223 protein-coding genes and 1 riboswitch (2 of these 224 only partly in view) are annotated in these 226080 nt (G+C 69.5%); of the genes, 92 read left to right on the top strand and 131 right to left on the bottom strand.

The genetic code is table 11. The annotated features are described in order from the left end of the window. On the bottom strand, positions 1 to 976 hold the 5' portion of the coding sequence (locus tag DMC61_RS41135; RefSeq protein ID WP_158634088.1) for a hypothetical protein. The gene continues 683 nt to the left of window position 1, outside the view; only the first 976 of its 1659 coding nucleotides appear in the window; it begins with the start codon at positions 974 to 976; the stop codon falls past the left edge of the window. A gap of 216 nt (positions 977 to 1192) precedes the next feature. On the opposite strand from DMC61_RS41135, the gene DMC61_RS11365 reads away from it, so the two are divergent. Both DMC61_RS11365 and DMC61_RS11370 read left to right on the top strand, forming a co-directional pair. Next, positions 1193 to 1537, top strand: coding sequence for a hypothetical protein (locus DMC61_RS11365; protein ID WP_199749955.1), 345 nt, complete (start codon positions 1193 to 1195; stop codon positions 1535 to 1537). Positions 1538 to 1596: 59 nt separating this feature from the next. After that, on the top strand, positions 1597 to 2238 hold the full coding sequence (locus DMC61_RS11370) for a hemerythrin domain-containing protein (protein ID WP_233594773.1): 642 nt from the start codon (positions 1597 to 1599) through the stop codon (positions 2236 to 2238). A gap of 95 nt (positions 2239 to 2333) precedes the next feature. Here the strand turns inward: DMC61_RS11370 and DMC61_RS11375 are convergent, their stop codons facing one another. The 4 genes from DMC61_RS11375 to DMC61_RS11390 all read right to left on the bottom strand — a co-directional run bounded on the left by DMC61_RS11375 (position 2334) and on the right by DMC61_RS11390 (position 4978). Continuing rightward, entirely contained in the window at positions 2334 to 2612 is a 279-nt protein-coding gene (locus DMC61_RS11375; protein WP_233594774.1) for a hypothetical protein, read from the bottom strand. Between the two features lie 2 nt (positions 2613 to 2614). After that, positions 2615 to 3493 (bottom strand): sucrase ferredoxin, encoded by an 879-nt coding sequence (locus tag DMC61_RS11380; RefSeq protein ID WP_125689073.1) that lies wholly within the window; start codon positions 3491 to 3493, stop codon positions 2615 to 2617. Next, entirely contained in the window at positions 3490 to 4701 is a 1212-nt protein-coding gene (locus tag DMC61_RS11385; protein WP_233594775.1) for a cupin domain-containing protein, read from the bottom strand. The genes DMC61_RS11380 and DMC61_RS11385 overlap by 4 nt, the downstream gene beginning before the upstream one ends. Before the next feature lie 67 nt (positions 4702 to 4768). Then, a complete protein-coding gene (locus DMC61_RS11390; RefSeq protein ID WP_125689075.1) occupies positions 4769 to 4978 on the bottom strand; it encodes a hypothetical protein in 210 nt (69 codons plus the stop codon). A gap of 295 nt (positions 4979 to 5273) precedes the next feature. On the opposite strand from DMC61_RS11390, the gene DMC61_RS11395 reads away from it, so the two are divergent. Next, entirely contained in the window at positions 5274 to 5666 is a 393-nt protein-coding gene (locus DMC61_RS11395; protein ID WP_125689077.1) for an STAS domain-containing protein, read from the top strand. Positions 5667 to 5783: 117 nt separating this feature from the next. On the opposite strand, the gene DMC61_RS11400 is transcribed toward DMC61_RS11395, so the two are convergent. After that, the gene (locus tag DMC61_RS11400; protein ID WP_125689079.1) at positions 5784 to 6512 is read right to left on the bottom strand and encodes an SDR family oxidoreductase; all 729 of its coding nucleotides are present in this window, start codon (positions 6510 to 6512) and stop codon (positions 5784 to 5786) included. A gap of 144 nt (positions 6513 to 6656) precedes the next feature. Between DMC61_RS11400 and DMC61_RS11405 the strand changes: the two genes are divergently transcribed. Continuing rightward, the gene (locus DMC61_RS11405) at positions 6657 to 7046 is read left to right on the top strand and encodes a helix-turn-helix domain-containing protein (RefSeq protein ID WP_125689081.1); all 390 of its coding nucleotides are present in this window, start codon (positions 6657 to 6659) and stop codon (positions 7044 to 7046) included. Between the two features lie 24 nt (positions 7047 to 7070). Here the strand turns inward: DMC61_RS11405 and DMC61_RS11410 are convergent, their stop codons facing one another. From DMC61_RS11410 to DMC61_RS11430, 5 genes are read right to left on the bottom strand one after another with little or no spacing between them, the layout of a single operon-like run. Continuing rightward, on the bottom strand, positions 7071 to 7991 hold the full coding sequence (locus tag DMC61_RS11410) for a methylenetetrahydrofolate reductase (RefSeq protein WP_125689083.1): 921 nt from the start codon (positions 7989 to 7991) through the stop codon (positions 7071 to 7073). Positions 7992 to 8022: 31 nt separating this feature from the next. Then, on the bottom strand, positions 8023 to 9243 hold the full coding sequence (locus DMC61_RS11415) for an alkaline phosphatase (protein ID WP_233594776.1): 1221 nt from the start codon (positions 9241 to 9243) through the stop codon (positions 8023 to 8025). Positions 9244 to 9281: 38 nt separating this feature from the next. Next, positions 9282 to 9935: a response regulator transcription factor gene (locus DMC61_RS11420; protein WP_125689085.1), complete on the bottom strand. Its 654-nt coding sequence runs from the start codon at positions 9933 to 9935 to the stop codon at positions 9282 to 9284. Then, positions 9932 to 11434, bottom strand: coding sequence for a sensor histidine kinase (locus DMC61_RS11425; RefSeq protein ID WP_233594788.1), 1503 nt, complete (start codon positions 11432 to 11434; stop codon positions 9932 to 9934). The genes DMC61_RS11420 and DMC61_RS11425 overlap by 4 nt, the downstream gene beginning before the upstream one ends. Positions 11435 to 11450: 16 nt before the next feature. Beyond that, positions 11451 to 12896 (bottom strand): alpha/beta hydrolase, encoded by a 1446-nt coding sequence (locus tag DMC61_RS11430; RefSeq protein ID WP_125689089.1) that lies wholly within the window; start codon positions 12894 to 12896, stop codon positions 11451 to 11453. 245 nt (positions 12897 to 13141) lie between these two features. Between DMC61_RS11430 and DMC61_RS11435 the strand changes: the two genes are divergently transcribed. The 6 genes from DMC61_RS11435 to DMC61_RS11455 are packed head-to-tail and all read left to right on the top strand — an operon-like array spanning position 13142 to position 16284. Then, the gene (locus DMC61_RS11435) at positions 13142 to 13600 is read left to right on the top strand and encodes an Asp23/Gls24 family envelope stress response protein (RefSeq protein WP_125689091.1); all 459 of its coding nucleotides are present in this window, start codon (positions 13142 to 13144) and stop codon (positions 13598 to 13600) included. 41 nt (positions 13601 to 13641) lie between these two features. After that, positions 13642 to 13809 (top strand): hypothetical protein, encoded by a 168-nt coding sequence (locus DMC61_RS41400; RefSeq protein ID WP_199749956.1) that lies wholly within the window; start codon positions 13642 to 13644, stop codon positions 13807 to 13809. 5 nt (positions 13810 to 13814) lie between these two features. After that, positions 13815 to 14201: an Asp23/Gls24 family envelope stress response protein gene (locus tag DMC61_RS11440; RefSeq protein WP_016335850.1), complete on the top strand. Its 387-nt coding sequence runs from the start codon at positions 13815 to 13817 to the stop codon at positions 14199 to 14201. After that, positions 14198 to 14725: a DUF6286 domain-containing protein gene (locus DMC61_RS11445; RefSeq protein ID WP_125689093.1), complete on the top strand. Its 528-nt coding sequence runs from the start codon at positions 14198 to 14200 to the stop codon at positions 14723 to 14725. Before DMC61_RS11440 ends, DMC61_RS11445 begins: the two co-directional genes overlap by 4 nt. After that, the gene (locus tag DMC61_RS11450) at positions 14722 to 15288 is read left to right on the top strand and encodes an alkaline shock response membrane anchor protein AmaP (protein WP_125689095.1); all 567 of its coding nucleotides are present in this window, start codon (positions 14722 to 14724) and stop codon (positions 15286 to 15288) included. The genes DMC61_RS11445 and DMC61_RS11450 overlap by 4 nt, the downstream gene beginning before the upstream one ends. Before the next feature lie 60 nt (positions 15289 to 15348). Then, positions 15349 to 16284 (top strand): SDR family NAD(P)-dependent oxidoreductase, encoded by a 936-nt coding sequence (locus DMC61_RS11455; protein WP_125689097.1) that lies wholly within the window; start codon positions 15349 to 15351, stop codon positions 16282 to 16284. On the opposite strand, the gene DMC61_RS11460 is transcribed toward DMC61_RS11455, so the two are convergent. The 3 genes from DMC61_RS11460 to DMC61_RS11470 form a co-directional block, all read right to left on the bottom strand. Next, positions 16281 to 16976 (bottom strand): anti-sigma factor domain-containing protein, encoded by a 696-nt coding sequence (locus DMC61_RS11460; protein ID WP_125689099.1) that lies wholly within the window; start codon positions 16974 to 16976, stop codon positions 16281 to 16283. The genes DMC61_RS11455 and DMC61_RS11460 overlap by 4 nt on opposite strands. After that, complete coding sequence (gene sigK / locus DMC61_RS11465) at positions 16973 to 17569, bottom strand: ECF RNA polymerase sigma factor SigK (protein WP_125689101.1); 597 nt, start codon at positions 17567 to 17569, stop codon at positions 16973 to 16975. Before sigK (DMC61_RS11465) ends, DMC61_RS11460 begins: the two co-directional genes overlap by 4 nt. A gap of 94 nt (positions 17570 to 17663) precedes the next feature. Next, positions 17664 to 18131, bottom strand: coding sequence for a MarR family winged helix-turn-helix transcriptional regulator (locus tag DMC61_RS11470; RefSeq protein ID WP_125689102.1), 468 nt, complete (start codon positions 18129 to 18131; stop codon positions 17664 to 17666). A gap of 86 nt (positions 18132 to 18217) precedes the next feature. On the opposite strand from DMC61_RS11470, the gene DMC61_RS11475 reads away from it, so the two are divergent. Further along, entirely contained in the window at positions 18218 to 19324 is a 1107-nt protein-coding gene (locus DMC61_RS11475; RefSeq protein ID WP_125689104.1) for a cytochrome P450, read from the top strand. 46 nt (positions 19325 to 19370) lie between these two features. On the opposite strand, the gene DMC61_RS11480 is transcribed toward DMC61_RS11475, so the two are convergent. The 3 genes from DMC61_RS11480 to DMC61_RS11490 all read right to left on the bottom strand — a co-directional run bounded on the left by DMC61_RS11480 (position 19371) and on the right by DMC61_RS11490 (position 21046). Next, positions 19371 to 19577, bottom strand: a complete 207-nt coding sequence (locus tag DMC61_RS11480; RefSeq protein ID WP_016335858.1) for a CsbD family protein — start codon at positions 19575 to 19577, stop codon at positions 19371 to 19373. A gap of 84 nt (positions 19578 to 19661) precedes the next feature. Next, complete coding sequence (locus tag DMC61_RS11485) at positions 19662 to 20546, bottom strand: alpha/beta fold hydrolase (RefSeq protein WP_125689106.1); 885 nt, start codon at positions 20544 to 20546, stop codon at positions 19662 to 19664. Then, positions 20546 to 21046: a hypothetical protein gene (locus DMC61_RS11490; RefSeq protein ID WP_016335860.1), complete on the bottom strand. Its 501-nt coding sequence runs from the start codon at positions 21044 to 21046 to the stop codon at positions 20546 to 20548. The genes DMC61_RS11485 and DMC61_RS11490 overlap by 1 nt, the downstream gene beginning before the upstream one ends. A 139-nt stretch (positions 21047 to 21185) precedes the next feature. Here DMC61_RS11490 and DMC61_RS11495 point away from each other — a divergent pair, with 139 nt between their 5' ends. Both DMC61_RS11495 and DMC61_RS11500 read left to right on the top strand, forming a co-directional pair. Next, complete coding sequence (locus DMC61_RS11495) at positions 21186 to 21797, top strand: LysE family translocator (RefSeq protein ID WP_125689108.1); 612 nt, start codon at positions 21186 to 21188, stop codon at positions 21795 to 21797. A gap of 11 nt (positions 21798 to 21808) precedes the next feature. Next, entirely contained in the window at positions 21809 to 22456 is a 648-nt protein-coding gene (locus tag DMC61_RS11500) for a B3/4 domain-containing protein (RefSeq protein ID WP_125689110.1), read from the top strand. Here DMC61_RS11500 and DMC61_RS11505 read toward each other — a convergent pair. Beyond that, entirely contained in the window at positions 22443 to 23372 is a 930-nt protein-coding gene (locus DMC61_RS11505; protein WP_125689113.1) for a Ku protein, read from the bottom strand. The genes DMC61_RS11500 and DMC61_RS11505 overlap by 14 nt on opposite strands. A gap of 468 nt (positions 23373 to 23840) precedes the next feature. Here DMC61_RS11505 and DMC61_RS11510 point away from each other — a divergent pair, with 468 nt between their 5' ends. The 3 genes from DMC61_RS11510 (at position 23841) to DMC61_RS11515 (ending at position 28085) form a co-directional block, all read left to right on the top strand. Beyond that, positions 23841 to 26753 carry a BTAD domain-containing putative transcriptional regulator gene (locus tag DMC61_RS11510; protein WP_125689115.1) on the top strand — a complete coding sequence of 971 codons (2913 nt, stop codon included), beginning with the start codon at positions 23841 to 23843 and terminating at the stop codon, positions 26751 to 26753. An 81-nt stretch (positions 26754 to 26834) separates the two neighbouring features. Beyond that, positions 26835 to 26957 carry a hypothetical protein gene (locus tag DMC61_RS41930; RefSeq protein ID WP_255431501.1) on the top strand — a complete coding sequence of 41 codons (123 nt, stop codon included), beginning with the start codon at positions 26835 to 26837 and terminating at the stop codon, positions 26955 to 26957. Between the two features lie 54 nt (positions 26958 to 27011). After that, on the top strand, positions 27012 to 28085 hold the full coding sequence (locus tag DMC61_RS11515; protein WP_125689117.1) for a SagB/ThcOx family dehydrogenase: 1074 nt from the start codon (positions 27012 to 27014) through the stop codon (positions 28083 to 28085). A gap of 690 nt (positions 28086 to 28775) precedes the next feature. On the opposite strand, the gene DMC61_RS11525 is transcribed toward DMC61_RS11515, so the two are convergent. Both DMC61_RS11525 and DMC61_RS11530 read right to left on the bottom strand, forming a co-directional pair. Further along, complete coding sequence (locus DMC61_RS11525; RefSeq protein ID WP_370456397.1) at positions 28776 to 30014, bottom strand: DUF222 domain-containing protein; 1239 nt, start codon at positions 30012 to 30014, stop codon at positions 28776 to 28778. Positions 30015 to 30062: 48 nt separating this feature from the next. Further along, positions 30063 to 30758 (bottom strand): methyltransferase domain-containing protein, encoded by a 696-nt coding sequence (locus DMC61_RS11530; RefSeq protein WP_125689119.1) that lies wholly within the window; start codon positions 30756 to 30758, stop codon positions 30063 to 30065. A gap of 28 nt (positions 30759 to 30786) precedes the next feature. Here DMC61_RS11530 and DMC61_RS11535 point away from each other — a divergent pair, with 28 nt between their 5' ends. Then, the gene (locus DMC61_RS11535) at positions 30787 to 31167 is read left to right on the top strand and encodes a MerR family transcriptional regulator (RefSeq protein WP_125689121.1); all 381 of its coding nucleotides are present in this window, start codon (positions 30787 to 30789) and stop codon (positions 31165 to 31167) included. A 24-nt stretch (positions 31168 to 31191) separates the two neighbouring features. Here the strand turns inward: DMC61_RS11535 and DMC61_RS11540 are convergent, their stop codons facing one another. Genes DMC61_RS11540 through DMC61_RS11550 form a run of 3 tightly spaced genes read right to left on the bottom strand, consistent with a single transcriptional unit; the run spans position 31192 to position 32588 of the window. Continuing rightward, positions 31192 to 31779, bottom strand: coding sequence for a DUF305 domain-containing protein (locus tag DMC61_RS11540; RefSeq protein WP_125689123.1), 588 nt, complete (start codon positions 31777 to 31779; stop codon positions 31192 to 31194). 46 nt (positions 31780 to 31825) lie between these two features. Next, entirely contained in the window at positions 31826 to 32197 is a 372-nt protein-coding gene (locus DMC61_RS11545) for a DUF6153 family protein (protein ID WP_125689125.1), read from the bottom strand. A gap of 19 nt (positions 32198 to 32216) precedes the next feature. Beyond that, positions 32217 to 32588 (bottom strand): metalloregulator ArsR/SmtB family transcription factor, encoded by a 372-nt coding sequence (locus DMC61_RS11550; RefSeq protein WP_125689127.1) that lies wholly within the window; start codon positions 32586 to 32588, stop codon positions 32217 to 32219. A gap of 75 nt (positions 32589 to 32663) precedes the next feature. On the opposite strand from DMC61_RS11550, the gene DMC61_RS11555 reads away from it, so the two are divergent. Together DMC61_RS11555 and DMC61_RS11560 are read left to right on the top strand one after the other, a co-directional pair. Continuing rightward, positions 32664 to 33650 carry a cation diffusion facilitator family transporter gene (locus DMC61_RS11555; protein WP_199749957.1) on the top strand — a complete coding sequence of 329 codons (987 nt, stop codon included), beginning with the start codon at positions 32664 to 32666 and terminating at the stop codon, positions 33648 to 33650. Next, positions 33647 to 34693 carry a winged helix DNA-binding domain-containing protein gene (locus DMC61_RS11560; RefSeq protein WP_125689129.1) on the top strand — a complete coding sequence of 349 codons (1047 nt, stop codon included), beginning with the start codon at positions 33647 to 33649 and terminating at the stop codon, positions 34691 to 34693. The genes DMC61_RS11555 and DMC61_RS11560 overlap by 4 nt, the downstream gene beginning before the upstream one ends. Here DMC61_RS11560 and DMC61_RS11565 read toward each other — a convergent pair. Then, the gene (locus tag DMC61_RS11565) at positions 34686 to 35843 is read right to left on the bottom strand and encodes an epoxide hydrolase family protein (RefSeq protein WP_125689131.1); all 1158 of its coding nucleotides are present in this window, start codon (positions 35841 to 35843) and stop codon (positions 34686 to 34688) included. The genes DMC61_RS11560 and DMC61_RS11565 overlap by 8 nt on opposite strands. A gap of 60 nt (positions 35844 to 35903) precedes the next feature. Between DMC61_RS11565 and DMC61_RS11570 the strand changes: the two genes are divergently transcribed. Beyond that, entirely contained in the window at positions 35904 to 36314 is a 411-nt protein-coding gene (locus DMC61_RS11570; protein ID WP_370456398.1) for an NUDIX hydrolase, read from the top strand. Here DMC61_RS11570 and DMC61_RS11575 read toward each other — a convergent pair. After that, on the bottom strand, positions 36292 to 37497 hold the full coding sequence (locus DMC61_RS11575) for an MFS transporter (protein ID WP_125689133.1): 1206 nt from the start codon (positions 37495 to 37497) through the stop codon (positions 36292 to 36294). The genes DMC61_RS11570 and DMC61_RS11575 overlap by 23 nt on opposite strands. Before the next feature lie 80 nt (positions 37498 to 37577). On the opposite strand from DMC61_RS11575, the gene DMC61_RS11580 reads away from it, so the two are divergent. From DMC61_RS11580 to DMC61_RS11600, 5 genes are all read left to right on the top strand, one after another. Beyond that, on the top strand, positions 37578 to 38999 hold the full coding sequence (locus DMC61_RS11580) for a PLP-dependent aminotransferase family protein (protein ID WP_125689136.1): 1422 nt from the start codon (positions 37578 to 37580) through the stop codon (positions 38997 to 38999). 154 nt (positions 39000 to 39153) lie between these two features. Then, entirely contained in the window at positions 39154 to 39597 is a 444-nt protein-coding gene (locus DMC61_RS11585) for a single-stranded DNA-binding protein (protein ID WP_016335879.1), read from the top strand. 84 nt (positions 39598 to 39681) lie between these two features. Further along, positions 39682 to 40710 carry a polyprenyl synthetase family protein gene (locus DMC61_RS11590; RefSeq protein WP_125689138.1) on the top strand — a complete coding sequence of 343 codons (1029 nt, stop codon included), beginning with the start codon at positions 39682 to 39684 and terminating at the stop codon, positions 40708 to 40710. A 36-nt stretch (positions 40711 to 40746) separates the two neighbouring features. Beyond that, on the top strand, positions 40747 to 41055 hold the full coding sequence (locus DMC61_RS11595; protein ID WP_016335881.1) for a cupin domain-containing protein: 309 nt from the start codon (positions 40747 to 40749) through the stop codon (positions 41053 to 41055). Positions 41056 to 41147: 92 nt separating this feature from the next. Next, positions 41148 to 41774 (top strand): TetR/AcrR family transcriptional regulator, encoded by a 627-nt coding sequence (locus DMC61_RS11600; RefSeq protein ID WP_125689432.1) that lies wholly within the window; start codon positions 41148 to 41150, stop codon positions 41772 to 41774. Here DMC61_RS11600 and DMC61_RS11605 read toward each other — a convergent pair. After that, positions 41764 to 42714 (bottom strand): hypothetical protein, encoded by a 951-nt coding sequence (locus DMC61_RS11605; RefSeq protein ID WP_125689140.1) that lies wholly within the window; start codon positions 42712 to 42714, stop codon positions 41764 to 41766. The two genes, DMC61_RS11600 and DMC61_RS11605, sit on opposite strands and share 11 nt — an antisense overlap. 188 nt (positions 42715 to 42902) lie before the next feature. Between DMC61_RS11605 and DMC61_RS11610 the strand changes: the two genes are divergently transcribed. Further along, positions 42903 to 43772 (top strand): hypothetical protein, encoded by an 870-nt coding sequence (locus DMC61_RS11610; RefSeq protein ID WP_125689142.1) that lies wholly within the window; start codon positions 42903 to 42905, stop codon positions 43770 to 43772. On the opposite strand, the gene DMC61_RS11615 is transcribed toward DMC61_RS11610, so the two are convergent. Both DMC61_RS11615 and DMC61_RS11620 read right to left on the bottom strand, forming a co-directional pair. Further along, entirely contained in the window at positions 43769 to 44323 is a 555-nt protein-coding gene (locus tag DMC61_RS11615) for a hypothetical protein (RefSeq protein ID WP_233594777.1), read from the bottom strand. The two genes, DMC61_RS11610 and DMC61_RS11615, sit on opposite strands and share 4 nt — an antisense overlap. A gap of 57 nt (positions 44324 to 44380) precedes the next feature. After that, on the bottom strand, positions 44381 to 44893 hold the full coding sequence (locus tag DMC61_RS11620) for a DUF664 domain-containing protein (RefSeq protein WP_043848267.1): 513 nt from the start codon (positions 44891 to 44893) through the stop codon (positions 44381 to 44383). 100 nt (positions 44894 to 44993) lie between these two features. Between DMC61_RS11620 and DMC61_RS11625 the strand changes: the two genes are divergently transcribed. Both DMC61_RS11625 and recQ read left to right on the top strand, forming a co-directional pair. Then, a complete protein-coding gene (locus DMC61_RS11625) occupies positions 44994 to 45335 on the top strand; it encodes a helix-turn-helix transcriptional regulator (RefSeq protein ID WP_125689144.1) in 342 nt (113 codons plus the stop codon). Positions 45336 to 45376: 41 nt separating this feature from the next. Then, entirely contained in the window at positions 45377 to 47218 is a 1842-nt protein-coding gene (gene recQ / locus DMC61_RS11630; RefSeq protein WP_199749958.1) for a DNA helicase RecQ, read from the top strand. On the opposite strand, the gene DMC61_RS11635 is transcribed toward recQ, so the two are convergent. Next, entirely contained in the window at positions 47215 to 47433 is a 219-nt protein-coding gene (locus DMC61_RS11635; protein WP_125689146.1) for an antitoxin, read from the bottom strand. The two genes, recQ and DMC61_RS11635, sit on opposite strands and share 4 nt — an antisense overlap. A 153-nt stretch (positions 47434 to 47586) precedes the next feature. On the opposite strand from DMC61_RS11635, the gene add reads away from it, so the two are divergent. Beyond that, positions 47587 to 48561, top strand: a complete 975-nt coding sequence (add, locus tag DMC61_RS11640) for an adenosine deaminase (RefSeq protein WP_125689148.1) — start codon at positions 47587 to 47589, stop codon at positions 48559 to 48561. A 69-nt stretch (positions 48562 to 48630) separates the two neighbouring features. On the opposite strand, the gene DMC61_RS41620 is transcribed toward add, so the two are convergent. Then, positions 48631 to 50055, bottom strand: a complete 1425-nt coding sequence (locus tag DMC61_RS41620; RefSeq protein WP_125689150.1) for a cellulase family glycosylhydrolase — start codon at positions 50053 to 50055, stop codon at positions 48631 to 48633. Between the two features lie 274 nt (positions 50056 to 50329). On the opposite strand from DMC61_RS41620, the gene DMC61_RS11650 reads away from it, so the two are divergent. Further along, positions 50330 to 51151: a lytic murein transglycosylase gene (locus DMC61_RS11650; protein WP_233594778.1), complete on the top strand. Its 822-nt coding sequence runs from the start codon at positions 50330 to 50332 to the stop codon at positions 51149 to 51151. Here DMC61_RS11650 and DMC61_RS11655 read toward each other — a convergent pair. From DMC61_RS11655 to DMC61_RS11665, 3 genes are read right to left on the bottom strand one after another with little or no spacing between them, the layout of a single operon-like run. Next, positions 51148 to 52497: a VWA domain-containing protein gene (locus DMC61_RS11655; RefSeq protein WP_125689154.1), complete on the bottom strand. Its 1350-nt coding sequence runs from the start codon at positions 52495 to 52497 to the stop codon at positions 51148 to 51150. The genes DMC61_RS11650 and DMC61_RS11655 overlap by 4 nt on opposite strands. Then, positions 52494 to 53375, bottom strand: a complete 882-nt coding sequence (locus tag DMC61_RS11660) for a MoxR family ATPase (protein WP_005155088.1) — start codon at positions 53373 to 53375, stop codon at positions 52494 to 52496. Before DMC61_RS11660 ends, DMC61_RS11655 begins: the two co-directional genes overlap by 4 nt. A 21-nt stretch (positions 53376 to 53396) precedes the next feature. Then, entirely contained in the window at positions 53397 to 54836 is a 1440-nt protein-coding gene (locus DMC61_RS11665; protein WP_125689156.1) for an MFS transporter, read from the bottom strand. 62 nt (positions 54837 to 54898) lie between these two features. Here DMC61_RS11665 and DMC61_RS11670 point away from each other — a divergent pair, with 62 nt between their 5' ends. From DMC61_RS11670 to DMC61_RS11680, 3 genes are read left to right on the top strand one after another with little or no spacing between them, the layout of a single operon-like run. Next, entirely contained in the window at positions 54899 to 55858 is a 960-nt protein-coding gene (locus DMC61_RS11670) for a YafY family protein (protein WP_233594779.1), read from the top strand. Next, positions 55855 to 56889, top strand: a complete 1035-nt coding sequence (mgrA, locus tag DMC61_RS11675) for an L-glyceraldehyde 3-phosphate reductase (protein ID WP_063276577.1) — start codon at positions 55855 to 55857, stop codon at positions 56887 to 56889. Before DMC61_RS11670 ends, mgrA begins: the two co-directional genes overlap by 4 nt. Positions 56890 to 56933: 44 nt before the next feature. Further along, entirely contained in the window at positions 56934 to 57680 is a 747-nt protein-coding gene (locus tag DMC61_RS11680; protein ID WP_125689158.1) for a class I SAM-dependent methyltransferase, read from the top strand. On the opposite strand, the gene DMC61_RS11685 is transcribed toward DMC61_RS11680, so the two are convergent. From DMC61_RS11685 to sigC, 5 genes are all read right to left on the bottom strand, one after another. Beyond that, complete coding sequence (locus DMC61_RS11685; protein ID WP_125689160.1) at positions 57667 to 58482, bottom strand: aldo/keto reductase; 816 nt, start codon at positions 58480 to 58482, stop codon at positions 57667 to 57669. The genes DMC61_RS11680 and DMC61_RS11685 overlap by 14 nt on opposite strands. A gap of 10 nt (positions 58483 to 58492) precedes the next feature. After that, positions 58493 to 59734 carry a CdaR family transcriptional regulator gene (locus DMC61_RS11690; protein WP_125689162.1) on the bottom strand — a complete coding sequence of 414 codons (1242 nt, stop codon included), beginning with the start codon at positions 59732 to 59734 and terminating at the stop codon, positions 58493 to 58495. 140 nt (positions 59735 to 59874) lie between these two features. Beyond that, positions 59875 to 60330: a (2Fe-2S)-binding protein gene (locus DMC61_RS11695; protein ID WP_016335901.1), complete on the bottom strand. Its 456-nt coding sequence runs from the start codon at positions 60328 to 60330 to the stop codon at positions 59875 to 59877. A 26-nt stretch (positions 60331 to 60356) separates the two neighbouring features. Next, on the bottom strand, positions 60357 to 62609 hold the full coding sequence (locus tag DMC61_RS11700) for a xanthine dehydrogenase family protein molybdopterin-binding subunit (RefSeq protein ID WP_125689164.1): 2253 nt from the start codon (positions 62607 to 62609) through the stop codon (positions 60357 to 60359). Positions 62610 to 62789: 180 nt separating this feature from the next. After that, positions 62790 to 63359 carry an RNA polymerase sigma factor SigC gene (gene sigC / locus DMC61_RS11705; RefSeq protein WP_016335903.1) on the bottom strand — a complete coding sequence of 190 codons (570 nt, stop codon included), beginning with the start codon at positions 63357 to 63359 and terminating at the stop codon, positions 62790 to 62792. A gap of 58 nt (positions 63360 to 63417) precedes the next feature. Between sigC and DMC61_RS11710 the strand changes: the two genes are divergently transcribed. The 3 genes from DMC61_RS11710 (at position 63418) to DMC61_RS11720 (ending at position 65955) form a co-directional block, all read left to right on the top strand. After that, complete coding sequence (locus DMC61_RS11710) at positions 63418 to 64146, top strand: zf-HC2 domain-containing protein (RefSeq protein ID WP_125689166.1); 729 nt, start codon at positions 63418 to 63420, stop codon at positions 64144 to 64146. 208 nt (positions 64147 to 64354) lie between these two features. Continuing rightward, entirely contained in the window at positions 64355 to 65557 is a 1203-nt protein-coding gene (locus DMC61_RS11715; RefSeq protein ID WP_125689168.1) for an ROK family protein, read from the top strand. Positions 65558 to 65601: 44 nt separating this feature from the next. After that, the gene (locus DMC61_RS11720; protein WP_125689170.1) at positions 65602 to 65955 is read left to right on the top strand and encodes a nuclear transport factor 2 family protein; all 354 of its coding nucleotides are present in this window, start codon (positions 65602 to 65604) and stop codon (positions 65953 to 65955) included. Here DMC61_RS11720 and DMC61_RS11725 read toward each other — a convergent pair. After that, positions 65952 to 66458, bottom strand: a complete 507-nt coding sequence (locus tag DMC61_RS11725; RefSeq protein WP_125689172.1) for a PaaI family thioesterase — start codon at positions 66456 to 66458, stop codon at positions 65952 to 65954. The two genes, DMC61_RS11720 and DMC61_RS11725, sit on opposite strands and share 4 nt — an antisense overlap. A gap of 71 nt (positions 66459 to 66529) precedes the next feature. Here DMC61_RS11725 and DMC61_RS11730 point away from each other — a divergent pair, with 71 nt between their 5' ends. From DMC61_RS11730 to DMC61_RS11740, 3 genes are read left to right on the top strand one after another with little or no spacing between them, the layout of a single operon-like run. Next, entirely contained in the window at positions 66530 to 67087 is a 558-nt protein-coding gene (locus DMC61_RS11730; RefSeq protein WP_233594780.1) for a TetR/AcrR family transcriptional regulator, read from the top strand. Positions 67088 to 67129: 42 nt separating this feature from the next. Beyond that, positions 67130 to 67864, top strand: a complete 735-nt coding sequence (locus tag DMC61_RS11735) for an HAD family phosphatase (protein WP_125689174.1) — start codon at positions 67130 to 67132, stop codon at positions 67862 to 67864. Positions 67865 to 67920: 56 nt separating this feature from the next. Then, entirely contained in the window at positions 67921 to 70221 is a 2301-nt protein-coding gene (locus DMC61_RS11740; RefSeq protein WP_125689437.1) for a glycoside hydrolase family 65 protein, read from the top strand. Positions 70222 to 70227: 6 nt separating this feature from the next. Here the strand turns inward: DMC61_RS11740 and DMC61_RS11745 are convergent, their stop codons facing one another. The 4 genes from DMC61_RS11745 to DMC61_RS11760 all read right to left on the bottom strand — a co-directional run bounded on the left by DMC61_RS11745 (position 70228) and on the right by DMC61_RS11760 (position 76039). After that, positions 70228 to 70407 (bottom strand): hypothetical protein, encoded by a 180-nt coding sequence (locus DMC61_RS11745; protein WP_037344936.1) that lies wholly within the window; start codon positions 70405 to 70407, stop codon positions 70228 to 70230. 39 nt (positions 70408 to 70446) lie between these two features. Beyond that, on the bottom strand, positions 70447 to 71403 hold the full coding sequence (locus tag DMC61_RS11750; protein ID WP_125689176.1) for a Ppx/GppA phosphatase family protein: 957 nt from the start codon (positions 71401 to 71403) through the stop codon (positions 70447 to 70449). 203 nt (positions 71404 to 71606) lie between these two features. Continuing rightward, positions 71607 to 72647, bottom strand: a complete 1041-nt coding sequence (locus tag DMC61_RS11755) for an LLM class F420-dependent oxidoreductase (RefSeq protein ID WP_125689178.1) — start codon at positions 72645 to 72647, stop codon at positions 71607 to 71609. 80 nt (positions 72648 to 72727) lie between these two features. Next, positions 72728 to 76039: a DUF885 family protein gene (locus DMC61_RS11760; RefSeq protein ID WP_125689180.1), complete on the bottom strand. Its 3312-nt coding sequence runs from the start codon at positions 76037 to 76039 to the stop codon at positions 72728 to 72730. 136 nt (positions 76040 to 76175) lie between these two features. Here DMC61_RS11760 and DMC61_RS11765 point away from each other — a divergent pair, with 136 nt between their 5' ends. Continuing rightward, on the top strand, positions 76176 to 77162 hold the full coding sequence (locus DMC61_RS11765; protein ID WP_125689182.1) for an AsnC family protein: 987 nt from the start codon (positions 76176 to 76178) through the stop codon (positions 77160 to 77162). Positions 77163 to 77550: 388 nt separating this feature from the next. Here the strand turns inward: DMC61_RS11765 and DMC61_RS11770 are convergent, their stop codons facing one another. The 9 genes from DMC61_RS11770 to ileS form a co-directional block, all read right to left on the bottom strand. After that, complete coding sequence (locus tag DMC61_RS11770; RefSeq protein ID WP_125689184.1) at positions 77551 to 78477, bottom strand: RluA family pseudouridine synthase; 927 nt, start codon at positions 78475 to 78477, stop codon at positions 77551 to 77553. Continuing rightward, on the bottom strand, positions 78474 to 79037 hold the full coding sequence (gene lspA / locus DMC61_RS11775) for a signal peptidase II (protein WP_125689186.1): 564 nt from the start codon (positions 79035 to 79037) through the stop codon (positions 78474 to 78476). The genes DMC61_RS11770 and lspA overlap by 4 nt, the downstream gene beginning before the upstream one ends. Positions 79038 to 79061: 24 nt before the next feature. Then, positions 79062 to 79670 (bottom strand): hypothetical protein, encoded by a 609-nt coding sequence (locus tag DMC61_RS11780; protein ID WP_125689188.1) that lies wholly within the window; start codon positions 79668 to 79670, stop codon positions 79062 to 79064. Between the two features lie 19 nt (positions 79671 to 79689). Continuing rightward, complete coding sequence (locus tag DMC61_RS11785; protein WP_125689190.1) at positions 79690 to 81033, bottom strand: aminotransferase class V-fold PLP-dependent enzyme; 1344 nt, start codon at positions 81031 to 81033, stop codon at positions 79690 to 79692. A gap of 32 nt (positions 81034 to 81065) precedes the next feature. Continuing rightward, a riboswitch (SAM riboswitch) is annotated at positions 81066 to 81180 on the bottom strand. Positions 81181 to 81308: 128 nt separating this feature from the next. Continuing rightward, the gene (locus tag DMC61_RS11790; protein ID WP_125689192.1) at positions 81309 to 81992 is read right to left on the bottom strand and encodes a M23 family metallopeptidase; all 684 of its coding nucleotides are present in this window, start codon (positions 81990 to 81992) and stop codon (positions 81309 to 81311) included. A gap of 131 nt (positions 81993 to 82123) precedes the next feature. Beyond that, on the bottom strand, positions 82124 to 83602 hold the full coding sequence (locus tag DMC61_RS11795) for a potassium/proton antiporter (RefSeq protein ID WP_125689194.1): 1479 nt from the start codon (positions 83600 to 83602) through the stop codon (positions 82124 to 82126). Positions 83603 to 83714: 112 nt separating this feature from the next. Beyond that, positions 83715 to 84398 (bottom strand): helix-turn-helix transcriptional regulator, encoded by a 684-nt coding sequence (locus DMC61_RS11800; protein WP_125689196.1) that lies wholly within the window; start codon positions 84396 to 84398, stop codon positions 83715 to 83717. A 43-nt stretch (positions 84399 to 84441) separates the two neighbouring features. Next, a complete protein-coding gene (locus DMC61_RS11805) occupies positions 84442 to 86043 on the bottom strand; it encodes a penicillin-binding transpeptidase domain-containing protein (RefSeq protein ID WP_125689198.1) in 1602 nt (533 codons plus the stop codon). A 197-nt stretch (positions 86044 to 86240) separates the two neighbouring features. Continuing rightward, complete coding sequence (gene ileS, locus DMC61_RS11810) at positions 86241 to 89402, bottom strand: isoleucine--tRNA ligase (protein ID WP_125689200.1); 3162 nt, start codon at positions 89400 to 89402, stop codon at positions 86241 to 86243. Between the two features lie 333 nt (positions 89403 to 89735). Between ileS and DMC61_RS11815 the strand changes: the two genes are divergently transcribed. Further along, entirely contained in the window at positions 89736 to 91370 is a 1635-nt protein-coding gene (locus DMC61_RS11815; RefSeq protein WP_125689202.1) for a hypothetical protein, read from the top strand. A gap of 72 nt (positions 91371 to 91442) precedes the next feature. On the opposite strand, the gene DMC61_RS11820 is transcribed toward DMC61_RS11815, so the two are convergent. Next, the gene (locus tag DMC61_RS11820; protein ID WP_125689204.1) at positions 91443 to 92699 is read right to left on the bottom strand and encodes an HNH endonuclease signature motif containing protein; all 1257 of its coding nucleotides are present in this window, start codon (positions 92697 to 92699) and stop codon (positions 91443 to 91445) included. A gap of 248 nt (positions 92700 to 92947) precedes the next feature. On the opposite strand from DMC61_RS11820, the gene DMC61_RS11825 reads away from it, so the two are divergent. Then, entirely contained in the window at positions 92948 to 94756 is a 1809-nt protein-coding gene (locus tag DMC61_RS11825) for an FUSC family protein (protein ID WP_125689206.1), read from the top strand. Here the strand turns inward: DMC61_RS11825 and DMC61_RS11830 are convergent. From DMC61_RS11830 to DMC61_RS11880, 11 genes are all read right to left on the bottom strand, one after another. Continuing rightward, positions 94753 to 95310, bottom strand: a complete 558-nt coding sequence (locus DMC61_RS11830) for a hypothetical protein (protein ID WP_125689208.1) — start codon at positions 95308 to 95310, stop codon at positions 94753 to 94755. The two genes, DMC61_RS11825 and DMC61_RS11830, sit on opposite strands and share 4 nt — an antisense overlap. A 78-nt stretch (positions 95311 to 95388) precedes the next feature. Next, complete coding sequence (locus tag DMC61_RS11835; RefSeq protein ID WP_016335929.1) at positions 95389 to 96249, bottom strand: DivIVA domain-containing protein; 861 nt, start codon at positions 96247 to 96249, stop codon at positions 95389 to 95391. 53 nt (positions 96250 to 96302) lie between these two features. Then, a complete protein-coding gene (locus DMC61_RS11840; RefSeq protein ID WP_005155180.1) occupies positions 96303 to 96578 on the bottom strand; it encodes a YggT family protein in 276 nt (91 codons plus the stop codon). 114 nt (positions 96579 to 96692) lie between these two features. Next, positions 96693 to 97292, bottom strand: a complete 600-nt coding sequence (locus tag DMC61_RS11845) for a cell division protein SepF (protein ID WP_016335930.1) — start codon at positions 97290 to 97292, stop codon at positions 96693 to 96695. 81 nt (positions 97293 to 97373) lie between these two features. Next, positions 97374 to 98105 carry a YggS family pyridoxal phosphate-dependent enzyme gene (locus DMC61_RS11850; RefSeq protein WP_125689210.1) on the bottom strand — a complete coding sequence of 244 codons (732 nt, stop codon included), beginning with the start codon at positions 98103 to 98105 and terminating at the stop codon, positions 97374 to 97376. Further along, positions 98102 to 98809 carry a peptidoglycan editing factor PgeF gene (gene pgeF, locus DMC61_RS11855; protein ID WP_016335932.1) on the bottom strand — a complete coding sequence of 236 codons (708 nt, stop codon included), beginning with the start codon at positions 98807 to 98809 and terminating at the stop codon, positions 98102 to 98104. Before pgeF ends, DMC61_RS11850 begins: the two co-directional genes overlap by 4 nt. Positions 98810 to 98883: 74 nt before the next feature. Further along, a complete protein-coding gene (gene ftsZ / locus DMC61_RS11860) occupies positions 98884 to 100206 on the bottom strand; it encodes a cell division protein FtsZ (protein ID WP_125689212.1) in 1323 nt (440 codons plus the stop codon). Positions 100207 to 100456: 250 nt separating this feature from the next. After that, positions 100457 to 101227, bottom strand: coding sequence for an anti-sigma factor domain-containing protein (locus DMC61_RS11865; protein WP_125689214.1), 771 nt, complete (start codon positions 101225 to 101227; stop codon positions 100457 to 100459). Continuing rightward, on the bottom strand, positions 101224 to 101832 hold the full coding sequence (sigK, locus tag DMC61_RS11870; RefSeq protein ID WP_125689216.1) for an ECF RNA polymerase sigma factor SigK: 609 nt from the start codon (positions 101830 to 101832) through the stop codon (positions 101224 to 101226). Before sigK (DMC61_RS11870) ends, DMC61_RS11865 begins: the two co-directional genes overlap by 4 nt. Next, complete coding sequence (locus DMC61_RS11875; RefSeq protein ID WP_125689218.1) at positions 101825 to 102565, bottom strand: DUF1365 domain-containing protein; 741 nt, start codon at positions 102563 to 102565, stop codon at positions 101825 to 101827. The genes sigK (DMC61_RS11870) and DMC61_RS11875 overlap by 8 nt, the downstream gene beginning before the upstream one ends. Further along, positions 102559 to 103836, bottom strand: coding sequence for an NAD(P)/FAD-dependent oxidoreductase (locus DMC61_RS11880; RefSeq protein WP_125689220.1), 1278 nt, complete (start codon positions 103834 to 103836; stop codon positions 102559 to 102561). Before DMC61_RS11880 ends, DMC61_RS11875 begins: the two co-directional genes overlap by 7 nt. An 87-nt stretch (positions 103837 to 103923) precedes the next feature. On the opposite strand from DMC61_RS11880, the gene DMC61_RS11885 reads away from it, so the two are divergent. Beyond that, a complete protein-coding gene (locus DMC61_RS11885; protein WP_125689222.1) occupies positions 103924 to 105195 on the top strand; it encodes a cyclopropane-fatty-acyl-phospholipid synthase family protein in 1272 nt (423 codons plus the stop codon). Continuing rightward, on the top strand, positions 105195 to 105980 hold the full coding sequence (locus tag DMC61_RS11890) for a DUF1295 domain-containing protein (RefSeq protein WP_125689224.1): 786 nt from the start codon (positions 105195 to 105197) through the stop codon (positions 105978 to 105980). Before DMC61_RS11885 ends, DMC61_RS11890 begins: the two co-directional genes overlap by 1 nt. Here the strand turns inward: DMC61_RS11890 and DMC61_RS11895 are convergent. After that, positions 105967 to 106476: a DinB family protein gene (locus DMC61_RS11895; protein WP_016335940.1), complete on the bottom strand. Its 510-nt coding sequence runs from the start codon at positions 106474 to 106476 to the stop codon at positions 105967 to 105969. The genes DMC61_RS11890 and DMC61_RS11895 overlap by 14 nt on opposite strands. 222 nt (positions 106477 to 106698) lie before the next feature. Between DMC61_RS11895 and DMC61_RS11900 the strand changes: the two genes are divergently transcribed. Beyond that, entirely contained in the window at positions 106699 to 108003 is a 1305-nt protein-coding gene (locus DMC61_RS11900) for a wax ester/triacylglycerol synthase family O-acyltransferase (protein WP_199749960.1), read from the top strand. 75 nt (positions 108004 to 108078) lie between these two features. Here DMC61_RS11900 and DMC61_RS11905 read toward each other — a convergent pair whose 3' ends face one another. From DMC61_RS11905 to gltB, 5 genes are all read right to left on the bottom strand, one after another. Next, complete coding sequence (locus tag DMC61_RS11905; RefSeq protein ID WP_072030789.1) at positions 108079 to 109470, bottom strand: class II 3-deoxy-7-phosphoheptulonate synthase; 1392 nt, start codon at positions 109468 to 109470, stop codon at positions 108079 to 108081. An 80-nt stretch (positions 109471 to 109550) separates the two neighbouring features. Continuing rightward, on the bottom strand, positions 109551 to 110483 hold the full coding sequence (locus DMC61_RS11910) for a serine protease (protein WP_125689226.1): 933 nt from the start codon (positions 110481 to 110483) through the stop codon (positions 109551 to 109553). A gap of 128 nt (positions 110484 to 110611) precedes the next feature. Beyond that, positions 110612 to 112003, bottom strand: a complete 1392-nt coding sequence (locus tag DMC61_RS11915; protein WP_125689228.1) for an alpha/beta hydrolase — start codon at positions 112001 to 112003, stop codon at positions 110612 to 110614. A 171-nt stretch (positions 112004 to 112174) separates the two neighbouring features. Next, complete coding sequence (locus DMC61_RS11920) at positions 112175 to 113683, bottom strand: glutamate synthase subunit beta (protein ID WP_125689230.1); 1509 nt, start codon at positions 113681 to 113683, stop codon at positions 112175 to 112177. Beyond that, on the bottom strand, positions 113676 to 118244 hold the full coding sequence (gltB, locus tag DMC61_RS11925) for a glutamate synthase large subunit (protein ID WP_125689232.1): 4569 nt from the start codon (positions 118242 to 118244) through the stop codon (positions 113676 to 113678). The genes DMC61_RS11920 and gltB overlap by 8 nt, the downstream gene beginning before the upstream one ends. 325 nt (positions 118245 to 118569) lie before the next feature. Between gltB and DMC61_RS11930 the strand changes: the two genes are divergently transcribed. Both DMC61_RS11930 and DMC61_RS11935 read left to right on the top strand, forming a co-directional pair. Continuing rightward, complete coding sequence (locus DMC61_RS11930; RefSeq protein ID WP_125689234.1) at positions 118570 to 119355, top strand: SDR family oxidoreductase; 786 nt, start codon at positions 118570 to 118572, stop codon at positions 119353 to 119355. A gap of 12 nt (positions 119356 to 119367) precedes the next feature. Further along, positions 119368 to 120432, top strand: a complete 1065-nt coding sequence (locus tag DMC61_RS11935; RefSeq protein WP_125689236.1) for a diacylglycerol kinase — start codon at positions 119368 to 119370, stop codon at positions 120430 to 120432. A gap of 208 nt (positions 120433 to 120640) precedes the next feature. Here DMC61_RS11935 and lgt read toward each other — a convergent pair whose 3' ends face one another. The 3 genes from lgt to DMC61_RS11950 are packed head-to-tail and all read right to left on the bottom strand — an operon-like array spanning position 120641 to position 124028. Continuing rightward, positions 120641 to 121690: a prolipoprotein diacylglyceryl transferase gene (gene lgt, locus DMC61_RS11940; protein WP_199749961.1), complete on the bottom strand. Its 1050-nt coding sequence runs from the start codon at positions 121688 to 121690 to the stop codon at positions 120641 to 120643. A 29-nt stretch (positions 121691 to 121719) separates the two neighbouring features. After that, positions 121720 to 122889: a M20 family metallopeptidase gene (locus tag DMC61_RS11945; protein WP_199749962.1), complete on the bottom strand. Its 1170-nt coding sequence runs from the start codon at positions 122887 to 122889 to the stop codon at positions 121720 to 121722. After that, positions 122886 to 124028: an amidohydrolase family protein gene (locus tag DMC61_RS11950; RefSeq protein ID WP_125689240.1), complete on the bottom strand. Its 1143-nt coding sequence runs from the start codon at positions 124026 to 124028 to the stop codon at positions 122886 to 122888. Before DMC61_RS11950 ends, DMC61_RS11945 begins: the two co-directional genes overlap by 4 nt. 96 nt (positions 124029 to 124124) lie before the next feature. On the opposite strand from DMC61_RS11950, the gene DMC61_RS11955 reads away from it, so the two are divergent. Both DMC61_RS11955 and DMC61_RS11960 read left to right on the top strand, forming a co-directional pair. Further along, a complete protein-coding gene (locus DMC61_RS11955) occupies positions 124125 to 125498 on the top strand; it encodes a glutamine synthetase family protein (RefSeq protein ID WP_125689242.1) in 1374 nt (457 codons plus the stop codon). Between the two features lie 104 nt (positions 125499 to 125602). Continuing rightward, positions 125603 to 126169: a hypothetical protein gene (locus tag DMC61_RS11960; RefSeq protein ID WP_125689244.1), complete on the top strand. Its 567-nt coding sequence runs from the start codon at positions 125603 to 125605 to the stop codon at positions 126167 to 126169. Between the two features lie 62 nt (positions 126170 to 126231). On the opposite strand, the gene trpA is transcribed toward DMC61_RS11960, so the two are convergent. The 5 genes from trpA to DMC61_RS11985 form a co-directional block, all read right to left on the bottom strand. After that, positions 126232 to 127023: a tryptophan synthase subunit alpha gene (trpA, locus tag DMC61_RS11965; RefSeq protein WP_125689246.1), complete on the bottom strand. Its 792-nt coding sequence runs from the start codon at positions 127021 to 127023 to the stop codon at positions 126232 to 126234. Further along, positions 127020 to 128249: a tryptophan synthase subunit beta gene (gene trpB / locus DMC61_RS11970; protein ID WP_125689248.1), complete on the bottom strand. Its 1230-nt coding sequence runs from the start codon at positions 128247 to 128249 to the stop codon at positions 127020 to 127022. Before trpB ends, trpA begins: the two co-directional genes overlap by 4 nt. After that, a complete protein-coding gene (gene trpC, locus DMC61_RS11975; protein ID WP_005155232.1) occupies positions 128246 to 129055 on the bottom strand; it encodes an indole-3-glycerol phosphate synthase TrpC in 810 nt (269 codons plus the stop codon). Before trpC ends, trpB begins: the two co-directional genes overlap by 4 nt. Positions 129056 to 129247: 192 nt before the next feature. Continuing rightward, positions 129248 to 129808: a Trp biosynthesis-associated membrane protein gene (locus tag DMC61_RS11980; RefSeq protein WP_125689250.1), complete on the bottom strand. Its 561-nt coding sequence runs from the start codon at positions 129806 to 129808 to the stop codon at positions 129248 to 129250. After that, positions 129801 to 131363 (bottom strand): anthranilate synthase component I, encoded by a 1563-nt coding sequence (locus DMC61_RS11985; RefSeq protein WP_016335957.1) that lies wholly within the window; start codon positions 131361 to 131363, stop codon positions 129801 to 129803. The genes DMC61_RS11980 and DMC61_RS11985 overlap by 8 nt, the downstream gene beginning before the upstream one ends. Positions 131364 to 131458: 95 nt before the next feature. Here DMC61_RS11985 and DMC61_RS11990 point away from each other — a divergent pair, with 95 nt between their 5' ends. Then, a complete protein-coding gene (locus tag DMC61_RS11990) occupies positions 131459 to 132064 on the top strand; it encodes a TetR family transcriptional regulator (protein WP_043848273.1) in 606 nt (201 codons plus the stop codon). 116 nt (positions 132065 to 132180) lie between these two features. Here the strand turns inward: DMC61_RS11990 and DMC61_RS11995 are convergent, their stop codons facing one another. The 5 genes from DMC61_RS11995 to hisF form a co-directional block, all read right to left on the bottom strand. Beyond that, positions 132181 to 132909 (bottom strand): hypothetical protein, encoded by a 729-nt coding sequence (locus DMC61_RS11995; RefSeq protein ID WP_125689252.1) that lies wholly within the window; start codon positions 132907 to 132909, stop codon positions 132181 to 132183. A gap of 225 nt (positions 132910 to 133134) precedes the next feature. Beyond that, positions 133135 to 133497 carry a DUF1304 domain-containing protein gene (locus DMC61_RS12000; RefSeq protein WP_125689254.1) on the bottom strand — a complete coding sequence of 121 codons (363 nt, stop codon included), beginning with the start codon at positions 133495 to 133497 and terminating at the stop codon, positions 133135 to 133137. Positions 133498 to 133500: 3 nt separating this feature from the next. Next, positions 133501 to 133857: a phosphoribosyl-AMP cyclohydrolase gene (hisI, locus tag DMC61_RS12005; protein WP_125689256.1), complete on the bottom strand. Its 357-nt coding sequence runs from the start codon at positions 133855 to 133857 to the stop codon at positions 133501 to 133503. Then, a complete protein-coding gene (locus DMC61_RS12010; protein ID WP_125689258.1) occupies positions 133847 to 134236 on the bottom strand; it encodes a hypothetical protein in 390 nt (129 codons plus the stop codon). The genes hisI and DMC61_RS12010 overlap by 11 nt, the downstream gene beginning before the upstream one ends. Further along, complete coding sequence (gene hisF, locus DMC61_RS12015) at positions 134233 to 135006, bottom strand: imidazole glycerol phosphate synthase subunit HisF (RefSeq protein ID WP_016335963.1); 774 nt, start codon at positions 135004 to 135006, stop codon at positions 134233 to 134235. Before hisF ends, DMC61_RS12010 begins: the two co-directional genes overlap by 4 nt. Positions 135007 to 135044: 38 nt before the next feature. Between hisF and DMC61_RS12020 the strand changes: the two genes are divergently transcribed. The 9 genes from DMC61_RS12020 (at position 135045) to DMC61_RS12060 (ending at position 141883) form a co-directional block, all read left to right on the top strand. Continuing rightward, positions 135045 to 135647, top strand: a complete 603-nt coding sequence (locus tag DMC61_RS12020; RefSeq protein ID WP_125689260.1) for a TetR family transcriptional regulator — start codon at positions 135045 to 135047, stop codon at positions 135645 to 135647. Positions 135648 to 135657: 10 nt separating this feature from the next. Further along, the gene (locus DMC61_RS12025; RefSeq protein WP_125689262.1) at positions 135658 to 136878 is read left to right on the top strand and encodes a phytase; all 1221 of its coding nucleotides are present in this window, start codon (positions 135658 to 135660) and stop codon (positions 136876 to 136878) included. An 89-nt stretch (positions 136879 to 136967) separates the two neighbouring features. Then, entirely contained in the window at positions 136968 to 137477 is a 510-nt protein-coding gene (locus DMC61_RS12030; protein ID WP_016335966.1) for an RNA polymerase sigma factor, read from the top strand. Beyond that, entirely contained in the window at positions 137474 to 138472 is a 999-nt protein-coding gene (locus DMC61_RS12035; RefSeq protein ID WP_125689264.1) for a hypothetical protein, read from the top strand. The genes DMC61_RS12030 and DMC61_RS12035 overlap by 4 nt, the downstream gene beginning before the upstream one ends. A 28-nt stretch (positions 138473 to 138500) precedes the next feature. Then, positions 138501 to 139424 carry an NADP-dependent oxidoreductase gene (locus tag DMC61_RS12040; protein ID WP_125689266.1) on the top strand — a complete coding sequence of 308 codons (924 nt, stop codon included), beginning with the start codon at positions 138501 to 138503 and terminating at the stop codon, positions 139422 to 139424. Next, positions 139421 to 139981: a putative glycolipid-binding domain-containing protein gene (locus tag DMC61_RS12045; protein WP_125689268.1), complete on the top strand. Its 561-nt coding sequence runs from the start codon at positions 139421 to 139423 to the stop codon at positions 139979 to 139981. The genes DMC61_RS12040 and DMC61_RS12045 overlap by 4 nt, the downstream gene beginning before the upstream one ends. Before the next feature lie 49 nt (positions 139982 to 140030). Beyond that, a complete protein-coding gene (locus tag DMC61_RS12050; RefSeq protein ID WP_125689270.1) occupies positions 140031 to 140756 on the top strand; it encodes an ABC transporter ATP-binding protein in 726 nt (241 codons plus the stop codon). Beyond that, positions 140753 to 141487: an ABC transporter permease gene (locus DMC61_RS12055; protein ID WP_125689272.1), complete on the top strand. Its 735-nt coding sequence runs from the start codon at positions 140753 to 140755 to the stop codon at positions 141485 to 141487. The genes DMC61_RS12050 and DMC61_RS12055 overlap by 4 nt, the downstream gene beginning before the upstream one ends. A 9-nt stretch (positions 141488 to 141496) precedes the next feature. Beyond that, on the top strand, positions 141497 to 141883 hold the full coding sequence (locus DMC61_RS12060) for a PPOX class F420-dependent oxidoreductase (RefSeq protein WP_125689274.1): 387 nt from the start codon (positions 141497 to 141499) through the stop codon (positions 141881 to 141883). Here DMC61_RS12060 and DMC61_RS12065 read toward each other — a convergent pair. The 3 genes from DMC61_RS12065 to hisH all read right to left on the bottom strand — a co-directional run bounded on the left by DMC61_RS12065 (position 141867) and on the right by hisH (position 143674). Then, positions 141867 to 142223, bottom strand: a complete 357-nt coding sequence (locus DMC61_RS12065; RefSeq protein ID WP_125689276.1) for a DUF1330 domain-containing protein — start codon at positions 142221 to 142223, stop codon at positions 141867 to 141869. The genes DMC61_RS12060 and DMC61_RS12065 overlap by 17 nt on opposite strands. Positions 142224 to 142303: 80 nt before the next feature. Further along, positions 142304 to 143041, bottom strand: coding sequence for a bifunctional 1-(5-phosphoribosyl)-5-((5-phosphoribosylamino)methylideneamino)imidazole-4-carboxamide isomerase/phosphoribosylanthranilate isomerase PriA (priA, locus tag DMC61_RS12070; RefSeq protein WP_007029948.1), 738 nt, complete (start codon positions 143039 to 143041; stop codon positions 142304 to 142306). Between the two features lie 9 nt (positions 143042 to 143050). Continuing rightward, on the bottom strand, positions 143051 to 143674 hold the full coding sequence (hisH, locus tag DMC61_RS12075) for an imidazole glycerol phosphate synthase subunit HisH (RefSeq protein ID WP_125689441.1): 624 nt from the start codon (positions 143672 to 143674) through the stop codon (positions 143051 to 143053). A gap of 135 nt (positions 143675 to 143809) precedes the next feature. Here hisH and DMC61_RS12080 point away from each other — a divergent pair, with 135 nt between their 5' ends. The 3 genes from DMC61_RS12080 to DMC61_RS12090 all read left to right on the top strand — a co-directional run bounded on the left by DMC61_RS12080 (position 143810) and on the right by DMC61_RS12090 (position 145945). Then, positions 143810 to 143989, top strand: coding sequence for a hypothetical protein (locus DMC61_RS12080; protein WP_038510342.1), 180 nt, complete (start codon positions 143810 to 143812; stop codon positions 143987 to 143989). A 70-nt stretch (positions 143990 to 144059) separates the two neighbouring features. Then, positions 144060 to 145232 carry an acyl-CoA dehydrogenase family protein gene (locus DMC61_RS12085; RefSeq protein ID WP_125689277.1) on the top strand — a complete coding sequence of 391 codons (1173 nt, stop codon included), beginning with the start codon at positions 144060 to 144062 and terminating at the stop codon, positions 145230 to 145232. Positions 145233 to 145276: 44 nt separating this feature from the next. Beyond that, complete coding sequence (locus DMC61_RS12090) at positions 145277 to 145945, top strand: NIPSNAP family protein (RefSeq protein ID WP_125689279.1); 669 nt, start codon at positions 145277 to 145279, stop codon at positions 145943 to 145945. Here the strand turns inward: DMC61_RS12090 and DMC61_RS12095 are convergent. Genes DMC61_RS12095 through DMC61_RS12105 form a run of 3 tightly spaced genes read right to left on the bottom strand, consistent with a single transcriptional unit; the run spans position 145931 to position 147957 of the window. Further along, a complete protein-coding gene (locus DMC61_RS12095) occupies positions 145931 to 146359 on the bottom strand; it encodes an NUDIX hydrolase (RefSeq protein ID WP_125689281.1) in 429 nt (142 codons plus the stop codon). The two genes, DMC61_RS12090 and DMC61_RS12095, sit on opposite strands and share 15 nt — an antisense overlap. A 10-nt stretch (positions 146360 to 146369) precedes the next feature. Then, a complete protein-coding gene (locus DMC61_RS12100) occupies positions 146370 to 147260 on the bottom strand; it encodes a transketolase family protein (protein ID WP_125689283.1) in 891 nt (296 codons plus the stop codon). A 4-nt stretch (positions 147261 to 147264) separates the two neighbouring features. Beyond that, complete coding sequence (locus DMC61_RS12105; RefSeq protein WP_125689285.1) at positions 147265 to 147957, bottom strand: transketolase; 693 nt, start codon at positions 147955 to 147957, stop codon at positions 147265 to 147267. A gap of 52 nt (positions 147958 to 148009) precedes the next feature. On the opposite strand from DMC61_RS12105, the gene soxR reads away from it, so the two are divergent. After that, entirely contained in the window at positions 148010 to 148471 is a 462-nt protein-coding gene (gene soxR, locus DMC61_RS12110) for a redox-sensitive transcriptional activator SoxR (RefSeq protein WP_016335982.1), read from the top strand. Positions 148472 to 148517: 46 nt separating this feature from the next. Next, on the top strand, positions 148518 to 149066 hold the full coding sequence (locus tag DMC61_RS12115) for an RNA 2'-phosphotransferase (RefSeq protein ID WP_125689287.1): 549 nt from the start codon (positions 148518 to 148520) through the stop codon (positions 149064 to 149066). On the opposite strand, the gene DMC61_RS12120 is transcribed toward DMC61_RS12115, so the two are convergent. Next, the gene (locus DMC61_RS12120) at positions 149063 to 149935 is read right to left on the bottom strand and encodes a hypothetical protein (protein ID WP_125689289.1); all 873 of its coding nucleotides are present in this window, start codon (positions 149933 to 149935) and stop codon (positions 149063 to 149065) included. The genes DMC61_RS12115 and DMC61_RS12120 overlap by 4 nt on opposite strands. Before the next feature lie 46 nt (positions 149936 to 149981). After that, positions 149982 to 150551, bottom strand: a complete 570-nt coding sequence (locus tag DMC61_RS12125; RefSeq protein ID WP_016335985.1) for a TetR/AcrR family transcriptional regulator — start codon at positions 150549 to 150551, stop codon at positions 149982 to 149984. 160 nt (positions 150552 to 150711) lie between these two features. On the opposite strand from DMC61_RS12125, the gene DMC61_RS12130 reads away from it, so the two are divergent. After that, a complete protein-coding gene (locus DMC61_RS12130) occupies positions 150712 to 152892 on the top strand; it encodes an MMPL family transporter (protein WP_125689291.1) in 2181 nt (726 codons plus the stop codon). A gap of 107 nt (positions 152893 to 152999) precedes the next feature. Here the strand turns inward: DMC61_RS12130 and DMC61_RS41405 are convergent, their stop codons facing one another. From DMC61_RS41405 to hisD, 4 genes are all read right to left on the bottom strand, one after another. Continuing rightward, complete coding sequence (locus DMC61_RS41405; protein ID WP_016335988.1) at positions 153000 to 153155, bottom strand: hypothetical protein; 156 nt, start codon at positions 153153 to 153155, stop codon at positions 153000 to 153002. Between the two features lie 157 nt (positions 153156 to 153312). Further along, positions 153313 to 153912 carry an imidazoleglycerol-phosphate dehydratase HisB gene (gene hisB, locus DMC61_RS12135; RefSeq protein WP_007029930.1) on the bottom strand — a complete coding sequence of 200 codons (600 nt, stop codon included), beginning with the start codon at positions 153910 to 153912 and terminating at the stop codon, positions 153313 to 153315. Then, the gene (locus DMC61_RS12140; RefSeq protein WP_125689293.1) at positions 153909 to 155009 is read right to left on the bottom strand and encodes a histidinol-phosphate transaminase; all 1101 of its coding nucleotides are present in this window, start codon (positions 155007 to 155009) and stop codon (positions 153909 to 153911) included. The genes hisB and DMC61_RS12140 overlap by 4 nt, the downstream gene beginning before the upstream one ends. Further along, a complete protein-coding gene (hisD, locus tag DMC61_RS12145; RefSeq protein ID WP_125689295.1) occupies positions 155006 to 156331 on the bottom strand; it encodes a histidinol dehydrogenase in 1326 nt (441 codons plus the stop codon). Before hisD ends, DMC61_RS12140 begins: the two co-directional genes overlap by 4 nt. Positions 156332 to 156415: 84 nt before the next feature. Here hisD and DMC61_RS12150 point away from each other — a divergent pair, with 84 nt between their 5' ends. Next, on the top strand, positions 156416 to 157210 hold the full coding sequence (locus DMC61_RS12150; protein WP_125689297.1) for a carbon-nitrogen hydrolase family protein: 795 nt from the start codon (positions 156416 to 156418) through the stop codon (positions 157208 to 157210). Here DMC61_RS12150 and DMC61_RS12155 read toward each other — a convergent pair. Next, positions 157158 to 157646 (bottom strand): Lrp/AsnC family transcriptional regulator, encoded by a 489-nt coding sequence (locus DMC61_RS12155; protein ID WP_043848277.1) that lies wholly within the window; start codon positions 157644 to 157646, stop codon positions 157158 to 157160. The two genes, DMC61_RS12150 and DMC61_RS12155, sit on opposite strands and share 53 nt — an antisense overlap. Before the next feature lie 68 nt (positions 157647 to 157714). On the opposite strand from DMC61_RS12155, the gene DMC61_RS12160 reads away from it, so the two are divergent. Beyond that, positions 157715 to 158611, top strand: coding sequence for an SMP-30/gluconolactonase/LRE family protein (locus DMC61_RS12160; protein ID WP_125689299.1), 897 nt, complete (start codon positions 157715 to 157717; stop codon positions 158609 to 158611). Between the two features lie 22 nt (positions 158612 to 158633). Here the strand turns inward: DMC61_RS12160 and DMC61_RS12165 are convergent, their stop codons facing one another. Genes DMC61_RS12165 through eccB form a run of 3 tightly spaced genes read right to left on the bottom strand, consistent with a single transcriptional unit; the run spans position 158634 to position 161448 of the window. Further along, positions 158634 to 159290, bottom strand: a complete 657-nt coding sequence (locus tag DMC61_RS12165) for a response regulator transcription factor (protein WP_016335996.1) — start codon at positions 159288 to 159290, stop codon at positions 158634 to 158636. Then, positions 159287 to 160027 (bottom strand): response regulator transcription factor, encoded by a 741-nt coding sequence (locus DMC61_RS12170; protein ID WP_016335997.1) that lies wholly within the window; start codon positions 160025 to 160027, stop codon positions 159287 to 159289. The genes DMC61_RS12165 and DMC61_RS12170 overlap by 4 nt, the downstream gene beginning before the upstream one ends. Next, the gene (eccB, locus tag DMC61_RS12175; RefSeq protein WP_125689301.1) at positions 160024 to 161448 is read right to left on the bottom strand and encodes a type VII secretion protein EccB; all 1425 of its coding nucleotides are present in this window, start codon (positions 161446 to 161448) and stop codon (positions 160024 to 160026) included. Before eccB ends, DMC61_RS12170 begins: the two co-directional genes overlap by 4 nt. Positions 161449 to 161595: 147 nt before the next feature. Between eccB and DMC61_RS12180 the strand changes: the two genes are divergently transcribed. Then, a complete protein-coding gene (locus DMC61_RS12180; RefSeq protein WP_125689303.1) occupies positions 161596 to 162669 on the top strand; it encodes a type VII secretion protein EccE in 1074 nt (357 codons plus the stop codon). Between the two features lie 141 nt (positions 162670 to 162810). On the opposite strand, the gene eccD is transcribed toward DMC61_RS12180, so the two are convergent. Genes eccD through DMC61_RS12210 form a run of 6 tightly spaced genes read right to left on the bottom strand, consistent with a single transcriptional unit; the run spans position 162811 to position 168241 of the window. Further along, positions 162811 to 164187, bottom strand: a complete 1377-nt coding sequence (gene eccD / locus DMC61_RS12185) for a type VII secretion integral membrane protein EccD (protein WP_125689305.1) — start codon at positions 164185 to 164187, stop codon at positions 162811 to 162813. Continuing rightward, positions 164184 to 164513: a YbaB/EbfC family nucleoid-associated protein gene (locus DMC61_RS12190; protein ID WP_016336001.1), complete on the bottom strand. Its 330-nt coding sequence runs from the start codon at positions 164511 to 164513 to the stop codon at positions 164184 to 164186. The genes eccD and DMC61_RS12190 overlap by 4 nt, the downstream gene beginning before the upstream one ends. Further along, positions 164510 to 165019: a hypothetical protein gene (locus tag DMC61_RS12195; RefSeq protein ID WP_125689443.1), complete on the bottom strand. Its 510-nt coding sequence runs from the start codon at positions 165017 to 165019 to the stop codon at positions 164510 to 164512. Before DMC61_RS12195 ends, DMC61_RS12190 begins: the two co-directional genes overlap by 4 nt. A 14-nt stretch (positions 165020 to 165033) precedes the next feature. Then, on the bottom strand, positions 165034 to 166383 hold the full coding sequence (locus tag DMC61_RS12200) for a WXG100 family type VII secretion target (RefSeq protein WP_125689307.1): 1350 nt from the start codon (positions 166381 to 166383) through the stop codon (positions 165034 to 165036). Between the two features lie 17 nt (positions 166384 to 166400). After that, a complete protein-coding gene (locus DMC61_RS12205; protein WP_016336004.1) occupies positions 166401 to 167441 on the bottom strand; it encodes a hypothetical protein in 1041 nt (346 codons plus the stop codon). Between the two features lie 20 nt (positions 167442 to 167461). Then, positions 167462 to 168241, bottom strand: coding sequence for a WXG100 family type VII secretion target (locus DMC61_RS12210; RefSeq protein WP_016336005.1), 780 nt, complete (start codon positions 168239 to 168241; stop codon positions 167462 to 167464). Between the two features lie 152 nt (positions 168242 to 168393). Here DMC61_RS12210 and DMC61_RS12215 point away from each other — a divergent pair, with 152 nt between their 5' ends. Beyond that, positions 168394 to 172335 (top strand): type VII secretion protein EccC, encoded by a 3942-nt coding sequence (locus DMC61_RS12215; RefSeq protein ID WP_016336006.1) that lies wholly within the window; start codon positions 168394 to 168396, stop codon positions 172333 to 172335. Positions 172336 to 172497: 162 nt separating this feature from the next. Further along, a complete protein-coding gene (locus tag DMC61_RS12220) occupies positions 172498 to 173679 on the top strand; it encodes an HNH endonuclease signature motif containing protein (RefSeq protein ID WP_125689444.1) in 1182 nt (393 codons plus the stop codon). Between the two features lie 156 nt (positions 173680 to 173835). Here the strand turns inward: DMC61_RS12220 and cpt are convergent, their stop codons facing one another. Next, positions 173836 to 174360, bottom strand: a complete 525-nt coding sequence (gene cpt, locus DMC61_RS12225) for a chloramphenicol phosphotransferase CPT (RefSeq protein ID WP_199749963.1) — start codon at positions 174358 to 174360, stop codon at positions 173836 to 173838. 183 nt (positions 174361 to 174543) lie between these two features. Here cpt and DMC61_RS12230 point away from each other — a divergent pair, with 183 nt between their 5' ends. Next, positions 174544 to 175242, top strand: coding sequence for a trypsin-like serine protease (locus DMC61_RS12230; RefSeq protein ID WP_199749977.1), 699 nt, complete (start codon positions 174544 to 174546; stop codon positions 175240 to 175242). Between the two features lie 59 nt (positions 175243 to 175301). Here DMC61_RS12230 and DMC61_RS12235 read toward each other — a convergent pair whose 3' ends face one another. Further along, positions 175302 to 176246, bottom strand: a complete 945-nt coding sequence (locus DMC61_RS12235; RefSeq protein ID WP_370456402.1) for a hypothetical protein — start codon at positions 176244 to 176246, stop codon at positions 175302 to 175304. Between the two features lie 230 nt (positions 176247 to 176476). Between DMC61_RS12235 and DMC61_RS12240 the strand changes: the two genes are divergently transcribed. The 6 genes from DMC61_RS12240 to DMC61_RS12265 all read left to right on the top strand — a co-directional run bounded on the left by DMC61_RS12240 (position 176477) and on the right by DMC61_RS12265 (position 180724). Then, positions 176477 to 176818, top strand: coding sequence for a WXG100 family type VII secretion target (locus DMC61_RS12240; RefSeq protein WP_076153289.1), 342 nt, complete (start codon positions 176477 to 176479; stop codon positions 176816 to 176818). A gap of 21 nt (positions 176819 to 176839) precedes the next feature. After that, positions 176840 to 177142, top strand: a complete 303-nt coding sequence (locus tag DMC61_RS12245; RefSeq protein ID WP_005155348.1) for a hypothetical protein — start codon at positions 176840 to 176842, stop codon at positions 177140 to 177142. 111 nt (positions 177143 to 177253) lie between these two features. Further along, complete coding sequence (locus DMC61_RS12250) at positions 177254 to 177658, top strand: hypothetical protein (RefSeq protein ID WP_016336011.1); 405 nt, start codon at positions 177254 to 177256, stop codon at positions 177656 to 177658. Beyond that, positions 177655 to 178959, top strand: a complete 1305-nt coding sequence (locus DMC61_RS12255) for a WXG100 family type VII secretion target (RefSeq protein WP_125689311.1) — start codon at positions 177655 to 177657, stop codon at positions 178957 to 178959. The genes DMC61_RS12250 and DMC61_RS12255 overlap by 4 nt, the downstream gene beginning before the upstream one ends. A gap of 30 nt (positions 178960 to 178989) precedes the next feature. Then, a complete protein-coding gene (locus DMC61_RS12260) occupies positions 178990 to 180336 on the top strand; it encodes an alpha/beta hydrolase (protein ID WP_125689313.1) in 1347 nt (448 codons plus the stop codon). Positions 180337 to 180346: 10 nt separating this feature from the next. After that, entirely contained in the window at positions 180347 to 180724 is a 378-nt protein-coding gene (locus tag DMC61_RS12265) for a hypothetical protein (protein ID WP_125689315.1), read from the top strand. A gap of 62 nt (positions 180725 to 180786) precedes the next feature. On the opposite strand, the gene DMC61_RS12270 is transcribed toward DMC61_RS12265, so the two are convergent. From DMC61_RS12270 to nadA, 4 genes are read right to left on the bottom strand one after another with little or no spacing between them, the layout of a single operon-like run. Beyond that, entirely contained in the window at positions 180787 to 181956 is a 1170-nt protein-coding gene (locus DMC61_RS12270; protein ID WP_125689317.1) for a S8 family serine peptidase, read from the bottom strand. Between the two features lie 46 nt (positions 181957 to 182002). Continuing rightward, positions 182003 to 182893: a carboxylating nicotinate-nucleotide diphosphorylase gene (gene nadC / locus DMC61_RS12275; RefSeq protein WP_016336016.1), complete on the bottom strand. Its 891-nt coding sequence runs from the start codon at positions 182891 to 182893 to the stop codon at positions 182003 to 182005. Then, positions 182890 to 184545: an L-aspartate oxidase gene (locus tag DMC61_RS12280; RefSeq protein WP_125689319.1), complete on the bottom strand. Its 1656-nt coding sequence runs from the start codon at positions 184543 to 184545 to the stop codon at positions 182890 to 182892. The genes nadC and DMC61_RS12280 overlap by 4 nt, the downstream gene beginning before the upstream one ends. After that, a complete protein-coding gene (gene nadA, locus DMC61_RS12285) occupies positions 184542 to 185552 on the bottom strand; it encodes a quinolinate synthase NadA (protein WP_016336018.1) in 1011 nt (336 codons plus the stop codon). Before nadA ends, DMC61_RS12280 begins: the two co-directional genes overlap by 4 nt. A gap of 115 nt (positions 185553 to 185667) precedes the next feature. Between nadA and DMC61_RS12290 the strand changes: the two genes are divergently transcribed. Both DMC61_RS12290 and DMC61_RS12295 read left to right on the top strand, forming a co-directional pair. Further along, positions 185668 to 186303 carry an NUDIX domain-containing protein gene (locus tag DMC61_RS12290; RefSeq protein ID WP_016336019.1) on the top strand — a complete coding sequence of 212 codons (636 nt, stop codon included), beginning with the start codon at positions 185668 to 185670 and terminating at the stop codon, positions 186301 to 186303. A 40-nt stretch (positions 186304 to 186343) separates the two neighbouring features. Further along, positions 186344 to 187060, top strand: coding sequence for an LON peptidase substrate-binding domain-containing protein (locus tag DMC61_RS12295; RefSeq protein ID WP_016336020.1), 717 nt, complete (start codon positions 186344 to 186346; stop codon positions 187058 to 187060). A gap of 192 nt (positions 187061 to 187252) precedes the next feature. Here DMC61_RS12295 and DMC61_RS12300 read toward each other — a convergent pair whose 3' ends face one another. The 10 genes from DMC61_RS12300 to DMC61_RS12345 form a co-directional block, all read right to left on the bottom strand. Further along, positions 187253 to 188311, bottom strand: coding sequence for a M48 family metallopeptidase (locus DMC61_RS12300; RefSeq protein ID WP_063277375.1), 1059 nt, complete (start codon positions 188309 to 188311; stop codon positions 187253 to 187255). A 46-nt stretch (positions 188312 to 188357) separates the two neighbouring features. Continuing rightward, the gene (locus DMC61_RS12305) at positions 188358 to 188963 is read right to left on the bottom strand and encodes a DUF2567 domain-containing protein (RefSeq protein ID WP_016336022.1); all 606 of its coding nucleotides are present in this window, start codon (positions 188961 to 188963) and stop codon (positions 188358 to 188360) included. Positions 188964 to 189113: 150 nt separating this feature from the next. Then, positions 189114 to 189317: a hypothetical protein gene (locus DMC61_RS12310; RefSeq protein WP_125689321.1), complete on the bottom strand. Its 204-nt coding sequence runs from the start codon at positions 189315 to 189317 to the stop codon at positions 189114 to 189116. Further along, positions 189304 to 190320 (bottom strand): biotin synthase BioB, encoded by a 1017-nt coding sequence (bioB, locus tag DMC61_RS12315; RefSeq protein ID WP_016336023.1) that lies wholly within the window; start codon positions 190318 to 190320, stop codon positions 189304 to 189306. The genes DMC61_RS12310 and bioB overlap by 14 nt, the downstream gene beginning before the upstream one ends. 84 nt (positions 190321 to 190404) lie before the next feature. After that, positions 190405 to 191127, bottom strand: a complete 723-nt coding sequence (bioD, locus tag DMC61_RS12320; protein ID WP_063277373.1) for a dethiobiotin synthase — start codon at positions 191125 to 191127, stop codon at positions 190405 to 190407. Between the two features lie 49 nt (positions 191128 to 191176). Continuing rightward, positions 191177 to 193381, bottom strand: coding sequence for a bifunctional SulP family inorganic anion transporter/carbonic anhydrase (locus DMC61_RS12325; RefSeq protein WP_125689447.1), 2205 nt, complete (start codon positions 193379 to 193381; stop codon positions 191177 to 191179). A 232-nt stretch (positions 193382 to 193613) separates the two neighbouring features. Continuing rightward, positions 193614 to 195866 (bottom strand): bifunctional SulP family inorganic anion transporter/carbonic anhydrase, encoded by a 2253-nt coding sequence (locus DMC61_RS12330; protein WP_125689323.1) that lies wholly within the window; start codon positions 195864 to 195866, stop codon positions 193614 to 193616. Positions 195867 to 196105: 239 nt separating this feature from the next. Further along, complete coding sequence (locus tag DMC61_RS12335; RefSeq protein ID WP_125689325.1) at positions 196106 to 197386, bottom strand: adenosylmethionine--8-amino-7-oxononanoate transaminase; 1281 nt, start codon at positions 197384 to 197386, stop codon at positions 196106 to 196108. 25 nt (positions 197387 to 197411) lie between these two features. After that, the gene (locus DMC61_RS12340) at positions 197412 to 198611 is read right to left on the bottom strand and encodes a cytochrome P450 (protein ID WP_125689327.1); all 1200 of its coding nucleotides are present in this window, start codon (positions 198609 to 198611) and stop codon (positions 197412 to 197414) included. A 25-nt stretch (positions 198612 to 198636) separates the two neighbouring features. Next, a complete protein-coding gene (locus DMC61_RS12345; protein WP_016336029.1) occupies positions 198637 to 198990 on the bottom strand; it encodes an SRPBCC domain-containing protein in 354 nt (117 codons plus the stop codon). A gap of 124 nt (positions 198991 to 199114) precedes the next feature. Between DMC61_RS12345 and DMC61_RS12350 the strand changes: the two genes are divergently transcribed. Beyond that, positions 199115 to 199738, top strand: coding sequence for a uridine kinase (locus DMC61_RS12350; protein ID WP_125689329.1), 624 nt, complete (start codon positions 199115 to 199117; stop codon positions 199736 to 199738). Between the two features lie 5 nt (positions 199739 to 199743). Here the strand turns inward: DMC61_RS12350 and DMC61_RS12355 are convergent, their stop codons facing one another. The 3 genes from DMC61_RS12355 to DMC61_RS12365 all read right to left on the bottom strand — a co-directional run bounded on the left by DMC61_RS12355 (position 199744) and on the right by DMC61_RS12365 (position 202721). After that, positions 199744 to 200901 (bottom strand): glycosyltransferase family 4 protein, encoded by a 1158-nt coding sequence (locus tag DMC61_RS12355; protein WP_199749964.1) that lies wholly within the window; start codon positions 200899 to 200901, stop codon positions 199744 to 199746. Between the two features lie 77 nt (positions 200902 to 200978). Beyond that, on the bottom strand, positions 200979 to 202031 hold the full coding sequence (locus DMC61_RS12360) for an NlpC/P60 family protein (RefSeq protein WP_016336032.1): 1053 nt from the start codon (positions 202029 to 202031) through the stop codon (positions 200979 to 200981). Positions 202032 to 202478: 447 nt separating this feature from the next. Next, positions 202479 to 202721, bottom strand: coding sequence for a hypothetical protein (locus DMC61_RS12365; RefSeq protein WP_063277368.1), 243 nt, complete (start codon positions 202719 to 202721; stop codon positions 202479 to 202481). A gap of 193 nt (positions 202722 to 202914) precedes the next feature. Here DMC61_RS12365 and DMC61_RS12370 point away from each other — a divergent pair, with 193 nt between their 5' ends. Beyond that, positions 202915 to 203907 carry a hypothetical protein gene (locus tag DMC61_RS12370; protein WP_125689331.1) on the top strand — a complete coding sequence of 331 codons (993 nt, stop codon included), beginning with the start codon at positions 202915 to 202917 and terminating at the stop codon, positions 203905 to 203907. 44 nt (positions 203908 to 203951) lie between these two features. Here DMC61_RS12370 and DMC61_RS12375 read toward each other — a convergent pair whose 3' ends face one another. After that, on the bottom strand, positions 203952 to 205340 hold the full coding sequence (locus DMC61_RS12375) for an NYN domain-containing protein (RefSeq protein WP_125689333.1): 1389 nt from the start codon (positions 205338 to 205340) through the stop codon (positions 203952 to 203954). 96 nt (positions 205341 to 205436) lie between these two features. Between DMC61_RS12375 and DMC61_RS12380 the strand changes: the two genes are divergently transcribed. The 7 genes from DMC61_RS12380 to DMC61_RS12410 all read left to right on the top strand — a co-directional run bounded on the left by DMC61_RS12380 (position 205437) and on the right by DMC61_RS12410 (position 217798). After that, entirely contained in the window at positions 205437 to 207158 is a 1722-nt protein-coding gene (locus tag DMC61_RS12380; protein WP_125689335.1) for a DEDD exonuclease domain-containing protein, read from the top strand. A gap of 39 nt (positions 207159 to 207197) precedes the next feature. After that, a complete protein-coding gene (locus tag DMC61_RS12385; protein WP_125689337.1) occupies positions 207198 to 207482 on the top strand; it encodes an Lrp/AsnC family transcriptional regulator in 285 nt (94 codons plus the stop codon). Positions 207483 to 207947: 465 nt separating this feature from the next. Continuing rightward, a complete protein-coding gene (locus DMC61_RS12390; RefSeq protein ID WP_125689339.1) occupies positions 207948 to 209033 on the top strand; it encodes a hypothetical protein in 1086 nt (361 codons plus the stop codon). A 72-nt stretch (positions 209034 to 209105) separates the two neighbouring features. Beyond that, complete coding sequence (locus tag DMC61_RS12395; protein ID WP_158634089.1) at positions 209106 to 211166, top strand: AbfB domain-containing protein; 2061 nt, start codon at positions 209106 to 209108, stop codon at positions 211164 to 211166. 85 nt (positions 211167 to 211251) lie between these two features. Continuing rightward, positions 211252 to 213408: an AbfB domain-containing protein gene (locus tag DMC61_RS12400; protein ID WP_125689343.1), complete on the top strand. Its 2157-nt coding sequence runs from the start codon at positions 211252 to 211254 to the stop codon at positions 213406 to 213408. A gap of 86 nt (positions 213409 to 213494) precedes the next feature. Next, the gene (locus tag DMC61_RS12405) at positions 213495 to 217409 is read left to right on the top strand and encodes a nucleic acid/nucleotide deaminase domain-containing protein (protein WP_233594781.1); all 3915 of its coding nucleotides are present in this window, start codon (positions 213495 to 213497) and stop codon (positions 217407 to 217409) included. After that, positions 217406 to 217798: a hypothetical protein gene (locus tag DMC61_RS12410; protein ID WP_125689345.1), complete on the top strand. Its 393-nt coding sequence runs from the start codon at positions 217406 to 217408 to the stop codon at positions 217796 to 217798. The genes DMC61_RS12405 and DMC61_RS12410 overlap by 4 nt, the downstream gene beginning before the upstream one ends. Before the next feature lie 73 nt (positions 217799 to 217871). Here DMC61_RS12410 and DMC61_RS12415 read toward each other — a convergent pair whose 3' ends face one another. From DMC61_RS12415 to DMC61_RS12430, 4 genes are read right to left on the bottom strand one after another with little or no spacing between them, the layout of a single operon-like run. Further along, entirely contained in the window at positions 217872 to 219539 is a 1668-nt protein-coding gene (locus DMC61_RS12415) for a cytochrome bc complex cytochrome b subunit (RefSeq protein WP_125689347.1), read from the bottom strand. Further along, entirely contained in the window at positions 219536 to 220669 is a 1134-nt protein-coding gene (locus DMC61_RS12420) for a ubiquinol-cytochrome c reductase iron-sulfur subunit (RefSeq protein ID WP_063270918.1), read from the bottom strand. The genes DMC61_RS12415 and DMC61_RS12420 overlap by 4 nt, the downstream gene beginning before the upstream one ends. Beyond that, the gene (locus DMC61_RS12425) at positions 220666 to 221484 is read right to left on the bottom strand and encodes a c-type cytochrome (RefSeq protein ID WP_016336045.1); all 819 of its coding nucleotides are present in this window, start codon (positions 221482 to 221484) and stop codon (positions 220666 to 220668) included. Before DMC61_RS12425 ends, DMC61_RS12420 begins: the two co-directional genes overlap by 4 nt. Positions 221485 to 221539: 55 nt before the next feature. After that, positions 221540 to 222163 (bottom strand): heme-copper oxidase subunit III, encoded by a 624-nt coding sequence (locus DMC61_RS12430; protein WP_091599208.1) that lies wholly within the window; start codon positions 222161 to 222163, stop codon positions 221540 to 221542. Between the two features lie 95 nt (positions 222164 to 222258). Between DMC61_RS12430 and DMC61_RS12435 the strand changes: the two genes are divergently transcribed. The 3 genes from DMC61_RS12435 to trpD all read left to right on the top strand — a co-directional run bounded on the left by DMC61_RS12435 (position 222259) and on the right by trpD (position 224177). Then, entirely contained in the window at positions 222259 to 222675 is a 417-nt protein-coding gene (locus DMC61_RS12435; RefSeq protein WP_125689349.1) for a hypothetical protein, read from the top strand. Positions 222676 to 222736: 61 nt separating this feature from the next. Continuing rightward, positions 222737 to 223147, top strand: coding sequence for a hypothetical protein (locus DMC61_RS12440; RefSeq protein ID WP_125689450.1), 411 nt, complete (start codon positions 222737 to 222739; stop codon positions 223145 to 223147). A gap of 4 nt (positions 223148 to 223151) precedes the next feature. Further along, entirely contained in the window at positions 223152 to 224177 is a 1026-nt protein-coding gene (trpD, locus tag DMC61_RS12445; RefSeq protein ID WP_125689352.1) for an anthranilate phosphoribosyltransferase, read from the top strand. A gap of 78 nt (positions 224178 to 224255) precedes the next feature. On the opposite strand, the gene DMC61_RS12450 is transcribed toward trpD, so the two are convergent. Further along, entirely contained in the window at positions 224256 to 225221 is a 966-nt protein-coding gene (locus tag DMC61_RS12450; protein ID WP_125689354.1) for a helix-turn-helix domain-containing protein, read from the bottom strand. Between the two features lie 52 nt (positions 225222 to 225273). Here DMC61_RS12450 and DMC61_RS12455 point away from each other — a divergent pair, with 52 nt between their 5' ends. After that, positions 225274 to 225663 (top strand): cupin domain-containing protein, encoded by a 390-nt coding sequence (locus DMC61_RS12455; RefSeq protein ID WP_125689356.1) that lies wholly within the window; start codon positions 225274 to 225276, stop codon positions 225661 to 225663. Here DMC61_RS12455 and DMC61_RS12460 read toward each other — a convergent pair. Continuing rightward, positions 225660 to 226080, bottom strand: the final stretch of a protein-coding gene (locus tag DMC61_RS12460) for a GlxA family transcriptional regulator (protein WP_016336052.1). The gene runs 542 nt beyond the window's last position; the window shows 421 of its 963 coding nt (coding positions 543-963); the start codon falls outside the window, past its right edge — the gene reads right to left on this strand; its stop codon occupies positions 225660 to 225662. The genes DMC61_RS12455 and DMC61_RS12460 overlap by 4 nt on opposite strands.

The following is a 226080-nucleotide window of genomic DNA, read 5'->3' on the forward strand; positions in this document are numbered from 1 at the left end:
GGGAGACGAGCGGGAGAACACCGTGCCCGCCCGCCGTCTCGGCCATGATCGTGGCGACCAGCGCGCCTTCCAGCTGGTGTCCGGTGGCGATCGCCGGGCGGATGATCGCCGAGCGCAGCTGCTCTGCGGTCATCGGCCCGGTGTCGACCCGGTTCCCGGGGCGCAGCGCCGCGGCGAGCGCCGGGTACCTGTCGCAGTGTCCGATGAAGTCCGAACGCACACCCACCACGAGCCGGGTCCGGCTGTCCGGTTCCTGGACGGCGTGCAGGAGCACCGCGACGAAGGCGTCACGCTCCTCCACAGTCCGGCAGCGGGTGAAGACCTCTTCGAACTGATCGACGACGAGCAGCAGTTCCGCGTCCGCGTGCCGCCGCGCCAGGAGCTGACGGACACGCAGATGCAGTCCCGCCGGATCCGCCGTCAGCTCCCCGTGCAGCCGGACCGCCGATCCGCCGCTCACCGCGGCCAGCTGGATCGCGCTTTCCCGGAGCGGATGCGGTCCGGGAGTGAGCCGCACGATCGTCCGATCCCGGCCGGATCTCCGGACGGCCGCGATCAGCCCGGCCTCCAGCAAGGAGGACTTGCCGGATCCCGATGCGCCGGAAACCGCGAGCAGTCGCCGTTCGGTGACTTGGCGCGACAATTCTTCGACGAGGTGCTCGCGGCCGAAGAAATAGCCTGCCTGATGCGCCCCGAATGCGGCGAGACCCGGATAGGGGATCTCTTCGTCGATTTCCTCGGGCTCCGGGGCACGGTTCATCGCGGTGATCGCGTACCAGCGCTCCTCCCACTCGGCGAGGTCGCCTTGACAGGCCCGGACATAGGCCAGGGTCACCGCCAGAGTCGGCAGTTTCCGGCCGCCCGCCGCGTCGGACAAGGTGCTCGCCGCGTAGTGGGCCCGCTTGCTCAATTCGCGATACGGCGGGCTTCCGGCGTTCTCGCGTAATCGTCGTAGATCCCCCGCGAACTGTGACAACGAATCTTCGTCCGTAACAAATGGACGTTCATACCGTGGCATCAGCCACCCCCCAGGTGTCTGCTTTTCTCCATTGTCCGGAAGTTTGTCGTTCGTTGTCCACTCCCCGGCACAGAACGCTCCCGGCGCACTAGACAGGTGACTGCGGGAGCCGCGCCTTACGCGGCGCTCGTGCTCGAAAACCGGAAACGATCACCGGAGGGGAAAATGGATAACGTGACGATCCGCAGAATCGCGGTGGCGGCGGGGGCCGTGGCGCTGACCGGGGGTGTCCTGCTGGCAGGCGCCGGCTCGGCGTCCGCCGACACCAAGGGGAAGCATCACTCGGCGATCGGCGGGGAGGTCGGCACCAGCCACGTGGCCAGGTGGACGACCACCTACTACGACGGCGTCGCGTGGAACGCCACCGTGTTCGTGGACTACGGCCGCAGCGGTGCCTGGACCAAGTGCTCGGACGGCCACGAAACCTACGGACCGTTGGTGGGACCGGGCACCTGGCTGTGGGGCGGCGACTGCTACAACCACGGCAGCATCGTCGACTACGGCTGGTACGACGGCTGACAGTGATCTGGACGGCGGCCCGTTCCCTTGTCGTGGGGCGGGCCGCCGTCGTCCTGAGCATGATGCGGATGATCACCTCGGCAGCACTCCCGACGGCGGCGGCCGTGCTTCGAGTTGCCGGACGGCCGCTGCCCGGGAATTGTCGGTATATGACTGCCGTGACGATTCCCCGTCCAGTTGCTGGTGACGTCGTGGACCTCATCCTGGACGACCACCGCCTGTTCGAACAGCTCCTCCGTGACCTGCGGGACGCGACCGCGGACCGTGAAGGTGCCCGAGCCGCGTTGTCGGCGGCACTGATCGCGCATGGTGAAGCCGAAGAACAGGATGTCTACCCCGCCCTGCGGCGCAAGGACGCCATCGACAAGCACGAGCAGGAACACGGCGAGGAAGAACACGCCGAGGGCAACCAGGCGCTGTTGGACCTGCTGGAATGCAAAGGCACCGACACACAGAAATTCGACGACGCGGTCGAGAAGCTGGCCGAGGCGCTCATGCACCATATCGGTGAGGAAGAGCAGACGATCCTCAACCCCGCGCGCACCGAAGTGAGCGAAAAGGTCCGCCAAGACCTGGGCACGGCGTGGGCCACACGCCGCAACGCGCTGCTCGATCAGGACTGCGGTTCGATCGAGTTCGTCAAGAAGGTGGTGGCCCGAGCCGAGAAGTCGGGCCTGCTTTCCTCCGACGACGACAAGTGAACGCCCCGAATCGACGATGCCGCTTGCGCTGAGCGCGAGCGGGCGTCGGCGAGGTGGCGCAGGGCGGCGATCCGGACAGGCTGTGCGCCAGGGCGCTACCCCGATTCGTGCCGTCTCCTCTTGCGCCGAGCGATCAGTGGAACCGCGAGGACACTCAGGACGATCACGACCAGAATCGTGACACCGAGGACGTTCGCCGGAACCAGAGGCTTGATCACGAACATGACGACCAGCGTCCAGCCCGCCAGAGTGACGATCTCGACGACGAAAGATCGCCATTTCCGGTCGGTCGACGAGCGCACGAGCAAGCCCACGACGACCATCACGGCGCCGATCGCGCCCCACCACCACTGATCCCCCATACGGTCACCCACGGTCAGTACCGGAAATCCAGCAGTTCGAACACCCGTATCGTCCGCACGGGCCCGGTCGCGCACGTGAGCCGTCGGCCTGCCGGGATCCGGCCTTCGCGCAGACGCACGATGCAGTCGGGTTCGGCGAAGACCACCTGCCAGTCGGTATCACCGGTTCGTGTGGTCTTCGTCAGCCGGAGATCGTCGATGCCGACGACGCCGGTGGCGGCGCGGGCGTGATGGTGAGCCGCTTGGACGACCGGTGGGTGCGAGGAACGGCCACGCAGGAATCGGCCGTCGACGACCCCGTCGAGGTACCGCCGGAAAAGACCGCTCGCGTCGGCCGGGCGCAGGCCGCCGAAGGTGAAACCGTGTGGCAGCAACACCATCGAGGGAGCGAACCGGCAGCCGCCGAGATGGCTGCATTCCCAAGTGGACTCGGGGAACTCCGCGGCCAGCGTGGTCGCGAGCGAACGGCCGCGTACCGCGCAGCAGGTGTCGTGTCTGCCGTGGACGCATACGAGCGCGAGGGGTTCCGGCCACACGCGTCCCTCGGCGAAGGTACTGCGGGTGAGTTCCGCGGCGTCGCTGAATTCCCCGGTGCGGATCTGCTCGTGGCCGGGGCGGGCATCGACGCGGAACCAGCGGAACGGCCGATCGCGGACGGACGGGCGCCGAGCGACACGGCGCACCAGAGCGATCCGGCCGTTGACCCGCGCCGCCCACGAACCGAGCGGGGCGACCGCGCCCGGATCCATCCCGGATTCCCTGAGCGCGAAGCGGCCCCAGGGGCCCGGATGCTCGACCAAGAGCCAGTGCTCCGCGGGCGGGGCCGTTCCCTCCCTGGGATCGCCCGCGGCTTCGGCCAGGTCCGCGCACCGTTGCGCCGGTGTCGCGATCATGCGGTCGCGGCCATCAGCACGCCCTCCCGGAGCAGGCGGCGCACGAGCACGAACTGATCGCTTCGATCCATTCCCGGGATCTCCCCCAGCCGCCACACCCTTCCGTCCAGTAGCGCCTTCAAAGCGGTCGAGGTGGCTGCCGGCAACGAAAGGTGACGATCCGGGAGTTCGAGAACGACCCTGCCGTCCACTGTGCCGCCGATGCGGAAATGCAAGCCGTCGCGACGCCGCACGGCATCCCCGTCGCCGAGGCCCAGCACGAACCTGGCCGTGGCGACCGGTGCCAGCGGTTCCGGACGATTCCCTTGCCACACCTTGTCCCGGACCTGCCGGGCGAGGGCGTCACCGGGCACCGCCCGCAGCGCGGCGATCAGAATTTCCCGGACGGACTCGACATGCGCTTCCAGCCGGTCCGGGTCGCCGACGTCCATCCCGAGCGGGAGCGACGCGCGCAGCCCTTCCTCGGAACCGACGAGCGCGGTGAACGCCTCCACCAAAGCGAACGCGGTGATCACGTGGACGCCGACGGTCAGATGCGCGGAAACGTCACCGAGCGCCGTCGCCGAATGGAGCCAGCCGCGGGGCAGATACATCATGTCGCCCGGTTCGAGGACTTCGTCGATCACCGGAGCATCGTCACGGGCCCGCGCGGCGACGGCATCGGCGTGCTCGCTCCACGGCTGATCACGCAGCGGCGACGGGTGGACGGGCGCGTGCACCTTCCATCGTTTGCGGCCGGCCAGCTGGAGCACGAAAACGTCGTGCACGTCGTAATGCGCCGAGAAGCCTTGCGACGACGGCGGGGTGACGTAGGCGTTTACCTGCGCGGGATGGCCGAGCTCGTCGGCCAGGCGCGTGGTGAAGTCGATGACGGCCGGCCAGATGCGGTGCAGTCCCTGGAGGACGATGGTGCTGCCGTCGGCGAAAAGAGCGGCGACCCGGTCGTCGCGGACCTGGTCGCCGATCTCCGCACCCACACCGCCCCCGCCGGTGAACGAGCGGGAATCGACCACCGCGCCGTCGCGAGCCAGCCGTAGGAACGGCGTCCGCAGCCCGCGGCGGGAAAGGATTTCGTCGACGCCGTCCAGATCGAGCAGATCACCGAAGTCGCCGCCGGTTCGCCGCAACAACGGTTTCCGGCCCCAATGCCGGGCGGCGAACTCCTCGATGTCGGAACCGACCAGGCGCGATAGGACAGTGTTCGACACGCGGCCGTCCACCGGCACCGGGAGGCTTTCGCGCCCTTGCCCGGTGTCGGTGGACGGCTCGCTCAGATCAGCTCGCGCCACTGTCCGCGCCGCCGTCGGCTCCGCCGTCGTGCTGGCCGGGGATGCCTTCGCCGGCGCCGGAATCGGCAGGCCCTTCGGCGCCACCGTCCGCTCCACCGTCGTGCTCGCCGGAAGTCCCCTGGCCCGCCCCGGCGTCGGCCGGTCCTTCCTTGTCCTCACCCGAGGTGGTGGAGATGTCGTCGTCGTTCAGGCTCATGTCGATTCCCTTTCCCATGATCCGGATGAATCAGTGGCCGGTTACCCCGGTTCCGCCCGGTACACACCTGCGGAGATTCACGACTTATCCCACGCTCTGCGGGAGCGTCCCCACCGGCGTACGGTGAATGCACGTGTGGTTCAAACCGCAGCTTCGCGTGTCCGGTGACCTTGCCCGGCTCCGCACCGTCCGGCCAGAGCCGGGTGCGTCCGGCGACGTGCTTCCGTGGGCGCCTTCGCTGCTGCTGTGAGGGACTCGCCTCGGAGCGCGCATCCCGCTTCCCGAGGAGACCTCCATGTCATCGCCGCACCGAAGCACACCCGCGCCCGTACTGGAGCACGAGCACACCGCCGATCTGCTGATCCTCACCATCACCGGCGAATTGGACGCGACCACGGCCCCGTTGCTGCGACGGCATCTGGACGGGAACCTTCCCGATCGCACGGTGATCGACCTGTCCCGGGTGACCTTCCTCGGCGTGGCGGGACTTCAGGTGCTGGAGGCCTGCGCCACCCGGGCCGCCCGTGAGCGCCGCCGGCTGGCGCTGGTCACCAGTTCGCCGACGGACCTCAGGATCCTGCGGCTCTTCGACCTCGACGTGCGGGTGCCGGTCTACCCGCGTCTGTCGGACGCGATCCGGGAGGTCGCCTCACAACGGCCTGTCGACGACGCGGGACATGCCTCGTAGCACCGCTCCCGCGGTCCGGCCGCTGTCCACGCGGAGATCACGGACGGAAGACAGTCCCAGCCAGTCGATGCGGGTCGGACCACGGCGAGTCCGTCGAACGACATGACGTGGAGCGGCCTAGCCCGCCGTTGATGCGCCGGCCCTACCGGGATCGCCGATTCCTCCGGCGACGAGGGCGCGGAACGCATCGAGGTCACCGATGACCTCTTCGGCGCTGTCTCGCTGCCTGTACAGCTCGTAGTAGCGGGCACCGATCACGTCGGGGTCGGCCACCACGTCACCGGGAATGACGCCGGACGCGATCGTCACCGTAGCCACGTGGATGCCCTGGGGCCGTAGTTCGGTGTGCAGGGCGTGCGCCCAGTTACGCAAACCGGCCATGGCCAGGCCCACGTTGGCCAGGAACGGTGCGGGGATCGTCGAGGAAACGCCGGTGGTCAGCAGGAGCGTCCCGTCGCCACGGGCACGCATATCCGGCAACACCTGTCCCACGGCCGTCACCGCACCCAGCACGTGCAACTCGAACTGCTCGGTGGCGGAGCCGGCCGTGGTCTGCGCGGCGTGGGTGATCGCGCCGGTCGGGCTGGGGCTGAACTCCAGCACGTCGACCGGCCCCAGCGCCTGCCTGGCCGCGGCGAGGGCACCGATCAGCGCGTCACGATCACGGATGTCGGCGGGAAACGCCCCGGCGGTCACGCCGAGTTCGGCCAGCTCGCCGACCAGACCATCGAGCACGTCCTCGTTCCGGGCGATCAGCCCGACCCGGAAACCCTGACGGCCGAAGCTCCGGGCCACGCCCATCCCCAGCCCCGGGCCGGCACCGACGATGACAAGGGTCTTCGCCACCTCGACTCCTTTCCCACCACCCCGGCCAGGACGAGTTCCTCGGCCGCCGGCGGTTACTCTTTGTTCGTAGAGCCATGGTTTGTCACAAAGCCCGCCGCCGGCAAGACGGCACATTCATGTCGGTGACGCACACGGAGGTAACCCTTGGCAACTCACGGAAACCCGGAACCGGACGACGAGGCGTGCCGTCAGGTGCTGCAGATCCTCGCCCTCATCGGCGACAAGTGGACGATCCAGGTCATCGGGCGGCTCGGCGACCGGACCTTGCGCTTCAGCGAGCTACACCGCGCGATCACCGGCATCTCCCAGCGCATGCTCACCCTGACCCTGCGGCAACTCGAACGCGACGGCCTGGTGACCCGCACCGTGCACCCCAGCGTTCCCCCGCGCGTCGACTACACCCTCACCGCACTCGGCACCACGCTGCTGGACGCGGCCGTGGCCCTCGGCGAATGGGCCACCACCCACCGGCACGAGATCACCGACAACCGACGCCGCTACGACACCACCCACCCACCGCGAACGCAGTCCTGATCCCCGGCGCGCCGCGGCCGGGGTTCAGCCCTTGATCTCCGCCCGAAGTCGTTCGGCGAGCCGTACGGACGCCTCGATCTCTTCTCGCCTGATCGACACGCTTTCGACGTTGATGCCGAACGGGACGCCCAGGCCGCGGCAGTAGGTCATCAGTTCCGTGGCCGCCGCGAGGGCCAGCTGATACGACGCTTCGAGGGTGTCGGCCGCGTGCTTGAGATCGTTTTCTATCCACCGCGGCACATCGACGCCCAGCCACCGCAGGAAGTCGAGTGTCTTCAACGATCCGCAGACCGAGAAGGTGAAGACGATCGGCACGGGCGCTCGTCCGCGCGCGACGCATTCGTAGTGATAGTCGGAGACGAGGTTCTTCGCCGCGTTGACGTCGTAGACCACCTGGGTCACGAAGAACCGGCAACCGGCGTCCTGTTTCGCCAGCAGCCGGTGATGTTCGTCGTCCCGGCGGCTGTGCCGTTCCGGAATCGCGACGCCGCCGAGTGACAGGCCGGGATTGGCCTCACGCCGCAGTGCTTGGGCATCCGCGAGTGACGTCATGGTGTCGATCTTGCTGGACGACGCGCCGACGAGAACCGTCATCACGCGCGCCGGATCCTGGGCCGCCAGCCAGGTCCGCAGTTCCGACGGCGCGTATTTCCCGACCGCCCGATAGACGATGACGGGGGTCTGCCAGCTCGTGAAGTTGTCCGCGAGATAGTTCGCGGGGTCGAGGGTCGGCACGAACGGGAACGGGCGCCGCGCGGGGTTCCGGGCCGCTTCGTCATCGATGTCGTAGAGGATCAGGCCGTCGAGGTTCAACGGGCGCAAGCGGGCCATGGTGGCGTCGGCGATCTGTTGGACGCGCTCGTGAGCGGTGGCCAGGCGCGGTGGGGTCAGAGCGAACAGCAGGAATTCACCCGCGGCGCGGTCGATGCGGCGCACAAGGTCCATGGGGGAACCGTAACCGAAGCGCACGTCGTGCTCAGAGACCGCTCGCCAGCCGCATCACCCAGTGGACGTCGGTGTTCTGGACGGTGCCACCCAAGCGAGCGGAGCCGGGACCTTCGGCGGTGACCGGGGTGTCGGCGCCGGTGTGGTCGTGCGTCGTCCAGTCCACAGTGAACCGGAGCTTCGAACCCGGTACGTCGAAGGGACCGTCCTGGTCCGGGTCGGTGTCGGAGGCGTCGTAGTTCTCGATGCTCAATCCGCCCGTCTCGTGATCGCCGCCGATGATCACCAGCGTGTCGGGGTGCGTGCGGACGAAGCGCAGGACCTCGGCGACGGTGGCGTCGAGCGCGCGGCCCGCGTCGATCACGCCGTGCGCGTTGTTCTCGTGCGACATCCCGTCGGTCCCTTCTTCCTCCAGGAACAGGAAGAAGCCGCGTGGGTTCTTCGAGAGGGTGTCCAGCGCCTTGCGCGCCATCTGCTGGAGCGGCACCCGCGGCGCGTACTTCCCGACGCCGTCGGGGCCGTAGTCGACCATGTCCTCGTTCGCGAACAGGCCGAGGATCCGGTTCGCCCGCGTGGCCCGCAGTTCGTCGCCGTCGCGCACGTAGGTGTAGCCGGTCCGCTGCGCGCGTTCGACCAGGTTGCCGTACGGGCTGCGGCTCTCCTCCCCCGGCTTGTCCGGCCAGAGCCCGGGGTTCCCCTTGGGATACCACCAGTCCTCGCCGCCGCCGAGCAGAACGTCCGGACGGCTGTTCTCGATGTACTGCTTCGCGATGTCGCTCTGCGAGTCCCGGCTGGGCACGTGCGCCGCGAAGGCCGCCGGCGACGCGCCCGTCACCTGCGCGGTGGTGACCAGGCCGGTCGACTTCCCCGCCCGCTTCGCCCGTTCGAGGATCGTCTCCAGCGGGCGCCCGTGGCCGTCCACGCCGACCGCGCCGTTGCGCGTCTTGTGCCCGGTCGCGAGCGCGGTGGCCGCCGCGGCGGAGTCGGTGACGATCTCGTCGGGGTCGTCCGAAGCCGTCCGCACGAGACCGGTGGCCGCGAGCCCGTCCATCGCGAGCCTGCCGTTCTTGCCCTTCAGCGCCAGCCGCAGCAGATCCCGCTGGCCGAGGCCGAGACCGTCGCCCTGGATGTAGATGATGTTCCGCGCGCCGGATCCCGCCGTCGTCGTGTCCGCGACGGCGGCCGAGCCACCGCACAGGACCACCAGCACCGTCGCCGCCGCAAGACCACGTCCGCGCACATCGCCTCCCATTTGTTAGGAACCTTTCCTAACAGAGAACGGGAGCTCGTTCAACCGCGCAGGATGCCCGCGTCGTGCGCGAGGATCGCGGCCTGGACGCGGTTCGCGCAGCCCAGCTTGGCGAGGATCCGGCTGACGTGGATCTTCACCGTGCCGTTCGAGAGCCGCAGCTCCCCCGCGATCTCCGCGTTTCCGAGGCCCCGCCCGACGCGCACCAGGACGTCGAGCTCCCTGGTGGTCAGCGCCTCGATCCGCCGCCTGGCCCGTGCGGCGTTGTCGGCGTCCGCCGCGTCGGCGTCGCGGAACCGGTCGATGACCTGCTGCGCGATCCGGGGTGACAGCACCGCCTCGCCGGCGGCCGCGGACCGCACCGCCTGGATGAGCTGCGCCGGATCGGTGTCCTTGAGCAGGAACCCGGCCGCTCCCGCACGCAGGGCGCGGGCCACGTAGGCCTCGTCCCCGAACGTGGTGAGCATGATGACCCGCACCTCACGGGCGATCTCCTCGACCGCGGCGAGCCCGTCCGTCCCGGGCATCCGGATGTCCATCAGCGCGACGTCCACGGGTATCCGCCGCACGACGTCGATCGCCTCCGCGCCGTCCGAGGCCTCGGCCACGACGTCGATGTCGCCCGCCTGGTTCAGCAGGAGCCGCGCGCCCGCGCGGAGCAGCGGTTCGTCGTCGGCGAGCAGGACCCGGATCACGGCTTCTCCTCCGGTACGGGGACCTCGAACCAGGTCTTGTCCACCAAACCCCGGTCACCGAAGCAGAACCGGAAGATCGCGGCGGTTTCCGCGTCGGGCGGATCGGCGGCCGCGACGTAGACGCAGTAGCTGTCGCCGGGTATCGGCGGCTCGTACCCCTCCGCGGCGGCGTGCGCCGCGGGTTCGTTCGGGCCGAACCACGCCTCGACCTCCTCCGGCGTCATCCCGATCTTCACGCTGGCCAGCGGATCCTCGTGGTCGGCAGGCGTGAGTGGCGGCACGAAGGCGAGCGTGGTCAACAGCAACGCGGCGACGGCGGCCAGGCCCGTCGTCAGCAGCAGACCGGACTGGATCCGGCCCGGCCGCTCTTCGCCCGTCTCTTCGGCGAGTGGCGCGTTCGCCCGTTTCGGCAGGCCGGCCGTGACGGCGAAGCCGCCTTCCGGATCCGGTCCGGCCGTGAACGTCCCGCCGAGAAGGCGGACCCGTTCACGCAGGCCGCCCAGCCCGCGCCCGGTGCCGGGCAGCCGCTCCGCCGCCACCTGCTCGGCGCTGTTGCGCACCACGACCTTCACCAGTTCGGGCCCGTGGTCGACGACGACGGTCACCGGCGCCCCGGCGGCGTGCTTGTGTACGTTGGTCAGCGCCTCCCGCACCAGGCGGTGCACGGCCCGGCGGACCGGCGGCCGGACGCCGTCGAGGTCGGAACCGCGCCAGTCGAACGCCACGTCGAGGCCGGCATCGCGCGACGACGCCACCAGGCCCTCGATGTCGGCCTTCGTACCGGCGGCGTCGGTGGCTTCGGCGGGCTCGGCAGGTTCCCCGCCCGGCCGCAGGATGCCGAGCGACTCCCGCAGTTCTTCGAGCGCGACCTTGGCCGTCGACCGGACGTGCCCGGCGGCCTGCCGCAACTCGGGATCCTTGCCCTCGGCCGCGACCTCCAGCGCGCCGGAGAACATCGTGATGAGACTGAGCCGGTGCCCGAGCTGGTCGTGCATCTCCTCGGCGAGCCGCGAGCGTTCCTCCAGCCGGGCGCGGTCGCGCAACGCCACCACCAGCCTCGCCTGCTGCGCCTGCATCGCCCCGGCCAGCGCGGGCAGGACGAGGCACGAGACCGTCGAAACAGCGATCACCACGAGGACGTACTTCCAGCGGAAGGCGGGCTGCGTGAGCAGCACGACCCCGGCGGGCAGCAGCGCGGCGAGGGCGAACACCGGCCACCGCCGCCCCCGGGTCCCCGCCGTATGCGCGACGACCGCGAGCGCGACACCGGTCGCGGGGAACAGCCCGAACAGCGCGGCCGCGGCGAGCAGCGCGGCCACCGTGAACCGGCGGCGCAGCAGCACCAGCACGACGGCGCAGGCGATCACCGCGGTCAGCACCGGTGCCGACGGCGAGAACACCTCCGGCCAGCCCCACGACGGCAGCAGATCGGCGAGGAAGACCGTCACGCCCGCGACGAATCCGCCGAGGAGTACCTCGGCGAGCAGCCGGTCGAGCATCTTCACGCGTCCAGCATCACACGGGACCGGTGGTGCAGCGGGCCGGGGCGGCGGGAATCGTCAAGTCGACCAGATACCGGCTGACCGCATCGTCCACACAGGACGATCCGCCGCCGAAGACGGCGTGCCCGACGTCCTCATTGGACAGAAGCACCGCGGACTTGAGGCTTTCCGGCAGCCGACGCGCCCAGCCATACGGTGTCGCGGCGTCCTTCGTGGTCCCGACGAGCAGGATCGGCGGCGCGCCGTCCGCTCGGACCGTCCGGGACGGCGTCGCGCCGGTGGGCAGGAAGGCGCAGCCGAGTGCTTCCGTGCCGGACGAGAGCCGGGAAACGCGGCGAAGCTCTCGCGCGGCGTCCTCGTAGGCCGCCAGATCGGTGGGATGGGTCCGGTCGAGACAGTTGACGACGGTGAGCGCGTCGGTCGTGTCGGTCGAGGGCTCCGGCTCGTCGGCGGGCTCGTCCGGCGAATCGTCAGAGGGAGCGTCGGCGCCGAGGATGATTTCCGACAGCTCCGGCCAGTCCGCCGGAAAAGTGAGTTTCGCGGAGATCTCCGAACGAAGGGCGCTCCCGTCACCCGCTTTGTCCGCTTTGGCCAGTACCCGGTCGACGGTGGCCAGGATTTCGGTCTCGTCGCGGCCGGGGCACGGCTTGCCGGTCCTCGTGGCGCATTGTCTCGCGTAGGTCAGCAGGGTGTCTTCCACGCTTTTCGCCTGCTCGACGGTGTCGGCCCGCCAGTCGAGATAGGTGTTGTCGACGCCGTCGAGCACCATGGCACGGATCTTCTTCGGGAACCGGTCGGCGTACAACTGCCCGATCCGCGTGCCGTAGGAGTAGCCGAGATAGGTCAGTTTCTCCTGGCCGGTGACCACCCGCAGCACGTCGAGGTCGCTGACGACGTCGTCGGTGCCCAGGTGCCGCAGCACGTTCTCCCCGGTGTGCTTCAGGCACGCCTCGGTGTACTGCCGGGTGCTCGGGACCTCGGCGCCGATCAACGGCAGGCCCTCGGGAGCCTTCGACGAGGGTTCTCCCTCGGTGTCGCAGCGGAGCCGCGGTTCGCTGCCGCCGATCCCCCGCGGATCGAAGCCGACCAGGTCGAACCGGGCCCGGACCGAGGCGGGCCACGTGCCCGCGATGTCCTTCACCATGGCGACCCCGGACTGCCCGGGGCCACCCGCGCCGGCGACGAGCGTGCCGAGCCGCTCCCCCGGCCGGGTCGCCGCCGCCTTGATCACCGGCAGCGTGAACTTCGGCCCGTCCGGCCGCCGGTAGTCCACGGGCACGGTCAGCTTCGCGCACTGGAGGGCGTCACAGGGGCGCCAGTCCAGGGTCTGCCGGTAGAACGACGCCAGTGCCGCCTCGCGCTCCGGTTCGTCCACTTTGGTCTCCGGCGCCGGGCTTCCCTGCGAGGTGGTACATCCGGCGACCAGCGCGAGCGACAGCATCACGCATTTCCAGCTCACTCGTAACTCCTGCCTTCGGGACACCGGACGATCCAACCCCGCCGCCCACCGCGCGCACGACCCTCGACGGGAGGGAAAAGGACGGCGGCGTCGGCCGCGGGGACTAGGCCGAAAGACATACCCGCGGACGATGAGATCCAGACCACACGATCGGGTCGTGACGATCTCCGCGCGGCTGGGTCTATGGAGTGTGGAAGTGAAGAACTTCCGCCACAGGCAACGGAATCCGAATTGAGGAGATCGCGATGACGAACACCGCCACCACCGCCAAGCCGAACTCGAGCTCCACCGCCGAGAACAGCGCTCTCGTCTCCACCCAGGGCGTGACCACGATCGCGGACACCGTCGTGCAGAAGGTCGCGGGCCTCGCGACCCGGGAGATCACCGGTGTCCACGCGCTGGGCGGCGGCGCCGTGCGGGCGTTCAACGCGCTGCGCGAGCGCATTCCGGGCGCCACCGCGTCCGCCGGGCAGGGCGTCTCCGTCGAGGTCGGCGAGCGCCAGGCCGCGGTCGACCTGCAGATCGTCGTCGAGTACGGCGTCGCGATCGCGGACCTCGCGAAATCGGTGCGCCGCAACGTGATCGGCGCGGTCGAGCAGATGACCGGGCTCGAGGTCGTCGAGGTCAACATCAATGTGTCCGACGTGCACATCCCGGGCGACGACGACGCCGACGAGAGCACCGAGTCCGGCCGAGTCCAGTGACCATCGGCGCCGGTCCGCGCCAGACAGCAAGGAGAACGTTCATGAACGCCACCCAACTCGGCCTGTTGACCGGTCTCGTGGCCGGCGCGTTCGGCGGCTTCGGCGCCTTCCTCGTCGTGCTCGTGCTCGCCGCGCACGGGCTGCTGGTCGGCAGGTTCCTCGACGGCAAGCTCGACCTTTCGGCCCTGGCGGGCCGCGACAGGGGCTGATCGCCATGACGACCATGACCGCCGCCGCGCCCGGAACGGACGGGCGCGGCGGGCTGACCGTGGCCGACGGCGCCGTCGAACGGATCGCCGCGCGCGCGATCACCGAGGTCGACGGGGTCGGCGGCGCGGCCTCCCGGGTGCTCGGGATCGCGGTCGGCGGCGAAGACCTCGACCAGGGCGCCAAGGTGAGCGCGCACGTCACCGGTTCGACGACCACTTTGGACGTCCGGCTCTCGGTGAAGTACCCGCTTTCGGTGCGCGCCACCACCGAGGCCGTGCGAGAGCATCTGATCCGCCGCGTCGGCGGGCTTTCGGGCCTGACCGTCACGCGGGTCGACATCACCGTCACCGCCCTGCATTCCGGCGAGACCGAGACGAGGAGGGTCCGATGAAACGGCGCCCCCGCCGCAGTGTCCCGGCCGTGCTGGTCGCCCTCGCGGTGCTCGCCGGATGTGTGCTGGCCGCCGCCGTCGCGGTCCAGACGATCGTCGGGGAGAAACCGTGGATCAGCTACGACGCCGTCGCGTCCGCGCTGCACGATCTCCGGTGGAGTGATCCCCTTCCGGCGATCGCCGGTGGCGTGGTCGCGCTTCTCGGCCTGCTGCTCCTCGTGAGCGCGATCGTGCCGGGAAGGCCGACCGTGCTGCCGCTCGAAGGCGGCACGGATTCGGGTGCCTCCCGGCGCAGTTACCGGTCGACCCTGCGCACGGCGGCCTCCACTGTGGACGGTGTCGCGGCGGCGAAGCTGAAGGTGAAGCGGCGCTCGGTCGTCTCCGTGGTGACCACCGGGCGGACGAACACCGCGGGGCTCGCCGACGCCGTCCGCGCCGCCATCGAGCACCGTCTCGCCCAGATCGGTCCCGCCACCGTTCCCGCCGTGCGGGTACGGGTCAAGGCCACCAGGAGCGCGTCATGACCGACCTCAACCGTCCCGCCCGGCTGAACCGCACCCTGCTGGTGCTGACCGGGCTCGTGCTGATCGCCGGTGGCGGGTTCGCCGTCGGCACCCATTTCGGCCGGATCCCGCTGCTGGATCCCGCCGCCACGCTCGTCCCCGGCACCGCCACGCCACCCGGCTGGGTCTGGTACGCCGTCGCCGGGGGCGCGGTGATCCTCGGGCTGCTGGCCCTGCGCTGGCTGATCGCGCAACCGGTCCGCAAACCCAAATCCCACACCTGGCGTTTCGAGCAGGACACCGGCCGGACCGCGCTGGCCGCGAGCACCGCGGTGGAACCCTTCACGGCGGAGGTCGCGACCTATCCCGGCGTCCACGCCGCGCACGCCACCCTCGGCGGCACCCAGGACGCGCCGGTGCTGGCCGTGGTGCTGAGCGCCGAACAGGACGGCGATCTGGCCGCGATCCGCGCACGGATCGCCGAAGAGGGACTGCCGAGGCTGCGTCAGGCGCTGGATCTCGATGAGCTTCCGATGACCATCGAGTTCCGCTTCTCCGCGAAGGCCGGGCCCCGTATCCAGTAAGAGGTTTCCGCCGCGGGCTCACCGGGAAGACGGGTACCACGACCGAGGAGGAGCATCCGCATGTCCACCGTGACCAGCGCCGCCGACACCGTGCTCGACCGGACCCTGCTCGGCTACGGCAACATCGGCTACCTCCTGCGCCGCAAGTGGTGGCCCGCGGATCCCGCGCCGGACGCGCTCGCGGGCAAGGTCGCCGTGGTGACCGGCGCGAAGGCGGGCCTGGGCAAGGCGACGGCCATCGGCCTGGCGAAACTGGGCGCGACCGTCCGCATCGCGATCCGCGGCGACGGGGAGACCGCCCGCGCCGAGATCGAGCGCGCAGCCCCCGGTTCGCGGATCATCGTCGACCGGTGCGACGTCAGCCTGATCTCGTCGGTGCGCGACTACGTCAAGAATCTCGACGGCGAGGTGGACGTCCTCGTGCACAACGCCGGGGTCATGCCCGCGGAGCGCACGGAGACGGCCGAGGGCAACGAACTCATGCTGGCCACGCACGTGCTCGGCCCCCATCTGCTGACCGCGTCGCTCCGGCCGAAGCTCGCCGACGGCGCGAGAGTGATCTGGGTCAGCTCCGGTGGCATGTACGGCCAGCCGCTGCGCGCCGACGACCTGCAGTACCGCCGCGACGAGTACAAACCGGCCGCCGGCTACGCGCGCACCAAACGGATGCAGGTGGTGCTCGCCGAACTGTGGGCGGACCGGCTGGACGGCTCCGGGATCACCGTGCACAGCGCCCACCCCGGCTGGGCGGACACGCCCGGGGTCGCGACCTCCTTGCCGACGTTCCGGAAGCTGACGGGCCCGCTCCTGCGGAACCCCGAGCAGGGCGCGGACACGTTCGTGTGGCTCGCCGCCGCCGAAGAACCCGGCCGGTTCAACGGCATGTTCTGGCACGACCGCGTCCAGCGCCCGACGCACTATCTCGGCAAGACCCGGGAAACCGCCGCGCAGCGCCGAGAACTCTGGCAGGCCTGCGAGCGGCTGACCGGGCTCTAGGCCAGATCCACCATCACGACCGCCGGAACCGTCGGCGCGGGCGAGCCACCGGCGGGTTCGGCGGTGATGCCGACCCGGTCGATCCCGTCCGGCAGGTCCGTGAGCACCGGGTGTGTCCGATGTGGACCGTCCGGCGCCAGCAGACCGGCCGAATGCACCCCGCTCGCCCCGATGAGCCACACCTGATACGCCTTGCCCGCGGCCAACGGCGGGAGTTCACCGGCCAGTACCACGATCTTGCCCTGGCTCCGCGAGGTCACGACCGTGGTCGTCCCGCGTTCGGCGCTCTTGACCGTCGAGGCGTCGGGCGCGGCGAGCACGGCGTCGACGCCGGTCGGCTGCGGTCGCGCGGGGTCGGTGTTCGTGGTCACCAGACCGAACACCAGCGCTCCGACGGCCGCCGCAGCGGCACCCCAAAGGGCGACCCGGGTCTTCACGACCCCGCTGCGACGCGCGATCGAGGGCGGCCACTGACGCGTATGGGCGACCCGCTTGAGCGTCGCTTCCCGCAGCCTCGGCGGCGGCGCGGTGGCCAGCGCCCTGCCCAGCCGCGCGGCGGTCTCCCGGAGCTCCCGGACCTCTTGGCCGCACGCGGGACAGCCCCGCAGGTGTCGTTCGAACGCCGCGGCCTCTTCCGCCGGGACGGCGTCCACGGCGTAAGCCCCGGTCAACGTGTGCAGTTCGGCGGTCACTGCCCCACCCCCAGGCAGTCGCGCAGCCGGATCAGGCCGTCGCGGATGCGGGTCTTCACCGTGCCGGGCGCGGTGTCGAGCACTTCCGCGACCTCCGGGTACGTGTAGCCGTTGTAGTACGCCAGCACCACCGATTCGCGTTGCAGGTCGGTCAGCGCGGAGAGGCACTGGCGCACCCGCTGCTGCTCGAGGTTGCTGATCGTCGACTCGGCGACCTCGTCGAAGGGGCGCCGGAAATCCAGTCTGCCCGCGCGATCGTCCCGGTCGAGCGCGGCCTGATGCGATCGCACCCTGTCCACCGCCCGCCGGTGCGCGATGGTGAGCACCCAGGCCAGCGTGCTCCCCTTGCCCGGTTTGAACCGCGCGGCCGTCCGCCACACCTCCACCATGACCTCTTGGGTGACCTCCTCGGCGAACGTGCCGTTGCGCACGACCCTGTTCACCACACCCCACACCGGTCCGGCCACGACGTCGTACAGGTCGGCGAACGCCTGTTCGTCGCCGGCCGCGACCCGTTGCATCAAACTCGCCTCGGCGGGCTCCGTTCCGGTGCCACCGCTTCCGCGCGGACTCGTCCGCACACCCTCGACCATCAAGCCGCCTCCACCTCACCCGACGCCCGGCTACGCGGTTACCAGGGCGTCCGGGAGGGATTCGGTGCCGAGAGCGGATCGGACTGGTCCGGGGTCAAGCCTGTTCTTCGAGCACCTTGTCCATTGTGGACTTCAGCTGCCGGAGGAAGCCCTCGAAGCGTTCGACCTCTTCCGGCGGATACTCCGCCACGAGCGCCGCGAGCCCGGCGCTGAACGGGCCGAAGAACTCCCGCGCGGGCGCCTGGATGTCGGTGCCGCTGCGCAGGGTCACCACCCGGCGGTCGGTGTTCTCCCTGGTCCGCACCACGTAGCCGAGGTTCTCCAGCCGGTTGAGCAGGTTCGTGGTCGCGCCGGAGGTCAGGGCGATGCGTTCGCCGAGCCGGGCCGGGGACAACGGCGATCCGGTGTCTTCGGCGTAGAGGATCTCCACCAGAGCGGCGGCGTCGGTGGCGTGCAGGCCGAGCCAGTCCGCGAACCGGCGGGTGAATTCGGTGTAGTTCGCCCCGAAGCTCCGGAGGCCGTCCAGGAGCGACGCGCTCCGCGCCGCGACATCGTCCGCCATCACCCCTCCTCGGTTCCGTGCTTTGACAACCTACCGGCCGCAAATATACCTTCATGGTGAAGCTACTTTCTCATGAAGGAGTTCCCGTGCTCCCCGATCCGTTCGCCGCGTCGACCCGCGGTATCACCGAACCCGACCCCGTCCGTCCCGCGCTGAGAGCCGCCGGTCCCCTCGTCGAAGTGGCCGCTCCCGAGGGCGGAAGCGCGTGGATCGTCACCGAGGAGGGCCTGGCCCGCGAAGTCCTCTCCGATCCCCGCATCGCCAAGGATCCGGCGCTGGCCCCCGCGGGCTGGACGGCGCTCGAACAGACCGCCGCCGAACAGCCGTCCCTCACCACGCTGGACGGGCCCGAACACACGCGTTTGCGGCGTGCGCACGCACCGCTGCTGAGCGCCAAGCGGATCCAGGCGCAGGCGGACCGGATCCACCGGATCGCGCGCGCCCTGCTGACGGACCTCGGCGGCGAGACCGTCGACCTCATGGACGGGTTCTCCACCCGTTTCCCGCTGACGGTGCTGCTCGACCTGCTCGGAATCCCGCTCCAGCTGCTCGACGCCGCCGTCGACGCCTGCCGCCGCATGTCGGATCCGGAACCGGGTGCGCAGGGCAAGGCCATCGCCGCGATCGCGGATCTCGCCGCCGCGGGTCTGACGCCGAACCGGACGGGGCTCGCGACGGAACTACGCGACAGCCTCCCGCCCGGAACGTCCGAAAAGGACCTGCGGTATCACCTGTTCGCGTTGATCTTCGCCGGGCAGCTGACCACCGACGCCTCGATCGGCTTCCTGATTTCGCGGCTGCTGAACGGGGACAAGGCATCCGTGAACGACCTCGTCCGGGAAACGCTCAAGGACCATCCGCCCGCGCCGTTCACGCTGTGGCGGTTCACCACCGTGGAACTCGACCTCGCCGGCGTCCGGCTCCCCGCCGGGGCACCGGTGCTCGTCGACATCCAGGGCATCAACACGGACCCGGCGAGGAAACCGGGTCCGGACCTGACCTTCGGGGCGGGGCCGCATTTCTGCGTCGGCGCCCAGCTCGCGCAGCTCGAACTGCGGGCAGTGGCCACGGTGCTGCGCACAGACTTCCCCGGAGCCCGGCTCGCCGTGCCATATGACGAACTCCGGCAGACATTCCTCGGCGGCATCCAGGGCACGCGGCTCACGAGCCTGCCGGTGCGGCTGCACGGATGAGCCGGGCCGGGGCGCGGAAAACCGCCGCCCCGGCCCGAAAGGACCGCTACTTCTTGAAGGTGTCGCGGATCTTGTCCGCCGCGTCGCCGACGGCGTCCTTCACGTTCTCGACGGCGCCCTTGAGGCCGGCCTTCGCCTGGTCCGCCTGGCCTTCCGCGCGCAGTTCGTCGTTGCCGGTGGCGTCACCGGCGGCCTCCTTGGCCTTACCGCCGAACTCTTCCGCCTTGTTGCTGATCTTGTCGCCCAAAGACATCGTTCCTCCTCCGGATCGTGTGCCTTACCTCCGGAGGACAAGCGAAGATCAGGATTCGTCACGCACACGGACGGGTGATCGCGCTCACCCGAGCAGAGACGTCACCGCGGCGGCGAACGCTTCAGGCGCCTCCTGAGGAACGTTGTGGCCCACTCCCGGCAGAACCCGATGCTCGTACGGCCCGGTGAAGTACTCGCGATCGCCCGCCGCGCTGGGCCCGCCGACGCCGTCGTCCCCGCTTTCCAGGACCACTGTCGGCACCGTGATGGCCGGCTCCTTCGCGATCAGGTCTTCGAGCGCCTGATACCGCGGATCGCCCTCCGCCAGACTGAACCGGTGCCGGTACGAATGGATGACGACGTCGACGAAGTCCGGATTGTGGAGACTTTGCGCGCTCGCCGGGAAGGCCGCGTCGGCGCCGGTCCACGTCGGCGACCAGGTGCGCCACAACAACGCGCACAGGTCGTCGCGGTTCTCGGTCAGGCCGCGGCGGCCGCGCTCGGAATGGAAGTAGTACTGATACCAGTACGTGCGTTCCCATTCCGGCGGCGCGGGTTCCCCGGCGTAAGCGAGGTTCTGGAGGTTGTAGCCGTCCACGGACACCAGTCCGCGCACGCGCTCCGGCCGGAGCGCGGCCACGATGCACGCCGCACGGCCACCCCAGTCGTATCCGGCGACGACGGCGTTTTCCAGCGCCAGCGCGTCCATGAAGTCGAGCAGGTCCTGCGCGAGCGCGGCCTGCTGCCCGGAGCGGGGCGTGGCGTCGTCGAGGAACCGCGTCCCCCCGAAGCCGCGGAGATACGGGACGTACACCGAGGCGCCGCCCGCGGCCAGGAGCGCGGCGACCTCGTCGTAGGCGCGGACGTCGTACGGGAACCCGTGCAGCAGGACCACCGGCGGCCCGCCCGCCTCGCCGAGGTGTTCGTATTCGATCTCGAGGACCGGCGTCGTGACGCGCTTCGTCGCCATCAGCCGGACCAGCCGCTCAGCCTCGTCAAAAGCCGTTCCAGGACTTCGGGATCGGCGCCGACGGGCTCGCCGGACACGGGTTCGTCCACCAGCGTGCGCCGGTCGCCTCGCCTCGGCAGCCGGACCTGTCCGGCGGACAGGCCACCGGGCAGCGGAAGCTCGCACCAGACGGTCACCCCGCCGGTCGCGCTCGGCGCCACCCCGGTCCGCTCGCCCGGCGCGGGCGTCGGCACCGGAAGCCCGTCCAGCTCGTGGTCGACCTCGATGACCAGCACGTCCGAGCGCAGACGCAATCTCAACGTCAGGAACGGCGGCTCCTTCGGATCGGCCGCGTCGACCAGCGTGCCCACCAGTCTGGCGGCGGCGGTCTTCGCCTGATCGAGCAACGGCCGCAAGGACCAATCCGACAAGATGAGACGGACGAAGAGCTCGGAGCACAACACGGCGTTCGGTTGTGCCACCAGCCGCAGGTCGTCCATCTGGGAAGTGCGCGCGCTCAAACCAAGGCCTTCCTCGTCGACGTGCGAGCGTGCATCATCCCACTCCATCCGGTGAACCCGTCGATCAACCCTTTGGTCCAGTGGAGTGGCGCGGGTTTGGCTCTGTCCACGGGGCCAAACGGCGCGCAGAGTGGTCGGCGTGAGCATCGCCTTCCTGATCACCACACTGGTCGTGGTCGCCACGCCCGGCACCGGCGTGGTCTACACCCTTTCCGCCGGGCTGGCCGGGGGAAGGCGCGCGAGCGTCCTCGCCGCGACCGCCTGCACCCTCGGCATCGTCCCGCATATGGTCGCCGCGATCACCGGCCTCGCGGCGCTGCTGCACGCGAGCGCGGTGGCGTTCGAGATCCTCAAGTACCTCGGTGTGGCGTACCTGCTCTACATGGCGTGGGCGACGTTGAAGGACCGGGACGCCATCGTCGTGGAGGGCGATCCCGAACCCACGTCGGCGCTGCGGACCATCGCCTCCGGTGTGCTGATCAACGTCCTGAACCCGAAGCTGACGCTGTTCTTCTTCGCGTTCCTGCCCCAGTTCGTCCCGGCGGGCGAGCCCGGTTCAGTCCCCCGGATGCTGCTGCTGAGCGGGGTGTTCATGCTGGCGACGTTCGTGGTGTTCAGCGTGTACGGCATCCTCGCGGCCGGCGTGCGGCACCACGTTCTTTCCCGGCCGCGCGTGCTGGCCTGGCTCCGGCGGGTCTTCGCCGGTTCCTTCGCCGCGCTCGGCGTCAAACTAGCGTTCACCACCCAGTAGACAGGTCGAGTATGCGACTCCAGCACCACCCGGACATCCGTTCCGCCCACCCCGGCCTCGCCGTCGGCACGCTCCAAGCCACCGGGATCACCCCGGACCTGCCGGTCGATCTCGAAAAGTTCGTCGCGCGGGCGACGCGGCGGCTCGCGGACGGCCCGGAATCGGAGTTCCCCGAGATCCAGGCGTGGCGGCGGGCGTTCGCCAAAATGGGCCTGAAGCCGACGCAGTACCGCTGTGCTTCGGAATCGTTGCTGCGCAGGCTGCGTAAAGAAGGCACGCTCCCCCGCATCCATCCGGTGATCGACCTCTGCAACGCGGTTTCGGTCGCCTACGCCATCCCGGTCGCGGTACTCGACGTCGCGAAGATCAGCGGCTCGCTGGAGGTCCGTCACGCACGCGGCGACGAGAAGTACGTGACCTTCGCCGGCACGATTGAGCAGCCGAACCCCGGCGAGGTGATCTTCGCGGACGAGGACGGCCAGGCCCACGCGCGGCGATGGACGAACCGGCAGAGCGGGCATTCCGCGGTCTCCGCCACGACGTCCGACGTGCTGATCGTGTCGGAAGGGCTGCACGCGACGGCGGCGGAGGACGTCCGGCTCCTGATCGAGGCCATCGCAGGCGAACTCGCGGTGGCAGGCGTCGTCACGAAGCCTTGAGTGCCTTCTCCAGGCTCGCGCGGGTCATTTTCGACCGTCCCTTGATGTCGCGTTCCCGCGCCAGCTTGTCCAAGTCGGCCTTCGACAACGACGAGAGGTCCTTCTTCGCTGCCGGCTTCTTCGCCCCGGACTTCTTCTTGGCCTTTCCGCTCTCCACGCTCTTCGAAAGCGCCTCGAACAGGTCGACGACCTTCGTCGGCTCCCCGGGCTCGGTGGCCGGTGTGATGGTGTCGCCCTTCTTCTTGGCCTTGATCAGCTCCCGCACGCGGTCGGTGTAGGTGTCGCGGTACTCCTCGGGCCGCCATTCGTCGCTCATCGCGTCGATCAGGTTGACGGCCATGTCGAGTTCCTTGCCGCGTGCCTTCGCCTTGCCGGGCAGGTCCGGCAGCTGCTCGGCGGGATCCCGCAGGTCGGCCGCGAAATGGAGGGTGTTGAGCACCATCACGCCGTCGCCGGAGCGCACCAGGGCCAGGTACTCGCGTCCGCGCATGACGAACTTGGCGATCCCGGCCTTGCCCGACGAGTCCATCGCCTCGAGCAGCAGCGCGTACGGACGCTCGAACTCGTCCTTCGCGGGCGCGAGCCAATAGGTCTTGTCGAAGAACATCGGGTCGATGGCGTCCAGCTCGACGAAGCTCTCGATGTCGAGCGACTTCGACCGGCCGGGCGCGATCTCGTCCAGTTCCTCCGGCTCGACGACGACGTACTCGCCGCTGTCGAGCTCGTAACCCTTGACGATGTCTTCGTAGCCGACTTCCTTGCCGGTGCGCTCGTTCACCCGCCGGTACCGGATGCGGTCCTCGGTACCGCGCTGGAACTGGCGGAAGTGGACCGTATGGTCTTCGACCGCGCTGTACAGGCGGACCGGCACCGTCACCAGACCGAGCGAAAGCGAACCGCTCCAGACCGGGCGCATGGGCACACTCCTCTCCTCCAGCGATCTGGTACCCGTGATCGCGGCGGATCACACCTGGTCAGAGACTGAAGGAGAGCTGGAAGCGACCTGTGACGAGAAGAAAGGGCTACCAGGGCGGTTGGCCACCCCCAGTACGAAGGCCAACCGCCGCGGAGCCCCTACACACGGTTCGGCGCGCTGCCCCGTCGCTCCGACCCGCCAGCTGTGCCTTCAGCTTTCCAAGGGCCTGCATCGGAATTACATCGGCTCTCCACCGCCGGACATCCGCGCAGATCAGCGGCCATGGGGCGTAGAATCGGGAAGGTTTCAGGGCAGGCCCGCGCACGCCCGTTAGGCCGAATGCAGTACGGCGCGCCCCGCGCCGACCTGGCTGGAGGCCGAAGCGGTGGGCTAGGGTGCCGATCAGCCGGCGAACGGACTGGAGGTAGTGCGTGAGCACGCTCACGGCCTCGGACGACATAGTGGCATATGACCGCTGATCGTCTACCCGATTCGGCGGGATCGCCTCGAACCGCCGTCCAGACTTCCCAGCTCAGTTTCTCCGTTCTCGGCCCGCTCGAAGCCGAGGTCGACGGCGTCCCCGTCCGGCTGGGCGGACGCCGTGAACAGCGCCTCCTCGCCGCCCTGCTGATCAACGCGGGCAGGCTCGTCCCGGTGTCGTACCTGATCGGCACGATGTGGCCCGAGAATCCGCCGAAGACCGCGGTCCGCCAGGTCAGCAACGCGATCGCGCGGTTGCGGCACGACCTCGGGGTGGCCCGGTCCGCCGTGGTCACCACCGGTTCGGCGTACCGCGTCGTCATCAGCAGCGCCTCGCTCGACTCTGTCCGCTTCGAAGCCGACTACAACCAGGGCGCCGAGCTCCTGGCGGCCGGGCTGATCTCCCAGGCGGCCGCCAAACTGGCCGACGCGCTCTCGCTCTGGCGCGGTCCGGCGTTCGACGGTCTCGAAGGCGACGCCATCGAGCAGACGGCGCGACGTCTCGACGAAGAACGCCTCGCCGCCTGCGAACTCCTCATCGGCGCCAGGCTCCGGCTCGGCGAGACCGAAGCGGCGGCTCGGGAGGCCTTCGACCTCGCCGCCTGGCATCCCACCCGCGAGACCCTGCAGTGCCTCACCATGCTGGCGCTCTACCGGGCGGGGCGCGGCGCAGACGCGCTGCGGACGTTCGACCGGACCAGGATCGCGCTCGCCGAGGAACTCGGCGTGGACCCGAGCGCCGAGCTGAGCGCGCTCCACCAGCAGATCCTGCGCGCCGACGCCGAACTGATGGAGGACGGCGCCCTCGTCCGGTACGGCGTCGGCGGGCTCCGTACCGGAATGGACACCGGCGGGCGCCGCGAAGACGCCGACGCGCAGAAGGCGCTCTTCCCCCGCCCCGCGCAGCTTCCCGCGGACCTCCCCGCGTTCGGCGGCCGCGCCACCGAGCTGCGGACCGTTCTCGAAATCGGCCAGGACGACTCCTCGGCGGGGCCGCGGCTGATCGCGATCGACGGTATGCCCGGCGTCGGGAAGACCGCGCTGGCCGTCCACGCCGCACACCGGCTCGCCCCGCTGTTCCCGGACGGGCAGCTGTTCGTGAACCTCGAAGGGTTCTCCCCGGCCGGAGACCCCGTCGATCCGGGATCCGCGCTCGAAGCGCTTCTCCGGTCGCTCGGCATCCAGGGTTCGGACATCCCCGCCGGGACCGAGCAGCGCGCGGCGCTGTTCCGCAGCTGTCTCGCCGGCAAACGTGTGCTCCTGGTGCTGGACAACGCCATCGGGGCGACGCAGGTGAGCCCGCTGCTGCCCGGCGCGGCGAGCTGTTGTGTGCTGATCACCAGCCGCACCCGGCTCGTGGACCTCGACGGCGCCGAACTGCTCTCGCTGGAACCGTTCAGCCGGGCCGACGCGGTGGACCTGCTCGGCCGGATCGTCGGCCCGTCCCGGTTGAAGCGGGAGTCCCCGGACGCGGCCGACCAGGTCGCGAGCCTGTGCGGTGATCTCCCGCTCGCGCTGGCCGTCACGGCGAGCAGGCTGCGCGCGCGGGCGTCGTGGACGCTCGACTTCGTCGCCAGGCAGCTGCGCGACGAGCGGAACCGGTTCGGCGAGCTCACCGCGGGGGAACGCGACGTCGCGGGCGCGTTCCGGGTGTCCTATCTGAACTTGTCCGAAACCGAACGCCGGGTGTTCCGCCGGTTGAGCCACCATCCCGGTGCCGCGTTCGATCTCCATTCCACGGCGGCCCTCGCCGAAGTCGACCTCGCCGAGGCCCGGCGGCTCGCCGAGCGCCTCGTCGACGTGAACCTCCTGCGTCAGCCGTCGATGGACCGCTACGAGATGCACGACCTCCTCCGCAGCTACGGCCGCGAGCTCCTGCTCGCCGAGGAGCCCGAGCACCAGCGCGAGGCGATGATGCGGCGGCTGTTCGACTACTACCGCAGCACCGTCGCGGCCGCGATGGAGTTCATCGACCCGGATTCCGAAGAGGAGCCGGGCGGCCTCGAGGTCCCGAAGAGCGACTTCGGACAGTCCTTCGCGGACTACGACCAGGCCGCGCACTGGATGGACGCGCAATGGCAGAACGTGCTGCCGGTGGCCGTCGCGATGAACAACCATCAGCAGTACTCGGACCTCGTGCCCTTCTGTTCGGCGGTGTGGCGCTACTTCGACAACCGCGGCTACTACCGGCAGGCCAGGGAGCTGGAGACCCTCGCCCTGTCGGCCGCGCGGGTCACCGGGAACGTGGTCCTCGAGTACCAGGCCCTGCACATGTACGCGCTGACCCTGTGGCGGCTCAACGAGTTCACCGAGGCGAACCGGCTGTTCAACGAGGTGTTCGAGCTGGCGGCGACCACCGGTGACATCCGGATGCAGTGCCGGGCCAGGGGCAACTCGGGGGTCACCCACTGGCTCAAGGGCGAGCCGGACCAGGCGATCGAACACCTCGGCTGGGTCCGCGAGACCGCACATGCCCACGGCAGCGTGCTCATCGAGGCCCGCGCCCGGCACCGGATCGGGCTGATCCACACCGAGAGCAGGCGCTATCCCGAAGCCGCCGAGGAACTCGACCGGGCACTGCGGCTGGCGCAGGAGAACGAATCACCCGATCTCGAGGCGGAATGCTTTCTCGCTCTCGGTATCAATTCGCGCGGACTCGGTGACGGGGCGCTCGCGGTCAGCCAGTTGAGGACCGCGGTGGAAGTGCTGGAATCGACCGGGAATCGCAGCATGCTGCCCATCGCCCACAAGGAGATGGCGTTCGCGTTCGACATTCTCGGTGAGCGACTGAATGCGGACCGTCATCGCCGGTTCGCATTACGCCTCTACACCGATCTCGGCATTTCGGAGTCGCCCGAGGTTCGCGAACTCAAACAGCGCCTGAACGATTACTCGGCGTAATTAGCCGTTCTGCTCCGGTACTCTGTTGGCGTAGGTATATTCGCTTGACCGGAGTAACCGTTCACGGAGAGGATCGGCGGCATGCACGATGAGGATGAAGACGAGTTCTTGTACGAGCTCGAAGCGGAGTACAAGGCGCAGAGCACCTGGGGCGGGTTCGAGCCGCCGCCGCACGGCGGGCCTCCTTTCCGCTCGCGACGCTGAATGACCTGACGTATTCGGAAAGTATTTACTGGGGACTGGGGCGCAAGACATTCGATGCTGGTCAGGGTTTCCTCATGCGGAACGCTCTATTGGTCCGATGGTGACGTCGTCTGGGACGATCACCTCGGACATCGCCAGCTCAAACTCGCCGACGGAACCGAACGCGTCCTGCGATGGTTCAGTTCTTGGCGAGAACCGGAATCGGTCCGCGAAGCGGATGAGAATCCCGAGATCGGGGAAAGGCTCGTCCGTATCGCGCGAGCGATGATCCGGTACGAAGTACTGGTGGTCAAAGGTTCTCACCGGCAACGACGCGAAGAAGAGATCCTTCGGGATTGGGGCCCTTGGGGAACGTCCGCCCGGGCGTTTCACTTCGGCACGCGGTCGTTACGCGAGACCGAGTTCACGACCAGCGAAACGACGGCTAAAACCTTGCTGGAGAAGGCGAAGGTCAGCCCTCCGCCTTCTCCGGTGAGGCCTTCGGGCGAGCGCCACACGATCGCGCTGCCCGAACCGTCACCGGAACCACTGAACACGATGGGGCTCGGCGACGCGCTGAGCCGGCGCAGGAGCGTCCGCGAGTTCGGCGAAGAACCCTTGCGGCTGCGCGATTTGAGCGCGCTTCTCACCGCGGCCAGGCCGACGAGGCCGGAAACGCATCCCGACATCCCCGCCACCGGGAACGTCTTCAAGACGAGCCCGTCGGGCGGCGCGCGGCATCCGACCGAGGTGTACGTCTACGCGAGGAACGTCGAGGGCCTGGCCCGCGGCGCCTACCACTACGACGGCTTCCGGCACGGCCTCACGCCGCTGGACGGCAAGATCGACGACGACCAGCTGATCGCGCTCGCCGGCGACCAGCAGTGGACCGGGAACGCCGGCGCGCTGCTGATCTACACCAGCGTCATCGAGCGGAACCAGTGGAAGTACCCCGTGAGCCGCACGTATCGCGTGCTGCTGATGGACGTCGGCCACCTCAGCCAAACCGTGTACCTGCTGGCGACCGCGCTGGGCCTGAACGTCACCTTCACCGCCGCGCTTCGCGACGAACTGGTCGAGGACCTCCTCGGGTGCGATCCGGCGAACGAGCTGGTGCTCGGTATGTCGGTGGTGGGCAATCGCTTGTGACGGCGTCTGGTTCGGTAGTGGAGTGGAGGCGTGGCCGGATTTCGGCGACCGAGCCACGGTGATACCGCTGTGGCACGGTCTCGAGTGGGCCTGTGGTTCTCGCCATTTTCCGGCAACGCCACCGATCATGGTCCGGCTCGAGCAAGGGCCCACCGAAATCGCAACCTCATGAGCGCCGTGGCCGTTTTCCCGGCAACGACTCAGAACGGCGGCGCTTCCTCAGCCCGAGGTTCATGCAGCAGCGGAGGCGAGCTGACGCATCGCTGCCCAACGAGCGTCGTGATCGTGAGGGTACGGGCCCGAGGCCAGCCGAGCTCGTCGGCGATCGGTGGTCACGATCGATCAGCTCGGTATCAGTCCCTCGGACGGATATCCACAGCAGCGAGCCGTTGCCGTTTTCCGACGACAACTCAAAATGGCGGCGCCTCCACAGCACGAGGGGTATACAGCGGCGAACGCAAGCTGACGCAACTCTGCCCAACGGGCGTCGCGATCGATCAGCTTGGTATCGGATCCCTCGGGGAGGCTCACGCCCGCGTGCCGTTGTCGTTTCTCGGCAAACGAGTCCCGGTGACACTGCTGTCGGCTCTCACGCGGCCATGCGGTTCCCGCCGATCATGAAGCGGCTCAAGCAAGGCCGCTATCGAATCGCCACGCCCTGAACACCGGTGGCCATTTTCCGGCAACGACTCAGAAGGGTGGCGGTTCCTCCGCCCGAGGTTCGTGCAGCGGCGGAGGCGAGCTGTCGTACCTCTGCCCCGTAGGCGTGGTGATCGTCAAGGTCCCGTCAGAACCCAACCGATAGTTCCAACCAGGCTCGTCCTTCAACCGATGGTCACGGCGACACAGATCGACCAGCTCGGTATCCGCGGTATGGCCGCCGAACTGCCACGGCACCGAATGATCCAGATCGCAGGCCTGCGCCACCCGGTGACACCCCGGTCTTCGGCACTCACGATCCCGCACCCGCACGAACTCACCCAGACCGGCGGTAGGCCGATACCGATTCCGCCCCAGATCGAGAACATGCCCCGACAACGGATCCGTGATGATCCGCCGCAACACCGTATTCGCCCCACCAGCGATCTCCCGGGCCAACGACGCCGGAATGTGCCCATGCCCCGCCATCTCTGCCGGGTCGTCGTTCAGCCCGAGGTAGGTGTTCAAGTCCATGTAGAGGAACACCTCGGACCGTTCGGTCTTCCCACCCGGGCCACCCAGCAAGAGATCAAGAGCCACATCGGCACGCAACTGATCCAGCGTGCGTGTCTCCCCACCAGCCCGCAGCGCCCGCGCCTCACGATCGATCCGCGTATACGCGGCAGCCACCTTCTCCACAGGACCGTCTTCAACTTCGATGGAAGCCACCCCGGTCTCACCGTGCCGCACAGACAAACGACGGCCGCCGCGATTCCGTTCAGCCCGCCGAGCCGCCCCGTCACGGTCGGCCATCATCGCCGCATGATTAGCCGCTTTCCGGATCTGGTCGGAGTTCCGGTCCGGCAGACGGCCCTCCAGAACCGCATCCACCGCGCGGGCGTCCTCATCCGACAACCACGCCGTGGCTGCAGCGACTTTCATCGCCCCGAAACCACCCACCTTCCCGGCATCCAGCAATCCGAGGGTGCGAGGCAGACGGGTCGTCAACGCCTCAGCCGTCGACACCAGACCAGCAGCATGACCATCCACAACAGACAGAGCCAACGCGACCTCCTGCACCACACTGGAGACACCATCACGATGCCGACTCAACCGCCCCAAAGCACGGAACCGGACAGCCTCCAACCGCGCGATCCCTTCCGACGCCACAACAGCCGCAGCCACGGCATCGTCATCCCCCAGCGAATCCAGCGAAGCATTGACCTCCTTCAAAAATTCCGACGAAGTGATTTCCTTGAGTAGCGCCACAGTGGCGTTGAGAGTGTCCACACCCAGAACGTACAACCGACCACCGACAGTTTTCGAAACACGAGATGCTCAAACCACCCCCGAAGCCAAAAAGTGTGGCACAGCAACAACATCAACCTGTTCCGCCAACCAAACCTCCCCCTCCTCAACAGAAATAGCCCCCACTCGGACAGCAACCTCAACCAGCCCGCGAAAAAACGACTCGCCACCGAGAAATCCGACGACTCCCTCCACCGAAACGTCGCGAAATCCGCACCCGGTGAGCAGCCGCCGAAACCCGCGCGCGATCCGAGGCGCGGCGATCACCGAAGCCCGGGCACGCACGATCTCCCGTGTCAGCGCCGGATAGGAGGAATCGATCATCAGGCCCTCCCAGTCGGGCCCGGAAAGCACGATCCGTCCACCTGGCACCAGGACCCGCCGCGCCTCCGCGAGGGCGAGTTCCGGCTCCGCCAGTTCGTGGAACACCTTGTCCGCCCGGTAGCCCGCGAACCCGCCGTCCACCGGCAGCGCGTAAGCGTCGCCGAGAAGGAGATCCCGCTCAGGCCACCGCCGACGGGCCTCGTCGATCATCTCGTCCGAAAGGTCGACGCCGACAGTCCGGAAGCCCCGCGCCGACAACTCCGAGACGGCCAGCCCGGCACCGCAGCCGACGTCGATCACCGCGGAGCCGGGTTCGAGCCGGAGCAGTTCATAGGTCCGGGCACGCAGTTCGGCGGCTCCCGGCAGGGCATCGGCGGCGTCGAGCCGCTGCATCATGGACATACCCCGGATCGTCCGACTTAATGTCGGCATGAAGTCAAGCACCTTGAGCGTCGGCGAGGTCGCGGAGCGCTTCGGCCTGGCGACGCACGTTCTGCGCCACTGGGAATCCGTTGGCCTTCTCAAGCCGGCGCGGACGGGCGACCGGCGGCGGTACGACGACAACGACCTCTACCGGATCACGATCATCCTGCGCGCGAAAGAGGCGGGGCTGAGCCTCGACGGCATCCGCGAGATGTTCCAGAAGCCCAGCGACCGCGAAGCGATCCTCAGGCAGCACAAGGAGGAACTCGAACGACGGATAGCGGCAGCACAGGCATCACTCGCGATCGTCGACTGCGCTCTCGGGTGCGAGCACGAAGACTTCACCCAGTGCGCGCATTTCCGGGAGGCGGTGGCGCGGGCCGGTTGATCCGGACCCGCGCCACCACCCCACTCAGCCGAGCAGCGTGCGCATCTCGGTGATCTCGGCCTGCTGACCGTCGATCACCTTCTGCGCCAAGGCCTTCACCTCGGCGTTGCTGCCTTGCTGCAGCGCGGTCTTCGCCATCTCGAGCGCGCCTTCGTGATGTTTGACCATCATCTCCAGCCACTGCTTGTCGAAGGCGGCGTCCTTCGCCTTGCCGAGTTTCGCCAGATCGTCCTCGGTCATCATGCCGGACGCCGAGCCGTGCCCGGAGTGCCCGCCCGACGGCGCCACTCCCCAGCCTTTCAACAGGGCGTTCAGCTGCTGGATCTCCGGATCCTGCGCCTTCTGGATCCGGGCGGCGAGGTCGACGACCTTCGCGTTCCGGGTGCGGCCTTCGACGAGTTTCGCCATCGCGAGCGCCTGTTCGTGGTGCGGGATCATCCCTTGCGCGAACGTGACGTCGGCCTGGTTGTGGCTTGCCTGCTGGGGTTCCGGCGCCTTCACCGTGGACATGTCGTGCCCGGTCGAAGCGGTGTCGGAACTGGCGCATCCGGTGAGCACGGCGAAGGAGGTCAGAGCGGCGAGCGCCGCTCCGACCAGTTTGCTGCTGGTCATGATTCTTCCTCGAGTCGGTTTCGGGCAGGGCGGACGAACCCGCCTGTCACACCCGCAACACGCAGAGGAGGGACAACTTCTCCGGCACCGGTCTCCAGCGCGGCGGATCACGGCCCGACGCCGCACCACCGGCCCGCCGCGACGTCCACGTCGCCACCGTCCGTCCATTGCGGACGAGCAGCCAGGTGACGATCAGCAGGACCCCCGCGGCGAGCACCGCGAGACACAGGTGCAGTCCACTGTGTCCACCGTCGTCGTGCGAAGGCGTGTCCGCGCAACACGGATCCGCCATCGCGACAGCGGAGTGCTCCGCGCCGTGGCCGGACCCGGCGACGACGTGGTGCATGCCGACGAGCCCCAGCGCCACCACGCACAGCAGCAGCCACCGCAGGACGGCCGGGCGCGAGGACTGGGTCACGGCTCCACCGTAACCGGATTCAGTGCGCCACCGGACGGTGGGGTTTCGCCGCCGAATGCACTGCCGGGATGTCGCGATCGAGGTGGTCGGCGTGGAACAGCGCCTGCGCGAGCAGGCCCCGGACGTGATCGTTGGCCGCCGAGTAGTAGACGAACGTCCCCTCACGGCGCCCCTTCACCAGCCCCGCGAGCCGTAGTTTCGCGAGGTGCTGGCTGACCGCCGTCGGCGCCGCGCCCGCCAGGTCCGCGAGACAGGCGACCGAGGACTCGCCCTGCAGGAGCGCCCAGAGGACCTTGACCCTCGTCGGATCCGCGAGCAGCCGGAACGTCTCCGCGGCCAGGTGGACCTGCTCCTCGGTGGGCATCTCGAAATCCGGGACCGACTCGTGCATGCCAGGAGGATAGCCGTTATCCTTCTGTCTGCGTACCTGCATGACTGCGCAGGTAGCATGACAGTGAGGTGGAAGATGCCAGGACATGGACACAGTCATGGCCACCAGACGGCGAAGAGCCGCCTCCGACACCTCCTGACTCCCCACAGCCACGACAGCGCCGACCGTGTCGACAGCGCGTTGGAGACCAGCAAACGCGGCGTCCGAACGCTGATCTGGTCGTTCGCCGCCCTGTTCGTCACCGCCGTCGCCCAGCTCGCGCTCGTGCTGATCACCGGTTCGGTCGCCCTGCTCGGCGACACGATCCACAACTTCGCCGACGCGCTGACCGCGCTCCCGCTCGGCATCGCCTTCCTGCTCGACCGCCGCGCCGCCACCCGCCGCTACACCTACGGGCTCGGCCGCGCCGAAGACCTGGCCGGCGTGCTCGTCGTCCTGCTCATCGCCGCCTCGGCCTTCCTCGCCGGGTACGAGTCCGTCCAGCGGCTGCTCGATCCTCGTCCGGTCCAGCATCTGTGGGTGGTCGCGGCGGCGGGTGTCATCGGTTTCGCGGGCAACGAACTCGTGGCCAGGTACCGGATCACCGTCGGTCGCGAGATCGGGTCGGCCGCATTGGTCGCGGACGGCCTGCATGCCCGCACCGACGGGTTCACCTCGCTCGCGGTCGTGCTCGGCGCCGCCGGTGTCGCGTTCGGCTTCCCGATGGCCGACCCGATCGTCGGTCTCGCCATCACCGTCGCGATCCTGTTCGTCCTGCGCGACGCCGCCAAGGAGGTCTTCCGCCGCCTGATGGACGCCGTCGACCCGGCCGACGTCGATCGCGCCGAACAGGCGGCCGCCGAGGTTCCCGGCGTGCTCGGCACGCGGGACCTGCGGATGCGCTGGATCGGGCACAGCCTGCGCGCCGAACTGGCGGTGTCGGTCGAGGCCGGGCTGACCGTCACCGAGGCACACCGCCTCGCCCATCGTGTCGAGGCGCGGCTGCGCGAGGTCCTCCCGCGGCTCGCGGAAGCGGTCGTGCACACCGAACCGGTGAACGCCCATGAGATCGTCAGCGGGTGACGCCGTCCGACAACGACATCCGCGCCGTCCGTGCCCGCGCGCAACTGCTGACCGCCCCGGCCGCGGACGTGCTCGCCGTCGCCGGCTCCATCGCGGCCGTCCAGGCGCAGTCGACGCCCGCCGCGCGGCTCACGTTCCGGGCCCGTAGCCGGGGCCTGACCACCCACGACGTCGACGCGTCCCGTGACGTGACGCACACCTGGTTGATGCGCAAGACGCTCCACTTGGTGCCGACGGTGGATCTCCGCTGGCTGAACCGGCTGTTCGGTCCGCGTAACGTCCAGGCGGGGCAGGGACGCCGCAGGCAGCTTTGCCTGACCGACGAGCTCTGCGGACGCGCGCTCGAGAGGCTCCAGGATCTCTTGCGGGGCAGGGCACTCACCCGCCAAGAGATCCTCGACGGCTTGGCTGACGACGGCATCACACTCGACGCGAAGTCCCAGGCCCCGGCCCATCTCCTGGCGTACGCGGCCAATCGCGGGCTGCTGTGCCGAGGCCACGACGCCGGGACGGAGCCGACGTACGCACTCCTCGACGAATGGGTCGCCGAAGGCCACGACCCGGCGGAACCGCATACCGAACTCGCCCACCGGTACCTGACCGCGTACGGCATCGCGACCGTCGAAGACTTCGTCGCTTGGTCCGGGCTCCCGCTCGGCCTCTGCCGCAGGGCTTTCGACGCGCTGGACCTCGTTTCCGTCGGCGGCGGCTTCGCCCTTTCGCAGACCGAGTTGTCCGCTCCCCCGTGTCCACCGCGTCTGCTCGGCGCCTTCGACACGTACCTGCTGGGCTACCGCGACCGCGATCTGCTCCTCGACCCGGCCGAGGCGAAACGCGTCAACGCCGGCGGCGGGATGATCGCGCCGACGGTGCTGGTCGACGGCCGGATCGCCGGAACCTGGCACACCAAGCGGACCGCGAAGCAGACGAAGGTGGTCCTGGAGCCCTTCGCCACGCTGTCGCGGTCCGCCATCACCGGTCTGGAGTCCGAAGTGGACGATTACGGTCGCTTCCTCGGCGAGACGGCCGTCCTCGTCATTTGAGGGACCGGAAGAACTCCCGTACGTCCGAGACCAGGATCTCGGGCTCTTCCAGCGCCGCGAAGTGCCCGCCGCGATCGACGTCGGTCCACCGCACGATCGTGTGGGCGTGCTCGGAGTACCGCCGGATCCCGACGTCGTGCGCGAAGATCAGCGCCGCCGTCGGCACGCCGGAATTCTTTTCGACGGCTCCCCAGGTTTCAGCCTGCGCGTAGCCGACGTACGCGGACGAAGCCGCGGTGCCGGTCAGCCAGGTGAACATCACGTTGGTCAGCAGCCGGTCCTTGCCGATGATCTCCTCCGGCAAGGTGGGACGCGGATGCGTCCACTCGCGGAACTTGTCCATGATCCAGGCCAGCTGCGCGACCGGGGAGTCGACGAGCCCGTAACCGAGGGTCTGCGGCCGCGTCGACTGGATCGAGATGTAGCCGAACTCCTCTTGCATGAACGCGCCGATCCGGTTGATGCGATCGCGTTCGATGTCGGTGAGCGAAGCGAGTTCCTCTTCCGACAACGACATCGGGGGCATCGGCGTCAGCCCGCCGTTGACGTGCACGCCGATCACCCTGTCCGGCGCGAACCTCGCCACCTCCGGCGACACCGAAGCGCCGAGGTCGCCGCCCTGCACGCCGTAGCGTTCGTAGCCGAGCCGGCGCATCAGCTCGGCCCATGCCCGGCCGATCCTCGGCATGGTCCACCCGGAATCCGAGACGGGGCCCGAAAAACCGAAGCCCGGAAGCGACGGGATCACGAGGTGGAACGCGTCCGCCGGGTCGCCGCCGTACGCTTTCGGGTCCGTGAGCGGCCCGATGACGTCGAGGAACTCCACCACCGAACCCGGCCAGCCGTGCGTGAGGATCAGCGGCGTCGCGCCGGCTTCGGGCGAGCGGACGTGCAGGAAGTGGATCCGCTGCCCGTCGATGACCGTGGTGAACTGCGGATGACGGTTGATCTCGCGTTCGGCGGCGCGCCAGTCGTAGCCGTCGCGCCAGTATTCGGCGAGTTCGCGCAGCCAGGCCACCGGCACTCCGGTGTCCCAGCCGTCGCCGGGGAGCGGAGCGGGCCAGCGCGTGCCGTCGAGCTTCGCGTGCAGCTCGTCCAACTGCTCCTGGGGGATGTCGAGGCGGAAGGGGCGGAGCTCGGTGTTTTCCATAAAGCCCACGTTACGAGCCATTGGGGACAGGTTCGGTCCTCGATCAGAAGGATATTCCGAGTGCGGGAAGATTCGCTCGTGACGGACAAGTACTTGGCGTACGGCAGGCTCATCCGCGACGGGAAGATCCTGTTCATCCGGCGGCAGCCGTCGTCGTTCCTGGGCGGCCGCTGGGAACTGCCGGGCGGGACCGTCGAGCCGGGCGAGCGACCGGCCGAGACCGTGGTCCGCGAGTTCGCCGAGGAGACCGGGCTGACCGTCCACATCACCGGCGAACGCGGCACCCACAGCTGGGACGACGTCGCGGGCAGGCCGATGCGGATCCACGCCGCGGTGTACTCCCTCGCCGAGGAGGTTCCGGGCGAAGTCGTGCTCGATCCCGAGGAACACGACGCTTTCGTCTGGTGCGCCCCGGAAGAAGCCGCAGGGCTCGATCTCGCCGAGCACTTCAGGCGGGCACTGGAGGACTGACTTCAAGTCCGGGCCGCGGCCTCGTCCGCTCCGCCCAGCGGACGGCGGGCGCGGTGAGCGTCCCCGCCAGCAGGAACAACCCGCCGAGCACCACCCAGCCGACCGTTCCGCCGACCAGGATCAGACCGGTCAGCAGTACCGGGCCGAGCATGCGGGCGATGGCCGTCCCCGCCCCGAAAAGTCCTTGGTACTGCCCCTGTTTGCCGTCGGGGGCAAGACCGAAGCCGATCTCCCAGGAGCCCGCCGCCTGCGCCATCTCCCCCACCACCTGCAGCGCGGCGCCCGCCAGCAGGACCAGCGCCGCCGCCCACGCGGAGTCGCCCATGGCGGAGAACGAGAAGATCAGGCAGGAGACGAAAAGCAGCAGTCCCGCGTGACGGACGTAGCGGGAGGCGCCGCGCAGGCCGGTCACGCCGCGCGCCACCCGCACCTGGAACACCACCACGCTCGCCGTGTTGAGCACCAGCATCGCCGAGACGAGCCAGCTCGGTGCCGCGGTGCGGGTCGAGATCCACAGGGGGAGGACCAGGCTGAACAGCGGCATGTAGAGCAACATGAGCATGTTGAGCAGCGCCAGAAGCGCATACGGGCGATCGCGGAGGACGGCCACGGAGGGCTCGCCCGCCCGCATCGGCACCGGAGCCACCGAGGGCACCTTGCGGAGCACGAGCGCCGCGGCGACGAAAGCCAGCGCGTCGACCACGAACACCGTCAGGAACGCTTCTCGCGTCCCGATCGCCAGCGCGATCCCGCCGAGCGCCGCGCCGATCGCGATCCCCGCGTTGGACATCGCCTGCAACCGGGCGCGGAACGTCGTGCGCCCGGCGGGGTCGATCAGGCCGGCGAGCAACGCCTGCCGTGCCGCGCCGAGGCCACATTGGAAACAGGCATACACGCAGGCCGCGATCACGAACGCGATGACCGAGTCCACGAACAGGAACGCCGTGACCGACGCGGCCGTGCCCAGCGCCAGCAGGACTGCCGTGCCCTTCGGCCCGCGGCGGTCGGCCAGTTGCCCCAGCGCGACCCCGGCGACCGAGCCGACCGCCCAGCCCACGGTGAGGCCGAGCCCCACCTGCGCGGGCGAAAGCCCGACGATCAGCGTGAAGTACAGGGCCGAGGTGACGTAGTAGGCGCCGTCGCCGACGGAGCTGATCAGCTGGGCCGAGGTCAGTCGCTTCATATGCTCAAACTAAGCAGCGGATTGGCCACATCCCAGCGCCAATATCCGCCGATCGGGTTGGGCCAATATAGGCTCGGAACGTGCCGTTCCACATCAGCCTCGACGGGCACACCGACCTGGCCGCGCGGATCTACCGCCAGCTCCGCGACGGCATCCTGGACGGCCGCCTGCGCGCCGGGGAACGTCTGCCCCCGACCAGAGACCTGGCCCGGGAGCTCGCCGTCTCGCGCAATACCGTCGCGGTCGCCTACGAACGGCTCACCGCCGAAGGGTTCCTCGACAGCCATGTCGGACGCGGGACCTTCGTCAGCCCCGGCTTCGTGGCGCGCTCGAAGCGTGCCGCGCCCGCGGGCACCGGGGTGCGGCCCATCGCGCGTTGGAGTTCACTGCCGGACCCTCCCGGCGTCGACCGGCCCGCGTTCGACTTCCGGGTCGGCGCCCCGGATCCGGCCCTGTTCCCGTTGCGGACCTGGCGACGGCTGGTCAGCCAGGCGCTCCGGCCGTCACTGCTGCCGCCATCGGGGTACGCCGACCCGGCCGGGCTCGAAGCGCTGCGGGTGGCGATCGCCCGGCATATCGGCGCCGCCCGATCCGTGCGCGCCGGCGCCCAGGACGTCCTGGTCACCCAAGGCGCGCAACAGGCTCTCGACCTGATCGGCCGGGTCCTGATCGAACCCGGCACGCGTGTCGCCGTCGAAGATCCCGGTTATCCCCCGGCCGAGCGGCTCTTCACCGCCCATGGCGCCCGGATCGTGAAGGTGCCGGTGGACGCCGAAGGTCTCGACGTCACCGCCCTGACGAAGGGCACCCGATTGATCTATACGACGCCCTCGCACCAGTTCCCGCTCGGCACGCCGATGTCACTCGCCAGGAGGACGGCGTTGCTCGCGTGGGCGGAACGGAACGACGCGGTGATCATCGAGGACGACTACGACAGCGAGTACCGCTTTTCGGACCGGCCGCTCGAACCGCTCCAAAGCCTGGACCACGACGGCAGGGTGCTCTACGTCGGGTCCTTCTCGAAGACCTTGCTTCCGTTGCTGCGGTTGGGTTTTCTCGTCGCGCCCGCCTCGCTGCGGCCGGCGTTGCGGCAGGCGAAGCAGCTCATGGACTGGCACGGCGACCTCGTCACCCAATCGGCGTTGGCGAGCTTCATCGACGAGGGACTGCTCGCCCGCCACGTACGCAAGGCCACCCGGGAGTATTCGGCACGACGGGACCGGATCCTGGCCTTCGTGCGCGACGAACTCCGGGGTGTGCTGGAGACCGTCCCTTCCAGCGCCGGGCTTCATCTGTGCGCGCCGGTCTCTCCACATGCGACGGTCACTGTGGACAGCGCGGTCGCCGAAGCGGGCCGTGCCGGGGTGGCCGTCGAAAGCCTTTCCACGTACGGAGGAACGCGCGGCGGCTTGGTGATCGGCTACGGGCTGGTCGGTTCCGACCGCATCGACGAAGGGCTCGCTCGGCTCGGCGAGTGCGTTTCGGCCGCCAGGATGTCATGAAAGGTCCGTTCAGGACACTTTCCGTCTTGAACGGCCCTTTCCTGACATCCGGTCGCCGCGGGACGCCGAAAACTGTCGTACCCCGGTGGTCTCCTGTTCCCAGGCGACAGCAGGCCCGTCCGGGGCCGCGCGCGGAGCAGAGGAGGCAAGTCCCATGGCCGGAGAAACGGTGCTCACGGTGATCGGCAATCTGACGACCGACCCGGAGCTGAAGTTCACCCCGTCGGGAGCCGCGGTAGCGAATTTCACGGTCGCGTCGACGCCACGCGTCCTGGACCGCGCGAGCGGGGAATGGCGTGACGGAGATCCGTTGTTCCTGCGCTGCGCGCTGTGGAAGCAGGCCGCGGAGAACCTGGCCGAATCGCTCACCAGGGGGACCAGGGTGATCGTGCAGGGCAGGCTGAAACAGCGATCGTTCGAAACGAAGGAGGGCGAGAAACGCACGGTGGTCGAGCTCGACGTCGACGAGATCGGCCCGTCGCTGCGCTACGCCACGGCGAAGGTGAACAAGGCGGGCCGGAGTTCGGCGGGCACGCCGTCGGACGGCGCGTGGGAGCGAACGCCGGTGGCCGCCGGAAATCCGGAGCCGCCCTTCTGACCGGGCGGTTTCCCTCCCGGGAGGGAGCGATCTCCCTCCCGCGCGTCAGGCGGTCGCGCACCTCCGGCCCGGAGGCTGGAGGTCGTGAACACGACCACGATCGTCACGGAACTCGGGTTGGACCCGGCCCTCGAGCGGCACAGGAGGTTCGCCGCCGAACTCCGCACCGGGCTCGCCCGGGTCGAAGAGAGACTTCAGGAGGTGTTGCACAGCCCAGGGCAGCCGGAGCTCACCGAAGCCGCCACCCATCTCGTCCGCGCGGGCGGGAAGAGGTTACGCCCGTTGATGGCGCTGGCCGGAGCCGCGTTCGGCGACGGACGGGACGAGGCGATCTCGGCGGCCGTACTCGTCGAGCTCGTCCATGTCGCGACGCTCTACCACGACGACGTCATGGACGAGGCGCCGATGCGGCACGGGGTCACCAGCGCGAACTCCTTGTGGGGCAACAAGAAAGCCGTCCTGATCGGCGATTACGTGCTCGCCTGCGCGGCGCGGGTCGGTGCCGGGCTCGGCGACTACGCGTTGCGCTCGCAGGCGGAGACGTTCGGCAGGCTCGTGCGCGGCCAGTTCCTGGAGACGACAGGGCCGTTCGAAGACTGCGGCCGTCACGCGCCCTACGAGCACCACATCCAGGTGATGGCCGACAAGTCCGCGTCGCTGATCGCGATGGCAGGCAGGCTCGGCGCACAGGTGTCGGGCGCGGATGAGCGGACCATCGAAACGTTGGGCCAGTACGGCGAACTGATCGGGGTGGCGTTCCAGATCTCCGACGACGTCCTCGACATCTCGGCGTCCAGCACCGACCTCGGCAAGTCCGCGGGCACGGATCTCCGCGAGGGCATCGTCACCTTGCCGATGCTGCACGCGCTCGACGACGAAGGGCCCGGCGCGGCCCGGTTGCGCGAGATCATCGGGCACGGGCCGGTTTCCGATCCTGCGACCCGCCAGGAGGCGCTGCGGCTCCTGCGCGATTCCGCCGGAGTCGTGCGTGCCCTCGCCGAGGCACACGGGTACGCGGCCAAGGCGAAGGACCTCGCGCTCAGCCTCCCCGACCGGCCCGCCCGAGCACTGCTCGTCGGCCTTTCGGCGTTCGTGGTCGACCGCGGCGAATAGGCCCACGGTGCCCGCGAGCAGGGTTACAGTGGCGGAATGACCACCGATACCCTGGAAAACGTCGAAGGCCGCGACATCGGTTCCGGAGTCTCGATCATCCGCGAACGAACCGACGTCGACGGTTCCGGGCCGAGGCTGCACCAGCACCCGTATCCGGAAACCTTCGTCATCATCCGCGGCCGGGTGAGGTTCACCATCGGCGATTCCGAGCGCGAAGGCGGGGCGGGCGACGTCCTGGTCGTGCCCGCGGAGACACCGCACAAGTTCGCCGTGATCGGCCCGGAAGTCTACGAAGCCGTCCACATCCACGAAAGCGACCATTTCATCACCGAATGGCTCGAGTAATTCTGTCGGGCGCCAGAAAACCCTTCCCGGGTCTAGAATCCGACGACGTGCCCGTGGACGGCGGGCACCCGAGGCGACGGGAACCGGGAATCGTGACCGACGTGGCGGACCGCAGTGGTGACAAAACCCGCCAGGTGGACAGATTCGACCAACGGCGCGCGCAGCTGGCGATGTCGGCGCTGGTCACGTTGTCCGAACTGGGCTACGCGCGCACGAGCCTGCGGGAGATCGCGCAGAACTCCGAGTTCTCCCACGGGGTGCTGCACTACTACTTCCGCAACAAGGCCGAGCTGATCACCTATTGCGTCAAGCAGTACAAGGCCGAATGCGTCACCAGATACGACCGGATGGTCGAGACCGCGGAGACGGCCGAAGAGCTGAAGACCGCTTTCGGCGCCGCGACCGCTGCCACGCTGCGTGAAAACGCCCGGCTGCACCGGCTCTGGTACGACCTGCGCAACCAGAGCCTGTTCGAGAAACTGTTCCAGGCCGAGGTGCTGGCCATCGACGAGGCACTCGAACTGATGATCTGGCGGGTCGTGTCCCGGTACGCGGAACTGCTGGGCAAACCGGCGGATTTCGCACCATCGACGACGTACGCGCTCTTCGACGGCCTGTTCCAGCAAGGCCTGCTGAAACACCTCGCCGGCCGGGAGGACGCGGCGAGGTGCCTTCAGGACTCGGTCGAGCAGGTGCTGGCGCGGCTGTTCACCACTTGATGGTCGGATACCAGATCACGCCGGTCCGGCCGAGCACCCGCAGATCCCAGTACAGCAGCGTGAACGTGCCGGCGACCAGCAACGCGGCGCCGGTCACCACGGCGATCCTGGTGGGCTTCGCGAGCATCCATCGCTGCAGCCGCCCGCCGGTGCCGTGGGTGAGCACCAGGAACAACAGCGCCATCACCAGGATGTTGCCGACCGATTGCAAAGCGAACGCGGCGGCGCCGTAGAAGACGTTGTGGCTCTCGGCCGCGCTGCGGAACATCATCCGGAACAGCGGGAACGGCCTGCCGACCAGGAAACCGCCGATGAGCGCGCCCATCAGGACGAGCGGCGCGGGCGGGAACCGGCGGGTGAGACCGGCGATCGGATTGCGGATAAGGCCGACGGAAGCCAGGCCCAGCACGATGAACACGATCCCGATCACGCCGTAGACGATCATCGACTGGATGTTGCGCGGCGTGAGCCCGCCCGGTGACGAGACGGTCGAGAACTGCGGCATCCGGGTGCCCACGAGCGCGACGATGACGCCGTACACCACGGAAACCGTCAGCATTCCCGCCGCGATCCAGCCGAGCGGTTTCAAGGTGTGGGTGAACTTCGGCCGTCCGGTGCTTCCTCCGCCGACAAGCGGGGCGACGGCACCGAAGGCGGCGATGTTGCACGCGGTGAAGGTTCCGGCGAGGCCAGAGACGAACGCGAAGAACGTTCCGGCCAGCACCCCGCCGATCGGGGTCGCCTTGGCGTCGTGTCCCAGGAGGGTGTTGGCGACGCTGTCGCCGATCACACTGTCCACAAAGGGAGCCGACCAGATCACCGTCAACGCGAAGCCGGCGAGGACGGACCAGAAGACGATGCGCCCTTTGTGTTCCGGATAGGGCCCCGAGCCGAGGAAATCGGCCTGCGGGGAAACGGGAGCGCGTTCGGTCACGGACATTCGTACCTCCAGCGGCTGTTGGCTTCCCCCGCTGCTCATCGTTGTTCCGCCGCCCGGGCCGCGCCACCTCCAAAGTGCCGATCTCCCCTTGGTCCGTCCGGCTCCGGGTAATTCCGAAAAGGTGAAAGCCGCCGGGTCTCGTGGGATCATCGGCGGACGTGTACGGCCACTGAAACCTGCGGAGGACGATGGACTTCGACGAGGTCGCGGACGAGCTCTACGCCGGCGATCCGGCCGAGTTCGTCGCGGTGCGCAACCAACGGGCGAAAGAGGCCAAGGCGGCGGGTGACGCGGCCCTGGCCGAACGGATCCGCGCCCTGCGGAAGCCGACGCTCGCCGCCACGATCCTCAACCGCCGCGCCGGGTCCCCCGAGCTGGCGGAGCTGGCCAAGCTGGGCGACGAGCTCCGCAAGGCGCATTCGGCGCTGGCCGGTGCAGACCTCCGCAAGCTCGCCCGGCGGCGCCAGGAGCTGGTGAACCGGATCCTGCGGGACGAACGCTCGATGAGCGAGTCCGTCAGCCGCGAAGTCGAAGCCACCCTCGAAGCCGTCGTGGCCGATCCCGAAGTCGCGGCGCTCGCCCTGGCCGGACGGCTGAGCAGCGGCGCGGACAGTTCGGGTGACCAATGGCTGACCAGTGGGTTCATCCCGCAACCGAAGCGGAAACCCGCGCCGGAACGGGAAAAACCGGCCACCGTGTCGCATTTGGACGATCGGCGGAAGGCGAAGCGCGCGGCCGCCGAGAAGGCCGAACAGGAGCGGATCGACAAGGCCCGCGAAGAGGCCGAACGCGAACAGCAGCGGGTGGCGGAGTTCAACCGGCTCCGGCGCGAGGCGGCCGACCTCGCGAAGGCCCGCAAGCAGGCCGAGATCGACCTTTCCCGCGCCGAACGCCGCGCCGAGAAGGCCACGGAGAAGGCGAACGACCTCCGGCGGCGGCTCGCCGACGCCGAACTCGAGGAAGAGACGGCGAACGGCGAGACCGCGTCCGCGCAGACCGTCCTGGACGATCTGCGCGCCGAGGCGGCGCGTATCGACGATGCGCTAGAACAGTTCTAGGCAGGCTGCCGGTCACGAAGCCGCGTGGCGGTCACCCGGCGTCCGTACGGCGTCTTGCCGCCCGGCTTGTACACCGACAGCACGGTCATGGTCACGTACATCGTCGTGGACACGATGATCGGATAGAACCCGTCCACGCGACGCCCCGCCTCCACGAACACACCGTCCATAGTGGACTCCGCCGCGACAGCCAGCTCCCTGATCCCCGGCAGCAGCGAGAACAACGTCAGCCCGGCGGCGATCAGGGTCAGCACGAGTTTGATCGCCACCCACTTGTACCGGATCAGCCCCCATTTCGTGCCGACGCTGAGCACGATCCCGCTGACCAGGGCGGTCAGGCTGACCGGCAGCAGGAGGTAACCGCCGATCTGCTCCATCATCAGGATGGCGGCGTGCTGGCGCCGCGCGTCGTCGGTGAACACCGAGGTGAAGGTCAGGACCGCGTTCACCATGGTGATCCCGAGCCAGCCGAGTGACGAAACGACATGGACGACGAGGACGAGTTTCCGCCACCGCGGGGTGAGCGGTCGCCGCACTGTGGAAGTACTCATGCGACCAGTGTTTCCGCGGGCGAGGCTCCCGTCGTCCGTCGTGGAGCGGCACCTCGGCTACGTATCGCGGAGTACGAGCCCCCGGACGTACGCCGCTTGCCCGGCGTGCTGGAGATCGTCGGACAGCACGCTGACCAGGCGAACCCCGAGGCTGACGGGCGGGTCCCAGGCCTCGTCGACGATACGGTCGAGATCGGCCTCACCGAGTCCGGCGACCCAGGCCGCCGTCGCCTCGTGCACGGCGTCGTAGTACCCGGTCAGCAGGTCGGCGGAGCCGACACGGACCGCCTCGACGTCTTCGGGGCGATGCCCGTACCCGATGTCCGACGCCGGGAAGGGCAGCCCGAAGCGGCCGACCCAGTCCTGCGCGGTCCAGAGCTGCTCGGTACCCATCAGGTCGGCGACGTGATCGTCCTGCACCCGGGCCAGATGCCAGACCAGCCACGCGATCGTGTTCGCACCCGGCGCCGGGCTCGCGATCAGCTGATCGGCGTCCAGCCCCTCGACGGCGGCGTGCACCACTTCCCGGACGCGGCCGAACCCGTCGGCCACCACTTCGGCCAGTTTCATCGATTCCCCTTCCGGCGTCTCCAGCCCCACGATGCCACCGAGAGGTGACCCCGGCCTTGCAACCTTGACTTATATAAGCCCAGGCCGTGATAGTTGCCGGATGCACGCGTTCGACGTCCTCGGGGATCCGGTGCGCCGCCGGATCCTGGAACTGCTGGCGGGCGGGGAACAGAGTTCCGGCGACGTGACCACCGTGGTCCGCGCCGAGTTCGGGATCTCGCAGCCCGCGGTCTCCCAGCATCTGCGCGTCCTGCGCGAAAACGGCTTCACCACGGTCCGCGCCGAGGGCGCGCGACGGCTGTACTCGGTCGATCCTGGCCCGCTCAAGGAGATCGACGGCTGGCTGGAGCAGTACCGGCGGTTCTGGACCGGGCCGCTCGACGCGCTCGCCACCGAGATCGCCCGCGGCCGCCGTGAACGGCGGAAGGCCGCCGGAGACTAGGCGCGCGGGGACTGTCGGACCCCGCCCCTAGAATCGTCCGGGTGGCAGCCCCCGACATCGGTACCTCGGAAGTCTCGGAAGCCCTTGAAACGCTGAACCGCGTCTTCGGCTACGACGACTTCCGCGGCGACCAGCACGCCATCGTCGAACACGTCATCGCAGGCGGTGACGCGCTCGTCCTCATGCCCACCGGCGGCGGGAAGTCGCTGTGCTACCAGATCCCCGCGCTGGTGCGGCCGGGCGTCGGCGTGGTGATCTCGCCGCTGATCGCGTTGATGCAGGACCAGGTCGACGCGCTGCGCAACCTCGGCGTGCGCGCGGGGTTCCTGAACTCGACGCAGGACTACGCCGAGCGGAACAGGGTCGAGGCCGCGTTCCTCTCCGGCGAGCTGGACCTGCTGTACCTGGCGCCCGAGCGGCTTTCGGTCGAGTCGACGGTGCGGCTGCTCGATCGCGGCAAGATCTCGCTGTTCGCGATCGACGAGGCGCACTGTGTCTCCCAGTGGGGTCACGACTTCCGTCCCGACTACCTGATGCTGTCCGCGGTGCACGAGCGCTGGCCGGACGTGCCGAGGATCGCGCTCACCGCGACGGCCACGAAGGCGACGCACGCCGAGATCGCGTCCCGGCTCAACCTGGAGGACGCGCGGCATTTCGTCGCGAGCTTCGACCGGCCGAACATCCAGTACCGCATCGTCGGCAAGAACTCACCGCAGCGGCAGCTGCTGGAGCTGCTGCGCACCGAGCACAAGGGCGACGCGGGCATCGTCTACTGCCTGTCACGGAATTCGGTCGAGAAGACCGCGGACTTCCTGGTGGAGAACGGGATCCCGGCGGTGCCCTATCACGCCGGGCTCGACGCGCGAACCCGCGCGAAGCATCAGTCGCGGTTCCTGCGCGAGGACGGGCTGATCGTCGTCGCGACGATCGCCTTCGGCATGGGCATCGACAAGCCGGACGTCCGGTTCGTGGCGCATCTGGACCTGCCGAAGTCCGTCGAGGGCTACTACCAGGAAACCGGTCGCGCGGGCCGCGACGGGCTGCCGTCGACAGCGTGGCTGGCGTACGGCCTCCAGGACGTCGTCCAGCAGCGCAAGATGATCGACACCTCGGAGGGGTCCGACGCGCACAAGCGGCAGCTGAGCGCGCACCTCAACGCGATGCTGGCGCTGTGCGAGACGGTCGAATGCCGCCGTGTGCAGGTGCTGAGCTACTTCGGGCAGCGGAGCGAGCCCTGCGGTAACTGTGACACCTGCTTGGCACCGCCGGAGACGTGGGACGGCACGATCCCGGCGCAGAAGCTTCTTTCCACCATCGTCCGGCTGCAGAACGAGCGGCGGCAGAAATTCGGCGCCGGGCAGATCATCGACATCCTGCTCGGCAAGTCCACCCCGAAGGTGACCCAGCATCGGCACGACACGTTGAAGGTCTTCGGGATCGGCACGGAGCTGAAGGAGCCGGAGTGGCGTGCCGTCGTGCGGCAGCTCTTGGCGCAGGGACTGGCGGCGGTCGAGGGCGACTACGGCTCGCTGGTGCTGACCGAGGGCAGCGCGGAGGTGTTGAACGGGACGCGAAAGGTCCAGTTGCGGCGTGAACCGGAGCGGGCGGCGAAGGCCGCGGCCCGCTCCAGCGCGAAGAAGGCCGCGGCCGCCGACATGCCCGCCGAGGCGGCGCCGGTGTTCGAGTTGCTGCGGTCGTGGCGGGCCGCGGCGGCGAAGGAGCAGGGGGTGCCCGCGTACGTGATCTTCCACGACGCGACCCTGCGCCAGATCGCCACCAAACGGCCGGCCACGCTGCAGGAGCTGGGCACGGTCAGCGGCGTCGGCGAGAACAAGCTCGCCAAATACGGCGAGCAGATCCTCGAGACGCTCGCCGACGCCTAGTGCTCGTAGGGTCGGCGCGGCGGCCGCCCGGTCATCCCGTCGACCTTGCGCACCGCGCCGTTGATCTGGCTGTGGTACTTGCCCTTGGTCTTGTGGTCGACGAAGGTCGCGGCCTTGTTCACGGCCTTGGAGACCTTCTCGGGGTTCTTCCGCACGTAGGCGCGCACGGCCCCGGCGGTGCCGGCCAGGGCGGTCAACTTCCGCAGTAGAGGCACTGTGGTCCCTTTCCTCGGGGTCGTCTGGTTGTCCTGCTCAACGACCGGTGACGGCTCCTGGGTTCCCCGCGGCGAGCCGAATCACTCATTTCGGATGACGACCGCCGGAAAACGGGGCGCGCGGCGAGGGTCCCGGCCACTAAATTCGTGCTCATGCGGGATCTTTCGCTGCTGCCCAAGGCCCATCTGCACGTCCACCTCGAGAGCACCATCCGGCCGGACACGCTCCGTGACATCGGCGAGGCGAACGGCATCGCCGTCCCCGCGGAGCAACCCGTGTTCGACGGGTTCCGCGCGTTCGGTGACTACAACGGGCTGCTGCGGTCCTGCCTGCGGAGACCGGAGGACTTCGAACGGGTGGCGCGGGAGTTCTGCGAGGACCAGGTCGCGGACGGCGTCCGCTACGCCGAAGTCACCTTCACGGCGGCTTCGCACGGCGAACGGGTGGGCGAGCCGGACATGCCGCTGGAGTCCGTCCTCAAAGGACTGTCGGCGGGTGCCGCCGAACACGGCCTCCACTGGCGGATGATCCTGGACCATTCGCGCCGCCGTCCGGTCGAACGCGCCCGGCTCACCCTCGACCTCGCCCGCCGGTACGCCCCGGACGGGGTGTTCGCGATCGGCCTCGCCGGGGAGGAGAAGTACCCGCTCGCGCCGTTCGCCGGGATCTGTGACGAGGCCGAGGAGGCGGGGCTGCACCTGATCCACCACGCCGGGGAGGACGCCGGCCCGGCCAGCATCCGCGAGGCATTGGAAGTCGGGCACAGCGAGCGGATCGGCCACGGCATCCGGATCCTGGAGGATCTCGCACTGGTCGCCGAAGTGCGGGAACGCGGAATCGCGCTGGAGGTCTGCCCGTCGTCGAACGTGACGCTCGGCCTCGTGCCGTCGTTCGAGGAGCACCCGCTCCCCCGGCTGGTCGACGCCGGGCTCGTGGTCACCCTCAGCACCGACGTCCCCTCGATCACCGGAACGACGCTGACCGACGAATTCCTGCGCACCCGGGAAGCGTTCGCCTACCACGATCACGCGCTCGCCGGACTGGCCCGCGCTGCCGTCGACGCGTCCTTCGCGCCCGCCGACCTCAAGCGCTCCCTCCACGCCGAGATCGACGCCTGGCTCTCGTAACGCAATTAGTCCTCTGAATGCGGTACTTGCGCGTGCAAGTACCGCATTCAGAGGACGAAACGCGAGGGGTCAGCCGGTCGGGAAGTCGTCCGGCGTGCGGATGCGGTCCCGCACCCAGACACCGGCGGGCTTCAGCATCGAAGTGCCGGTGAAGGAGTTCCCGGCGCAGGTTCCGGTCTTGAACACGGCACCGGAGCGGAAGTCGTCGGAGAAGTTCCAGTTCGTCCAGCCGATCTTCTTGGCGGCCAGCAGATCCAGGTACTTCTGCGAGAACGTGAAGTCGTTCCCGCCGTCACCCGTGTAGGTCTGGGTGCCGAATTCGGTGACGAACACCGGGAGCTTGTCGGCCGTCCGCGCCAGCGCGTCGTAGTGCTCGTCCTGGTGCGACGCCGCGTAGAAGTGGAACGTGTACATGATGTTGGTGGCGTTGACCGGGTTGTTCAGGATGTCGGTCTCGTCGCGCTGGTCGGAGACGCCGAAGGTCGACCAGCCGTGCGTGCCGAGGAAGACGACACTGTCCGGGTCCTGGGCACGGATCACCGGGATGACCTCTTCGGCGTACCGCTTCACGTCCGCCCAGCTGACGCCGTTCGGCTCGTTCGCGACGTCGTAGATGATGTTGACCTTGTCCTTGTGCCGCTGGGCGATCTCGGTGAAGAAGGTCTTCGCGAGGTCGGTGTTCACGTTCGGGTCGCCCGGGTCGAGCTGGTGCCAGTCGACGAGGACGTACATCCCGCGTTTCGTCGCCTCTTCGATGTAGTTGTGCATCATGTCGGTGAACTTGCGCGGGTTGCTCTCATAGCCGTCGTCCTGGATGTACATGGCGACGCGCAGGATGTCGGCCTTCCAGTCGTTGGCCAGCGCGTCCAGCGAGGCGGTCTTCACGCACTGGCTGTACCACTGGATCCCGTGCGTGCTCATCCCCCGCAGCTGGATGGGCTTGCCGTACTGGTTGCACAGTTTGACGCCGCAGACGTGGAGCTTGCCGTTGATGGACACCGGCGTCCCGACACCGGGACCGCCGCCGCCTTCGACCGACAGCGAGTCCGCGTTGGGGCCGCCGTTCGACGTGACGGCGGTGGTGCGGATCTTGTTGCTGCCCGCGGCGAGGTTCACCGTGGTGGTGACGGTACTCCAGCTCGTCCACGCGCCGGTGCCGGCGAACCCGAGGTCGTCGACGGCGATGGAGCCGTTGACGGTGATGTCGAGCGGGCGGTTGGCGGTGGTGCCGTTGGCGTAACGGAAGGTCAGCGTGTGCGGGCCCGCTTGCGCCGCGTTGACGGTGTACTCGACGTAGCTACCGGTGACGTTGTCGTAGTTGACGAACCCGGATCCGGTGAAGCCGGTGTGATTGGCTTCGACCACGCCGCGCGAGATCGTCGCGTTCTCGGACTCGTATCGGACGGGAGCCGCGGAAGCGGCCTGGGCGGAGATCGGGACCGAGGCGGCCGCGAGCACCGTGACCAGCGCCGCCCGCCATCTTGGGCGTACCACTTTGTGTCTCCTTCAGAAGCGTCGTTGCTTTCCGTGAAGCGGGGGCGCGGCGAGCCCTTGTTAAGAAACCTTCCTAACGCGGACTAGTCTCACCATCCGGATGAAGCGCTGTCAACAGGGCAAAGGGGGCGATCGCACCCCGCAGTCGGTCCTCTACTTGCGGTAGTTGCACGCGCAAGTACCGCATTCAGAGGACGAAATGCGGGCCGTGGTCCGCATCACCCGGACGGCGGGCCACACAAGTTCTCCACATTCGTCACGTACCGTGGAACCGGTGACCGCTTCGTCCCCTTCGACCCTGGACCTGATGGATCAGTGGGAACAGCCGCCCAGGAAACGTGGCCCGCGTGGCTGCGTGATGCTCGCGCTCCTGGTCGTGGGCGCCCTGGTCGCCGGTGCCGTCTGGGTCGTGGTCAGCCTCAACGACCGTGAGCCGGTGCCGGTCAAGCCGGAATTCGAGGTCCCCGCGCTCAAGCCCGCCCCGCGTTCGGCCATCCCCGGCGACGCCGGACCACTGCCCGCGGAGCCCGCGAAGGACGCCTGGATCGCGAAGGTGTCGGAGAACACGGACATCCCCTCACGCGCGCTCCGGGCGTACGTGAACGCGGCCGAGAAGACCGCGAAGACCACTCCGCGTTGCGAGATCACCTGGGCCACCATCGCCGGGATCGGCCGGACCGAGTCCCAGCACGCCCGGCACGACGGTTCCCGCGCCGGCGAGGACGGCGTCGTGACGCCGCCGATCATTGGTATCCCGCTCGACGGCTCCCCCGGCGTGCTGGCGGTGGTCGACACCGACAAGGGCGCCCTCGACGGCGACCCCAAATGGGACCGCGCGGTCGGGCCGATGCAGTTCCTGCCCGCCACCTGGAAGCGGTACGGCGTCCGCGCGAGCGGCGACGGCGCCGCACCGGACCCGCAGAACATCGACGACGCCGCGATGACGACCGCGCGGTACATGTGCGCCCGGGGCGGCGACCTCGGCGACCCCGCCGGCTGGTGGACCGCGGTGCTGACCTACAACAACTCCACCCAGTACGGGCAGGAAGTGTTCAGCAACGCCGACGCCTATGGGAAGGCCGCCCTGAAGCCCTAGGCGGGCAACAGCCGCGTCACCAGCCGGGTCAGCTGGTGCACGTTCCGGCATTCGTACATCTCGACGACCTCCGCGTAGGCGTGCGCCTCGGAGTCGCCGGTGGACCACAGCTCGGTCCGCTCGGGGTTGAGCCAGTACGTATGCCTTGCCGCGGCGGCGATCCCGCGAACCGCGTCGAGGTTCGGGTCACCGCCATTGGTCCTGGCGTCACCGAGGATGAGCATGGACGTCCTGGGGCCCACCGCGTCCGAGTAGCGCTCGACGAACTCGCCGAGCGCGTGCCCGTAGTCGCTGTGCCCGTCCCAGCGGGTCAGTTCCGCGTCGGCGAGGATGCGCGCGCCGAGGTCTTCGGGATCGGCGGCGCCGGTGTCGACGAGGTGGGTGATCTCGTCGCAGGCGTCGATGAACGCGAACACCCGCACCTTGCTGAACTGGTCGCGCAGGGCCTGCACCAGCAGCATGGTGAAGTTCGCGAAACCGGCCACCGAGCCCGACATGTCGCACAGCAGCACGATTTCCGGACGCCCCGGCCGATGCCGCCGATACGACGGCCGCATCGGGACGCCACCTGTGGACAACGAGCGCCGCAGCGTTCGGCGCAGGTCGATGTGCCCGCGCGCGTGCCGCCGTCGCCGGGCGGCCAAGCGCGTGGCCAGCTTGCGTGACAACGGCTGCACGACCCGGCGGAGTTCGGCGAGTTGCGCGCGGCTGGCGAGCAGGAAGTCGACGCGGTCGGCGGCGGGCGGCACGGCGTGCCGCGAAACCCGTTCCCTGCCACGGACTTCAGCCACGCGCCGCCGTGCTTCGGTCCGCACGAGACCGCGGAAACCCTCGACTCGGCGGCGGACGTCGTCGCGATCCAGCCGGTCGGTGAACTCCTCCTGGCCGCCCGCGCGGATCGCTTCGAGCACCCGGACCACGAGCGTCTGCGGCTGGAGCCGTTCCAGCGTCTGATGCGCCGACCAGCCGCCGCTGCCCGCCGTGCCGCCGTACTCCCCCAGCATGTCGACGGCGAGCCCGGCCAGCTGCGTCAGCTCCGGCTGGTCGTTCGCCGCGAGCGCGGTGGCGAGCCGGTCGCGCAGCGCGGCCAGATCGTCGACGGGGTCCTGCGACGGCGCGCCGACACCGAGCGGGAAGTAGATGTCGAAGGTCGCGTCGAACACCGCGCGCTGGCCACCGCGCCGGACGAGCGCGGCCGCGAGCCCTTCCCTCATCTGCTCGCGGGAGTCGAGGCCCAGCACTTCGAGTGCCGCGGCGGCGTCGACCGTCTCGCTGGGCCCCGCCGGGATTCCGTGTTCCCGCAACGCTTCCACGAATTCGACGAGCCTGCCCGGCACGCCGCTCACGAGTCGAGGACCTTGCCGAGTTCCAGCCGCGCGTCCGCCTTCACGACGTCGTCCTGGTGTTTGAGGATGACGCCGAGACTCGCGCGGACGACGTCCTCGCCGAGGCTGTCCGCGCCGAGTGCCAGCAGGGTCCGTGCCCAGTCGATGGTCTCGGCGACCGACGGCGCCTTCCGCAGTTCCATCGCCCGCAGCGCGGTGATCACCTTGACCACGGACGCGGCGAGCGCGTCGTCGACGCCCGGCACCTTGAGCCGCACGATGCGCTGCTCCAGCGCCGCGTCGGGGAAGTCGATGTGCAGGAACAGGCACCGGCGGCGCAGTGCCTCGGAAAGCTCGCGCGTCGCGTTGGAGGTCAGCACCACGAACGGCTTGCGTCCGGCGGTGATCGTGCCGAGCTCCGGGACGGTGATCTGGAAGTCGCCGAGCACCTCCAGCAGCAGCCCCTCGATCTCGACGTCGGCCTTGTCGGTCTCGTCGATGAGCAGGACGGTCGGCTCGTCGCCCTTGATCGCCGTCAGCAGCGGCCTGGCCAGCAGGAACTCTTCACCGAAGATGTCGTTGCGGGCTTCGTCCCACGTCTCGTCCTTGCCGGCGGTGATCCGGAGAAGCTGCTTCGCGTGGTTCCACTCGTACAGCGCGCGAGACTCGTCGACGCCTTCGTAGCACTGCAAGCGCACGAGCCGGGAGCCGCTCGCCTGCGCGACCGCCTTCGCCAGCTCGGTCTTGCCGACCCCCGCGGGGCCCTCGATCAGCAACGGCTTGCCGAGGGCGTCCGCGAGGAACACCGTGGTGGCGACGGCCGCGGAGGCCAGGTAGCCGGTGTCGGCGAGCTTCGCCGTCACGTCTTCGACGGATGTGAAGTACCCGGTCCCAGCCACGCGGCCTCCCAGCTCGATCGCCTACCCGGCCGACTCTACGTCGCGAATCCGTCTCGGCAGCAGGAACCCGACCGCGAAGGTGAGCATCACCATCACCGCGACCACCCAGAACGTGCGCTGGGCGGCGCCGGTCGGGTCGGCGGTCCCCGCGTCGAAGAACACCGTGCCCAGCAACGCGAGCCCCAGCGCGCCGCCGACCTGCTGGAGCGACGTCAGCGCACCCGACGCCGATCCGGCCTCCGCCGGTTCCACCCCGGACAGGGCGATCTCGAAGTACGGTCCCATGATCAGCCCGGAGCCGATCCCGACCACCAGCAACGCCGGCGCGATCAGCCACGGACCCGTCTCCGGGCCGAGGAGCAGCAGGAGGGCGACCACACCGGCGGTCATGATCAGCGCGCCGGTGTGCAGCACCTTGCGGCCGTGCTTGCGCACCGCCTGCACCAGGCCCATCCCGACGATCATCCCCAGCGACATCGGCACCCCGGTCAGCCCCGCCTTGAGCGGCGAGAAACCGAGCCCGAGCTGCAGATACAGCGTGAAGACCAGACCGAAACCGGAAAACGCCGCGAAGTAGATCGTCCCGGTCGCCATCCCGGCGAGGAAGCTGCGCTTGCGGAACAGGCTCGGCTCGACCAGCGGGTCACCGCCGCGACGGCTCTTGCGCTTCTCGAACCACGCGAACACGCCGAACACCACGACCGCGGCGGCCATCATCGCGAACGTCCACAGCGGCCAGCCGTACTCACGCCCCTGCACCAGCGGGAAGACGATCAGCAGCGCGCCGGTGGTCGCGAGCAGGGCACCGGGGATGTCGAGGGTGAGCGAACCGCCGGGACGGGACTCGGGCAGGAACTTCAGCGCGGCGAGCACAGCCAGCGCGCCGATCGGGAGGTTGATCAGGAAGATCATCCGCCAGCCGGTGCCGAAGAGATCGGCGTCGACCAGCCAGCCCGCGAGGATCGGCCCGCCGACCGCGGCGAGCCCCATCACCGGGCCGAACATGCCGAACGCGGACTGGAGTTCCTTGCCGGAGAACATCTCCTTCATCATGCCGAGGCCCTGCGGCACCATCGCGGCACCGAAGAGGCCCTGCACCACCCGCGCGGTGATGATCATCTCGGGGTTCACCGCGATCGCGCAGAACAGCGAGCCGACGACGAAACCGATCGCGCCGATCAGGAACATGCGCTTGCGGCCGAAGATGTCGCCGAGCCGCCCGCCGGTGAGCAGGCCGGACACCATCGCGAGGGTGTAGGCCACGCCGAGCCACTGGATCATCGCCGTGCCGCCGCCGAGCGACGCCCGCATGACCGGTCCGGCGATGCTCGTGACCGTCATGTCGAGCAGTTCCATCACCGAGCCAGTCAGGATCACGAACAGCGCGGGCCAGCGCCAGCGGTAGGACTTCTCCACGTTTTCCGTGGTCACACCGCTCGGGGTGTCCAGTGTCATCGTCATGGGAACAACGCTAAAGTCAATTCCGGCCACTTTCTGACCGGAATGCGAGCGAATCTGGATTCATGGCGAACACGAGTGCGCGGATGCTGCGGTTGCTCTCCCTGCTGCAGACACACCGCTTCTGGTCGGGGATCGAGCTGAGCGACAAGCTCGAAGTGAGCGAGCGGACGCTGCGGCGCGACGTCGAACGGCTCCGCGAGCTGGGTTATCCGGTCAACGCGAGCCGCGGCGTCGCGGGCGGCTACCAGTTGCGGTCGGGCACGGTCATGCCGCCGCTGCTGCTGGACGACGAGGAGGCCGTGGCGATCGCGGTCGGCCTCCGGACGGCGGCGAGCGGTTCGGTGGAGGGCATCGAGGAGACCTCGGTCCGGGCGCTGACGAAGGTCGTCCAGGTGATGCCGCCGCGGCTGCGCAGGCGTGTCGACGCGCTCCAGGCGTACACGACGCCGGCGGCCGTCACGGGTCCCCGGGTCAACGCTGCCAGCCTGACGGTGATCGCGCAGGCGTGCCGGGACGACGAACGGTTGAAATTCGACTACGCGGCACGCGGTGGCGAGGAGTCCGCGCGACTGGTCGAGCCGCACCGGCTCGTCTCGCTCGGACGGCGCTGGTACCTGGTGGCGTGGGACCTCGACCGGGTGGACTGGCGCACCTTCCGCGTGGACAGGCTCAGCGAGCCGCGCACCACCGGCGCCCGCTACCGGCCGCGCGAGATCCCCGGCGGCGACGCGGTCAAGTTCGTCGAGGCGCAGATCAAGGCGAGGCCGACCACGCATACGCTGGTCGTCCGGGTGCAGGCGCCGAAGGACCGGGTCGAATCGGCGGTGCGGTACCTCGGCGGCGCGCTCGAAGCGATCGACGAGACGTCCTGCCGCCTGACGATGAACGTCGACACCTTCGACTGGCCGGTCCTGATCCTCGCCGCCATCGGCGCGCCTTTCGAGGTCGAGAGCCCTTCGGCGTTCAAAGACCACCTCGCGTCCGTCGCCGCCCTCTTCACGGCGGCTAGCATCGGGCCGTGAGCACCTACGTCGCGGCCGAGGGCCGATACGAGAGCATCCCCTACCGCCGCACCGGGCGCAGCGGCCTGAAGCTGCCCGCGATCTCGCTGGGCCTGTGGCACAACTTCGGGAACGACAAGCCGCTGGGCACGCAGCGGGACATCGCGCGGCGCGCGTTCGACCTGGGCATCACCCATTTCGACCTCGCCAACAACTACGGCCCGCCCTACGGCTCGGCGGAGGAGAACTTCGGCAGGCTGCTGGCGTCGGACTTCAAGCCGTACCGGGACGAACTGGTCATCTCGACCAAGGCGGGCTACGACATGTGGCCCGGCCCGTACGGCGAATGGGGCTCGCGCAAGTACCTGCTGTCCTCTTTGGACCAATCGCTCGGCCGGATGGGCCTGGACTACGTCGACATCTTCTACTCGCACCGTTTCGACCCCGACACGCCGCTCGAAGAGACGGTCGGCGCGCTCGACACCGCCGTCCGGTCCGGACGCGCGCTGTACGTCGGCATCTCTTCGTACTCGTCGGAAAAGACCGCCGAGGCCGCCCGCCTCCTTCGCGAGCTGGGCACCCCGCTGCTCATCCACCAGCCGTCGTACTCGATGTTCAACCGCTGGCTCGAAGGCGACAAGCTGCTCGACACGCTCGAAACCGAAGGCGCGGGCTGCATCGCCTTCTCGCCGCTGGCCCAGGGGCTGCTGACCAGCCGCTACCTCGACGGCGTTCCCGAGAATTCCCGTGCCGCGCAAGGGAAGTCGCTCAACCCGGACACGATCACCGAGAGCACCCTCGGCAAGATCCGGGCGCTGAACGAGATCGCTCAGCGCCGTGGCCAGACGCTGGCGCAGCTCGCGCTCGCGTGGGGCCTGCGTGACCCGCGGATGACGTCGGTGTTGATCGGCGCGAGCAGCGTCGCCCAGCTGGAGGACAACGTCGGCGCGCTGAAGAACCTGCACTTCACGAACGAGGAGCTGGCCGAGATCGATCGCTACGCCACCGAGGCCGACATCAACCTCTGGAAGCGCTCGACCGACGCCGGCTAGCTAATCGCGTTGCCCCACCGGGCCGGGGAGCCGAGACTGCGGAGATGACTTTCGAAGATCAGCTCGCCGAAGGAGAGGCCGTCCCGGTCGAAGGCTGGGACTTCTCGTGGTTCGAAGGCCGGGCCACGGAGGAACGGCCGCCGTGGGGCTACTCGCGGTTGCTCGGCGAGCGGATGGCGGCGGCCGCCGCCGGGCTGGACCTGCAGACCGGCGGCGGCGAGGTGCTCGCGGGCATCCCGGAACCGCCGCCGGTCCTCGCCGCCACCGAAGGCTGGCCGCCGAACGTCGAGGTCGCGCGGAGGAACCTCGCGCCCCTCGGCGGCCAGGTGGTCGAGGCCGAGTACGACGCGCCCCTGCCCTTCCCCGACGAGTCCTTCGATCTGGTGAGCAGCCGTCATCCGATCGCGAATCCGTGGCGGGAGATCGCCCGCGTGCTGCGTCCGGGCGGCACCTTCCTGTCGCAGCAGATCGGCGCGGGCACCGTGCGGGAGCTGAAGGAGTTCTTCCTCGGCCCGCAGGACTACGGCGGCTGGACGCCCGACGTCCTGCGGGTCGAGGCGGAAGCCGTCGGGCTCCGGGTGGATCGCCTCGAACCGGCGAAACTGCGGATGGAGTTCTTCGACCTCGCCGCGGTCGTCCACTTCCTCCGGAAGGTGATCTGGATCGTGCCGGGATTCGAGGCCGGGAAGTACCGCGACAAGCTCGCGGAACTCCATCGGGTGATCGAGACCGACGGGAAGTTCGTCGCGCACTCCCGGCGGGTGCTGGTGGAGGCCGTCAAGCCTTCGTGAGCCGCTCCAGGTGTTCAGCAGTCAGCTTCACGTCCCCCGCGGCGAAGTTCTCCTCCAGGTGCGCGACGTTCGCCGTCCCCGGGATCGGCAGGATCACCGGCGACCGCGCGAGCAGCCACGCGAGCCCGACCTGCGCCGTCGTCACCCCGAGCTCCGAAGCGACGGCCGTGAGCTCGGCGCCGACAGAAGACGCGGCGCCGAGCACCGGACGCCAAGGCAGGAAAGCGATCCCCGCCGCCTCGCACGCGTCCAGCACCGCTTCGTGCTCACGGTCGAGCAGGCTGTAGCGGTTCTGCACGCTCGCGATGTCCACGATCTCCCGCGCCCGCGCGAGTTCGTCGACGGTGACCTCGGAGAGCCCGATCCGGCCGATCTTGCCTTCGTCGCGCAGATCGCGCAGCGCGCCGAGCTGGTCGGCCAGCGGGGTCTCCGGGTCGATGCGGTGCAGTTGCAGCAGCTCGATCCGTTCGACCCGCAGCCGCCGAAGTCCCTCGTCCACCTGCACGCGCAGGGATTCCGGGCGGGCGTCGTACTTCCACTCACCGTCGACTCGCCGGACGCCGACCTTGGTGGTGACCACCAGGTCCTCCGGATACGGGTGGAGCGCTTCGGCGAGCAACTCCTCGTTGGCTCCCCAGCCATACATGTGCGCGGTGTCGATCAGCGTGATGCCGAGTTCGACCGCGCGCCGCGCGACGGCGATCGAATGCTCACGTCCGGGTCCTGCTTCGGTCGGCAGGCGCATGGCACCGAAACCGATCCGGCGTACGGGCAGGTCTCCGCCGATGGCGAACTGTTCCATGCCGGGAAACCTAGCGCAGCGGGTCCCGTGGCGAGGGCAGATGCGAGGTATCCGGGAACATGTGGAGCGCGCGCAGGGCCGCGCCGAGTTCGGCGATGTCCGCCGGATCGGTCAGCGAACGGCCGAGTTCTTCGGAGATCCGCTTCAGCCGGTGCCGGATCGTGTTGGGGTGACAGAACATCCGCTCCGACGTCAGCTTCGTGGAGCCCTGGCATTCGAACCACGCCCGCAGCGTCAGCAGCAGCACGTTCCGGTCGTCGCCGGACAGGTCGAGGATCGGCCGGAGCACGTGATGCGCGAGCTGGACCGACGCCTCCGGCGCGCTGGCGACGAGACCGGCGAGCGGGGATTCGTTGAACTGCACCATTCCCGTCGTCCCCGGCATCATGCTGGACAGCGCGACCCGCGCGAGGTGCAGGGCACGCGAGGTGTTCCCGAGTCCGGTGAACACCGGGCTGACGCCGATCCGGCCGGTCTGGTTCTCCCGTAGGAGCCCGATGATCACCTGGGACGCCGCCGGATCCCGCATCGAGACCACGCCGACCTGCAGGTCCGGCGTGAGCCGCCAGGCGGACGCGTGATGCCGGTCGCGAAGCCGGTTTTCGATCTGTGGCAACGGTTCGTGCCCGACGCGCGGGGTCTCCGCCGCGACGACCACGTAGGTCCCGTCGAGCGAGAGTTCCAGCACGCGCGCGATGTCCCACAACGTGCCTTCGGTGGCCGCGCCGCCGGCGAACAGCGCCTCGACCAACGCCGAGCGCCGGCTTTGGTGCGCCAGCATGACTTCGGCGGTCGTGTCGCGGTAGGTCGTCGTCAGCGCCTCGGCGTAGTCGTCGATCAGGGCCCAGATCGCCGACGTCGCGGCGACGAGGCCGCGAAGGTCCTGGTGCTCTCCCGACGCGGTCAGTTCGACGAAGCGGTTCCACACCTCGGTGAGCCCGATCCGGTAGGCCCGGAGGAGTTCCGGCAGCGGCGCGCCCTGCAACGCCCGCGCGCGCCCGGTCGCCCGTGCCTGCGCGAGGTCGGGTTCCTCCGTGCCGCGCAGGGTCCGCATGACGAACTCGAGGTTGTTCCGCACCGACGTCCGCAGTTCGGCGAGGGTGACGAACTGCGCGTCGCGGTAGACCGGCATTTCGGCGCGGATCTGCTCGACGGTGCCGTCGATGAGCCCGGGAAGCTGCTTTTCGACCTCGACGGCCAGTTCGGCGACGATGACGGCCGAGCCTTCGCGGAGCACAGTTTCGTAGTGCATGGACGTCCTCCGGGGCAGGGACTCCTCGTCGAGTCCCTGGGGCCGTCATCTAACACGACTTGCCCGGAGGTGGCCTGTCGAAGCGCGAAGACTCCGCTGGTGCGGCAGGAAGCCGATATTCTCGCCGCACCAGCGGTGGTTCACATCTTCGCGGCCGCGCTCTTGATAGCTTCGCGGATCCGGAAGTAGGTGCCGCACCGGCAGACGTTCTGGATCGCGTCGATCTCGGCGTCCGTCGGGTTCTTCGTCTTCTTCAGCAGCGCCACCGCGGCCATGATCTGCCCCGGCTGGCAGTAGCCGCACTGCGCGACGTCCTGCTCCAGCCAGGCCTCCTGCACCGGGTGCAGGTCGTCACCGTCGGCGAGGCCTTCGATCGTGGTGACCTCCTTGCCCGAGCAGTCGGACACCGGCGTCACGCACGGGTTGAACGCCTCGCCGTCGAGGTGGCTGGTGCACGCCTTGCAGACGTTGATCCCGCAGCCGTACTTCGGGCCGCGGACGCCGAGTTTGTCCCGCAGCGCCCACAGCATGGGCAGATCCGCGGGCGCGTCGACGGTGACGGTCTTCCCGTTCACCGTGAAGGTGTAGTTGGGCATCGAAACTCCTTGGCGGGGAAGGAAAGTCAGCGGGGGAAGGGGTCGAAGTCGATCGGGAAGTTGATCGGGAAGCTACGCGGTTTGATCCCGGTCGCCCGCGCGTAGGCGTTCCCGATCGCGCCGACCGGCGCCGGCACGCCGAGCTCCCCGGCACCGCCGATCTCGCCCGTCTCCGGCATGACGAACACCTTGACGTCCATCGGCGAGTTCTTCTGCCGCGCGTAATGGAACTGCGAGTAGCTGCCCTCCAGCGGCAGCCCCTTGTCGATGTGCAGGCCCGCGGTCAGCGTGGTCGAGATGCCGTCGGTCAGGCCGCCGAGCATCTGCGCCTCGATCCCGCGCGGGTTGATCGGCTTGCCGACGTCGACCGCGATGGTCGCCTTGGTGACACGCGGCTTCTTCGGGTCGCGGGCGTCCATTTCGACGAGGCAGGCGGTGTACGACTTGTACTCGCCGTGCACGGCGACCCCCTGCGCGAACCCCTTGGGCATCTTCTTGCCCCACTCGCCGAGTTCCGCGACCTTGTCCAGCACGGCTCGCTGCCGGTCGTTCTTGATGAACTCGCGCCGGAACTCCACCGGGTCCTTGCCGAGTTTCGCGGCGATCTCGTCGACCATGATCTCTTCGGCGCCGCGTGTGCTCGCCGAGTACACCGACCGCCAGGCGCCGGTGTGGAAGTCCACCGGCACCTCGTTGAGCAGCTGCGTGGTGACGCCGAAGTTGTACGGCGACTTCACCGTCAGCAGGAACACCGTCTGCGCGAAGCTCAGGTTGCCGCCGACGGGCAGTTCGGCGGCGAACGCCGTGAGTACCTCGCCGAGCCCGTGACTCCAGTCGGTCTCCACGCTGGCGACGCGGTGTTCGAAGGTGAGCACCTGGCCGAGCGCGAAGGTGGCGCGGATCTTGTGGTGGCTCGCGGCACGGGCGCGGCCGTGGCGCATGTCGTCGATCCGGCTCCACATCAGCCGCACCGGCCGCTTGAACGCCTTGGAGGCACGCGCGGCCTCGATGGCGCCGTCGGAGAACAGCCGCCTGCCGAAGGAACCGCCCGCCTGCTGGACGTGCACGGTGACCTTGTTCTCGGGAAGGCCTAGTTCCTGCGCGATGTTCTGCTTCGCGAGGATCGGCACCTTCATCCCGGACCAGATGGTCGCGCTGTCCTCGCGGACGTCGGCGACCGCCGAGTTGGTCTCCAGCGGGGCGTGGCTGGCGAAGGCGAAGTCGAACTCGCCGTCGACGTACTGGGTCAGCAACGGCGGCACGACGAACGGGAGCGCCGCGGCCTGCAGCTTCTTCTTGATCGTCGCGTTGTTCTCCCCGTCGACGGTGCCGCCGTTCCAGCTGACGTCGAGGGCGTTCTTGCCGTCCAGCGCCTGGCCGAACGTCTCGGCCATCACCGCGACCCCGGTCTTGATGACCGCGATGTCGATGATGCCCGGCATGGCGCGGACGGCCGCCTCGTTGTTCACCTTCGCGACCGTGCCGTTGATCGTCGGCGGGCGGCGGACCATGACCGGCTTCGCGCCGGGGACGTCGAGGTCGAGGGTGTATTTCAGCTGCCCGGTGACCATCGCGCGGGCGTCCTTGCGCGATTGCGGCGTGCCGACCAGCTTGTGCGCGGACTCGGCCTTCGGGGTCGCGGTGAGCTTGCCGAGGTCGGCGCGGGCGGCGGGTTTGGCCAGCGAGCCGTAGTCCGCGCGGCGACCGTCGGGGGCGATCACCGCACCGTCCCTTGTGGACAGCCGGTCGGCCTTGGCGCCCCACTGCCTGGCGGCGGTCGCGACCAGGCGGGCGCGCGCGGCGGCCGCCGCGGTCCGCACCGGGGTGTAGAGCGAGCGCATCGTGTTGGAGCCACCGGTCAGCTGGTTGAACAGCAGCTCCGAGCGGGCGTCGGAGAGGACGACGTCGACCTGGTCGAGCGGGAGGTCCATTTCTTCGGCGACCAGCATCGCGTTCGCCGTGGTGATGCCCTGGCCGACCTCGGTCCGAGGCAGTTCCAGCCTGACTCGGCCGTCTTCGCGGACTTCGAGGACGAGCAGGTTGGCGGTGGGGGCGTTCGACAGGATCAGCACGTCGCCGAGGTCGAGGATCTCGGCCGGGCCCGGCGGGGTCGGGATGACGGCTTCGGCCTCTTCGGGCGCGACGGTGTCGATGCCGATCTTCGTGGCGATCGTGAGGGTGGGCGCGGCGACGAGGAAGGTCAGGAACCGGCGGCGGCCGAGGCCTCCGGGGTCCGGAGCCTCACTGCCGTGGCCCTCAGCGGTGGTGGGACTGGCCATCGGGAAGATCCCTTCGAGAGCGCGCGGAGCAGGCGGGGACCCTCGCGCGGCCTGGGGTTGGATGGCGACACGCTAGGCATCGGCATTCGGCCTAGTCAACGCGGAGTAGTCGTGTCGCCCCATCTGTGTGACAAGGTGACAGCGGAAGGGCTCAAATGTGTGACGCGCCACAGGCGGGCGTCAGATGGAGTCGCGCTCCCGGCCCGCTTCCAGCAGGTCTTCGCGGGCGCGCGCGACACGCGAGCGCACGGTGCCGACCGGGCAGCCGCAGATTTCGGCGGCCTCGGCGTACGAGAGGCCCAGCACCTGGGTGAGCACGAGGACCTCGCGCCGCTCCGGGTCGAGCCCGTCGAGCAGCATCCGCAGCTCCACGAGGTCTTCGAACCCGGCGACCCCCTCGGCCTGGCGGGCGCCGCGGCGTTCGGCGGTGGCCTCCCAGTCGACGTCGGCGAGCTTCGGGCGCGCCGAAGCCGCGCGGATGCGGTCGACCACCACGCGGCGCGCGATCGACAGGAGCCAGGTCCGCGAGGACGACCGGCCGGCGAACCGGCGCAGGCTGCCGAACGCGCGCAGGTACGTCTCCTGGGTGAGATCGTCGGCGGCGCCGACGTCGGCGAGGTGCGCGACGAAGCGCCAGACGTCCGCCTGGGTGGCACGCACCCAGTCCTCGAGCGCCCGCCGGTCGCCGCGGGCGGCGGCGAGGGCGAGCTCGGTCACCCGCTCGTCGTCGTGGTTGCGCGCCCCGGCCATACGAGAAACGTAGCAGCGTCGCGGGAACCGGGGCAGGCCCGCGCCCGACAAGTGAGACGTGAAGTGCGAGACCTGCCGCGAGGCCCTGTCGGCCCGGCTCGACGGCGAAACCGAACCCGCCCCGCCCGAGGTGGTCGACCGGCACGTGGCCGGTTGCGCCGCCTGCCGGTCGTGGCTTTCGCGCGCCGAGCGGATGCACCGGGCGATACTGCTGCGGCCCGCTCCCGCGGTCCCGGACCTCACCGCCGTCATCCTCGAACGCACCCCCGCCCCGCCGAGCGAGGGCTGGCCCGCCAGGATCGCGCTCGCGCTGGTCGCGATCGCGCAGCTCGGGCTCGCCTTCGCCCAGCTACTGGGCGTCGAAGACCACACCGCCGGCCACGGCACGGAATCCCTGATCGGGCACCTTTCCCACGAAAGCAGCGCGTGGAACCTCGCCGTCGGCGTCGGACTCGGCTGGGCGGCCGTCCGCACGAAGGCGGCGGCCGGTCAGCTGCCCGCGCTGACCGGTTTCGTCGCGCTGCTCCTGGCGCTGTCGGCGGGCGACCTCGTCACCGGGCAGGTGACCGCCGGACGCGTGCTCACCCACGGGCTGGTCGTCGCCGGACTGCTGCTGCTGTACGTGGTGAACCGTCAGCACCGGCTGCGCAACCGCCCCAGCCCGGCGACGACGGCCGATCACCCGGGCGCCTACAGCGCCGAAACCGATCATGAGACCGGCGAAACCCCCGAACGGCCCCGGCAGCACAGGGGATTCCGGCGGCCCGCGAGCCGCCACGTCGCCTGAAGGCGCCTGGTCTAGACCATTACCGGTCACTGGGAGCACGCGCCCGGATACCGGGTGAATCACGGTTTTTCGCGCGCGGCGTGCGCGATTCGCGGCGCGGACACGTTTATCGTCGCCTGGGACCACCGAATGTAAACCTTCTTGCCCATTTCGGGCCGGAGGCGGATAACTTTGGTGGAACACCTTGGTTCGACAGGAGGCGAAGCTCGTGGTTGGCGCAGAAAACCCACCCGTCGGCACCCCCGCCGGGATGCGGAAGATCAACCAGCGCGCCGTGCTGGACCTCCTGCGCCGCAGCGGCCCGGCGACGCGGCCCCAAGTCGCCAAGGACACCGGCCTTTCGAAACCCACGGTGAGCCAAGCGTTACTGGCGCTCGAAGCCGCCGGTCTCGCCAGGGCGACCGGGCACACCTCGACCGGCACCGGCCGGTCCGCCGTGCTCTACGAAGCGGATCCCACGGCGGGCTACGTCCTCGGTGTCGACATCGGACGCGAGCACCTCCGCGTCGCCGTCTCGGATCTCGGCCACACCGTGGTCGCCCGCCGTGACGAGCGGAACACCTCGCGTTCGGGCACCGCGCTCGTCAGCGCCGTCGGCACCCTCGCCTCGGCGACGGTGCGCGAAGCGGGACTGTCCCAGGCGGACATCGTCGTGCGGGTCCTCGGCTCCCCCGGCGTCGCCGACCCGGACAAACGCTGCTTCCGGCACGCGCCGAACCTGCCCGGCTGGGGCAAGGCGGGCCTGCTCGACGAACTCGAAGGGGTCCTCGGCCCGGACCTCATGGTCGAGAACGACGCGAACCTCACCGCCGTCGGCGAATGGGAACGCGGAGCCGCGCGCGGCGCGTCCGTGTTCGGCTGCATCACCATCGGCACCGGCGTCGGGATGGGCGTGATGGTCAACGGCCAGGTCTTCCGCGGCGCGACCGGCGCGGCGGGCGAGATCGGCTACCTGCCCTACGGCCAGTCGCACGCGGCGGGCGAGGGCGAGGACGCCCCTCCGGTCCGCGGCCACCTCGAAGAGGCGACGGCGGCACAGTCCGTCGTGCGCGGCGCGCGTGAACTCGGCCTCGGCACGGCGAAATCCGCCCGCGAGGTCTTCCGGCTCGCGCGCGACGGCGACGAGCTCGCCCTGCGTGCCGTCGAGGCGGAGGCCGACAGGCTCGCGTACACCGTGGCGTCGGTGGCGGCGGTGATCGACCCCGAGCTGATCGTGCTCGGCGGCGGGATCGGCACCGCGGCCGATCGGCTGCTCGACCCGATCGACCGCGCCCTGCGCTCGTTCACTCCCCTGGTCCCGGCGGTCGTCCAAGGCGAACTGGGCGACGACGGAGTGCTCACCGGCGCGATCAGCGTCGGGCTGCGCGCCGCCGAGGGCCTGGTGTTCGAACGCAAGGTCGGGGCGGCCTGAGGCATTACCTCCGCGGTAATCGACAGCGGGTGCACGCTGTTCCTATGACCACAGCCAAGAAGATCGTCCTCGACTGCTTCGAGAACATGTTCGTGCACAAGGACTTCGCCGCCGCGGGCAGGGACGTGCACCCGGATTTCGTCACCCACAGCCCGGGTTTCCCCTCCGGCCGTGACGCTTTCGTCGAAGCCATGCGGAATTCACCGCTGGCGGACGCGGAGGTCGCGGTGAAACGCGTGATCGCCGACGACGAGCACGTCGTCGTGCACCTGCACGTCGTCCGGCCGGGCGAGGAGCTCGGAGCCGCCATCGTCGACATCGTGCGCGTGGAAGACGGGCTCATCGTGGAGCACTGGGACGTCAAGCAGCCCGTGCCGCCGGGCGCCGAGATGTTCTAGGGCTTGATGATCAGGCAGGTGCTCGACGCCGTCGCGAGCACCTTGCCCTGCCCGTCGCGGAGGTCGCCCTCGGCGAACGCGACACGCGAACCGGCCTTCACGATCCAGCCGTGCGCGCGGATCTCCCCCACCGAACCGGAAATCGCGCGCAGGTAGTTCACCTTCAGCTCCACCGAGGTGTACCCGACGCCGGCGGGCAGGGTCGAGTGCACCGCGCACGCCACCGCCGAATCCAGCAGGGTCGCCGCGACCCCGCCGTGCACGGTCCCGATGGGGTTGTACAGCGACTCGTCCGGCGTCGCCGCGATCACGACGTCCCCCTCGGCCACGCTCACCCAGCGCATGCCGAAATGCGCCGAGATCGGCGCGGGCGGGATCCGGCCTTCGGCGATCCCGGTCAGGTAGTCGAGGCCGGACATTTCCCGGCCGAGCCGCGCGGTCGGCAGCGGATCCTGCCAGGTCACGGTCTTTTGCCTGGTCTGCCCGGTGACGTCGATGGTCATGGCTGCCTCCTAAGACGATCGTCCTAGGCTTTCCTAAGACGGTCGTCCTAGTCAAGGTCTATGCTGGGCACGTGTCCGACACCACCACTCGCGAGCGGATGATCTCGACCGCGATGACGCTCTTCCGCCGCGAGGGCTACCAGGCGACCTCGTGGCGGCGGCTGGTCGAGCAGGCAGGCACGCCGTGGGGGTCGGCGTACCACCACTTCCCCGGCGGCAAGGAGCAGCTCGCGGTCGCCGCGATCGAGCTCGGCACCGCCGTCGTGGCGAAGACGGTCCGCCGCGCTTTCGAGCGCAACGAGACGGTCGAAGACGCCGTGGCCTGGTGGTATCGCAAGGCGGGTGAAGCGCTGGCCGCCGACGACTACCGCGGTGGCTGCCCGCTCGCCACGATCACGCTGGAGATGGCGCACGCCTCCCCCGTCATCACCAAGGCGTGCCAGGACGCGTTCGCCGCCTGGCACAAGCTGCTCGTCGAACTGCTCGGCGAGGTCGAGGATCCCGAAGACGTCGCGGCGGCCATCATGAACAACCTCGAAGGCGCGTTGCTGGTGAGCCGGGTCCACCGGTCGCCGGAACCGCTGGAGCGGGCCGCGCGGCACGTCGCGCTCGTGGTCCGCGCCGCCTGAGAGCCGAGCGAGTACCGGCGAGCCCGGGTAGCGTTGCCAGACATGATCGGTCTGCCCGACACCATCACGGCCTGTCTCTTCGACCTCGACGGCGTGCTGACCGGAACCGCGGCCCAGCATCGCGAAGCGTGGAAGCGCACGTTCGACGAGTTCCTGCGCGCCCGCGACGGCGACGCGTTCTCGCCGTTCACCGACACCGACTACGCGGCCTACGTCGACGGAAGGCCGAGGGCCGACGGCGTCCGCACCTTCCTCACCTCACGCGGGATCGAGCTGCCCGAGGGAAACCCCGACGACGGCATCGACGCCGCCACCGTCAACGGCGTCGGGAACCGCAAGAACCAGCTGGTGCTGAAGATCATCGACGAGGAGGGCGTGACCCCGTACCCGGGTTCCGTCCGGTATCTGGAAGCGGCGAAGGCGGCCGGGCTGCGCATCGGCGTCGTCACTTCGTCGGCCAACGGCGCCAAGGTGCTCGACGCCGCAGACCTGACCAAGTTCGTCGAAGCGCGGATCGACGGGATCGTGATCGCCGAGCAGAACCTGCGCGGCAAGCCCGCCCCCGATTCCTTCCTCGCCGGCGCCGAGGCGTTCGGTGTCGCCCCGGCGAACGCGGCCGTCTTCGAGGACGCGCTCGCGGGTGTTCAGGCGGGCAAGGACGGCGGTTTCGGTTACGTGGTCGGGGTGAACCGCGCGCACCAGGCGGGCGAACTGCTCGCGCACGGTGCCGACGTCGTGGTGGACGACCTCGCCGAACTCCTGGAGGACCGCAAGTGAGCGAAGCGCTTTTCCGCGGCTACGAGGTCGCGCCCTGGGAGCTGCGCTGGCACGGGATGGACGTCGACGCGTTGCAGCGCACCGAATCGGCGTTCGCGGTGTCCAACGGGCACATCGGCCTGCGCGGCACGCTGGAGGAGGCGGAGCCGCGCGGCCTGCCGGGCACCTACCTCAACGGTTTCTACGAACAGCACGACCTTCCGTACGCGGAAACCGGTTACGGCTACCCCGAAGAAGGCCAGACGGTCGTCAACGTGACCGACGGCAAGATAATCCGGCTGCTGGTCGAGGACGAACCGCTCGACATGCGCTACGGCCAGGCCACCGAACACGACCGCGTGCTCGACTTCCGGAAGGGCACCCTCGCGCGCGACACCGTCTGGTCCTCGCCGACCGGGCGCCGCGTCCGGGTGAAGACCGAACGCCTGGTCTCGTTCACCCAGCGCGCCGTCGCCGCGATCCGGTACGAGGTCGAACCGCTCGACGACGATCTCCAACTGGTGGTGCAGTCCGATCTGCTGGCGAACGAGCCGATCGAGTCCGACACGCGCGATCCGCGGGTCGCGGCGGCCCTGGAATCGCCGCTGGTCGGCGAATATCACCACGCGGAGGCGTATCACGCGGTGCTGGTGCACCAGACCCGGCGATCCGGGCTGCGGATGGCCGCCGCGATGGACCACAAGATCGACGTCTCCGACGGCGTGCGCACGCATATCGAGGCCGAGGACGATCTCGCGCGGCTCACCATCGCCGTCGACGTGCCCAAGGGCGGACGGCTGCGGATCACCAAGTTCCTCGCCTACGGCTGGTCCGCGCAGCGTTCGGTGCCCGCCGTGCGCGCGCAGGTCGAGGCCGCGCTGGCCGGGGCCAGGCAGACCGGCTGGAAGGGACTGCTCGCCGAACAGAAGGCGTTCCTCGACGACTTCTGGGAGACCTCGGACATCGAGATCGACGGCGACCCCGAACTGCAGCAGGCCGTGCGGTTCGCGCTCTTCCATCTCCTGCAGGCCGGCGCCCGCGGTGAGACGAGGGCGTTGGCGGGCAAGGGTTTGACCGGCCCCGGCTACGACGGCCACGCGTTCTGGGACACCGAGACCTTCGTCCTGCCCGTGCTCACCTACAGCATCCCGGACGCCGCCCGCGACGCCCTGCGCTGGCGTCACTCCACTTTGGACAAAGCGCGGGAAAGGGCGGCGCAGCTGGGTTTACGCGGCGCCGCGTTCCCCTGGCGGTCCATCAACGGTGCCGAGTGTTCGGCGTACTGGCCGGCGGGCACGGCGGCGTTCCACGTCAGCGCGGACATCTCCGACGCCGTCGTGCGCTATCTCAACGCCACCGGCGACGACGAGTTCATGCGGACCTGTGGCGCGGAACTGCTCCTCGAAACCGCGCGGCTGTGGGTGTCGCTGGGGCATTTCGACCGGCGAGGCCGCTTCCGGATCGACGGTGTGACCGGGCCGGACGAGTACTCCGCGGTGGCGGACAACAACGTCTACACGAACCTGATGGCCCGCCGGAATCTCTTCTACGCCGCCGAAATCGTCGGCCAGCACGACGACATCGCCCGGCGGTTCGAGGTCGGAGAGGACGAGGTCGCGTTGTGGCGCGAGGCGGCCGACGCGATGCTGGTGCCCTACGACGAGGACCTCGGCGTCCATCCGCAGTCCGAAGGGTTCCTGGAGCACGACGAGTGGGATTTCGAGGCGACGGACCTGGATTTCTACCCGCTGCTGCTGAACTTCCCGTACTTCGACCTGTACCGCAAACAGGTGGTCAAACAGGCCGATCTGGTGCTCGCGCTGCACCTGTGCGGGGATTCCTTCACTCCCGAGGAGAAGGCTCGCGACTTCGCCTACTACGAGGCGATCACCGTGCGGGATTCCTCGCTGTCCGCGGGAACGCAGGCCGTGGTGGCGGCCGAGGTCGGACATCTCGACCTGGCTTACGACTACCTCGCCGAGGCGGCGCTGACCGACCTGCACGACGTGCACAACAACGTCCGCAACGGCCTGCACCTGGCGTCGCTCGCGGGCGCCTGGCAGGGCACCGTCGCCGGGTTCGGCGGGCTGCGCGACCACGGCGGACGGCTTACCTTCGCGCCGAGGCTGCCGCCCCAGCTGCGGCGGATCGCGTTCCGGCTGACCTTCCGCGGCACCCGGTTCCAGGTCGAGATCGACGGCGAGGGCGCGACGTACCACGTGATCACCGGGGAACCGCTGGAACTGGCGCACCACGGCGAGACGTTCACCGTGACCACCGAACCGGTGCGGCTGCCCATCCCGGCGATCGATCCGGGGCCGGCGCCGACTCAGCCCGCGGGCCGCGCTCCGGCGCGACGGCAGCCGAAGGACGCGTGATACCGGTCAGTCCGGGGGTTCGATCGGCGCCTCGCCGCCGCCCGGCACGTCGTCGACCTCCTTGGTGCCGTGCGGCCCGATGTCACGGTTGGGCGCGCTCGGCACGTCGGTCTTCGGCTGGATCCCGCGGAGGTCGTCGAGGTCTTCTTCGTCGTCCTGCCCGAAGCTCTTCTTGCTTTCCCTCATGTGTCCGGGGTACCCGCTCGCGGCCGGATGCGCCAGTCCTCAGGCGGCTTTCGCCGGTTTGCCGTCCAGCGTGACCAGCCCGTCGAGCATGCCGAGCAGCAGCCCGTCCCTGGTGGACCACGGGCAGATGGCGACCTGACCACCCGAAAGCGTCAGCAACGCCTCGGCGACGATCGCGCCCGCGAGCGCCTGATGGGAGCGCTGCCGCGAGATGCCCGGCAGTTCGGCGCGGCGTTTCGCGGGCAGCTTCGCCAGCCGCGGGATCCACGCGCGGAGATCGTCGAGGTGCAGTTCCCTGGAGCGGGACGGCCGGTCGCCGGCGAGCCGGGCGAGTTGCCGCAGCACCTTGGAGCAGCCGACGGCGCGATGGTCGCGGATATGCGGCAGGACGTCCTGCATCGCGTCGCGGACCTCGTCGAGCACGTGTTCCCGCATCGCCCGCACGACCTTGGGCGACGGGCATTCGGTGGCGAACCAGTCCCGGGTCAGCGAGCGCGCGCCGAGCGGCAGGGAATGCGCGAACCCGGCTTCCTCGGCGTCTCCCGCGGCGAGTTCGACGGTCCCGCCGCCGATGTCGAGCACGAGCAGCCGCCCGGCGGAGGCGCCGTACCAGCGGCGCGCGCCGACGTACGCCAGCTCGGCCTCGCGGCGGCCGGTGAGGAAGCGCAGTTTGACCCCGGTGGCCTTCGCGACGTCGCAGACGACCTGCTTCACATTGGCCGCGTCGCGGATCGACGACGTGGCGAGCGGGTACACGTTCTCGACGCCGTGCTTGGCGGCGATGGTCATCCCCGCCTCGACCGCGGAGGAGACCGCGTCGATGCCACGCCGGGTCAGGTTCCCGTCATCGTCGAGTTCCCGGTCCAGCCGCAGCCGCGTCTGATGGCTCAGCGCGGGATCGAGTGGCGAACCACCCTTGGCCAGGACGACCAGCCGTGCACTGAACGACCCGACGTCCAGGACCGCGGCGGACGGCTCGCCGATCTGCTTGCGCACGCGAGGCACCTCACCTTCGTCGCGAACGGATTCCCCCGAGGTCTCGCTTTCACTCCTGATAATGGCGGATTTTCCCGCCGTTCAGGCGTGATTCACGTTCTCTTTCCACCGGGAGGCCGTTTTTTGACCACGAAGGGGTTACACCGGCGCAGGTCAAGTATACCGTATCGATACAGGTGAGAGGTTCACCTCCCCCTGCGCGCCTAGTCGATGAGTTCGCGGAGCTTCGAAACTTGCGCGACACGGGCGTCGCGCCCGGGCAGCAGCGGGTTGACCACCAGCGTGGTCGCACCGGCCTCGCGGAAGGCGGCCAGCCGCTCCTTGACGTAACCCTCGGGACCGATCAGCGAGATCGCCCTGATCAATTCCTTCGGCACCGCCGCGGCGGCCTCTTCCTTCTTGCCGTCCAGGTAGAGGTCCTGGATGAGCTTCGCTTCGGCTTCGTAGCCGTACCGCTGAGCGAGACTGTTGTAGAAGTTCTTGCCGCGCGCGCCCATCCCGCCGATGTAGAGCGCCAGCATGCCGCGAAGGTGGTCCAGCATCCCTTCGACGTCGTCACCGATCGCCAGCGCGGTGCCGACGAAGGTGTCCAGCTCGCCCAGCGACGGGTCGCGCTTCGCCTTGCCCTCGGCCAGCGACGCGCCCCAGACGTCCGCGGCCTTCTCGGGGTGGAAGAAGATCGGCTCCCAGCCCTCGGCGAGTTCGGCGGTGAGCGCGACGTTCTTCGGGCCGATCGACGCCAGCAGGATCGGGATCCGCTCGCGCACCGGGTGGTTGATCAGCTTCAGCGGCTTGCCGAGCCCCGTGCCCTGCTCGGGCGGCAGCGGGATCGAGTAGTGCGTACCGGAGTGCACCACCTTCTCCCGCCGCCACACCTGACGGCAGATGTCGATGATCTCGCGCGTGCGCCCGAGCGGCGCGTCGTACTTCACGCCGTGGAAACCCTCGATGACCTGCGGACCGGAGGCGCCGATGCCGAGCGTGAACCGGCCGTCGGACACGAAGTCGAGCCCGGCGGCGGTCATCGCGGTCAGCGTCGGCGTCCGCGTGTAGATCTGGAAGATGCCCGACGCGATCTGGACGCGATCGGTCTTCGCCGCGACGTAGCCGAGCTGGCTGACCGCGTCGAACGAATAGGCCTCGGGGACGAAGACGATGTCCAGCCCGGCCTTCTCCAGTTCGACGATGTCGGCCACGCTCTCGGCGAACCCGCCGGCGTAGCTGATCGCGGTCCCGATCCTCATCCGCATCTCCTCATCGAGTTACTGAGCGCTCGCTTAGCGACAGTATGCGCCGGGAGCGCGTACTTCGCGTGTGTTCCGGCTCACTGCGCGGCCACCCAGCCCTTCACCACGTCGTCCAGCACCGCCAGCGGCAGGATCCCGTTGCTCAGCACGACCTCGTGGAAGCCCTTGATGTCGAACCGGTCCCCGAGCGCGGCCTCGGCCTCGGCGCGGATCCGTTCGATCTCCAGGCGTCCCACCATGTACGACAGCGCCTGCCCGGGGACGGCGGCGTAGCGGTCGATCTCGGCCTCGATCTCCACCCTGGCCATCGGCGTGTTCTCGGCCAGGTAGTCGACGGCCTGCTGACGGCTCCAGCCGAGCGCGTGCATCCCGGTGTCGACGACCAGCCGTCCGGCGCGCATCGAATCCTGGGTGAGCATGCCGAACCTGGTCAGGTCGCTCGAGTACAGGCCCATCTCGTCGGCGAGGCGCTCCGAGTAGAGACCCCAGCCTTCGACGTAGGCGTTGACGTCGGCGTGCCCGCGCAACATGGGCAGGCCCTTGAGCTTGTGCGCGATGCAGATCTGGAAGTGGTGCCCCGGAACGGCTTCGTGGAAGGCGATCGCCTCGCTCGTGTGCTTCGGGCGCTGCTCGGCCTCGTAGGTGTTCGCGTAGTAGGTGCCCGGCCGCGAACCGTCGAGCGCCGCCTCGATGTAGTACGCCAGCGTGCCGCCGGGCGCCTCCGCGGGCGGAACCGGCTCGACCTGGCACCGCTCCTCGGGCACGGTCGAGAACCACTCCGGCGCGACGGCTTCGGCGCGGGTGATGGCGTCACGCGCGGCGTCGAGCAGTTCGTCGCCGTCTCGCCAGCGCAGCGCCGGGTCGGTGCGCAGCCGTTCGAAGATCTCGTCGAGATCCTTGGTGCCGAAGATCTTCTCGCCCAGCTCGCGGTACTGGTCGGCCAGTTTCGCGATCATGTCGAGGCCGGTGTCGTGCAGATCCCGCGCGGTGCGCTCGGTGGACGTGTGCGCCCGGATCAGCGCGGCGTACTTCTCCTGCCCGCCGGGAAGCGCGCAGAGACCCGGCTCGGTTTCGGGCTTCGCCACGGGACGCAGCTCGTCGGCGAGGAAATCGCGATACCGCTTGTAGGCGGGCCGGACGACCTCGGCGAGCAGCTGGTCACGTTCGGCCTCGTAGCCGTCCACGGAAACGGACGCGGTGAGCGCCAGCGGATCCCCCGCCTCGTCGCCGAGATAGCGCTCCACGTAAGCGATCCCGCCTTCGACGAGGAAGCCGGGCGGGACGAGCCCGTCGGCCGCGGCCGCGCGCTGGCGCACGATCAGGGCGTCGAGGTAGGCGCCCAGGCCTTCCAGCCGCTTCAGGTAACCGCGGACCTTTTCCTCGTCGTTCAGCGACAGCACCGAAAGTTCGTTGAGCATGAACAGCGCGGGCGAGGCGAGCCCATCGCTGACCGAGAACTCCGAGGCCCGCGAATCGATGACGTCGACCATCGCCTTCGCCTGCTGGATCACGACCTCGCGGGTGACCGCCTCGGCCGGGGAAAGTCCTTCGGTGGCAAGGGCTTCGGCCCGTTCGGCGATGGCGACCGCCGACGCACGCTGTGCGGCCGCGGCCTCCGCGCTCGGGTCGGGCAACGCGCCTTCGTCGCCGGGGAGGCCGAGCAGCGAGCGCCACAGCGGAAGCTCCTCGAACTTGAGCTCCATCAGCTCCTCGGCGAGGCCGTTCGGGGTGTCGCCGTGGCCCTTCACCCAGTCGCGGACCACGCCGTCCAGCACCGAAAGCGGCAGCGACCCGCCGCCGAGCACGACGTCGTGGAAGGCCTTGATGTCGAACCGGCTGCCCAGCGTCAGCTCGGCCGCGGCGCGGATGCGCTGGATCTCCAGCCGTCCCACCATGTACGACAGCGCCTGGCCGGGGAAGGCGATGTACCGGTCCACTTCGGACTCGATCTCCACGAGCGCCATCGGCGTGTTCTCGGTGAGGAAGTCGATGGCCTGGCGGCGGCTCCAGCCCAGCGCGTGCAGCCCGGTGTCGACGACCAGCCGTCCGGCACGCATCGAATCCATGGTCAGCATGCCGAGCTTCGCGACGTCGTCGGAGTACAGGCCCATTTCGTCGGCAAGGCGCTCGGTGTACAGGCCCCAGCCCTCGGCGTACGCGGTGAAGTCACCGACGCGGCGGAGCAACGGGAGCTCGGTGAGGCCCTGCGCGAGGCTCAGCTGGAAGTGGTGGCCGGGGATGGCCTCGTGGAAGGCCGTCGCCTCGGCCGCGTGCCGGAACCGCTCCTCCGCCTTGTGGGTGTTGGCGAAGTAGATACCCGGCCGGGAGCCGTCGACGGCGGCCCACATGTAGTACGCGGCGGGCGCGCCGGGCGCGGATTCGGCGGGTACCGGCTCGACCGTCCACGGCTGCGGCGGGATCCGGCCGAACCAGTTCGGCGCCTCGGCCTCGGCCCTGGTGATGGCCGCGCGGGCGGAGTCGAGCATCTCCTCGGCGCTGGACCAGCGCAGGTCCGGGTCGCTGCGGAGCTTGCTGAAGATCTCCTGCAGGTCGCTGGTGCCGAAGACCCGTGAGCCGTACTCGCGGTACTCGTCGGCGAGGCCGGCGATCACGTCGAGACCGGTCTGGTGCAGCTCCCGCGGGGTGCGGACGGTCGTGGTGTGCATCTCGGCGAGCAGGGCGTAGAGGCGCTCGCCGTCGGGCAGCCAGCAGACGCCGGGCTTGTCCTCGGGACGGCCGTGCGGGGCGATCTCCTTCGCGAGCACCTCCCGGTACTCGGCGATCGCGGGACGGACGACGTCGCGCAGCAGTTCGGCGCGGCGGGTCTCGAAGCCCTCGTCGGGCGCGGGCTGGCGCAGCAGCGGATCGGCCGAGGGGTCGGCGAGATGCCGGTCGAGGTACGCGACGGCGGCGTCGACCAGGTAGGCGACCGGGACCAGGCCGCGGGCGACGCCGTCCCGGTGCCGCTGCGCGGCCTGCCGCAGGTACTCCGGGATCGCGGCGATCCGCCCGAGGTGGGCGTCGGCCTGCGCGCCCGTCCCGACCGACATCATCGGCAGCACGGTGAGCACCTCGGCGGCTGGCGAGATGAACAGGTCGCTGATGGTGAACTCGACGAACCGCGAGTCCAGCAGGGCGATCCTCGCCCGCGCCATCGCGATCAGGACGTCACGGGTGGTCTTCTCCTCCGCGCTCAACCCGTCGGTGGCGAGTGCCTCGGCCCGCTCGGCGAGCCCGGCAAGCCGCGCGCGGAAAGCGTCTCCCGCGGCCTCGCTGAGATCGGTGAGGCCGGTCGATTCCGGACGGAAGCCCTGCAAAGCGGGCATGACCGGCTCGGCGTCGAAGAGGGCTTCGACGAACTCGTCGGCGAGGGCGGAGACTTGGCTCATGTTTGCTTTCCCCAGTGGTCGATGGAGGCGGTATCCCCGACCCTAATGGAGAGCGAGTACTACCGAAGCCGGGTTTTGCCGCGCTCGGGCGGCCTCTCCCCGCGGCGCCGGAGGCGAGACGGTAGCGTTCCCGGACGTGGCCGTGACCGATCCCGTGGACATCCGCCTGCTCGCCGCCCTCGCGGACCTGGGCAAGGCGGCCGTACACGAACTCGCGGCGAAGGTCGGGATGGATCCACGCGAGGTCGCGTACCGCCTGGTGGCCCTCTCGGGCAGCGGGTTGCCGCTGCTCGTGGGTGTGGAGAGCGACCCGAACGGGCTGCGGGCCGCCATCTCGAGCGCCCCGCCCTCCTGGGCGCAGCAGCCCCCGCAACAGCCTCAGCGTCCGCCGGGGCACTCCGGGCCGCACAACATCCAGGGCACGCCCTCGGGTCCGTACAACGTCCAGGGGACGCCTTCGGGCGCGTACAACGTGCACGGCACGCCGTCGGGCCGCTACCCCGGTCCGCCGTCGGCCCCGGTGCGCCAGCCGATGGCGCCGCCGCAGCCCCCGCCGCGTCCGCCCGCCCCGCCGCAGCAGCAGTTCGCCCCGCCGCCGATGACGCCCGCCGACCCGGTGATGAGCACCTGGGGCGTCCCCCAGACCGCCTCGTGGGCACGCGGCGACGAGCAGCAGGTGACCCCGCAGGCCGCCCCGGAGGGCAAGAAGGGCCGGACCGGCGACGTGATGGAGACCCAGGGCCTGGAAGGCGAGCAGCTCACCGTCCAGCTGCTCGAGGTCCAGGACCCGGCGGACTACCTGTTCAGCGCGGCGGGCTACTCGCTGGAGGCCGGGGAACGGTCGGTCGTGGTGCACACCGAGATCACCAACCGCGGCAACATCCCGTTCGTGTCGCTTCCGGACAACTACCTCGAACTGCTCACCGCGGACGGCAAGCCGATCGCGAAGGCGCCGGTCTCGCTGACGTCGCGGCCGCCGCACAAGATCGGCGTCCGGCCCGGCGAGACCCTCGGCGGGCACACCGTCTACGTGCTGCCGGACGCCACCCGCGTGGTCGCCGTGCGCTGGTCGCCGCGGCCGGAACCGGACGAGCGCACGCTGACCTGGTCGATCGAGGACTGACGCGCCCGCTGTCTCCGCATTTAGAGGACTAAATGCGGCTCTTCAGGACGCAATGAGGCAACGGTAGTGAAGGCCTCCTTTCCTACCCTCAGGGTTGTGAAGGAGGCCTTCACGGCCCGCCGATCGCCTTAACGGTCACGGAAGAACCACACGCCACAACGGTTGCGCGTGAAGGACCCCTTCACGCGGCTCAGCCGAGGGAACTCGACCTTCGCGACTCCCCGGATGTCATGAAAGGGTCGTTCAGGACATATTTCGTCCTGAACGACCCTTTCATGACATCCAGCACCCCCTCAAGTACGTGAAGGACCCCTTCACTGCGCTAGACGCAATGAAGGGGTCCTTCACGTATCCGTCCCGCATTCAGAGGACTAAATGCGGCGAGGGGCTAGTTCTCGTCCTGCAGGATCCGCAGCGCGTTCGCCAGGTCGTCCGGGTACTCCGACTCGAACTCGACCCAGCGCCCGTCGGCCGGGTGCGCGAAGGCGAGCGTCTTCGCGTGCAGCCACTGCCGCGAAAGCCCGAGCTTGCGCGCCAGCACGGGGTCGGCGCCGTAGGTCAGGTCACCGACGCACGGGTGCTTGAGCGCCGAGAAGTGCACGCGGATCTGGTGCGTGCGGCCGGTCTCCAGCTTGATCTGCGCCAGCGAAGCGGCACGGAAGGCCTCGACGACCTCGTAATGCGTGACGCTCGGCCGCCCGCCCTGGACGACGGCGAACTTGTAGTCGTGCCGGGGGTGCCGGTCGATCGGCGCGTCGATGGTGCCGCGCGTCGGGTCCGGGTGGCCCTGCACGATGGCGTGGTAGCCCTTGTCGACGGTGCGTTCCTTGAACGCCCGCTTCAGCACGGTGTACGCGTGCTCGCTCTTCGCCACGACCATCACGCCGGTCGTGCCGGCGTCCAGCCGGTGCACGACACCCTGGCGTTCGGCCGCGCCCGAGGTCGCGATGCGCAGCCCGGCGGCGGCGAGCCCGCCGACGACGGTCGGCCCGGTCCAGCCGGGGCTCGGGTGCACGGCGACGCCGACCGGCTTCGAGATCACCACGATGTCGTCATCGTCGTGCAGGATCTTCATGCCCTCGACAGGCTCCGCGACGACCTCGACCGCCGACGCCGGATCGGGCAGCGTCACTTCGAGCAGCCCGCCGGCGGTCAGCCGGTCCGACTTCCCGGCGGGCCTGCCGTCGAGGAGGATCTCGCCGGATTCGGCCAGTTCCGCCACGACGGTGCGGGAGAGTCCCAGCAGCTTCGCCAGCCCCGCGTCGACGCGCATTCCGTCGAGCCCGTCGGGGACGGGCAGCATGCGCGCGCTCATTCGGTCGCCGCCTTCTTCTTGTCCTTTGTGGATGTTCCGTCGTAGTCCTTGCCCAGCAAGGAAAGAACCACGATGAGCACACCGCCGACGCAGATCGCGGAGTCGGCGACGTTGAAGATCGCCCAGCCCTGCCCGTTCGGCGCGAAGGCGGAGATCATGTCGACCACGTGCCCCTGCAGGGGGCCGGGGGCGCGGAAGATCCGGTCGGTCAGGTTGCCGAGCGCGCCGGCCAGCACGAGGCCGAGGCCGATCGCCCAGCCGACCGAGCGCAGGCGCCGGGACAGCCAGACGATGGCGATCACGACGGCGATCGCGACCAGCGCGAGCACCCAGGTCAGCCCGGTCGCCATCGAGAAGGCGGCACCGGGGTTGCGCACCAGCTGGAAGTACACGAGCCCGCCGAGGAACTCGACCGGCTGTTTGCCCTCCAGCGTGGACACGGCGATCTGCTTGGTGAGGAGGTCGATCCCCCACAGCACCGCGGCGACGGCGAACACCACGGCGACGCGCTTCTTGGGCAGCGGCGGCGACGGTGGCGCCGTTTCGGGCTCTGTACTCACTCCCCCATTGTCCACTGAGCGTGTTCAGGCCTCCTCGGCGGCCGCCTTCGGCCTGCTCAGCAGGGCCGCGAACGCCCCGGCGAGCGCGACCAGCGACGACAGCACCAGCGCGAGCTGTCCTCGTGCGGGCACGACCGCGCAGAGCATGAAAGCCGCGGCCACGGCCAGCACCAGCACGCTGCGGTCCAGCCAGGCGAGCAGGACCAGGCCGATCGTCAGCAGGATCGCGCTCCGGGTGTCCCCGCCGAGGTCGAACTCCCAGTAGCCGACCAGGTCGGCCAGTGCGATGGCGACCAGGCCGCCGAGCGCGATCGCGGCGACCTTCCACCACCGCATGGTCTTCGTCCGAAGGGTGTAAAAGAGCACTGTGCCGAGGTAGACCGCGAACACGGCGAACAGCCAGCCGTCGTTCCGGCCTGCGATGTCGAACGACGTGTCCAGCGCGGCCGCGGTTTCGCGGCTCATCTCGACGCCGTGCAAGCTCACGTACCCGAACGAATGTCGTTCACCGGCGGGCGCGTAAGCGAACCAGCCCCCGGAGCGGATCCCGCCCAGCGAAAAGGCCACCACGGCCAGCTGGGCGAATCCCAGTAACGCCAGCGGAAACCAGTAACGCGGTCGTTCGTTCCCCATGCGGGGTGAGGGTAGTGGGTCAGGCGCAGAACGGGGGCAGTTCGCGCGGATCGTTTTCCGGCACCCAGCGGCCTTCCGGCTTCTCGTACTGCCAGCGCGCGCCGCGGGCGACGATCTGGCGCAGCGCCAGCACGATCCGGTCCACGTGCTCGGTGGTGCTGCCGAGGCCGAGGCTCACGCGCACGGCCTGCTGCCCCGTCGAACCGGCCACGGCGATCAGCCGCTTCGTCGCCACGTGCGCGCAGAACGCGCCGTCCCGCACGCCGATTCCGTACTCCGCCGAAAGGACCGCGGCGAGCCAGCCCGGGTCGAAACCGTCGACGACGAAGCTGAGCGTGCCGACCCGGTCGACCGGCGCGTCGAACAAGCGCAGTTCGGCGAAGCCGGGGATGGCGGCGAGGCCGCGACGCAGGCGCGCCAGCAGTTCCTCTTCGTGGGCGACGATGCCGTCCCAGTTCGCGGCCAGCGTCTCGCAGGCGACTCCGAGCGCGTAGACGCCGACAGTGTTGGGAGAACCGGCTTCGTGCCGCTCAGGTCCGGAATTCCAGACCACGGAGTCACGGCTGACGAGCTTCGTCGCGCCGCCGCCGGCGAGGTACGGCTGAGCCGCGCGCAGCCAGTCCGCGCGGCCGATCAGCGCGCCGGCGCCGAAAGGCGCGTACAGCTTGTGGCCCGACAGCGCGACGTAGTCGACGTCGAGTTCGCGCACCGAGATCTTCCGGTGCGGCGCGAGCTGCGCCGCGTCGAGCGCGATCCGGGCGCCGTGCCGCCGCGCGACGGCCGCGATCTCCTTGACCGGCAACAGTTCCCCGGTCACGTTGGACGCGCCGGTGAGCACCACCAGCCGCGGCCCCTGCGGGCAGTCCGCGAGCGCTTCGTCCACAGCGGACACCGCGGCGAGGCGGGTGCGCGGCGTCTCGATCCGGCGGACGTTCGGGCCCTTCCACGGAAGCAGCGCGGCGTGGTGCTCGGTGTCGAACACGACGACCGACGTGTGCTTCGGCAGACTGCGCGCGAGAAGATTGAAGGAATCGGTGGTGTTGCGGGTGAACACGACGGTGTCGGTCGATCGCGCGTCGACGAAGTCCCGCAGGATTCCGCGTGTGCGCTCGTAGAGCTTGGTGGAGACCTGCGAGGCGAACCCCGCGCCGCGGTGCACGCTGGCGTACCAGGGCAGGAACTCGTCGACCGCGGACCGCACCTTGTCCAGACAGGGCGCGCTCGCCGCGTGATCGAGGTTGGCGTAGCCGATGTCGCCGCCGGTGACCAGCGGAACCCGCAGATCGGCGCAGGCGACCGCCGGGATTTCGTGCGTGGCAACGGTTTCAGCAGGGGTGCTGGTGCGTTCGAGAGCGAGGGTCATCGTCATCCTCCGGGCCAGGGGACCCGCCGAGGATCCCGCGCTTGCCCGTCGCACCGCGCGACGAGCCAGGTCCTCACCCGGGGCACCCCACCGCGGAAGGAGGGTTGCCGGTCAGCTAGCCGGGGCTTGACGCTGACACTCGTGACCTACGGACGAAGTTAGCGGATGGGCGGCCGATCGAGCCAGCCCTCGTCCGCATCTTGAGACGCCGCTCACGTGCCCGGTGAGCGGGAAACACCGTTGCCCGGCGCCGCGCCGCGCCGGGCAACGGCAGGTCAGACCCGGAATCGGCCGGGCAGCCCGATGGTCGCGCGGGAGGAGAGTTCGGTCGCGGTACCCGAGTACTGATCGGTCCCCGCGGTGAACTGCCAGCCGCCGAAGGTCTTGCCGTCGACCGCCTCGCCGTAGGCTTCGGCGACCTTGGTCGAGACCTCGTCGTAGGACTTGCCGTCCCAGTTGCCCGCGCCGACCCCGAAGTCGCGCGAGTCGCCGCCCTGGGCGGCGGCCGTGGGCAGGGTCCACAAGGTGAAGTGCACGTGGGCGCCGGTGCTGCTGCCACCGCAGGGCAGCGCGTTGCCGGTCCGGCCGAGTGCGTCGCCCGGCTCGACCTTCTGGCCGTCGGTGACCGAAATGTTCTCCATGTGGTAGTAGCCGGTGCGCCAGCCGCCGTCGTGGTCGACGGTCACCCAGTCGCCGCCGGAGCAGTGCTGGATCCGGACGGTGCCCGCCAGCGGGGCGCGAACGGTCTTGTCGCCGGGGCTGAAGTCGATGGCGTTCTTCACGCCGGAGTTCCCGTTGTCCGAGTGGATGCCCGCCGAGTAGACCGATTGGCCCGTGTCGAAGGGCAGCCCGAACGCGGGAAAGGCACCGGCCGCTGTCGCCGTCGGGGCCGCGAGAACCACCCCGACAAGGGTCGCGGCGACCCCCAGACCGGCGAACCGCGCACGAAGTTTCGTCACCTTGCGTACTCCTTACCCCGCGACACTCACCCATTCGATGGAGTCGATTGCGGGGAAAGTAATCCAAAGGGAGTACGAAAGGGAAGAATTTTCTGAGATCAACCGACGAACAGCTGGTGCCGGTTCGTGATCTACTGGCCGGATTCGCCCTTCCACCTGGCCAGGCGGCCGGCGCGGTCGACCGCCCGCAGGCGTCGTTCGGCCGCGTCGCGGGCTTCGGCGGTGGTCACGACGAGTAACTGGTCGCGTTCCTGCAGCCGGGTGTTCTTGTTCGGCGTGAAGCCGGTGCCGTCGCGGACGAGGAGGCTGATCGTCGCCCCCACCGGCAGCCGCAGCTCGGCCAGGTAGACACCGTGCATCTTCGATCCGGTGTTGATCCGGACCTGCAGGAGCTCGGCGCCCATCTCGTCGAGCGGCGCGGAGTCGACATCGATCTCGTGTGCTTCGGCGTGCTGGGCCAGCCCGAGCGCTCGCGCGAGCGGCGTCAGCGTCGCCCCCTGGAGCAGCGTCAGCACGATGACCAGCACGAACACCGCGTCGACCAGTTCCTGCGCGCCGGGCACCCCGGACGACAGCGGGATCAGCGCGAGCACGATCGGGACCGCGCCGCGCAGCCCGGCCCAGGACAGGAACACCTGTTCCCGCCAGGGGATCTTGAACGGCAGCGCCGACAGGAGCACCGACAGCGGGCGCGCCAGCAGCAACACGACCGCGCCCGCGACCAGGCCCTGGACCAGGCTTTCGAAGATCCTGCTCGGCGAGGCGAACAGGCCGAGCAGCACGAACAGGCCGATCTGCGCGAGCCAGCCGAGCCCTTCGGCGAAGGAGAGCGTGTCCGATCGGTGCGGCAGCTTCGAATTCCCCAGCACCAGGGCCGCGACGTAGGTGGCGAGCAGCCCCGACGCGTGGGCGAGCTGCCCGCTCGAGTACGCCACGACGCACACCGCGACCGTGGCCAGCGGGTACAGGCCGGTGGCGGGAAGCGCCGCCCGGCGCAGCGCGAACGCCCCGCCCCAGCCGAAGGCCAGGCCGATCACCAGGCCGGCGGCGAGTTCGTAGACCACCAGCAGCGGCAGCGACCAGTCGATGGTCGCCCCCTCGGCGAGGACGACGACCGCGATGTAGGCCGGGGCGTCGTTGATACCGGACTCGATCTCCAGCGCGCCCACGAGCCGCTTCCCGATCCCCGCCGATCTCAGCACGGAGAAGACCGCGGCGGCGTCGGTGGAGGCGAGTACCGCGCCCCACAGCAACGCCATCCGCCAGTCCAGGCCCAGCAGCCAGTGCAAGGCCGCGCCGGTGACCGCGATGCTCACCGCGACGGCCACTGTGGACAGTGCGATTCCGATGCCCAGCGAGGGTTTCACGGCCGTCCACCGGGTGGTGAGGCCACCTTCGGACAGGATCATCACCAGCGCGGCGAGGCCGAGCGACTGGGTGAGCTCGGGGTTGTCGTACTGGATGCCGAACCCGGCTTCGCCGAGCAGGACCCCCATCCCCAGGTACAGCAGCAGCGAAGGAAGGCCGACCCGGATCGACACCCGGACGGCGATCACGGCGACAAGAAGCACCGCGCCACCGGTACCGAGGATGAGCGGGAGCTGCTCCATGTCGCCTCCCGTTCCGGTCGCCGTGAGGGCTCCAGAATAGTGAGGCGGTGATCGTCACACGTTCGTGTACCGGTCGAAAAGTGTCCGGATAACCTGTGTTACAGACTGTCCATTAGGGACTGCGCAGGGCCACCAGGTCGACACCGAGTTCGGCGAACGGTTCTTCCGCCGCGGGCAGGACTTTCACCGCGCGGTTACCCTCCCGGGACAACCAGCCGGCGCTCACTCCGTGAGACAGTAACGCCGCGGCGACCCGGCCAGCCAAATGATCACGGCGCACTGTCCAATCCAGACAGTCACGCAGCATCGGACGGCGGCCGTCGTCGATCTCCACCCCGAGCCCGTCGAGCACCTCGCGCCCGCGGCCGGTCAGCGTCAGTCCGCCGGCGTCGTCGATCAGCCCGGTGGCGAGCATCCCGTCCCGCAGTGCCACACCGACCGTCCCGGCGAGGTGGTCGTAGCAGGTCCTGGCGAACTCCAGCCGCTTCACGCGCACCGAAGACCGCAGTCCCTTCACCGGCCGGTGCTCGGCGTGCTGCGCCAAATGCTCGATCAGCTCCGCCACCCGGGGGTCGGCTATCCGGACGTAACTGTGCCTCCCCTGTTTGACCCGCACGACGAACCCGGCGTCGGTCAGCTTCGTCACGTGCTCACTCGCCGTCGACGCGGCCACTTCGGCCGCACCCGCCAACTCGGTCACCGTCCAGGCGCGCCCGTCGAGCAGCGCGAGGCACATCGACGCGCGGCTCGGATCGGCGAGCACGGCCGCGACCTCGGCCAGTGCGATCGTTTCCATGCCTTCACCGTAGAAGACGCACGGTTCGGCGGCGGCCGAAGCGTCAGCCCGCCAGGAACTTCGCCGCCAGCTGGACCGCGGGTTTGGAGTCGTTGGAACCTTCGAGCATGACGGCGAAGGCGACGTCGCCGCGATAGCCGACGAACCAGCCGTTGGCGTCGGCGCCCGAGCCGAACTGCGCCGTACCGGTCTTTCCGAAGACGGCTCCGCTACCCTTCAACGCTTTCGCGGTCCCCGTCGTGCAGACCTCGCGCATCATCGCGCGGACCTGGTTCAGCACCCCGGCAGGCGGAGCCTGGTACCCGGCGTTGACCTTGGTCTCGAGCCCCTGCCACAGCTTCGGCACGACCGGCTTCCCGGCCGCGACCGTCGCGGCCATGAGCGCCGCGCCCAGCGGGCTGACCTGCACCCTGCCCTGGCCGATGCCGGCCTCGACCTGCTCGTCACCGCTGCCCGACGCCTCCACCTTCCCGGCCTCCGTCGCCAGTCCGGGGATCTCGAAGTCGGCGTTGAGGCCGAGCTGGCTCGCGGCCTTCGCGAGGCCGTCCGCGGGCAGCTGCCCGGCGAGCCGCCCGAAGGTCGTGTTGCACGACGCGGCGAACGCCGTCTTCAGCGAGACGGTCCCCAGGTCGAACCCGTTGTCGTTCTTGAGCGTGCGGGTCCCGATCTGCTCGCTGCCCGGGCAGGGCAACGGAGAGTCGGCGGAGACCCCGCCCTGCTGCAGCGCCGCGGTCGCCGTGGCGATCTTGAAGGCCGAACCCGGCGAGTACAGGCCGTTGAGCGCCTTCGGCTGGTTCCCGGCGGCGCCGTTCTGCGCGACCGCCAGCAGCTCGCCCGAGGTCTTCATCGCGACGATGATCGCCGGTCCCGCGAAGCCGTCGACGGCCTTCTGAGCGGCGTTCTGGGACGCCACGCTCAAGGTCGAAACCAGCGGCTTGTCCGTCTCGGCCGCCTGTCCGAAGAGTGTCTCGACCGGTTTGCCGGAGACGTCGACGCGCGACACGGTGACGGTCGCTCCGGTGCCGCTGTTCTCCCCGGAGGCGACCTTGGACAAGGCTCCCTGCAGGATCGGCGCGACGCCCGTCGCGTCACCGCCGACCAGTGCCTTGCCGTCGCGGTCGGCCACGATCGGCTTGGCCGCGACGGGGGCGAGCGAAAGCCGCTGGCCCGCTTCGAGCTTCGGGTGGATCACCGACATCGCCCAGCGGACCACCCACTTCCCGGCGTTGCGCACCAGCTCAAGCTTGCCCTCGTATTTCCAGGCGCTGTTGCCCGCGAAGGTCCACGCGACGTGGAAGGTGGCCGACGTCGTGGTCGCGTTGCCCGGTGTCGTCGGGACCTCGCCGAGCGACGTCCTGACCGATGCCCCGTTGAGCGCCGTGCGCGTTCCGGACAGGGCGGTCGTGGCCGCCGCCGGATCGTCGACCGGGGCGGTGGTCAGGTCGCCGGTGTCGAACAGCCGCAGGAACCGCCCTGCCACCTGCGCCGGGCTCTCCTGCGCGCTCTCGGTGGCGTCGCCCTGGCCACCGCCGGAAGCCGCCGGCGCCCGGTCCTCCCTGACCAGCAGCACCACCGCGGCCACCACGATGGCGACCACGCCGAGCGCGGCGCCGATCAGGATCCCTCTTTTCCGGGCAGGACTCATGGATTCGCTCTCCCCCAGTGCGGCGCGCCCCTCGCGCGCCCCCGGGCGCCAGCCTGCCGATTTCCCCCGCGCAAGGCGCGTTTAGGGCGGGAAAGCGGCTATTCCGAATCCGTTTCGTGATCCCGGTGATCGGTAATGCAATGAAAGACCCCTTCATCGCAAAATTTGCGATGAAGGGGTCTTTCATGTCACGTGGGTCAGGCCTTGGTGACCGCCACGGTCACCTTCGTGCCCTCCCCAACCGTCCCGGCCGAGCCGTCGGCGACGGCGTCGTACGCCACCGAAGTCGCCAACGTCTCCGAAGCGATGAACTCCTCGTGCGTCTTCGCGGCCGTGACCACGTCTTCCGGCGCGTCGACCGTCAGCGCGATGCGGTCGGCGACGTCGAGCCCGGCGTCGCGGCGGGCCTGCTGCACGACCCGGACCAGGTCACGGGCCAGGCCCTCGGCCGACAGTTCGTCGGTCACCTCGGTGTCGAGCAGCACCAGCCCGGCACCGCCCGGCAGTTCCGCGGCCGCGCCGCCGCCCTTGGCGACCAGACGCCGGTCGTACTCGCCTTCGACGAGCTCGATCCCGGCCGCCACGACGGCGCCGCTCTCGGACGTCGTCCACTCACCGGCCTTGACGGCCTTGATCACCGTCTGGACGTCCTTGCCCAGCCGCGGTCCGGCCGCACGGGCGTTCACCGCGACCTCGAAGCCGCCGTGCGCGGCGACGTCCGTGGTCAGCTCGACGGATTTGACGTTGACCTCGTCGCGCAGGATGTCGGTGAAGTCGCGCAGCGAGTCGGCCTCGTGCGCGGCGACGACCAGCTTGGCCAGCGGCAGCCGCACGCGCAGCTTGTTCGACTTCCGCAGCGACAGCGCCGAAGACGCCACCTGGCGCACCCGGTCCATCGCCGTCACCAGCGCCGCGTCGGCGGGTAGGTCGAGCGCGTTCGGCCAGTCGGTCAGGTGCACCGAACGGCCGCCGGTCAGCCCGCGCCAGACGACCTCCGTGGTCAGCGGGAGCAGCGGCGCCACCACCCGCGACGTCACCTCCAGCACGGTGTGCAAGGTGTCGATCGCGTCCTGCTCGCCCGCCCAGAACCGGTCACGCGAGCGGCGCACGTACCAGTTCGTCAGCACCTCGAGGAAGTCGCGGACGGTCGAGCAGGCACCGGCGACGTCGTAGGTGTCGAGCGCGTGCTCGACGTCGGTCACCAGTTCGTGCGTCTTCGCCAGCACATACCGGTCGAGGATGTGCTTCGAATCCGTGCGCCACTGGCCTTCCACGCCCTCGGCGTTCGCGTAGAGCGCGAGGAAGTAGTACGAGTTCCACAGCGGCAGCACGGCCTGGCGGACGGCGTCGCGGATGCCCTTGTCGGTGACGACCAGGTTCCCGCCGCGCAGGATCGGGCTCGCCATTAGGTACCAGCGCATCGCGTCGGAGCCGTCGCGGTCGAAGACCTCGTTGACGTCCGGGTAGTTGCGCAGCGACTTGGACATCTTCTGGCCGTCCGAGCCGAGCACGATGCCGTGCGAGATGCAGGTGCGGAACGCCGGCCGGTCGAACAGCGCGGTCGCCAGCACGTGCAGGACGTAGAACCAGCCGCGCGTCTGCCCGATGTACTCGACGATGAAGTCGCCCGGGTAGTGGTGCTCGAACCACTCGGTGTTCTCGAACGGGTAGTGCACCTGCGCGTACGGCATCGAGCCCGAGTCGAACCAGACGTCCAGCACGTCCTCGATCCGGCGCATGGTGGACTTCCCGGTCGGGTCGTCCGGGTTGGGCCGGGTCAGCTCGTCGATGAACGGCCGGTGCAGGTTCTCCAGCCGCACGCCGAAATCACGCTCGATCTCGTCGAGCGAGCCGTACACGTCCGTGCGCGGGTACGCCGGGTCGTCGGACTGCCACACCGGGATCGGCGTGCCGAAGTACCGGTTGCGGGAGACCGACCAGTCGCGGGCGTTCTCCAGCCACTTGCCGAACTGGCCGTCCTTGACGTTCTCCGGGTACCAGGTGATCTGCTGGTTCAGCTCGACCATCCGGTCCTTGATCTCGGTCACCGCGACGAACCACGACGAGACGGCGCGGTAGATCAGCGGGTTCCGGCAGCGCCAGCAGTGCGGGTACGGGTGCTCGTAGGTCTCGTGACGCAGCAGCACCGCGCCCTGACGGCCGGCCGAACCGGTGCCGTTCTTGAGGTCCTTGATGATGTTCGGGTTGGCGTCGAAGACCTGCTGGCCCTCGTAATCCGAGACGGTCGCGTCGAACTTGCCCTGCGCGTCCACCGGCGTGACCGGGACGATGCCCGCCGCGTCGGTGACGACCTTGTCCTCTTCACCGTAGGCGGGCGCGATGTGGACGACACCGGTGCCGTCCTCGGTGGTGACGTAGTCCGCGGACAGCACGCGGTGCGCGTTCTCGTGCCCGGCGAAGTACGGGAACGGTGGGGCGTAACGGGTTCCGAGCAGCTCGGTACCGGTGTAGTGCCCGACGACCGTCGGCTCCTCACCGAGCTCGCGGGCGTACGCGGCGACGCGCGCTTCGGCGAGCAGGAACCGCTTGCCGTCGCTTTCCACCACGACGTACCGCACGTCCGGGTGCACCGCGGTCGCCAGGTTGGACGGCAGCGTCCACGGGGTCGTGGTCCAGATCAGCAGGTACGTGCCGTCGAGCTCGTTGTCGTTGCCCTCCAAGCGGAAACCGACCGTGACGGCCGGGTCCTGGCGGCTGGCGTAGACGTCGTCGTCCATGCGCAGCTCGTGGTTGGACAGCGGGGTCTCGTCGCGCCAGCAGTAGGGCAGGACGCGGTAGCCCTCGTAGACCAGGCCCTTGTCCCACAGCTGCTTGAACGCCCAGATGACCGACTCCATGTAGGACAGGTCGAGCGTCTTGTAGTCGTTGTCGAAGTCGACCCAGCGGGCCTGACGGGTGACGTAGTCCTGCCATTCGCCGGTGTAGCGCAGCACGGACTCGCGGCAGGCGTCGTTGAAGACGTCGATGCCCATCGCGTCGATCTCGGACTTCTCGGTGATCCCGAGCTGGCGCATGGCCTCGAGTTCGGCGGGCAGGCCGTGGGTGTCCCAGCCGAAGCGGCGCTCGACACGCTTGCCCTTCATGGTCTGGTAACGCGGCACCAGGTCCTTCACGTACCCGGTGAGCAGGTGACCGTAGTGCGGGAGACCGTTGGCGAACGGCGGGCCGTCGTAGAAGACGTACTCGTTCGAACCGTTGACGCCGGGGTCGCGGGCGTCGATCGACGCCTGGAAGGTCCGATCGGCTTCCCAGTACGCGAGGACGCGCTTTTCCGACTCGGGGAACGAAGGCTGGGACGGGACGCCGGTCTCGCCGTCCACCTGTGCCTTGGGATACATCTTCGGTGCTCCTCGCGGTTCGTCTCTCTCGTACGGGCTTTCACCCACACGGGGACGAGACGGCCGTTTCCGGCGCGTTCCGCGGTACCACCCCGCTTGCCCGGCCGGTCGGTGTTTCCGGCTGGGCCGCTCATTCGACGGCTGTGACGGGCCGTACCCGTCCGGTTCTACTGAGGGCGCGGGCCCTGTTCTTCCGGAGGCTCCCCGGTGATGGCCGGATCGGTGCCAGTTGATTCAAGGGTAGCGCGCGAGGGCAACCGGGTTGTCCGGGGTGTGCGGAAACCCGGAGGCGGCGGCAGGCGGCCGTGATTAGGCTCCCGCCCGAGGAGGGTGATGGACACCGAAGAACAGCTCTGGCGCCAGATCCGCGTCACCGACCGGATGTGGGAAGGCCCGGGGCAGATCGCCGCGCTCGAGAAGGTGACTCGTCGCGTGGACGCGCTCGGCTTGATCGCGCATCGGAACGAGGCGCGCGTCCGGCTCGCCACCGCGTACCTGCTCGGCGGCGAGCCCGCGAAGGCTTTCGAGCCCCTCTCCCTGTGCCTGGACTCCGGCGACCCCGACCTCAGGCCGGTGTTCGACCACCTCGCCGAGGCGTTCACCGAAGATCCGCGCGTTCCGCTCGCGGACACCCTCGCCGCGCTCGACGAAGGGGAACGGCTCTTCGGCCCGATGCCCGACAACCGCCTGATCATCGCGTCGCATCTCGGCACCGACGCGGACGTCGGGTACGAAGCTCCTGCGGAAAGCTCGCGGTGCGGCCAGTGCGACACCGGCTTGAGGATCGACCACCTGCTCCGGATCGGCCGCTTCGACGACGCCGTCGAGCTCTTCTCCGACGACGACCGCTGCTCCCGCCAGCCGCACGCGATGCTCGCGGCACTGATGCTCCCGTACGCCCGAGCCGGGCGGCTCGACGACGCGGTGGAAGCGTTCCGGGCATCCTATTCGGCCTTCTGGACCGAACCGGCGGAGCTCGGCTCGCTGGCCCGGCACGTCGAGTTCTGCGCGCACACGGGCAATCACGCCGCGGCCCGGAAACTGGTCGCCCGGCACGGCGGGTGGCGATCGACGCCCTTCGCGACGATGGAGTTCCATGCCGCGGCGGCCTTGATGATTGACTCCCACGCGTCCCTCGCGCTGGAGATCGCCGCCCGGTTCGACGCCCGCAACGGCAACTCCGTGCAAAGCGAGCGGATCCTGGCGTCGCTCACCGCGGATCCGGCCCCGGTCGCGGTGGACCTGGGTTCGGCGTTGCTGCCCCGTACCAAGCAAATGGGGCCGAGCCTCGTGATCTATCCGACGACCGTGGAGGAACTGGCTTCCCTGGCGGAACGCAACGAAGACGATCCTGAGTTCGCCGCCGTCATGTGGGAACGGTTCGACGAGCTCCTGCCGAACCCCGGAGGCGAACTGCTCGCGCGCCGCCTCGCCGGTTCCCGCGAACTTGCCGAAGCCACCGACCGTGATCCCGGGGCACGCGCGTTCTGGGGCGCTGCGCCGTCTCTGGAAGAGGACCCTTTGCGAGCCTTGACGTTCGCGCGGGAGGCCATCGACCTCTTCCTGGCGAAGTCGGACTACACGAACGCCGCCCGCGCACGGCTGATGGCGGTGTGGATCCTGGCGTTCACGGGCGATCCGAAGGCCGCTCTCGACCTGATCGACAAGCCCGACCCCGTCGGCGGGAACCCCGAGGTACAAGCCGAGGTGCTGTACACCCACGGAAAGCTCTCGCAGTCGTTCGGCGATCTCGACGAGGCGGCTTCCCGGCTGCTCATGGCCGCCGAAAGCTTCGAGTCCGCCGAGAACACCGACGCGCTCGCCTGGACCCGCGCCGATCTCGCGGAACTCTTCTTGACGATGGAACGTTTCGAGGACGCCGCCGATGCCGCGGAAGAGGCCGTCCGGCTGGCTCCCACGGCGCGGGCCACGGCATTGCGGAATCGGGCTTATCTTTTGCGCGCCTAAGGGCACGCCCCGATCGTTGAGTCAGCGGCCCTGAGCGCAGCCGTGTAGGTCGTTATACGGCCACGAAACGGCCTATGTCCTGAGGTGCATGGTGTTCCTCCTTGGTGTTCCGGTGGGGTCGAGGTAGGCAGGCGGCGTGAATTCGGGGAGTCCGTCTTGGGCGATCTGGACCTTCCATTCGCTGCGGTGGATCAGCCGATGGTGTCTGGTGCACAGGAGTACGAGGTTGTCGATCTTCGTTTCGCCGTGATGCCGCCAGAAAACAATGTGATGAGCCGTGCAGCGAGGTACGGGCATGTCGCAGCCCGGGAACGCGCAGCCGCCGTCTCGGAGGGTGAGCGCGTATTTCTGTGCCAACGACACGGTACGTTTGGACCGGCCGATGTCGAGTGGTTCGCCTGCGGTGCCGAGGACGCCGGGGCGGACTCGGGCGTCACAGGCGAGGATCCTCGCGTCGGTGGCGCTGATCGGTCCGACGAGGTCGAGGTGGGCTTCACCAATGTCCCGGATCAAATCCTCGTAGGACATCGTGACCAGGATGTGCGTGGCTTCCCCGGCTTGGCCGGGAAGGTTGCGGCTGGTGGTCTTCAACCGCACATAGTCGGTGAAGGCATCGCCGTAGCGTTCGTCCTGGGTACGGGCATCCCGGACCCCGTCGATGGCCTTGTGCGGCTTGGCCATCGGATCCAAGTCGGACTTCAACCGGGCATAGGTTTCCAGATCCAGGCGAGCCTTGAGGCCTAAGGTACCGTCGCGGTGCTTGATGAACCGTAGTTCGGGGCGAGTCTCCTTCGGGTCTTCGTTGCGGGGTTCTTTGCCGTCGGGATCGAGTTCGTCGAGTAGGCGTCGTCCGGCGCGGGCGATCTGCCTCGGCCCGGCGTGCCGGGCCAGCTCGACGAGGATCTTCTCTCCGGCCCGGACATCCTTGCCGGGGACGGTGGAGGGGATGCGGGCGAGAGTCTTGATGATGGCGTCGATCTGGCCGCCGCCGACCGCGCCCTCCGCAGCAGCCTCAGCCGTCAACGGCGCCAACGGCGGCTCGGGGTCCCCACCGATCGACGGACCGGGATGCAGAGCCAGCACCCGATCGGCGCGGGCGGCGGCTTCCTTGTCCGACACCAGGAAATCCTCGAGAATCAGCCCCGCCAACGTCGAATGACCGCTACAGCCACGGATCCCGCGGGAATTGATTTCGGCGAGGATCGCGTTCTGCTCGGCATCCAACTGGCGCTTAAGAACCTCGAGTTCCTGTTTGCGGGCGTGCAGCGTCGCGGTATCGACGCGCCACCACTCGGCGGACGTCCTCGGAGGTGCATCGTTGCTGGCCACGACACCGAAGCTAGCCTGAATCGAACGCATGCGCTAGCTCAAACAGACCAACGTAGAGAATTGCCGAAAAATGGCGACAGCGAAGGGAGTCTTAAAGCGGCGAAGCACCTTAAGGACACGAAGGCGCCTTAAGCACTAGGCATGAATTGGAGTCACGAGCGCGACCAACGCCGGCCCACCACGCAGCCCCCGAGTTGCCGTCCCCGCCACCGCATCTAGGTTGACGGTATGCCGATCTGCGGGGCCCGATGAAAGGGCCCGGACTCCTCCTCGTCCTGCTGGTCGTCCTCGGTGGCGTGAGCGGGCTCGGGTTCCTCTTGGGACTGGGCAACGCGGCCGTCCTGGCCGCCCTCACGGCGCTCTTCTGTCTCATCGCGGCGGTCGGCGGGCCACTGTGGGCGGATCTGCGGTTGCTGGCGTGGTTCGCGCCCGCGCTGATCCTCGCGGTCGGGGTACCTCGGTTGCTGGGCGCGGTGTCGCAGTGGGCGGCGATCGGGCTGCTGGTGGCGATCGTGGTCGTGGCCGGCCTGCTTCCGGTGCTCGGGCCGCGGTTCGTGACCGTCGGACTGGGACTAGGGATGGCGTCGCTGTTCGGATACGGCTTCCAGTTGACGGGCACGGCGTCGGCGGGGCAGATCCTGGGGGCGCCCACGCTCGCGGTGGGGGTCGTGATCCTGTTGCGGGTGCTTATGGGCGCGAAGGATCCCGCCAAGCCGACCCGTGACGCGCTGGCCGACGCGCTCTCGACAGGCAACTCCGAAACCCAAGTGCGTGCGGCGAGGCTTTGGCTCGCGGACCGGCCCCGTCGCTGGACCGGCGGGGTCCTCGGCGGCCTGTTCCGGTATCGCGCGGCCACCGGGCTGCTGGAGATCCGCCGGAAACGGCTGGACAGCAACGAAATCCTCGAAACACTCAACGCCGCCAAGGAAGAAGCCGCGAGGCTGGCCGAAGCCGTCCGAAGTCCCACCGCACCGGACGACGTCGAACCGGTGCGGCGCAACGAACCCGCCGGGCTGCCCGGCGCCACGGCGAGGCTCGTCACCGCGCTTTGGGAGGCACTCGAAACCATCCGGACCGCGGCGACCGAACGCGACGAGTCTCGTGTGGACGTTCCGAAGGGACTTCGCAAGGAACTGCGTCGAATCGAGCTGGGTGGCGCATTTTCCTGGCAGTCGGCGCAGTTCCGGCACGCGCTCCGTTGCGGGCTCGGCGTCGGGCTGGCGCTGGTGGTCGCGAGTTTCCGGCCCGGCGACCCGCTCACCGTGTCGTTCCTGCTCGGGACCTTCGCCATCCTGCAACCGGAATGGCGGGACAGCCTCGGCAAGGCCTGGCAGCGGATCGGCGGCTCACTCGGCGGCGCCGTCGTGCTCAGTCTCGTTCTTTGGCTTCTGCCGCAAGGGTTTCTGCTGCCCATCGGGCTCGTCGCACTGCTCGGCGGGTTCTCGTTCATGCGGACGCGGCCGGCGGTGTTCAACGGCTGCATGGTCCTGATGTCGGTCGGCATGAACGCGACCACCAGGCATCTCGACCCGCGCTACGTCCTCGTCGAGTACCTGCTTCTCATGGTCCTCGCCGGCGTCATCGCGCTGCTGTTCGGGTTCGCCGCGATTCCCGGGGCGCCGAAACCCGGCCCGGCGGAACGGTTCGAGAACGCCGTCGGCGCCACTCGGGAGCTGCTCGGCTCTGTGGCGCGGAAACTACGCGGGGAGGACGTCGACCCGCGGACACTCGGCCGCGAGTTCCGTGCCGCCACCATCGCCCATCACGGTCTGCTCGCGGCGGAGCCGGGCACGAAGGAACCCGCGCCCGGTCAACAGGACGCGCTGGAGAAGGCCGCCGAAGCGTTGCGCGGCCTGTCCGTCACGGCGTCATCGCTCTTGCTGCGGCCCGGATCGGCCGAAGCGGCGGATGCCGTCGACGAGGCGGCGCGCACACTCGGCACCGAAGAAGCCGCGGAGATCCCCGTGCCGCGGGACGCCGACGAGGAACAGCGCCTGGTGCTCGACACGATCGCCGCCGACGTCGTGGCGGTCGGCGAAGCGGCGCAGAAGCTCTAAGCCTTCTCGCGGTGCTTCCCGGCGATCTCGGCGTCGGGCGTGCACAGCGCGCACGGGGTGAACCCGAGCTGCCGCGCCTCACCGATGCCGAGCGGGATGGTGTCCCTGGTTTCGAGCCACTCGCACGAAGTCACGTGATAGCGCGGGTACTCGTCGACGACGACGACCTCGATCTCGAGTTCGGAGACGACCGCCACATCCGCGGGGTCGCTCTTCTCCTCCCCGGGGTCACCGCTTTGCTGAGGCTCCGGGGTGTCTTCCGCGTCACCGAGTTCACCCGCGGCGGGCATCAAGACGGTCTGCTCGACGTCCTCGGGTTTCTTTTCCTCATCCTCGGCGGGCTCGTCCTCTTCGGCCGGGTCTTCCTCCGCTTCCTCCGCGGGAGCCGCGGCGGCGCGCTTCTTCCGGCGGCGCAGCCAGTCGAAGAGGAGCAGCAACCCCGCGACGACGGAGAGACCGATGGAGATCCAAGCCCACAGGGAGTTCGCGGTGATGAGCGCCGCGACGAGCAGCCCCAGAGCCGCCAGTACCAGTACCAGGACGATGAAGAGCACGGTGAATTACAACACGAGCGCACAGCGAAACGGCCCCGACCCTCCGGAGAGTGCCGAGGCCGTTCCAGTGGGTAGAAATCAGCCCGCTTCGGCCCGCGGGCCGAACGAGTAACCCTGTCCGCTACCGGAGGACGACGACTGCCCCGAGGTCGACGAGGACGCCGAAGCGGGAGCGGCCGAACCGCGGTCGTCGAGCTCACGCAGCTGGGACTCGAGGAACCCGCGCAACCTCGTGCGGTACTCCCGCTCGATCGTGCGCAGCTCTTCGATCTTCTTGCCCAGCGAGCCCTTCTCCGCGTTCATGTTGTTCATGGTCTCGGTGTACTTGCGCTGAGCCTCGCGCTCCATGGTCGTCGCCTTGTCGCGCGCCTGGCGCTCCAAGGTCTCGGCACGGGTCCGCGCGTCGTTCAGCATCGTCTCGGCACGCGTGCGCGCCTCGTTCACCATCGAGTCCGACTTGGACCGCGCGTCCGACAGCAGCTGCTCGGACTTGGTCCGGGCTTCGGCGAGCATGCCGTCCGACTCGGTCTTGGCCTCGGCGGTGAGCCGGTCGGCCATTTCCTGCGCCAGCCCGAGCACCTTCGCGGCCTGGACGTTGGGCTCCCCGTTGTCCGGCACCATCGAGTGGGCCTGGGTCTGCTCCATCGCCGACTGCGGCGGCGGCACCGGCGCCAGGCGGCGCGACGGCTCGTCGCGTACCTGCGGCGGCGGGCCGACGGCGCCGGCCTTGGCGTTTTCGAGCTCACCACGCGTGGTCTCGAGCTCGTTGTCGAGCTGCTCGACCTGCTGCCGCAGCTCGTTGTTGTCCTCGATCAACCGGGCAAGCTCGGTCTCCACCAGGTCGAGGAACGCGTCCACCTCGTCCTCGTTGTAGCCCCTTTTGCCAATGGGCGGCTTGCTGAACGCGACGTTATGCACGTCAGCGGGGGTCAACGACATCAGATCACCTCACGCACTCCATGGCCTGCAGGTCCACCGGGGCTCCCCGAAAATCACCCTGGCGTTGCCAGCTGCATCGCGAAGAACACAACCAACAGCAGCACCATAATCGATAAGTCCAGTCCGACGCCGCCGATTCGTACGGTCGGGATGATTCGTCTGAACAGACGAACCGGTGGGTCGGTCACTGTGTAGATGGTCTCGAGCGTTACCGCAACCCCTCCGGCAGGACGCCACTCGCGAGCGAAAGCACGCACGAGCTCGACGACGATCCGTGCCGTCAGCAGGAGCCAGAAGGCGAACAGCACGTACCAGACGACCAGCAACACAGCATTCACGTAACCACTCTGCCATGCCTCGCGTCAAAAGACGCAGTTGACTGGCCGCGGATGCCGATGAGTCGACAAAATCACATCCGGCTGCGCTCAGCGGTCACCGGGTGATCAGCCGCGCAGGAATAATCCGCCTTCGGCAATCCGCCGACGGTCCTCCGCGGTGACATCCACATCGGGCGGTGAGAGAAGGAACACCTTGTTGGTGACCTTGTCCATCGATCCGCGCAACGCGAAAGCGAGCCCCGCGGCGAAGTCGACGAGACGCTTCGCGTCCGCGTTCTCCATCTCCGTGAGGTTCATGATCACCGGGATGCCCTCCCGGTAGTGCTCCCCGATCGCGCGCGCTTCCGCGTAGCTCGTCGGGTGCAGCGTCGTGATCCGGCTCAACGGGTCACGCACCGCCGGACGCACCGGCTCGGTGACCGGCCGCAGCCGCGCGACCGGCTCCGGCTGACGGTCCATCGCCAGCGCTCCGTGGACGGCCGGCTCCGGGCTGGCCACGGAGCGTGACCGAGGCCGGGGTGCGGGCTCGTCGTAAGTGTCAACTTCGTCCCGGTAACGTCCACCCCGTGACCGGGCCGGCGGCTCGTCGTCGTAGTCGTACTCGTCGTCGGCGTAGCCTCGCCGGTAGTCATCCTCGACGTCATAGCCGTCTTCGTCCGCGGGCACCATCCCGAAGTAGGCCTTCAGCTTCTGCAGCGCGCTCATGCCTCTCCCTAGCCTTAGCCGCGTCCCGCACGTACTCCCCCGCCCTCGCCGCCACTCCCCGTAACGACGGGACGGTATTCCCTAAGGCGAGGCTAAACCGCGTCCACCGAGCAACGCGGTTCCGACACGCACACAGGTCGACCCGTGCGCGATCGCCTGCTCGAGATCATTGCTCATTCCGGCGGAGATCTCACGGGCATTTGGGTGTTCTTCCCGTAGACGCTCCGACGCTCGGGCGAGTTTCCCGAACGCCTCCGCGGGATCAGTACCCAGCGGGGCGACCGCCATAAGCCCCCGGAGGCGAATATCACCCACATGGGCTATCCGCTCCGCCAAATGGCTCACTTCGCTCAACCGAATGCCCCCGCGCTTCGGATCGTCATCGAGACTTACTTGAATGAGGACGTCCAACGGGTACTCGCGTTGCCCGGATTCGAGGGCCGACTTGGTCGCCTTCGCGAGCGCCTCGGCCAGCCGTTCGGAGTCGACGGACTGGACCTCGTCGGCCCAGCGCACGACCGATTTGGCCTTGTTCCGCTGCAGGCTGCCGACCATATGCCAGCGGATCCGAGCGTCCGGCCGCAGACCGGCGACCTCTTCGGCCTTCGCGCCCGCTTCCTGATCGCGGTTCTCGGCGAGGTCGAGCGCGCCGAGGTCGGCGAGCAGCGCGGCGTCGAGCGCCGGGAAGGTCTTGGTGACCGCGAGCAGCTTGACCTCGTCGCGTGCCCGGCCGGCGGACTCGCACGCGGCCGCGATCCGCTCTTCCACTTCGGCGAGGGAGGCGGCGAGTTCCCCCTTGCGGGTGTCACTCACGACGCGTCCAGCCACGTGATTCCGGCGATCCGGCCTGTGGTGCCGTCGCGACGGAAGCTGAAGAGGGTCTTGTCTTCGTTGGTACAGCGTGGATCCACGCCGATCTTGCCGACGCCGAGGTCGGCCAGTTGCCGCCAGAGACCGGCCCGCAGGTCGAGCCCCGGCGTGCCCTTGCGGGTTTTGCAGGCACTGCCCGGGACGTGCTTTTCGACGTCGGCGGCCATGTCGGCGGGCACTTCGTAGCAGTCGCCGCAGATCGCGGGACCGAGCAGCGCCTCGGTCCTGGCCGGTTCGGCGCCGAGCGAACGCATCGCCTCGACCGCGGCGGGGACGACGCCGACCCTGGCGCCGACGCGGCCCGCGTGGACGGCGGCGACGACACCGGCTTCGGCGTCGGCCAGCAGAAGAGGTACGCAGTCGGCGACGAGCACCACGAGCGCGAGGCCGGGCTCGGCCGTCACGAGCGCGTCGGTCGCTTCGGCGGCGGAGGTCTCCGAACCGTCCACGATGGTCGCGGTCCGGCCGTGGACCTGCTCCATCCACGCCAGCCTGTCCTCGGCGAGGCCGAGTTCGGTGGCGAGGCGCTTACGGTTGGCGTAGACGTCGCCCGCGTCGTCGCCGACGTGATCACCGAGGTTGAAGGTGTCGTAAGGCGCGCGGGAAGCCCCGCCCGCCCTTGTCGTGACGACCCGCCGTACCCGCACGCTTTTCCTCCTAGACCTGAGTGAAGGCCCCCTCGACTGTAGTCAAGGAGGCCTTCACGGAACGTACTGGCGAACTACCGGCGCATGAACGGCGGCACGTCGACCTCGTCGTCCGACGGGTCGTCGTGCACCGGGGTGGCGCGGCCGGGCAGGCTGCCGTGGTTCGTGTTCGACCCGATCGGCGAGTAGCCGCGCGAACCGCCGCCGGGCTGCGGGAGCCCGCCGCTCAGCGAACCGTTGCCCTCGCTGCGGGCGGACGACATCGGCGTGTGCGTGCGCGTCGGCGCGACCGGGTAGCCGTTCGAACCGGTCGACGGCACCGGAGTGGCACCCGAGGGCGGGCTCTGCACCGGGGTCGCCCCGCCGGCGTTGACCTGGCCCGCCTGCGCGGACGCGGTCGAGTTCGTGCGGGAGCCGAACGCGGGCGGGTCGAGCTTCTTGTGGGTCGGGGTGCCGGCGTCGAACCCGGCCGCGATCACGGTGACCCGGACCTCGTCGCCGAGCGAGTCGTCGATGATCGTCCCGAAGATGATGTTGGCGTCGGGGTGCGCGGACTCCTGCACCAGCGACGCGGCTTCGTTGATCTCGAACAGGCCGAGGTCCGACCCGCCCGCGATCGACAGCAGCGCGCCGTGCGCCCCGTCCATCGACGCTTCCAGCAGCGGCGAGTTGATCGCCTTCTCCGCCGCCTGGATCGCCCGGCCCTCGCCGCGCGCCGAGCCGATGCCCATCAGCGCGGAACCCGCGCCGGACATGACGCTCTTGACGTCGGCGAAGTCCAGGTTGATCAGACCCGGCGTGGTGATCAGGTCGGTGATGCCCTGGACACCGGACAGCAGCACCTCGTCCGCCGAGCGGAAGGCGTCCATCAGCGAGACGCCGATGTCGCCCAGCTGCAGCAGCCGGTCGTTCGGGATCACGATGAGCGTGTCGCATTCGTTGCGCAGCTGCTGGATGCCCTCTTCGGCCTGCTTGCTGCGGCGCTTGCCCTCGAAGGTGAACGGGCGGGTGACGACGCCGATGGTCAGCGCGCCGAGCTTGCGGGCGATCTGGGCGACGACCGGCGCGCCACCGGTGCCGGTGCCACCGCCCTCGCCCGCGGTCACGAACACCATGTCGGCGCCCTTGATGACCTCTTCGATCTCTTCGCGGTGGTCCTCGGCGGCCTTCTGCCCCACCTCGGGGGCGGCGCCGGCACCGAGGCCGCGGGTCAGTTCCCGGCCGATGTCGAGCTTGACGTCGGCGTCGGACATGAGCAGTGCCTGCGCGTCGGTGTTCACCGCGATGAACTCGACGCCCTTGAGGCCGACCTCGATCATGCGGTTCACGGCGTTCACGCCGCCGCCGCCGATACCGACGACCTTGATCACCGCAAGGTAGTTGTGCGGGGGCGTCATCGGGGCCGCCTTCCTGATCGTGTGTGCCCGTGCTGCCCGCCGGTCGCTGAGCCTGTGCCGAACCCTCTAGCTGAAGTTCAGATTGAGAGTTATGTCAACTGCCGACGTTGAAGCAGGACGGTATGCACCAGGCTGGCTCGAATCCAGTAGCCACGCCGTGTGTCGCAAAGGTGTTTTGCCACAACATGTTCGCGGGCGCAAGAGCGAGACCCGGTCGCGGCGGCGAACGGCGGCCTGGTAAAGAGCAAGATCAGGTGGGCATGGACATGAGCATGACGACGTCCTTCGACGGCGCCCCGGTCGGTGATCCGCCCGCCTGTTCGACGCTGAGCGCGAACTTCTCCGCCCCGCCGAGCCCGTCGGCGACCAGCAGCGCACCGTCCTGACCACCGGAAATGAGCCCGGCGGGCTTGGGCGCGGCACCCGGGAACATGAGCCAGGCCTGGTAGACCCGGCCCGGTTCGTTCGCCGGCAGCTGCGCCGCCATGAACACCAGCCGGTCCTTCGCGCGCGACATCATCACGGTTCCGCCACCGCCGGCCGAGGTCTCGGCGTGCCCGGTCCGGAGATCGGCGGCCGAAAGGACGTCGGCGACCGGGGCGTAGCGCTCCGCGTACTGCGCCGCACGCTCCCGCGCGGCCGTCAGCTGCGAGTGGTTATCGTAGGCGATCCCGCCGAACACGGCGGTGCCCGCGAGCCCGACGACGGCCGCCGCGACCGCGGCGATCGCCCAGCGCGGGGCGCGACGCCGGTCCTTGACGCGATCCCCCGCGCCGAAGCGCGTCTTCGGCGGCTGTTGCCTGGTCGCCATCGCCTCGGCGAGCACGCGTCGCTTCAGTTCGGGCGGCGGGTCCTCAGCCAGCGCGGCACCGAGCCGGGTCGCGGTCATCTGCAGTTCGAGGACCTCTTGCGCGCACGAAGCACACTCGGCGAGGTGCCGCTGGAACTGCGCTCGCTCCACTTCGGACAGCGCGTCGACGGCGTACGCGCCGGTGAGCGTGTGCATCTCGGGCATGGTCATGCCGTCACCCCCAAACAGTCCCGGAGCCTGATCAGGCCGTCCCGGAGACGGGTCTTGATGGTCCCGTGCGGCGTCTGCAGCACCTCCGAGACCTCGCGATAGGTGTAGCCCTGGTAGTAGGCGAGCAGCACGGATTCCCGTTGCAGCTCGGTGAGGGTGGTCAGGCAGCGGCGTACCTGCGAACGCTCCCAGCGGGCCGCGACGGCCTCGGCCACCTCGTCGAAGGGCCGCGCGCGGGCGGCCTCGAAGGTCGCCTTGACCTCGCGGTCCGAACTGGCGCGTGCCGAGCGGACGCGGTCGACCGCGCGGCGGTGCGCGAGCGTCATGGCCCAGTTCAGCGCGCTCCCCCGCTCCGGGGAGTAGCGCGTGGCCGTGCGCCACAGCTCCACCATGACCTCCTGCGTGACCTCTTCGGACTGCGCGGCGTCACGGAGGATCCGCCGCACGAGGCCGAGGACCGGCCCGGCGAGCCGGTCGTACAAGGCGTCGAAGGCCCGCTCGTCACCCTTCGCGACCCGGACGAGCAGGTCCTCGGCCGTCGGGCCGGCCGGTTCGCCGTCACCGGGGACGGGCGCCATCCGGCGCGGGCGTGCCGATTCATCCATCAAGCCTGCCTCCGGCCGTCTGCGGCGTCCGCGGGGTGATCGGCGCCTTCTTCAACCACAGTTTGACCCCATGCCGCCGGATCAGCGCGGAGACCCGGTGCGGCATGAGCGGACGGGTGATCAGCATGTGCGCCAGCCACCTGGCGGTGGCGGGACGTCGCACGCCCCGCAGCGACGCGATCAACGGCGTCTTCCCGTCCTGGTGGAGGGCGATCTTGACGGAAAGCAGCGACTCCGGCCTGGGCACCGCCATCCGGTACTCGCCGTCCATCGACTGGAACGGCGAGACGTAGAACTCCTTGTCCGCGAAGGCGTTCCCGTCCGCGTCGGGCCGCAGGAGGTACGCGTGCCTGCCCCCGTAGGTGTTGTGCACTTCGGCGACGACGCATTCGAGTCCGCCGTCGGGCCGGTGGCACCAGTACAGGGTGATCGGGTTGAAGTTGTGGCCGAGCATCCGCGCGCCCGCCAGCATCAGCACCCGGCCGCCGCGGAGGTCGACACCGCGCGCCGCGAGCCAGCGGTCCAATTTGGACCGGATGCTGGAGGTGTCCTCGGGCGCGAAGTGGTCTCGCGAGTCGAAGCGGGCGAAGGGGCGAAGCCACCACGGCAGCTTCGGCGGCACATCGAGGTCGACGAACCACAGGTAGATCCGGTGGGCGAACGAGATCGGCGGATCGTTGCGCCGGACATGCGCCACCGTGGAGTCGTAGAGCACCGCCATGACGGTCACCATCGCACCCCGAAGTTCTCGGCCGCGCGGACGCCGGACGCGCAGCCGTCCTCGTGGAAACCCCAGCCGTGGTACGCGCCGGCGAAGGCGACCGTGGCGTCGTTCAGTTCGGGCAGACGGCGCTGGGCGGCCACGGATTCCGGCGTGTAGACGGGGTGTTCGTAGGTCATCTTGGCGAGCACCGAACCGTCGGCCGGGCCGGTGCCCGGGTTGAGCGTGACGACGTAGCCGGTCGGCTCGTCGAGCCGCATCAGGCGGTTCATGTCGTAGGACACCCGGACCGCGCCGTGGTGGGCTCCGCAGAACGGGGTCGCGTAGTTCCAGCCCGCCCGCGCCGATTCCGCCGTCGGGAGCACGCCGGTGTCGGTGTGGAGCCACGCCTCGTTGCTGGAGTACCGGAAGGAGCCGAGGACGTCACGCTCGGCCGCGGTCGGCGAAGCGAGCAGCTTCAGCGCCTGGTCCGCGTGCGTGGCCAGGACGACCTTGTCGAGCCGGTGCCGGGTGTCGGCGTCGTCGCGGACCTCGATCCCCCGCGTGGTTCGCTTGACCGAGCGGACCGGGGTCGACAGGTGCACCGCGGTCAGCTGTTTGGCCGCCCGCTCGACGTACTCGCGAGAGCCGCCGACGACGGTGCGCCACTTCGGGGACCCGCCGACCGACAGCATCCCGTGGTTGCGGAGGAACTCGAACAGGTAGCGCGCGGGGTACCTGAGCGTGTCGGTCCGGTCGGCGGACCAGACGGTCGAAACGACCGGGAGCATGAAGTGGTCGACGAAGTACTTCGTGTACCCGCCGATCGCGAGGAACGCGCCGAGGGTGACGTCTCCGGCCTCTGGCGCATCGAGGACGCGCTTCGCGTGCCGATGGAAGCGTTTGACGTCGGCGAGCATCCGCAGGTAGCGGCCCCGTGCGACGTTGCGCGGCTGCGCGAACAGACCTGTCAGTCCCTTCGCCCCGGCGTACTGGAGCCCGCAGCCGTCGCAGCGGATGCTCATCGACATCTCGGTGTCGCGGGTGGCGACGCCCAGTTCGGCGAACAGGCGGAGCAGGTTCGGGTAGGTACGCTCGTTGTGCACGATGAAGCCGGAGTCGACGCCGACGGTGCCGCCGTGCGCGCTCGGGACGTCATGGGTGTGCGCGTGCCCGCCCAGCCTGTCTTCGGCTTCGAACAGCAGTACCTCGTAGCGGCGTTGGAGCAGATACGCGGCCGTGAGGCCGGCCACGCCGCTGCCGATGACTCCGATGCGTTGACTCTTGGTGTGCACGTGAAGCATTCGGAGCCGGCTCGGGCGGGGATTGGATCTCGTGAACCGGCTCGGCATCCGACCCATCCCTTTCCGGTCCGGGAGCGAATGACGACTATGCCGAACAGTCCCGTGTCCCGCCTAGCCCCGTTCGTCGAGCGGCTCCTCGGTGGTGCCCTTCCGGTCGGTCTGCGTACCTGGGATGGCGTACGCACCGGTCCGCCGGATGCCCCGACCGTGGTGCTCCGCAACCGGCGGGCCCTGCGCCGTCTCCTCTACGCCCCCGGCGAATTGGGCTTGGCCAGGGCGTACGTCTCAGGTGATCTCGACGTCGAGGGCGACCTCGCCGACGGATTCCGCCGGATCTGGGCGCTGACCCGTTCGGGTGCCGTGCGCGGTGCGAAGCTCGGCCCGCGCGATTGGGCCGAGGCCCTGCGGCTCGCGGTGCGCCTCGGTGTCGTCGGGCCGCCGCCCGCACCGCCCGCCGAGGAGGCCCGGCTGTCCGGGAAGCTGCACACCCTGCTCCGCGACAAGTCGGCCATCGCGCACCACTACGACCTCGGCAATGCCTTCTACCAGCTGTTGATGGACGAATCGATGGCCTACTCGTCGGCGTACTGGACGTCCGAGGATGAGGGTTACGACCTCGAACAGGCCCAGTGGGACAAGCTCGAACTGATCTGCCGCAAGCTCGGCCTGCGCCCCGGGATGCGGCTGCTCGACGTCGGCTGCGGCTGGGGTTCGCTCCTGGTGCACGCCGCGAAACATCACGGCGTGACCGCCGTCGGGATCACGCTGTCGGCGGAACAGCTGCAGCACGTCCGCGGCCGCCTCGTCCAGCACGATCTGGAGGATCGCGTCGAGGTCCGGCGGCAGGACTATCGCGAACTGCGTGACGAGCCCTTCGACGCCGTCGCCTCCATCGAGATGGGTGAGCACGTCGGCGAGGAGAACTACCCCGAGTACACGCGGACGCTGTACCGGATGCTCAAGCCCACCGGACGGCTGGTCCTGCAGCAGATGTCCCGCGGCGCGGTGGCGCCCGGCGGCGGCGCGTTCATCGAGCGCTACATCGCCCCCGACATGACGATGCGGCCGCTGAGCCGCACCCTCGGGCATCTGGAGACCGCGGGCTTCGAGATCCGCGACGTCCACGCGCTTCGAGAGCACTACGTGCGCACGGTCCGCGCCTGGGAGAAGACGCTCGAAGGCAACTGGGACGACGTCGTCGCGCTGATCGGTGAATCCGGGGCGCGGGTCTGGCGGCTGTATCTGGTCGGCGGCGCGCTCGCTTTCGAAGAGAACCGGATGGGCGTGGACCAGATCCTCGCGGTCCGTCCCTCGGAAGACGGCCTGAGCGCGCTGCCCGCCACCCGGGAGTGGTCCTGATGCCCCTCGGCGGGACCCTCGCGGTCACGGCGGGCACGACGCTGCTGGCCTTCGTCGTCACGTTCGGCATCGCGCGGCGGCGAAAGCGGTACGACACCGTCGACACGCTGTGGGGGCCGGGCTTCGCGCTCGTCGCGCTGGTGGCGGCCCCGCTCGGGGACGGGTCGGTCGCGCTGCGCGTGGTCGCCGCGCTGCTGACCGCGGTCTGGGGTGTGCGCCTCGGCGTCCACCTCCACCTGCGCAACCACAAGCTGCCCGAAGACCCTCGCTATGTGCGGATGGCCGAGAACGCCGGCCCGAATCCGGCGCTCAAGCTCTTCGTCCGCGTGTACCTCGTGCAGGCCGTGGTGCTCTGGTTCGTCTCGCTGCCGGTCCAGTTCGCGATGTACGGCGACGCCTTCGGGGTGACGGCGTGGCTGGGCGTCGCGGTGTGGCTGGCCGGCTTCGGGTTCGAGGCGATCGGCGACGAGCAGTTGCGCCGCTTCAAGGCCGACCCCGGCAACAAGGGGAAGGTCCTCGACAGCGGGCTGTGGCGCTACACCCGGCATCCCAACTACTTCGGGGACGCGTGCGTGTGGTGGGGCCTGTACCTGCTGGCGTGTTCGAGCTGGGTGGGGGCGGCGACCGTGCTGTCGCCGGTCGCGATGACGTACACGCTGGCCAAGGGGACCGGAAAACCTTTGCTGGAGAAGGGTTTGCGGCGTTCGCGGCCGGGATACGCGACGTACGTCGAGCGGACCAGCGGGTTCTTCCCGCTACCCCCTCGCAAACTCACTCCCCGGTGAGACCGTCCGTCAGCTCGCGCAACAGGTCGAGGTGGCCGGCGTGCCTGCCGGTCTCCTCGATCATGTGCGCGACCACGAACCGGACGTTGACCTTGCGGTCGCCGCGGAAGGGGACCTCATCGTCCAGCCCCATCGCTTCGACGATCTTGCGGCTCCGCTCGCACTCGGCCTCGTAGGCGGCGATCAGCTGCTCGATCGGGGTCTGCATGGCGACCCGGAACTCGGCGTCCGGATCGGCCTCCAGTGCCTCCTTCCAGACGTCCTCCTGTCCGTTGAGCACCACGTTGAACCAGTACTGCTCGACGAGGGTCAGGTGCCCGAGCAGACCGGCGACGGTGGTCAGTTCGCTGGGGACGAGCGGCCGCCGGGCCTGTTCGTCGGTGAGGCCCGAGCACTTCCACACGACGGTGGCGCGGAGGAAGTCGAGGAAGCCGTTCAGCTGGGTGCGCTCGTCGCCGGTGAGCGGCGGTTCGGGGCGCTTCGGTTCGTCGGTCATGGTCGTGCAGTCTGCCGGTTTCCTCGGATGATCCGCTAACGAGTTACCCCGGGACGCACTGTCCACCATCTGTCGCAGAGCGGTGGTCCGTGTCCGAACGTGATCCCATCGTTCGAGTGAAACCGGCGGTAGTTAGCGCCGAGGAAACATGACGACCACCCGCCCGTCATGTCAGGCTGGTGCAGTTGTGCCCATAGCCGGAGCACCCGAGAAAGGTCACTGATGCCAGGCCTGCAGCTGAGCGCACTCGATGTCGCTTTCCTTTGCCTGGAAAGCGAAACGACGCCCATGCACATGGGGGCGGTGGTCACCTTCCGCCCGCACGGGCAGGTGCACGCGCGCGAGCTGACCACGCTGCTCGCCGAGCGGGCTGCGCGGCTCCCCAAGCTGCGTCAGCGTCCCCGCACCGCGCTGTTCCCGCCCGGCGCCGCGATCTGGGCCGAAGACCCGGATTTCGTTGCCAGTGAACATATTTCACATCACCACCTGAGCTCCCTGTACGAGCCGGACCCGCTCTCCGCCTACGCGTCACGCTGGATGGGACGGCCGCTCGACACCGGAAAACCCTTGTGGGACTTGCATCTCGTCACCGGCCTGCCGGACGGCGAGTTCGCGTTGCTGCTGAAACTGCACCACGCCCTGACCGACGGGGCCGGCGCGTACGCCGTCGCCGTCGGCCTGCTCGACGAGCTCCCCCGCGCGCCGAGGCGTCCGCACAGCGGGTCCGGGCCGCCCTCGCCCCGCTCCCCTGTGGACGCTGTCAAGGAAGCGGTCGGCTCGACGCTGGCCCAGGCCGGGATCGCCTCTTCGGTCGTCCGCGCGACCCGTTCGCCGCTGTCCCCGCTCAGCGCGCCGCCGTCGACCGAACGACGGCTCGGCCTCGTCCGGCTGGACACCGCCGAGATCCGGCGGATCCGCCGGGCCCACGGTGGGACCGCCAACGACGTCGTGCTGGCGATCCTCAGCGGCGCCCTGCGCGAATGGATGATCAACCGCGGCCAGCGCGCCGACGACCGGACGCTGCGGGCGCTCATCCCGGTCAGCGTGCGCGGGCGGTCCGCCGAGCAACTCGGCGGGAACAAGCTGTCCGGGTACCTCTGCGAGCTGCCGGTCGGCCTCGACGATCCGGTGGAGCGGCTGCTGGCCGTCCAGCGTGAGATGAGCCGGAACAAGGCGGCGGGCCCGGCCAAGGGCGCGGGCGCCTTCCCGCTGCTCGCCGACCGGATGCCGCCGATGCTGCACCGGCTCGGTTCGAAGGCCGCCGGGCTGGCCGCGCCGCTGCTGTTCGATCTCGTGGTGACCACGGTGCCGGTGCCGCCCAACCGCCTCACCCTGGACGGGACGAGGGTCTCGGGCGTGTACCCGTTCGTGCCGCTGGCGCCGCGGCAGGCGATCGGGATCGCGGTGGCGACCTATCGCGACTCGGTCCACATCGGACTTCAGGCGAACGGGGCGGCGGTCTCGGACGTGGGTTCGCTGCGGGACGGGGTGCTCAAGTCCGCTTCGCGCCTGCTAAACACCGCCTAACGAATGCAATGAACGGTCCGTTCCTTGCAAATTTTGCAAGGAACGGACCTTTCATTGCGCGCGTAAGGGGCCAGGTCAGCCGCGCAGCATCTCCGCGACCAGGAACGCCAGCTCCAGCGACTGCTGCGTGTTCAGCCGCGGGTCGCACGCGGTCTCGTACCGGCCCGAGAGGTCCAGATCCGAGATCTCCTGCGCGCCGCCGAGGCATTCGGTGACGTCCTCGCCGGTCAGCTCGACGTGGATGCCGCCGGGGTAGGTGCCGAGCTTGCGGTGCACCTCGAAGAAGCCCTGCACCTCGTCCACGATCCGGTCGAAGTGCCGGGTCTTGTAACCCGTCGAAGACTCGTGCGTGTTGCCGTGCATCGGGTCGCACTGCCAGATGACCTTGTGCCCGGACGCCTCGACCTTCTCGACGATCGCGGGCAGCACCTCGCGCACCTTGCCGTTGCCCATCCGGGCGATCAGCGTCAGGCGGCCGGGCTCGTTGCGCGGGTCGAGCCGCCGGACGTACTCGACGGCCTGCTCGGGCGTGGTCGTCGGGCCGATCTTGAGCCCGATCGGGTTGGCCAGCAGCTCGGCGAAGGCGATGTGCGCGCCGTCGAGCTGCCGCGTCCGCTCGCCCACCCACAGGAAGTGCGAGGACAGGTTGTACAGCTTGGGGTTCGCCGCGTCCGCGCGGTCCATCCGCAGCATGGAGCGCTCGTAGTCCAGCAGCAGCGCCTCGTGGCTGGCGAAGATCTCGGTGGACTGGAGCGAGGTGTCGGTGACGCCGCAGGCCGACATGAACCGCAGGCCGCGGTCGATCTCCGAGGCCAGCGCCTCGTAGCGCTCGCTGGCGGGCGAGGACTTCACGAAGTCCTTGTTCCAGTCGTGCACCTGGTGCAGGTCCGCCATGCCGGCGCCGGTGAGCGCGCGGACGAGGTTCATCGCGGCGCCCGCGTTCGCGTAGGCGCGGATCATCCGGCCGGGGTCCGGCACGCGCAGTTCGGGCTTGGCGACGAGCGAGTTGATGATGTCGCCGCGGTAGACCGGCAGGCCGAGGGCGTCGGTGGAGGCCGAACGCGGCTTCGCGTACTGGCCCGCGATCCGGCCGACCTTCACCACCGGCAGGCTCGCGCCGTAGGTGAGGACGACGGCCATCTGCAGCAGGGTGCGCAGGTTGGCGCGGATATGCGGCTCGGTGTTCGATTCGAACGTCTCCGCGCAGTCGCCGCCCTGCAGCAGGAACGCCTCGCCGCGGGCGACCATGGCGAGCCGGTCCGAAAGGCGGTCGATCTCGGCGGGGACGGTGATCGGCGGCACGCTCTCCAGCACGCCGCGGACGCGCTTCGTCAGCTCGGCGTCCGGCCACTCGGGCTGCTGGGCGGCGGGCCGGGAAAGCGCGTCGTCGAGCCGGTCACGCAGGCCGGGCGGCAGGGGTGGCAGTTCGGGGAGCGTGTCGACGGGAACGTCCACTGTCCAGTTCACGGGCACCAGGATATGCCGGACCGAAAGCCGCCCGCCCACCGGGACGAAAGTCCCAGAACGTGGACGGGCGGCGGAGGAGATCAGGCGGCCTGGGCCTTGTTGTAGAGGTTCTGCGCGTCCGTCCCGAAGTACGGGCCGAACATGTAGCCGGGCAGGAAGTTGTAGCCGAAGCTGTTCACCGAGGCCTGGATGCCCGCACCGGTCGCCTCGCTGAAGTTGAGGAACCACGGGCCGCCGCTCGAACCACCGGTCATGTTGCAGTTCATCCCGTGGTCCTTGGTGAGCAGGAAGTCGGTGAAGGTGCTCCCGCTGCAGTAGATCAGCTTCGAGCCGTCGTACGGCGCCGCCGCCGGGTACCCGAACGTGTACATCGACTGGTTGCGCGCCTGGTTGAACGCGATCCCCTGCGCGCCGACGACGTCGGTCAGCTTCTGCCCGTTGAGCGGGTTCACCACGGCCGCGCCGATGTCGTAGTTCATGTCCTCGCTCGCTTCCCACTGCGGAGTGGTCAGCGTGCTCTTCGCGGCCCAGGTGCCGTAGGGCGTGTTGCCGTTGTTGTAGCCGGGCGCGAAGGTCCAGTTGGTGTGCCAGGCGCCCTGGTACTTCACGCAGTGCCCGGCGGTGATCACGACACTGCCGTTCGTGCTCGTGACCGCGTCACCGGAGCACGACGCGTTCCGCCCGCCCATGGTGAAGAACACCCGGCCCGCGGTCTGCACGACCTTGCCCGCGCCGGTCCACGCGCCCCCGCCGTTGGGGATGCTCTGGATGATCGTGCTCGTCCCCTTCGCGACATCCTTCGGGGTGAAGGCGGGCGCCTGGACCAGCTGTTCGATCGGCACCGCCGACCGCATCCGCTCCGGGGTCCAGTAGGCCGCGACCGCCTGTGCGTCGGCCGCTGCCTGATGCTGGACCGGCCCGGCGTGGGCGGGGTTCGCGACGGCCGTCAGCGCCGTCACCGCCAGCCCCACGAGTGCCGCCAGTATCCCCGCCCGGGAAGCCGTCCTCTTCATGGCGTACCACCTTTCGCCACCGGTGAATTGCCGTATGACTTGCACGACATTTCGAAAGTATTTGTCCTGCTACCAGGGGTACAAGCGGCCGTTCGGCCGCATCCGGGGTGGCGTATGGGCCGTTCGGTCTAGCGGCAGTGCGCGTCGGCCGCCGGGAGGGCACCGTCCCGCAGATACCGGATCACGAAGTCGTTGCCACAGGCGTTGCCCATGGTGAAGACACCGTGCCCGCCGGCGTCCACGGTGACGAACTTGGCCCGTCCACCCAACGCCGACCGCATCTCGCGGGCGCCGACAAGCGGGGTCGCCGGGTCGCGGAGGTTCTGCACCAGCAGGATGTTCGACGGTCCGCGGTCGTGGATCCGCACGGGTGGTTCGCGGCGCTCGACGGGCCAGAACGCGCACGGGGTGATGTTCGCGGCCGCGGGGCCGAACATCGGCTGCGTCACGCGGGCGCGCTCGACCGCTTTTTGGTAGTGGCGAACGCTTTCCGGCCAGTCGGAGTCGTTGCAGAGCACCTGGAGCTGGAGCGCGGCGTGATTGTCGGTGTCCGGCGGTCCGCCTTGTGCCTTCGCCGCCGGAGCGGCCCATCGCTCGGCGAGGCCGGGGAAGTTCGCGTCGTCGTACAGCGCTCCCCAGGTGTCGGTGCGGATTCCTGGGCGCTTTTCGGCCAGCTCGAAGAACTTCGCCGTCACCTCGGCCGGTGTCCGCCCGAGGTGGTAGACGTCGTCCCGCGCCGCCGCCCAGGCCGCGAAGTCGCCGAAGCGATCGTCGAAGCCGTCCGCGAAACGCTGATGTGCCTGGACATCCAGCCCGTTGGGACCGACCAGGCTGTCCAGCACGATCCGATCCGTGCGCGCGGGGAACATCGACGAATACGCGGCACCGAGGTAGCTCCCATACGAAACACCGTAGTACGAGATCTTCCGCTCCCCCAACGCCTCGCGGATCCGGTCCAGGTCGCGCGCGGTGTTGGCGGTGGTCATGTGCGGCAGGAGATCCGCGGTCTTCGACCCGGCGCATTGCCTCGCCACCGCGCGCGACTTCACCGCCTTCTCGGCGACGTCACGCGGGCCCTCCGCGTACGGGCCGACGAGGATGAACCGCTGTGCCTCGCTCAGGTCACAGGTCACCGGCGTGCTGTAGACGGTCCCGCGCGGATCGAAACCGATGACGTCGTAACTGTCGAGCAGGCCGGACCGCCCCTGTCGCTGCGCGAGTTGCGCGGGCATCGCGAGGCCGGGGCTCCCCGGGCCGCCCGGGTTCATCAGCAGCACGCCTCGCCGCTTCGGCGAATTGCTCGCCTTGCGGGAAATGGTGAGCTCGATGGTCCGGCCGCCAGGATCGGCGTAGTCCAGCGGCACCCGGAGTTTCGCGCATTCGAGGCCCTCGGTCGGTGAGGGAGTCATGCCGTAGTCCGGGCACGGCGACGTCCAGCGCAGCGCCGGAGCTGCTTCGGCGGTCGCCGGGACGGCTACGGCCAAGGGCAGGAAAGCCAGTATCGCCAACGTTTTTCTCATGCGGCGAGCTTGGCGCCGCCTGCCGCTCTACCGCGTCGGACCGGAGTCTGATCCGGGACCTCCGCCTTGGGTGGGGGCTCACCCTGCCGTTCGTCGACCCCGAGTGTCAGAAAAGGGTCGTTCAGGACGAAAAACGTCTTGAACGACCCTTTCCTGACATCTCCAGCAGGCTTAGACGACGGCGAGCGGCAACGCCGTCGGGTGCACCGGGGCGGGCAGGTCCGAAGCGCCGGTGAGGTACGCGTCGACGGCGCTCGCCACCGAACGTCCCTCGGCGATCGCCCACACCACCAGCGAGGCACCGCGGTGCGCGTCGCCGCAGACGAACACGCCGGGCGAGGAGGTCTGCCAATCCGCGCCGCACGAGAGCGTGCCCCGCTGGGTCAGCGAGAGACCGAGCCCGTCCAGCAGCGGCATGTGCTCGACACCCTCGAACCCGATCGCGAGCAGCACCAGGTCGGCGGGCAGTTCCTCGACCTCGTCGTTGACCGGGGTCACCATGCGCTTGCCGGTCTCGGGGTCCTTGACCACGCGGACCTGACGGAGCTCCACGGCGCGCACGTTGCCTTCGTCGTCACCGATGAACCGGGTGACCGCGACGGCGAACTTGCGCTCGCCCGCCTCTTCGTGCGCCGGGTAGGTGCGCAGGATGTACGGCCACGTCGGCCACGGCGAGCGTTCGTCGTCCCTTGTGGACGGCGGCGTCGGGTACTGGTCCAGCTGGGTCACCGAAAGCGCGCCCTGCCGGGTCGCGGTGCCGTAGGAGTCGGCCCCGGTGTCGCCGCCGCCGATGATGACGACGTGCTTGCCCGCCGCGTCGATCGCCGACGGGCCGTCGCCCTCGACGTACTTGTTGGCCGGGACCAGATGTTCCATCGCCAGGTGGATCCCGGCGAGCTCGCGGCCGGGCGTGGTCTTGTCGTCGCGGCCGCGCAGCGCGCCCACGGCGAGGATCACCGCGTCGTACTCCGCCCGCAGTTCCTCGACGGTCAGGTCGACGCCGACCTCGCAGCCGGTGACGAACTTCGTGCCCTCCTTGCGGAGCTGCGCGAGCCGCCGGTCGAGGACCTTCTTCTCCATCTTGAACTCGGGGATGCCGTACCGCAGCAGGCCGCCGAGCCGGTCGTCCCGCTCGAAGACGGTCACCTCGTGGCCGGCGCGGGTCAGCTGCTGCGCGGCGGCGAGCCCGGCCGGACCGGAGCCGACGACCGCGACCCGCTGCCCCGACGAAACCGCCGAGACCTGCGGCTGCACGTAACCGGCTTCCCAGGACTGGTCGGCGATCGTCTGCTCGACGCGCTTGATCGACACCGGACCGCCGGACAGCGGCGAGATCGACAGCACGCAGCCCGCCTCGCACGGCGCGGGGCACAGCTTCCCGGTGAATTCGGGGAAGTTGTTGGTCGCGTGCAGCCGGTCGCTCGCCGCGGCCCAGTCGCCGCGGCGCACCAGGTCGTTCCACTCCGGGATCAGGTTGCCCAGCGGGCAGCCGGAACCACCGGAGTGACAGAACGGGATGCCGCAGTCCATGCACCGGGAAGCCTGCTTGCGCACCTGTTCGTTGCGCTCGCCGGGATCCACGTCGGCGTAGACCTCGCCCCAGGTGGCGAGACGGTCCTCTTTGGACTTCTTCTTCGGCTCTTCACGGTCGTACTTCAGGAAACCCGTCGGATCAGCCACGAGCGGCCTCCATGATCGCTTCGTCGACGTCGCGGCCCGCGGCACGCGCCGCCTTCGCCGCGTCAAGGACACGCTGGTAGTCGCGGGGCATCACCTTGGTGAACGCCGCCGAGCGACGCGGCCAGTCGCCGAGCAGCGACGCGGCCACGGCCGAACGTGTGAGGTCGTAGTGTTTCTGCACGGTCTTCTTGAGCCAGGCGAGGTCCTCGGACGACGGCGTCTGGAGGTTCACCATCTCCTCGTTGACCTTGCCGCGGTCGAGGTCGAGCACGTAGGCCTCGCCGCCGGACATACCCGCCGCGAGGTTGCGCCCGGTCGGGCCGAGCACCACGGCCTGTCCGCCGGTCATGTACTCGAAGGCGTGGTCGCCGACGCCCTCAGCGACCACCACCGCACCGGAGTTGCGCACGCAGAACCGTTCGCCGACCTGGCCGCGCAGGAACATCTCGCCACCGGTGGCACCGTAGGCGAGCGTGTTCCCGGCGATGGTCTGGCCCTCCGCGGCGAACTTCGCGTCCGGATGCGGGCGCACGATGATCCGCCCGCCCGAAAGGCCCTTGCCGACGTAGTCGTTCGCGTCGCCGACCATGTCGAGCGTGATGCCGCGCGGCAGGAACGCCCCGAGCGACTGCCCGGCGGAACCGGTCAGCAGCACGTGGATCGTGTCCTCGGGCAGCCCCTCACCGCCGTAGCGACGGGTGATCTCGGAACCGAGCAGCGTGCCGACGGTCCGGTTCACGTTCCGCACCGGCAGCTCCAGCCGCACCGGATGCGCGTCCTCCAGCGCCGCCTCGGCGAGCTGGATCAGCGTCCGGTCGAGCGCGTGCTCCAGGCCGTGGTCCTGCGCCCGCGTGCGCCGCTTCGCCCCGCCGTACGGGGTTTCAGCCGGCATCTCGAAGATCGGCGCGAGGTCGAGACCGGATGCCTTCCAGTGCTCGATCGCCTCGTCGGTGTTCAGCACCTCGGCGTGCCCGATGGCCTCGTCGAGGGTGCGGAAACCGAGTGCCGCCAACGTTTCCCGGACCTCTTCGGCGACGAACCGGAAGTAGTTCACGACGTGGTCGGCCTGGCCGGTGTACCGCTTGCGCAGATCCGGGCTCTGGGTCGCGACGCCGACCGGGCAGGTGTCGAGGTGGCAGACGCGCATCATGACGCAGCCTTCGACGATCAGCGGCGCCGTCGCGAAACCGTACTCCTCCGCGCCGAGCAGCGCGGCGATGACGACGTCCTTGCCGGTCTTCATCGCGCCGTCGACCTGCACGGTGATCCGGTCGCGCAAACCGTTGAGCAGCAACGTCTGCTGGGTCTCGGCGAGGCCGATCTCCCACGGTGTCCCCGCGTGCTTGAGCGAGTTCATCGGGGAGGCGCCGGTGCCGCCGTCGTGGCCGGAGATCAGCACGACGTCCGCGTGCGCCTTGGACACGCCCGCCGCGACCGTGCCGACGCCGAGCGAGGACACCAGCTTCACGTGGATGCGGGCCTTCTCGTTGGCGTTCTTGAGGTCGTGGATCAGCTGCGCCAGATCCTCGATCGAGTAGATGTCGTGGTGCGGGGGCGGCGAGATCAGCCCGACGCCCGGCGTCGAGTGCCGCGTGCGCGCGATCCACGGGTAGACCTTGTTCGGCGGCAGCTGCCCGCCTTCACCCGGCTTCGCGCCCTGCGCCATCTTGATCTGGATGTCGTCGGCGTTGACGAGGTATTCGCTCGTGACGCCGAACCGGCCGCTCGCGACCTGCTTGATCGCGCTGCGCCGTGCCGGGTCGTAGAGCCGCTCGGGGTCTTCCCCGCCCTCACCGGTGTTCGACCGGCCGCCGATGCGGTTCATCGCGATGGCGAGCGTTTCGTGTGCCTCGGCCGAAATCGAGCCGTAGGACATCGCGCCGGTGTTGAAGCGCTTGAAAATCGCCTCGACGGGCTCGACCTCGTCCAGCGGTACGGGTTCACGAACGCCCTCGCGGAAGGAGAACAGCCCGCGCAGCGCGCCGCCCTGGCGGTACAGGCGGTGCACCTCGTCGGAGTACTTCTTGTAGACCTCTTCCCGGCCGGTCTTCGTCGCGTGCTGCAACAGGAAGACGGTCTCGGGGGTGAACAGGTGCAGTTCGCCCTCGCGGCGGTACGCGTACTCGCCGCCGGTCTCGAGTCCACGGTGGACGCGATCGGTCGGGTTGTCCGGGTACGCCCGGCGGTGACGCGTGGCGACCTCTTCGGCGAGCACGGTCAGCCCGACCCCGCCGAGCTTCGACGACGTCCCGGTGAAGTACTCGTCGAGCAGATCCTGGGCCAGGCCGAAGGATTCGAAGACCTGCGCCGCGGTGTACGCGCCGACGGTCGAGATGCCCATCTTCGACATGATCTTCAGGACGCCCTTCACGAGCGCCTTGACGTAGTTGCGGACCGCCGTGGCGGGCTCGATCCCGGTGACCGCACCGGTCGAGATCATGTCCTCGATGGTCTCGAAGGCCAGGTACGGGTTCACCGCCGCGGCGCCGTAGCCGAGCAGCAGCGCGACGTGGTGGACCTCGCGCGCGTCACCGGTCTCTACGACCAGCGCGACACGGAGCCGCTCCTTGGTGCGCACCAGATGGTGGTGCACCGCGGACACGAGCAGCAGCGACGGGATCGGCGCCATGCGGTGGTCGGAGTCGCGATCGGACAGCACGAGCGTGCGCGCGCCGGCCGCGATCGCTTCGGAGGCCTCGCGCCGGACCCGCTCGATCGCGGACGCCAGCGCCTCGGCGCCACCGTCCACTTCGTACAGTCCGGAAAGGACACTGCACGCGAAGCCGGGAAGGTCGCCGTCGTCGTTGATGTGGATCAGCTTGGCGAGCTCGTCGTTGTCGATCACCGGATACGGCAGCTGCACGTGACGGCAGGAGGCCGGGCCGGGGGCGAGCAGGTTGCGCTCGGGGCCCATGATCCGGCTCATCGAGGTGACGAGCTCTTCGCGGATCGCGTCCAGCGGCGGGTTGGTGACCTGCGCGAAGTTCTGCTTGAAGTAGTCGTAAAGCAGCCGCGAACGCTGCGACAGCACCGCGGGCGGGGTGTCGGAACCCATCGAACCGATCGGCTCGGCCGCCTTGACCGCCATCGGCGCGAGGAGGATCTTCAGCTCTTCTTCGGTGTAGCCGAAGGAAAGCTGGCGCCGCAGCACGGAATCGTGGCTCTGCACGATGTGGTCGCGGTCCGGCAGGTCGGCGATCTGCAGGAGACCGGCGTGCAGCCAGCCCTCGTACGGGAGTTCCTTGGCCAGCGCAGACTTGACCTCTTCGTCGTCGACGATCCGGCCCGCCTCGGTGTCCACCAGGAACATGCGGCCGGGCTTGAGGCGGCCCTTGGCCACGACGTCCGCGGGGGCGACGTCGAGGACGCCCGCCTCGCTGGCCAGCACGACGCGGTCGTCCGCGGTGCGCCACCATCGGGCGGGCCGCAGGCCGTTGCGGTCGAGCACCGCGCCGACGAGCGTGCCGTCGGTGAAGGTGACGCAGGCCGGGCCGTCCCACGGCTCCATGAGGCTGGCGTGGAACTGGTAGAACGCACGGCGCTGTGCGTTCATCCCGGTGTGGTTCTCCCACGCTTCGGGGATCATCATCAGCACCGCGTGCGGGAGCGACCGCCCGCCGAGGTGCAGCAGCTCCAGCACCTCGTCGAAGGAGGCGGAGTCCGACGCGTCGGCCGAGCAGATCGGGTACAGCCGGGTGAGGTCGCCGGGGATGAGGTCCGATTCGAGCAGCGCCTCACGGGCGCGCATGCGGTTGCGGTTGCCCCGGATGGTGTTGATCTCGCCGTTGTGCGCGACGAACCGGAACGGATGCGCCAGCGGCCACGACGGGAAGGTGTTGGTGGAGAACCGGGAGTGCACGAGCGCGATGGCGCTGGTGAGCCTGGTGTCGGTCAGATCGGCGAAGAAGAGCGGGAGCTGCTCGGGGGTCAGCATTCCCTTGTAGACGATGGTCCGCGAGGACAGCGACGGGAAGTAGGTGCCGCAGCCCGCGGTCACGCTCTCGTTCTCGACGCGCTTGCGGAGACAGAAGGCGAGGCGGTCCAGTTCGAGCCCGGACGGACATCGCCCGTCGGCCTCGGCGCCCGCGACGAACAGCATCGCGAAATGCGGCATGACCGAACGCGCCGTCGGGCCGATGTCGGCGCGGTCGGCGTCGACCGGTACCTCACGCCAGCCGAGGACGTCGAGGCCCTCTTCGCCGGCGATCCGCTCGATCAGGGCGATGGCCTTGTTCCGCTCCTCGACGTCCGAGGGCAGGAAACCGATCCCGGTCGCGTAGGTGTGGTGACCGTCCGCGTCCGCCTCGGGCAGGGGGAAGTCCACCTCCGCCCGCAGCAGCTCGTCCGGGAGCTGCAGCAGGATGCCCGCACCGTCGCCGCTGGTCGGCTCCGCGCCGGCGGCCCCTCGGTGGTCGAGGTTCGTCAGCGCGGACAGGCCGTCGGTGACGATGCCGTGCGAGCGCCGCCCGCGGACGTCGGCCACCATGGCCACCCCGCAGGAGTCCTGTTCGGATTCGGGATCGTAGAGACCCTGTTTGCCTGGAATGGCGGAGAAGATCATGAAGGGACCTCCTTCGTCGTCTGTGCTCAGCGGCCGGGCGGACCGGCCGGGGGATGCGCACGGGACGACGATGGCCCGTTCGTTAGCGCGACTTTAACACCTGTGAAACACGTAGGCATCAGTTCGGCGGGCGCGAAAGCCCGCCGATGGGTAACGATCTGGACGCCCGGAACGACACAGTTCCTGATGAGGTCACAGTAGTTCGTTCCGCTAAGTATATGTCCTGTTCCGGGATGTCACGAGAAGCGGTGAGGCGACCCTAGTCACTCCCGGCGCCCGGCGCGAGCCCAGGACACCGGAAATAGAACGTGTTACAGTTTCGGCCATGATCCTGGACCGTTTCCGGCTCACCGACCAGGTCGCCGTGGTCACCGGCGCCGGACGCGGGATCGGCGCGGCGACCGCCGTGGCGCTCGCCGAGGCCGGCGCCGACGTGGTGATCTCCTCCCGCACCGAAACCCAGCTCGAAGACGTAGCCGCCCTCGTCGCCGCCACCGGCAGGCGCGCCCACGTGGTGCCCGCCGACCTGAGCGACCCGGCCGCCGCCGGCGAGCTGGCGCGTATCGCGAAGGCGGAGTTCGGGCGACTGGATCTCGTGGTCAACAACGTCGGCGGCACGTATCCACGGCCGCTGCTGGAAACCACCGCGGACTTCCTCGAAGAAGCCTTTCGCTTCAACGTCTCCACCGCGCACGCGCTGACCGTCGCGGCGGCACCGTCCTTACTGGAGTCGGGCGGCTCGGTCGTCAACATCTCGTCGGTCATGGGCCGCGTGACCGGCCGTGGTTTCGCCGCGTACGGCACGGCGAAGGCCGCGCTGGCGCACTACACCCGGCTCGCCGCGGCCGACCTCGCGCCGAAGGTGCGGGTGAACGCGATCTCGGTCGGCTCGGTGGCGACCTCCGCGCTCGAAGTGGTGGTGGGCAACGACGAACTGCGCGGCCGGATGGAGGCCGCCACTCCCCTGCGCCGGATCGGCGAGGCCGAGGACATCGCGGCCACCGTCGTGTTCCTGGCGTCGGGCGCGGGCCGATACGTCACCGGCAAGATCATCGAAGTCGACGGTGGATTGCAGGCCCCGAACCTTGAGCTTGGCCTGCCCGATCTTTAGGAGGCGAACGCCTTGCGCGTGGTCCAGTGGAGTACCGGGAACGTCGGCCGCCACGCGCTGGCCGGGGTAGCCGCAAGGCCCGATCTCGAACTCGCCGGGGTCTGGGTTTCCAGCGAGGCCAAGGCGGGCGTGGACGCCGGGGAACTGGCGGGACTCGGGCGCCCGCTCGGTGTCGCGGCCACCACCGACGCGGACGCGCTCATCGCGCTGAAGCCGGATTGCGTGCTCTACACGGCGATGGCCGACGACAGGCTCGTTGAGGCCGTCGAGGACCTGAAACGCTTTCTGCGCGCGGGGATCAACGTCGTGTCCAGCAGCCCGGTGTTCCTCCAGTACCCCGAAGGTGTCGTGCCGCCGGAGATGATCGAGCCGATCCGCGAGGCGGCCCGCGAAGGCGGCGCTTCGCTGTGGGTCAACGGTGTCGACCCCGGCTTCGCCAACGACTGGCTGCCGCTGGTGCTCACCGGCGTGTGCGAACGGATCGACGAGGTGCGCTGCCTGGAGATCCTCGACTATTCGACGTACAACCAGGCCAAAGTACTTTTCGACATCATGGGCTTCGGCCGCGAGATGGACGACCTGCCGCTGCTGCTCCAGCCCGGTGTGCTGTCGCTGGCCTGGGGCAGCGTCGTGCGCCAGCTCGCGGCCGGGCTGGACGTCGAGCTCGACGCCGTCGAGGAGGTCTACGAGCGGCTCCCGGCACCTGAGACGTTCGAGATCGCCTCGGGAACCATCAAGGCGGGCACGGCGGCGGCGCTGCGGTTCGAGGTGCGCGGAATGCGCGGCGGGCGGCCGGTGTGCGTGCTGGAGCACATCACGCGGCTGCGCGGCGACCTCGGGCCGGACTGGCCGCAGCCGACCGGGCAGGGCTGCTACCGCGTCCAGGTGACCGGGGAGCCTCGGTATGAACTGGACCTGCGGTTGGTCGGGACCGACGGCGACCACAACACGGCCGGGCTGAAGGCGACCGCGATGCGGCTGGTGAACGCGATCCCGGCGGTGGTGGCGGCTCCGCCCGGGCTGCTGACGGCGCTGGACCTGCCTTTGGTGACTGGCCGGGGCCTGGTGACTCCCTGAGGAGCGGGACGGACGACACGGGCCGCGGCCAGGTCCTCTCGCGCGCCGTCCACCTGATCACGCGTGTCGTCCGTCTGGACACATGTGTCGTCCGTCTGATCACGCGACTCACCGCGGGCGGCGAGTGCCGGATGCCATGAAAGGTCCTTTCCTTGCAAATTTCGCAAGGAAAGGACCTTTCATGGCACTCGCGACGGAGAGCGGAGTGCTACTTCTCGGCGTCCGGCTTCGGGTCCTCGGTCGCCTTGTCGGCGGCGGAGTCCCGGACGGTGTCCGGAGCCGCGGCGACCTCCGCGTGCGACTCGCCGGAGTCGGCCGAAGCGGAGGCCGAAGCGGAGGCGGAGTCGGAGTCCTCGCGCGGCACGTCCTTGCTCCACAGCGTTTCCGGCGCTTCCCTCGGCCCCCGTTTGGCGGCGAGGACGAAGTACGCGATCGCCGCGGCGAACAGCAGGATCGAGGTCCACACGTTGACCCGCAGGCCGAGGATGTGGTTCGCGGTGTCGGTCCGCATCATCTCGATCCAGAACCGGCCCGCGGTGTACCCGGCGACGTACAGCGCGAACACGCGGCCGTGGCCGAGGCGGAACTTCTTGTCCGCCCAGATGACCAGCAGCGCGACACCGAGGTTCCAGAGCAGCTCGTAGAGGAACGTCGGGTGCACCGGGCTGTCCGGCAGCGGGACGTGCCCGATCGCGACGCCGTTCAGGAAGTCGTCCGGGTTGGTCGGGTTGTAGCGCTGGTAGATCTCCAGGCCCCACGGCAGATCGGTGTGCGCGCCGTAGAGCTCCTGGTTGAAGTAGTTGCCGAGCCGCCCGATCGCCTGCGCGATCACGATCCCCGGCGCGAGCGCGGCCGCCATCGCGGGCAGCGGGATGCCCCGGCGGCGGCAGGCGATCAGCGCGCCGACGGCGCCGAGCGCGATGGCGCCCCAGATCCCGAGGCCGCCGTCCCAGATCTTCAGCGCGTTGAGCGGGTTCTTGCCCTCGCCGAAGTACAGCTGGTTGTCGGTGATGACGTGGTACAACCGGCCGCCGACCAGGCCGAACGGCACCGCGAAGACGGCGACGTCGATGACGGTGCCCTTCGTGCCGCCGCGGTTCACCCAGCGTCGCTCGCCCAGCCAGATCGCCACGATGATGCCGGCGATGATGCAGAGCGCGTAGGCCCGGATCGGGATCGGCCCGATATGCCAGACGCCCTGGTCGGGGCTGGGGATGGTCGCGAGGAACGCTGCCGAGGCGGTATTCACGTCGGCCACCGTAGCGCTTCATCGGCTTCTTGGGGGCGTCAGCCCTCGACGGCGGCCAAATAGCCCGCGATCAGCGCCGAAGCGACCTGCCCGACGGCGGCGTCGGGCGGCAGGAACACCTCATCGTGCAGGCTCGGCGCGCCCGCGGTGTCGCCGAGGCCGACGAACATCATCAGCCCGCGCGTCATCCCGCAGTAGTGCGCGAAGTCGTCGGCGCCGAACGACCGGAATTCGGTGTCCACGGCCACCCCGGTCCGGACGAGCCGCCGGTGCGCGCGCTGGGTGAGCCCGGCGTCGTTGTGCAGCACCGGTTCGCACGGGCTGATCTCCAGTTCCGCCCGGCAGCCGTGCGCCTTCGCGGTTCCGTGGACGACCTCGGCGAGCCCCTCCAGCGCGAGGTCGCGGTCTTCGGCACGCATCAGCCGCAGCGAGCCCGACAGACGGGCCTCGTTCGGCACGACGTTCGCCGTGGTCCCGGCTTCGATCCGGCCGACCGAGCAGACCGCGCCGAACACCGGGTCGACCCGGCGGCTCGCGAGCTGCTGCAGGCTCACCACGATCTGGCTGAGCGCGAGGATCGGGTCCCGCAGCAGATGCGGGTACCCGGCGTGCCCGCCCTGGCCGCGGACGACGACGTCGAACTCGTCGGTGGAGGCGTTGACCGGTCCCGGCACCGCCGACACCACGCCCGCCGCGAGCCGGGGCTGGACGTGCGCGCCGATCACGGACTCGACGCCGTACTCGGTGAGCACGCCCGACTCGACGATGTCCAGCGCGCCGGACGGCGACGTCTCCTCACGCGGCTGCAGGAGCGCGACGAGCGGCCGCGGCACCCCGACGACGGCGGCCGCGCGGCAGGTGGCGACGAGCGCGGCCATGTGCACGTCGTGTCCGCACGCGTGCATCAGCGGCGTCTCCGAGGCCCACGGCATCCCGGTGCGCTCGGTGACCGGCAGCGCGTCCAGTTCGGTGCGCAGCGCCACGGCCGGCCCCGGCCGGCTCCCGGGGAGCAGCACGGCGCGCCCGGTCTTCGCGACCCGGACCCCGTCGTCTATGCCCAGCGCCTCGACGACGACGCGCGCGGTGTCCTCCTCGTCCCCCGACGCCCGGGGGTCGGCGTGCACCCGGTGCCGCAGTTCGATCGCGGACGGCAGCTCCGCTTCGACCGCGGCCTCCCACCGGTCGTGCAGTTCGTCCAGCTCCGTCATGTCCCCTCCAGCCCGTACACCCGTTCGGCGTTGCGGTGCCCCACCAGCGCCGCTATCCGATGCGCGTCCACTTCGGACAGTACGTCCGAAGTGAGCCCCGCGTACAGGAAGTCGGACAGTCCTTGCCGGAACAGCGCGGTACCGAGGTGGTACAGCTCGGCCAGCCCGAACGCGTCCGTGGAGAACAGCAGCTTCCCGAACGGCACGATCTCCATTGTCTCCGCGATGATCGCGGGCGCACGATGACCGGCGTTGTGCGTCGCGAGTCCCACGTCGACGAACACGTGCTCGAACACCTGCGCCAGATACGCGGCGTTCCGGTGGAAGGGATAGTTGTGCAGCAGCATGATCGGCACCCCGTGTGACCGGGTGGCCCGCAGCAGCGCGGTGAGCAGCAGCGGATCGCAGCGGTGCAGGTCGACGTCCGAATCGCCGAACCCGACGTGGAACTGGATCGGCAACGCCAGGTCGATCCCGGTCCAGATCAGGAACCGGTGCAGCACCTCGTCCGCGAGCCGGACCGGTTCGCCCGCCTCGATCCGCGCGAGCCAGCGGCCCGCCGCTTCGGTGACTTCGGCGTCCGCCGGCCGCTCCCCCGCCAGGTCGAGGCCGACCCGGTAGGCGGCGATGGACTTGAACCCGACGGCCGTCGTGGCGCGTTTCGCCAGTTCGCCGGTGAAGGCTTCGGCGAATCCGGCGGCGCCGGTCGCTCCGATCACCGTTTCGGCGACCTGTTCGAGCCGGACGATGTCCCGCGCGCGGGCACCGGACAGGGCCGCGAACTGCTCCGTCGTGGTCAGCGTGTCAGGCAGGAAACCGCCGTCGAGCAGGAACTCGGTCGTGCCGGTGGCGCGCAGGAACCGCGCGTTGACCTCCGTGGCGCCCAGTTCGGCGCGGCGGGCCAGATAGACCTCGGCCGGCACGTGCGGCGGCAGGTCGAGCACGGGAGCGCAGCGGGCCCGCACGGCGAGCCCGATCAGCGAATCGAACAGGGTCGTGCCCAGTGACGAGACGGTGTCGGCCTCGGTGAGCAGCTGTTCGAACTCGATCCGGCCGAGGTCGCCGGTGACGACGCCGTGGCAGTGGTGGTCCACCAGCCGCGTGCGGGCCACGAACGGCAGGATCGGGGTTCCCGGCATGAGCGCGTCCCTTCTCGTGATCGACGAGTGCGGCCTCACCCTATGGCCGGATCCGGGCGTGGCAAGGGGCTGGAGAACAGGCCAGGATGAGGAACCATGGTGAACCGGGAAGCACTGACGGCCCGCGCGACCGCCCTCACCGGGGAACTCCGGGCACGGGGTGTCGAGCTCGTGGCGCTGACCTTCGTGGACAACGCCGGGATCGCCCGGGTCAAGGCGGTGCCGCTGCGGAAGCTGCCGTCGGCGGCCGCGTGGGGTGTCGGCGCTTCGAATTCCTTCGATTTCTTCGGCTTCGACGACGTCATCACCGGCGGTGAGCATTCCCTCGGACCGGTCGGCGACCTGCGGCTGCATCCGGATCTCGACGCGCTGACCGTGCTCGCCGGGCAGCCCGGCTGGGCTTGGGCGCCGGTGACGAAACTCGACCAGGAGGGCGAGCCGCATCCGCTGGATCCGCGGGCACTGCTCGCGACCGCGGTGGACCGGCTCGCCGCACGCGGTCAGCGGGCGCGGATGAGTTTCGAAATCGAATGGGTGATCACCAGCGCCGACTCCCCCGACGACGCGAAGTCGGCCACGGCGGGCCCGGCCTACGGTTACGCGAGGCTTTCCGAGCGCGCGGACTATCTTCGCGCCCTCGTGTCCACTTTGGACCAACAGGGCGTCGGGGTGGAGCAGATCCATCCCGAATACGCCGACGGCCAGTTCGAGCTGTCCGTCGCCGCGGCCGATCCGGTGCGGGCGGCCGACGTCGCCGTGCTGACGAAGGAGACGATCCGCGCACTCAGCCACCGGCACGGGCTCAAGGCGTCCTTCACCCCGAAGTTCGCGCCCGCCGGCGTGGGCAACGGCGGGCATGTGCACCTGAGTGTCTGGGACGGTGCACGGAACCTTTTCTCCGGCGGGGAAAGGGTTTTCGGGCTGACACCGGTCGCCGAGTCGTTCAGCGCGGGCATCCTGGAGCGGCTGCCCGCGCTGCTCGCGATCGGGGCTCCGTCGGTGGTCAGCTACCTGCGGCTGGAGCCGCATCATTGGGCGGGGGTGTACCCCGCGTGGGGGCTGGAGAACCGGGAGACGCCGCTGCGGCTGGTGCGCGGCGTCGCCGGGAACCGTGAGACGGCGGCGAATCTCGAGGTCAAATGCTTCGACCTGACCGCGAATCCGTATCTGGTGGCGGCCGCGCTGCTGTTCGCCGGGATGGCCGGTGTCGACGAGGACGCGTCACTGCCGGAGCCACTCGACGTCGATCCCGGAACCCTGACCGATGAGGAACGCGCCGCCCGCGGGGTCGAGCGCCTGCCTCAGCGGCTGGAGGAGGCCGTCGCCGCGTTCGAGGCGGACAAGGACCTGGCGGCCGCGTTCGGCGCTCCGCTGGCGACGACGATCGTGGACGTGCGACGGGCGGAGATCGAGCGGTTCGCGGACGCGAGCCCGGAGGAGATCACCGAAGCGCAGCGGTGGCGGCACTGAGGCAGGTCACCGGAACAGCTCTGTCCGGTGACCTGGCCGCTCTCTAAAGTGACGCTCGCCCGCCCAGGTCGGGTGGGCTTTGTGCGAACTGGGGAACTCAGCCGATGAAGAAACTGAAAGCCGTCCTCGTCACAGTCCTGCTCGCCCTGACGGCCCTGGTCTCGACCGCCACCGCGGCGAGCGCGGCGGCCGGGAATCCGACGAAGTTCCAGCCCGGGATCCGTGAGGCATGGGTGCATTTCCGGCCCGCCATGGATTCCGCGTATGTCGTGGTCAGTGACGTCAGCCTCAGAGCCCTCTGCTACGTGCCCGCCGCCGACGGGCTCTGGAACCTGGTCTACGACGACCACGCGGTCAAGGTCGGGTACACCTACGCGTCGTACCTCACCGCGCCGTCCGGCCAATGGTGCGGGAACGTCGGCCAGGGAACCGGCGGGGCCAAGGGCGAGACCTGGGTGCACCTCTACCCACAGGCGAACTGGGCTCACGAGGTCATGTACCCGGGCCACGACGTCGCGGCGATCTGCACGCTCGGGTTCCTCACCGATGTGTCCGACGGCAGCAACCGCCGGTGGGACCTGTATCTCGACCACGCGAACAACGTCGCCGGATTCACCTGGTACACCAGCTTCTACTCGTCGCCGTCGTCCATCACCGACTGCGGCATCTGATGTAGCGAAGGAGCCCTTCACCGCCTGAGATGCGGTGAAGGGCCCCTTCGGCTCACGTCAGATCAAGCGGGGGCGACGGCCTTCCGCACACCCGCGGCCAGTTCGGCCGAAAGTTCGCGCACCGCGTCGGTCCCGCTCGCCGCGGCCGTCACCAGCGCCGAACCGACGATGACACCGTCCGCGAACCCGGCGACCTGCGCCGCCTGCTCGCCGGACCGGACGCCGATCCCGACGCCGATCGGCAGTTCCGTATGCGCGCGGGTCCGCTCGACCAAATCCTCGGCGTGCACGCCGACCTGGTCACGAGCGCCCGTCACGCCCATCACGGCGGTGGCGTACACGAAGCCCGAAGCGGCCGCGACGGTCTTCGCGATCCGCTCCTCCGAGGAGGACGGCGCGACCAGGAAGATCCGGTCCAGACCATGCTGTTCGGAGGCGGCCATCCACTCGTCGGCCTCGTCCGGGATCAGGTCCGGGGTGATCATCCCGAGCCCACCGGCGGCGGCGAGGTCCCGCGCGAAACGGTCGACACCGTAGCGGTGCACCGGGTTCCAGTACGTCATCACGACGGCCTTGCCGCCGCGCGCCGACACCGACTCGACGACCTCGAACAGGTGCTTGAGCTTGAAGCCGCCGGAGAGCGCGCTCACCGACGCGGCCTGGATGGTCGGGCCGTCCATCACCGGGTCCGAGTAGGGCACGCCCACCTCGACCAGGTCGGCGCCGCCGTCGACCACCGCGGCCAGCAGGTCCTTGGACCCGTCGACCGTCGGGAAACCGGCCGGGAGGTACCCGATCAGCGCTCCGCGTCCCTCCGCCCGGGTCTTGGCGAAGATGTCGTCCAGCGCGCTCATGCGTTCTCCACCAGGCCGAAGTACTTCGCGGCCGTGTCCATGTCCTTGTCGCCGCGACCGGACAGGTTCACGATGATCAGCCCCTCGGGGCCGAGTTCACGGCCGAGCACCAGCGCGCCGGCCAGCGCGTGCGCCGACTCGATCGCCGGGATGATGCCCTCGGTGCGCGAAAGCAGCTTGAACGCGTCCATCGCCTCGGCGTCGGTCACCGGCCGGTACTCGGCGCGGCCGCTGTCCTTGAGCCACGCGTGCTCCGGGCCGACGCCCGGGTAGTCGAGGCCCGCGGAGATCGAGTGCGATTCGACGGTCTGGCCGTCCTCGTCCTGCAGCAGGTACGTCATCGCGCCGTGCAGGTTGCCCGGGGTGCCCTTGGTCAGCGTGGCGCCGTGACGGTTGCCCTCGACACCCTCGCCGCCCGGCTCGAGACCGACCAGGCGCACCGACTCGTCCTCGATGAAGCCGTGGAAGATCCCGATCGCGTTCGACCCGCCGCCGACGCAGGCCGCGACGGCGTCGGGCAGGCGGCCCGCCTGCTCCAGGATCTGGGCGCGGGCCTCCTCGCCGATGATCTTGTGGAAGTTCCGCACCATCATCGGGAACGGGTACGGGCCCGCCGCCGTGCCGAAGAGGTAATGCGTGGTGTCGGCGTTGGTGACCCAGTCGCGCAGTGCCTCGTTGATCGCGTCCTTGAGCGTGCGCGAACCGGTCTTCACCGGGACGACCTCGGCGCCGAGCAGCTTCATGCGGGCGACGTTCAGCGCCTGCCGCTCGGTGTCGACCTCGCCCATGTAGACGATGCATTCCAGGTCCAGCAGCGCGCAGGCGGTGGCGGTGGCCACGCCGTGCTGTCCGGCCCCGGTCTCGGCGATGACCCGCTTCTTGCCCATCCGCTTGGTGAGCAGCGCCTGGCCGAGCACGTTGTTGATCTTGTGCGAACCGGTGTGGTTCAGATCCTCGCGCTTGAGGAAGATCCGGGCGCCGCCGGCGTGCTCGCCGAAGCGCTTGGCCTCGGTGAGCAGCGACGGGCGGCCGGCGTACTCACGCAGCAGGCGCCGGAACTCGTTGACGAAGTCCGGGTCGGTCCTCGCCTTGTCGTATTCCGCCGCGACCTCGTCGACGACGCCGATCAGGGCCTCGGGCATGAACCGGCCGCCGTACGGGCCGTAGTAGCCCCGGCCGTCCGGGTCGTGCTCGCCGTGCGGTGTTTCGGTGTACTCCACGCTCATCGAGAAGGCCTCGGGCAAGCGGGGTGCGAACCGGCGGTCACGAGCTTGACCAGGGCGCCCTTCGGGTCTCCCGAAGCGACGAGCCCTTCGCCCACGAGGACGGCGTCGGCGCCGTGACCCGCGTAGGACATCAGGTCGCCGGGGCCGCGGACACCGGACTCGGCGATCTTGAAGACGTCCATCGGCAGGCCGGGGGCCAGCCGCGAGAAGACGTCCCTGTCGACCTCGAGGGTGTGCAGGTTGCGGGCGTTGACGCCGATCACCTTCGCGCCGGCTTCGAGCGCCTTGTCGGCCTCTTCGGCGTTGTGGATCTCGACCAGCGCGGTCATCCCGAGGGATTCGACGCGGTCCAGCAACGCGATCAGGGCGTTCTGCTCCAGCGCGGCCACGATCAGCAGGACCATGTCGGCGCCGTGCAGCCGCGCCTCGTGGACCTGGTACGGGCTGACGATGAAGTCCTTGCGCAGCACCGGGATGTCGACCGCCGCGCGGACCGCGTCGAGGTCGGCGAGCGAGCCGCCGAACCGCCGCTGCTCGGTCAGCACGCTGATCACCCGGGCGCCGCCGTCGGCGTAGTCCTTCGCCAGCGCGGCCGGATCCGGGATCTCGGCCAGGTCGCCCTTGGAGGGGCTGCGCCGCTTCACCTCGGCGATGACGCCGATACCGGACTCGCGCAGGGCCGCGAGGACGTCACGTGGGGGCGCGACCTGGGTCGCGCGCTTCTTCAGTTCGTCGAACGGCAGAGCCGCCTCGCGCTCGGCGAGATCGGCACGGACGCCGGCGACGATGTCTTCGAGCACGCTCACCGGAGTTCCTCACCGGCCGTCGTACTCACGGATTCCTTCGCAAGGTCGCTCACAAAAACCTTCCCCTTCCCGCCGAAACGATGCTAACCCCCGCACGGATACGGCCTGGTTCCGGGTATGTCCGTTACTCCGAATGCCCACCGTGTCATCTTTCCCGGCGTAGATCTCCGAAACCCGCGAATTCCGCCGTCGTCACCGCGTCGCGGTGGGATCTTCGCCGTCGGACAGCGCCTCCCACAGCTCGGTCTCCGGATCCTTCGCGGCCTTCTTCTTCGCCCCCGGCGCCGAATACTTCGCGCCGAGGCGCGGCATCCGGCCCGCGCCCTTGATGGCTGCCAACCCGCCCGCGGCCACGAGAATTCCCCCGAGGATCCCGAGACCGCGGGCTCCCAGCATCTGGGCGACGGGCAGTCCGTCGGCGAACCCGCTGAACGAGCCGCCCGCCACGCCGATCCACACCGCGGCGAGACCGGACACGGCGAGTACCACGCCGAGCACCCGGCGTGGCCAGCCGCCGGTGGCGATCAGCCCGGCGGTGCCGGCGAGCGCCAGCAACGCGAGGGGAATCAGCGCAACCGCGCGCTGTGAACCGGTTTCCGTGTACAGCACGGTGCCGCGCACGCCACCGTCGCGGAACTCCGCGAACCAGACGAGCTGCGAAGAACCCCACAGCGCGACCGCGCCCAGCAGCAGGCCCACCACGGCGATCCACAGTGGACGCTTGGCCTTCTTCGGTGACGCGGTGTCAGACACGAGTGCTGTCACCGGCCGGGTCGAGTTCGTCCGCGGCGATCATCGTCTGCGCCGCCGCGACGGCGGAAAGCACCGTACGGGCCTTGTTGAGCGACTCGTTGTCCTCGTAGTCGGCCACAGAGTCGGCGACGACTCCCCCGCCGGCCTGGACATACGCGGTGCCGTCCTTCATCAGCGCGGTGCGGATCGCGATCGCGGTGTCGGCGTCGCCGGCGAAGTCGAGATAGCCGACAACGCCGCCGTAGAGCGCCCTACGGGTCGGCTCCAGCTCCTCGATCAGCTGCATCGCGCGGACCTTCGGCGCGCCCGAGAGCGTTCCTGCCGGGAAACAGGCGGTGACGGCGTCGAAAGCCGTCTTGTCGTCGAGGAGTTCCCCGGTGACCGTCGAGACGATGTGCATGACGTGGCTGTAGCGCTCGACGTCGAAGAAGTCGACGACGCGCACGGTGCCGGGCTTGCAGACCTTGCCGAGGTCGTTGCGGCCGAGGTCGACGAGCATCAGGTGCTCGGCGCGCTCCTTCTCGTCCGCGAGCAGGTCCTTGGCCAGCTGCGCGTCCTCCTCCGGATCGGCGCCGCGCCAGCGGGTCCCCGCGATCGGATGCGTGGTCGCGCGGCCGTCCCGGACGGTGACCAGCGACTCCGGGCTGGATCCGACGATGTCGAAACCGTCCAGGCGCAGCAGGTACATGTACGGGCTCGGGTTGGACGTGCGCAGTACCCGGTAGACGTCGAGCGCGTCGGCCTGCGTCTCGATCTCGAAGCGTTGCGACGGCACGATTTGGAACGCTTCGCCCGCCTTGATCGCCTCGACGGCCTTCTCGACGGCCGCGTGGAAGTCGGGCTTGGACCGGCGGCGCGTGAATTCGGGCGCGGGACGGTCGAAGACCGCGGCCGTGGCCGGAGCGGCGACGTGCAGCTGCTTGGTCATCGCGTTCAGGCGCGCGACGGCGTCGTCGTACGCGGCGTCGACGCGCTCGGCCGAGTCGTCCCAGTTGACCGCGTTGGCGATCAGGGTGACGGTGCCCTCGTGGTGGTCGAAGGCGGCCAGGTCGGTCGCCAGCAGCATGGTGAGCTCGGGGATGTCGAGGTCACGCTCGGCGAGCTCGGGGAGCCGCTCGAGCCAGCGGACGGCGTCGTAGCCGATGTAGCCGACCATGCCGCCGGTGAGCGGCGGCATCCCGGGCAGTTGCTCGGTGTGGAGCGCCGCGACCGTCTCCCGCAGCACGGTGAGCGGGTCGCCCTCGGTCGGCAGGCCGACCGGCGGGGTGCCCGTCCACACGGCCTGGCCGTCACGCACGGTCAGCGCGGCGGGGCTGTCGACGCCGATGAACGACCATCGGCTCCAGGAAGCGCCGTTCTCCGCCGATTCGAACAGGAACGTGCCCGGCCGGTCGGCGGCGAGCTTGCGGTAGACCCCGATGGGGGTCTCACCGTCGGCGAGCACGCGACGGACAACGGGGATGACGCGACGGCCCTCGGCGAGCGCGCGGAACTCGTCGCGCGAAGGGCTGACCGAGCCGAGCCCCGACGGGCTGGCGTTTGCGGCGCTGACCATGTCGCTCATTGTGCTGCAACGGCCGGGCGGGCCGGGACGGGGGGATGAATTCAAAGGTTGTTGAATTTCTGGCCCGGTCCGTTCATGATGACGCCATGGCTGGTGAAGACACTACCGTGCGGCGGCGGGGACGGCGGCCCGGCGGACAGGACACCCGGACCGCGCTGATCGAAGCGGCGCGCGCGGTGTTCGGCGAGAGCGGCTTCGACGGCGCGACCGTGCGCGCGATCGCGACGCGGGCCGGGGTCGACGCGGCGATGGTGAACCACTGGTTCGGCAGCAAGGAAGGGCTGTTCGCCCAAGCCATCCTGAAGCTCCCCTTCGACCCGCACGAACTGCTCGTGGTGCTGCGCGACGGGCCCGACGACGAGTTCGGCCAGCGGATCGTCCGCACCTTCCTCACCCGATGGGACGGCGCGGGCGGCGAGGTGTTCCAGGCCCTCGTCCGCAGCGTCGCCGGGCACGAGCAGGCCGCGGCCGTGCTGCGCGGCTTCTTCCAGAACTTCTTCACGAAGGTGATCGGCGGGCTGGGCTCGGACCGCGTCGAACTGCGGACCACGCTCTGCGCCTCCCAGCTCGTCGGGATGGGGCTGGTGCGCTACGTCGCGAAATTCGAGCCGATGGCTTCGAGCGAGATCGAGCCGCTCGTCACCGCGATCGCGCCGACCGTGCAGCGTTACCTGACCGGCGACATCGACTGACCCTTCGGGCGATCACGCGTGTTTGGAGCCGTAACTCGCGTGATTGAAGGCGAATCTCGGAGTTCGGCTTCCAAACACGCGAGTTACGCCTTCAATCACACGAGTTACGCCTTCGCTCACGCTGTGTCCGGTTCGATCTCCTTGACGGGGACCGTGTAGAGCGTGTCCTTCGAGAACCGGCCCCGCGGGAAGATCACGATCATGTCCGTTTCCTCGCCGCCGACGAAGACGGGAATCTTCTCGAGTCCCTTGAAACGGGGAGCGATCCGCAGTGACCGGCGCGTCTGGAGCAGTTTGTAGTCGCGCTCGAGATAGACGTCGATCCTGGGGTACAACCAGCCCGGCCGGACCGTCGCCGTGGCCTCGCGCAAGCCGGTCTTAGAGGCCGAGCGATACCTGCTCCGCCACAGATAGGCGGCGTACAGGCACACCGGGAAACCCAGGAAAGCCGCGAAAGACAACGGAGTCAGCAAAACGTCATCGGAGTCGCCGACGACCTCACCATCCAATGCCAGGAGTTTCGCGGGGTTTCCCGGCTCGTAGACCAAAGACACCTTGTCCCCGACCTCGAGCCCGCGCGCCGCTCTCATGCCGACCGCGATCGTGCGCGGTTTCGAGCCACCGAAATAGGCGAGTGTGATCTTTTTACGTCCGGTTTTGGAGGTCGGCTCAACCTTTTCCACCGTGCCCTGCACCCAGACCCCGGCCCTCACCACCTCCGCGGGATCCGGCCGGAGCAGATCGAGACCGAACTGGCAGACGACGAAGAAGATCAGCCAGAGCACCGACAAAGCCAGCGCCCGCACCTTGAACTGCGAAAGTTTCTCGATCAAAGGGATGGCCACGTCGTCGTGTACCGCCGACGTGTCCTCAGGGCCTTCGGCTCCCGAATTGGGCCGCGGCAGCCCGGCAACGCGCGGACGGCGTCGCGGACGGTCACGATCGGCCGATCTTCTCCCCAGTTTCATGCACTGAGGTTAATCGAGAAGAGCGGCCTTTCCGGATAACGAGTTCAGTGTCGCTCCAGGGCAACCGCAAGCCTCGGCCGAGCGTACAAGTGAGCAGGCGCGTCAGCCCGCGACCAGCACCGCGATCAACGCCAGCGTGCCCGGCACCACCTGCACGAAGAAGATCTTCTTGCTCGCCGTCGCCGTCCCGTAGAGCCCGGCCACGATCACGCACGCGAGGCCGTAGATCTTGAACTGCCACGCCGTACTGCCGGTCGCGATCAGGCCCCAGATCAGCGCGGCGGCCAGAAAACCGTTGTACAGCCCCTGATTCGCCGCGAGCGCGGAGCTCGCCTTCGCGAACTCCTCGGTGGTGCCGAAGGAGGCGCGAGCGCGCGGGGTGGTCCACAGGAACATCTCGAGCACGACGATGTACAGGTGGATCAGCGCGACGATGCCGACCAGCACGTTGGCGACGACATTCACGGGTTACTCGCTCTCGTCGGCCAGCAGCAGCCGTTCGTCGGTGTCGAAACAGGTGTGCGTGCCGGTGTGACAGGCCGGGCCGGTCTGGTCGACGCGCAGCAGGACGGTATCGCCGTCGCAGTCGATCCGCATCTCGCGCACGTGCTGGACGTGACCCGACGTCTCGCCCTTGACCCACAGTTCCTTGCGGCTGCGCGAGTAGTAGGTGCCGCGCCGCGTGGTGAGCGTGCGTTCGAGCGCCTCGTCGTTCATCCACGCCATCATCAGGACGTCCGATGTGGAGTGTTCCACGACGACGGCGGCGATCAGCCCGTCGGCGTTGCGCTTCAAGCGATCCGAGAGGGCGGGGTCAAGCGTCATTCGTGGCTCCGAGAAGGTGCCGTTTCACCGGCATCGAGTTGAGCAGGACCGCCGTGTAGATGTACCCGGCGAAGAGGATCCCGGAGACGATCTTCACCCAGAAGAGTTCCGCCGCCAGCATCGACAGCGCGTGCAGCAAGCCGAAGAGGAAGCTGACCGCGAACCCGGCGAACCGCGCGGACGGCATCTTCAGCACCAGCCCCGCCACGACGAGGCCGCCGAGCACGAGCGACGTCCCCGGCAGCAGGAACGTCCGTGCGGACGAATACGGCGCGAACATGAGGATCCCGGCCATCGCGAGGTATGCGACGGCGAGCCCGAGCAGCAGCGCGCAGACGACCTTGACCTCGGTGGCGGCCTTCCACTTGTTCGGGATCACCGGACCACGACTCCCCCGGCGCGCAGCGCGCTCTTGACCTCGCCGATCTTCAACTGTCCGAAGTGGAACACGCTCGCCGCGAGCACCGCGTCGGCACCGGCCTCGACGGCGGGCAGGAAGTGCTCCAGCGCGCCGGCGCCGCCGCTGGCGATCACCGGGACGCGGACGGCCGCGCGCACCTGGGTGAGGAGTTCGAGGTCGAAGCCGTTCTTCGTGCCGTCGGCGTCCATCGAGTTGAGCAGGATCTCGCCGACGCCGAGTTCCTCGCCGCGCGCAGCCCATTCGACGGCGTCGATCCCGGTGCCGCGACGGCCGCCGTGAGTGGTCACCTCGAAGCCGGACGGGGTCGGTTCGGTGCCCTCGGGGACCCGGCGCGCGTCCACCGACAGCACGACGCACTGCGCGCCGAACCGGCGGGACGCCTCGCGCAGGAACTCCGGCCGCGCGATGGCGGCGGTGTTGATGCTCACCTTGTCCGCACCGGTGCGCAGCAGCCGGTTGACGTCGTCGTTCGTGCGCACGCCGCCACCGACGGTGAGCGGGATGAACACCTGCTCCGCGGTCCGGCGGACCACGTCGAAGGTGGTCTCGCGGTCCCCGGAGGAGGCCGTGACGTCGAGGAACGTGAGCTCGTCCGCGCCCTCGGCGTCGTACAGGCGGGCGAGTTCGACGGGGTCGCCGGCGTCGCGCAGGTCGGCGAAGTTGACGCCCTTCACCACACGGCCCGCGTCGACGTCGAGACACGGGATGACCCTGACTGCGACTGACATGGGGACAAGCGTAGTCAAGCGCGTTCTAAGCTCGCGGAATGGCACAGGCGGGGCGGCGTCCGGGGCAGACCGAGACGCGGGAGGTGATCCTCGAAGCGGCAAGGCGCAGGTTCGCCGAACAGGGCTACGACGGGGCGACCGTGCGCGGCATCGCGGCCGACGCCGGGGTCAACGCCGCGCTGCTGCACCATTTCTTCGGCACCAAGCAACGGCTCTTCGCCCTGTCGATGAACCTGCCCGTCGATCCGGGCGAGCTGGTCCCCCGGATCCTCGAAGGCCCCGAGGACGAGATCGGCGAGCGCCTCGTGCGCGCGTTCCTCGGTCTCTGGCAGGCCCCGGAGGGCCGCGCGCCGTTCCTGGCGATGATCCGGTCCGCGACCACGAACGAGCAGGTCGCGACCATGATGCGGCAGTTCCTGGAGCGGGCGGTGCTGGCGCGGGTCGCCGAAGCACGCGGCGTGCCGAAGGTGCGGGTGGCCGGGATCGCCGCGCAGATGATCGGGTTCGCGCTGCTGCGCTACGTCATCGGGCTCCCGCCGCTGGCCGCCGCCTCGGAGGACGAGATCGTCGCGATGCTGGCGCCGGTCGCGCAGTACTACCTGACCCCCGACGTTCACCACCCGGTCACCCCGCGCGGCTAGCTTCCCGAGGATGCGCATAGCTGCTCTCCTCCCCCTCCCCCTGCTGGCGGCCTCGCTGCTCGCCGCCGCGCCCGCCGAAGCGGGCCAGAACCCCTCGCCCGTGGCTCAGACCAGGGCGTACGTCGACGACGCCGGCGCGGACCCGGCGAACGCCGACGCCGACGACCCGGCGATCTGGGTCCACCCGAAGAATCCGTCGGCCAGCGTCGTGCTCGGCACGCTCAAGGAAGGCGGGCTGGCCGCGTTCGACCTGAAGGCGCGGCAGTTGCAGCATCTCGCCGTTCCCGCAGGCGGCCGGTTCAACAACGTCGACGTCGTCGGCGATCTCGCCGTGGTGAGCGACCGCGGCCGCGACCGCGTGCGCGTCTACCGGATCGACCCGGCCGGTGCCGCGGCCGGCTCGCGGGTGCTGCGTGACGTCACGGATCCTTCTGCCCCACCGGTTTTCTCCGCGTCGGAGTCCGAAGTGGACGAACAGCGGACCGCGTACGGGCTCACCGCCGGACGCGACCCGCGCACCGGCGCGCGCTGGGTCGCGGTGACCCGGCGCCACGAGACACGCGTGGCGCTCTTGCGACTTGTCGACAAAGCGGACGGCACCGTGGGCACGGCTCCGATCGGCACGATCGACCTGCCGGCGGAGTTCCGGCTGCCGAACGGGAAGACGTGGTCGCCCTGCGGCGAACCGGACGAGCGGCCGCAACTGGAAGGTTCGATCCTCGACACCGCGAACCGCGTGCTCTACACCGCGCAGGAGGACGTCGGGATCTGGCGGATCCCGGTGGACGGAGCCGGTTTCGGCCGTCCGGTACTGATCGACAAGGTGCGGTCGTTCGGGGTGCCGCAGCGGTTCGACGAGGCGACCGAGGAATGCGTCGCCGACGGCCCCGACCCCGGTTTCGGCGGCAAGTGGCTGACGGCGGACGCCGAAGGGCTGGCGCTGGCCGACGGCAAGCTGCTCGCGTCGAGCCAGGGCGACTCCCGGTTCGTGGTCTACGACCGTGAAGGCACACCGCGGCGCGATTTCCGCGTCGTCGCCGGACACGGGACCGACTCGGTCGAGCATTCCGACGGCGCCGCGATCTCCACGAAGTCCCTGGGGCCGCTGTTCCCGCACGGCCTGCTGGTGGTGCACGACGGCGAACGCCGCCCGGCGGCGACCGACCCCGCCGGTGAAGAGCTCGCGCCGACCGGATTCGCCTTCGTCCGCCTGGAGACCGCCGTGCGGTGATCGTGTTCACCGAGAAAGTTCCGCTCCCGATGCATCAGCCGGGTGGTCTCGCGCGTCTTGAGAGGGAGACCACCGGCTGAGGGGGACACGTGCCTGCGACCTTCGACGAGTTCGTCGCGGATCGCCTGGACGGGCTCCTGCGCTACGCGACCGTCCTGACCGACGATCCGTATCTGGCGCAGGACATCGTCCAGGAGGTGCTGCTGCGTGCTCAGCAACGCTGGCCGAAGATCGACTCGCCACCGACCTACGTCCGCCGGATGGTGACCAACGAGTACCTCTCGTGGCGGAGGCGGCTGGCGGTCCGCCGGGTGACACCGTCGTCGCCGGAAGTGCTCGACCTGGTGAGCCCGCCGGTCTCCGATCACTCCATCGAGTACGACGAACGCGACGCGATGCTGGACCGGCTCGCGAAGCTCCCGCGCAAACAACGCGCCGCGATCGTGCTCCGCTACTACGAGAACTACTCCGACGAGGAGATCGCCGCGGTGCTCCGCTGCGCGACGTCGACCGTGCGCAGCCAGATCTCGCGCGCGCTCGCGACGCTGCGGGAAACCGGGCCGTCCCCGTCCGTGCAGCCCACGGGAGCCCGCAAATGACCCGACTGAGTGATGAGCACACCGAGGACCTGATCCGGGAGAGCCTCGAACATCTGGCGACGCGGGCGCCCGACGGGGCCGAGATTCGCGAGGTGCTGGCCCAACGGCCGTCGAACCGTCCGACGATGGCCTTGGCCCTGGTCGCGGCGGCGGTCGCGATCATCGCGCTCGCCGTCCCGCTGGGCCTGCGGGCCTACACCACGGTCACCCCCGCCTCCCCGCGAAACGCCGACTGGACGGTACTGCCGTACAAGCCCGGCTGGTTGCCCGACGGCTTCAAGGAGCTGACCCGGAGCGCGAAGGCCTATCCCGGACCGCAGACCAGGACGTGGAGCAGCGGCGCGACCGGGCAGGTGCAGCTGACCACCACACCGCTGGACGACCGGCGCGGACCCTGGACGATCGCGCCCGCGCCGAACCAGATCATCGTGCACGGCCGCGTCGGGATGGTCGCGGAGGTCTACGGCGACGGGACGATGCTGACCTGGTCGCCCGACGACACGTACCTGCTGAGCTTGACGTTGATCGGGGTGAAGAACCCGCGCGACGTCGGTCAGCGGATCGCGGACGAAATGGTGCGGGACGACCGTGCCCGGGTTTCGGGCGAACTGCGGTTCGGCCGGTTGCCCGCCGACCTGGAGCTGTGCGGGGTGAACCTGTTCATGACCGTCGGCGGGGGCGCGACGGAACTCGAAGCGACCCGTGCCGGGCAACCCACCGCGGCGGCGGTCGTCAGGGCGTCGCTCCGCGCCGAACGGCCGGACTCGGGCGACGCCGCGCCCGTGCCGCTCAAGGTCAGGGGTCTCGACGGCTTCTTCCTGCCGAAACGGACCGGGCGGCTCGGGCACGAGGACGAAACGGTCGCCGTCCAGGTGGAAGGCGGGCGCTGGCTCACCGTGTCCGGCAAACGGGACCAGGCCACCCTGCTCGATATCGCGAACGACATCCAGCTGATCCCCGGCGATTTCGGCTGGTTCGGGAAGGCACCGGAATAGGGACGGAGGGGCGCGGGTTGTCGACGGCATGACGGACAGCTACCGCTCCATCGCGTTCACCGAATACGGCGACTCCGGGGTCCTTCGCGTCCTCGAGCGGGAGCTGCCCGAGCCGGGCCCCGGCCAGGTGCGGGTCGCCGTCAGGGCCGCGGGCGTGAACCCGATCGACTGGAAGATCCGCTCCGGGCTGATGGCCGACGCGTTCCCGACGGAGTTCCCGGCCGTCCCCGGTGGCGACATCGCCGGCGTGATCGACGCGATCGGCGAGGGCGTGTCCGGTTTCGCGGCCGGTGACGAGGTGCTCGGCTCCGGAGCGGGCGGATACGCGGAGTACGTCCTCGCGGATCCCGCGCGCCTGATCCCCAAGCCCGATTCGCTTTCGTGGGAACTGGCCGCCGCGCTGCCCGCTGTCGTCAACACCGCCTATCGCGCCCTCAACCTGCTGGACCTCGAAGAGGGCGAGACCCTGCTCATCGACGGCGCCGCGGGTGGCGTCGGCACCATCGCCGTGCAGCTCGCCGTCGCGCGCGGGCTGACCGTGGTGGGCACCGCGAGCGAAGGGAACCACGAGTACCTGCGCTCGCTGGGCGCCGTCCCGGTCCAGTACGGCGAAGGACTTGCCGAACGCGTACGCGACGTCGCGCCCCAGGGCGTCGACGCGTCCTTCGACGCCTCCGGGCGTGGCTCGCTGGCCACCCTCGTCGAGCTGACGGGTGGCCCGAAGCGGGTCATCACCATCGCCGCGCCGGACGCTGCCGAGCACGGCGTCCGCTTCACCTCGGGCTCCCCGGCCGAGCAGGTGCCCGGCTCGCTGGCCGAAGGCGCCGCGCTCGCCGCAGAAGGCAAGCTCGACCTGCCGATCGCCCGTGTCTACCCGCTCTCCGAAGCGGCCGCGGCCCAGGACGAGAGCGAAGCGGGCCACGTCCGGGGCAAGCTCGTCCTGGTCCCGTGAGCCTTCCCGCGACGGCGAGCTGGCTGCATCGGGACGCGAGGACCGGGCTCGAGGTCGCGTTCTTCCAAGAACACGAAGGCGGCTGGAGGATCAGCGGGGCCACGACGGCCGTCGAGGACGGCGAATCCTGGTTCGTCGAGTACGTGATCACCGTCGACGCCGGCTGGCATACGCGGTCGGCGGAGATCTCGGGCCGGTCGGCGGGCGGCGCCCGGCGCACGGTGCTCGAATCCGGCGGCGACGGACGATGGCGGGTGGACGGGGTCACGGATCCGCGGCTCGACGGCTGTTTCGACGTGGACCTCGAGTCGTCGTCGATGACGAACACGCTGCCGGTGCACCGGCTCGGCCTGGCGCCAGGTGCCGCCGCCGGGGCGCCCGCCGTGTACGTCCGGGCCGGCGACCTCGCCGTGGAGCGGCTCGAGCAGCGCTACGAGCGGATCGGTGACCGCGATTTCGCCTATACCGCACCGGTCTTCGATTTCTCCTGCGTGCTGCGCTACGACCGGCACCTGCTGGTGCACGACTACCCGGGCATCGCCGTGCGGCTGTCCTGAACCCCGCACCCCTTGACTCTCGCTTCTCAACGGGCGCAGAATTAAACGCATGACTAATTCTGCGATCTCCGTGACCGGCCTGCGGGTCGTCCGCGGCGGCCGGGAGGTCGTCAGGGACATCGGTTTCGCGACGCCGCGCGGCCGGATCACCGGCCTGCTCGGCCCCAGTGGCTGCGGCAAGACGACGCTGATGCGCTCGATCGTCGGCGTGCAGATCGTCGCCGCGGGCGAGGTCACCGTGCTCGGCCACCCCGCGGGCAGCCCGCCGCTGCGGCGCTTGATCGGCTACGCCACCCAGAACCCGGCCATCTACGCCGACCTCACCATCACGGAAGCGTTGCGCTACTTCGCTTCCGTGCTCCGCGCGCCGGTGTCCGATGTGGACAGAGTGATCGGCGAGGTCGGGCTCGCCGAGCACGCGGGCAAGCTCGTCGGCGCCCTGTCGGGCGGCCAGCACAGCCGGGCCAACCTCGCCGTCGCGCTGCTCGGGAAGCCCGAACTGCTCGTCCTCGACGAGCCGACCGTCGGCCTGGATCCCGTGCTCCGCGACGAGCTCTGGGCCCTGTTCCGCCGTCTCGCCGAGGGCGGGGCGACGCTGCTCGTGTCCAGCCACGTCATGGACGAGGCCGCGCGCTGCGACCGTCTGCTGCTCATGCGCGAAGGCCGGATCCTCGCCGACGACACGCCGGCCGGGCTGCGCGAGCGCACCGGTACGACCGATCTGGAGCAGGCGTTCCTGCGGCTGGTCCGCGAGACCGAGGTGAGCCCGTCATGAACCCCGCCTTGACCCTGGCCACGGCCCGCCGCATCCTCCTGCAGCTCCGGCACGATCCACGCACCGTCGCGATGCTGATCGTCGTCCCGTCGCTGCTGATGGTGCTGCTGCGCTTCGTCTTCAACTCCGAAGCGGTGTTCAGCCGCGTCGCCCCGGCGTTGCTCGGTGTCTTCCCGTTCCTGATCATGTTCCTGATCACCTCGATCACGACACTGCGCGAGCGCACCACCGCCACCCTGGAACGGCTGATGACCCTGCCGATCGGCAGGATGGACCTGCTCTTCGGCTACGCGCTCGCGTTCGGCTCGATCGCGATCGTGCAGGTCGGCGTCGCCGCCGGGGTGTCGCTCGCCTGGCTGGGCCTCGACATCGCGGGCTCGATCGGGATGCTGCTGCTCATCGCCGTCCTCGACGCGCTTCTCGGGATGGCGCTCGGCCTCTTCGTGAGCGCGTTCGCGCGGACGGAGTTCCAGGCGGTGCAGTTCATGCCGCTGTTCGTGCTGCCGCAGATCCTGCTGTGCGGCCTGTTCGTGCCGCGCGGGGAGATGGGCTGGCTCCTGAACTGGCTGTCGAACGTGATGCCGCTTTCGTACGCCGTCGAAGCCCTCTCCCGCGTCACCACGTCGGGCACCGTGGACGCGACGCTGATCCGGAATCTGATCATCGTCGGGGCGTGTGCCCTGGCGGCGCTGGTCCTCGGCGCGGCGACCTTGCGGAGGCGGACGGCCTAGACTTTCGACATGGGATCGGAGTTCGAGCGGATCGCCGCCGAGAAGTACGTCGTCCTGACCACCTTCCGCAAGAACGGCACCCCGGTGCCGACGCCGGTCTGGGCGGCGGGCGACGGCGGCGAACTGGTGCTCTGGTCCGAGCGGAAGGCGGGCAAGGTCAAGCGCATCCGCAACAGCGGGCGGGTCGAGGTCCAGGCCTGCGACTTCCGGGGCAACAAGACCCACGGCGACGTCGTCGCGGGCGAGGCGCGGCTGCTGGACCTCGACGAGACCGAACGGGTGCGCAAGGTGATCGCGCGGAAGTACGGGATCACCGGCCGGGTCACGATGTTCTTCAGCAGGCTGCGGGGGCCGAAGGACCGGACCGTGGGGATCGCGATCAAGCTGGCCGGGTGAGCTGAGCCGCCCGCAGCTCCGCCGCCATCGCCGCCGAGTCGTGGTCCGGCCCGCAGCCGTCCACCAGGATCAGATCGCCCGGGATGTGGTCCGCCCGCAGGTGCAGGATCTCCTGGTAGGCGGCCGACGCGTACCACTCGCGGGCCACGTCGAGGCTCGGGAAGCCGATCATCACCAGCGCTCCCGGCCACTCCCCTTCGACGACCTCGATCTCGTTCCCGTGCACGAGGAACTTGCCGCCGAAGGGGTCGAGCGTGTCCTGGATCCGCTCCAGGTATTCGAGCACCTCTTCGCTCGGAGCACCGGTGGGGCGAAGGTGGGCGATTCCGTACGCGGTCATGATGTCCTCCCAGGTTTCGTTGTCCTGGAAGGAATCCTGACCGAGCGGGCGCGTGGCGTCGATTACCCCGGAGGTAAAGCTCAGAACTCCGCGACGGCCGCGAGCGCCTCGGGCAGGGTGAACGCGCCGGCGTAGAGCGCCTTGCCGACGATGGAACCCTCGACACCGTCGCGGGCCAGCGCGGCCAGGGCGCGGAGATCGTCCACACTGGACACGCCGCCGGAGGCGATGACCGGCGCGTCGGTACGCGCGGCGACCTCGCGGAGCAGGTCGATGTTCGGGCCCTGGAGCGTGCCGTCTTTGCTCACGTCGGTGACGACGTAGCGCTGCGCGCCGTCGCGGTCGAGCCGGTCGAGGACCTCCCAGAGGTCACCGCCGTCCTGCGTCCAGCCGCGGGCGGACAGCCGGTGCCCGGCCTCGGTGATGCGCACGTCCAGCCCGATGGCGACACGGTCGCCGTAGGAGGAGACGACCTTCGCGGTCCACTCCGGGTCCTCCAGCGCCGCCGTGCCGAGGTTGACCCGGCGGGCGCCGGTGGCCAGCGCGGCCTCCAGCGAGGCGTCGTCGCGGATGCCGCCGGACAGCTCCACCTGGACGTCGAGCTTCGCCACGACGTCGGCGAGCAGTTCGCGGTTGGAGCCCTTGCCGAACGCGGCGTCGAGATCCACCAGATGGATCCATTCCGCCCCGTCGCGCTGCCAGGCGAGCGCCGCCTCCAGCGGGCTGCCATAGGAGGTCTCGGTGCCGGCCTCGCCCTGGACGAGTCGCACGGCCTGGCCATCGGCCACATCAACGGCGGGAAGGAGCGTGAAAGTCACGCGCCCACTCTAAGACAGGGTCTGGAGCCAGTTGCGCAGCAGGTGCGCACCCGCGTCCCCGGACTTCTCCGGGTGGAACTGGGTCGCCCACAGCGGCCCGTTCTCGACGGCGGCGACGAAGTCCTGGCCGTGGTTCGCCCAGGTCACCTTGGGTTGCTGCCCGGCGAGGCCGGAGTCCAGATCCCAGGTCCGCGCGGCGTAGGAGTGCACGAAATAGAACCGTGTGTCCGCGTCGAGCCCGGCGAAAAGCCGCGAATCCTCGGGCGCGCGGACGGTGTTCCACCCCATGTGGGGGAGGACGTCGGCCTCCAGCCGGTCGACCGTGCCCGGCCACTCACCGGCGCCTTCGGCCTCCACGCCGTGCTCGACGCCGCGTTCGAACAGGATCTGCATGCCGACGCAGATGCCCAGCACGGGGCGGCCGCCGGCGAGGCGCTTGCCGATGATCTTCTCCCCCGACACCGACCGCAGCCCCTCCATACAGGCGGAGAAGGCGCCGACACCGGGGACGACCAGGCCGTCCGCCTCGAGCGCGGCATGCGGGTCGGCGGTGACCTCGACGTCGGCGCCGGCGCGCTCGACGGCGCGTTCGGCGGACCGGAGATTGCCGGACCCGTAGTCCAGGATCACCACGCGAGGAGTAGCCACCCGTCCAGGCTAGCGGACCGGATTTTTCCCGGATTCCCTGTTTCGACCTTCACTCTTCTGGGTAATAGCGACTCCGAGTGAAAGGCCGGCGCAGGACCGCCCTGCACTTATGGAGGAACGATGCAGGACGCCGACGACCTGACCCGCCTGCTCAGCGCGTGGCGCGAGGACATCGACAGCGTGCCTTTCCCTACCTTCGCGGAGCTGCTGATCCCGGCGCAGAAGCGGCGCTCCGCCCCGGCCCGGACGGCCACGGCATCGGTTCAGGTGACGAAGACCACCGGATGGCGCGATCGCTGACACCCGACTCCGGTCCAGTGTGTGGTTTTCTTCTTGGGAAGGTGCCCACCGAGCCGACCAGGAGTGACGCATGAGCAGCAGCCCGGATCCGCGCGACTTCCTCGATCTCGACGCCGAGCTCTCCGCCGAGGACCGGGCCATGCGGGACGCCGTGCGCTCCTACGCGCAGGACCAGCTGCTGCCGAACATCGCCGAATGGTACGAATCGGGCGCCTTGCCCGCCGCCGAGCTCGCCAAGGGGTTCGGGCAGCTCGGCCTGCTCGGCATGCACCTCGAGGGTTACGGCTGCGCCGGGACCAGCGCCGTCGCCTACGGCATCGCCTGCCGCGAGCTGGAGGCGGTCGATTCCGGGCTGCGCAGCTTCGTCTCGGTGCAGGGTTCGCTGGCGATGTACGCGATCCACAAATGGGGCACCGAAGAGCAGAAGCAGGAGTGGCTGCCGCGGATGGCCGCCGGTGAGGCGCTCGGCTGCTTCGGCCTGACCGAACCGGACGCCGGCAGCGACCCCGGCAGCATGCGGACGCGCGCGGTGCGCGACGGCTCCGACTGGGTGCTGAGCGGCACGAAGATGTGGATCACCAACGGAACCGTGGCCGACGTCGCGGTCGTCTGGGCGCAGACCGACGAGGGCGTGCGCGGCTTCGTCGTCCCCACGAACACGCCGGGCTTCACCGCGAACGAGGTCAAGCACAAGCTTTCGCTGCGGGCCTCGCTGACCGCGGAACTCGTGCTCGACGGCGTCCGCCTGCCGGATTCGGCGGCGTTCCCCGAGGTCAGGGGGCTGCGCGGGCCGCTGTCCTGCCTGAACGAGGCGCGCTACGGGATCCTGTTCGGCGTCGTCGGCGCCGCCCGTTCCTGCTACGAGTCCGCGCTGGAATACACGCTGAGCCGGGAACAGTTCGGCAAACCACTGGCCGGTTTCCAGCTCACCCAGCGCAAGCTCGCCGACCTCGTCGTCGAGGTCAACCGCGCCGGGCTGGTCGCGCTGCGGATCGGGCGGCTCAAGGACGCCGGGACGCTGCACCACAACCACGTCAGCTTCGGCAAGCTCGCCAACGTCCGCTCCGCGCTGGAGGTCGCCAGGACCGCGCGCGGCATGCTCGGCGCCAACGGGATCTCGCTGGAGTACCCGGTGATGCGGCACATGTCGAACCTGGAGACCGTGCTGACCTACGAGGGCACAGAGGAGATGCACGCGCTTTCGCTCGGCCAGTCGGTCACCGGGCTGGCCGCCTTCCGCTGAGCCGTCCGCCGGAAATTGTCGGTGCGGGCCTCTATGGTCCGCACATGATCGATTCCCCGGAGTTCCAGTCCGTCGTCGAGCTGCGCCGGTACACCCTGCACCCCGGCCGCCGGGACGAGCTGATCGAGCTCTTCGAGCGCGAGTTCGTGGAGAGCCAGGAAGCCTGCGGCATGCGCTTGTTCGGCCTCTTCCGCGAACCGGCGGAGCCGGACAAGTTCGTGTGGCTGCGCGGTTTCCGGGACATGGCCACCAGGCGGGCCGCGCTCGAGGCGTTCTACGGCGGGCCGGTTTGGCGTGCGCACGGCCCGGCGGCGAACGAGACGATGATCGACGCTTCGGACGTCCTCCTGCTGCGCCCGTCCGGGCCCGGCTTCCCCGCTCCCGGCGGCGGTGGGGATTCCCGGGTGCTCGCGACGGTGTGCCATCCGGCCGTCCCGGTCAAGGAGTTCTCCGCGTACTTCGCGGACACCGTGGCCCCCAGGCTGCGGGATTCCGGTGTGGACACGTTCGGCCACTTCGAAACGGAGCCGGCGGAGAACACCTTCCCCCGGCTTCCCGTGCGGGAGGACGAGACGGTGTTCGTCTGGTTCTCGAAGCCCGCCGAAGAGCACCGGGAAGTCCTCGCCGGGGTGGGCGCGGAACTCGCGGACAAGCTCGAACGCCCTTGGCAGCAACTGGAACTGGCCCCGACCGCGCGCTCAGTCCTGCGCTGAAAGGAGGTCCGCGAGTCCGTCCGGGTAGAGGATCGCCTTGCCGCTCGCCACGTCGGCCATCGGCAGCCAGTGCACGCGTGCGCCGTCGTCGAGGACGACGCCGACCTCGTCGCGCTCGTAGAACGTCTTGTCGATGAGGTCGGCGGTGAACAGGAACACGATCTCGTGCCCCGGCCTGCCTTCGAAGGTGAACACGTTCTCCAGCACGGCGATCTGCTCGACCGAGGTCAGCTCCGCCGCGAGTTCCTCCTGGAATTCGCGGTGCAGCGCCTCGGCGGCGGTCTCACCGAACTCGATCCCGCCGCCGAGCGGCCGGTGGTAGGTCACGCCTTTGGTGTGATCACGGCCTTCGAACACGAGAAGGTCTTCACCGCGGCGGATGACCCCGAGCGCGAGCGGGCGGATCTTCGTCATCCCGGTGACGCTAGCGGAGGAATTCCTTGACCGACAAGGCGATCGAGCCGGCGTCGAGACCGTGCGCGAGGTCGTGGTCGGCCATTTCGCCGTAGATCCGGACCTCCGCGTCGCGGCGGACGCCGAGGGAAAGCAGCCGGTGCGGCGTTCCGGACAAGGCGTCCGCCACCGCGTGCGCCGAGGTCCCCGCGAGGTAGGGCTCGACCAGGACGACGTCGGTGCTGCCCGCCGCATCGACGGCCGAGCGCAGCCCAGCGGCGTCGAACGGCCGGATCGTCGAGGTGTACAGCACGGTGACGCCGAGGTCGGCGGTCGCTTCCAGCACCCTGTCGAGCATCGGCCCGACGGCCACCACCACTCCTCGCGTGCCTTCGCGCAGCGTCTGGAGCCCCGCGCCCAGGTGCGCTTTCGCGTTCTCCTGCGCGGAGAGCCGGAGATAGACGCGCCCGGTGCCGGGGATGGATTCGAGCAGCAGCCGCCGTGCTTCCTCGGGGTGTCCCGGCACGTGCACGGTCCAGCCCGGCAGCGTGTCGATGAGGGCGACGTCCCCGGGCGCCTGATGCGTGCGCCCGGCGGTCGGCATGTCGTAGGAGGCGCCCGAGGACACCAGCACGGCGCCGACGTCCTGGTGCCCGAGGTCGAGTTTGACCTGCTCGAAGGCCCGCTCCACGAGGAACGACGAGAACGTGTGGACGATCGGGCGCATCCCGGCCAGCGCCAGCCCGCCCGCGGTGCTCATCATCAGTTGTTCGCGGATGCCGACGTTGAGCACCCGGTCGGGGTGTTTCCTCGCGGCGAAGGCGAGTTGTGCCGCGGAGATGTCGGCGAGCACGACGGCGACGTTCGGGTCGGTGTCGAGTACTTCGGCGGCGGCTTCCAGGAACGTTTCACGCATGTTCACGGTTTCAGGCCTTTCGCTCGACGGTCGCGACCACGGCCAGCGGCCGGTCCGGGTGGGGGGTGGTGAAGGCATCGTGGAGGGCGTCGTGATCGCGGCCGTCGACGGTGCGCGTGGTCCAGCCCTCGACCTCGAACCGGCGCGCGATCCCGCCGGGCCAGCCGTGCGTGGCCGAGGAGTTGTCGACGACGACGGCGGTCAGCTGCGGCATGCCGATGCGGCCGGCGACCGCGATGGCCTCTTGGTTGGAGCCCTCGTCCAGTTCCGCGTCGCCGACGAGGGTGACGACCTTGGCGTCACGGAATCCCTTGGCGCGCAGGCCGAACACCGTGCCGATGGCCAGCGGGAGGCCGTGCCCGAGCGAACCGCTGGAGATCTCGGCCACGGGCAGCCGCGCCCGGTCCGGATGGTGGCCGAGCCGGGACTCGGCCGAAGTCCAGTCGGCGAGTTCCTCCTCGTGGATGAAGCCCTTCTTCGCCAGCACCGCGTAATAGGCCATCGGGCCGTGGCCCTTCGACAGCAGGAAACGGTCGCGGCCGGGCTCGCGGACGTTCTCCGGGGTGATGTCGAGCACACGGTCGTAGAGCACCCACAATACGTCCACAGTGGACTCGGCGGCGGCTTGATGCTTCTCGTCCCCGGTCATCAGCGAGATCAGCCGCGGCAGATCCTCGTAGCCGGTCTTGATGTCAGTGGTCATGAACCGAGGTTGCAACCTCGACTTAGGTCGAAGTCAAGGCTAGCCTGGCGACGTGACGAGACTGGCTGAACACCTGAGCATCGGGCAGGTCGCCGACCGCAGCGGCGTGCCCCATACGGCTTTGCGTTTCTACGAGGACAAAGGGCTGATCAGCTCCGAGCGCTCCGCGGGCAACCAGCGGCGGTACTCGCGTTCGGTGCTGCGCCGGATCGCCTTCATCCGCGCCGCGCAACGGGTCGGCCTCAGCCTGGACGACATCAGCTCGGCACTGGAGACCCTACCCAAGGACCACGCCCCCACCAAGGCCGACTGGGCCCGCCTCTCACGGGGCTGGCAGGACGAGCTCGACGCGCGGATCGACGCGTTGCAGCGCCTGCGCGACAGGCTGACCGGCTGCGTCGGCTGCGGTTGCCTTTCCCTGCGCAGCTGCGGGCTCTACAACGCCGACGACCAGATGTCCCGGTTCGGCCCCGGCGCGGGCAAACTGCGCCCGGCTTCCGAGGGCGGCATCTGAATTCCGTTGCCACGCGGGGGCCGGATGTGGGTCACTGTGACTCGAAATGGACAAGAAACACCTCATCCGGGCCTCGAAACGACTCTCCCGGCATCTGCGGCACGCACCCGGCGACATCGGGATCACCCTCACCCCAGACGGCTGGGTGGAAGTCGACACTCTCTTGGCTGCCTTGCGGCGCAACGGCTTGAAGCTCACGCGCGCCGAACTCGACGAAGTCGTCGAGGGCAACGACAAGCGGCGTTTCGCCTTCGACGAGGACGGGCTGCGGATCCGCGCCAGCCAGGGACACAGTGTCGAGGTCGACCTGGCGCTGCCCGCGGCGATCCCGCCGGACGTGCTCTACCACGGCACCGTGTCCCGGTTCCTCGACGCGATCATGCACGAGGGACTCCGGCCGATGAACCGGCACGCCGTGCATCTCTCGGCGACCGTGGACACCGCGCGAGCCGTCGGGGCCCGGCGTGGCGTCCCGGTGCTGCTGCCCGTCGGCGCGCGGGAGATGACCGCCGCCGGGCACGAATTCCAGGTCAGCGCCAACGGCGTCTGGCTCACCGCCGCCGTTCCGCCGGAGTTCCTGCGGCGGCTCGCCTAGACCAGGCCGTTGGCACGTAGCAGCCCCAGCGTGCCCACGGTGAACATGCCGTTCCACTCCAGCGCGGCCGCGGGCGAATAGCTGGTGTAGTCGACCCGCCAGCCGCCGTCCTCGTGCTGGCCGCCCGCCACCCGCCGCAGATCCGCTTCGATGACCTCGGGCCGGAACAGCTTCCGTGCCGGGCCGCCGGGTTCCGGGGCGAAATCGAGCGGGCGCATGGCCTCGCCCTCGATCCCGCCGCCGACGGCCACCACCCCGTCGGCCGGGAGGAACCGGCCGAGCTTCTCGACCAGACGCGTGTCGCCCAGGGCGTCCACCAGCTTCATCGCGAAGGCGAGCACGAGCGCGTGCGGTGTCTCGTCGAGCTTTTCGATCTCGCCGAGGCAGTAGCCCGTCGCCTTCGCCAGCCACGGATGCGCGGCGACCGCGGGATCGTGCGCCGCGACGCGATGGGCGGTGACCGCGACGATCGCGGTGATCTGCAGCGAGGAGACCGACGGATCGGCGTTCGCCCAGAACGGCGCGCTGCCGAACGGATCCGGCATCGGGACCGCGAACGGGATCCCTCCGTCGGGAAGGGAGATCGAGCCGAGCCAGTCGCAGAGTTCGGCCGCGCGCGGGCTGGTCACCGGGCCGACGTCGGCGAAGACCTCGAAAGCGTGCAGCGCGCCACCGGGCTGGCTCGTCGCCGAACGGCAATCGGGTTCCAGTCCGTGGCCGTAACCGCCGTCGGGATTGCGGTACGCCTCCAGCGCGGCGAGCGCCGCCGCCGGGTCACCATCGCGGAACAGCACCTCGAAACGCCGCCTGTCGAGCAGCCGGGCCTGGGTGGCCATGAACGTGGCCGCCGTCTTCAGATCGATGTTCATACCGACAGGGTCGCGTGGATCGCGGCCGCTGTCTTGAACACATCGGTCACGAGCGGCGGCGCGGGCGGTTGTAGAGCTTGCGGCCGACGGCCAAGAGCGTTTCGCGCAGCGTCTCGTCGTCGAGCGAGGCGACCTCGGGCGATCCACCGGCGACGGCGATCCCCGCCAGCAGCACCTGCGCGGTGACGATCGCGGTGAGATCCGGATCCGGGCCGACCAGGATCTCCAGCAGCCGGTTCTTGAAACTGTCCGAACTGTGCACGGACTTCTCGATCGCGCGGGCGATGCCGGGGTCGCTGGAGAACAGGGCGACCAGCGAACGGTGCCGCACCACGAGATCGACGAAACCGTCCAGCAGGTGGTCGATCTGCGCGCCCCGGGTGCGCTGGGCGCGCGCGTCGTCGACGATGCCCTCCAGCTCGCGCAGCACGGGCTCGGCGACCGACTCGGTGATCTCCGCCTTCGTCTTGAAGTGGTAGTAGACGGCGGCCTTCGTGACGCCGAGGGCGTCCGCGATCATCTGCAGCGAGGTGCCTTCCACGCCGTGTTCGGTGAACAACCGCAACGCCGTGCCCAGTAGTCGCGTGCGGGTGTCCTCCGCGTGGACGACGTCCATGTTCCCTCCTCGTTCAGCCGTCGGAGATTACGTCAAGCGTGCCCGCGTGGCCAAACGAGTACTAGCCGTGCGGCTAGTCACACACTTGCCGATCGGCTTGTAGGCCCCTAGCCGATCGGCTAGCTTGGAATGAACCTGATCGAGTGAACGGGAGACTTTCGTGGCCAGCTTCCTCTACCGCCTGGGCCGGTTCTCGTTCCGGCGCCGGGCACTGGTGACGGCGGTGTGGGCCGCCGTCCTGGTGGCCCTCGGCGCGGGAGCGCTGACCCTGTCCGGCCAGCTTTCGAACTCGGTGACCATCCCCGGCACCGAATCGCAGAAGGCGATCGACCAGCTCGCCGACCGGTTCCCGGAGGCCGCCGCCGGTGGCGCGACGGGGCGCGTCGTCATCTCGACGCCCGGCGACATCACCGACGCGAACGGGCAAGCCGCGATCGCGGGTCTCGTCAAGGGGCTCAAGGACGCGCCGAAGGTCGCCGGGGTGATCGACCCGTTGCAGGTACAGGCGATCTCGCCCGACAAGCATGTGGCGCTGGCGCAGGTCAGCTATCGCGTGCCGGGCTTCGAGCTCACCGACGCCGACCGCGATGGCCTGATGGCCGCCGCCGATTCCGCGAAGGCGGCCGGGTACACCGTCGAATTCGGCGGTGACGCCGTGCAGGCGATGCCCGCGACCAACGCCACCGAAGGCCTCGGTGTCGCCGTCGCCGCGGTCGTCCTGATCATCACCTTCGGCTCGCTGCTCGCGGCAGGGATCCCGCTGCTGACCGCGCTCATCGGCGTCGGCATCGGCATGGCGGGCATCACGACGGCGTCCGGTTTCCTCGAACTGAACACGAACACGCCGGTGCTCGCGCTGATGATCGGCCTCGCCGTCGGCATCGACTACGCGCTCTTCATCGTTTCCCGCTACCGGCACGAACTCACCGTCGGCCGCGATCCGGAGGAAGCCGCCGGCCGCGCCACCGGTACCGCGGGTTCCGCCGTGGTGTTCGCCGGGCTGACCGTCATCATCGCGCTGGCGGGCCTGACCGTCGTCGGCATCCCGTTCCTCGGCGAGATGGGCATCGCGGCGGCGAACACCGCCTCGATCGCGGTCGTCATCGCGCTCACCCTGCTGCCCGCCGTGCTCGGCTTCGCCGGCGCCAAACTGGCGGGCGGCAAGATCCGCTTGCGCCGCAAGGAAAGCACGACGACACACGGCGAGCGCTGGGCGAAGTTCGTCGCCCGCCACCGGATCCCGGTGCTGATCGCCGCGATCGCCGGGCTCGCGATCGTCGCCGTGCCCGCCGCGAGCATGCAGCTCGGCCTGCCGAACGACAGCACCGCCGCGCCGGACACCACCCAGCGCAAGGCCTACGACACCGTCGCCCGCAGCTTCGGCGAGGGCGCCAACGGCCCGCTGGTGATCGTCGTCGACCTGAGCGGGAGCACCGACCGGCAGGCCGCGCTCCAGCAGGCGGCCGCGGGTATCGGCGGCCTCCCCGAACGCCCGATCGTCACGCCGCCCAGGACCAACCGCGCCGGTGACCTGGCGCTGCTGACCGTCATCCCGAAGAGCGGCCCGAGCAGCACCGCGACCGAAGACCTGGTCAGCGACATCCGCGGCCTGAACGCGAAACTGGGCACGGCCACCGGCGCGTCGCTGGCGGTGACCGGCCAGACCGCGGCCAACATCGACGTCTCCGAGAAACTCGCCGACGCGATGCTGCCGTATCTCGCGTTGATCGTCGGGCTCGCGTTCCTGCTGCTGATGCTGGTGTTCCGGTCGATCGTCGTGCCGCTGAAGGCGACGCTGGGCTTCCTCGGTTCGGTGGTCGCGACGTTCGGCGCCGTGGTGGCCGTGTTCCAGTGGGGCTGGCTCACCGACCTGCTCGGCGTGAAGACGACCGGGCCGATCATGAGCATGCTGCCGATCCTGCTCATCGGCGTGCTGTTCGGGCTCGCGATGGACTACCAGGTGTTCCTGGTGACGCGGATGCGGGAGGAATACGTCCACGGCGCCGACCCGCAGCAGGCGATGGTGACCGGTTTCCGGCACGGCTCCCGCGTCGTGGTCGCCGCCGCGCTGATCATGATCAGCGTGTTCGCCGGATTCGTGCTCGCGGAGTCCTCGCTGATCCAGTCGATCGGGTTCGCGCTGGCCTTCGGGGTGCTGGTGGACGCGTTCGTGATCCGGATGACCATCGTGCCGGCGCTGATGTCGCTGCTCGGCCGCGGTGCGTGGTGGCTGCCGAAGTGGCTGGATCGCGTGCTGCCCGATGTCGACGTCGAAGGCGAGAAGCTCGCGAAGCAGCTGGATGCGCCTGATGAGCGGGAGCTGGTCGACGCCACGAAGTAGGTGCCATTGCGGCGTGGCACCCGCATAAGTACGTGAAGGCCCCCTTCACTGCGCTAGACGCAGTGAAGGGGGCCTTCACGTACTCAGGTCGGAAGCCGCAGGCGCGGTCAGGCCAGCCAGGCGATGGCGCCGCCGATGGCCAGCAGCGCGCCGATCCCCAGCACGACGGCCATGAACTTGACGCTCTTCCAGGTCGCGTAGACGCCGCCGATCAGGAAGCCGCCGAGCGCGAACAGCAGCACAGCGATGGTCGTGTTACTCACGACCGCCACCCTGCCACACGCCCGCGAGCCGGACCGCGCCGGGCTCGCACCTTGCCACCGGCACCCGAAATTCGTCGTCACCCACCGGCCGGGAAGCCTGAAATGGGGGCCGTTCGAGGGAGTCGGCCGGACGCATTTCGTCCTCTAAATGCGGGAGTTAGAGGACGCCCTTCGTCGACGGGATGCCGCCCGCCCGCGGGTCCGGCTCGGTCGCGGCCCGCAGCGCCCGCGCGACGGCCTTGTACTCGGCCTCCGCGATGTGGTGCGGGTCCCGGCCGTGCAGCACCCGCACGTGCAGCGCGATCTGCGCGTGGAACGACAGCGAGTCGAACACGTGCCGCGTCAGCACGAACGGGTAGTTCCCGCCGATGGTGAAGCTGTTGAACTGCTCCGGCTCGCCGAGGTGAACGCAGTACGGGCGCCCGGAGACGTCGATCGCGGCGTGCGCGAGGGTCTCGTCCATCGGGATCCACGCGTCGCCGAACCGGCGGATACCGCTCTTGTCGCCGAGCGCCTGCCGCAGCGCCTGGCCGAGCACGATCGCGGTGTCCTCGACGGTGTGGTGCGCGTCGATGTGCACGTCACCGGTCGCCTGCACCTTGAGGTCGAGCGAGCCGTGCACACCGAACGCGGTGAGCATGTGGTCGTAGAACGGGACGCCGGTGTCGATCTCCACCTGACCCGTGCCGTCCAGGTCGAGCTGGACCGAAATGGACGATTCCTTGGTGGTGCGATCCACCTTGCCGACGCGACTCATCGCGGCACCTCCTTGCTGGCCTCGAGAAAGGCGTCGTTCTCTTCCGGCGTGCCGATGGTCACCCGCAGGTGCCCGGCGATGCCGACATCCCTGATCAGCACACCGTTGTCCAAATAGGACTTCCAGGTCGCGGGCGCGTCCGCGAACCGTCCGAAGAGGACGAAGTTCGCGTCGCTCGGGACCGGCGTGAATCCCAAGCCCAGCAACGACTCCACCACGCGGTCGCGTTCGGCCGCGAGTTTGGCGACCGAGGCGAGGGTGGCGTCCGCGTGCCGCAACGCGGCGCGCGCGGCGGCCTGCGTGAGCTTCGAGAGGTGATACGGCAGGCGCACCAGCTGCAGCGCGTCGACGATCGCGGGCGCCGCCGCTAGGTAGCCGAGCCGCCCACCGGCGAAGGCGAACGCCTTGCTCATCGTGCGCGACACGATCAGCTTCGCCGGATACTCCTCGATCAGCTCGACGGCGCTCGGCTGCGACGAGAATTCCGCGTACGCCTCGTCGACCACCACGATGCCCGGCGCCGCTTCGAGCAGCCCGCGCAACTCGCCGAACGGGATCGACCCGCCGGTCGGGTTGTTCGGGCTGGTCACGAACACGATGTCCGGACGGCGTTCGCCCACCAGCGCGGCCGCCTTCTCGGTGTCGAGCGTGAAATCGTCGCGGCGCGGCACCGGCAGCCACTCGGTGCGGGTGCCCGCCGAGATGATCGGGTGCATCGAGTACGACGGCTCGAAGCCCAGCGCCGACCGGCCGGGACCGCCGAAGGCCTGCAGGATCTGCTGCAGGATCTCGTTGGATCCGTTGGCGGCCCACACGTTCGACTCCGACACCAGCACGCCGGTGGACACCGCGAGGTAGTCCGCGAGGTCCTGGCGCAGCGCGACGGCGTCGCGATCCGGGTAGCGGTGCAGCGAAGCGGCCTCGGCGCGCACGGCCTCGGCGACGTCGGCCACCAGCTCATCCGGCGGCGGGTACGGGTTTTCGTTGGTGTTGAGCCGGATCGGCACGTCGAGCTGCGGCGCGCCGTACGGGGTCTTGCCCCGCAGATCCTCCCGCAGCGGGAGCGCGTCGAGCGTGATCTCCTCGCCGATGCTCATGCCCGCTCCCCCTCGAACCGCGCCGTGATGGCCTCGCCGTGCGCGGGCAGGTCTTCGGCGTTCGCCAGCGCGACGACGCGGCCGGCGATCTCGCGCAGCGCGTCCTGGCTGTAGTCGACGACGTGCACGCCCTTGAGGAAGCTCTGCACCGAGAGCCCGGACGAGTGCCGCGCGAACCCGCCGGTCGGCAGGACGTGGTTCGACCCGGCGCAGTAGTCGCCGAGCGAGACCGGCGCGTACGCCCCGACGAAGATCGCGCCGGCGTTGCGCACGCGGGCCGCCACCGAGCGCGCGTCCGCGGTCTGGATCTCCAGGTGTTCCGCCGCGTACGCGTCCACGACGCGGATCCCGTCGTCCACAGTGGACACCAGAATGACGCCGGACTGCTTGCCGCCCAAGGCCTCCGTCACCCGCTCGGAGTGCTTGGTCGCGGCGACGCGCCCGGTGAGTTCCTTGTCGACGGCGTCCGCGAGCCCTTCGGACGTGGTGACCAGCACACTCGCGGCGAGCGGGTCGTGCTCGGCCTGGCTGATCAGGTCGGCGGCGACGTGCACCGGGTCGGCGGTCTCGTCGGCGAGGATCGCGATCTCGGTCGGGCCCGCCTCGGAGTCGATGCCGATGATGCCGCGCAGCAGCCGCTTGGCCGCGGTGAGGTAGATGTTGCCGGGCCCGGTGACGATGTCGACGGGCTCCAGTGTCGCGCCGTCGGTGTCCGTGCCGCCGTACGCGAGCAGCGCCACGGCCTGCGCGCCGCCGACGGCCCAGACCTCGTCGACGCCGAGCAGTTCGGCGGCGGCCAGGATCGTCGGGTGCGGGAGCCCGCCGAACGCGGCCTGCGGCGGCGAGCACAGCACGAGCGTGCCGACGCCGGCGATCTGCGCCGGGACGACGTTCATCACCACGGTCGAGGGGTACACCGCCAGCCCGCCCGGCGCGTACAGCCCGACGCGCTCGACCGGGATCCAGCGCTCGGTGACGGTGCCGCCGTCGACGACCTCGGTCGTGACGTCCTGACGGCGCTGATCGCCGTGGACCTTGCGGGCGCGGACGATGGACTCCTCCAGCGCCTCGCGGACGGCCGGGTCCAGGTTCGCGAGCGCGCTGGTGAGCTCCGAGGCGGCCACGCGGACACCGCCGGGACGCACCTTGTCGAACTTCTCGGTGTACTCGAGGACCGCCTCGACGCCGCGATCGCGGACCGCCTCGACCACCGGCCGTACGTGATGCAGCGCCGCGTCCACGTCGTACTCGGCACGCGGGAGCGTGCTCCTGAGTTCGGCAACGGACGGGACCTGTCCACGCAGGTCGGTACGGTTCAGCATGGGTCAAGGGTACGAGGTGGCCGGATCGCCCCGAGCAGGCACACTGGGGTGGTGACCAGCGATCCCACGATGAGGGAGGCCTCCGTGCCGCGAATCGGGTTGTGCCAGCTCACGGCGGCCGAGGATCCCGAAACGAACCTGAAGCTGATTCGCGAAGGCGTGACGGCCGCGGCGGCCGAGGGCGCGCGGATCGTGGTGTTCCCCGAGGCGGCGATGGCGCGCTTCGGCATCCCGCTCGCGCCGGTCGCGCAACCCTTGGACGGTCCCTGGGCGTCCACAGTGGCCGCCCTCGCCGACGAGCACGGCGTCGTGGTCGTCGCGGGCATGTTCACGCCGTCACCCGACGGGCGCGTGAGCAACACGCTGCTCGTCACCGGCGCCGGGCATCACTTCGGCTACGACAAGATCCATCTGTACGACGCGTTCGGGTTCGCCGAGTCCGACACGGTCGCCCCGGGCACCGCGCCCGGCACCTTCGAGGTCGACGGGGTCACCTTCGGCCTCGCGACCTGTTACGACATCCGCTTCCCCGAACTGTTCCGGAAGCTGGCCGACGACGGCGCCGACATCGTCCTCGTGCCCACGTCCTGGGGCGCGGGCGAGGGCAAACGCGAGCAGTGGGAGGTGCTGGTGCGCGCCCGCGCGCTCGACTCCGGCTGCTGGGTGCTGGGCTGCGGGCAGGCCGATCCCGCCACGACGTCGACCCCGGTGAACCCCAAGGCGCCGACCGGGATCGGCTACTCCACGGTGTCCGACGGTTTCGGCCGCGTCCACACCCAGCTGGGCGCCGGGGCGGAACTGGTGGTCGTCGATCTCGACCCCGCGATCAGCGGGAAGGCGCGGGCGGCGACGGGCGTTCTGGCGAACCGTCGCCTGTAGCGTCCACCGATCGCTCGAAGAAGGATTCGAGCACCACGATCGTCTGAGTCCCGGTGACGCCCTCGATCGCGTACAGCCTGCGCAAGGACGCCTGAAGCTCCTCGGTGGTCGGCGTGCGCACCTTCACCAGCAGCGAGGCCGGACCCGCGATGATGTGCGCCTCGACGACCTCCGGCAACGCCTCCAGCGCGGCCTTGGTCGGCGCGTCGCCCATCCACGAGCCCGCCTCGACCAGCACGAACGCCATCACGCCCCGGCCGACGGCCGCCGGATCGACGTCGACGGTCGTGCGCCGGATGACGCCCTGTTCGCGCAGTTTGCGGACCCTCTCGTGCGCGGCGCCCGCAGACAGCCCGACCGCCTTGCCGAGCGCGGCGTACGCCTGCGTCGCGTCCTGTTGCAACGCGGTGAGCAACATGCGATCTACGTCATCCACAGGTTGACCATATCAAGTTCGGCGGTTCATGATGATCACAATATCTCATTCGGAACACTGGGGTTCTCATGGACATGGTCAAGGCACAGTTCGAGGTGCTCGACGAGCGATTCGCCCGGGTCAACGGGGACGAGTGGATGCGGCGGCTGCACACCGGCTGCCGGTGGACCGAGGGCCCCGCCTACTTCCCCGCCGGGCGGTACCTGGTGTTCAGCGACATCCCGAACGACCGGGTCCTGCGCTGGGACGAGACCACAGGCGCGGTCGGCGTGTTCCGCGAGCCCGCCGGATTCCACAACGGGCACACCGTCGACCGGCAGGGCAGGCTCGTCAGCTGCGAACAGGGTGGCCGCCGGGTGACGCGTACCGAGCACGACGGCACGACCACCGTCCTCGCGGACACCTATCAGGGCAAGAGGTTCAACAGCCCCAACGACGTCGTCGAGTCCTCGGACGGCGCGATCTGGTTCACCGACCCGAGTTACGGCATCGACAGCGACTACGAGGGCCATCAAGCCGAGAGCGAGATCGGCGCCTGTCACGTCTACCGCGTCGATCCGGTGGACGGTTCGGTGCGGATCGTCGCGGACGACTTCTCGCGCCCGAACGGGCTGGCGTTCTCCCTCGACGAGTCGCGGCTCTACATCGCCGACACGCGGCAGAAACCCAGCCACATCAGGGTTTTCTCGGTGGAGAACGGGCGGCTCTCCGGCGGCGAGGTCTTCGCGACGAGCGACGCCGGCGGTTTCGACGGGATGCGGCTGGACGCCGCCGGGCGGCTCTGGGCGGCCGCACACGACGGCCTGCACTGCTTCGCGCCCGACGGCACGCGGATCGGGAAGCTGCGGGTGCCGGAGGTCTGTTCGAACCTGACCTTCGGCGGGCCGCGGCGGAACGATCTGTTCATCACCGCGTCCAGTTCGGTGTACACGCTGCGGGTGAACTTCTCCGCTCCACGCATTTAGAGGACGAAATGCATGGGGGGGTCTAGCGCAGCAGGCCTTCCCGGATCGCCACGCGGACGAAGCCGGCGCGCCGCCGCTCGCCGGTCTTGTCCCGGATCCGGTCGAGATAGGACCGTACCGTCCGCACGCTGATGTTCAGGATCTCCGCCACGTCGACGTCCCGCTCGCCGGCCGCGACCAGCCGCAGGACCTGCTTCTCCCGTTCGGACAGGACGATCTTGGGCCCGGCGTGGCGGTCTTCGCTGTCCTGGATGATCATCCCGGCCAGCGTCGGCGACACGTACGCGTTGTCTTCGGCGATGGTGCGGATGGCGCGCAGGAGTTCGTCGCCGTCGACGTCCTTGGACAGGAAGCCCTTCGCCCCGGCCTGCATGGCGCCCAGCACCTCGGGCTGCTCGGCGTGCGCGGACACCACGAGCACCTTGTGCCCCATCTGTCCCACCTCCAGCACCGCGGCGGCGTCCTGGACACCGCGCAGCTTGAGGTCGAGGACGACGACGCTGCCGGGAGGCTGCTCCTGGACGGCGAACCGCGCGACGGAGTCGGCGACGGCGCCCAGCTCGATGTCGGGCGCCTCGGTGAGGACACGTGCGACGGCGTCCCGGTACAGCGGATGATCTTCGATCACCCCGACGTTGATCGGCGTACTGCGTTTCGGCTGCTGCTCGTCTGCGTTCACCGGCGTCCTTCGAATCCGCCCGCGTCGGCGCGGGGCGCGACCGGCCGAGACGGACCGGGCACCTCCGGCGGAGACGCGAGCCCGAGCTGGATGGCCTTGCGGACCAGACCGGCCCGCCTTCTCTCTCCGAGTTTGTCACGGATCCGGTCCAGATAACCGCGGACCGTCCGAACTCCGATGCCCAGGATGCGGGCGATGTCGACGTCGCGTTCGCCCGCGGCGACGAGCCGCAGGACCTGCTTCTCCCGCGCGGAGAGCGCGACGTCCGGAGCCGACGCGGGACGGTCGGCGTTGTCCTTGATGATCATTCCGGCCACCACCGCGGAAACGTAGGCCCGGCCCCGCGCGACCGTCCTGATCGCGGTCAGCAGTTCGTCGACGTCGACGTCCTTGGACAGGAAACCCTTGGCACCGGCCGCGATCGCACCGAGCACCTGCTCGGGCTCGGCCTGCGCGGACACCACGAGCACGTGATGTCCCAGTTCGCACACCTGGAGCACGGCCGCCGCACCGGCGATCCCCGGCAGGCCGAGGTCGAGCAGCACCACACTGCCGGGCGGCTGCGGATGGACGTGGAACCGGGCGACCGAATCGACCACGGCGCCCAGTTCGATGCCGTCGGCCTCGGTGAGGACCCGGACCACGGCGTGCCGGTACAGCGGATGGTCCTCGATCACCGCGACGTCGACCCGGTCGGTCTCCGGTCTGTCTTCGGTCCTCTGCACGTTCCCGATCACCCCGTCCCACCCGCCGCGGACACCGCACGGCCCGCTTGCGCCGGATCCAGCGCGGGACCGCGCGGAACCAGTGCCAGCAATCCATTCGGAACCGGTTGCCGTTCGGCTTGGCCGTAGCCGAGGGAAGCGAGTGCCTCAGTGCTCGCCACCGGGTACTTCTGGCCCGTGTCGGTGACGACGTAGACCGTGCCGGAACCGGATTCCGCCACCACCGCGCCTCCCGACGGGGGCACGAAGACGGCGTCGGCGACCAACGCGTCCGTCCGCGCGGTCACCGGGATCGCCTTCGCACCTTGCGGCAACGGGACCTGTGCGGAGATAACGATTCGAGAACCCTGTGCGCATAACGTCACGGACTGTCCGGTAACGGGCGCTTTTCGGGGGATCCGATCGGGATACTCCGCGGGATCGGCCCCGCCCGCCCGTGCCGTGCCGACCTTCGCCACCGCGGCGACGTCGGCCGCGCGCACCGCGACGGGCGCCGGGACACCGGTGTAGGCGTCGGCGTTCTGCGGGGTGTTGATCAGCAGGCTCGCCGCGGTCTGGCCGATCGGTTCGAGCCCTTCGGCGTGGACGAGGTAGTACGACGTCGCGTCGTTGGGCGACGCCATCGCGTCGATGACGCCGAGCACCGAGCCGACCTTCGTCGCGGTGCCGCCGACCTTCGGGCCGGGCCGCCCGGCGTCCTCCACCGCGCGGTAGGCGAGATCGCGTCCGGCGGCGACGGTGCCGATCCACCGGGAGGACACCGCGATCGCCGGGTAGGTGTCGAACTGCAACGCCGTGGCGGCTTCCGGGGTGAGCTTGTAGCGGCGCCCGGCCGTCACGAGGTAGCGCTCCCCCTCGGGGACGCGGACCACGACGGCCTGATCCCTCGGCAGGTCGATCCCGGCGGCGGGCGCGCCGAGGAGCACCGTCGTCTCCGGTTCGGCCGACGCGGGCGCGTCCTGGGTCGTGCGCGAACAGGCCGTCCACGGGGTTTTCACGAGCGCGGCCGCCGCGGGCAGCGAATCGGGGGCGCCGGGGATGCCGATCTGCGAACCCCTCGGTGCCTTCGCGAGCTTGTCCGAAGGGACGGTCACAGTGGCCTCGCCGTTGCCGCCCGCCATCAGCCGCGCGGAGGCGTAGTTGAGCACCGGATGCAGAGCGCCGTCCTGGCCGAGGATGTAGCGCGCGCCGGTGCCCTCCTCGACGATCACCTTGCCGCCCGCCAGCCAGTCCTTGCCGCCGGAAGGGTTCAGCAGGCCGATCACGCCGAACACCGCGGTGACCAGCAACGCCACACCGAGCCCGCACAGGGTGCCGATGACGAGCCTGCGGCTCGGGGCGACCGGGTGGTTGGCGTCAGCCGAGACCAGTGCCGAAACCAGTCTCCTGCGGAGGAATTGGTAGGCCTGGATCTGGTCCCGCTGCGTCCACACGCTCCCGTCCCCCGCCGTTCGTGCCCACCCGTTTCGAGGGTGCTCACGTTAGGTCCGGCCCCGGTTCGCGGTGAGGGTATTTTTTACGCCCCTCCCCCGCGCGGGGCGGGGCTACCGTCGGGCGCGTGCACGGAGAAGGGGAATTCCTTGTCGGTTGATGCCCCGGCCCGCCCGGTCCAGGAAAACGCTCCCGCGCGAGGTGTCGCGGGCTCGGCTCCCCTGCCCTGGCTGCTGCCGGTCCGCCCGCTGCAGGCGGCGCTCTGGGAGATCGCCGGGATCGCGATCCTGCTGGCCTTCACCGTCGACGGGATCCCGCAGGCCGCGCGGATCAGCGTCGCCGCCGTCGCCGGCGTCCTCGTGCTGACGACTTCGGTCCGCTTCGCCGGACGCCACGCCGCGGGCTGGCTGCTCACTTGGGCCGATTACCGGCTGAAGCGCCGGAACAAACCCGAAGTCCCCGATCCGCTGCACCGGATCGCCGGCCCGGTCCGGGTGCGTCAGCACGTCGACCGCGCGGGCAACCGGTTCGGTGTCGCCGAGGTGAGCGACGGGTGGAGCGCGATCGTCCGGCTCACCCCCGGCGCCGTGGCACCCGCGCCGGACCTGCTCGTCGGCATCCTGCGGGACGCGTACGCGAGCACCGGGATCCCTTTGTCCAGCGCGCAACTGCTGACCTGGACCGTCCCCAATGGACAGTCGGTGCTGCGCGTCCGCTGGCTCACCGTCCGGTACCGCCCCGAGGACGCGCCGATCGCGGCGCTCGCCAGGGGCGGCGGGGAACTGGGCGCGCTGCGGAGCACCGCCTGCGCGGCGCTGTCGCTCATGGGCGCGCTGGCCGAAGCCGGGTTCGAGAGCACCGTGCTCGAAGCCGGTGAGGTGGCGGAAAACCTGCGCGTCGCGCTCGGCAGCGGTCAGGGCGCGCCGGTGGACGGCTGGCGTTCCTGGGACTGGGGCGGCGCGGCGCAGGTCTGCTACCGGCCCCGCTCGGAGCGGGATCTCGCGCGGACACTGGACCTTCACGTCCCCGGCTCGGCGTTCACCGCGACCTCGTACACGCTGTACCGCTCCCCTGGCGGGCGCGAGAAGTCCGAGGTGACCATCCGGGTCGGTGGGCGGCCGGGGGCGGAAACGGTGCGGCCGGGCGGGATCGCGGTCACCCCGCTGCACGGGCGGCACGCGGCGGCGGTCCGGCGGACCCTGCCGCTGGCGCTGGAGAACTGAGGGGACGGTCCGTGGAGGATTCCTTTCTTCTCTGAGGGTAGGGAAGGAATCCTCCACGGACGTGACGCATTTCGTCCTCTGAATGCGGTTGGCTGCGCGAGGCGAAGTACCGCATTCAGAGGACGAAATGCGGGAAGAGAGTCAGCCTCGCACGGCCTCGTAGACCCCGGCGATCATGCCGACGAACGGGATCAGCGAGAGCAGCACCAGGAACTCGACGATATCGAGAGTCCTTGCCCAGTAAGGGGAACGCCGCCCCTTCGCGACACGCGTCGCGTAGGTGAGACAGACGCCCGCCGCAACGACGACGGCACAACCGGCGGCGAAGACGAACGAACGCGGACCACCCGCGGCGAGCCAGAAACCGGCCGCCGCCAGGGCCGCCGCACCGAAACCGATGAGCACGAGCCGCTGCGAACGGCCGGCGAACGCGCGCGAACGCAGCATCAGCGCCAGGCCCAGCAGCGCGCTCAGGCCCGCTTCCCAGGCACCGCCGGACGACGACAGGACCACCGACGCCGAGACCACGACGAGCCCGAGCGCGACGAGCAGCCCGGTCAGCAACGCCTGCGCGTAAGTCGTCCCGCCGACCATGTCCTCGCCGAGCGAAGGGTTCTCGTCGGCGCGGAACGAGTCCATGTCGTCCGGCACCCGCGGCAGCGGCAGCCTGCCGAGCCGCAGCGCCATCATCGGCGCCACCGCGGCCAGAGCGGTCGCCACGACGGCGACGACGGCGGCCGCCGAGACCGGACGGACGTCGGCCAGCAGCACGACGGCGGTGGTGATCGCGCCGAGCCCGGCCGCGACGGTCACCGCGACGAACCACGGCAGCCGGTCCGCCACCGAAACGGCCGCGATCACGCCGTACACGGTCACCACGGCGAGCCCCGCGGCCAGCGGTCCCGCCGACAGGGAGAACAGCGGATGCGGCGACAGGATCGACATCCCGGCCAGCAGGGCCGCGCCGACCCCGGCGAGGGCACCGGCGGCACCGGCCTCCGCGTCGCCGTACGCGCGGCTCAGCGCGCCACCGCCCAGAACCAGGACCAGCGCGAGCAGCCCGGTCCCGATCGGTGCCAGCACACTCCCGGACGCCGCCGCTTGCACCAGCAGCCCGCCGGCGAGCAGCAGCACCACGGACGCGACGATGCCCGCCTTGCGCGCCACCGACGGACCCCAGCGGCCGGTGCCCGACTCGGCCACGCTGGCGATCGAATCGACGACGTCGTCGAACAGCAGCGGACCCCGCGGGCGTTCCCGCGGGGTCAGATGGAGGACTTCGCCGTCGCGCACCTGCGCGGCGGCCACCGTGAGCCCGAGCGCGAGCGGCGCGCCGCCGAGCCGGGACAGCACCCAGCCGGGATGCTCGGCCGACGCCTGCCCCGATGCACCCGCGAGCCGCACGAGCTGCGGGACGAGTTCGGCGAACGTGCTCTGCTGCGGCAGCGCCACATCGACGCGCGCCCGCGGTGTCACCACCGTGACGCGCCGGGTGGAGCCCGCGATCGCGGCCGTCATGCTTCGATCGACTTGGCGGACTCGATGACCGGGGCGAATTTGGCGCTGCTGGCCTCGGCCAGTTTCTGCAGCCCGTTGTTGACCGCCTCCAGCACGATCTCCGAGAGGTTGCGCGCGTCGTACTGGCGCACCGCGCGCGGGTCGATGTCGATCGAGGTGAACCGGCCGTCCCCGCGCAGCACGACGGTGACCTCGTTCTGCCGGGAGTGCGCCTTGACCTCCATCGCCTCGACCGAACGCTGGATGCGCTGCACCTCTTCGGTCTGCTTGCGGACCTGGTCCAGCAACTCGTCCATGTCCGGCATGGCGTAGGGGTCGGTGGTCACGAGTCTTCTCCTTCATCTGCGGTGGTATCCCGCCGGACGTGGACACTGCCCACGAACCGCCGGAAGTCGTCGCCGAGGCCGCGGGCCGCCTCGGGGGTCGCGGTGCAGGCGATCTCGAGGATCAGCCGCTCGGCCGGGTTCGCCCCCGGCACGGTCAGCAGCACCTGCGTCTGGACGAGGTCCTGCCCTTCGCCGGTGCGGATGCGCAGCACCTGCGTCACGCCCGGCGCGACCCCGGCGCCGATCACCTTGCGCCGCACCACTTCCAGCGCGGCCATGGTGCGGCCGAGGCGTTCGACGGCCTCGTCGGCGATGTCGGTGATCTGCGCCTGGTCCGGGCGTTGCCCGACGCTCAGGGTGATGTTCGGGGTGAACTCCGACGCGGTCCCGCGGTGCACCGCCACGAAGACCGCGCCCTCGGCACCGACGGACGACGGCTCGACCGGCACCCAGCCGTCGGGGATGTCGAAGCCGAGCGGAAGGGAGACCCGGTCCTGCGTCGCCATGTCGTTCATCCCCGTCACCACGTGCCCACGTAGGAGATCGCGTCGTCCCACGCCTCGCCGACGGCGTCCGCCGCCTGGCCCGCCGCGCCGCTCACCGCGTCGACGGCCGCGCCGCCGTACTCGCCGAAGGTGTCGGCGATCTTCGGCAGGTCGATGTCGATCTTCGCGCCGATCCCGGCACCGAGCCCGAGCGCGACACCCGCCTTGAAGTTGACCTTGATGTGCCCGGCGTCGTAGACGGCCTGGCCGTCGAGCTGCGCGCCGAGTCCATATTGGAGGGTGCCGCTCGCGCCGACACCGACGCCCGCCACGTCCGCCGCGAGCTCGCCTTCGATCTTGCCGCCCACGAAGGCGTTGGCGTGCACGCCGACGCCGTGCGCGCCCGCCTGGAGGGAGCCGTTCACCTCACCGCCGACGAACGCGGTCCCCTTGGCACTGGCCGAAGCGACGCCCCATTCCTTCTTGCCTTCGAGCTCTTCCTTGAAGGCGGCCAATTCGGCATGCCCGGACGCCTTGAAGTCCCAGCCCTGCGTGGAGATCTTGGCGTCCCACCCCGGGGTGAAACCGTCCTGCTCCTGTTTCCACTTGGCGTAGGTGATCTCGGTGTTGCCCCAGGCCTTTTCGCCCAGGGTCTCCGGCTTCGGCCTGCCGAACGGAGTGTCGCCGGCCCGCGGGGCGCGCGTGCCTTCGAGCCCGTCCCAGGTGAGCTTCTTCCAGCCGGAATTGCCGAACCACGAAGGATGCGAACGCGGGCGCTTGCGGCCGTCGAGCGCTTCGCCGTTGAGCCAGTACAACGGGCCGCGGCCCCATTTGCCGAGCTCGTGCTCGATCCGGCCGGTGCCCTCCGGCGGGAACAGCCGCGCGAGTTCCTCGCTCAGCTCGTCGGCGATCTCCTGTGCCGCCTGCGCGGCCCGTTCGCCGAGCTGGCGGGCGGCGGAGATGAACGCGTCGACCGCGTTCGCGTTCGCCGTCCGCGCCTGGCTGACGAGCTGCGCGGCGTACTGGTCGAACTGCGCGAGGATCGAGTCCACACAGGACTTCGCGCCCTGCAGCGCCTGCGCTCCGGCCCGCAGCCGGTTCGACTGGTCGCTCAGTTTCGCGCCGAGCTCGCCGAGTTCCTGGCACAGTTTCGCGGCGGAGACGGAGAACGCCGTGTAGGCGTCACCTTCCCAAGACGCGTTGAGCGCCTTCGACGCCTTGCCGATCTCGTCCGCCCGGCCGGAAACCGTCGACGCCCGGTCGCCGCACCGCTGACCGGCCGCGGTCAGCGCCGAAGGGTCACCGGTGACCCGCCGCTGGTACTCGACCACCAGCCGCCGGTAATTCGACAGGATCGAGCTGACGACGCCCGAAGCGTCGACCACACCGCTCCCCCACACGGCTACCTGCCCTTCGCCGGTGAGTCAGCACCCGCATCGATGTCGATGTGCTGCTCGAAGTGCTTCCCGCCGTAGTTCATGTCGATGTCGATGTCGATGTCCTGACCACCCGGCGCCTGCACGGTGGACTTGCCGGTGCTCAGGTCGGTGGTGATGGTGACGGTGTTCCCGTTGCCCGCGCCCGCTCCCGGGAACGAGCCCGGCGAACCCGCGCCGCCGCCCGAGGGTCTGTCCACCGGGATCCAGGCGTCGGCGCCGCCCGGCCAGTTGCCCTGGGATCCGTTGCCGCCCAAGGCAGGCGGCCGGTACTGGGTGAACGGTGGCGTCTCGCCCGGCGTCGAACCGCCGCCCGCGCCGCCACCGGAACCGCCGATCGCGGCCTGCCCCGAACCGCTGGCGACCGAACCCGGTGCCTGCGGGTTGGTGACCGGGGTGCCGGAGACCGCCGAGTTGCCCGCCGCGCCGTTGTCGCCGGCGTCGTTGTGCCCGAACAGCTTCTGGACCTCGCCGATGATGGTGGCGATCTGGGTGATCTGGTTGGCGAGGTCGACCACGCCGAGCGCCTTCAGCAGCGCGCCGATCGCGGTGATGAACGCGCGCAGCGAGGCACTGGTGGCGGTGGAAAGCGCGACGGCGGCGCCGTAGGTCCACGGATTCGACATCAGGCCCGCGACCGTCGGGTTCACCGCCGAGACCACCGCCTTGTACGCGGTCTGCGCGGTCTTGATCAGCGTTCCCGCGATGCCGAGCAGCTCGGCGCCCTTCTGCACGACCTGGATGATCTTGGTCAGCGAGTTCAGGGAATCGGTGATCTTCTTCAGCGCGGAGTCCGACGCGCCACCGGACCAGATCTTGCCCAGCTGCTCGGCGGCCTTCGTCACCTCGTTGTACATGGTGAGGAACTCGTTGGCCTTCTTGAGCACTTCGAGCACGTGCTTCGCGATCTGCTCCGGCTGGCCGGTGAGGATCTGCGGCAGGATGGTGATCGGCCCGCCCGAGGACGCCGTGGCGTCCATCGCGCTGGAATTGGGGTAAGTCAGCATGTCGCTCCTCAGGCCGGAAGTCAGACGGAAGCCGGGCGGTAGACGCTGACCTTCGCCAGGCCGTTGATGTCCGCTTCGACGATTCCGTGGTTGTAGAGCAGCCCGCCCTCTCCGGCGATGGCGATGATCGGCTTGCTGTCGGAGAACAGGAGCGGTTCGACCACGACGACGTCACCGCTGTGCACACCGCCCGGCACGTCGCCGAAGTTGCGCGCCGTGCCCGCGTAGACCTCGATGACCCCGACCCGCGCCTGGTTGTCGGCGTCACCGGCCAGCCAGTCGTTGAAGTCCGACACTCCGTGGAATCGTGTGTCGGTGATCGGGTGGTCGCCGAGCTGCCCCAGCCGCGCGTCCTGCAGGTAGCGCAGCACGTTGCCGACCGAAGACGGCTCGCCGGTGCCGCCGGCGCTGTCGTTGATGGCCAGCGTCGCCAGCTCGGAAGCGTGCGAGTTCCCCCAGATCGACGAAGACGTCGATCCGGCACCGCCGCCGGGGCGGCCGCCGTATCCGCCCGCGACCGCCTCGTCGGCGGCCTGGTACGCGTCGGCGCTGCTCTTGATGAAGCCGTTGATCTGCTGCAGCAGCTGCAACAGGGTGCGGACCGCGACCACCTGCTGGCTCTGCATCGCCGTGTTGGCCGCCGCCACCGCGCTGCCGAACGTGGCGAACGACATCGGCTGCAGGACGGTGCGTTCGAGGTCGGCGACGACGTTGATGCCCTGCATGATGATGCCGCCCAGGTTCCCGACCGCCGAGCGCATGGCCTCGGGCTCCGCCCGGTACTCGCCCGTGCCGACCATGGCTCTCCTTCTCTCGTTCCCCCACGTCTGCGTGACCAGCAGCGTAAGTTCGCCACCAGACGTGAGCGGACGGCAAAAGTACCCACCGCAAGGGCGGCACGAGTGGCCAGAATGATCGGCAGGATTACCCACAAGCGGCCAGAAAGACCCTGATGAGCGCCACTCGCGACCGCCTGCCGGCCCTGGGCGAGCAGCCCGGAGAGATCGTCCTGCAGTCCCCGCCGATGCTGCCGAAGGGCTCCTCCGGCGGAGCCATGCAGCTGCTGATGTTCATGCCGATGATGCTGGGCATGGGCGCCATGTCGTTCGTCTACATCGGACGCGACGGCGGGGTGATGACCTACATCTTCGGCGCGTTGTTCCTCACCGCGATGGTGGGCATGGTGGTGATGTCGCTCGGCCGCGGCGGCGCGCAGAAGAAGGCGCAGATCAACGAGGAACGCCGCGACTACCAGCGGTACCTGACCGGTCTGCGCGGCCAGGTCCGCGAGATCGCGGACAACCAGCGCGCGGCGATGGCGGCGTTGCAGCCCGACCCGGCGGATCTGTGGGCGTACATCGAGACGGGGAAGCTGTGGGACCGCCGCAAATCCGATCCGCAGTTCGGGCAGGTGCGCGTCGGGACGGGGCCGCAGCGGCTGGCGACACCGTTGAAGGCGCCGCAGACCGTGCCGCTGGAAGACCTCGACCCGGTGTGCTCGACGAACCTCAAGCACTTCATCCGCACCTACTCGACGGTGGACGGGCTCCCGGTCGCGATCTCGCTGCGGTCGTTCGCGCAGGTCAGCCTGTCCGGCCGCCGCCCGGACACACTCGGGACGGCGCGGGCGCTGCTGACCCAGCTCGCGACCTTCCATTCACCCGGTGACCTGCGGATCGCGTTGTGCGTCAAGAACGACCGGCTGCACGACTGGGAATGGGCGAAGTGGCTGCCGCACGTCGCCTCGACCGCGGCCGACGCAGCGGGACCGCGACGGCTCGTCGACGCCGACTCCGGGAAGCTCGCCGACCTCCTCGGCCCCGACCTCGGCGACCGGCCCGCGTTCACCCGGCGGCCGGATGCCCGGCTGGATCTGCCGCACGTCGTCGTGATCGTGGACGGCGGGCACGTCCACGCCGACGCCCGGCTCGTCGCCGAAGAAGGCAGGCTCGGCGTCACCGTGGTGGAGATCGGCACCGAGCAGCCGCGTTCGGTCTCGTCGGAACGGCTGCTGAGCCTGCACATGAGTCCCGATCAGCTCGGCATGGTCGTCGGCGACGGGACGGAGCAGCGGCTCGGGTTCCTCGGCAAGCCGGACACCTTGGACCGCGGGGCCGCCGAGGCGCTGTCCCGGATGCTGACGCCGCTGTTCCAGGGAGCGGCGGTGGTCAGCGAGGCGCCGATGTCGGCGACGTTCGGGCTGGCGGGGCTGCTCGGCATCGGCGACCCGCGCGACACCGACACCGCGGTCACCTGGGCACCGCGTTCGGCGCGGGACCGGCTGCGGATCCCGTTGGGCGTCAACCCCGAAGGCAGGCCCGTCGACCTGGACCTCAAGGAATCGGCCGAAGGCGGGATGGGGCCGCACGGGCTCGTCATCGGCGCGACCGGGTCCGGCAAGAGCGAGCTGCTGCGGACGCTGGTGACCGCGCTCGCCGTCACGCATTCTTCGGAGAAGCTCAACCTCGCGCTGATCGACTTCAAGGGCGGTGCGACGTTCGCCGGGATGACCGGGCTGCCGCACACCTGCGCGGTGATCACCAACCTGTCCGACGACCTCGCGCTGGTCGACCGCATGGCGGACGCGCTGAACGGCGAACTGTTGCGGCGTCAGGAACTCCTGCACGCCGCCGGGAACTACGCGTCGGTGCGGGACTACGAAAAGGCCAGGGAATCGGGTGCCAACCTGCGGCCGTTGCCGTCGCTGCTGGTGATCATCGACGAATTCAGCGAGCTGCTGTCGTCGCGGCCGGAGTTCATCGACCTGTTCGTCGCGATCGGGCGGCTGGGCCGGAGCCTCGGGATCCACCTGCTGCTGGCCTCGCAGCGTCTTGAAGAAGGACGACTGCGCGGGCTCGATTCGCATCTGTCGTACCGGATCGGCCTGCGGACGTTCTCCGCGTCGGAGAGCCGCGCGGTGCTCGGCGTCGCGGACGCGTACCAGCTGCCGCCCGTGCCGGGTTCGGCGTACCTGAAGTCCGACAACGACACCCTCATCCGGCTCAAGGCCGCATACGTCTCGGGAGAACTGCCTCCGCGCAGCAAGATCGTGCGCAAGGACGGCCAGAGTCTCGGCCTGATGCCGTTCACGCTGGCGCCGGTCGAGATCCCGGTGACCGTCGAAGCCGAAGAGCCGGTCGAAAAGGGCACCGGCGAGACGATCATCGGCGCGATGATCTCGCGCATCGAAGGTAAGGGACCGGAAGCGCACCAGATCTGGCTTCCGCCGCTGGCCGAACCGCCCACCTTGGACCAGTTGCTGCCGCCGCTCGGCGAAGACCCCGCGCGCGGCTTGTGCCCGCTGGGCTGGGGCGGCAACGGCAAGCTGATGATCCCGGTCGCGTTGGTGGACAAGCCCTTCGAACAGCGGCGCGACATGCTGTGGGCCGATTTCTCCGGTGCCGCCGGGCACGCGCTGATCGTCGGGGCGCCGCAGAGCGGCAAGAGCACGCTGATGCGCGACATCGCCGCCATGCTCGCGCTCACCCACACGCCGGAAGAGGTCCAGCTGTTCGTGCTGGACATGGGTGGTGGCGCGCTGGCGCCGATCGCCGGGCTGCCCCACGTGTCCGGCTACGCGACCCGGCGCGACGCCCAGCGATGCCGCCGGGTGGTGGCTGAGCTGACGACTCTGCTCGAACAGCGCGAGGAGTTTTTCTCCGCCAACGGGATCGAATCGATCACGACGTTCCGCCAGCGGCGTTCGGAGTACCAGGAAAGCACCGACGGGCGCGAATTCGGCGACGTCTTCCTGTTCGTGGACAACTGGACCACGATCCGCCAGGAATACGAACAGCTGGAGGAACAGATCACCAGCCTCGCGTCACGGGGGCTCGGCTTCGGCATCCACGTCGTCGTCTCGATCAACCAGTGGATGGGCATGCGGGCGCCGTTGCGGGACGCGATCGGCACCAAGTTCGAACTGCGGCTCGGCGAGCCGGCGGACTCGCTGATCGACCGCAAGATCGCGCAGAACGTCCCGGCGGACCGGCCGGGCCGCGGGCTGACCGCGGACAAACTGCACTTCCTCGCGGCGCTCCCGCGGATCGACTCGGACCAGCGGCCGGACACCGTCGGCGCGGGCGGACTGGACCTGAACCGCCGGATTTCGGCGGCGTGGAAGGGTGCGGCGGCGCCACAGGTCCGGCTGCTGCCTCCCGAGGTCCCGCTGGACTCGCTGGAAGCCGGGCCGCGCAAGCAGGTCACGCTCGGCATCGCGGAATCGAATCTGCGGCCGGTGCATCTCGACTTCGCCACCGAACCGCATTTCGTGGCCTTCGGCGACGTGGAATCCGGCAAGAGCTCGCTCCTGCGCGCGATCGCGCAGGGCATCGTGTCGAAGTACTCCCCGGAGGAAGCGGCGATCGTGGTCGCCGACTACCGGCGAGGGATGCTGGGCGCGGTGCCGGATTCGCATCTGCTCGGCTACGCGGGTTCGGAAACCGTGCTGGGCGGGCTGATCGACCAGTGCCAGCAGGCGATGCGGAACCGGCTGCCCGGCCCGGACGTCACGCCGGAGCAGTTGCGGAACCGGTCTTGGTGGCGCGGCCCGGAACTGTTCGTGCTCGTCGACGACTACGAGATGGTCGCGACCGTGGGCCGGAACCCGTTGCAGCCGCTGCTGGAATTCCTGCCGCAGGCCCGGGACATCGGACTCCACCTCGTCATCGCGCGCGGCAGCGGCGGTGCCGGGCGTTCGCTGTTCGAGCCTGTGCTGCAACGGATCCGCGAGCTCGGTTCGCCCGGGCTCGTGATGTCCGGCTCGCGGGACGAAGGGGCGCTGCTCGGGGACGTGAAGCCGGGACCGCAGCCCGCCGGGCGGGGTGTGCTGGTGTCGCGGCGGCATGGGACCGGGCTGGTGCAGGTGGCGTGGACGAAGCCGGTGGAGGACTGAGCGTCGCAGTTTCGGATGCCTTTTCTGCCGTGACCGATTGTCCGTATGGCAAGGGAGTCGTATTTCCCTTGTCTCCCAATAGATTCTCGGGCACGTTAGACGGTTTACCCCGCACCGCCGATTCAGTGGCGATCGAACGCACGTTCGAGTATGATCTTGGTCATGACCCAGTCTCTTGCTTTTAATCCGAAAGCTGCTCGTTTTCTCGACGCCGCGTGTGACGAGGAGGTGGTGCTTCGTCGTGCGCAGGGGCGGCAGGTGCATTCGATAGCCCAGTTCGCCAGGGTGGGTGGTTCGCGAAGATCGGTGACCGAGGAGGTCGCTCTGGCGTTCTCGGTCTCTCGTAATCAGGCCTATCTGCTGGTGGAAACCTCGTGCGCGCTGGTTCGCCGGTTGCCGAACACGTTGGCAGCACTGGAGAAAGGTGATATCGATCTGTTCAAGGCGTCGAAGGTGTCCCAGTTGACGCGGGAGGTGTCCGATGAGGTCGCCGCCCGGGTGGACGCGTGGATGGCGGGCCGTCTGGCCGGGCGTGACCCGACCGCGATCCGGAAATCGGTGGATCACGCGGTGCAGAAATTCGACCCCGACGGGTATCGGGACCGCGCCGAGCAGAAACGCGCGTTGCGGCATGTGTCGCTGGACCACGAAGACGAGACCATGTCGAAACTGACGGGCTATCTTCCCGCGGAAGTCGCCAGTTCGGTGTACGCGTCGCTGTCCCGCGCGGCCAAGGCCCGCCGCGCATCCGACCAATCCCGCACCCTCGACCAGCATCGTGCGGACATCTTCGCCGAACGGCTCCTCGCCGAAGACGGTCATGGCGCGCCTCGGGCGCATGTCCATGTCTATGTCGACTTGCTGACCCTGACCGGTGCCCAGGAGGACCCCGCGACCCTGGCCGGTTACGGACCCATCCCCGGTTGGCTCGCCCAGGAGATCGCCGCCGACCCCGGCTCCACCTGGTCCCGGCTGATCACCGACCCGCTCACTGGGCAACTCCTCGAAGCCGGCCCCGGCACCTACCGGTCCCCGGCGTCGCTGGCGCGCCTGATCAAGGCACGAGACCGGGAATGCACCCACCCCGGCTGCCACCGCCCGGCCGAGTTCTCCGAGATCGACCACATCGCCACCTGGGCCCGCAACGGCGGCACGGACCACCACAACTGCCACGCCGCCTGCAAAATCCACAACATGCTGAAAGAAGAACCCGGCTGGACCGCAGAACCCACCGGCAACGGCGGCATGACCATCACCACCCCCACCGGCCGCATCTACACCGCAACACCCGAACCGCTCCACGACCCACGACCCGAACCGGAGGACGACACCCCACCCTTCTGAAGCGTGTCGCCAGGCTTCGACGAAGGCTCCCCAGGAGGGGCCTTCGCGGCTCGGTCATGCGCTCGTCGACTCCGTCCGCTTTGGATCTCACTTACGACGGCGTCGCCCCCGTACCACTTTCTGCGCCAGCCCACCCACCGCCTCACCCCAGCGAAGTCACCCGACCCGTGCGGCGATCTCCCGCGCACAGGCCAGAGCCTCGTTCACCCCCGTGTCCACTTCGAAGTCGTAAACCACGCCCCGGTGCACGACCTCGGCCTGCGCCTCCGCCATCCCCGTGACCCGATCTCCCCGCGCCATCTCCCGCCCGGCGGCCACGACGCCGTCACACCGGACCCCGACCCACAGCACGTCGAGTCCGTCCAGCGCGTCACGCCACCGCTGCTGCGAGGTGGCCCCACCGAGGAACGCGTCGTCGATGATCACCCGGGCCCCCGCCCGCACCATCGCCGCGACACCGGCCATCCACGCGTCCTCGAGCTGCCGGAAGCCGGCGCCGACACTCACCCCGCCGTCCCCCGCGAACTCGATCCCCTCGTCCACGGCGGCAGGCATGGCGTCGATCAAGGTGTCCACACCGAGGGTGAGCCAGGGATCCGGCAGCACCGCTTGCAGGCACCGGGCGATCCCCGACTTGCCGGAACTGGAGCCGCCGTTCAACACGATCACCCTGGTCGTCACCAGGACAGCCTAAAGAGGAACACTTTTCCAGCAAAACGGATACAAGGGACGTGCCAATACATTCCTCACGACGTTTACCGACTTCGGTAGGTTACTAAAATCCTTACCGCGACCTAATTTGGTGAAACCGTTTCGAATTCGAAGCGGTTTCCCCGACGCAGGCCGAAGGGCGTATTCATGCGTATGTCCAAGATCGTCGCAACGGTGGCGGGCGCCGCCGCGGCGCTGACCCTTGCCGCCACCCCCGCCGCGAACGCGGGCCAGGACATCATCGGCGGCGGCACCGTGAGTTCCGCGCCGTGGGGCGCCCAGATCTACTGGGACGACGCCACCGCGTTCGGCGGCTTCAACTGCTCCGGCACGATCATCGCGCCGCAATGGGTCCTCACCGCGAAACACTGCCTCAACAAGCCCGGTATGCATGTCAAGGTCGGCAACGTCAACCTGAACCAGGGCACCGAGGCCGACGTCGACCAGCAGAAGGCCGCGCCGAGCGGCGACATCGCCCTGCTGCACCTCACGACCGCGGTCAGCACGACGTACATGAAGCTCGGCACCGCGAACCCCGCCAACGGCACCACGAACCAGATCTACGGCTGGGGCCGCACCCAGGGCAACAACCCGCCTTCGAGCGTCCTGAAGACGGCCGATGTCCGCATCACCGGCACCAGCAGTGACGCGTACGGCGGGCAGGCCATCGCCAGCGTCGGCATCAACGGTTCCGCCTGGCACGGCGACTCGGGCGGTCCGCAGCTCGCGAACGGCGTCCAGGTCGGCGTCTGCTCCACCGGCAGCAACTCCGGCACGAACCCGCAAGGCACCCAGAACTACGCGAGCGTCGCGGCGAGCCGCGACTGGATCCGCACCACCGCGGGAGTCTGAGAAGACCGACAGGGGCCGTTCACGCGAACGGCCCCTGTCCAAAGTGGACGCACTGAGCACTATGCCAGTTGATGCATCGGCCGGAGCGAAAAAGCCGAACCCGCCGCCACGACGGCGATGATCCCCGCGCCCGCGACCAGCGTCCAGAAGTCCGGATGCACAATGGACTGTCCACGCTGAGCCTGCCAAGTGAGCAGTACGAGCAGCGCCGCGAAACCCACCGAAGCGGTCCGCACCAGATTCCGCCGCACGAATTCCGATTCGAGCACCGGATACCGCCGGGCGAGTTTGAGCAGTCCGAAAGCGACCAGCGGCAGCACCTGGATCGCGTGGATCCCGAAGAAGTGCGGGATCCGCATGTCCCCGCCCACCGTGCTCCACCCCAGCACGGGCAGCCCCGGCCCGCCGTCGGGCACGCCGACCGCGTGGGCGCCGACGATCGACGGCCGTTCGCCGGCGCGGAACTGGGCCAGCTGCTGCTCGTTCGGTCCGAACATGAGCAACGCGATCCCGATCCCGGCGACCGACAACGCGGCACCCGCGCGCAACGCGGAATTCATCGCCCGGTCGGGAAGCCGTTGGAACAGCAGGAGAATCGCGATGGCCGCCGTCGCGGCCCAGCCGGTGAACGCCCCGTTCGCGACCATGTTGTTGATCCACTGGTCGACCGGGGTCTCCCGGTTGAAGTGCAGCGTCCGCCCGCGGACGGCGATCTGCCAGAACAGCAGCGCCATGTCCATGCCGAGGCCGACCGCGAACACCGTCCCGAGCCACCAGCCGAGCCGCTTGCCGCGGGTCAGCTGACCGATCAGCCAGGCCAGTGTCACCGCGTAGAGCCCCACGGAGATCGTGAACTTGAGCGGTTTGAGCCAAATGGGCGCGTTCACGAGGCTGCGATCGTCGAAGACCAGGCCCCCGAGCGCGATCACGCCGAGCACCGCCATCGCCGCCGCCAAGATCATCAACGGGCGATGCAGTACTGTCCTGGATCCCTTGTCCACCATGGATTCGAGGGTGCCGGGAAGCTCCGATCCGGACACTGGAGTACTCCCCCTGATCGGGGGTGGGGAAAGCCCTACCGCCGACCTGTGGGTAATAGTGCCGTCACCGCGACCGGCAGTTGTGCCGTTTGACCGCACTCCCCTCTTTTCTAGCGTGTCCTTCACAAGAGCAGACAGGGCGTCCCCTGGTGCTCACCGGGATTTCCAGCGAGATGAGAGGAGGTGGCCCATCAATGACCGGTACGGGATATCAGGCAGACGCAGCTGCGATGGCGCGCGCCGTCCAGGGGTTCGAGGAAACCGCGTCGAACGCCAAGACCACGATGGCCAGCTTGGAGAGCGAGCTGACCCAGACCCTGCACAACTACAAGGGTGACCAGGCGGTCGCGTTCTGGGACCTGCAGCGCCGCCTGCAGGAGAAGATGACCATCGCCGTGAACGAGCTCAACACGATGTCGCGCCTCGTGCACGAGAGCAACCGGAACTACAACTCGGGTGACGAGCAGGTCCGGGAAAGCCTCACCGGGGTCAGCGGAGTCGTCGACCAGACCGTGATCCACCGGCTGAACCCCTGATCCGCGAGAGGACCACCAATCATGGCTGACGTCGTCGAAATCAACTTCGCCGCGCTGCAGCACAGCTCGGCCTCGCTGGCCGCCAAGGCCAAGGCGCTCACCTCACAGCTCGAACAGCTGCACACCAACCTGCAGCCGATCACCCAGACCTGGTACGCCTCCGGCAGCTCCGCCGGTGAGGCCGCCCGTGCGTCTGAAACCCGCCTGCGCCAGGCCACCGCGGACATCGTGGCGATCATCGCGCAGTTCGGTGGCAAGGTCGGCGACGCCCACGATCTCCAGCACAGCCTGGAGAACCGCAACCAGGGCCTGTTCGCCGGCTGATCCCCATCCGTCGGCCGGCCGGTGCTTTCACCCCCCTCGGCACCGGCCGGCCGGCTTTGCGTGTTGTCGTCCCCCTTGTCGGCGTGGCCGTTCACGAGAGAGCCGGGATCAATGCAAGACCACTCGTACTACGTCCATCTGGAATCACTGAAGGACTTCGTGCGGGAACTGGAGACCCAGATCCACGCGATGTCCAAGCCGAACGACTTCCTGCTGACCCTGAGCGAACAGCCGCTGCTGTTCGGCGAGTTCGGGGAGGCGGGTTCACTCAACAAGGCGCACCAGGCGGCCGTCGCCGAGATGCAGGGCCTGCTGGATCAGGTCAAGGGCGCGATCACCTTCGCGCAGGACGTCACGACGACCGTCGCCGACGGTTACGCGGCGGCCGACGATTCGGTGGCGGGCGACATGAACCACTCGAGCCAGCAGACCGGGCTGCTCGATCCGTTGCTCAACGTCCTCGGGGGCGTGCTGGGCGGTAACAGCGGCTCGAACGGCGGGGGGAACAAGGGATGACCGACACCGCGCACACGAACTTCGCCGCGTACTCGCACCAGCAGCTCTACGCGATGCTGCAGGCGGGCGACCCCAACACGGCCCGCCACGCGGCCCACAAATGGCAGTCCACCGGCTCCGGGCTGTTCGAGCAGGCCGAGAACCTCACCGGCGAGCTGAAGGACTTCTCCGGCAACTGGACCGGTGGAGCGGCCGACAAGTACCACACGATGATCACCGATCTCGTCGGCGGAATCCGCAAGGTCGCCCAGACCGCGCACGCGATGAACAACCTCCTCGAGGACGCCGCGGACGCGCTCGTGAAGGCCAAGAAGGAGATGCCGCCGCCGGTCGCGGTGCCGGACGTCTCCCCCGCCGATCTCGCGCTGGCCGTCAATCCGCCGCTCCTGCCGCCGGATTCGTCGCAGGCGACGATCATCAACGCCGCCCAGCAGCGGCAGCAGGCCATCGCGAACGTCGAAGCGCAGCAGCAGGCGGCGAGCGCGGCCAGCGCGGCGCACGGCAAGGCGATCGTGGTGATGACCCAGCTCGCGGGCGAATACTCCACGGCAGAGGAGTCGATCCCGGCCTCGCCCAACGCCGTCGCCCCGCCGCCGGTCACCGGTGGCGGCACCGCCCCTGGCGGTTCGGTCGGCAACAACATCGGCGGGACGCCGGGTGTCGGCGTCGTTCCGGGCGACAACACGCATCCGCTGCCCTCGGACGGCTCCACCCCGCCCACCACCGGACAGCCCGGTCAGCCGCCCAAGTCGAACCCGTTGTTCGGCGACATGTTCACCGCCGGTCTCGCCGCGGCTTCGGCCGCCGCGTTCGGCCGGTTCGGTTCGATCATGCCGCGGGTGCCCGCGTGGGCGAACGGCAAGAACGACAAGGACAAGAACGGCGAGCCCGCGGGCGGCGGCGCCGGTGCGGCCGGCGCGACCGCGGGTGGCGCCGGCGGCGGTATCCCGATCGGCGGTGGCGGAGCGCCGTCGCTGGACGGCGGCGCGATCGGCGCCGGTGGCGGCGGCGGGTTCTCCGGCCCCGGCGAGGCTCCGGCCGCGTTCTCCGGCCTGGCCGGCGACGGTGGCTCGGGCAGCGCGATGAGCGGCCTCGCGGGCGGAGCGGCCGGTGCCGCGGGCGCGGCGGCGGCCAAGGGCGCGATGCCGATGATGCCCATGATGCCGATGGGCATGGGCGCGGGCGGCGACATGGGCTCCGGACGGCGGATCCCGCCGTGGCTCGTGGAGACCGAGAACGTCTGGGGTCAGTCGTCCCCGGTCGCTCCCGCCGTGCTCGGCGAAGAACCCGAACAGTACTGATCGTTTTCCACCAGGAGAGGCGGCTCGGTGATGGCATCCAGTGCGGGCGGTTACCGAGTCGCCCCCGCCAGGCTCGAAGCGGCGGCGGCCGAACTCGAACAGCGCGCCGGCGTGCTCAAGACCGCGCAGACCGCGCTGGCGGGCGAGAACGTCCCCGCCACCGCGTTCGGCCAGGTTTCGGCTTCCAGCGCGGCTTCGGCCACGTACACCAAGACGATCAAGGACGTCGCGAGCAAACTCGACGGCCAGATCACCAAGGCGACGGTGATCCATCAAGGGCTGACGGCCGCGGGCGGCGGCTACCGGCGCGCCGACGTCCAGGTCGCCGCCTCGTACCGGTCGCTGATGCCGGAGAACCCGTTGCCCAAGGCCGGGAATCCGGCAGGCGTCGGCGGCGCGGCCGACACCGGATCGTGGGCCACCGCGATCGCCGAGAACCGCACGAAGGTCACCGACGCGCTGACCGCCGAACGCGAGCGGCTCGCGAATCTCCTGGCACAGGGCGGGAAAGCCGACGACATCGCGAGCGCGCGCACCCGGATCGCGCTGTACGAGGACATCCTCGCCAACGACCGGCAGATCCTGCGGTTCGACCCGTCCGGTAACGGGCGCATCGTCGAACTGGTCGGCCGTATCGAGCCGGGCACCCGCAACGTCGGGTTGTTCGTCCCCGGCGTCAACACCTCGTTCGACAACTTCCAGAGCTACGCCGACCTCGGCAAGAGCCTGGTCGCCGCGGACGCCACCGGCCGGACCGCGATGGTGGTCTGGGCCGACGGGGTGTTCCCCCAGAACGTCGTCACCGAAGGCCCGGCAGCGCACTACGCGCAGACGATGGCGCCCGATCTCAAGGCGTTCGGCGACGAACTGCGCGGCCAGATCGACAGCCACGCCGGACCGGGGGTCGTGGTCACCGCCGTCGGGCACAGCTACGGCGGCGCCACCGTGGGGCTCGCCGAGCAGCTCGGGCTCAGGGCCGATCAGGTGCTGCACGTCGAATCCGCGGGCATGGGACACGGGATCTGGAGCCCGAGCGACCTCCCGGCCAGCCAGGCCGGTGTGCAGCGGTACTCCATGACGGCCCCCTTCGACCCGATCGTGATCGCCCAGGGCAACGCGGGGCTGGTCGAATGGCTCGGCGCCGGGCACGGAGCGGACCCCGACCGCTTCCCCGGCGTCGTCGAACTGGAAACCGGCCGCGACGCGAACGGCGATCTGCAGTGGGGTTTCGATTCCCACAGCGGTGTGCTCAAACCGGGTTCCGATTCGTGGAACAACATCTACGGTGTGATCACGGGCGGCGCGGTCACGCACGAAGGCTTCACCGGCGGCTCGCTGCGCGAGATGGTCATCGAAGGCGTCGGACGAGGCTTGTGAGGGATTGTTCATGATCACGAGGCACACCGGGCTCGACCCTCTGGCCGAGGACCTCACGGCGGTCATCGACGGTGTCGCGGGCACCTTCGGCACCACCGCGGAGCGCACCGTGGAAGGCGAACTGGACTGCGACCCCACTCAGCCTGGCCGGTCGCTGTGCTGGCAGTACGGCCTCCGAGTGGACGACGCGACCGACGCGATCCGCAAACTCGTCGAAGACGTCCTGCCCCTGCTGGAAGGCCAGGGCTGGCGGTGGCGCGACCGCAGCAACCCGCGTGAGCTGATCGCGCAGTTCAGCCGCGACGGTGCCGACTTCAACGTGCACGTCTCCCGCGCCGGCGACGGCGTGGCCATCGTGGGCTCGACGGCCTGCGTATCCGTCCCCTAAACCCAGGGGGTCGCGAAAGACCTCGTGAGCGGCGGCGGTGTCCCCCAGTACACCGCTGCCGCTCACGAGGCGCGGAATCGCGAAGGTTTCCAGCCCCGTCGCTTGCCTCGCCGGACCGCGGCCACCACCACGAAGATCGCGATGGCGAGGGCCACCCCGGCGATGGCGAGCACACCGGAGACCTTGTCCGCCTTGGTGGGGGCCGGGGCCGCGGCGGGGACGACGAACGTGTCCGGGCCGACGCTCGGCGGTCCTCCCGGGCCGGGCGTACCGGCCGGGATCGAGGCGGAAACGGCGGCGTAGGCGTCGATCGCGCCCCAGCCCCGGCGGGGATCGTGCCCACCGCTCGGACCGCGGTGCGCGGTCAGCGTCAGCCGCGCGACGACCTGCTCCGGCGACAGCCCGGGGTGATACGCGCGCACGAGCGCGGCGACCCCGGCGACGTGCGCGGCGGCCAGGCTCGGATCGCTCACCGGCCATCGGTGCGCCACCGTCCCGCCCGCGCCGGCGGACGTGCTGACCAGTTCGGCACCGGGCGCGGAAATCCCCACGTACGCACCGGATTCCGTCTGCACGGCCTCGCCTGCCTGGTTGGTCGAACCCACGGCGAGCACGCCCGGTGTCGCCGTCGGGTACGACGTCTGGCCCTGCTGGGACCCCGCCGCGGGCGAGACGATCAGCGCGCCCTTCTCCCTGGCGCGCGAGACGGCGCCGGTCAGCGCGGGACTGTCGGAAGCGGCCGGGACGGCGATCAGGATGATCCCGGCACCGCGGTTCAGCGCGGTCTCGATGGCGCCCGCGAGCTGTCCGGGATCGCCGCCGCCGTTCACCTGGGTGTAGCGGATCGGCAGGATTTTGGCGCCGGGCGCGATCCCGGTGAACGTCGTGGACGGATCCGGTTGCGCGCCGACGATCCCGGCGGCGATCGTGCCGCGGCCGTCGCAGTCTTCGGCCTCGGTGCCCTGCCCGCCGAGGAGCTGTCCCGGCGCGAACTGGCCGTTGCCGCCGTCGACGCCGGTGCCGATCACCGCGACCAGCTGGCCGGTGCCGCGGGACAGCGGCCAGAGCCGCACGGGATCGATCAGCCGCTGTCCCCACGGGACGGCCGCGGTGTAGGTACCCGTCGGGTTGGCGCACTGCTCGGCGACCGCCGTCGACGGGACGGGGGTGCCGAGCAGTGCCACGAAACCGACGCATCCCGCGACGGCACTTTTACCGGCAAAGCCCACCATTCCTCCAGAATCCCCTTGTCACACAAGGGAATTCTAGTGTGCCACGTCAGCGCAGGTCCATCCCGAGGTCGAGCGCGGGCGAGGAATGCGTGAGCGCTCCGACGGCGAGGAAGTCCACACCGGACTCCGCGTACGCCCGCGCGACGTCGAGCCGCAGGCCGCCCGAGGATTCCAGGCGGGTCTTCGGGGAAACCTCGTCACGCCGGTCGACCGCCTTCGCGCATTCGTCGGGCGTGAAGTTGTCCAGCAGCACCTCGTCGGCACCCGCGGTGAGCGCCTCCTCCAGCTGGGCCAGGTCGTCGACCTCGACCTCGCAGTGCAGTTCGGGCGCGTGCTCGCGCGCGGCGGCGAGCGCCGCGGTCACCGAACCGGCGGCGACCACGTGGTTGTCCTTGATCAGCACCGCGTCGCCGAGCCCGAGCCGGTGGTTCACCCCGCCGCCCGCGCGGACGGCGTACTTCTCCAGCAGCCGGAGCCCGGGCAGGGTCTTGCGGGAATCCCTGACGCGGCAACCGGTCCCCTCCACCGCGGCCACCCAGGCGGCGGTCGCGGTGGCGATACCGGACAGGTGGCACAACAGGTTCAGCGCGGTGCGTTCGGCGGTGAGCAGGCCACGCACCGGACCGCGGACGACCAGCGCGGGCTCACCGGCGGTCAGCCGGTCGCCGTCGTCACGGGCGGCCAGGATCTCCAGATCCGAACCGAGCACGACGTCGAACACCGCCAGCGCCACCGGGATCCCGGCGACCACCCCGGCCGACCTCGGCGTGAGTTCGGCCAGCGCACGCGCGGATTCGGGGACGGTGGCGTTCGTCGTCGCGTCGGGCCCGTACCGCAGATCCTCAGCCAGCGCCGTCGTGACGACCCGGTGCACGTCGGCGACGTCGAGGCCGTGATCGGCCAGTGCCTTGACGACCCAAGGGGAGAATTCGGTCATGCCACACCCTCCAAAGCGATCGGATCGGCCAGCACCGGCTGTCCCGAGGGGCTGAGCCGGATGAGCTGACCGCGCTGCCAGACGTCGTCGTCGCGTTCGGGGAAATCGGTCCGCACGTGGCAGCCGCGGGATTCCGTGCGGCGCGCCGCCGCCGCGACCAAGGCCTCAGCCACCAGGGTGAGCGCCGCGTCCTCCACGATCCTCGGCGTCCACAAAGGACTCTCGGTCACGGACAGATCCAGCACCGAACCCACGACCGCGAGACCTTCGGCGTCCCGGCCGATGGCGGCGTACCGGCTCATCGCCCGCTGCAACGCGTCCCGATCGGCCACCGGGACCTTCGCCGGAGGCAGGAGCACACCGCGGCGCGGGTCACCCAGCAGGCCGGCGGCGAGGTCGATGGCGACCGCTTCCGCCACCCGCTGCCCGACCACCAGACCTTCGAGCAAACTGTTGGAGGCCAAGCGGTTCGCGCCGTGCAGGCCCGTCCTCGCGACCTCGCCCGCGGCGTAGAGACCGCGGACACCGGACCGTCCGTCCACAGTGGTCACCACCCCGCCGCAGGCGAAATGCGCCGCGGGCGTGACCGGGATCGGCTCCTTCGCCGGGTCCAGCCCGATCGCCGCGCACGCCGCGTGGACGGTCGGGAACCGTTGGGCGAAGCCGGAAATCCCGGTGGCGTCGAGGAAGACGTGGTCGTCGACACCGCCGGGCGCCTGCCCCATCCGGCGTGTGATGGCCGCCGACACGACATCGCGGGGCGCGAGATCGCCGAGCGGGTGGACGCCGCGCATCACCGAGGCACCCGTCGCGTCGTGCAGGGTCGCGCCCTCGCCGCGCACCGCCTCGGTGACCAGCGGGAGGCGGCCGCGTGCGCCGGGCGTGAACAGGACCGTCGGGTGGAACTGGACGAACTCGACGTCCGCGACCTGCGCGCCCGCGCGCAACGCCAGCGCCAGCCCGTCCCCCGTGGCGAGCTCCGGATTCGACGTCGCCTGATAAAGCTGCCCCAGCCCGCCGCTGGCCAGGAGCACCGCGGGCGCCCGGACGACGCCGGGCACCCCGTTGTGGTCGAGGACGGTCACCCCGACGACCTCGCCCGCGGGCGTGCGGATCGCGTCGACCGCGATGTGGTGCTCCAGCACCGGGATCCGCCGGTCACCGGCCGTCGCGACCAATGTCCGCTCGACCTCGGCGCCGGTCGCGTCGCCACCCGCGTGGATGACGCGGAACGCGCTGTGGCCGCCTTCCCGCGTGCGGGCCAGTTCGGGCCGCCCTTCGGCCGCCGGGTCGAACCGCGCCCCCTCGGCCCGCAGCCGGGCCACCGCGGCGGGGCCGCCGGCGATGATCGACCGGACGGCGTCCTCGTCGCACAGCCCGGCACCGGCGGTGAGCGTGTCGTCGGCGTGCTTGCCGACCGAATCGCCTCGCTCGTGCTCGCCCTCCAGCACGACCGCGATGCCGCCCTGCGCCCAGCGGGTGTTGCCGTCGGAGACCGTCGCCTTGGTGACCACCAGGACGTGCAGGCCGAGCTCGTGCGCGCGCAGCGCGGCGGTGAGCCCGGCCACCCCGCTGCCGATCACCACGAGATCGGCGGCGGCCTCCCAGACCGGGTGGGTTTTCGCCTGGAGAGCGGTAACCGGGCCGGTCATTCTCCGCCGCCAGGCTGCCCGATCTCGATCATGCGCTGCACGGAAGCGCGGGCACGGGCGGCGGTCTCGGCGTCGACGTGGACCTCGTCGGCACCCTCGCGCAGCGACCGCAGCAGGGCGGCCGGCGTGATCATCTTCATGTACCGGCAGGACGCCCGGTCGTTCACCGCGCGGAAGTCGATCTCCGGGGCGGCCTTGCGCAGCTGGTGGATCATCCCGATCTCGGTGGCCACGAGCACCGACGTCGCCTTGGTGTCGCGGGCGGCGTGGACCATGTCGCCGGTCGAGAGGATCTTGACCCGCTCGGGGGCGACGGCGCCCTCTCCCGCCAGGTACAGCGCCGAGGTCGCGCAGCCGCATTCCGGGTGGATGAACAGGTCGGCGTCCGGGTTCTCCGAGGCCCGCTCGGCCAGCTCCGCGCCGTTGATCCCGGCGTGCACGTGGCACTCCCCGGCCCAGATGTGCATGTTCTCCCGGCCGGTCACGCGTTTGACGTGCGCGCCGAGGAACTGGTCCGGCAGGAAGAGAACTTCCTGGTCAGCGGGGATGGACGCGACCACGTCGACGGCGTTCGACGACGTGCAGCAGATGTCGGTCTCCGCCTTGACCTCGGCCGTGGTGTTCACGTACGACACGACGACCGCGCCGGGGTGCTCGGCCTTCCAGGCGCGCAGTTCGGCGCCGGTGATCGAGTCCGCCAGCGAGCAGCCGGCCCGCGCGTCCGGGATCAGGACCGTCTTCTCCGGCGCCAGGATCTTCGCCGTCTCGGCCATGAAGTGCACGCCGCAGAAGACGATGGTGGACGCGTCACTGCTCGCCGCGATGCGGCTGAGCGCAAGGGAGTCGCCGGTGAAATCGGCGATGTCCTGGATCTCGGGGACCTGGTAGTTGTGCGCGAGCAGGACGGCGTCGCGTTTACGCGCGAGGCTGCGCACCTCCTCCGCCCAAGCCGCGTCGGCGACCACGCCACCGTACGGGGTCAAGTCGTTCTGCAGAGTGCTCGTCATCGTTCTGGCCCTCCTGGACCTGTCTCCGGTTTTCGCCTTATAATCGAAAACCGTGCGAAGTCATCTTAACACCCAGACCCCCCTCGCCCACGAGGTCTTGGGAGCGGTCCTTCAAGTGCGCTCCGACACACTCCGGGTCCTGCTGTGGCGGCGCGCGCTCGATCCGCACCTGGGCCGCTGGTCCCTTCCCGGCGGCAGGCTTCGCCCGGATGAAGACGTCGAGGCGTCCATCCGGCGGCAGCTCGCGGAGAAGGTCGACGTACGCCAGTTGAAGCATGTGGAGCAACTGGCCGTCTTCAGCGCGCCGGACCGGGTGCCGGGCCCCCGCGTCGTCGCGACGGCGTTCCTCGGCCTCGTTCCGTCCGATGTGGACCCCGAGATCCCCGAAGACACCGAGTGGCACGACGTTTCCGAGCTCCCCCGGACGGCGTTCGACCACGAGTCCATCGTCCTGCGCGCGCGGGACCGCCTCCGCTCGAAGCTCTGCTACACGAACCTCGGCTTCGCGCTCGCCCCGGAAGAGTTCACCGTTTCGGCGTTGCGGAGGCTGTACTCGGCTGCGCTGGGTTACCGCGTGTCCGCGACGAACCTGCAGCGTGTGCTGTCCCGGCGCGGGCTGCTCCTGCCCACCGGCCACACCGCCCCGCCCGGACGCAGCGGCGGCCGCCCGGCGGCGCTGTTCTCCTTCGCGGGCAAGGGGATGCAGATCACCGACCCGTTCGCGGTGTTCCGCCCGCCCACCGGGAAGTGACCGCCCTGCGAACTCCTCCCGGTCCCCGTACCTTGAACGGGTGACCGAGCCGAGCGAGGAGTCCACCGGGAAGGCGATCTTGCCGCTGTTCCCGCTACAGACCGTGCTTCTGCCCGGAACACACCTTCCGTTGCACATCTTCGAACCGCGGTACCGGCAGCTGATGGCCGACCTCGTCGCCGAAGTGGTCCCGGACCGCGAGTTCGGCGTCGTCGCGCTGCGTTCGGCGATGATCAGGGAGGTCAGCGGGCCCGAACACGTCCACGAGTTCGGCTGCAGCACGGTGTTGCGGGAGGCGAAACGGCTGCCGGACGGCAGATTCGACGTCGTCACCACCGCGCGGCGCCGGTTCCGGCTGCTGGAGATCGACCGCGTCTCCGCGCCGTACCTGATCGGCTCGGTCGAATGGGTGCCCGACGACCGCATCGCCACGGTGCACGGCGACACCGTGACCAGGCTCGCCGACGTCGCGAAAGCCGCCCACCGGCGCTACTGCGAGTCCGCCTGGAACGACGAGGACTGGACCACCCCGCCCGAGGACGGCGACATCGCTGCGCTCGCGTACCGGCTCACCGCCGACTGCCTGCTCCCGCTGGAGGACCGGCAGCGCCTGCTGGAGGAGACGAACCCGCTGCGGCGGCTGCGGATCGCGTGCCGCCTGCTGACGCGGGAGGCCGGGTTCCTGAGCACGCTGGGCGCGGTGCCGATGCCGCCGGGAGAACTCGGCGAGTTCACGCGCCCCTCGAACCTGAACTGAAGCGCCGGGCCCCTCGCTCCCGAGCTGCCCCTGCCCCTCCCCCTGCCCCGAATGCTATGAACGGGCCGTTCCTTGCAAATTTTGCAAGGAACGGCCCGTTCATAGCACGCGTGAGGTGCCGACCCGTGTCATGAAAGGGCCGTTCAGGACAAGAAACGTCCTGAACGGCCCTTTCATGACACCCGCGAAGCGCTACTTGCCGGCCTCCGAAGAACCCCCATCGTCCGCCCCGTTGCCGGTCCCGAACTTGCTCCACACCTTCCCCGCTGCCCCGGACACCGCCTCGCCGACGTCGCTGAACACCTTCGTCAGCGGGTCGGTCGAGCTGTTCCAGGAGTCCTTGTACGACTTCGCGGCCGACTTCAGGTCGTCGGTCCAGGTGGACGAAGGCGCGTCCTCGTCACGGCGCGGGTACTCGCCGGCCAGGATCCCCCGGTACTCCTCGGACGCGGCCCACTTCTGCAGTTGGGCGGCGCGCACGACGGCCAGCGGATGCGACATCGTCTCGACGTAACGCAGCTTCAGGTAGCTGTCGCGGATGTCGTCGACCGACTCGTACTCCGAAGCCTGCTGCAGGAAGGCCGGGATGTCGATCTTCGACGGGTCGATCCCGCCCGCGACCAGGATCTGCGAGCGCAGCGCCGCCGTCGGGTCCTGCGAGCACAGCAGCCCGGCGCGGTCGCAGGACAGTTCGGCCTTGCGGTACCACTCGCGCAGCGCCGCGATGACGACGCGGATGCCGATCGCGCTCACCGGCGTCCACGACATCGACATCTGCAGGCCGATCAGCCGGATCATGATCGTGCGGTACACCGCGTGCCCGGACAGCACGTGCCCCATCTCGTGCCCGATCACGAACCGCAGCGACGCGAGGTCCATCGCCTCGACGGCGGCGGTGTTGAGCACGATGAACGGCTCGTCCATCCCGATTGTCTGAGCGTTGACTTCGGGACTGCGGGCGACGAACAGATTCGGCACGCGGTCGAGGTCGAGCGTTTCGGCGCATTCGTGGCGCAGCCTGTCCAGTTCCGGATACTGCGTCGGGCCGACCCGGATCGCGGACGCGAGCGCCATGAGCCGCTCACCGCGTTCGGCGTAGAAACCGGAAACCGCCTTCACGACCTGCGCGAACCCCGGAACGGCGCGCAGGGTGGCCAGTGCGCCGCGATCCACGGGGTGTTCGTACGCGCGCGGGCTGATACCCGGGAAGCGGACGGCGTTGTGCCGGGAAACCTCGATGTCGTCGGTCAAGAGAAAGCCCCCTAGAGAAGTTGCCGCCCACCCTAGAGGAAATTCGTCAGCCGAGGCGGCGGCCCAGGTCTTCCCGTCCGTTCCACGCGGTCAGCAGCGTGTACGCCAGCGTCGTCATCAACGGCGCGGCGAGCATGATCCACGTCGATTCGATCTGCGGCGCCTTCGCGATGACGTCGCCGACGGCGGGCGCGGCGCCGATCTCGTAGCGGCCGTTGGCGAACGCGACGCCCATCGTCGTCCCCAGCCAGCCCGCGAGGGTCGCGCCGCCGGTCGCGGCGATCAGCACGACCGGGCCGCGGCGTTCCCGCAGCAGCCAGGTCACGATGCCGATCAGCAGCCCGGCGCCGAGCGCGAGGAAACCGTAGACGGCGAGGTCGTCGAAGCGGTGCCAGCTCTCCAGCTCCAGCGGGGCGAGACCGCCCTGGTCGTTGATCACCCGCATCCGCTGGGGCGGCGCGAGCCGCGCCCACAGCCAGGCCAGCGGGAAACCGAGCAGGCCCGCCGTGGACAGGACGCTGACCGCGGGCAGCAGATCGGCCTTGACGACGACCTTGGGGTACGGGCGGCGCGGCCTCGGCAGCACGGGCACCGACCAGGGGTCGGGCACGCTGGAAGACAGGTGCGCCGGTTTACCCGTCGTCTCGCCCAACCCCGGACTCCTCCCTCGTGCTGCTTGTGCAGAGCGTAACCAATGACGCCCCCAGCGCACGCAACCCGGCACGCATCGCCCCGCGTTTCGTCCTCTGAATGCGATGCTTGCGCGTGCAACTACCGCATTCAGAGGACGAAATGCGGGGAGTCAGCCGGTGAGTTCACCGTGACGGCTGCACCGGGCCGTCCACCCGACCGGGGTGATCTGGACGACCATCCGCCGCGCGCAGTACGTGCAGTACCGCGGCGGCTCGAGTGCCGTTCTGGGGTTGTGGCAGGCCGGATGTTCCGCGCCACCGTCGGACGTCTGTCCACAGTGGACGCAGTACGCCGCTGGGTCAGAGGACGTCACTGATCGCCTTCACCGGCATCTTCAGCTCTTCGAGCATCGCCAGGTCCGCGGTGGCCGGGCGGCCGAGGTTGGTCAGGTAGTTGCCGACGATGATCGCGTTGATGCCGCCGAGCATGCCCTGCTTGGTGCCCAGGTCGCCGAAGGTCAGCTCACGGCCGCCGGAGAAGCGGAGCAGCGGGCGGGGCATCGCGAGCCGGAACGCGGCCACGGTGCGCAGCGCGTCCTTGCCCTCGACGACCTCGTAGTCCTCGTACGGCGTGCCCGGCTGCGGGATGAGGAAGTTCATCGTGCACTCGTCCGGGTTCAGCTCGGCCAGCTGCGCGGCGAACTCGGCGCGCTGCTCGACGCTCTCCCCCATGCCGATGATGCCGCCGCAGCAGACCTCCATGCCCGCCTCGCGGATCATCCGGAGGGTTTCCCAGCGCTCTTCCCACGTGTGCGTGGTGACGACGTTCGCGAAATGCGAGCGCGCGGTCTCCAGGTTGTGGTTGTAGCGGTGCACGCCCATCTCGACGAGTTCGTCGACCTGCTCCTGGGTGAGCATGCCGAGCGAGCACGCGATCTGGATGTCGTTGCCGTCCTCGCGGATGGCCTTGATCCCCTCGCGGACCTGCGAGAGCAGCCGCTTGTCGGGGCCGCGGACGGCGGCGACGATGCAGAACTCGGTCGCACCGGTCTCGGCGGTCTGACGGGCGGCCTTGACCAGGCCGGGGATGTCCAGCCACGCCGACCGCACCGGCGTCGGGAACCGGCCGGACTGCGAGCAGAAGTGGCAGTCCTCCGGGCAGCCGCCGGTCTTGAGGCTGATGATGCCCTCGACCTCGACCTCGGGGCCGCACCAGCGCATCCGCACCTCGTGGGCCAGCGCCAGCAGGTCGGTCAGGCGGTCGTCGTCGAGCCGCAGGACTTCGAGGATCTGCTCCTCGCCGAGCCCGACACCGCGCTCGAGGACCTGGTCACGCGCCACGGCGAGGATGTCGACGGTCTCCGGGGCAGTGGTCACGAGGCGGCTCCTGTTCGAGGTGGGGCGGTGAAGCGAAGGCACATCATCGTGCACGACCGGGCGGCTCGGCCACAGCGACGCAGGTCACTTCTGTGCCGAGGCCCGGCCGACGAAGCATTCCGGATCGAACTCCCCGCCGAACCACGGCGAAAGACCCGCCTTGGCCCGGTCGGCGAACTCCTCGGGCCCGGCCGTGCCCAGCCCGGCGGGCAGCACGCCCAGCAGCGGGGCCCCGGCGGCGACCGGCAGGTCCCGCAGATTCGACACCGCCGCCAGATCCGGCTCGTCCGGCCAGGATCCGATGATCACCCCGGCCACGGTCAGCCCGCGTTTGGTGGCGACCTCGGCGGTCAGGGCGGTCGCGTTGAGCGTGCCCAGCCCGGCCTCGGCGACGATGATGACCAGCGCGCCCAGCGACCACGCGACGTCGGCCAGCGTGGCCCCGTCGGCGTCGAAACGGACCAGCAGCCCGCCCGCGCCCTCGATGAGGGTCAGGTCGTGTTCGCCGTCGAGGTCGCTCGCCGCGGCGGCGATCTCGCTCGGGGCGAGCGTCGGCAGTCCCGAGAGCCTGGCCGCCGCCTCCGGCGACAGCGGATCCGGGTACCTCCGCAGCTCACGGGTGGTGACCGGGCCGGCGAGGCGGAGGACGTCGGCGAGGTCGCCCGGCTCGTCCGGGCCCACTCCGGTCTGCGCCGGTTTCAGCACGGCGACACGCTGGCCCTGACCGGCGGCCAGAGCGGCGATGGCGGCGGTGGAGATCGTCTTGCCGACACCCGTACCGGTGCCGGTCATGACCAGCATGCTCACGTGCGTTGAATCTAGTGGGTCGGAATCGAGTCCCGCTGAACGGCTTCCGTTAGCCCCCGGATGCGGTGACGACCCCGACCGGGGCGAACGACGGGCTCCCCTCGTCCGACAGGTAGACCTGCGCCGCCCCGACGTCGAAGTACATACCGGTCAGGTGCAGCTCGCCGCGGGCCTCCGCCTCGGCGATCAGCGGGTAGTGGCGCAGGTGCTCCAGCTGCTGGAGCACGTTGTTGAGCGCCAGCCGGTCGACCTCGCTGTCCGGGCGTTCGCCGTCGAGGGTCACCGTGGCCTCGCGTTGCGCGCTCGGCTCGGCGTGCCGCAGCCAGGAGGCCAGCATCGGCGCGCCGTCCGGGGCTCCGGTGGCCAGCGCCTGCATCGCGCCGCAGCCGGAATGACCGCAGACCACGATCTCGCGCACCTTCAGCACGCCGACGGCGAACTCGACGGTGGCCCCCATCGACGGATCGGCCCGGCGGGCGGGCACGAGGTTCCCGATGTTGCGCACGGTGAACAGGTCGCCGGGACCGCTCGTGGTGATCATGTTCGGCACGATCCGCGCGTCACCGCAGGTGATGAACAGGGTGTGCGGCGACTGACCGGCGGCCAGCTTGCTGAGCGCGGGCTGCATGAGCGCGGCGGTGCGCCGCTGGAACTCGGTCGCCCCGCGCAGGGTGGGCCCGCCGCGCTGTCCGGGCAGTTCGACGTCCTTGGCCTGCCAGTCGGACCACGGCGCGAGGAACCGCGGCACCGAACGCGCGGCGGCCGTCCGGGTCAGCGTGGGATCGCCGGACTTGCCCTTGGCGAACCACGGGTGCCCGACCTCGTCGACGATCACGGTGCCGCCGGCGCGTTCGTGGCCCTGCTGCCAGTTCGACAGGCTCTCGAAGGCGGCGTGATCGAGGTAGTCGACGACCAGTTCCAAGGTCACCTTCGCGCCTTCGGGCACGGTCGCGAGCACACGGCTGAGCCTCGGCACCGAAAGGAACGTCAGGACGCCTTCGACGACGACGCGCCATTCGTCGCCGTCGCGCTCGGCGTGGATCCCGGACCACACCGTGCGCCGCAGCATCAGCAGCACCGACAGCGCGATACCGAGCAGGACGCCGGTGAGCAGGTCGAAGACGACGACACCGGCGAGCGTCACCAGGTACAGCCCCAGGTCACCGTGCTTGAGGACCTGCTTCATGTGGCCGGGGTTGACCAGTTTCGCGCCGACGTGGACGAGCAGACCGGCCAGCGCGGCGAGCGGGATGTTCTGGATGAGCCCGGCGAACGCGGCGACGAACACCAGGATCCAGACGCCGTGCAGGATCGCGGACGCCCGGGTGCGGGCACCGGCGGCGACGTTGGTCGAGCTGCGGACGATCACACCGGTGACGGGGAGGCCGCCCAGCGCGCCGGAGGTCATGTTCGCGGCGCCCTGGCCGATCAGTTCGCGGTCGAGGTTCGACCGCGGCCCGGTGTGCATCTTGTCGACGGCGACGGCCGAAAGCAGGCTTTCCACGCTCGCGATGAGGGCGATGGTGACGACCGCGACGGCGAACGCGCCCCAGCCGGTGTCCGGGAATTCGGGCGCGAAGCGGATGTTGAGCAGGTCACCCGGCAGGTCGACCCGGGGCAGGGTCATCGCGGTGGCGACCGACAGCACGGTCACCAGCGCGATCGCGGCGAGCGGGCCGGGCACCTTGCGGACGGCCTTGGGCAGCCGCGGCCAGACGAGCAGGATGCCGATCGTGAGCACGCCGATCAGCGCGGCGGTGTCGTGGTGGCCGACGATCTGCGCGGGCAGTTGCGCGATGTTCTCGAGCGCCGAGCTCTGCGCCGCTCCGCCCAGCACGACGTGGAGCTGGCCGAGCACGATCGTGACGCCGATCCCGGCCAGCATGCCGTGGACGATGGCGGGCGAGATGGCGAGCGCCGCGCGGGCGATCCGGCTCAGCCCCAGCAGGATCTGCAGCGCGCCAGCGGCGACGGTGATCGCGCAGGTGGTCGCCCAGCCGAAGGTCGCGATGGTCTCGGCCATGATCACCGTCAGGCCGGCGGCCGGGCCGCTGACCTGAAGCGCGGAGCCGCCGAGGGCTCCGGCGACCACACCTCCCACCACGGCAGCGATCAGCCCCGCGACGATCGGCGCCCCTGACGCGAGAGCGATCCCGAGGGAAAGCGGGACGGCGACGAGGAACACCACCAATGAGGCGGGCAGGTCGTGACGAAGCACGGCGAGAGGTTTGGGCTTCTTAGAACTGGCGAGCATGATCACCAGGAAACTGGTGAATTGTCCGATTCGCACCACCTGATCGAGTGAATATCACTCTACGAACGGGTGGCGTGGCCCACTTTCACCCCGATTCGTTGCCTGGAGATGTCTCCCGCGTTGCGAAAAGCCTTGTCCTGTCCCGGATCCTGGGAACTATCGGTCGGCCGCCCGGTCAAGATCGTCGTGAGTGGCGAGGACGGTTAGAACCGTCCTCGCCACTCACGACGTGTCAGGACTTCACCGGGGCCGCCGCCGAGGTGAACGACCGCAGCGCTTCGTCGAGCAGGTACACGTTCGCCTTCCCGACGTCGAAGTACATCCCCGTCAGGCGCAGTTCCCCGCGCGCCAGCGCGGCGTCGACCACCGGGTACGAGCGCAGGTTTTCCAGTTGCTGCACCACGTTGTGCAGCGCGAGCCGATCGCCTTCGTGCGACGGCCACGCGCCGTCGAGCAGCACCGGACCCTCGCTTTCCCTGCGCCGCATGGTCGCCTCGCCATGGCGGAGCCAGCCGCCGAGGTGCGCCAGGCCGGCGGGCGCGTCCCCGAGCAACGCCTTCATCGCGCCACAGCCGGAATGCCCGCACACCACCACTTCCCGCACCCGCAGCAGCCCGACGGCGTACTCGATCGCCGCCCCCACCGAGAAATCCGCTTCGGCGCGCGGGACGAGGTTCCCGATGTTCCGCACGGTGAACAGGTCGCCCGGCCCGCTCGTGGTGATCAGGTTCGGCACGATCCGCGCGTCGCCACAGGTGATGAAAAGCGTATGCGGCTGTTGCCCGTTCGCCAGCCCGTCCCAGGTGCTCCGCAGCAGCGGCGCCGTCCGCCGCTGGAACTCCGAAGCACCGCGGCACAACGGAACGCTGCCGCCGCGCTGGCTCGGCAGTTCGAGATGTTCGGCCTGCCATTGCGACCACGGCGCGAGCCAGCGCGGCACCACGCGGGACGCCACGCCGCGGCGCACGGTCGGCACGCCCGCCTTGCCGCGTTCGAACCACGGATGCCCGATCTCGTCGACGATCACGGTTCCCCCGGCGCGTTCGTACGCGCGCTGCCAGCCGCGCAGGCAGTCGAAAGCGGCGTGGTCGAGGTAGTCGACGAACAGTTCCAGCGTCACCTCCGCCCGCTCGGGAACCTCCGCCAGCACGGTCGTGAGCCTTGGCACGGAAAGGAAAGTGAGCGCGCCCTCGATGACGACGCGGGTCCGCGAGCCGTCCTGCTCGACGTGGATCCCGGAGAACAGCATGCGGCGCAGCATCAGCGCGAGCGCCACCGCGATCCCCGCGGCGACCCCGGTCAGCAGGTTCACCGCGACCGCGCCGAGCAGGGTCGCGAGATAGACCGGCAGATCACCGTGACGGCGGACCTCGCGGAGATTGGTGAGGTTGACCAGTTTGGCGCCGACGTAGACGAGGAGACCGGCGAGCGCGGCGAGCGGGATCAGCCGCAGCGCGCCCGCCAGGAACAGGCAGCAGCCGAGGATCCAGACGCTGTGCAGGATCGCCGACATCCGGGTGCGGGCGCCCGCTTCGAAATTGGTCATGGTGCGCACGACGACGCCGGTGACCGGGAAACCGCCGAGCGACCCGGCGGCGACGTTCGCCAGGCCCTGGCCGACCAGTTCGCGGTTGAGGTCGGTGCGCTGCCCGTCGCGGAGTTTGTCGATGGCCACGGCGGAAAGCAGGCTCTCCAGGCTGGCGATGAGCGCGATGGAGAGGACGGCCCCGATGATCGCGGCCCAGGACCCGGACGGCACCTCGGGGACGAAACCCAGCCCCGGCAAGCCGTTCGGGAGGTCGACGCGCGGCAGGTCCATCCCCGCCGCGGCGGAAAGGCCGGTCGCCAGCGCGACGGCGGCGAGCGGGCCGGGGACGCGGCGCACCGATCGCGGCATCCGCGTCCAGGCCAGCAGAACACCGACGGTGACGACACCGATCAGCGCGGCCTGGTCGTGGTGCCCGACGATCCGGCCCGGCAGCGCGAGGACGTTCTCGATCGTGGAACCCCGCGCCACCCCGCCGAGCACGACGTGCAGCTGGCCGAGGACGAGGATCAGCCCGATCCCGGCGAGCAGGCCGTGCACGATGGCGGGCGAGATCACCAGCGAGGCGCGGGCGACGCGGCAGAGGCCGAAGAGGATTTGGACCAGGCCCGCCCCGGCGGTGATCGCGCAGGTGGCGGCCCAGCCGAAGGTGGCGATGCTCTCCGCGATGACGATGGTCAACGCGGCGGAGGGACCGCTGACCTGCAGGGCGGAGGCGCCGAAGAGGCTCGCGACGATCCCGCCGACGACGGCGGAGACGAGTCCCGCGAGCAAGGGTGCTCCGGCGGCGTGCGCGACGCCGAGCGAAAGCGGGACGGCCACGAGAAAGACGACGACCGAAGCCGGGACGTCGTGGCGGAGGTTCTTCAGGAGGGTCGATGCGGGATTGCGGCGGCCCGGAGGCCCGGTGTCGTGCTCGTCACCAACGATGTCGATCATGGGGGCAGGAAACCGGATCGGCGCGCAAAAGTCCGCTACGCAAAGGATTCTCAGGTTTGCTTGTGCGCCCGAGAACTAGGACATAACCGGCTTTCGCGACAAAGCGCCCGAGAAGGACCCCGATCGGACTCGCCCGTTCGCTTGACCAAGATCAACTCGCGACCACGCTCTGTACCGAGCGTGGCCTCTCCGGATTGCTGTGGCCGCTGTCACACTCTTTGGGCTGAATTTCGCCGTTTTTACGCTTTTTGTGCGGCCGAGACCATTGCGGAAGTGATCGCGGCGAGGTCGTCCGCCTCGGAGATGTAGGGCGGCATCGTGTAGATCAGGTTCCGGAACGGGCGCAGCCAGACCCCGTTCCCGGTGAGGACCTCCGTCGCCACCGCCATGTCCACGGGATGGTCCAGTTCGATCACGCCGATGGCGCCGAGCACGCGCACGTCCGCGACCGCGGGCAGCTCGCGAGCCGGTTCGAGCCCGGCCTTCAGCGCGGCCTCGATCCGCGGGACGTCGGACTTCCAGCCGCCTTCGGCCAGGATCCCCAGCGAGGCGTTGGCGACGGCCGAGGACAGCGGGTTCGCCATGAACGTCGGGCCGTGCGCCAGCACGGGCAGCTCGCCGCGCGAGATCCCGTCGGCGATTTCCGGCGTGCACAGCGCCGCCGCCATCGTCAGGTACCCACCGGTCAGGGCCTTGCCGAGGCACAGGACGTCGGGGGTGACCCCGGCGTGCTCGGCGGCGAACATCCGGCCGGTGCGGCCGAAACCGGTGGCGATCTCGTCGAAGATGAGCAGGACGTCGTTCGCCTCGGTGATCTCGCGCAGCGCGCGCAGGTACGCGGGCGGGTGGAACCGCATCCCGCCGGCGCCCTGCACGACCGGCTCGACGATGATCGCGGCCAGCTCGTCCGCGTGCCGCCCGATCTCGGTCGCGAGCAGCTCCAGGTAGTCCTGATCCGGCTCGTCGGCGAAACCGCCGGGCGGCCTGGGCAGGAACAGCTGGTCCGGCAGGATCCCGCGCCACAGCGAGTGCATGCCGCCCTCGGGGTCGCAGACGCTCATCGGCGTGAACGTGTCGCCGTGGTAGCCGCCGCGCCAGGTCATCAGGCGCCGCTTTTCCTTGCGCCCCACCGATTGCCAGTACTGCAGGCACATCTTGACCGCGACCTCGACCGACACCGACCCCGAGTCGCACAGGAAGACGTGCCGCAACCCCTCCGGCGCGAGGTCGACCAGGGTCTTGGCCAGCCTGATCGCCGGTTCGTGGGTGAGCCCGCCGAACATCACGTGGCTCATCCGGCCCGCCTGCTCCGCCAGCGCCGCGTCCAGCACCGGGTTCCGGTAGCCGTGGATCGCCGCCCACCACGACGACATGCCGTCGACCAGTTCGCGGCCGTCGTCGAGGGTGAGCCGGACCCCGCTCGCCTCGCGGACGAGCAGGGAGTCGATCGTGCTCGGCATCGGCGCGTACGGGTGCCAGACGTGTTCCGCGTCGAGCGCGAGAAGTTCGGCGGCGTCCATCCGGCGACCCTACGACACGCCCTCCTCAGCGCAGGCGCACAGGGAGGGTTTCCAGACCATGCACCAGGGTGCTTTCCCGCCACCGCAGGGTTTCCGGTTCGGCGTCCAAGCCGAGGGCGGGGAACCTTTCCAGCAGTCCGCGCAAGGCGATCCCGGCCTCAAGCCTGGCCAGCGGGGCGCCGACGCAGTAGTGGATGCCGTGGCCGAACGCGAGATGTCCCGTCGCCGAACGCGTGACGTCCAGGCGGTCCGGGTCTTCGAACCGTCCGGCGTCCCGGTTCGCGCCCAGCAGGGAGACGAGCACGAACTCGCCGGCCGGGATCTCGACGTCACCGACGGGCACGGCCTCCTTGGTGAACCGGATGGTCGCCAGGTGGATCGCGCCGTCGTAGCGCAGGAACTCCTCGACCGCGCCGGGAATCAGGGCGGGATCGGCACGGAGGGCGGCCAGCTGGTCCGGCTCACGAAGAAGCGCCAAGACACTGTTCGAGATCAGGTTGACCGTCGTCTCGAATCCCGCCACCAGCAGCAGGAACGCCATGGCCAGCAATTCGTCCGAGGTGAGCGAATCGCCTTCGTCGCTGGCGTGGATCAGGGCCGAAAGCAGGTCTTCGGCGGGCTCGGCGCGTTTCTCTTCGATGAGGTCGACGAGGTACGCGTGCATCTTCGCGGCCGCGGCCTGGAGTTCCTCCGGCGTCGACCAGGCGACCATCGTGTTCGACCAGGTCGCGAACGCCGGCTGGTCGCCCGCGTGGACGCCGAGCAGTTCGCAGATCACCCGGATCGGCAACGGGACGGCGAAAGCGGGCAGGAGGTCGATGCGCTCGGCGTCGCCGATGCCGTCCAGCAGTTCCGCGGTGATCTGCTCGATCCTCGGCCGCAGACGGGAAACCGTACGGGAGGTGAAGGCCTGGTTGACCAGTTTGCGCAACCGCGTGTGGTCCGGCGGATCCGAGTTGAGCATATGCGCGCCGAGCGCGCGGACGGCGTTGTCGGCCGCGGATTCGAAACCGTCGCGTTCGAAGAGCCGCCGGATCGCCTCCGGATCCTTGCCCACCCGGGAATCCGCGAGGATCGCGCGGGCTTCGGCGTATCCGGTGACGATCCAGACGTTGAGGCCGCGCGGCAGCCGGACCTTGCGGGCCGGGCCCTCTTCACGCAGCAGCGCCGAAACCCGGTGCGGATCCTGGACGAGCTCCCAGTCCAGGTTCTTCGGTTCCCCCATCGGTACGCCTCCCCCGGCGCGCCGGTCAGCGTTCGGCCAGCGCGGCCACCACTCGCTCGGTCACCTCGGTCCAGTATGCCCGCTGTTCCTCGCGCTCGTCGGCGCCCGCGAGCCATTCCTGGTGGAAACGGAGCGTGGTCTTCTGGTCGGTGCCGCTCACCGTGATCTGCAGGGTCGAGTCGTGGTCCCAGTCCTTCGGGCGCCAGGTCAGCCGGAGCTTGTCGCCTTCGGAGCGGCCGCGGATCTCGCCGGTCGTCCCGTTGGCCGTCTCGTACGCCGCGCCCAGCTCGTGGCCGAGTTCGGCGCCCGGACCGAGCCAGATGCCGACGCCCTCGCGTCCGACCAGGAAGTCCCACACCTGGGTGCCGCTGTACGGCACCGTCTGGGAAACGCCTACCTGCCAACCACTTCCGGCTGTTTTGGCCGTTGTCTTGGTCACCGGGCCATCATCCCATCGGGTGTACCGTGCGACAGTCACCGGTCCGGGTGGAGGATGTCTTCCCGTGCGCTACCGTCCGATTTCTCCCGCTCTGCTGGTCTCCGAACTGACCGAGCGCATCACGACGATCACGGGCCGCCGCCGGATCGCGGTCGCGATCGACGGCGCGGCCGGTGCGACCAACACCACAGAACTCGCCGACGCCCTGGTCGATCCCCTGCGGATCGCCGGTCACGCGGTGTTGCGGATCTCGGCGAACGACTTCCTCCGCCCCGCCTCGTTGCGCTTCGAACGCGGCAAGGAGGACCCGGACTCGCGCTACGGCGACTGGCTCGACCTCGGGGCCCTGCGCCGCGAAGTGCTCGACCCGCTCGCCGAGGACGGCAGCGGCCTGGTTCTCCCGTCCTTATGGGATCCGGTCCGCGATCGCGCCACCCGCGCCGAACGCGTCGAATTGTCCGAGGGCGGCGTCGTCCTGCTGGACGGCGAGTTCCTGTTCGGCGCCGGGCTCGCCTTCGACCTGAGCGTGCACCTGTGGCTCTCGCCCGGCGCGCTGAAGCGGCGCGTGCCCGATGCCTGGGCGCTTCCCGCTTACGCGCGCTACGAACAGGAAGTCGATCCGTCGGCGCTGTCGGACGTGGTGATCCGCGTCGACGATCCGAAGCATCCGGCGCGCTACGAACCCTGATTTCCTCAGCGCACCGCCGCGACGGGGTCGCCGTCGAGCAGGCCGGAAAGCCGGCTCGCCATGGTGTCCCACCGCCAGTTCTCGCCGACCCAGTCGCGACCGGCGGCCCCCATCCGCCGTGCCCGTACCGGATCGGCCAGCAACGCGGCCAGGGTCTCCCGCAGCTGCTGCTCGTCGCGGCCGTCGACGACGTGCCCGGTGACCTCGTCGAGCACCGTTTCCGGCGCACCACCGGAATTCCCGGCGACGACCGGCAGCCCGGTCGCCGACGCTTCCAGGTACACGATGCCCAGGCCCTCGACGTCGAGCCCCTTCCCGCGCGTCCGCGCCGGCATCGCGAAGACGTCGCCCGCGTTGTAGTGCGCGGGCAATTCCTTCCACGGCACCGATCCGGTGATGACGACGCTGTCCTCGACCCCCAGCGCTCCGACGAGCCCGGTGAGCGTCTTGCGGTACGGGCCGCCGCCGACGAGCAGCAGCGCCACGTCCGGGATCCGCTTGCGGAGCTCGGGCAGGATCTTGATCAGCATGTCCTGGCCCTTTCGCGGCACCAGCCGCGAAACGCAGACGATCGTCGGCCGGTCGGCGAGCCCGTGCCGCTCGCGGATCTCCTTGCCCGCGGCCGGATCCGGCCGGTAGAGCGCGGTGTCGACGCCGCACGGGAGCATCTCCAGCCCCGCCATCGGGCCGAAGGCGGCCGAAAACCGGGAACGCGTGTACTTGCTGACGTAAGTGATCACGTCGACGGTGTCGCCGATCCGCCGCAGCGCCTGCCGTGAGCCCGGCAGCATCGACCAGCCGACCTCGTGGCCGTGCGTCGACGCCAGCACCCGGCGCGCACCGGCCGCCCGCAGCGGATGCCCCAGCAACGCCAGCGGCGCCGCGGCGCCGAACCAGACGGCCTCGCAGTCGCGGGCGCGCATGATCTCCTTCGCCCGCTTGAGCACGTCCGGGGTCGGCAACATCAGCGACGTCGGGTGGCGCACCACCTCGAACGGGGCGGCGGCGTCGAACTCGCCGTGCGAGCCGGTGCTCGACTCCCATGAGGGGGCGTAGACGACCAGGTCGTCCGCGGGCAGGCGGGTGGCCAGCGAGTTCAGGTAGTTCTGGATACCGCCCGGCCGGGGCGGGAAGTCGTTGGTCACCAGCAGGGTCCTCAGCACCCCTGCAGGCTACTTGGCCCTCCGCATGCGAAAGGGGCGGCACCGCTTGCGCGGTACCGCCCCTTGTCGTCTGTTCGTCAGGCCGTCGGGCGACGGGCGCCGACGTAGTTGTTCTGCAGCGGCGACACCTTGACGACGTCACCGGTGGTCGGCGCGTGCACCATCATGCCGTTGCCGACGTACATGCCGACGTGCGAGACCGGCGAGTTGTAGAACACCAGGTCGCCCGGCTGGAGCTGCGACCTCTGCACCGGGGCGCCGAAGGTCGACTGCTGACGGCTGGACCGCGGCAGGGTCAGACCGGCCTGCTTGTACGCCCAGAGCATCAGACCGGAGCAGTCGAAGGACGACGGCCCGGTGTCACCCCAGCCGTACGGGCTGCCGAGCTTGCTCTTCGCGGCCGCGAGGGCCGCCGCCGCGGCGGGACCCGGGGCGGGCAGGTTCGGGAACGCGCCGCCCTTGTCCTTCTGGGCGTTGCGATCCGCGGCGCTCAGGTTGCCGCCGGCGCGCTCGATCTCCTTGAGCTGGTCGCTCAGCGTCTTCTGGCGCGCCTCGATGTCCGTGGTCAGCTTGGCGGCCGCGTCACGGGCGGAGGTGGCGGTGTTCTGGGCGTCCGCCGCCTGCTTGGCCGCGGCCGCGGCCTGGGCGACGGCACCGCTCAGGTTGGTCAGAGCGGTGTTCTTGTTCGCGGCGAGGACCTCGAGTGCCGAGGAACGCTCCAGGAAGTCCTGGGTCGACGCGCCCGACAGCAGCGACGACAGCTTGTTCAGCTGCACACCGCTGGTGAAGGAGGCACCGGCGAACTTGTTCACCTCGGCCTGGAAGGTCTTCTCGTCGCCGGCCGCCTTGATGCCGAGCTCCTTGGCCGCGGCGGCGTCGGCGGTCGCCTTGTCGAGCTCACCCTGCTTCGCGGCGAGGTCGTCCTTCGCCTTGAGGAGGTCTTCGTTCGCCTTCTCCGCCTGTGCCGCGAGGTCGCGGTACTTGGCGAGCGCGTCCGAGCCGGACGGGGGCTGTTGGAGGGCGGGGCCTGGGGCAGCGGTGGCTGAAGGCTGGGCCACTGTCACCGCGGTGATCACCGCGGCCGCGGCCAGAGCTCCTGACACCACGCGCTTGACTGGATGCGACTGCACGGTCGCGCGTGTCTCCTTTGCTGTCGGCCACCGACTCGGAACCCGGGACGAAGAGGTCGGGGGCCCTCTTCCGCGAAGCCGCGACCCCGACCGTGAGGCCCGCGCGGTTCCCCGCGTTTCCCGCCTCGCGCCTGGCCGAGTGCTATCGCAACAGGTTTGGCGCTTGGCTGGTTCCGGTGCAGCTCCCCGACAAAGCTGCCTCAGTGGCGATCCCGTGTCGCCGTCCGGCGACGGCTTCCGGCCACGAGATCTCGGACAGGTTACGAAACCAGGGGCACCGCGTCCACCATGGGAAGGGCAAAAACTCTCCGTGATGCGCCGAAACACCTTCGGACCAGCATGAGCGGAAAGGTGTGACGGGCGTTACATCCTGGGGCTGGTCACGACTACCTACCGTTCACCCGATCGGATCGACCACTCGTCGAATGCCCCGGTCGAGGTGTGTCGTCAGGCCGATTTCCGGCGCTCCTGCTCGACGATCTCGACCATCCGGAGGCGTGGCACCATCCCGGCTTCGGCGAGCGCGTCGACCGCTTTCCGCTCGTCGGCGTCCCATTCGAGCGCGGGCGGCGCGCCGAGAAGGACGCTGACGACACAGTCATGACATGCGTCACCGCGGACCGCGCACCGGTCGCAATCGATGACGAGCGTCTCTATGTCCGCTATATCGGCGATGGCCTTGTCATCCATCTCGGGCTCCTCACTTTCAGTGGTGAGGCGCACATTAAGAGCGACCACCGACAGTTTCGGGCCTCGTGAGTGGTTAGGACGGTTCTAACCGTCCTAACCACTCACGAGGCTCAAGCTGTCCACAACCAGTCCTTCCATCCACAACTTTCGGCAGTGTTCCCTTGTCGCCCTGTCACCCGGCCACCGTGGACGTGTGCCCCTACACAGACGCTGGTCGGAAGAAGCCATCCCGGCCGAACAACGACCGAGCTGGCCGGTCCTGATTCAGGAACAGCACGGCATCGTGACCAGAGCGCAGCTTCTGGCCTACGGACACAGCAAGGCCGCCATCGTCGCGAACCTCGAGGCAGGGCGCTGGCAGCGCGTACTACCGCGGGTCTACGCGACTTTCACCGGCCTTCTCCCGAGGCAGGCCAGGATTCATGCCGCGCTCCGCTACGGAGGCGGGCACGCGGTGCTGAGCCATCGCACCGCGGCCGAGGAATGGCGGCTCGTGCCGGTCGAGGAAGGTCCGATCGAGATCACGGTGCCCTATTCCAGTTCCGCGATTTCCCAGCCTTCACTGGTGAAGGTGCACAGGTCGCGAGCACTCCCGTACGCGGCGGCCGAGGCATGGCCGCCGCGTACCAAACCCACGGACACGATCGTCGATCTGGCGGTCTCCCAAGCCAGCGGACGGGACGCGGTGAACGTCGTCGTCGACCTCGTCAGCCGGAGCAAAGTCCCGGTCTCCGCGATGCGGGAGTGCGTCTCGATGCGTCCGCCTTTCCGCTTCCGCGCCGAGATCCAGCGTGGTCTCGAACTGGTTGCCGGAGGCCTCATGTCAGCGCTCGAAGTGGAGTTCAAAGAGCAGGTGGAGGAAAGGCACGGCCTGCCGCCGGGCGACCGGCAGACAGCGGTCAAAGTCGACGGGAAGACGTTGTGGGAAGACGTCACCTACGACTCACGAGGCGCGGCGCTGACCGTCCGTCTGGATGGGCGGGCAACCCACGCGATGGCCGCCGTCGCGTTCCGGGACCGCCGGCGGGACAACGCGGCCGAACTCGCCGGCCGGGCCCGTCTGGTCTACGGCTGGCGGGACGTCCGGAATTCGCCGTGCCAAGTCGCGGCCGAGGTGCGAACGGTCCTGATGCGGGAGGGGTGGCGACCGACGGCCGAGCGGGTCACCTGCCCGAGGTGCTCGTGAGTGGTAAGGACGGTTCTAACCGTCCTTACCACTCACGACACACTTCAGACCCGGCTGAGCCGCGACACCAGCACCGCCGAAGGCACCGGATGCGCGCCCTTGCCCCGCACCGAATCCGCCACCGCCCGGTCCGTGCTCGCGACCACCATCGGCCGCCCCGGCGGCTCGGCCGCGACGAGGGACCGGATGACGTCGTCCGCGAGCACGCCGCGTTCGGAGAACAGCACCCGCACCCCGCGCGGCACCGCGGCGGGCACGGAAAGCACACCGGCGCCGTCGAACACGACGGTGACTTCGGCCGAAGTCCGCGCGGCGAGTGCGGACAGCTGGTGGATCAGCCGGTCGCGCTGGTCGGAAAGCGCCAGCTCCGGATACCCGGTCTTCGTGACGTTGTAGCCGTCGACGATCAGGTGCACGTTGGGCAGCGCGAGATGCCGGTCGAGCGCGGTGACGTCCTGGATCTTGCCGCCCGCCCCGAGGCCCGAAGTCGCGCCGCGCACCATGTCCGCCGGACGCTGCCCCCGCGCGCTCACCGAAAGCTCGCGGCGAAGCCCGCCGACGGCGCCTTCGATCGTGTCCAGCAGCAGCCCGAGCCTGACCTCGTCGGCCTGACGCGCCTCACGGGCGGACTGACGGGCGATCTCGGCGTCTGTGACGGCCTTCTCCGCCCGAGCCCGCTCTGCCGCGACTCGCTGCCTCTCACGGTCTAGCTGGGCCTTCAGCGCTTTGATCTCTTCGGCGCTCTCGGCGCCTCCGCTTTCCAGCCGAGCGTGCGCCTCCGCGACGGCGTCCTTCGCCTGGCGCAGTTGGACACCTTGTTCCCGCAGGCGTTTCAACAGCTTTTCGACCTCGGCGTCGCGTTCGCCCCGCGCACCACCGGCGATCTCCTTGGCTTCACGCAGTTCTTCGCGCAGCTGGGCCAGTTCGGTCTCCAGCCGCTGGTTACGGGCCAGCGCGGCGTCGCGTTCGGCACGCAACGCCGTCTCTTCGGCGTTCTTCGCCACCAGCCGGACCCGTCCGGCCGCGCCCGCCTCTCCGAGCAGCACGGCGGCCGCCGCGGCGGCGACGGAATCGGGGGCGTTCGGGTCCAGGGCGTCCTTGCGGTGGTCACGCAACCATTCGGTGACCGCGACCCGGAACTGCGAAGACTCCCCCAACGCGGTGAGCAACGCCGTCCCGCCGAGTTTCGCGCGTTTCGCCGGGGCGAACTTCGCCACCGGGCGCAGCTGCCTCGGCAGGTCGGCGACCGGCAGTTTGCCGACGGCGGCGGCCGCCAGCTCGGCGATCCGCTCCCGCACGGTCTCCGGCAACGCGGTCCAGCCTTCGGCGGGCACCTCTTCGGACGGCTCCGGCGCACCCGCCGACGCCACGACACCCGAGGGGCCGCCGGTGGCGTCCTCGGGCGTTTCGGGCACTGCGGGCTGCGGTTGCATCGCTCCAGCGTAGGCCCCATGGCCTCGGGGCGCGCTCGATGGGACGGCGTGCGCGCATCCTGGGATTGTCGGTGCCCGCCCCTACTGTGCCCGACCATGGACACCGGACGGCGGCCCGGCGCGGCGCAACTCGCCTTCGACGAGCTGGGAACTCCTTTGCGGGACATCACCTTCGTCGTATTCGACCTGGAGACCACCGGGACGAAACCCGGCCCGGACGGGATCACCGAGATCGGCGCGGTCAAGATCCGCGCGGGCGAGATCGTCGGCGAGTTCGCCACCTTCGTCAACCCGGGGATGCCGATCCCGCCGCAGATCGTCGAGCTCACCGGCATCACCGGCGCGATGGTCTACGACGCTCCCCGGATCGAGCGCGTGCTGCCCGCGTTCCTCGAATTCATCTCCGGTGCCGTGCTCGTGGCGCACAACGCCGCCTTCGACACCGGGTTCATGCGCGCCGCCTGCGAAGGCCACGGCTACCACTGGCCCAAGACGGCCGTCGTCTGCACGGTCCGGCTCGCCCGCCGGGTCATTTCCCGCGACGAGACGCCCAGCTACCGGCTTTCCGCGCTGGCGGCGTTGTTCGGAGCGCGCACGACGCCCAACCACCGCGCGCTCGCCGACGCGCGCGCCACCGTCGACGTCCTGCACGCGCTGCTCGAACGGGTGGGCAACCTCGGCGTCCACACCCTCGAAGAGCTGCTGGACTACCTGCCCGAGGTGACCGCGGCCCAGCGCCGCAAACGGTCGCTGGCCGAGCATCTGCCGTCGAGGCCGGGTGTCTATCTTTTCCGCGGCCCGAGCGACGAGGTCCTCTACGTCGGGACGTCGTCCGATCTGCGCCGCCGGGTCCGGCAGTACTTCACCGGTTCGGAGAGCCGGGGGCGGATCCGGGAGATGGTCGCGCTGGCCGAGCGGGTCGACGCGGTGGAATGCGCGCACGCGCTCGAAGCCGCCGTCCGCGAGCTTCGGCTGATCGCCGCCCATCGCCCCATGTACAACCGCCGCTCCAAGAACCCCCGGCACTCGTGGTGGGTCGCGCTGACCGAGGAGGCGTTCCCGCGCCTCTCTGTGGTCCGCATGCCGCGCGACGGGATGCTGGGGCCCTTTCGCACCCAGACCGACGCCCGGTCCGCCGCGGACACCCTCGCCGGCGCCTCCGGGCTGCGGACGTGCACCCAGCGCATCTCGGCGACCTCGCCGAACGGGACACCCTGCGTCCTCGCCGAGCTCGGCCGCTGCGGGGCACCGTGCGCCGGGAAGCAGACGGTCGAGGCGTACCGGCCGGGAGTGCTGGCGGTGTCCGGTCTCATCGCCGGGACGGACGGGCGTCCGCTGCGGGCCGCCGCCGACCAGCTGGCCCGGCTCGCCGCGGCGGAGCATTACGAGCAGGCCGCCCAGCACCGCGATCAGCTGGCCGGGCTGATCCGCGCGGTCGGCCGGGCGCACCGGCAGTCGGCGCTCGCGGGTATCCCGGAGCTGATCGCCGCCGGGCCGGACGGGAACGGCGGCTGGGAACTGGCGGTGATCCGGCACGGCAGGCTCGCGTCGGCGGGGGTCGCCCGGCGCGGGGTGCCGCCGATGCCGGTCGTCGAGATGCTCGTGGCCTCGGCGGAGACGGTGATCCCGGGGCCCGGCCCGCTCTTCGGCGCGATCCCGGAGGAGATCGGCATCCTGCTGCGCTGGCTGACCCGTCCGGGTGTCCGGCTCGTGCGCACGACGCATCCCTGGGCGGAGCCGGCGGCCGTCGCCGGCGGCTGGCAGGAGTGGCTCGACCTGGCGGCGAGCGCGACGGCGCTGGAACGGGTGGCGGGCTAGGATTCGCACACCGGATTCATTGACGTAGGAGGCGCTGTAGTGATCACCGCGATCGTGTTGATCCAGGTCGAGGCCGATGCCATCCCCGAGGCGGCGCAGGCGATCGCGGACATCGAGGGTGTCCGCGAGGTCTACTCCTGCGCGGGCGACGTCGATCTGATCGCCTCGGTCCGCGTCGCGGCCCACGAGGATCTCGCGGATCTGATCCCGGCGAAGATCGGCAAGGTCCCCGGTGTGCTGAGCACCGTCACGCATATCGCGTTCCGCTCGTACTCGAAGGCCGACAAGGAGTCCGCGTTCGACATCGGCGTCGAAGGAGCTTGAGGACAAACAAGAACCCCGCCCCGTCGGTGACTTTTTAACCTTCGGGGTGCATCTTGCGCAAACCGCCCATTCGCGGTTAGCTGGGTTCAGAATCGGAATTTCACTGGGGGAATTCCGGTACTGGGGATTCCGGGGTATGTACCGATGATCGATCCGTCATGGGATCGCGGCGATCGCCGCCACATTCACTCCACACGAGCCACCGCATCGCCCGTCGGCGGAAGCTGCTCGCCGATCCATCACCGAAGCCGCCGGATACGCGGCCACTGACGAAGCCTTTCCCGGCGATTGAAGCAGTCGCCGGGTAAGCGCGGGCGTTTTCCCGACAAGGATTCGAAGAACTTCGAATTCATCGCCGGCTCCGGTTTCGATTCCGGACGCCGTTGCCACCGACACCTTTCCCGGCACCGTCCGGGAAGGGTCCCCGTTAATTCAACCTGCACCGAAGCTGACTGGGGGCTTGGAGTGTACAAGCGTATTTTGTCCTGCGCGCTTTGCGCCGCGGCGTTGTTCTCCGGGACGGTCGCCGTTCCGGCGGGGCTCGCCGCCGAAACCGGAGTACACGCCACCGCCGCGGCGATGACACCCGGCGAGATCGCCCGCTGGGAGGTCCTGACCCACGCCAGGTACAGCGTCCACAGCACGGTGAAGACGGACGCGTGGATCGCTCTGCTCAGCGAAGACCCGGAGGCGGCGTCCATCGAGTTCCTCCGCTATCCCGGCGGCGGGCTCGAATACGCGACACAGCGGGCGCTCAACCGCGACGAAGGCAACAAGCGGTTCCTCCGGCGGCTGCTGGAGACCCACCTCCGGGCCTACTCGCCGGAGGTCTACGACGCGGCGAACCACCACTTGACGGCGACCGCGTCCAAACGGGAGCAGTTCTGTCACGGCGGCGGCTACGAAGCCGCGAAGGCCCGGGATCAGAAGTTCCGCGCCGACCTCGGCGAGCAGAAACGTGCCCTCGTCGAGGAAGACCGCCGATACGTGCGGATGCTCGCCGAGCGGGATCCGGGCACCCAGGTGAGATTCGCCGCGGCTTACGCGGTCCGCGAGGGGGCGACCGACGACGACCTGACCGATTTCTTCGCCTGGGGCTGGGCACAGGGCGCGCGGCTGGACATCGAGACCTTCCGCGAAGAGATGCTGCGCCAGAACCGCCAGTGGCAACTGACGATCACCCAGCTGATCGTCGACGCCGAAGCCGCCGAAAAGGCCGCGCGGGAAATCGAAGGCGAAGCAGGCAAGGAAGCCCGTGACCGGGCCGCGGCCGCCTGGCGCAAGGTCGGCACCGAGGTTTCGCCGGTGCGGTCGAAATGGGAAGAGGCGCGGGACTTCGCCCAGCGGCAGGCGGAAACCTGGCACGCCATCCTGCTCGCCGCGCAGCAGGCCGCCCAGAACCCCAACTGGAAAGCGATCATCGACCCCGCGAAGACGGTGGAAGGCGACTGGACGGACAACCGGTCCCTCTCCGGCGAAAACGTCGAGTACTGGGAGTCGTTGCTGCGGAAGGCCCTCGAAGGCGAGCAGCGGATCAAGAACCCGAGCTGATCATTCCGCCGTCCGGTTTCCCGCGGCGGCTTCCTCTCGAGAATAGGTGACTGGGGTATGCGAAGAACGTCCATGTCAAGGCCATGGCTCAGCCGTGGCATCGCGGTGGCCGCCGTCGCCGCCGTGTTCGCCGGGCTGATGGGCGCACCGGCGGGTGCGGCCGAAACACCACCCGGCCAGGGAGTGCCGCCCGCCGTGCCCACCGCGGAACCCGACCTCGAGTCGACCACGGTTCCCCCGGCGTCACAGCGGGACAAGGTGCTGGCCGTGGAGGCGATCGAGGTCGGTGAGGCGACCGACGATTGGCTGAGGCTGTCCGACAAGAACTTCGTCTTCAAGGTCTACGAGAAGATCAGCATCGACGCCTTCCCCCGCACCAAGGCGGAAGCGTCACGGATCTACGGTCTCACCGTCGCCGACGCCTCGGCGTTCATCCGGACCGGTATCCACGAATTCGTCCAGCGCGATCACGACGAGAAGATCCTCCGCGACATCGAGCGGCGGGACCGGATCGGCGCGCGGATGAAGGCGCTCGAGAACGCCCGCATCATCCCGCTGGACCCCGTGCTGCTCGACCTCACCGACCGGAACTTCGTCTTCCAGGTCGCCAGCCGGGCCAAGAGCGGCTCCAAGGTCCAGAGCGGTGCGATGGCCGCGTACAAGGGCGACGCCGCCGTTTGGAAGACCTTCATCGAGGTCACCATCCTCGACCTCGCCGAGCAGGACATCATCGAGCACCTGGAACGCCTCCGGCAGGAGAACGCCGAGAAGGCGGCCCGGGAAGAGCGCGACATCAAGCGGCGCACCGCCGTCGCCGAGATCCCGGCCACCTTCCAGAACGTCTGGCTGGACGCCGAGGACGACGTCTTCGTCCGTGAGCTGCTGCGGCTGCCCGAACTGGCCAACCCGGCGAACATCGAGGTCAAGGACGCGGCGGAGCGCGCCTCCCGCAGCACGGACCCGGCGGCGTGGAAGGCGTTCATCGACACCGGGCTCAAGGCGGCGGCCGGACGGGACAAGGCCCGCCGTGAAGCGCAGGAAGACCAGGCCAACCGGGACGCCGTCCGGCAGCTCAAGGTCCGCGCGGAGAACAGCGGGCTCCGGCCGCGGCTGGTCGCGGCCGCCAACGTGGCGCTGGCGGGCAACCGCGACGCGGTGGTCACGTTCCTGCGCACGGGCCAGTACGAGGTGCTGACCCAGTCGTTCGGGACCTACACCCCCGGCGTCCGGGGCTGGCACGTCCACACCGGCGGGGGCGACGCGTGGATCACCACCGGGAACCCCGGCACCGACGGAACCAAGCCGTTGCCGTACGCGACCTGGAAGGTGGCGAGCGGGCTCGCCGATCCGCTGTGCTACTCGCTGGAGTCCACCGACCGCGCCGGGAACTACCTGCGGCAGCAGGATCTGCGGGTCAAACTGCACGGCAACGACGGCACCGACCAGTTCAAGAAGGACGCCACCTGGTGCCCGCGGCGCAACGGCGGCGAGGTCCAGCTGGAGTCGAAGGCGCACCCGGGCCGGATCATGCGGCATATCGACGCGCAGCTCTGGATCGCCCAGCAGGGTGGCGGGAACTGGTTCGACACGGACCGGCTCTTCGTCGAGGACTCGCACTGGCGGGTGGTCGCACCGAATCCCGAGGTGTCGACACCGCTGATGCTGGACTGGTTCAACAACGACGGCCTGCGCGGGCTCGCCGGTAATCCGAAGGCGACGGAAATCCACGACGCGGGTGTCCGGTTCCGCGAATTCGCCAACGGCCGCCTGTACTGGGGCCCGGAGACCGGCGCGAAGTTCATCACCGGCGAGATCCTCACCCGGTACCTGAGCCTCGGCGGGCACAAGTGGCTGCTGCCGAGTACCAACCAGCTCAACGGGGTCAACCGGTCGATGATCAACTTCCACGGCCACAACATGGCGATCTACTGGACACCGGCGACCGGAGCCAAATTCGTGATGGGCTCCATTCGCGACCGGTGGAATTCGCTCGGCGCGGAAAACGGCAGGCTCGGTTTCCCGACCAGCGACGAGTTCACCATCCCCATCGGCCGCCAGAGCAATTTCGAGCACGGCTACATGACCTGGAACTCCAGCACGTACGAAATCCTCGTGTACATGTCCGTCGGCTGACCGAATTCGTCCTGCTCCAGCCGGGGGCCTGGGAAACGCTCCCTGGCCCCCGGCTGACCTTTTCGTCCGAACAAAGGTATGCGAAATGCGAAGATCACTGATCGTCGGCAGACGACCAGCCGGAAGTATCGCCGTCCTGACCGCCGTGACCGTGCTGTGCGGCCTGTTCACCCCGGCCACCGGGTACGCCGCTCCCCCGGCACCGTCGAGCCCGACCGTCGAGGCGCCCGCCCCGTCCGCCCCCGAGGCACCGGTTCCCCGCGAAAGCCCGGACGCCGCGGCGGCCGAACTGCCGAGCGCGACCGAAACCGAAAAGGTGCGGGCGGTTTTCGAGATCGAAGTCGGTGAGGCCACCAAGGAATGGCGCGAGGCCACCGACATGAATTTCGTCTTCAAGGTCTACGACAAGATCAACGCGACGAACTTCCCGGTCACCAAGGCCGAGGCCTACCGCGTCTACAAGGTCATGCTCGACAACAACGCCGCCCCCGACGCCACGGCGTTCATCCGCACCGGCGTCTTCGATTTCGCCGCCCGCGACCGCGTCGAACGGCAGCGTCGACAGGAGGCGTGGGACCGCACCGTCCAGTTGCGCCGGGAGATCCTGATCGACGCCGACATCGTCGGTTTCGACGACGTCATGCTCAACGACAACGATCAGATGTTCATCTACAAGGTGTACCAGAAGGCGAGGCCGGAACAGCCGAAACTCAAGCAGGGCGCCTTCGACGCGTTCGGCGGTGACGCGGCGGTGTGGAAGGACTTCATCGAGAACAAGATCCGGGCGCTGAATCGCCAGGACCAGCTCGACTACCTCGACCGGTTGAACCAGGAGAACCAGGAGGCCGCCCGCAGGGAAGCCGCCAGGATGGCGAAGAAGGACGCCTGCGACAAGGTTCCCGTCATCGCCGTCGCGGCCTGGCTCGACCTCGCCGACGACGACTTCATCCGCGAGCTGCTGAAGACCCCGGAACTCGCCGACCCCGCGCACCGCGAGATCAAGGACGCGGCCACCGTCGCCCTCGCCGGGGTGGCGGCCGACTGGGACCGCTACATCAGGACCGGGGTCGCCGAGGCCCGTGCCAGGGACGACGCCCGGATCCTGCGGGAACGGGAGGAGGCCGACCGGCAGAAGGTCCGCGACATCAAGGCCAAGGCCGACGCGAGCAGGCTCCGTCCCCGGCTCGCCGCGGCGGCGGGCGACGTCGCCGCGAACGGGACCTGGGACCAGGTCAAGGACTTCCTCGCCAGGGGCCAGTACACCGTGCTGGAACAGGCGTTCGCCGGAGTCACCGCCGGACGGCGGGGCTGGCACGTCCGCAGTGCCGGCGGCGATGCCTGGGCCACCCCGGGAACCCAGCCGTCGAATGTCGTCACCGCGCCCTTGGGCGACGCCACCTGGAAGATCGTCCCCGGGCTCGCCGACGCGAACTGCTTCTCGCTCGAATCGGCCACCCGGGTCGGCAGTTACCTGCGCATCGCGCCGAACCTGCGGGTCCAGCTGGCGGGCAACGACGGCACCGACGTCTACAAACTCAACGCCACCTGGTGCGCCAAGGCGGGCAGGGACGGCAATCCGACCAACGTGACACTGGAGGCGAAGGCGCATCCGGGCCGCTACCTGCGGCAGTACTGGGGCGAGCTCTGGGCGGCCAACGGCCTGAGCAAGGAGAACAACTTCGACACCGACGGCAACTTCGCCGCCGACATCAGCTGGATTCCCGTCGGCCCCAACCCTTCGATCACCACGAAGATCGACGAGCGCTGGCTCAACGAGGACTGGTGGGGCTGGAACGGCCTCGGTCCGCAGACCCAGCCGGAAAACATCTTGAACGGCATCCGGTACAAACGCTTCCAGAAGGGTGGCGCCTTCTGGTCGGCCCAGCACGGCGTGGTCCGGATTATGGACCCGCTGCTCAACAAGTACCTCGAATCCGGCGGCCGGAACATTCCGGGATTCATCCCCAGCGGGGATACGGGATACCTGCCCGACGGGAAGGGCGCGCGGAACCTGTTCGCCGGCCCCAGAGGCATCTGGTACCACCCGAACATCGGCCCGAAGCTGATCTACGGAGCCATTTTCGATCGGTGGGCGGCACTGCAATACGAACGGAGCAGGCTCGGCTATCCCACTTCCGACGAAATGGATTTCCCCGGCGTACCCGGTAAACGCGTGAGCTACTTCCAGAACGGAAGGATCGAACACACCGCCGCCGAAGGCGCGAAAGAGTACTACAACTGACAAACCCGAGGTGCCTTGCCGGGTACACCGGCAAGGCACCTCATTCACCCCGCAGTAGTTCTTTTCACCGATACCTGGGGGTTCTGATGTCGAGAACGAGATATCTGCTGAGGACGTTCCTTGTCTTCTTGGCCACCGCCGTACTCGCCGGGCTGATCCACCCGGCGCCCGCGGTCGCGGCCGACGATCCACCACCGGCCACGCCGCCACCGACGTCCCCGGCCCGTCCCCTGCCGGAAGACCCGTACCGCAACTGGGACGGCCAGACGGGCGTACCCGCCCTGGTGGGCAGTCCCGTCGTCCGGCAGATCATCGCCGATCACGCCGAGCTGGCCGAGGAGCCCGAAGTACGTGAGGCCGCGCGCGCGGCGCTCGACGCGGGCACCGAAGCCGCCTTGCACGAATTCCTCGAAACCGGCCTCGACGCCGCCAAGGCGAGGGCCGCGGCGCGGGAAGCCGAGACCGCGCGGCAGAACCGGGCCACCATCCAGGCGATGGCGGGCACCGGCGGGCCGATCTTCAACGCCGAGGTCCAGCGGGTCCTCGCGGGAAGCGATACCGACCGCGAGCAGTTCCTCGCCTACGGCAAGGAGATCGCGAGCGAGCGCGACGCACAGGTCGCGGCGGGCGGCCAGGCACGTGCCGAGCAGCTGCGCGCCAGGGTCACGGCACTGCTCGGCGTCGCCGGGCACCACGTGAAGACGGCGGCACAGGCCGCGCTCGACGCGGGTGACGCGGCGATCGCGGAATTCCTGAACACCGGGTACCTCGCCGCGGCGAAACGTGACGCCGAAGAGCGGGAAAAGCAGATCCGTGATCAGGAAGCCGCGGCACGGGCCGCCGAGCAGCTGAGCGACCTCGCCAAACGGGCCGTGCGGGCGATGACCGCGCGGCGGAACCTGATGGTGGCGCACGGGGACGCGCTGCGCGCGCTCCAGCGGATCGCGAACGCGATGGTGCTCGCGGGGAACGAAGCCCGCAAGGCCAAGCAGATCCTGGACGCGAACGACGCGGCGGGCAACCACCCGCCCGACTCCTTCACCTTGGTCAAGGCCGAGGCCGCCCGTCAGGTCGGCAACGCCCGCGACGCCGCGGCCGATGCCGTGCGCGCCGCCGAGCAGGCCGGCGTCCAGGCCGCCGAACTGGTCGCCGTCGGACTCCCCTACGGCACTCAGTGGGCCGACATGGCGAGGGGTATGAGCGCGGCCGGGCAGGCGGCGGTCCACGCCTCGGAGACCGCACAGCACGCGATCGACGCCACCGAAGCCACCGACCAGGCACGCAACGCCCAGGAACGCGCCGAGAAACACGCCGAGCAGGCTCGCCAATGGGGTCTGCACGCCGAAGAGCACGCGACCGCTGCCGCACAGGTGGCGGAAGCGGCACGAGTGCAGGCGGTGGCGGCCAAGGACGCGGCCGTCCGGGCCAAGCAGGCTCGCGAAGCGGCCGAAGCCGCGGCCAACGCCGCCAGGGCCTCGGCCGAACGCACCCGCGCACATCGCGAGGAAGCGGAACGGCAGCGGGACAGGGCGAAGAGCGCCCGCAGGGTCGCCGAGGCCGAGCGGGCCAACGCGGCCGCCGCCCGTCAGCGTGCCGACCAAGCGGCCGCGGAAGCACGTCGTCATCGCGGCGAAGCCCAGCGCCAAGCCGGTATCGCCAACGATTCCAACCTCCGTGCGCAGGAACAGGAACGGCTCGCCGGGGAAGCCGAACAGCGGGCGGTGGGCGAAGAAGGGAAGGCGAGAACCGCTCGCGACGCCGCCTTCACCGCGGAACGGCTGAAGCAGACCGCGCAGGCGAAGGCGGAAGCGCTGAACGCGGCCGAGGCCGCCGCACGGGGCACCGCGGCGGAGACCGACGCGAAGAACGCCGCCGCCGCGGCGCGGAACGAGGCCAACAACGCGACCGCCGCGGCCACCGCGGCCCGCGACGCCGCCAACCGGGCGACCGGCGCCGCCGTGGTCGCGAGGCAAGCGGCGGGCGAAGCGACCCGAGCGGCGGCACGGGCCCGCGCCGCGGCTCAGGAAGCCCGTGCCGCCGCCTCCGCGGCCAACCACGCGGCCAACCGGGCCGAGTCCTCGGCGGCGGAGACCCATCACCACGCCACCCAGGCCAACGTGAAGGCGGCCGAGGCGACCGCCGAGGAGACCAAGGCGGCCGAGGCGGCACGGAACGCGGTCCAGCTCGCGGAACAAGCGGCCGGCGAGGCGATGCGTTCGCTGATGGCGGCGGAGCGTACCCGCGCCGAAGCCGACGCGGCGTTCAACGAGTCGGTCTCCGCGGCCACCCAAGCGGATATCGCCCTGCGGGCGTCCACCGCCGCGCGGGCGTCGTCGAGCGCGATCACCGATCCGGCCAACCGGGCGATCGTCGTCGTCGCGCCGTACGCGGGTTCGGACCTCGACGCCGATTTCGTCCTCCTGGTCGCGAACCAGGCCAGGGCGGTCGGAGCCGAGCAGGCGCAAGCGGCCCGCGACCGGGCCACCGAAGCGAGGCTGGCGGCGGATCGGGCCGCCGAAGCCGCTGCTCGGGCGCAGAAAGAGGTGAAACCCGCGTTCGAAGCGGCGGCGCGGGCAGCGGCATCAGCCGCCGCCGCGGCGAACTCGGCGGCCGAAGCGCAGGAAGCGGCGGCCGCGGCCGCGGCCGAAGGCGCGCTGGCCCGTGCCGCGGGCGAACGGGCGAACGCGTCGGACGCGGCCGCCCGTGCGGACGCGCAGACCGCGCGTGCGGCGGCCAACGAGGCCAACGCCGACGCCGCCATCGCCGGCCGGAACGCCACGGCGGCGGAACGCGAGGCACAGGCGGCGAGGGACTCGGCGTCGCGTGCCGAACGGGACGCCCAACTCGCCAGGGACGCGGCGACCGCCGCCGAAGCCTCGGCGGCGGAAGCCAGGGCGGCGGCCGACCGGGCCGAAGAACACGCGCGTAACGCGGCCGCCGCCGCGGAACGGGCACGGCAAAGCGCGACCGAGGCCCAGCAAGCCGCCGACCGCGCGGAAGACCAGCAGCGCAAGGAGGAAGAGGAGGCGAGACGCCGCGCGGCAGAGGAGACGGGCGCCGGGCTGCCCGATCTGACCCAAGAAGAAATCGCCATGCTCTCGACGACCGAATTCGGGCGGATGCTGCTGGACGAGTACCGCCAGGCCGCGGAGCAGTCCAAGAACGGCGGCAGTGTGACGTCGTTCCTGGTGGAGATCGGGGCCGAAGTCCTGCTGGAGGTGATCGGCTGGCGTGACGCGGAGCGGTGCTTCGGTGAAGGCAACATCGAGGCCTGCATCTGGACCGTGGTCAACGTCGCGTCGATCGTCGTCGTCTTCCTGAAGCTGCCCAAGGTGGCTTCGGCGGTCGTGAAGATCATCCAGAACATTTCCAAGTTCCTGAACAAGTCCGCGATCTTCCGCAAGGTCGCGGACAAGGTCAAGCCGCTCTTCAACGCCATCCGCAAATGGTGCAACCGGATCAGCCAGGTACCGGCCACCGCGAAAGCCGCGGACATCCCCGATTTCACCTGCGGGCTCGTGGATCACGGTGACAACGGGGGAACGTTGCCGAGCATCGCGCTCGACTACCGGATCGGAAACGGCTACGGAACGAGCCGGAACGTCGCCGTCGCCTATCTCCCCGGCTACAAGGACCCGAACGGGAAGCTCCCCGACGGCTACGTGGCGGGCAACAGCAACGACGCCGGCCGTCACTCCGAGCAGCACATCGTCGAGCAGGTCATCGAGCAGGGTTTCGATCCCAAGAACATCAGGGGCCTCTACAGCGAACGCGAACCGTGCCCCGACTGCAAACGGGACTGGGTCAGCAAGATGGCGCCCGACCTCAAAACGTCCTTCTCGGTACCGTGGACCGGTGATCCCGAGATCGACAAGATCTACAAGGGGAGCCTGATCGACATGATCAAGAAGTCCTACAAGAGGCGCGGCCTCTTCGCCGGTTCGGCGACGGCCGCCGAAGCGGAACAGCGCGTCTTGGTGGGCAGCGGAGCAGGCGGATGACCTCGCTCCGCCGCGTCCACCCCGCCGAACAGGAACGGCTGTTCGCTCTGGGCGACCGGACCGAAGCCGTGTTGCGGGCGGCGGGGTTCCCGGTGATCGTCGAGCCCGATCCGGACGATCACCGGGACGCCGGAGGTGCCGTGATCGAGGTGGACCTCTTCGAGGGCGCGTGCGGGGTCTGGGTCGACTGGGTGGTGGCAAGGCCTTGGCGTGATGAGGCCTTTCGGCTCCTGGTGGCAGGTGACAAGGAGAATCCCCAGGTGCGGCAGCAGATCGCGGTCCACGCGGCGATGCGGACGGCGCTCACCGCCGTCCTCTCCGCCGCGGGCCTGACCGTCGTCCCGAGCGACGACGACATGCGTCCCCTGGAGCTCAAGGTCACCGGCTGACGCTTCAACGTGTGAAGGGCCCCCTTCCCTCGGCTGAGCCGAGGGAAGGGGGCCTTCACACGTATCCGACGAGCTAGTGCCCGGAGGTGATCTCCTTGCGCTCCTCCGAAGGCTCGCCACCGATGTCGTCGACCTTGCCGTTGCCGTGCCCGTTGGACCGGGCGCGCTCCAGCGCGATCGTCTCCTCGACCGGGTCCGGGGACCAGGTCGAACCGGCGACGGCGTGTCCGGCCGAGCCGAGCTTGTTCATCTTCTTCGGGACCGACGCGCCCTGGTACTCGAGCGGGATCGCGTGGCCGTGGTCGTCCACCGGGCCGAGCGGCTGGTGGATCTCGATGAACTCACCGTGCGGCAGGCGCTTGATGATGCCGGTCTCGACACCGTGCTCCAGCACCTCGCGGTCGGCCCGCTGGAGGCCGAGGCAGATCCGGTAGGTGATGTAGTACGCGATCGGCGGCAGCAGCAGGACACCGATCCGGCCCGCCCACGTCGTCGCGTTCAGCGAGATGTCGAAGGCGAACGCGATGATGTCGTTGAAGCCCGACAGCATGATGACCGCGAAGAAGGTCAGGGCCATGATGCCCAGCGAGGTCCGGACCGGGACGTCGCGCGGACGCTGCAGCAGGTTGTGGTGCGCGGTGTCCTTGGACAGCTTTCGCTCGATCCAGGGGTACATCACCAGCAACCCGATCAGCAGCGGCATCCCGATCGCGCCGGGGAAGAACACCGCCGGGACCGTGTAGTTCCCGAGGTAGAGCTCCCATGCCGGCCAGATCCGCAGCATGCCGTCGGCCCAGGCCATGTACCAGTCGGGCTGTGAACCCGCCGAGACCTGCGCCGCGTTGTACGGGCCGATGTTCCAGATCGGGTTGATCTGGAAGAGGCCCGACATCAGCGCGATGATGCCGGTGACCAGCGCGAAGAACGCACCGCCCTTGAGCGCGAAGACCGGCATGATCCGGACGCCGACGACGTTGGTCTCCTTGCGGCGCACGCCCGGGAACTGCGTGTGCTTCTGGTACCAGACCAGCGCGAGGTGCGCGGCCACCAGGCCGAGCATGATGCCCGGCAGCAGCAGGATGTGGATCGTGTACAGGCGCGGGATGATCTCGTTGCCGGGGAACTCCCCGCCGAACAGCGCCCAGTGGATCCAGGTGCCCATGACCGGCACCGAGAGCACGATGCCCGACAGGGTCGCGCGGATACCGGTACCGGAGAGCAGGTCGTCCGGGAGCGAGTAGCCGAAGAAGCCTTCGAACATGCCCAGGACCAGCAGCAGCGCGCCGATGACCCAGTTCGCCTCACGCGGGCGCCGGAACGCGCCGGTGAAGAAGATCCGGAACATGTGCACCATCATCGAAGCCACGAAGATCAGCGCGGCCCAGTGGTGCAGCTGGCGGACGAAGAGACCGCCCCGGACGTCGAACGAGATGTCGAGCGTGGTCGCGAAGGCCCGCGACATCTCGACGCCCTGCAGACCGGTGTAGCTGCCGTTGTAGACGACCTCCTCCATGGAGGGGTCGAAGAACAGCGTGAGATAGACACCCGACAGCAACAGGATGATGAAGCTGTAGAGCGCGATCTCGCCGAGCAGGAACGACCAGTGCGTCGGGAACACCTTGTTGAGCTGGTGCCGCATGCCCTTGGCCAGGTGATACCGGTCGTCGGCCCACTTCGCACCAGCGCCCGCGGCCTTCTCGACCGGGTTCGTCCCCTTGGTCGGGGTGGTGAGTGAACTCATGACTTACGCTCCCAAAAGGCCGGTCCGACGGCCTCGTTGAAGTCTCCGCGCGCGATCAGGTAGCCCTCAGAGTCCACTGTAATCGGAAGCTGGGCCAAGGGCCGCGTCGCCGGCCCGAAAATCGGCTTGGCGTAGTGGAGCGCGTCGAACTGCGACTGGTGACAGGGGCAGAGGATGCGGTTGGTCCGCTGCTCGTACAGGGAGGTCGGGCAGCCCACGTGGCTGCAGATCTTCGTGTACGCGTAGTAGTCGCCGAAGTTGTAGTCCTCCTGGCCCTGACGCTTGACGACCTTGGCGGCGTCGGTCGGGCGGAGGCGGATCAGCATGACCGGGTTGTCGACGCGCTTGAAGGCGGCCGACAACGCGTGCTCGTCGTTCTTCTCGGACTCGCGGTACGGGAACACCGTCTCCATGGCACCCGCGTCGAGGTCCTCGGCCTTGACCAGGGAGATCTCGTGCGGACGGCCGGTGTTGCGGCGGAGGTAGACCTTCTCCTCCGGGAAGTTCTTCTTCCAGCCCGAGTGCCACAGCGAGTCGCGGTTCTCGGTGTCCTTCCACGGGTCCTTGATGAAGGACGCGACCGGCAGCGCCGCCACGGCGAGGCCGAGCACACCGGCACCCGCGCCCGCGGACCGCTTGATCATCGAACGGCGCGCGATGGTGCTGCGGCTGCCCGAGTCGGCGAGCTGGGCGACGATGGTGGCCTTGTCGACCTCCTTGGAACCGCCGTCCCCGCGTTCCTGGACCGCGACCTCGGCCGGGATGAACTTCTTGGTGTAGAGGATCACCCCGATGCCGAGGCTGAGCACGGCGAGCCCGAGGGTGACCCCGAGCAGCGGCGTGTACAGGGTGTACAGCGTGTAGCCGTGCTTGCCCGGCTCCTTGTACTCGAACCACTCCGGCCAGGCGATGATCACGACGAACGCGAGGCCGGACAGCGCGGCCAGCACGAACCAGAGGGCGACGGCGCGCTCGGCGCGCTTCTCCGCCCGCGTTCCCTCGACCGGCCATGGTTTCGGGTACTCCACGATCTCGACCCCGTCGAGCGCGGTACCCAGCTTGACCAGCTGGTCGCGATCCATGTCCGCCAATTCCGCCTCTGTCGGCGGCTTCGGCCCTTCGGCGCTCATGCCTTCGATCCAATCCACAACGTCACGCCGATCAGCGCGGCGATCCCGACGATCCACGCGATCGCGCCCTCCGAAGCCGGGCCAAGACCGCCGAGCGAGCTACCGCCGGGTGCGTTGTTCCCATCGCTCACGGACTTCACGAACGCGATGATGTCCTTCTTCTCCTCCGGCGACAGCTGCCGGTCGGAGAACTTGGGCATGTTCTGCGGCCCGGTGAGCATCGCGGTGTAGATCTGCTCTTCCGTGGCCGGGTCCAGGTTCGGGGCGAACTTGCCCGAGGAGAGCGCGCCGCCGCGGCCGGTGAAGCCGTGGCAGGAGGCGCAGTTGAGGCGGAAGAGCTCGCTGCCGCGCGCGACGTCCTCGCCGCGCAGCGCGTCACCCTTCTCGGCCGGACGCTGCGCGCCGCCGCCGTTGGCCTGGATGTAGGCGCCGAGCGCGTTGATCTCGGCCTCGGTCAGCTTCGGCGGCTTCCGCTGCGCCTGGGCCTCCTGACGCACCGCGGGCATCCGGCCGGTGGAGGTCTGGAAGTACACGGCCGCGTCGCCGATGCCGATGAGGCTCGGGCCACGGTCGGTGACACCTTCGAGCTTCGGCCCGTGACATTCGATACACGTGTTGTTGTAGAGCTTCTCGCCCTCGCGCAGGAGGGCGGATTCGCCCTGCGCCTGCGCGGTCTGCGGCTCCGGGGCGAAAACGGCGTACAACCCGCCCACGCTGAGCAGCGCGATCCCGAGGGCCAGCGCGCCGGCGAACCGCCTGCGTGCCTTCGACCGCTTGCGGAAGCGGCGCTCCGTGTTGTTCTTGCTGGAGGTCATCTTGCGGCAACCCTTGCTGTCAGTTCAGGCCGATAGGTCGTGGTGGCGGCTTCGTTCACGGAAGGATGTAGATCACCGCGAACAGACCCACCCACACGATGTCGACGAAGTGCCAGTAGTACGACACGACGATCGCCGAGGTGGCCTGGGCCGGGGTGAACTTGCTCAGCTTGGTGCGGATGAGCAGGTACACGAACGCGATGAGCCCGCCGATGACGTGCAGGCCGTGGAACCCGGTCGCGAGGTAGAAGACCGTGCCGTACGCGCCGGACGGGATCGTGAGCCCCTCGTGGATCAGGTTCAGGTACTCGTAAGCCTGGCCACCCACGAAGATCGCGCCCATGATCAACGTGATGATGTACCAGCGGCGGAGGCCGAACACGTCACCCTTTTCGGCGGCGAACACGCCGAACTGGCAGGTGAACGACGACGCCACGAGGATCACGGTGAACGGGATCGCCAGCGCGATGTTCAGGTGGAAGGGCTCACCGTGCAGCGGCGGCGGCCACTGGCCGGACGCGTTCTGCGCCTTCACGGTGAAGAACATGGCGAACAGTCCGGCGAAGAACATCAGTTCGCTGGACAGCCACACGATGGTGCCGACACTGACCATGTTCGGCCGGTTCAGCGAGTGGACCCGCTGGCTGATGGTGGGAGCTGCCGTTGTCACGCGTCGCATTATGTCCTCTCACGCATGGGGCCCGCCGGGTGGGTCCACGGCGGGTCGCGTGCGTGTCGGGTCACATCTGAACGAAAGTGGGAACCGGGCTACTCATGGGTTTACTAGATCGGCTTCGTGACCTGGTCAGGAAGCCTTCCGCACCGGCCCTGACGGTCGACACGCCCGGCGTGGAGATCGTCGTGACGGCCTTCGATCCGGCCGAGGCGGATTCCTCGGCGTTGGCGAGATCACCCTCTTGGGTCGCCGAAGCGCCCGCGATCCTGCGCCATCACTTGAAACTGCCGCCCGAAAAGGTGGCGGAGGCGGCCTCGACCCTCGCCCAGGACGGCTGGGAGCTGCGAGAACAGGGTCCCGACGGGGAGTTCGCCCTCGCGCACGCGCTGCGGGTCCAGACCCTCGACGCGCTGCACTGCGCGCAGGAAAGGTCACGGATGGCGGGGCTCGCGCAGCGGCTCGGCGGCGATTCGCTGGGCTGGGACGCGCTCCAGCCGTCGGGTGCGTCCACGTGATGTCGGTCATGGCGGATAACATCGCGGGGTCGACATGACTAGACGAGGCGGAGGCGCGCTCATGGGCGAGCAGGCGATGCGGATCCTGGTGTTCAGCCACAAGGCGGAGGTGCGCGAGGCGATCATCAACGCCGTCGGCCGCAGGCCCGCCGCCGACCTCGGCCGGGTGGACTACACCGAGGCGTCCGGCATCTCCGAGGTCCTCGTCGAGATGGACGGGGGCAACGTGGACCTGGCCATCCTCGACGGCGAGGCCCAGCCGACCGGTGGCATCGGGCTGACCCGTCAGCTGAAGAACGAGATCGAGGACTGCCCGCCGATCGTCGTGTCGGTGCGGCGCAAGGACGACCGCTGGCTGGCGACCTGGTCGCAGGCCGACGCGGTGCTGGTCCACCCGCTCGACCCGCTGACCGCCGCCGAGACCGTCGCCGACGTGCTGCGCGCCCGGCGGGTGCCGGCCGTGCACGGCTGAGCCGGTGACCGCCAAGACCTGGCCGTCCCTGCTCAACCAGCTGATCGCGCGCGCGGATCTGTCCGAGGAGGACACCGCGTGGGCGATGGACCAGATCATGAGCGGGGCGGCGACACCCTCCCAGATCGCCGGGTTCGCCGTCGCGCTGCGTGCGAAGGGCGAGACACCGGCGGAGATCTCCGGCATGGCCGACGCGATGCTGGCGCATGCCCGGCGCGTGACGATCGACCGGCCGTCGGTGGACATCGTCGGCACCGGGGGCGACCGTTCCAATTCGGTCAACATCTCCACCATGGCCACGGTGGTGACGGCCGCGGCCGGTGCCCCGGTGGCCAAGCACGGCAACCGGAGCGCTTCGTCGAAGTCCGGCGCGGCGGACGTGCTGGAGGAGCTGGGCGTCACCATCGACCTGCCGCCGGAGACGGTCCAGCGCAGCGTGAACGAGCTGGGCATCGGCTTCTGCTTCGCGCCGAAGTTCCACCCGGCCCTGCGCCACGCCGGCCCGACCCGCGGTGAGCTGGGCGTGCCGACGACGTTCAACCTGCTGGGCCCCCTGACCAACCCGGCACAGCCGCGCAGCTCGCTGATCGGCTGCGCCTACGAGGACAAGACCCGTGTGCTGGCCGAGGTGTTCGCGCGACGCGGCATGACCGTGCTGCTCGTGCGCGGCGACGACGGGCTGGACGAGCTCACGACCACGACCACGAGTTCGGTGTGGGTGGTCTCCGGCGGCGAGATCACCGAGCGGAGTTTCGATCCTTCGGCCCTCGGCATCGCGCGGGCGACCGCGGAGGACCTGCGCGGCGGGGACGCCGCCCACAACGCCGACGTGTTCCGTCAGGTGATGGCCGGGAAGACCGGGCCGGTGCGGGACGCGGTGCTGCTCAACTCGGCGGCCGCGCTGGCGGCCTTCGCCGGGTTCTCCGGGTCGCTGGAGGACGATCTGGCGGCCGGGCTCGAACGGGCGGCCTCGGCCATCGATTCGGGTGCGGCGGCGGACCTGCTGAACCGGTGGATCGCCTTCGCCTGATGCTTACCAGCGCGTTTCGTCCTCTGAATGCGGTAGTTGCGCATGCAAGGACCGCATTCAGAGGACGAAACGCGTCGGTCACGAAGCGGTGCTGAACCGCGCCCGGTAAGCCGTAGGCGTCAGCCCCGTAGCCCGCCGAAGCTGCGTACGCAGGTTCGCAGCGGTCCCGAACCCCGAAGCCCGCGCCACCCGGTCCAGCCGCTGCTCCCCGCGCTCGATCAGCCGGCACGCCAGCGCGATCCGTTCCGTGGTGAGCCACGCCAGCGGCGTCGTCCCCAGTTCGGCACGGAACCGCCGGTGCAGCGTCGCCTGGCTCGCCGCCGCCCGCGCGGCGAGGTCGGCGACGGTGAGCGGCCGGTCCAGCCGTTCACGCGCCCACTCGAGCACCGGCGCCAGCGAGGTGTCCGGCACCGGCGGCAGCGGGCGTTCGACGAACTGCCGCTGCCCGCCGTCGCGGTGCCCGGCGAACACCAGCCGCCTGCTCACCGCGTTGGCGATCTCGGCGCCGTGGTCGCGGCTGATCAGGTGCAGCCCCAGATCGAGCGCGGCCGCGCTGCCCGCCGCGGTCAGGACGTCGCCGTCGTCGACGAAGAGCACGTCCGGCTCCAGCAGCACTTCGGGGAACAGCGCACGGAACCGTCCGGCCCACTTCCAGTGCGTCGTCGCGCGCCGTCCGTCCAGGACCCCCGCCTGCGCGAGAGTGAAGGCGCCCGTGCAGAAGCTCACCAGCCGGGCGCCTCGCTCGGATGCGGCGCGGACGGCCTTCAGCACCGGCTCGCTGGCCGGGCTTTCCGGATCGGGCCGGTTGGGCACGATCACCGTGTCGGCGGCCTCCACCGCTTCGAGCCCGGCGACCCCGGTGAGGGTGAACATACCCAGGTGCATGCGCACGGACGGCTCGGCCGCGCACACCGTGAAGTCGTACCAAGGCCTGGCCAGCTCCGGCCGCCGCAGGCCGAAGAGCTCGGTCGCGACGCCCATTTCGAAGGGGTTGGAGCCCTCGTCGACCAGGACGGCGACCTTGTGCGAGGAATCTTGCGACATATGCGATTCCTAGCACTCACTCCTCCGCCGGTCCAGTGACGAGGATCGGGACATGAGCAAGCAGCCGATCGATCTGGAAACCGCGCTGGCCGGGTTCGACGAGATCTGGAGCCCGCGGATCGTCGCCCACGTCAACGACTACGACGTCCGTCTCGCGAAGGTCGCGGGCGAGCACATCTGGCACGTCCACGAGAACACCGACGAGTTCTTCCTCGTGCTCGACGGCACCTTGGACATCGCGTTGCGCGAAGAAGACGGCGAACGCGTCGTCACACTGCCGCGCGGCTCGGTGTTCGTCGTCCCGCGTGGGACCTTCCACAAACCGTCCTCAGTGGACGGTGCGTCGCTCCTGCTGTTCGAGCCGACCGGCACGCTCTCCGTCGGCGATCGGCACGACGAGGTCCCCGACCACGTCCAAGTGACAGTTGGACAGGAGATCTAGCCGGCGGAAAACGTCCTGCGGTACGCGCTCGGGCTGGTCCCCCGCAGCTTGCCGAACTGATGCCGCAGCGCGGCGGCCGAGGCGTATCCGCAGGCGACCGCGATGTCCTCAATGGACAGACGACCTTCTTCGAGCAAGGACTGCGCGCGGTCCAGGCGGCGCTCGGTGAGCCATCGGTGCGGTGTCGTACCGGTGGCCGCCGAAAACCGGCGCAGGAACGTGCGCTCCCCCAAACCGCTGCGGCGGGCGAGTTCCGCGACGGTGAACGGCTGATCCAGCCGCCGCTCGATCCATTCGAGCGCTTCGGCGAGCACGGTGTCGTCCGGCGCGGCGGTCTCGGGCACCGGCGCCTGCACGAACTGGGCCTGCCCGCCGACCCGGTGCGGCGCGGCGACCATCCGCCTGGCCAGCGTCGTG

It is taken from the genome of Amycolatopsis sp. WAC 04169, assembly GCF_003947535.1.
Lineage (GTDB): Bacteria > Actinomycetota > Actinomycetes > Mycobacteriales > Pseudonocardiaceae > Amycolatopsis > Amycolatopsis keratiniphila.

Bases quoted from the DNA above. Each gene is read 5' to 3' on its own strand.
- DMC61_RS11370 (WP_233594773.1), top strand. From the start codon at position 1,597: ATGATGCGGATGATCACCTCGGCAGCACTCCCGACGGCGGCGGCCGTG.
- DMC61_RS11380 (WP_125689073.1), bottom strand. From the start codon at position 3,493: ATGATCGCGACACCGGCGCAACGGTGCGCGGACCTGGCCGAAGCCGCG.
- DMC61_RS11390 (WP_125689075.1), bottom strand. From the start codon at position 4,978: ATGAGCCTGAACGACGACGACATCTCCACCACCTCGGGTGAGGACAAG.
- DMC61_RS11395 (WP_125689077.1), top strand. From the start codon at position 5,274: ATGTCATCGCCGCACCGAAGCACACCCGCGCCCGTACTGGAGCACGAG.
- DMC61_RS11410 (WP_125689083.1), bottom strand. From the start codon at position 7,991: ATGGACCTTGTGCGCCGCATCGACCGCGCCGCGGGTGAATTCCTGCTG.
- DMC61_RS11415 (WP_233594776.1), bottom strand. From the start codon at position 9,243: ATGGGAGGCGATGTGCGCGGACGTGGTCTTGCGGCGGCGACGGTGCTG.
- DMC61_RS11425 (WP_233594788.1), bottom strand. From the start codon at position 11,434: ATGCTCGACCGGCTGCTCGCCGAGGTACTCCTCGGCGGATTCGTCGCG.
- DMC61_RS11435 (WP_125689091.1), top strand. From the start codon at position 13,142: ATGACGAACACCGCCACCACCGCCAAGCCGAACTCGAGCTCCACCGCC.
- DMC61_RS41400 (WP_199749956.1), top strand. From the start codon at position 13,642: ATGAACGCCACCCAACTCGGCCTGTTGACCGGTCTCGTGGCCGGCGCG.
- DMC61_RS11440 (WP_016335850.1), top strand. From the start codon at position 13,815: ATGACGACCATGACCGCCGCCGCGCCCGGAACGGACGGGCGCGGCGGG.
- DMC61_RS11445 (WP_125689093.1), top strand. From the start codon at position 14,198: ATGAAACGGCGCCCCCGCCGCAGTGTCCCGGCCGTGCTGGTCGCCCTC.
- DMC61_RS11450 (WP_125689095.1), top strand. From the start codon at position 14,722: ATGACCGACCTCAACCGTCCCGCCCGGCTGAACCGCACCCTGCTGGTG.
- DMC61_RS11455 (WP_125689097.1), top strand. From the start codon at position 15,349: ATGTCCACCGTGACCAGCGCCGCCGACACCGTGCTCGACCGGACCCTG.
- sigK (WP_125689101.1), bottom strand. From the start codon at position 17,569: ATGGTCGAGGGTGTGCGGACGAGTCCGCGCGGAAGCGGTGGCACCGGA.
- DMC61_RS11470 (WP_125689102.1), bottom strand. From the start codon at position 18,131: ATGGCGGACGATGTCGCGGCGCGGAGCGCGTCGCTCCTGGACGGCCTC.
- DMC61_RS11480 (WP_016335858.1), bottom strand. From the start codon at position 19,577: ATGTCTTTGGGCGACAAGATCAGCAACAAGGCGGAAGAGTTCGGCGGT.
- DMC61_RS11485 (WP_125689106.1), bottom strand. From the start codon at position 20,546: ATGGCGACGAAGCGCGTCACGACGCCGGTCCTCGAGATCGAATACGAA.
- DMC61_RS11500 (WP_125689110.1), top strand. From the start codon at position 21,809: ATGCGACTCCAGCACCACCCGGACATCCGTTCCGCCCACCCCGGCCTC.
- DMC61_RS11505 (WP_125689113.1), bottom strand. From the start codon at position 23,372: ATGCGCCCGGTCTGGAGCGGTTCGCTTTCGCTCGGTCTGGTGACGGTG.
- DMC61_RS11510 (WP_125689115.1), top strand. From the start codon at position 23,841: ATGACCGCTGATCGTCTACCCGATTCGGCGGGATCGCCTCGAACCGCC.
- DMC61_RS41930 (WP_255431501.1), top strand. From the start codon at position 26,835: ATGCACGATGAGGATGAAGACGAGTTCTTGTACGAGCTCGAAGCGGAG.
- DMC61_RS11515 (WP_125689117.1), top strand. From the start codon at position 27,012: ATGCTGGTCAGGGTTTCCTCATGCGGAACGCTCTATTGGTCCGATGGT.
- DMC61_RS11530 (WP_125689119.1), bottom strand. From the start codon at position 30,758: ATGTCCATGATGCAGCGGCTCGACGCCGCCGATGCCCTGCCGGGAGCC.
- DMC61_RS11535 (WP_125689121.1), top strand. From the start codon at position 30,787: ATGAAGTCAAGCACCTTGAGCGTCGGCGAGGTCGCGGAGCGCTTCGGC.
- DMC61_RS11540 (WP_125689123.1), bottom strand. From the start codon at position 31,779: ATGACCAGCAGCAAACTGGTCGGAGCGGCGCTCGCCGCTCTGACCTCC.
- DMC61_RS11550 (WP_125689127.1), bottom strand. From the start codon at position 32,588: ATGCACGAGTCGGTCCCGGATTTCGAGATGCCCACCGAGGAGCAGGTC.
- DMC61_RS11555 (WP_199749957.1), top strand. From the start codon at position 32,664: ATGCCAGGACATGGACACAGTCATGGCCACCAGACGGCGAAGAGCCGC.
- DMC61_RS11565 (WP_125689131.1), bottom strand. From the start codon at position 35,843: ATGGAAAACACCGAGCTCCGCCCCTTCCGCCTCGACATCCCCCAGGAG.
- DMC61_RS11575 (WP_125689133.1), bottom strand. From the start codon at position 37,497: ATGAAGCGACTGACCTCGGCCCAGCTGATCAGCTCCGTCGGCGACGGC.
- DMC61_RS11585 (WP_016335879.1), top strand. From the start codon at position 39,154: ATGGCCGGAGAAACGGTGCTCACGGTGATCGGCAATCTGACGACCGAC.
- DMC61_RS11595 (WP_016335881.1), top strand. From the start codon at position 40,747: ATGACCACCGATACCCTGGAAAACGTCGAAGGCCGCGACATCGGTTCC.
- DMC61_RS11605 (WP_125689140.1), bottom strand. From the start codon at position 42,714: ATGTCCGTGACCGAACGCGCTCCCGTTTCCCCGCAGGCCGATTTCCTC.
- DMC61_RS11610 (WP_125689142.1), top strand. From the start codon at position 42,903: ATGGACTTCGACGAGGTCGCGGACGAGCTCTACGCCGGCGATCCGGCC.
- DMC61_RS11615 (WP_233594777.1), bottom strand. From the start codon at position 44,323: ATGAGTACTTCCACAGTGCGGCGACCGCTCACCCCGCGGTGGCGGAAA.
- DMC61_RS11620 (WP_043848267.1), bottom strand. From the start codon at position 44,893: ATGAAACTGGCCGAAGTGGTGGCCGACGGGTTCGGCCGCGTCCGGGAA.
- DMC61_RS11625 (WP_125689144.1), top strand. From the start codon at position 44,994: ATGCACGCGTTCGACGTCCTCGGGGATCCGGTGCGCCGCCGGATCCTG.
- add (WP_125689148.1), top strand. From the start codon at position 47,587: ATGCGGGATCTTTCGCTGCTGCCCAAGGCCCATCTGCACGTCCACCTC.
- DMC61_RS11665 (WP_125689156.1), bottom strand. From the start codon at position 54,836: ATGACGATGACACTGGACACCCCGAGCGGTGTGACCACGGAAAACGTG.
- DMC61_RS11670 (WP_233594779.1), top strand. From the start codon at position 54,899: ATGGCGAACACGAGTGCGCGGATGCTGCGGTTGCTCTCCCTGCTGCAG.
- DMC61_RS11680 (WP_125689158.1), top strand. From the start codon at position 56,934: ATGACTTTCGAAGATCAGCTCGCCGAAGGAGAGGCCGTCCCGGTCGAA.
- DMC61_RS11685 (WP_125689160.1), bottom strand. From the start codon at position 58,482: ATGGAACAGTTCGCCATCGGCGGAGACCTGCCCGTACGCCGGATCGGT.
- DMC61_RS11690 (WP_125689162.1), bottom strand. From the start codon at position 59,734: ATGCACTACGAAACTGTGCTCCGCGAAGGCTCGGCCGTCATCGTCGCC.
- DMC61_RS11695 (WP_016335901.1), bottom strand. From the start codon at position 60,330: ATGCCCAACTACACCTTCACGGTGAACGGGAAGACCGTCACCGTCGAC.
- DMC61_RS11700 (WP_125689164.1), bottom strand. From the start codon at position 62,609: ATGGCCAGTCCCACCACCGCTGAGGGCCACGGCAGTGAGGCTCCGGAC.
- sigC (WP_016335903.1), bottom strand. From the start codon at position 63,359: ATGGCCGGGGCGCGCAACCACGACGACGAGCGGGTGACCGAGCTCGCC.
- DMC61_RS11720 (WP_125689170.1), top strand. From the start codon at position 65,602: ATGACCACAGCCAAGAAGATCGTCCTCGACTGCTTCGAGAACATGTTC.
- DMC61_RS11725 (WP_125689172.1), bottom strand. From the start codon at position 66,458: ATGACCATCGACGTCACCGGGCAGACCAGGCAAAAGACCGTGACCTGG.
- DMC61_RS11735 (WP_125689174.1), top strand. From the start codon at position 67,130: ATGATCGGTCTGCCCGACACCATCACGGCCTGTCTCTTCGACCTCGAC.
- DMC61_RS11740 (WP_125689437.1), top strand. From the start codon at position 67,921: ATGGACGTCGACGCGTTGCAGCGCACCGAATCGGCGTTCGCGGTGTCC.
- DMC61_RS11745 (WP_037344936.1), bottom strand. From the start codon at position 70,407: ATGAGGGAAAGCAAGAAGAGCTTCGGGCAGGACGACGAAGAAGACCTC.
- DMC61_RS11755 (WP_125689178.1), bottom strand. From the start codon at position 72,647: ATGAGGATCGGGACCGCGATCAGCTACGCCGGCGGGTTCGCCGAGAGC.
- DMC61_RS11760 (WP_125689180.1), bottom strand. From the start codon at position 76,039: ATGAGCCAAGTCTCCGCCCTCGCCGACGAGTTCGTCGAAGCCCTCTTC.
- DMC61_RS11770 (WP_125689184.1), bottom strand. From the start codon at position 78,477: ATGAGCGCGCGCATGCTGCCCGTCCCCGACGGGCTCGACGGAATGCGC.
- DMC61_RS11780 (WP_125689188.1), bottom strand. From the start codon at position 79,670: ATGGGGAACGAACGACCGCGTTACTGGTTTCCGCTGGCGTTACTGGGA.
- DMC61_RS11785 (WP_125689190.1), bottom strand. From the start codon at position 81,033: ATGACCCTCGCTCTCGAACGCACCAGCACCCCTGCTGAAACCGTTGCC.
- DMC61_RS11795 (WP_125689194.1), bottom strand. From the start codon at position 83,602: ATGGAGCAGCTCCCGCTCATCCTCGGTACCGGTGGCGCGGTGCTTCTT.
- DMC61_RS11800 (WP_125689196.1), bottom strand. From the start codon at position 84,398: ATGGAAACGATCGCACTGGCCGAGGTCGCGGCCGTGCTCGCCGATCCG.
- DMC61_RS11805 (WP_125689198.1), bottom strand. From the start codon at position 86,043: ATGAGTCCTGCCCGGAAAAGAGGGATCCTGATCGGCGCCGCGCTCGGC.
- ileS (WP_125689200.1), bottom strand. From the start codon at position 89,402: ATGTATCCCAAGGCACAGGTGGACGGCGAGACCGGCGTCCCGTCCCAG.
- DMC61_RS11815 (WP_125689202.1), top strand. From the start codon at position 89,736: ATGGACACCGAAGAACAGCTCTGGCGCCAGATCCGCGTCACCGACCGG.
- DMC61_RS11825 (WP_125689206.1), top strand. From the start codon at position 92,948: ATGAAAGGGCCCGGACTCCTCCTCGTCCTGCTGGTCGTCCTCGGTGGC.
- DMC61_RS11835 (WP_016335929.1), bottom strand. From the start codon at position 96,249: ATGTCGTTGACCCCCGCTGACGTGCATAACGTCGCGTTCAGCAAGCCG.
- DMC61_RS11845 (WP_016335930.1), bottom strand. From the start codon at position 97,292: ATGAGCGCGCTGCAGAAGCTGAAGGCCTACTTCGGGATGGTGCCCGCG.
- ftsZ (WP_125689212.1), bottom strand. From the start codon at position 100,206: ATGACGCCCCCGCACAACTACCTTGCGGTGATCAAGGTCGTCGGTATC.
- DMC61_RS11865 (WP_125689214.1), bottom strand. From the start codon at position 101,227: ATGACCATGCCCGAGATGCACACGCTCACCGGCGCGTACGCCGTCGAC.
- sigK (WP_125689216.1), bottom strand. From the start codon at position 101,832: ATGGATGAATCGGCACGCCCGCGCCGGATGGCGCCCGTCCCCGGTGAC.
- DMC61_RS11875 (WP_125689218.1), bottom strand. From the start codon at position 102,565: ATGGTGACCGTCATGGCGGTGCTCTACGACTCCACGGTGGCGCATGTC.
- DMC61_RS11880 (WP_125689220.1), bottom strand. From the start codon at position 103,836: ATGCTTCACGTGCACACCAAGAGTCAACGCATCGGAGTCATCGGCAGC.
- DMC61_RS11885 (WP_125689222.1), top strand. From the start codon at position 103,924: ATGCCGAACAGTCCCGTGTCCCGCCTAGCCCCGTTCGTCGAGCGGCTC.
- DMC61_RS11890 (WP_125689224.1), top strand. From the start codon at position 105,195: ATGCCCCTCGGCGGGACCCTCGCGGTCACGGCGGGCACGACGCTGCTG.
- DMC61_RS11895 (WP_016335940.1), bottom strand. From the start codon at position 106,476: ATGACCGACGAACCGAAGCGCCCCGAACCGCCGCTCACCGGCGACGAG.
- DMC61_RS11900 (WP_199749960.1), top strand. From the start codon at position 106,699: ATGCCAGGCCTGCAGCTGAGCGCACTCGATGTCGCTTTCCTTTGCCTG.
- DMC61_RS11910 (WP_125689226.1), bottom strand. From the start codon at position 110,483: ATGAAGAGGACGGCTTCCCGGGCGGGGATACTGGCGGCACTCGTGGGG.
- DMC61_RS11915 (WP_125689228.1), bottom strand. From the start codon at position 112,003: ATGAGAAAAACGTTGGCGATACTGGCTTTCCTGCCCTTGGCCGTAGCC.
- gltB (WP_125689232.1), bottom strand. From the start codon at position 118,244: ATGATCTTCTCCGCCATTCCAGGCAAACAGGGTCTCTACGATCCCGAA.
- DMC61_RS11930 (WP_125689234.1), top strand. From the start codon at position 118,570: ATGATCCTGGACCGTTTCCGGCTCACCGACCAGGTCGCCGTGGTCACC.
- DMC61_RS11945 (WP_199749962.1), bottom strand. From the start codon at position 122,889: ATGACGGAGCTGGACGAACTGCACGACCGGTGGGAGGCCGCGGTCGAA.
- DMC61_RS11950 (WP_125689240.1), bottom strand. From the start codon at position 124,028: ATGCCGGGAACCCCGATCCTGCCGTTCGTGGCCCGCACGCGGCTGGTG.
- DMC61_RS11955 (WP_125689242.1), top strand. From the start codon at position 124,125: ATGGTGAACCGGGAAGCACTGACGGCCCGCGCGACCGCCCTCACCGGG.
- DMC61_RS11960 (WP_125689244.1), top strand. From the start codon at position 125,603: ATGAAGAAACTGAAAGCCGTCCTCGTCACAGTCCTGCTCGCCCTGACG.
- trpA (WP_125689246.1), bottom strand. From the start codon at position 127,023: ATGAGCGCGCTGGACGACATCTTCGCCAAGACCCGGGCGGAGGGACGC.
- trpB (WP_125689248.1), bottom strand. From the start codon at position 128,249: ATGAGCGTGGAGTACACCGAAACACCGCACGGCGAGCACGACCCGGAC.
- DMC61_RS11985 (WP_016335957.1), bottom strand. From the start codon at position 131,363: ATGGTCAGCGCCGCAAACGCCAGCCCGTCGGGGCTCGGCTCGGTCAGC.
- DMC61_RS11990 (WP_043848273.1), top strand. From the start codon at position 131,459: ATGGCTGGTGAAGACACTACCGTGCGGCGGCGGGGACGGCGGCCCGGC.
- hisI (WP_125689256.1), bottom strand. From the start codon at position 133,857: ATGACGCTTGACCCCGCCCTCTCGGATCGCTTGAAGCGCAACGCCGAC.
- hisF (WP_016335963.1), bottom strand. From the start codon at position 135,006: ATGTCAGTCGCAGTCAGGGTCATCCCGTGTCTCGACGTCGACGCGGGC.
- DMC61_RS12020 (WP_125689260.1), top strand. From the start codon at position 135,045: ATGGCACAGGCGGGGCGGCGTCCGGGGCAGACCGAGACGCGGGAGGTG.
- DMC61_RS12025 (WP_125689262.1), top strand. From the start codon at position 135,658: ATGCGCATAGCTGCTCTCCTCCCCCTCCCCCTGCTGGCGGCCTCGCTG.
- DMC61_RS12035 (WP_125689264.1), top strand. From the start codon at position 137,474: ATGACCCGACTGAGTGATGAGCACACCGAGGACCTGATCCGGGAGAGC.
- DMC61_RS12040 (WP_125689266.1), top strand. From the start codon at position 138,501: ATGACGGACAGCTACCGCTCCATCGCGTTCACCGAATACGGCGACTCC.
- DMC61_RS12050 (WP_125689270.1), top strand. From the start codon at position 140,031: ATGACTAATTCTGCGATCTCCGTGACCGGCCTGCGGGTCGTCCGCGGC.
- DMC61_RS12055 (WP_125689272.1), top strand. From the start codon at position 140,753: ATGAACCCCGCCTTGACCCTGGCCACGGCCCGCCGCATCCTCCTGCAG.
- DMC61_RS12060 (WP_125689274.1), top strand. From the start codon at position 141,497: ATGGGATCGGAGTTCGAGCGGATCGCCGCCGAGAAGTACGTCGTCCTG.
- DMC61_RS12065 (WP_125689276.1), bottom strand. From the start codon at position 142,223: ATGACCGCGTACGGAATCGCCCACCTTCGCCCCACCGGTGCTCCGAGC.
- DMC61_RS12080 (WP_038510342.1), top strand. From the start codon at position 143,810: ATGCAGGACGCCGACGACCTGACCCGCCTGCTCAGCGCGTGGCGCGAG.
- DMC61_RS12085 (WP_125689277.1), top strand. From the start codon at position 144,060: ATGAGCAGCAGCCCGGATCCGCGCGACTTCCTCGATCTCGACGCCGAG.
- DMC61_RS12090 (WP_125689279.1), top strand. From the start codon at position 145,277: ATGATCGATTCCCCGGAGTTCCAGTCCGTCGTCGAGCTGCGCCGGTAC.
- DMC61_RS12095 (WP_125689281.1), bottom strand. From the start codon at position 146,359: ATGACGAAGATCCGCCCGCTCGCGCTCGGGGTCATCCGCCGCGGTGAA.
- DMC61_RS12105 (WP_125689285.1), bottom strand. From the start codon at position 147,957: ATGACCACTGACATCAAGACCGGCTACGAGGATCTGCCGCGGCTGATC.
- DMC61_RS12115 (WP_125689287.1), top strand. From the start codon at position 148,518: ATGGACAAGAAACACCTCATCCGGGCCTCGAAACGACTCTCCCGGCAT.
- DMC61_RS12120 (WP_125689289.1), bottom strand. From the start codon at position 149,935: ATGAACATCGATCTGAAGACGGCGGCCACGTTCATGGCCACCCAGGCC.
- DMC61_RS12125 (WP_016335985.1), bottom strand. From the start codon at position 150,551: ATGGACGTCGTCCACGCGGAGGACACCCGCACGCGACTACTGGGCACG.
- hisB (WP_007029930.1), bottom strand. From the start codon at position 153,912: ATGAGTCGCGTCGGCAAGGTGGATCGCACCACCAAGGAATCGTCCATT.
- DMC61_RS12140 (WP_125689293.1), bottom strand. From the start codon at position 155,009: ATGAGCATCGGCGAGGAGATCACGCTCGACGCGCTCCCGCTGCGGGAG.
- hisD (WP_125689295.1), bottom strand. From the start codon at position 156,331: ATGCTGAACCGTACCGACCTGCGTGGACAGGTCCCGTCCGTTGCCGAA.
- DMC61_RS12160 (WP_125689299.1), top strand. From the start codon at position 157,715: ATGGACATGGTCAAGGCACAGTTCGAGGTGCTCGACGAGCGATTCGCC.
- eccD (WP_125689305.1), bottom strand. From the start codon at position 164,187: ATGACGGCCGCGATCGCGGGCTCCACCCGGCGCGTCACGGTGGTGACA.
- DMC61_RS12195 (WP_125689443.1), bottom strand. From the start codon at position 165,019: ATGGCGACGCAGGACCGGGTCTCCCTTCCGCTCGGCTTCGACATCCCC.
- DMC61_RS12205 (WP_016336004.1), bottom strand. From the start codon at position 167,441: ATGCTGACTTACCCCAATTCCAGCGCGATGGACGCCACGGCGTCCTCG.
- DMC61_RS12210 (WP_016336005.1), bottom strand. From the start codon at position 168,241: ATGGTCGGCACGGGCGAGTACCGGGCGGAGCCCGAGGCCATGCGCTCG.
- DMC61_RS12215 (WP_016336006.1), top strand. From the start codon at position 168,394: ATGAGCGCCACTCGCGACCGCCTGCCGGCCCTGGGCGAGCAGCCCGGA.
- DMC61_RS12220 (WP_125689444.1), top strand. From the start codon at position 172,498: ATGACCCAGTCTCTTGCTTTTAATCCGAAAGCTGCTCGTTTTCTCGAC.
- DMC61_RS12230 (WP_199749977.1), top strand. From the start codon at position 174,544: ATGTCCAAGATCGTCGCAACGGTGGCGGGCGCCGCCGCGGCGCTGACC.
- DMC61_RS12235 (WP_370456402.1), bottom strand. From the start codon at position 176,246: ATGGTGGACAAGGGATCCAGGACAGTACTGCATCGCCCGTTGATGATC.
- DMC61_RS12240 (WP_076153289.1), top strand. From the start codon at position 176,477: ATGACCGGTACGGGATATCAGGCAGACGCAGCTGCGATGGCGCGCGCC.
- DMC61_RS12245 (WP_005155348.1), top strand. From the start codon at position 176,840: ATGGCTGACGTCGTCGAAATCAACTTCGCCGCGCTGCAGCACAGCTCG.
- DMC61_RS12250 (WP_016336011.1), top strand. From the start codon at position 177,254: ATGCAAGACCACTCGTACTACGTCCATCTGGAATCACTGAAGGACTTC.
- DMC61_RS12255 (WP_125689311.1), top strand. From the start codon at position 177,655: ATGACCGACACCGCGCACACGAACTTCGCCGCGTACTCGCACCAGCAG.
- DMC61_RS12260 (WP_125689313.1), top strand. From the start codon at position 178,990: ATGGCATCCAGTGCGGGCGGTTACCGAGTCGCCCCCGCCAGGCTCGAA.
- DMC61_RS12265 (WP_125689315.1), top strand. From the start codon at position 180,347: ATGATCACGAGGCACACCGGGCTCGACCCTCTGGCCGAGGACCTCACG.
- DMC61_RS12270 (WP_125689317.1), bottom strand. From the start codon at position 181,956: ATGGTGGGCTTTGCCGGTAAAAGTGCCGTCGCGGGATGCGTCGGTTTC.
- nadC (WP_016336016.1), bottom strand. From the start codon at position 182,893: ATGACCGAATTCTCCCCTTGGGTCGTCAAGGCACTGGCCGATCACGGC.
- DMC61_RS12280 (WP_125689319.1), bottom strand. From the start codon at position 184,545: ATGACCGGCCCGGTTACCGCTCTCCAGGCGAAAACCCACCCGGTCTGG.
- nadA (WP_016336018.1), bottom strand. From the start codon at position 185,552: ATGACGAGCACTCTGCAGAACGACTTGACCCCGTACGGTGGCGTGGTC.
- DMC61_RS12325 (WP_125689447.1), bottom strand. From the start codon at position 193,381: ATGCTCGCCAGTTCTAAGAAGCCCAAACCTCTCGCCGTGCTTCGTCAC.
- DMC61_RS12330 (WP_125689323.1), bottom strand. From the start codon at position 195,866: ATGATCGACATCGTTGGTGACGAGCACGACACCGGGCCTCCGGGCCGC.
- DMC61_RS12335 (WP_125689325.1), bottom strand. From the start codon at position 197,386: ATGGACGCCGCCGAACTTCTCGCGCTCGACGCGGAACACGTCTGGCAC.
- DMC61_RS12340 (WP_125689327.1), bottom strand. From the start codon at position 198,611: ATGGGGGAACCGAAGAACCTGGACTGGGAGCTCGTCCAGGATCCGCAC.
- DMC61_RS12365 (WP_063277368.1), bottom strand. From the start codon at position 202,721: ATGGATGACAAGGCCATCGCCGATATAGCGGACATAGAGACGCTCGTC.
- DMC61_RS12375 (WP_125689333.1), bottom strand. From the start codon at position 205,340: ATGCAACCGCAGCCCGCAGTGCCCGAAACGCCCGAGGACGCCACCGGC.
- DMC61_RS12380 (WP_125689335.1), top strand. From the start codon at position 205,437: ATGGACACCGGACGGCGGCCCGGCGCGGCGCAACTCGCCTTCGACGAG.
- DMC61_RS12395 (WP_158634089.1), top strand. From the start codon at position 209,106: ATGTCAAGGCCATGGCTCAGCCGTGGCATCGCGGTGGCCGCCGTCGCC.
- DMC61_RS12400 (WP_125689343.1), top strand. From the start codon at position 211,252: ATGCGAAGATCACTGATCGTCGGCAGACGACCAGCCGGAAGTATCGCC.
- DMC61_RS12405 (WP_233594781.1), top strand. From the start codon at position 213,495: ATGTCGAGAACGAGATATCTGCTGAGGACGTTCCTTGTCTTCTTGGCC.
- DMC61_RS12410 (WP_125689345.1), top strand. From the start codon at position 217,406: ATGACCTCGCTCCGCCGCGTCCACCCCGCCGAACAGGAACGGCTGTTC.
- DMC61_RS12415 (WP_125689347.1), bottom strand. From the start codon at position 219,539: ATGAGTTCACTCACCACCCCGACCAAGGGGACGAACCCGGTCGAGAAG.
- DMC61_RS12420 (WP_063270918.1), bottom strand. From the start codon at position 220,669: ATGAGCGCCGAAGGGCCGAAGCCGCCGACAGAGGCGGAATTGGCGGAC.
- DMC61_RS12425 (WP_016336045.1), bottom strand. From the start codon at position 221,484: ATGACCTCCAGCAAGAACAACACGGAGCGCCGCTTCCGCAAGCGGTCG.
- DMC61_RS12430 (WP_091599208.1), bottom strand. From the start codon at position 222,163: ATGCGACGCGTGACAACGGCAGCTCCCACCATCAGCCAGCGGGTCCAC.
- DMC61_RS12435 (WP_125689349.1), top strand. From the start codon at position 222,259: ATGGGTTTACTAGATCGGCTTCGTGACCTGGTCAGGAAGCCTTCCGCA.
- DMC61_RS12440 (WP_125689450.1), top strand. From the start codon at position 222,737: ATGGGCGAGCAGGCGATGCGGATCCTGGTGTTCAGCCACAAGGCGGAG.
- DMC61_RS12450 (WP_125689354.1), bottom strand. From the start codon at position 225,221: ATGTCGCAAGATTCCTCGCACAAGGTCGCCGTCCTGGTCGACGAGGGC.
- DMC61_RS12455 (WP_125689356.1), top strand. From the start codon at position 225,274: ATGAGCAAGCAGCCGATCGATCTGGAAACCGCGCTGGCCGGGTTCGAC.